We start from the raw sequence: 194,501 nt of genomic DNA on the forward strand, positions 1-194,501 counted from the left end.
TGGCAGTCCCGTCATGATCTAAGGCTGTCACAGGGAGGATTTCCATTTCAACAATTTCATAAAATTCGAACAAAGAACGATCGAATTGTTCTAATGTTTTTTGATCACAATAACTGATTAAAAAATCACACGAGCCATCTTTTAATAAGCGCATCCCCTGTTTGAAATTTGAGGCAATAATTTCCAATTTTAAGTCCGTCATATCCATCGCTAACTCATGAATAAAGCGGGGGAAAAACTGGGTAATGAGCGAGTGTGACACTGCAAACTTGACGGTTAACTCATCATGTTTCACATTCTTTTCTAAATACTTTATTGTTGTAGTTAGTTGATTTTGTATGTTTTTTGCCGAAGCCAGTAAAACTTGGCCTGCTTCTGTGAAATCAATATTTTTACTATATCTTTTCAAAATTTGGAAACCAAGTGAGTTTTCAATATTTTGAATTCTACGCGTAAAGGCAGACTGTGTGACATGTCGTAGAGCTGCTGCTTGAGATATCGATTTTTCTTGCTCTAACGCAAGTAAATCTTCAATCCATCGAATTTCTAAAGTCATAACTCATTCTTCACTCATCCTTTGATCAATTATAATCTATTATGCAAAAAATGCATGTAGTAATATATTTTTACATTAGAAAAAAAACCGTGCGCACATTAATATCAATTTATTCGAGATTAGAGTCTATTTAAATGAACATTAAGATTAACACACGCGTTGAAAAGGATTTATTAGGACATAAAGAAATTCCTGCTCATTGCTATTATGGCGTACAAACTTTAAGAGCTTTAGAGAACTTTAATTTAAGTCCAAATAAACTCAATCAATTCCCTGTTTTTATTAATGCCCTTGCAATGGTTAAAGCTGCATGCGCAGAAGCCAATTTTAAACTCAATAAACTTGAAGAAAATAAATACAATGCCATTCAATATGCATGTGAACAAGTTATTAATTATAAGTATCATGACCAATTTCCAATTGATATGATTCAAGGTGGTGCGGGAACATCCACCAATATGAATATCAATGAAGTACTGGCTAATATTGGATTAGAACATTTAGATCATTTAAAAGGCGAATATCAATATTTACATCCAAATAATGATATTAATATGTCTCAGTCAACCAATGATGTCTATCCAACGGCAATTAAAGTGGGTTTAATTTTTGCAATAGAGCAATTGAACAGCCCGTTTCAAAATTTAATTCAAAGTTTTAAGAACAAGTCAGATGAGTTTTCGCATATCTTAAAAATGGGTCGTACCCAATTGCAAGATGCTGTTCCAATGACCTTGGGTCAAGAATTTGGCGCATTTGCAAATACCTTACAAAATGATTTAAACAAGCTCAATGACATCATGCCGTCTGCTCTAAGTGTTGTAAATTTGGGCGGAACAGCAATTGGAACAGGGATCAATACCGAAGTTAAGTATCGTGAATATGCCATCGCAGCATTGTCTGAAATTACGCAAAAGCAGATCAGTAGTTCACCTGATTTAATCGAAGCAACCTCAGATATGGGTGATTTCGTTTTATTATCGAGCTTCTTAAAACGTACCGCGACTAAACTCTCAAAAATTGCCAATGACCTGCGTTTGCTTTCTAGTGGCCCTCGTACTGGTCTGAATGAAATCCATTTAGAACCGCGCCAACCAGGCAGTTCAATTATGCCAGGCAAAGTGAATCCTGTTATCCCAGAAGCCATGAACTTAGTGTGTTTTCAAGTGATTGCCAATGATTTAGCCATTACTTTGGCGGCCGAAGCAGGTCAGTTACAGCTCAATGCGATGGAGCCGTTAATTGCTTTTAAACTGTTCGAATCGATCGATTTGTTAGGTAAAGCTATGCAAATGTTCCAATACAAATGTATTGAAAACATCCGTGCCAATGCTGAACACTGTCAGGCAAATGTAGATAATTCAATTGGCATTATTACTGCACTCAACCCATATTTGGGCTATGAAACAACGACTCGTATTGCAAAACAAGCGAATGAAACTGGTCAAAGTGTATTGGCTTTAATTAAAGCTGAAAACCTATTGTCTGATCAAATTTTGGCTGATGTGCTATCGATCAAAAATATGGTTCATCCTCAGCAATCTTTATCATGATTTATTAGCATTTCGTCTTTTTAAAAAGGGATCTCATCAGAGGTCCCTTTTTTATAGAGAGGAAAAGTATGCTATGTCACTCGTATTAGCTGAACATTTTTATTCTATAAAGCTCTTTTTTAAATACCAAATTTGCCTAGCCATAAAAAAAGAACTTGATATAAATCAAATCCTTTTTTTACTTCATACAACATTTACTAACTGCACAAGTTAGAACGGAAGATCATCATCCATATCTGCTGGTGCTGCCGCAGGCGCTGACTGAGATGCCGCCTTTGGTGCAAAACCGCTTGGGTTATTGTTCGCATAACCACTTTGTTGGTTGTTGCTATTACCCGCTGCTGGATTACCGCCATAACCGCCTTGGTTGTTGTTATTGTTATAACCACCACCTTGGTTATTGTTGAAACGTGGTTGTGCATAACCATCATTTCCGCCTTGCATTTGCTCACCTTGCTGACGGTTGTTGTCTAGCATCTGCATTTGCTCACCACGAATTTCTGTAGTGTAGCGTTCTTGACCATTTTGATCTGTCCACTGACGAGTACGTAGTGAACCTTCAATATAAACTTTCGAACCTTTACGTAGGTATTGTTGCGCAATTTCACCTAGACGGTTGTGTAACACAATACGATGCCATTCGGTTTGCTCTTTACGCTCACCTGTGCTTTTGTCTGTCCAAGAGTCGCTCGTTGCAATTGAAAACTGTGTCAACGAACCACCGTTTGGGAAAGTTTTCGTCTCTGGATCTCGGCCTAATGTGCCCACTAAAATAACTTTATTTACACCGCGCATCTGATGTTTACTTCCTATCTATTTCTATTATTTACTTTATAAGAGTTATGCTTAAATGGCTACCTCTTTCCCCAACAACTGCGTTAAATCTTGTCGCGTAGCATCATCTATTTGCTGCTTATCGACTTTTACATACGCTACTTGCTGATCAGACATCACCACGACCTCTTCAATACCACGAATCGCTAAAAGCTGTGAAGTCCATTCGTCCGTTTGTTTATGTTCAGGTAAACGCAATACCATCGAAGACAAATAGCGCGGTTGTGCCAAGCCAAAACTAATCAATAACCAAACAATCGCAAGTCCAGTCAGGATGCTCCAACCCAAAGCAGTATTGTTTAACAGCAACAACTGACCACCTGTGACACCACCAAAGAATGCGCCTAAAAACTGGCTGCTGGCATTTACGCCCATCGCAGTCGCTTTAGACTGAATCGGCGCAGCTTTCGATAACCATGACGGCAACAACGCTTCCATGACATTAAAAGCAATAAAGAATAAGCCCAAACCTGTCAGCAAAATATACTTCGACTCAAAGCCAAAAATTAGGATGCCTAAGCCTAAAATAATGCCGCCAATAGCCGTTAAAAAGATGCCTCGCATTTTGCGATATTTTTCAGCCAACACAATACTTGGGAACGCAAAAAATAGGCTAATCACCAACAGCGGTAAATACACCCAGCCATGCGAATTTAGTGGAATTTTTGCAAAGTCGATGAGTTGCGATGGGACATAAATAAACATTGCCGTCAGCAATAAATGTAAGCTAAACACCGATACATGCAGACGGTTCAGATCGCCCATTTTTAAGACTTGTTTGAGCTGAGCCAAATAGCCTTGCTGATAATTACGATGATGGCGGGTGACTTTTGGCACCAAAAACAACATCGAAATGGCCGCCAAACCCATGATGGTGGTCACCCAGAATAATCCTGAAATCCCCACTAAACCCGTAAGCCACGGCCCCAAACTAAAAGCCACAGCAAAAGAAACGCCGATACTCATGCCCATGGTTGCCATGGCTTTCATACGGTTTTCTTCACGGGTCACATCCGCCAGTAATGCCATCACCACCGCAGATACTGCCCCCCCACCCGCAATGGCACGACCAATAATCACCCCATAAATGGTGTCGGACATCGCTGCAATTGCACCACCCAAAGCAAATAGAAGCAGCCCAAAAACCACCAAAGGCTTACGGCTATAACGGTCAGCAATCAAGCTGAAAGGAATCTGTAAAATAGCCTGTGTTAAGCCATAAATCCCCACAGCCAAACCGAGCAACGCAGGCGTTGCATATTCATAGGTCTGCCCTGCCACAGAAAATACAGGGATGATCATGAACAAACCCAACATGCGTAAGGCAAAAATACTGCTTAAGGCAAAAGTTGAACGACGTTCTAAAGCATTCATCATAAACGAGGACAGACTGTATTGAATTAATCTTGGATCAAGATTATAGGCTATTCAATCCGACTAGCGGCATGAATTTTATGTTTAATAAAAGCCTTCATGATCTGAAAAACAAAAAGCGCAGCCAGAGCTGCGCTTTTCTTCGGTTTAAAGCAATCTGCTTTAAGCGGCTTGATGTTTTTTGTATTGAATAGATGCAATAACAGCCCAAACAATAAAGGCCACACCAATTAAACCCGTGACGACTTCTGGTACATGTAGACCTGTACCACTTGCCAGCATAATGAATGCTAAAGCACCAATTGCGTAGTGTGCACCATGCTCAAGGAAGACATAGGCATCCAAAGTCCCTTTTTCGACCAAATAAATGGTCATCGAACGCACGAAGATCGCACCAATCGCGAGACCCAGCATAATAATCACGACATCCGAAGTAATGGCAAACGCGCCAATTACGCCATCAAAACTGAACGATGCATCGAGTACTTCTAGGTATAAAAAACCACCAATACCTGCTTTGACCACACCTGTAGTTGCGCCATTGGCATCATGCGTAACTGCATTGCCGTCTTCATCAACTTCAGGTTCACCGCCCAACAAATGACTTAAGACTTGTACACCAATATAAACCACGATGCCCCAGATTCCCGCCATGGTCACCACCAGACGTTTGGCTTCATCGACATTAGCCGCCATCACCAAAAGTGCAATCAGTGCAAGGAAGACTGACATTGCAGGAACATTGGCTAAGTTAGTCAAACGGCGTTCTAACCAGCGGAACCAGTGCGTGTCTTTCTCTTCATCTAAGAAGAAGTTTAAGAACACAAGTAACAAGAATGCTCCACCAAACGCAGCAATTTCAGGGTGGTGATCCATCAGACGTTGTGAGTAGGTTTTTGGATCATTTAAAGCCAATTGAACAACTTCAACGAAGCCCATATCTGCAGTTACCGCCACAATTGCGACAGGGAAGATTAAACGCATACCAAATACAGCGACTAAAATACCCACGGTAAGGAATAACATTTTCCAAAAATGATCCCAACCTCGTAACACAGATGCATTGACAACGGCATTATCAAAAGATAACGAGACCTCCATCACCGCTAAAATTGCAGTGATGGTCAAAGCAGTAAACATGGTCTTTAAGCCCGCTTCTGGTCCATGGGTAAAACCCCAGTACGCAGACAACGCAAGACACACGATCGTAAAAATGATAGAGAAACCAAAATGTTTCATCATGACAGATCGACCTATAAAAAAATTTGGAGATGAACGAAAACTTAAAAAACAGGTTGAGTTTTATGGCCGCAATTATGACGCTTTTTGCGCCTGAAACCAAAACATCTTCGTTAATTTTTACTTATCTCACCGATGTACGGAGATGGTCTGTTGTTCCGCGTAAACTGTTGTTATAGTCTTGCCCATATTTTGGCTTCCCTCAGGATCTAATCATGGCCTTTTCCCAAGACGTTTGGCAACGTAATGTCGACTTATATCAAAAAACACTGGCTTTACCTTTTAACCAAGAATTGGCTTCAGGCACACTTAATAAAGAAGCGTTTTGCCATTATGTGATTCAAGATGCGCACTACTTGGTGGCTTATGGTCGTGCTTTAGCGGTGTGTGGTGCCAAAGCGTATGAGGCTGACGACATTATTCAGTTTAGCCAAGGGGCTAAAGAAGCGATTGTGGTGGAACGCAGTTTACATGATGGCTTTATGAAAAATTTTGATATTTCAAAGCAGCAGTTTGAAGAAACACCGCTAACTTTAGCATGTCACCATTACACTTCATTTCTAACGGCAACAGCATGGTCTGAAAGCTACCCTGTAGTGTTAGCAGCACTCTTACCTTGTTTTTGGATTTATGCTGAAGTGGGTAAAGACATTGTGGATAACTCTATCGCCAACAACCCGTACCAAGCGTGGATTGATACTTACGCGGGGGAAGAATTCAACCAAGCGGTACGTAATGTAATTGCAACCATCGATAAAGTGGCTGCACGTTGCGATGCGGATACCATTGAGAAAATGCATAAAGCCTACCGTAAAGGGGCTGAACTGGAATGGTTGTTCTGGGACAGCGCTTATAAACAGCAGCAATGGCTCGGTTTAGACCACGCTTAAAAGCGAAAATGATCCAAAAAGCCCTGAACCCTTCAGGGCTTTTTATTGACCGAATATCGTATTTTTTCAGAAGGCGCGATTGCTATTTTAAGCATTTAAAACTAAACTTCAATAATGATAATAATTATCATTTACATAATTAACTTTCGAGGGCCGTTCTCATGCATCCTGATACTCTAGGTACTGAAGCCATTCGTGCATTTTTTACCGTACAATGTTGCTGGCTGAATAACGAAGAAATTTACCTTGAAAAAGGCTGTTTACACTGCGGTTCTGCCGCGACCTATCTCATTTATTATACCAATCCACATATTCAAAAATTGATGTTGGCGTTTATTAAAAAATATCATTGCGTTTTAAGTCGAGAACAAGACTTACTCGACCTACCAGACTTTGAAAATGACTACGACGCCTTCTTACAAACTCTTGAGCACGAAGTCAATTTCTATGCCCGCCTCCATCATGACATTATCCGTCCCTTTGCTTTTGAGACGGTCGATTCAATCTTTGAACGTCCTTATGCGCTAGCATGCTAAATGCTGCAACCACAACAACACTCTATCCCTGAAGGCGTATGGCAAACCAAAAATAGCACAACCATGATACAACTTTTGCTCTGCGCCGAATGGGTGATCCTCTCTTTTTTAGGGAACTTATAAATACCTTTCTGTCTTCAGTCGCAGCCAATATCGATAGCTTGAGACTTGTTTCAACACTGAAATCTAGCTACAGTCTAGCAGCATCAATTTTCTTTTGGCCGACATGATTTGTCGCTATAAAATCATGTTTAACACTTGAATAAAGCATAAGTCGTTATCATATACCTCCTTCATCTGCACAATTTCGAGATAGTTTTATGAGCCAAAGTCATATCCGTATTCGAGGCGCACGTACCCATAACTTAAAAAATGTGAACCTTGATATTCCCCGCGACAAATTCGTGGTGATCACGGGACTTTCTGGTTCAGGTAAGTCATCGCTTGCATTTGATACGCTGTACGCCGAAGGCCAGCGTCGTTATGTCGAATCGCTTTCGGCCTATGCGCGCCAGTTCTTGTCACAAATGGAAAAACCTGAAGTTGACTCAATTGAAGGTTTAAGCCCTGCAATTGCGATTGAACAGAAGTCAACCAGCCATAACCCACGTTCTACGGTGGGAACCATTACCGAAATTTATGACTATTTACGTCTACTCTACGCACGTGTCGGCACGCCATTTTGCCCAGAGCATGATTTGCCGATGGTGGCACAGACCGTATCGGAAATGGTCGATGCCGTAAAAGGATTGGATGAAGGGACAGCACTGATGCTGCTTGCACCAGTGGTGCGTGAGCGTAAAGGCGAATATTCCAACTTGTTTGAACAATTACAAAGTCAAGGTTTTGTCCGAGCGCGCGTCGATGGTGAAATTGTAGATCTCGACCCAATTCCAGAACTCGATAAAAAGAAAAAACACACCATTGAAGTGGTGGTGGATCGTTTTAAAGTTCGTGATGACCTCGGCAACCGGATTGCAGAATCTTTTGAAACGGCACTGCGCTTAGGTGGTGATATTGCTGTTTTGTCTTGGATGAACGGTGAACACCCAGATCGGGTCTTTTCGGCTAAACACTCGTGTCCTGAATGTGACCGTGCTGTTGCGGAACTTGAGCCGCGTTTATTTTCATTTAACAACCCCTTTGGTGCCTGCCCAACCTGTGATGGTTTAGGAACCCGTAGCCATTTTAGTGCCGAAAAACTCATTCCAAGTCCTGATGTGTCGATTAACCAAGGCGCTATTCGTGGTTGGGATAGACAACGTCCGTACTACTACAGCATGATTGAAAAAGTGGCTGAGCATTTTGGCCTTTCTTTGGATACGCCTTGGAATGAATTGGATGCGGATACCAAAAAGAAATTTTTATACGGTACAGGCAAAGAAAAAGTTGATTTAAGTTATATCGATGAGCGTGGTCGTAAACATAATCGTGTACAACCTTTTGAAGGAATTTTGCCACATTTAGAACGTCGCTATCGTGAAACAGAGTCAAACTATGTTCGTGATGATTTAGCACAGTACCTGTCTAATGCGGCATGTGATGCCTGCGGCGGATCACGTCTAAATGAAATTTCACGTCATGTTCGAGTAAAAGACAAAACCATTGCCCAAATTACCAAAATGTCGATTGGTGATGCGGAAAGTTATTATCAAGATTTAAATCTTGATGGTGCAAAAGGTGAAATTGGCGATAAGATTTTTAAAGAAATTCGTGAGCGTTTACATTTCTTAGTTTCAGTGGGTTTGAATTATTTAAGTCTTTCTCGTTCAGCAGAAACATTGTCTGGTGGTGAAGCGCAACGTATTCGTTTGGCTTCGCAAATCGGCGCAGGTTTGATGGGTGTAATGTATGTCCTCGATGAACCATCGATTGGTCTGCATCAACGTGATAATGATCGCCTACTTGAAACCTTAGTCCGTTTACGTGATTTAGGGAATACGGTTTTGGTCGTTGAGCATGATGAAGATGCGATTCGTGCAGCAGATCATATTATTGATATTGGTCCTGGTGCTGGTATTCATGGTGGTCATGTGATTGCTGAAGGAACGTATGATGAGATCCTTGCCAATAATGAATCACTTACAGGTCAGTATTTATCAGGCAAACTGAAAATTGAAGTGCCGAAAAAGCGCACTGAACCACCAAAGCCTGAAGAACAAATTAAGTTAATGGGTGCTGCGGGTCATAACCTACAAAATGTGGATTTAGTCATTCCTTTAGGTGTGATGACCTGTGTCACGGGTGTGTCTGGTTCAGGCAAGTCGACGTTAATTAATCGTACTTTATTGCCTTTGGCAGCAACACAGCTGAATGGTGCGACCACTTTAACCGCTGAAAAGTTTGATTCAATTGATGGTCTGCAATTCCTTGATAAAGTGGTTGATATTGACCAAAGCCCGATTGGTCGTACACCTCGTTCTAACCCTGCAACCTATACGGGTTTGTTTACCCCGATTCGTGAATTATTTGCACAAACACCTGAAGCTAAGGCTCGTGGTTATGCAGCGGGACGCTTCTCGTTTAACGTGAAAGGTGGTCGTTGCGAAGCCTGCGAAGGTGACGGCATGATCAAAGTGGCAATGCACTTTTTACCTGATATGTATGTGCCTTGTGATAATTGTCATGGTGAACGTTATAACCGTGAAACTTTAGAAGTGGGTTATAAAGGTAAGAATATTTCCGATGTTCTCAATATGACTGTTGAAGATGCCATGCATTTCTTTGATGCGATTCCAGTGATTCATCGTCGTTTGGAAACACTGAATCAAGTGGGTTTGGGCTATATTCGTTTAGGTCAGTCTGCAACGACACTGTCAGGTGGTGAAGCGCAGCGTGTGAAATTGGCTCGTGAACTTGCGAAACGTGATACGGGTAAAACGCTATATATTTTGGATGAACCCACTACAGGTCTACATTTCCATGACATTGCTAAACTGTTAGATATTCTTCATGAGCTACGCAATAAGGGCAATACCATTGTGGTGATTGAGCATAATTTGGATGTGATTAAAACTGCTGACTGGGTAATTGATTTAGGCCCTGAAGGTGGTGCAGGTGGTGGGATGATTATCGCGGAAGGAACGCCCGAGGTAGTGGCGAAAAATAAAGTTTCACATACTGCGAAGTTTTTAAAGCCAATGTTGAAGTGATTCTGGGATTCTCCCACTTGAAGAGGGGGAATTTCCTCCTTCCACATAACAGGCAACATGAATGTCATCTGTTTGACTATGCTCAAGGGACTAAGCATTAGTCAAACAAGTGGGTTTTGTCACTTTTGCCTAGTAAAAATGAGATAACGCTACACAATGGCAATTAAGCCAACAATCCAGTAGGAAGATGCTCTAAAACGACAGTCATTAATACCAATCGTTCAACTTATTATTCAAAAGCTCGAATCTGCTCAGCAAGCAAAGCCAACTCTTCATCATTTGCCCGCTGAAAATCATGTGATGAAATATAGCCTTCGTACTGCTCAAAATATTTATCAACATTAGAGTTTACAGCTTTCCAGTTTTCATGCATTTGCTTGGTTCCATGCATAGGGAACAATTTTGCATGTATATGATCGACGCCAAAACCTTCAAATACCATTGCAGTCCGCCCAACGTCTTCAAAAAACCCGTCTAACTTTTTCACAATTTTCTTGGTGTAAAGTATCAATTCGGTGAGAACATCATCATCCAAATCAAAAGCATAACTTGTGTAATGTTTTTTGGGGATTACAACAGCTGCACCCAAAGTATTGGGGAATATCGTGAGAAATGTTATAAATTCATCATTACTATCAATAATATGGCAAGGTATTTCATTTCGTGTCATCTGACAAAAAATAAAGTCTGTTCCCATTTTCCCCCTCATTTATTCTTTTGTACTGTTATTTAATTTACTTATTTATTTTGATCTAATTCTTTCAAATATAATATGACTCATTCACTTCATCGACTGAATAAGCCACAACCTTATTTTTACCCTGCTCTTTGGCTTGAAACAAAGCACGATCGGCTTTTTCTAACAGTGCCATCCAACTGGTCGCACCAATTGCCACCCCAATACTAATACTAACTTTCAAATCAGGGCAGCGTACATTATCAACTGACTTCGCTTCATAAATCTCAGAACGAATCTTTTCCGCGATTTTTAAAGCGCGCTCCATTCCAACATTTTCAATCAGCACAATAAATTCGTCACCACCGTAACGTACCAACAAGTCAGATGTCCGAATATTTTCTTTTAATTTTTCAGCCACAAACTGAATCACCTGATCCCCCATCAGGTGCCCATACACATCGTTGACCTGTTTAAAGTGATCGATGTCGATCACCATTAAACAAGTCTCAGAGAATTGAGTGGGCTGATTTTCCAAAAGCTTAATGTATTCATTCAGTGCATAACGGTTTGCAACCCCGGTTAATGAATCCAAATGCGCAATATTCTTGAGTCGAAACTCCAACGCATCTCGCTGCTGAAGTGTCTGTTTTAACTGCTGAATCGCTGTAAATAAAGAATACATATTGGCTGGTTGATCTTTGGTATCCATCGGGTTGGGCCGAATACTGGAATGGGATAAATCAAACAAAATTTCACGCGCTTGAATGAGTGGACTAAACACTCTCTTGCGCGCATAGATCATGGTAAACAGTGCCGCAAAAATTGAAATAAGTGAAATACCCACCGTTGTGAGCAAAATATTTTGTGCTTTATGCTTTTCAATGATGGCTTTTTCAACGCTATATTTGAGTAAATAATTTTGCAATTCCACCACGGTCGAAAATTTATCAACGATTGCTTCGGTTAACTGTGTCCCCGTTAAATAGTACGGTCGATGGTAGATACTTTCATTCATCAAGCGCTCAACAATCAATAGCCCTTTGGCTAAAAACTCGTTATAAACCGCTTGATGCAGCACTTTAAATTCTTCGGTTTTATCACGCTCGGGCTGTAAGGTATCAATGAGTTCCCACAAATACATCACTTGCTTCCGAGTCTGTAAAGAACGCGCTAAATTGGTTTCAGGAATCGGTTGTTTAAAAGCTACATGCGCCATTACATTGGATGCAGCACGACCAGCCTGATCGCGTAAGTCCGCTAATAATAAAATTTGGACATAGAAGTTTGAAACAGCGGTGTCTTTGCCTTCAGATACAGCGATTACGTCTTTTAAAACATCATGACTACGATCCCAAGCATTAAACATTTTTAGGATGGCTTGATCCATAGTCTCGGCATTACGTTGCTCACGTGGTAGAGCCGCATAGGCATCTACCTGTTGTCTGCCTTGCGTTAAAGCTTCATCTAAACGGTCAAATAAACTTAAATCTAAATTTGGGAGATTCGAATGCTTTAAAACCTCTAAGGTCTTTTGCATCTGCTCATCTACCGTGAGCCGATACAGTTTTAACTCAAGCACATGCTGGGCAAAGTCTTGCTGATTACTCGACATGAGTTTGTTGGCTGGCGCACGCTCTCGTGAAATCTTATTGGCCAAGTCTGCAACAGCTTGTAGGGCTTGTATTTCAGTTAAAGCTTGGTTGGTTTTGATGTAATCGCGATAACTTTTGACCATCAACGGAATGGATAAGCTGCACAATGACAAAATAATAATGCTCATTGCAATATACAGCTTTTGACTCAAATACTCAGAGCGTATTTCTCGCATACTTTAACCACGCCCCATTCCAAAATAAAAGAAAACCAAATTAACTGTTTATTATACGAACAGTATATCGTGTATTTAAGTGATTAATTCTTTGTTTTGCATCGTTTTAAGATTTCATCAGCCCCAAATGATCACGGCTAAACTTTCACGCACCTATGAAAGCTAAGTCAATCCATGCTTAATAATATTCATGTTTAGTGTGAATCTCATTCAATATTTTCTAATTTTCCCATTTTTTAAAGTGCCTATATTTACACATGCAACATTTAGGTGCATAATGCACAGTATTGGGGCGAATTAGAGTATATCCTCAGCAGATATTCTAATTTTCCCACAAGTTTTGGCGGAAAAAACCAACTTCTTTTAGAAGTTGGTTTTTTTTTACCCAAATAAAAGTTTTTAATGAAAAATTCAGATTTATAATTGCACCAATATAGCGCACCAAATTTCAATATGTTTTTATTCAGAAAAAAAGAAGATCTCGAAAATTTAAATAAAAAAAAGCCCAACCTTGGGGAAAGTTGGGCAGATAAACAAAAACTGTTTGAGGAGAATTAGCTTCTCAGAAAACAACAATATTGTTAAATGATTCGCTAAAATTATTATGAAATAAATCTGCTCTATTGTAAAGCCAACCAAAGCACTATGGATTAATATAATTGCATAATTATTGTGAGAATTATCACAAATACAGAGAAGATATGTACATTATGCAATCAAAAACCGTGTTTTCTGCGCTAATTTTAGGCATTTTTTAGACTTAGAACACAAAAACGCCTATGTTTGAGGCACTTCGTTTAACTTTTTTACCGTTTGTTCTTATTATTTCAATCTAATTTATCAATCATAAATCAAGTTCAGTACAATTCAATATCGCGCATTCTCTGTTTTCTAAATAGATATACCCTATTGTTCTGCTGTAAGTTTTTTTTGGTTGACATGAATATACTCAATTGAGCACTTTTTAACCTTTAGCACGGTTAGAGTAATTACTCAATAATGTAATACCATTAGAGTTCATTGACTTAATAAATTGTTACAATAGAATAGCCTTAGTTTAATCCAATGTTAACAATCTGGTAAATATCATGAAAAAACTCGGTTTAGCCACTGCTTTATTATTAGCCATGACCGGTGCTCAAGCATACCAATTCGAAGTACAAGGTCAATCTGAATACCTCGATGCGTCTGCTGCAAATGACAAAGATTTTACTGGCGGTTTGCAAGGTACTTTCTACTTTAAAGATGTTGATTCATCTAAAGGCCCTTTAGCTGAAGCTGCTTTCTTAAACCAAGCGTCTAATGTATCTGTAGCGTATAACTATGCTGAACTAGATGCTGACGTAGTTGCTCACAACTATGGCGCTAAAGCTGAAGCTTATGTACCAACTAAATTCGTTCCTGCTTATGCAAGCGCGTCTTACAGCCACACTGTTCTTGATGGTAAAAATGGCGAGTCAAATGACCAAGGCGACCGTTATGCTCTTGAAGTGGGTGCTTTAGCTGCTCCAAACTTCTTGGTTGCTGTAGGTTATACTAGCGTTGCTGACCAATTTGCTCTTGATGCGTTCAATGTAATGAGCAATGGCGCAGTTAAAGCTGTTGGTGAAACTGTAACAATCGGTGATGACCAAGACGCGATTACTGCACGTACTAAATACGTAGGTAACATCGACGGTACTAACATGGCGCTTGGCTTAGAAGCTGGCCTTGTTTATGGTGACGACACTGCTTACCAATTAAAAACTGACCTTTACTTAACTCCTGCGTTAAGTGTTGGCGCTTCTTATGTTGAATCAAGCTTTGCTGGTACTCCAGATTCAGCTTGGGGTGCAAACGTTAACTACTTCATCACTCCAGCAGTTGCTGTAGGCGCAAGCTATGTAAATGCTAATGCTGAAAGTGCAAATCTTGATACACAATCTGTTGGCGTAAACGCTAAATTCCGCTTCTAATTCAATTTAGAAACTGAATAGAAAAAAGGACGCTTAAAGCGTCCTTTTTTTAGTTTGTGGCTCTGACTAAATTTAAGAAATGTAAATGACGCTCATATTGGTCAATAATATCTTGCAAGAGATCATCTAAAGTCCAATCCATCACATCATAATTCTGTCCACCTTCTCTTAAGAAAACTTCAGCTTGATAAAACTGCTGTTCTTCAAGTCGATCTGCCATAAAACTGGGTGGCTGGGTTTCACGGGCAACCACCTGATAGATGAAGTTAATTTCATTATGGTGATCTACACGTAACTGCAAGCCATGCTCAATCGGTTGAATGGTCACGTCTAGCTGACGGCGCTGAAATTCCTTTTGTACCGCTGAAAATGCATGTTGTACCTGCTGGCCAATGAACTCTTCGACCTCAGACTGGGTATGTGGATAATGCATAATCAGACCTAAACGCTGTTGCCAACTGCGTGGATTTTGAATCGCACGTGGCGTGATTCGCGCATCTTGTAGTGCACGCATTTTGGTGACATCCAAACGCAGTGCTTTCACTAAGCCCCAACAGACCAGTAACATAATCAAAGTAAAGGGCAAGGCACTCATAATTGTGGCCGATTGTAAGGCTGAAAGTCCGCCTGCCATCAGTAAGATTATCGACAGTAACGCAATCAAAATGGTCCAAAATAGCCTTTGCCATAAGGGTGAATTTTCTGTTTCTGCGGTTAAGTAATCAATGACCAATGAGCCTGAGTCGGCTGAAGTCACAAAGAATAGCACCACCAGAACGGTCGCAATCAGGCTCGATATTTGAGAGAAAGGTAAATGGGTCAAAAATTCAAACAGTGCGACGGATGAATCTTGTTGTACCGCTGAGATTAAAGAAGTGTGCCCATCTTGAATAATACTGAACAGCGCTGCATTCCCCATGAAGCCCATCCAAATCAGGGTAAAACCTGTTGGAATGAACAACACCCCGACAATGAACTCGCGAATAGTTCGACCTTTAGACACTCGGGCAATAAACATTCCAACAAAAGGCGACCACGAAATCCACCAGGCCCAATACATAATGGTCCAACCACCAATCCAACCATTGGGTTGGTAGGCATATAAGTTGAAGGTCATCGTGAACAGATTGGATACGTATTGCCCTGCATTTTGAATGCTGGTTTGTAAGATATAAATGGAAGAACTGGCAAAAAACACAAATAGCAGTAAAACCACTGCCAGCACCAAATTCAATTCAGATAGCCGTTTAATGCCTTTGTCCAAACCAAAACCGACTGAGAGCGAAGCTAAAAAAGTGACAAAAATGATTAGCCCGACCTGAATGCCAATACTTTGCTGAATGCCAAAAAGATAATTCAGTCCCGAATTAATTTGGGTCACCCCAAAACCAAGTGTGGTCGCAACCCCGAAAATGGTGCCTAAGGTTGCAAAGGTATCAACCGCATCTCCCGTTACACCATAGATTTTTTTGCCCACCAAAGGATATAAAGCGGAGCGAACCTTTAAAGGTAAATTATGTCGGAAAGAGAAATAAGCCAGTGACAAGCCCACAAGTGCATAAATGGCCCATGCATGTAATCCCCAGTGGAAAAAGGTGATCCGCATCGCTTGTTGTGCAGCATCTACGGTTTGCCCATCGCCCGTGGGCGGGTTGACATAGTGCATCACGGGTTCAGCAACACCGAAGAACATCAAACCAATCCCCATCCCTGCGGTAAACAGCATGGCGAACCAAGAACCACTGCTATATTCAGGCAGACTATGATCAGGGCCGAGTTTGATTTTCCCCATATCGGAGAGTGCAATAAAGATCAGTAAGATCAGAAATAACGCGACAGATAAAACGTAAAACCAGCTAAATGAGTCAATAATCCATTGATTTAAATGTTTAGTTAAAGCCTCAAAACCACTTGGGTCAAAAAGAATCAAGGCCAGAAAAAGCACCAGAATCACGACAGTGCTGAGAAATACATTCCGTTTGATGTTTGCAAACAGCGATGGCTTTATGGAAGGCATAATTCCCCCAGAAAATTATTTTTAGTACAAAGATATAACCAAAATGGTTAATTAGACGAGTCTAATAAAGAGTGAAGAATGAATAGCTTAAAATTTAACGATTCTGTTCCATCATAATTTATGTTTAAAAATAAGGCAGTGCGAATCCTGTAACAGTTTAATTCTCTTTATGATCATTGGGTCGATGCTGAATATACTGCAAGGCAATCAAGCGTGAGACGACTAAAGCCAAATACATCACCCCACAAAACATCTGTAACATCGCAATCATACGAGCCAGCGGTGTCAGTGGCATTAGATCGGACAAACCTGTCGCCGACTGCAAACTAAAGCTTAAAAATAATAAATCGAGCCATGACTGTGCACCCGCCACATTGGCATTTAAAAAGCTATTGGGTTCTAAAATCTGGCAAATGCTATATAAAAAGGCAAAACCCCATGCAATAAGCGTAAACACTGCCCCTGCAGCAAATAGCTCATCTTTGGTCAAATAACGATCTGCAAACATATAGCGCAGCAAGCCATAGGCCGCAATAAAATAGGCCATCGCCTCAAAGGCATGGCTAATCACCAACAGCATCGGATCTCGCGCACCCAGCAAAATCAGTAAGGAAAAGAACAATGCCCCACCAACAAAACTCAAGCCGAGGATGGTAAACACGGGAGTTTGACGAATGACCTTGGCAATGAGTAACAGGACCAAAACACCTAAGCCCCAAACCAATACACGTAAGGACAAGCTATGGCCGCTCAACAGCGCCAAAATCAGCATAATAAATTGCAACAGCAGTAACCATGCTGAAGGCAGTAGACGGAAGCCTTTCCAAAATTCGACAAATACTTGCATATGCAGCCTGTTATTTTTAAAGCCAAGTTTGATTGGTTCTTGTTCTCGCTTTTTAAACTTAGCATGAATAGCCACTGAAACCGATGCTTTTTATTCGTGTCAGTCGATTCATTTTGCCCAATAATTTGAGTACTGCTTGAGTACTGAATATCACAATCTAGGTCTTTCAGCATTCAAAGCCAACACAGTTAGGAGCGTCAACACCATAAAAAAAGCCCCAATGAATGGGGCTTTTTTTATTTCAGGTTCAGATTAGTGATCTGAAGCACCTGAGATACCAATACCTGTTTGTGAACGTACATACTGCGCATCAAATGCTTTACGTTCTGCTTGTGCACGTGCTGAGTTATCAGTCACAGAGAACAACCAGCAGCAGAAGAACGCCAATGGCATTGCAAAGATTGCTGGACCATTGAATGGGTTCACTGGGGTTTCAGAAATGCCCAATGTATCGACCCAAACGGCTTTAGATAAGATAATCAGTGTTACTGCAGTCACTAGACCAATCACACCACCAATCACCGCACCACGTGTGGTTAAACCTTTCCAGAACATTGACAGTACAAGCACTGGGAAGTTGGCACATGCTGCTACAGAGAATGCTAAACCGACCATGAAGGCAACGTTTTGTTTCTCGAACAGAATCCCTAAAATCATTGCAAAAATAGCAAGACCTAAAGTCGCGATTTTAGACATACGAAGTTCAGATTCAGGAGTCGTTTGACCTTTCTTGAACACGTTTGCATACAAGTCATGTGAGATTGCTGAAGCACCTGACAAGGTCAGACCTGCAACAACAGCAAGAATCGTTGCGAACGCCACTGCTGAAATGAAGCCCATGAACAAGTCACCGCCCAATGCATCAGACAAGTGAACCGCTGCCATGTTGTTACCACCAACAAGCTCTAGCTTGCCAGTTACTGCCATTTTCGCGACATCAAGGAACTGTGGATTGTTCGATACATAAAGGATCGCACCAAAACCAATGATGAAAGTTAAAAGGTAGAAGTAACCAATGAAACCCGTTGCTACAACCACTGATTTACGTGCTTCTTTAGCATCTTTAACGGTAAAGAAACGCATTAAGATGTGTGGTAGACCCGCTGTACCGAACATTAAAGCCAAACCTAAAGAAATGGCATCAATTGGGTTCGCTGCAAGTTTACCTGGACCCATGATATTGCCCGCTTCTGCTAAAGAAATGTCATGTACTTTAGAGAAAACTTGAATTGACTGGGTGAACATTTCAGAGAAGCTGAAGCCCACGCCTTTCATCACCATGAAAGCCATGAATGTCGCGCCAGACAAAAGCATTACAGCTTTAATAATCTGTACCCACGTCGTAGCCAACATCCCACCGAAGATCACGTAAGCCATCATCAGAAGACCAACAATCACCACCGCAATGTTGTAGTTCAAACCAAATAACAGTTTGATCAGCTGACCTGCACCCACCATCTGAGCAATCAGATAGAAAGCAACAACAACCAATGAACTTACTGCTGCAAGCGTACGTACTGGTTTTTCCGCTAAACGGAATGACACCACGTCAGATAAGTTGAACTTACCTAAGTTACGTAGACGTTCAGCCACCAAGAACAATACGATTGGCCAACCCACCATGAAACCCAATGAATACAGCAAGCCGTCGAAGCCTGAACTGAAAACCATTGCGGAAATACCCAAGAATGATGCTGCGGACATATAGTCACCCGCAATCGCTAAACCATTTTGGAAACCTGAGATCCCGCCACCTGCTGTGTAGAAGTCAGCAGTGTTGGTGGTTTGTTTTGCTGCCCATTTAGTGATGAGCAAAGTAAATCCGACAAAAATACCGAACATGATAATGGCATGCCAGTTTGTCGCTTGCTGTTGAGCCTCACCCAAATCTGGGCCTGCAACTGCTAGGCTCGAAGCCAACAGTGCTGTAGCAGCGACTGCAAGCGCTTTCAATGAATTCCATTTCATTAGTGCTGTCCTTTCTCTTGCGCAATGGCTTCGACTTCACGCATTGCTTCTTCATTTAATGCGTCGAGTTTGTTATTCGAGATATACGAATAAACACCACACAAAACAAAAGACAATACAATAATGCTTAGACCCAATGGCATGCCAATCGTGGTCACCCCACCACTGACTGAAGTCATTAAAAATTCTTTGTTGTAGCCGACCAACAACATGAAACCAACGTATACAACCAACATAATAGTTGTCAGTGTCCAGCTCAGTTTACTTTTACGACTAACCATTTCCTTGAATTTGGGATTTTGTAGAATCTGTTCTACTTGTCTCTCATCCATAACCATACTCCTGTCTGTATCCAACCGTAGATACAATTTTTTAATTCGAATTATTACATTTGCTAAAGTAGCAAGCTTCTGTATTGGTTGTAATTTAGACTTTGGTCTGTAAATTTTAAACAAGCTCAGCAGCCACTATCCGAGATGCGCTATGATGGCCAAGATGAAGGAAAAACTTTAGGTAAAATGAACAGCTGGCTCATTATCGGGGTATTGGCCCTCTATATCGTCTTACTCTTTATCTGCGCCTTTTTTGGTGAGAAACACGCCAGCCGCCTGAGCACGCGTGGGCGCATGCTATTGTTTAGTTTAACTTTAGGGGTCTACTGTTCGTCTTGGACCTTTTATGGCGCAACAGGTGCAGCAGTTCGTGAAGGCATTATCTTTCTGCCAATCTACCTTGGCCCACTACTCTTCGTCGCACTGGGCTATGACATTTGGCGTCGTTTAGGCCGCGTCCGTCAGCACCATGCTATTTCATCGATTGCCGATTTTGTTGCTGCACGCTATGGTAAAAGTGGGCCTTTGGCCTCGATGGTGACCATCCTTGCCGTCATTGCGATTATCCCTTACTTAGCCCTACAGCTACGTGCTATTGCACTTAGTGCTGCGGTGATTTTAGAGCCCACCGCAGGCAGTATCGCCTCGACCACCAACGGTGTACTGTTCCTCACTGGTATCTTGGCCATTTTAGCCATGATTTTCGGGACCAGACAGATTGCCAATACAGAACAACATGGCGGTCTGATGTTAGCGGTTGCCTTCGAATCTTTTGTCAAATTGTTCGCCTTGCTGTGTGTCGCAATCTTTTTTGTGTTTGCTGCACCCGAAAACATCCATCAAATATCTAAGGATGTCGCTGAAACGTTCCATCAAGTACAACTCATTGGTGTACCCGATACATTTTGGATTCAAACCTTGTTGGCTGGACTCGCGATCATTTGTTTACCGCGTCAGTTCCACGTCGCTGTGGTCGAATTGCGTGATGAAAAGCATATTCGTGGGGCACGGCGCTGGTTCGCAGTTTATTTAGTTTTAACCATCATTGCCATTATCCCGATTGCCAGTTGGGCGCTGCATGCAACGCCAGGTTACTTAGCGATTCCCGATGTAGCGGTTTTGTCTTTACCTTTAAGTTATGGCCAAGACTGGTTAACCTTATTGGCCTTTTTAGGTGGCTTTTCTGCCTCAACGGGTATGCTGTTGGTGTCTTCAGTGGCCCTGTCGATCATGCTCAGTAATGATTTGATCATGCCTGCCTTATGGCGTACCAATTTACTGTCCCGCCACGATAAGCGCTTACCCTTGGTACTTAAATTTACCCGTCGGGTCTGTATTTTAGCCGTCATGTTATTGGGCTTTTTGTTCTTCCATTTTTTCAATGACATTGACCAACTTTCGGTCTTTGGCTTGTTGGCCTTTAGTGCGGTGGCTCAGTTCTCACCTGCCCTCATAGGTGGTCTGTACTGGCGTGGCGGCAGTAAACAAGGCGTCTATGCAGGTTTATTGGCCGGTTTTGGTATGTGGGCCTACACCCTGTTGTTACCCACTGTACTGCGCAGTTTGCCTGCTGAATATTCACACTTTACCGAAAGCTTTCTCAATTTCGGGCCCATGGGCATTAACTGGTTACGCCCTGAAGCTCTGCTCGGTTTTGAATCCTTTGCCGCACTCACCCATGGGGTGGTGTGGGCACTGGGTCTGAATATTATTTTATACATTTGGATTTCTCGAATTTTCCGCCCCAGCGTGGCCGAACAAATTCAAGCAGAAAGCTTTTTCTATTATGAAACCAAGCCACTGCCAACCCAGAGCACGTCTACAGACATCAACTACATTCATCACGATGTTGCACGTTTAAAAGTTGGTGATTTAATTACCTTAGCCAAACGGATTACAGGCGATGGCGCAACCATGCGCGCTTTCCAACAGTTCTGTGCCCAGAACAATGTGGTGCTGAATGAAAACAGCAATGCCAACGGCATGTGGTGGCGTTTTACCGAACAATATTTGGCAGGCACTATTGGTGCTGCATCGGCACGTACCCTGCTCACCACCGCAATGGTCAACAATGGCCTCGCTTTGGGGCAAGTGGCAAACATTCTAGACCAAGCCTCACAGTGGCAACGTTTTAATCAAAACCTGATCATGACCATGATTGACCACATGACCCAAGGGGTGAGTGTGGTCGATGAAAATATGTGTTTGGTGGCGTGGAATAATCAATATTTAAAACTGTTTGATTATCCAAAAGATATTGTCTATGTCGGTTGTCCGATTTCCGATTTGATTCGGTATAACGCAGAGCGCGGCGAATGTGGCCCGGGTTCGGTCGAAGAACATGTACGGAAACGGATGCATTGGATGCAAGTCGGTAGCGCACACGAGTTTGAACGGATTCGTAAAGATGGCCGTGTCATTCAAATGCGCGGCAACCCAATTGAAGGCGGTGGATTCGTCACCACCTTTGCCGACATTACCGCCTTCCGTGAAAATGAAGCCATGCTGGAGGCGCGTGTCCAAGACCGAACTCAACAGCTAGCAGATGCATTGACTGAACAACAACTGGCGCGTGAACAAGCCGACAAAGCCAATATGTCGAAAAGCCGCTTTATTGCCGCGGCCAGTCATGACTTATTGCAACCGATGCATGCTGCACGTCTGTTCAGTACGGCTTTAGAACAAAGCGTACAAAGTGAAGAAGACCGTAAAACGCTACAACAGCTTGATCGTGCCTTACACGGTGCAGAAAGTATGTTGTCTGCCCTGTTGGATATTGCCCGTCTTGAAGGTGGCACCATTCAACCGAATCGCCAGGCTTATCCGCTGCATGATTTACTCAGCGACCTTGAATTGCAGTTTAAATCCATTGCCGCACAGCGCGGTATTCGTTTTAGCGTACATGATGCGCAATTCTGGATAGATACCGACCCACAATGGATTCGCCGTATTATTCAGAACTTTGTCAGTAATGCCCTACGCTACACTGCCAAAGGCAAAGTGGTGGTGGGTGTACTCCGCTCCACGGACAAGCCACGCCATATCCGGATTGGGGTGTGGGATACAGGACCCGGGATTGCAGAAGAACAACGGATTAAACTATTCCAAGAGTTTGAGCGCTGTGGCCATACCTCACCGTGGGGTGAGCAAGGGCTTGGCTTGGGTTTGGCCATCGTACAACGGATGACCAGCCTACTCGACTACCCAGTGCATGTCTATTCAGAGTATGGCAAAGGGTCATGCTTTATGATTGAAGTACCAATCATTGATCCACCAAAAGTCGTAGCAGCGCCTGTACAAGCGGTACCACTCAAAACCAAAGCCTATAAGATTTTGTGTTTGGACAATGACGAAACCATTTTAGAAGGGATGTCAACTTTACTCACCAAATGGGGCTATCAAGTGTTTAAGGCAACCGAGCCTGAGCAAGCTTTTGAGATGATTCAGCAAGAAAACATTCAGGTCTGGTTGGTCGATCAGCACTTAAATCATGACAAAATTGGCTTGGACTTTATTTTGGCCAATCGCCAAGAAAATGTCCCCGTCGCTTTGATTACCGCTGACTCAGATCCTGAACTGCCACAACGAGTCAAAGATATGAATATCGTACTGTTGAAAAAACCGTTAAAACCAGCCTCTTTACGAGCATGGTTATCGGGTTTAAAAATTTCAAATCCTGAATAAATTCACTACATTCGCTCACAAAACCCAAGTCATCTGACTTGGGTTTTGTCTTTTTTAGGCCCTGTATATATGGCAAACTGACTAAAGTTTTAACGGTTTCGACCAAAGTGCTCATTTCCAGCTCTTTGAAGCCCAATAATATTGACTAAAAATTACACATCCATTTTTACTATGGCAAAATACACCACTTACATTAGTGAACACTTGTATACTTAGTTACAATTTTTCAAGTATTTGTTTTATTTAAACTAAATATGCATAAAAACACAAACTACGACTTTAGTCGCATTCATCTCCACAGGGGATTGGCAGATAACTAGGACTAAGAAAAGATCAGTTTTTCTACCTATATACCTCTTCCTTCGCTAAAGAAACTGATCATCCTTCTCTTGGAGTTTTATGATGAACATTTCTAAAGCAATGCCACATGGCTCAGATCAATCACAACAATTTTTGCGCCAGTATAGTGCCAATGCCTTTTTACCCAGTATTGACTGGGTCGAACTCTTTAAACAAAGTAGACTCAACGAGACTCATGTTCAGGCCTTAGATACGCTGTATCACACCGCTATTCCCCTCGCATTACAAGTGTTTGAACAACTCGACTTTGATGTGTTTCGCCCCGCGGCTTACCAACCGCAAGGTTTAGGTCTATTTGAAAAACTTCAGCAACAAGAAGACCCGTTCTTGCTGGCATTGGAAGCCGAATCCAGCGGACTCAGTGAAGATGTGCGCCATCAAATTTGGAGCATGCTCCTTCGCGGCGGTGCAGTTTTGGTGTTTAAAGCATGGCTCGGTAAAGTCAAAACCGATCAGGATCAACTCGACACCACCCAGTTTGACCAATTGTCGGATCTGCTCTTTATTAAAACACCACCGCAAGTCTTGGCGGATCGCTTAAGTATTGATGCGCAAGGAACACAAGACCATATTTTCCTCATGTATGACAACGAAATCTACTTAGACCGTTTCAACAGCTTGGAAACGGCGGCTTTATTTGTCGATCTTGGCGTGTATGATGCGGCCTTTTTAAGTCTGCGTGATGACCGTGTTGCCGCTTATTTGAAACAACAGGGCTATGTCTCTGAAGAGCAAATTGATGACTTACAATGTGCTTTAAATCCTTTATTTTGTACCGATGTCACCAGCAAACAAAACTGCTTGGCTTAAACTCAAAACCGAAAAAAAGCGCTGATCATTCAGCGCTTTTTTTAATTCAATAGATCAGCTTACATTCGTTTTTCTTCAATATTTAAAGCATTGATCGCGAGGACCGCTTGAGTTCGGTTTTGTACCCCGAGCTTACGGAAAATCGCAGTCACGTGCGCTTTAATCGTCGCTTCTGAAACATCGAGTTCATAGGCAATCTGCTTATTCAGCAAACCTTCTGCCACCATCATCAAAACACGGAACTGCTGCGGCGTTAAGGATTGAATTCGCTCAGCCAGTGCAGTTTCATCGGCAGCACGTGGATCAAAGTTCATGTTAGCAGGTAAATTTGGCGGCAACCAAATTTCACCATCTAAGACTTCGCGAATTGCTTCACCAATATGACTTGGATGTGCCGACTTTGGAATATACCCCATCGCACCATGCGCAATTGAACGCTGAATGATTGAAGTCTCTTCATGTGCTGAAACGACAATAATCGGTAATGATGGATACTGGGCACGAACGTGTACCAATGCAGAAAAACCTGAAGCACCTGGTAAGTTTAAGTCCAATAGCACCAAATCAGGTTCAGGACCTTTTTCAAGGCGTTCATAAAACTCGTTTACTGCGGCTGTTTCATGAATTTGAGCTTGCGGTAAGCTATAACGAACAGCTTGGATTAACGCATGGCGAAACAGCGGATGGTCATCAACGATTAATATATTCATAAGCAACGAGAGATTTCGAGTGCACTAGTCTTGACTATTCTAACCATACAAGTGCCGATAAGGATATGCAAAGTCTAACTTTTTTTCACTTTATCACGCTTTATTCAGAAAAATAGCCTCAATTCCAAGTCGATCTTGAAATATAAATAACTAATCACATTTTGATATAAAATTTATCAGCACATCGAAAAAGGTTATTTAATTTAAATATATATAAAAAATACAACCATTTAATAAAAATTTAGATCGTCTTTTTCAACCTCAACAGATATATCTTAAAATCAGATAACTTAACGCTATTTCTTTATTTTACAGACCAAATGCAGATATTAGATAAATAAGCCCATTCCGAGATACAACACTTTAGGGCTTTTCTTATGTCTACTTTACTGCAAAAACCACTCAATATTGTCGCTGTGTCAGGTGGTTTAAATACCCCGTCTAAAACTGAGGCATTAGTACAAGAAATATTAAATGAACTGGGCAATGCAACCCCAATCAATGTACATTTCATTAAATTCAGCGAAATTGGCCATTTACTCGGTGGCGCGATTTACCGCAACCAACTGCCACAACGTGTGCAAGATGACCTAGCCGCGGTCGAAGCTGCCGATGCTTTGATTGTTGGAACACCAGTTTACCGTGCTTCATTTACTGGTTTGTTTAAACACTTTTTCGACTTTGTTGAACAAACGGCGCTGGTCGATGTACCGGTACTACTTGCAGCCTCAGGCGGCAGTGAACGTCATGCCCTGGTACTGGAGCACCAACTTCGCCCACTATTCAGTTTCTTCCAAGCACAAACTTTACCGATTGGGGTCTATGCCACAGACAAAGACTTTACCCCAGCGTATACCATCCAAAGTGAATTATTACGAGATCGCATCACCCTTGCTGTGGCCCGCGCTTTACCCATCCTAGAATGGGCACCTGCCAAAGGTCAACGTGCAGAAGTGGTTAAAGAAAAGACCCAACTTGCCAATCAGAACTTGGGTATCAACACTCAAATCGAACAAGACGATGTGCTGCCTTCAGCCGCGGTCCCGAATTTAGATGCAGCCGAGTCCCGCTTGCATCAGAAAAAAGCCAAACCACAGGTCGCTTAACGCAGAAAAGCATTGAGAGGGTTTTCACATGTCACAACAAAATAAAAATATCACGTTTGCTTATTGGGTTCCCAATGTCAGCGGTGGCTTAGTGGTGAGTAATATTGAGCAGCGCACAGACTGGAGTTATGACTATAACGTTCGTTTAGCGCAGGCTGCGGAAAAAAATGGCTTTGACTATGCTCTAACTCAGATTCGTTTTACTGCGGGTTATAACGCAGAAAACCAACATGAGTCGGTCAGTTTTAGTCACGGTATCTTAGCTAAAACCAGCAAACTCAAAGTCATTGCCGCTATTTTACCTGGCCCGTGGAAACCCGTGCTTGCCGCAAAACAGCTTGCAACCATCGACCACTTAACCCAAGGACGTATTGCGATTAATGTGGTCAGTGGTTGGTTCCGTGGCGAATTTGATGCTATTGGTGAAGTATGGCCTGAACATGACCAACGCTATGCCCGCTCGGAAGAGTTTATTCGTGCATTAAAAGGCGTTTGGACCCAAGACAACTATAGTTTCAATGGAAAGTACTACCAGTTCAAAGACTACACCTTGTCACCCAAACCTGTGCAAAAGCCGCATATTGAAATTTTCCAAGGCGGCAGTTCACGCGCTGCACGGGATATGGCTGCACGGGTTTCAGACTGGTATTTCACCAATGGCAACACCCCTGAGGAGCTCAAAAAACAGATTGATGATATTCGTGCAAAAGCCCAACAGAATGGCCATCAGGTCAAAATTGGAGTGAATGCTTTCATTATTGCCCGAGATACCGAGGAAGAAGCGAAAACGGTTCTGCAAGAAATTATTGATAAAGCCAATATTCAAGCGGTACATGCCTTTGGCGATGCCACCCGTGAAGCGGGTGCAGCAACACTTGAAGGTGAAGGCAATTGGGCCGAATCGACCTTTGAAGATTTGGTTCAATACAATGATGGCTTTAAAACCAATTTGATTGGCACACCACGCCAAATTGCCGAACGTATTGTGGAATTAAAAGCCGTTGGTGTGGATTTAATCCTTTCAGGTTTTTTACATTTTATCGAAGAGGTTGAATACTTCGGTGCCAAAGTGTTGCCATTGGTTCGTGAGTTGGAAGCTCAGCAGCAATCCGTTGAGACTGCCAAATCTGCTTAGCTCGGTAAGCAGCAGACACGAACTAAAAAATAATAATGATAGGTGACTCTATTCTTCCCTCAAGGCTCGGCTTGAGGGTTTTTTTATTGGTGTATAATCCACACAAAGTAAAAAATAACCACTTGATATGAACTACAGCCAACTCTCTAAATTCATTAATCTCTCTTTGGCCTTTTTATGGGGCTATCAAGGTCTAATTCCTAAAATCCTTTTTATCAATCCCGATGAGATTGCCATTTGGCAAACTTTTGGGCTTTCCTACACACAGGCCCAACTAGCAGGTCAGGGCTCAGGTGTGCTTGAGTGTGTTTTTGCTTTATTGTTCCTCTTTAATTCCAGTAAATATCTGCATTACCTCAGTATCTTTAGCTTAGTGTTTTTATTTGCACTGGTCGCTTTTCTGATCCCAGACAGTCTCATTCGTGCTTTTAATCCTGTGGTCATGAACCTTGCAATGATCAGTCTATCCATTTGTTATTGCATGCTTCACAACCAAGAAGCGACGTCCTTTAATTCACAAAGTAAAGGCTCCATATGAATTCAAAATCAGGTTGCATCATCATTACAGGCAGTTCTAAAGGTATCGGCTTGGGTTTAGCTCAAGCCTTCTTAGAACAACAACAAGCCGTCGTGATTTCTGGGCGAAATAGCACAGATTTGCAGCGCACCCTGCAACAGCTACGGCATCGCTTTCCTGCTGCGCTGATTCATGCCGTCACTTGTGATGTCACGCAGATTCATGAACTACAAAAGCTTTGGGATGAAGCCATTCAACAATTTGGTGCTGTTCAGATTTGGATTAATAATGCAGGCAGTTGTACAGCGACACTAGATTTTAAAGATCTCGCAGCAGCAGACATACAGACTGTGGTTCAAACCAATATTCTCGGCAGTATGTTCGGCTCACAAGTGGCCTTAAACGGCATGCTGGCACAAGGCTATGGTCAAATTTTCAATATGGAAGGTTGGGGTACTCGAGGCGAATGGAGTGCAGGCATGACCGCCTATGCCACCACCAAACGTGCCGTAGGGTACTTTAGTCAAGCCCTGTTTAAAGAAACCAAACAGACCAATATTCAAGTCGGTACGCTCAGTCCCGGAATGGTGGCAACCGACCTACTGGTATCCTCATGGCAAAATGGCAATGTTCAGCACTGGAACAAAATGAAACGGCTTTTTTTGTTTATTATTGACCCACCTGAAGTGGTCTGTCACTATTTGGCCCAACGTATTTTAGAGAATAAACGTCGCCATACTCGCATCGTATGGATGACGCCCTTACGTCTGTTGCTCCGATTTTTGCGGCCCTATTATTGGCGTCGAAATCCAATCAAAGGTACAGTTTTAGCACATCTCAACTCAAAATAATGCCACATCAAGTTGTAGATCATTTACATTAAACATAACCCCCGAATTAGGAAGACTTCTGATGTACACAGGTATCGTACAAGGCTTAGAAAAAATTCTAGATGTCCGTCAAGGCGACGGTTTTAGCACCCTTGTGGTTTCAAATACACACAACTTTTTTCACGATGTCTTCATCGGTGCAAGTGTAGCCATCAATGGCACCTGCTTAACTGCAACGCACATCGATCTTACCGCCAATCAAGTCCATTTTGATGTTTCAGATTTGACTCGACGCCTGACCACGTTAGGGGCTTTACAGACAGGCGATGAGGTGAATATCGAACGTTCAGCCAAAGTCGGGATGGAAAATGGGGGACACAACTTGTATGGACATATCGAAGGAACGGCTACAGTAAAGCAGCTGAGCCGTCACGGCGAGACTCTGCATGTGGATCTTCACATTCCAGAAGGCAATATTAAATACTTTTTCTTAAAAGGTTTTATTGGTCTGAATGGTTGTAGCCTCACCGTCAACCGTGTTGATCGTAACAGCCATGAAATTTCAGTTGATTTGATTCCTGAAACCTTACGTCTGACCACGTGGGCATCGGTACAAGTCGGCGATGCGGTCAATTATGAAATTGATCAGATGACACGGACGATGGTCGACACTTTAGAAAGTATCCATCAGCGTTAAACTGCGTTTTTTGACATTACAGCTGTACAAAAGCGCCTAACTCAGGCGTTTTCTGTATTTTAAAAATGTTATTTATCAAAATGATATACGTATAATTTAAATATTAAGCATCAATCAACTTACCGATACTCATACCCCTTTTCGATCCTTCTCAGTTCAAATCTCTAAGGGTTGAGCTTCATATTTCACATCAATAATCGCTGCCAAAAACTACGACTAAAGTCGTATAAAATTTCCGCACAGGAGAGATTGTTCAAAATTTACATGTTGCATGCAACATGCTACTATCAATTTTAGATCCAGTTGAGATAGTCATTGGTACTGTAATCTGACCAGTTTTCACGTTTTTCCGATTCTTGGTTTATCAGTAGCGTAGCGGTATTTATTATGTGAGCTTTCATCAAGTTAGCGGCTTGTTGAGCATCTCCACTCACAAATGCATGATGTAACTTTAAATGGTCATCAAAGGTCTGTATACAATTTCGCGAATGCGGAATAGTTGCAGAACCCGCGATTAACACTTGGTTACGGGTATTGCTAATAATATCAATCGCTTTCTGATTGCCCACAATTTGTAACAACGCTAAATGGTAATCCCGGTCAGCTTTTAGAGTCCCTGTAATGTCATTTGAGGCCGCCTTCAGTTTGAACTCCTCAAAAATAGCATTCAAATGTTCAATATCTTGCTCTGTTCTGACCTTAGTTGCACGGTAGACCAGAGGAACCTCCAGCATCAATCGGATTTGAAAGGATTCAATCATTGTGGTGAATGTTGTCGGAATAATACGTATCCCTTTATTTTTCTCGATTTTCACAATACCAATCTTTTCAAGCATTTGCGCTGCTTCACGTACAGGTGTGCGTGAAATGCCGCCAAGCATCTGACCCAATTCTGTTGCTGAGTACAAGACATTGAACTGTAAGTGATTATTGATAATTGCATCCTGCAAAATTTCAAAAGCTTCTTCAGTTAGTGTTTTTGGTTTTTGGATCAGTTTCATGAGGTTTTACAAAGGGAATCAATATGCTGAATAAACATTATGCCATCATCGGGGGGGGAATCAATGGATTGGCTGTTGCCCGCCAACTTCTGTTGGACTATCCAGATGCCCGTGTCACGGTATTTGAAAAAGAAACTGATGTTGCCATGCATCAATCGAGCCATAATTCAGGTGTAGTACATGCTGGACTATATTATGAACCAGGGGGCTTAAAAGCCCGCTTATGCCGTCGTGGTGCGACACTGGTTCAACAATACTGTACTGAAAACCAAATTCCCTATGATGAATGTGGCAAGGTCGTGGTGGCACTCACTAAAGATGAAGAAGGTCGTCTCGATGCAATCTACAAAAAATCGATGGCCAACCAAGTTCCTGATGTCCGTATTCTGCAAGCTGGCGAAATTCAAGACGTCGAGCCGAATTGTATTGGGACCAAAGCCCTCTATTCCCCACGTACCGCAATTGTCAGCTACGGTGCAATTGCGAAAAAAATTGCAGAAGAAATTAAACAGAAAAATGGCACATTGGTATTGGGTCGAAAAGTCATTAATTTGACGGAAAAAAATAATAAAGTCAGCGTACATTTTGACGATCATGAGGTCTATCCAACCCAGTTTGACTACGTCGTAACCTGTGCAGGTTTACAGTCTGACCGACTTGCGAGCAATTCAGGCGATATTGCCACGCCAAAAATTGTCCCATTCTTTGGTCAATACTATGTGATTGATGAACAATTCAAAAATCATGTCAAAGGTCTGATTTATCCTGTACCCGATCCTAAATATCCATTTTTAGGGGTACATTTCACCAAACGAATTGATGGTCAGATGACCATTGGACCAAATGCGTTTATTTCGTTTGGCCGTGAAAACTATACCGGTAATAAATTTAACCTCACCGATATTTACGACTTCCTCACTTACAAAGGTTTTTGGAAATTCTCCTCTAAAAACATGCCCGCAGCGGTACGAGAGCTGAGAACGGTCCTCAGCCAAACCAATTTTGTCGCAGAAGCAGCTAAATATGTGCCATCACTTGCTGACGTCTCTGTTGAACCTGCAACACGTGGCATTCGAGCTCAAGCGATGGAAGCAGATGGCTCATTGGTCGATGACTTTGTCATTCACAAACAAGGCAATATCACCCATATTCGTAATGCCCCGTCTCCGGGTGCGACCTCCTCTTTAGCGATTGCCGAATATATTGTGCGCGAAGTCATGTCTCACCACTAATAAAAAACTGACTCTCATAAAGGAATATCAAATGAGCAATACTCATGAAACAGAATTAGAAAAAAAGAAGCGACTCAAAAAAGTAGCAACTGCAACCATTGTTGGCTCCATGTTAGAGTGGTATGACTTCTATCTGTATGCCACCATGGCCTCAATTGTCTTTGCTAAAGTGTTTTTTGACACTTCAGACCCAGGTAGTGCCAGTTTGAAAGCCTTTGCGACTTTCGCGATTGGCTTTATCGCACGCCCTCTAGGGGGGCTGTTCTTTGGCTATTTTGGCGACAAATATGGCCGTAAAAAGATGCTGTTTGTCACCTTCTTATTGATGGGGCTGTGCACTACGGCTATTGGACTCATTCCAACTTATGAATCTATCGGTATTTGGGCAGCAGTGCTGTTGGTGACTTTCCGTATTATTCAAGGTCTAGGTGCTGGGGCTGAATTTGCAGGAGCTGCGATTACCTCGTATGAACATGCTTCTGAAGATAAACGCGGTAGTCAAGGTGCATGGCCTGCTCTGGGTCTAAACTTAGGTCTCCTGCTCTCTTCACTTACAGTCTTTTTACTAACCCTAAATGGTGATGAATTCTTAATTAATGGGGGCTGGCGTATTCCGTTTATTCTCAGTTTTGTGCTGGTGATTATTGGTTTATGGGTCCGTAAGAGTTTGCCTGAAACGCCTGATTATGCTGAAGCACACGTCGAAAAGTCGACTGAAAACCCATTTAAACAGATCCTAAAAACCAATATGAAAGGTCTAAGCGTGGTCTTTCTGATTGCAATTGGCTATAACGCCTTGAGTTATATCTTTAAAACCTTCTCTTTGGCTTATTTAACTCAATTCCAAGGTGTTACGGCACATGTCACGTCATTATCCGTGACCATTGCAAGTTTGGTTGCCATTTTCACCGTACCATTCTTCGGTTGGTTGTGTGACAAATGGAACAGTAGAAATGTTCTGATCTTAGGTGGTTTTCTCTCAATCCTGTTTGCCTATCCTTTTATGAAGTTACTAGAAACAGGTGACAATACTTCAATCTACATCGCTTTAGCGATAGGGACAGGTATTCTTGCGCCTATGATGTTCGCACCACAGGGATCTTTTCTCAGTCGTCAGTTTGCCGTGGAAAATCGTTCTACTGGAGTGAGTACAGGCCGCGAAATTGGAACAGCAATTGCAGGGGGCTTAGCACCTTTAGGTGCCTTGTCGTTGGTGGCGGCTTCACCAACCAATTCGACGACAGGCGTGATTCTAATTTTAGCGCTAGCAGGTTTATTTGTGGTCTTAACTGCCCTTTGCGATCAAGGCTATAAATTCTCCAAACATAAAAACTAAGCACTTGAACAACTCTTCGTTCACAAAGACAAAGCCCATGTCTAAAATTTAAGGCATGGGCTTTTTGGCTTCAGCCAACATTTATCCGTTTGGATATACTTCTTTAATCAACACTTCGACCACTTGTGGTTCAGCCAGCGTCGATGTATCGCCCAAACTATCTAACTCGTTCGCCGCAATTTTTCTTAAAATACGGCGCATAATTTTGCCTGAACGTGTTTTGGGTAAAGACGGTGCCCAATGTAAGGCATCTGGTGTCGCCACAGGACCGAGTACCTTTCGTACCCACTGAATCAGCTCTGCACGGAGTTCTTCCGTTTGCGCTGCGCCCGCTTGTAAAGTGACAAAGGAACAAATTCCCTGCCCTTTGATTTCATGTGGCATTCCCACCACCGCAGCCTCAGCAACCGCCTCATGTGCCACCAAAGCACTTTCCACTTCGGCCGTGCCTAAGCGGTGCCCTGACACATTCAGTACATCATCGACTCGACCTGTGATCCAGTAATAACCATCTTTATCACGGCGTGCACCATCGCCCGTGAAATACGTTCCCGGATAAGTTGCAAAATACGCTTCGATAAACCGCTCAGGATCCCCCCAAATGGTTCGCATTTGTCCCGGCCATGAATCCTTAATCACCAGATTGCCTTCGGCCTCACCTTCTAACTCTTTGCCTTCAACATCAACCAAAGCGGGTTGAATCCCAAATAAAGGACGCGTTGCAGACCCTGGTTTAAGTGGTGTCGCACCCGGAAGTGGAGAAATTAAAATCCCGCCTGTTTCAGTTTGCCACCAAGTATCCACCACTGGGCAACGGCTTTCCCCCACCACTGTGTAGTACCAATTCCATGCTTCAGGGTTGATCGGCTCTCCGACGGAACCAATTAAACGCAAACTGCTACGGTCACTCTCACGGACAAAGGCATCCCCTTCGCGCATCATGGCGCGGATCGCTGTCGGGGCCGTGTATAAAATCGTCACATTGTGTTTGTCGACAATATGCCCTGTACGTGCCCAACTTGGATACTGTGGAATCCCCTCAAACATCACTGTTGTGGTTCCATTCGACAAGGGGCCATACAGCACATAAGAGTGTCCCGTAATCCAGCCTACATCGGCGGTACACCAAAATACATCATCTTGTTTTAAGTCGAATACTTCACGGAAGGTACTATTCACATAAGTTAAATATCCCCCTGTGGTATGCAGCACCCCTTTGGGCTTACCCGTTGAACCTGAGGTATATAAAATAAACAGGGGATCCTCGGCATTCATCGGTTCAGGTGGACAAATCTCGTTAACGGTCATGATTTCCATGTGATACCACAAATCACGCCCTTCTTTCAGCGTAATCGGATTGCCTGTCCGGTGCACCACAATCACATTCTGTACTGAGTCTGTCCCGGGTAGATTCAATGCTGCGTCTACATTTTCTTTCAGCGGAATCGGTTTCCCCCCGCGCATCCCAGAGTCTGCAGTAATCACAATTTTGGCTTGACTGTCATCAATCCTGCTCGCCAATGAGTCAGGTGAAAAGCCACCAAACACCACACAATGCACGGCACCGATTCGGGCACAGGCCAACATCGAAATGGCCGCTTCTGAAATCATCGGCATATACAGCACCACACGATCACCCTTCACCACACCATGCTTTTTCAGGACATTGGCAAAACGACACACTTCGTCATACAGTTCAGCAAAGGAAATGATTTTATGGCGTGAGGGATGGTCACCTTCCCAAATAATGGCAGGTTTATACGGATGGTCTTTTAAGTGTCGGTCAAGGCAGTTGGCACTTAGATTCAGCTGACCATCGGCAAACCATTCAATTTTAAAATTATCTTTATCATAACTGGTGTTTTTAACTTGACTAAAAGGCTTGATCCAATCGAGTTTCAACGCTTGTTCAGCCCAATACTCGTCAGGTTGTTCTATCGATTTTTGATAACGTTCAAAATATTCTTGTTCATTGGTGCGCGCAGTTTTTTCAAATTCAGCAGGTACAGGATAGACTTCTTTCATATCATACTTCCTTATATTCTGACTCTAATCGCGAGAGTTCATGCCACAGTTATTGGTTTATTATTGGACTGCATAACCACAGTATGACGATTGTTTTTTAAACAGATCAACACGGCTTTGGTCGTATATTATTTCTACAATTTAAAACACATTTTATAGTGATCTTTCAATGAGATCCTGTGTTTAATCCGTAACATGAACAAAACTGAACTCAGTAAAGTCGCTCCAGCTAGGCTTTTTTAAGCAGATTGTTACACTTCAGGCTGCGCTATTTCATACATAGAAGCATGGCTCAGCGCCTTCATTCCAAAACTCAAGCATTTAAAAAACAGAGAGATAGATTTTTATCCGTCTATCAATCAACCAGAATGCGATAATTTCATACGCTTTTCTCTATTAAATACACACAATTTTCAGGCAAAATATGCCAAATTTTCAGCGATTGGAGCACCAGTGTCAGAACAAACCAATACCTTGAGCGAGGTTGCTCAAGGTACGTCAGAGATGCTACATGACGCGACAGCGAAAACCACGCAAAGTGTAATTGCACATACGGCAAAATATAATGACGCCTATTCCACCATCGACAAATTTGTCGATAGTTTTTGGGAGCGTATGCCTTATTTTTGTATTGCGCTGATTACCTTCGTCATTTTTTATTTGCTCTCCAAGCTGTTTAAACTTTTTGTTCGTAAAGCACTGTCTGATCGTTCTTATACCAAGCAAAACCTTGTCCTTGTCCTGAACCGTGTCGGCAGTTCGGCCATCGTCTTTATTGGCTTCCTGATTGCCATGGTGATTGCGATTCCGGGCTTCACCCCTGGTCAGCTGATGAGTGCTTTGGGGATTGGCTCGGTTGCCATTGGTTTTGCATTTAAAGATATCTTCCAAAACTTACTTTCAGGAATCCTGATTTTACTGGGTGAACCATTTAAGATTGGCGATGACATCATTGTCTCGGGTATGGAAGGCAACGTTGAAGATATTCAAATTCGTGCCACTTACTTACGTGCGCCAGATGGTCGTCGTATCGTGATTCCGAATGCGACTGTGTATACCAGTGCGGTCACTGTCAACACCGCCTATCCACGTCGTCGCTGCGAGTTCTTGGTCGGTATTGGTTATGAAGATGACATCAAAAAAGCCAAAGATATTATTTTAGGCATTTTAGACCGAGATACGACCATTTTAAGTCAACCAGGTTTTAGCGTGAACGTCGCTGCACTTTCAGATTTTTCGGTGAACCTCAAAGTTCAATGGTGGGTCAACACCACAGAAACCACGGTATCTGGCTCGATCAGTTCGGTACAAGAATATGTGGTTCAGGCCTTTGCTGAGCAAGGGATTTCTATTCCTTACCCAGTCCAAGAAGTTCGCGTCGCAAAAAATGACAGTTACCCGACAGAAACTTCAACTGCTAAATAAGCGCCCTAAAACATAAGGGATCACGGTTTCAGTCCGAATAATACGGTTGCCTAAGCTCACCGCTTGGCAGCCGTTTTCTACAAGTAATTCAACTTCGTAAGGGATAAATCCACCTTCCGGCCCGATCACAATCGTACACGGATGCTGAATTGCAAAAGGCATTTTGGCATCGCTATAGGGATGTGCCACATAGGCAGGACAGTCGGCTGAAATCAGGCTTGGCAATTGATCTTCAACAAAAGGCTTAAAGCGTTTATAAATTTCAATTTTCGGTGCAACCGTATCGCCTGCCTGCTCTAGCCCCAAAGTCACATATTGATCCAACTGTTGTAAAAATGGGGTTTGCCAATAACTTTTATCGACCCGATAGCTGTGCAGCAAAATGATTTTTTCAACCCCTAAAGTCACCGCATCCATAATCAAACGACGCAGAACTTTAGGACGTGGCATCGCGACAATTAAAGTCACGGGCAGTTTGGCTGGTACAGGTTCTTCATATAAGGGTTTTAAGCGTACAGCTGTTTCGGAAACATCAACCACTTGCGTAAGATGACGCTTCCCGTTTTGTATTCCTACTTTTAAAGTATCACCGACTTTAAGCTCTAAATAACGATGTAAATGTTCAAGCTGGCGCTTGGCACTAATGGACCAGAGTTCAGATTCAGTTTGTCGCGGGTCTAAGAGAACGATATTCATAATAAATAGAAAAAATCCAAACAGTGGAGGCCTAATCAGCACATGTCATCGTGAAAGGCGACAAGGATGTCGCCCGCTGTGCTGAGATACAGGATGTACCTTCAGCACAGCAAAAGATTTTTGCTACTTTTCATCTTTGAAAAGTAGGAGCCACTTACGCAAAGCCATCCATAAAATCTACAGTATTTGTAGTAAAAACAGACTCAGTCAAATTTTATAAATAACCATCAATCACTTGAATATGTTTGGCTAGAGAGCCCGTATTCAATTGCATAATCTTTTGTGCAGATTGATTCAGTGTATTGGCCTGCTCGGCATCATCTAACAGTGTCATCAACACCACGGCAGCTTGTTCAGCATCCTCAACAACTTTCACTGCATTGGCTTGTACAAATTCATCGACAATAGTTTGGAAATTAAAATAGTTTTTGCCCAAAACCGTCGGCACATGTAACGCAATTGGCTCTAAAATATTATGTCCTCCACCAGGTTCATTTAGTGATCCCCCGACAAAACAAGCATCAGATAAGGCATACCATAACCACATCTCCCCCATCGAATCGGCTAAATAGACTTGGGTGTCCGCCTCTATTCTTTGTCCCGTACTTCTGCGACTGGTATTTAAATTTAAACTATGTGCAACAGCAAAGACCTCATCAAAACGTTCTGGATGACGCGGCACAACAATACACAACAGTTCAGACTGCGCATCCAAATATGGCTTAAGCGCACTTAACAGTTTTTGTTCTTCGAGTGCATGGGTACTGGCAATAGTGATGATCTTACGCCCAGTGAGCGACCATTCTTGCTTGAGCTGAGCTGCTTGTGTGACAAAAGATTCTGGCGCATGAATATCAAACTTAATACTCCCCACGACCTGTGTCACCGATGGCGCTGCACCGAGCTGAATAAAGCGCTCTGCAGTTGCCCGATCTTGTGCCAAGAGCTGATCTAGCCCATGTAACATCGGCTGCGTCAGGCTAGATACTTTGGCATAGCCTTTGGCTGATTTTTCAGAGAGGCGCGCATTAATCAAGATACATGGCACCTGACTCTGCCCTGCTTGGGCAATTAAATTTGGCCAGAGTTCCGTTTCAACCAAAGCCAAGAGTTTGGGCTGATACAATGCAAAAAACTGACGAACTAAAGGCTTTTGATCTGCAGGTAAATATACAGCTTGGAACAGGTCTAAATAAGGTACTTTTAAAAATAGGGATTTGGCCCGCGCCTGTCCCGTTTTGGTGGTGTTGGTTACCAAGACTGGATGACCCGCTTTTAAGTAATGTTCGATGAGAGGCTGCGCTGCATTGGTTTCACCCACCGACACCACATGGAACCAAATCGCTTGGCGATTTTTAACCGGTTGAAATGGCCCGAAACGTTCGAGACATTCTTGTTGAAATTGTTCTGTAGTCTCTGCACGTTTTTTTATTTTAGACTTATACAGCGGTTTGATCAGCGCAAGTGCTGCGTTATACCAAAAAGGAGTAGCCAAATACGTGCTCCAAAAATCAATGCAAAAATTAAACAGCGCAACTCATATTATCCCATGAATTGCGCTGTTATCTTGTCGCGAATTTAACGGAAAAGCAATTTAAACCGCAGCAGTTTCCATTTCAGCTAAAGTCGGATAGTCCACATAGCCTGCCGCGACATCCGTTCCAATCATATTTTCCAGTTTCAGTTCATTCAGTGGTGCATCTTGCAGTAAACGCTCATACAAGTCTGGATTGGCAATATACGCCTTACCAAAAGACACCGCATCAGCCCTGCCTGATGCCAACAGCTGAATCGCATCTTCACGACTCAGTTGCATATTGGCAATATAAGGCACTCCACCAGAACGCTCTTTCATATATTCAGAAATTCTGTCTTCAGCCAGATATTCACGGGTAAAGAAGAAGGCAATCTTGCGTTTGCCCAGCTGCTCCATGGCATAGCCAAATGTTTCACGTGGATTATCATCGCCCATGTCATGGTCATCACAACGCGGCGCAAAATGCACCCCTACACGATCTGCACCCCATACTTCAATCAGTGCATCAGTGGCTTCTAGCAGGAACCGTGTACGATTTTCAACTGAACCGCCGTATTCATCTTCACGCTGATTGGTTTTGCTTTGCAAGAACTGGTCAATAAGATAACCATTGGCAGCATGTAATTCCACACCATCAAAACCGGCTTCTTTAGCACGAATCGCGGCTTGCTTATATTGCTCGGTAATCGCGTGAATTTCAGAAACCTCCAAAGGACGTGGCAATACATAAGGACGTTTTGGACGTAGTAAGCTGACATGACCCGCCTGTTGTACTGCACTTGCAGAGACTGGTGTTTTACCATTTAACAGATCCGGATGCGATACACGACCAACATGCCAAAGCTGGGCAATAATCAGACCGCCCTTCTCATGAACCGCTTGAGTGACCTTTTTCCAGCCTTCGACCTGAGCATCGGTAAACAATCCTGGAGTATTCAAATAGCCATTGGCTTCTTCAGAAATCACTGTAGCTTCAGAAATGATCAGGCCAGCACTTGCACGTTGCGCATAGTAATCAACCATCATTGGGGTTGGAACGCGATCAGCAGTTGCGCGGTTACGGGTCAGCGGCGCCATGATGACACGGTTTTTAAGCTCTAACGCACCGAGCGTTAAAGGAGAATTTAATTCAGCCATCGTTACTCCCACCTGTTAAAGGTGTTGTTGTAGGTGTTCGATAAATTGCTGAATCAACGCTTCATTGCGAGAAAAATAAGACCATTGTCCATATTTTTCCACTTGAATTAAACCGGCCTGCTGTAAAACGGACAAATGGTTCGACATCGTCGATTGCGATACATTTCCCAACCGTTCGATATGACCTGCACATACGCCGCGTCTAAAGTCACCACATTCGTCACTCGATAAAAATTGTTCCGGTTTTTTTAACCATTCCAAAATTTGGCGACGCGTTGGATTAGCCAAGGCTTTAAAAATTAAATCTATATCCATACTCAAGACACGTTTAATGGGCAACAAAGCGTTGTCAGCTTGTTTTACTTAATATATCGCATTTTTTCGATTTTAATATCGATTTTTTTAGATATATTGTAAAATAACTGATAACCCTTTGCTTTCATTCATCATTTAAATTACAAACCTTGTTTTAAGCTTGCTTCAATAAACTTATCAAGGTCACCATCTAGTACTGCACCTGTGTTGGAGTTTTCAACACCCGTACGTAAGTCTTTAATACGCGAGTCATCCAATACATAAGAACGAATCTGACTGCCCCAACCAATATCCGACTTCGAGTCTTCAAGTGCTTGCGCTGCTTCGTTACGTTTGCTCATTTCCAACTCATACAACTTCGCACGTAACTGTTTCCACGCATGGTCACGGTTGGCATGTTGTGAACGTTGGTTCTGACACGCCACCACAATGCCTGTTGGCGCGTGGGTTAAACGTACCGCAGAGTCTGTTTTGTTAATGTGCTGACCACCTGCACCAGAAGCACGATAGGTATCGGTACGCACGTCAGATGGGTTGATATCAATTTCAATGTTATCATCGACTTCTGGCGAGACAAACACAGCAGAAAATGACGTATGACGGCGGTTACCCGAGTCAAATGGCGATTTACGGACTAAGCGATGCACGCCCGATTCGGTACGCAACCAACCATAGGCATATTCACCTTCAACACGAATCGTTGCTGACTTAATCCCAGCCACATCGCCGTCTGACTCTTCCATCAATTCAGCTTTAAAACCATGACGTTCAATCCAGCGCATATACATACGCAGTAGCATTGAAGCCCAGTCTTGTGCTTCTGTCCCACCTGAACCGGCTTGAATTTCCACATAACATGGATTTGGGTCCATTGGGTTACTGAACATACGGCGGAATTCAAGCTTCGCTAACTCTTCTTCTGCAGAAGTCAATTCAGCTTGGACATCAGCCAACAGACTTTCATCATCTGCTTCTACTGCCAAATCAAGCATCGCTTGCGCATCTTCAAGCTGCGTTGCCAAACCATCTAACACATTTAAGACGTTTTCAAGTTCGCCTTTTTCTTTGGCCATGGCTTGTGCACGGCTTTGATCATTCCAAATCGCTGGGTCTTCTAATTCACGGAGAACCTCTTCTAAACGCTCTTTTTTCAGATCGTAGTCAAAGATACCCCCGTAATGTGAGACCACGGTCGTTTAAGTCTTTTAATTGGTTTAGATACGGATTAATTTCCACGTGAATTACTCTCAATCAATATAAAGCGAAAAATAGCCGCTGATTATATCACAGTCGACGGCTAGGATTATTCATCTCAAATTCGACAAAATCACACCCTTCTTTCTAGAGCTTAAAACTATTTAGCCTCCAAAAAAGCATTCTCTTAAACCGCAATCAAGCTGCATATAAATGCGAACCATCCCACAAAACACACACCTGAGAAGTGTTCTCAACAGACAAACGGACTAAACATTTTGAGTTAAAATTGGTTAAAATAGCGTCAAAAATTATGAAATCCACAGAATCTACACAATTTTAATAAAACAAAACATTATAAATTTATAATTTATTATCAATCATTTAAATTTAAAAAATTACACGATGTAACCTTAGATACAGAGCATTAACTTTCCTTTGGTTGACGCTTTTTTATTTTGCCCTAGACTGAAGTTGTAACAAAAAATTAATGAAATACGGGTCCACTTACGAGGGGTACATACCATGAAAAAATTAGCAATTGCTTCAGCATTACTTTCAGCTCTAGCGATCACAGGTACTGCACATGCATACCAAGCAGAGGTGGGTGCTTCAGCTGGCCTAATTGATCCAGACAACGGTAGTTCAAGCGGCTCTTTTGGCGTAGATGGCACATACTATTTCAACCCAGTTCAAACACGTAATGCGCCACTTGCAGAAGCAGCATTCTTAGACCGTGCAAGTAACGTTAACGCAAAATATCAGTATGACGAAGTTGGTGATAATGAACGTCATCGTTATGGCGTCGGTGCTGAAGTCTTTGTCCCTAACTCAGATTTCTATGTGAGTGGTAATGTTGGTCGCGATGATAGGAAATTTGACCGCAGTGGCGATTTTGATGAGACCGTTTATGGCGCTGAAGTTGGTTATTTACCAGCACCAGGTTTATTAATTGCTGCGGGTCTAAAAGGCTATGACAACGATTATGACGACGGCGTAGATCCTACCCTTCGCGCTAAATATGTCACTTCTCTAAGCAATGGTAAAGACATTAACTTAGAAGCAGGCGCAGGTTTTGGTGATTTAGACGAATATAATCTTGCAGCAGATTACTTCATCGATAAAACCTTAAGCCTAGGTGTAGACTACTACAGCAAAGACCGTGACTATGGTGATACGAACGAATTTGGTATCAATGCACGTAAATTCTTTACCCCGCAAGTCAGCCTTGAAGGCCGTGTTGGTTTTGGTGAAGATGGCAACAACGACTACAACAAATTCGGTTTAGCTGCTAAATATCGCTTCTAAAACCCATTAGAAAACCTTGAATACTCAAAGCCCATTTTCGAATGGGCTTTTTGCACTTCTATAAAGCATTGTTATAAATAAAGATTGACTCCTTGCTACTTTTTTGTACACTTCGTTACAACTGTCATAGAACAGCCATATTTTTATAACAAAGAGAGAACCTCTAAAATGCTTAAAAAAATTGCGCTAACTACAGCACTAATCGCAAGCTTCGGGACTGCACATGCTTACCAAGCGGAAATTGGTGGCACCATTGCTGTGGCTGATCCTGATCATGGGGACACTTCAATAGGTTTTGGCGTAGATGGCACGTACTACTTCAACCCTGTTCAAGTCAAAAATAGCCCACTGAATGAAGCTGCATTCTTAAATCGCTCAAGCAATCTCAATGGCGAAGTTTCATACATTGATTATGATTATTACGAAGTCACAGACTTTAATTTTGGACTTGAGTATTTTATTCCAAACTCTGATTTTTACCTGAACGGTAATATTGGGCAAACCAAACATGAAGCAGATGGTGTTGAAGACCTAGATACCACCATTTATTCTGCTGAAGTAGGTTATCTACCTGTTCCTGGCTTATTGGTTGCAGCTGGTTTATTTGGCTACGATAATGATAATGGCGATGATGTCGATCCAACTTTACGTGCCAAATATGTCACTCAAGTGGGTGCTTATGACATGAACTTTGAAGGTGGTGCAGTCTTTGGTGACATCGATTACTACAACCTTGATGCTGACTTATACTTAAATAAAACTTTTAGTGTAGGCCTTGGTTTCTCTGATACCGATGAAAAAGATGCTGAGAAATTTACCATCCGTGCGAAAAAGTTCTTCACTCAACAAGTCAGCCTAGAAGGTTCGATTGACTTTGCTGATGAAGACAATGTGTTTGGCCTACGTGGTGCTTACCGCTTCTAATTGCAACTAAAATGCATTAAAAAAACCGCTCTATAGAGCGGTTTTTTTAATATTGTTCTAAATGCAAAATGCGAAGTTGTACGCTGACATTGCCACGAAATTCATTTTTATCCAGCTCATAGACCAAACGAATTTGATGGTTCATCTCATTGAACTGGTATTTGTCCGCCGCATTAAAAGCAATGGCATCCACGACCTGTCCATTGTCTAAAGCAACACGTAATTTTAAATGCACTTCTTTCAGCCAGCGGAAATCTAAAATTTTAAAATTTCCTTCAAAAATAGGCGCTGGAAACTTTTGCCCCCATGGACTAATTTGCTGTAGAAGATCGACCGTTTCAACCTGAATATTCTGTACTGCTAACTCACCATCGGTCCATAAAGTCGCCGTAAATAAACCTTCATCCTGAGCTGCCATCAGTGCTTCAAAGGCCTGCTTAAACTCTTCAAAATGGACTTTTTGAATGGTTAAACCCGCTGCCGCAGCATGCCCACCAAAGTGGCTGACCAAATGTGGATATTGCTCAGCAACACACTCAATGGCATCGCGGATATGCACTCCTTCAATCGAACGTGCAGAACCTTTGATATGTACCCCATCTTCATCTGCAGCAAAAACAATACTCGGACGATGAAACTGTTCTTTTAAACGCCCTGCAACAATGCCAATCACCCCTTGATGCCAATGCGGTTCGAACATAATTAAAGCCGCAGGTAAGACCGTATCATCCAGTTGAATTTGATCCAAGGCTAGTAAGGCCTCTTGTTTCATCGTCGCTTCAACCTGACGACGTTCCACATTCAACTGATTCAGTTGTTCTGCCAATGGATAAGCAGAAGCAAAGTCCTGTGCCAACAGACATTCAATACCGATATCCATGGTTTCCATACGACCTGCCGCATTAATACGTGGTCCCAGTACAAACCCCAAATCTTGCGCTTTTAAACTTGCAGCTTCTCGACCTGCAATCTCCAGTAGAGCGCTGATGCCCGGACGACATAAATGTTGTTGAATACGCTTCAGGCCAACATCAACCAAGATACGATTGTTATAGTCAAGACTAGCAACATCGGCATAGGTGCCTAATGCTACCAAATCCAAATACTGACTCATGACTGCCGAAGACTTATTCAGTTTTTTACGATAGGTTGATAAGTTAGCCAAGACATAAAAGGCCACGCCGACCCCAGCTAAGGCTTTACTTGGAAAATCACACCCCAACTGGTTCGGATTCACTACCGCTTGGGCACTGGGAGTCGGTTTGGTGGTCAAATGGTGATCGGTAATAATCACCTGCATACCATGATCTTGCGCTTGTTTCACGCCGTCATGACTGGAAATACCATTATCCACAGTAATCAATAAATCAGGTGTAAAGGTGGTAAATGCTAAATCCGCAATCGCAGGCGTTAAGCCATAACCATATTTAAAGCGGTCTGGAACCAGATACTCTACCTGCGCCCCCATTTCTCGCAAAGCCAAGATCATTAAAGCGGTGCTAGTTGCACCATCTGCATCATAATCACCCACAATGACAATTTTGTGTTGCTGATCAATTGCAGCATCCATCAACTGAATCGCTTCATTTAAGCCTTTCAGACTAGGGACCAGTAAATGCTTGAGCTTTAACTCCAGCTCCTGCGTTGACGCCACCCCACGGCGGGCTAAAATTTCTGCAATAAACGCAGGAATGTCCTGAAATAATTCAGGACAGGTCATAAAGGGTCTTTGCTTAATTTGAATGGCTGACATTTATGGCATCAAACGTTTCAGCATCCAGACATCTTGCTGTTTTTCATAACTTAAACGGTCATGTAAACGGTTCGGACGCCCTTGCCAAAACTCATAGTAGTCAGGTTCAAGACGGTAGCCACCCCAAAAGACAGGTTTATTCAGTTCTGATTTACCTTCAACTTGGTTTTGCAATTGCGCAAAACGTTGTTGCAAGACTTCACGGCTTTCAATCACACCACTTTGTGGTGTACTGATATGTGCCGCAATTTGGCTATCTCGTGGACGCTTATGATAGTAGTCCGTCGATTCTGCTGCAGAAATTTTGACTACTTTACCGCCAATGCGAATCTGACGTTCCTGCTCTTGCCAATAGAACAGTAACTCTGCATATGGGTTTTCAGCCAAATCATTGCCTTTTTGGCTGTCATAATTGGTATAAAAATCATACCCCGCCTCAGTTGCACCACGCAGCAATACCGTTCGCACATGCGGGCGACCCAGCGTACTCGCTGTCGCCAGTGACATAGCATAGGGTTCGTGTAGTTGTGCTTCTAAAGCATGATTAAACCAAAGCAAGAACTGGGCATGTGGATTGGCTTCTACTCGCTCTTCAAGCAGCTCGCCTTTTTGGTAATTTAAACGAAGTTCGCTGAGATCTTTAATTAAATCACTCATTTTTCACTCCTTATTAAGCTGCATTCGCACGTACAGCATCAGCCAATGTATGGGCTAAAGTGCTGACTTCATCGAGATCATCTCCTTCCACCATGACACGAATCACAGGTTCAGTACCTGATTTACGAATCAACAAACGACCACGACCTTTGAGTTGTTGCTCTGCTTTATCAAATTCCGCCACCAAAGCAGGCACCGCATAAGGGTCAAACATCGCCTCTAAACGTACATTCACCAACACATTCGGTAAAAGCTTAAAGTCAGCAACCAATTCATGCAGCGCTTTCTTCTGCTCGACCATCACGGTAAGCACTTGTAGCGCCGCAATAATGGCGTCACCCGTGGTACTTTTATCCAAGGTTAAGATATGTCCTGATGGCTCACCGCCAATGACCCAACCTTTTTCTTCGAGACCTTGTAGGACATAACGATCACCCACTTTGGCACGTAATAACGCCACACCCGCTTTTTCCAAAGCCAATTCCAAAGCCATGTTTGACATCAAGGTACCCACTATTCCAGCAGGCTTTTTAGCGCTCTGTGTCGCCAAGATATATAAAATATGGTCGCCATCAATCAGCTTGCCATCTTTATCCACCAAAATAACGCGGTCTGCATCCCCATCAAAGGCGATGCCCAAATCAGCCTTATGCTTCACTACGAGTTGCTGCAAATGCTCAGGATGGGTCGAACCACATTGTTCATTGATATTTACACCGTTAGGCTCATTATGAATGGCAATGACCTTGGCGCCGAGCTCACGAAACACCGATGGACCCACGCTATATGCAGCACCATTGGCGCAATCCACCACAATGGTTAAATCATTCAAGTCTAAATGGTATGGAAATGTGGATTTACAAAATTCAATATAGCGGCCATTGGCATCTTTTACGCGGACACTTTTACCTAAGTTTGCCGTGTCTTCAATCACTAATTCTTTTTCAAGTTCTTGATTAATTTCTTCTTGAATAGCATCTGGTAGTTTCTTACCTTCACTGGAAAAGAACTTGATCCCATTATCAAAATAAGGATTATGTGATGCTGAAATCACAATGCCCAAACTTGCATGTAAAGCACGGGTCAAATGTGCAATCGCTGGGGTTGGCAATGGGCCTAGTAAATGTACATAAACCCCTGCTGCGTTTAAACCCGCTTGTAATGCTGACTCTAAAATATAACCCGATAAACGTGTATCTTTTCCGAGTACCACCAATGGTTTTGATTTTTTACTGTGGCGTTTTAAAACTTTCCCTGCGGCAAAGCCTAATTTGAGTGCAAATTCAGGGGTAATAGGGAGGACGCCAAACTTACCGCGAATACCATCGGTACCAAAATAACTCATGTTCTACTCACTTCTTAATGGTGATCTAAATCATCACTTTTTTACTCACGACACTTTACACCAAAACGAAAAAGCCGTCATAAAAATGACGGCTTTTACATTCAACAATTCGTATAACTTTATTAGCCAACGCGATAGTTTGGTGCTTCTTTAGTAATCGTTACGTCGTGAACATGTGACTCAGACATACCTGCCGAAGTGATTTTCACAAACTTCGCATTTTGACGAAGATCTTCAATCACAGATGAACCCGTATAACCCATAGAAGAACGTAAACCGCCCATCATTTGGTGCACAATGTTACCCATTGGTCCCTTGTATGGCACACGACCTTCGATCCCTTCAGGAACAAGTTTCTCAGCACCTGCTTTAGAGTCTTGGAAATAACGATCCGCAGAACCTGTTGCGCCTGCCATCGCGCCCAATGAACCCATACCACGATACGCTTTATAGTAACGACCTTGGAAGAATTCCACTTCACCTGGCGCTTCTTCAGTCCCGGCAAGGAGTGAACCGACCATAATCGTACTCGCACCCGCGCCAATCGCTTTCGCCATATCGCCAGAGAAACGAATACCACCATCTGCAATTAATGGAATTTGATCTTTTAGTGCATTGGCAACGCTATCAATCGCAGAAATCTGCGGCATACCAATACCCGCCACAATACGCGTGGTACAAATTGAACCTGGGCCGATACCGACTTTGACCGCATCTGCGCCTGCATCGAGGAGTGCCAATGCAGCATCACCAGTTGCAATGTTACCGCCAATCACTTGGACCTGTGGGTAATTCGCTTTCACCCAACGTACACGCTCGATCACACCCGCAGAGTGACCATGCGCCGTATCCACGACAATTGCATCAACACCCGCTTCAACCAAAGCCTCTACACGGCTTGGTGTTTCTACACCTGTACCGACTGCAGCACCTACGCGTAAGCGACCAAGGTCATCTTTACAGCTGCTTGGATAGCTTTCCGCTTTACGGAAGTCAGTGACTGTAATTAAACCTTTGAGTTCGTTATGTTCACCAACAACCAAAACTTTTTCAATGCGATGCTTTTGCAGTAAAGCTTGAATATTTTCTTTCGACTCACCTTCACGAACAGTCACAAGGCGGTCTTGACCAGTCATGATGTTGCTTACAGGTTGCTCAAGGTTCGTTTCAAAGCGTGTATCGCGACCTGTGACAATACCGACCACTTTGCCATCTTTCACAACAGGCACACCGCTGATGTTGTTGGCTTGAGTAATCGAGATCAATTCGCGCACTGTAGTTTCAGGTGTCACAGTAATTGGATCTTTCACCATTCCTGCTTCAAATTTTTTCACACGACGGACTTCTGCAGCTTGTGCAGCAATATCCATGTTCTTGTGCAAAATACCAATACCACCGTTTTGCGCCATCGCAATCGCCATACGTGATTCAGTCACCGTATCCATTGCTGCTGAAACAAGGGGGATATTTAAATTAATGCCGCGCGTGAATCGTGTCTTTAATGAGACATCTTTTGGGAGAACAGTAGAATAGGCAGGGAGTAATAGGACATCATCAAAAGTTAACGCGTCTTGAACGATGGTCAACATGGCAGTCTCACTGGTAATTTCCGTGCGCTATTATAAACAAATATGAACTTAAATTTCATTTCAATTGAAAATTTATTTTTTTATCTTAGAAAATAAAGTGATAAAACCTATATTTTATTTGACACCTTCATTTTCACCTTTATTTTTTTATTTCTTGTTTTGAGATGGGTTCAATTGACGTTCTAAAACTCAAAAAAGCAGAGCCTTGACTCTGCTTTTACCGATTAACACACTTGATCAAAACCTTCATCGTTGACTGGAATGCTCGCTTCCAATTGTACAAATGGAATCATATTGTGCGCACGTCGCGCTTTGTTGCATTGATCATCAGCGATTTGAACTTCTTTACATGAAGAGCTACGCTGTTCATACATCCCACAACTAACGTGCTCACCAATGGTACCTTGCAGTGCGATACAGCGTGGGCTGGCTTGATTGGTTCCAACCATACATGAATACACAGCCGTCACTGGCTCTGTGTAATGTTCAGGCATGGAGATGCCTTCAGCCCAGTAAAATGAGACTCTAAAAAAGGCACAACATGCCCCGCAGCTTAAACAGGCATCTTCCGTTGGAACTTGAGACAACATCCTTTATATTCTCATTTTCAAAAACTTTTTTTGGAAGAAAATATTAAAAAAATTGTGGTTGCCAAACAAGCAAAATTTACGACTATTTTGTCACTTAAGTTGGACAGGTAAAAACACTCTCATCCATCAAGTCCGTACCGCACTCCAAAGTCTCAATCCAATCTAAAAATTGATGAATCTGCTCGTGCCCAATAAATGGTGTCCCATGCTGCGGTACAATCATTTCAACATCCATGGTGCGGACCATATTGACCCATAAACGAATCACTTTGTTATTGCACATATAGCGCTGATGAAACCCTTTCATTTTAGGAATATGCGCAGCAAAGTTTTCCAAAGGTTTTGAGGCATCCTCTACCATCGATGCCCCCATATCGCCTGAAAATAGAATCTTGGCAATCGGGTCATAAAACTGAAAATTACCCACCGAATGTAAAAAATGCGCCGGCACAGCAATAATCGAGGACTGTCCCAACGTAATCACCTGACCGTGGTCAGGCAGCTCCACTAAACGATCCAGCCAGTTACCTTTCATCCGCTCACTCATAAAAGCAGAGTTCAAGTGGGGTAAAAAGCGTGCCCAAAGTTTAGAAGCCACCACTTTCGCTTCGGTATAGACCAACCAACGCGGCATTGAGGTAATAATGTCAGGGTCTTGGTGTGAGGCCATCACAAAATCAAGATTAGTCAAACGGGTATATTTATTCAACTCCATGGTCAGCGGCACATAGGTTAAATCACCACCCGGATCTAAGACTGCTGCACGCTCATGGTCAATAATTAAAAACTGATTTGCCTGTACACCCTCGCCTTTGACCAAGCTGGTAAAGCTAATACACTTATGTGTGCCATCATCATATAAAACCTGTGACGTTGTGCGGTCAAATGCCATGCCCATCCCCTCAAAATGCTGTTTTTCTTAAAAGACTTTTTAATACCTACAACATATATGGATTTACACAAACTTACAATGCATTTGCGACTAATATCATTTGATATATCAATAAATTGAAGATCATTTTTCAATAAAAAATCCCGATTTTTTAAGTCGGGATTCTTATTTTTTACGATAAATTAGAAGAAATAATGCTGTACAAGTGTTGCAACACCAATGACCAAGAAAATGGCCGCACCAATTTTATGAATTAAGGCAATTGGCAACTTGGTCGCCAACTTATCGCCAATAAAGACCGCTGGCGCATTAGCCAACATCATCCCTAAAGTCGTACCCAACATCACCCAAACAATACTGTCAAAACGTGCCGCTAAAGCCACGGTAGCAATTTGGGTTTTATCTCCAATTTCGGCCAAGAAGAACAACACAAACGTTGCACCAAATACCCCTAGTTTCTGCCATTTCTTAATACTGCCTGACTCATCATCCAACTGATCAGGGATCAACATCCAACCCGCCATAGCAATGAAACCAATCGAGAGAATCCAGATCAGCGCATCAGGGCTTAAAACTGTGGTGATCCATTGGCCTAAAACAGCAGAGACGCCATGGTTAATAATGGTCGCCAGCAAAATAGCCAATAGAATTGGGACGGGTTTACGGAAACGTGCAGCAAGTAACAATGCGAGCAGTTGGGTCTTATCGCCCATTTCAGCTAAAGCCACGATGGCTGTGGAGAGGAGGAATTCATACATGATGTCTTTCTCTGGCTAGCATAACAAATACCAATGACTCACCGCTCCTGCTAGCCAAAAATCTGCAGAGTGGTAAATCAAAGGTCTTGCCAACAAAAGAAAGCTCTTTAGAAGCTCATTTGGTTCTTTGCTATGATGACCATGCTCGTTTTAGAGCAAATATGTTGATCATCACCTGTTCTTAGGAACAGCGGCTACTCCCCAATGAAGTAACACCATGTTAGGCGAAAATACGTTTTTTGGCAATCTCTAAATACAAAAGACCCTGCCGAAGCAGAGTCTTTATTAAAGTATTTTTGCAGTGCTTCCAGCCGCTATTTTTCTCTTTTGAGAAGAGAAACCTACAGGCCAAAAAACCAGATCATCAGATCAGCAAAGTACGGATGTCTTTCAGCAACTTGGTCAGCTTATTGGTAAAGCGCGCAGCATCGGCCCCATTGATCACACGGTGATCATAAGACAGTGACAACGGTAACATCAGTTTCGGATCAAAACCTTGACCATTCCATACTGGTTGCATCGTCGCTGGAGAAATCCCCAAAATTGCGACTTGTGGCCAGTTCACCAATGGTGTAAATGCCGTACCACCAATTGCACCTAAGCTTGAAATCGTGAAGTTTGCACCTTGTAGATCTTTCGGCGAAAGCTTCTTATCACGTGCTTTCTGACCCAATACACCGAGCTCTACCGCAATGTCTTTAATCGATTTCTGGTCTGGATTACGCAATACAGGAACGGTTAAACCATCTGGTGTTGCTACAGCAATGCCCATATGGATTTCGTTACGCAAGAGTACAGACTTGCCATCATCAGCCAAGTGACCTGCAAAATCACGCTCTTCTTTCAGCAAATGCGCAACAGCTTTAATAATGAACGCCATAATGGTCAAGCTAATGCCATCTTTCTTAAAGTTACCTTTAAGGTCATTACGCCAAGCTTCAAGCTCAGTAATATCCGCCAAATCAAATTGAGTCACTTGCGGGATATAGTTGTTCAAAGACAACTGCGGAATAGAGACTTGTTGCAGACGTGTCAGCACTTTCTCTTCGACACCGCCAAACGCTGTGAAATCCGGAAGCTTTGGCAAGCCAGAAACTTGAGCAGCAGCCTGAGCGGCTGGAGCAGCCTGAGGCGCAGTTAAACGCGCTTTGACAAATGCTTTCAGGTCTTCCTTCATGACACGCGCATGCGGGCCAGACGCGCTTACTTCAGACAATACGACGCCTAATTCACGCGCCAGCTTGCGTACAGCTGGGCCTGCATAGACTTTCGCATTGGCGTCATTCTGCGCTTTCGTCAGCTTGTCTGCACCCTGTTCTGACACAGGAGCCGCAACTGACTGTGCTGCTGGCGCAGGCTGCGCTTTAACTTCAGCTTTAGGCGCTGGAGCAGAAGCCGCCGCAGGTGCAGCAGCGGGTGCTGATGAAGATTCACCTTCAATGGTCACCAAAGCCACACCTTCCGATACATTTTGTCCCAATGCAACATGAATGGCTTTAATCACACCCGCTGTTGTACTAGGCACTTCAACCGTTGCTTTGTCTGACTCAACCACGATGATACTTTGATCTTTTTCAACCGTATCACCTACTGACACCAAAATTTCAGCAACAGCCGCTTTGTCCACACCCAAGTCAGGCACTGCAATTTCAACTGCACCTGCAGGCGCAGCAGCAACTTGTGGCGCCGCTTCAGCAGGCTGAGCTTGAGTGGCTTGGGGTGTTGCAACTGGCTTAGGCTCAGCAGTCACTGGTGCAACTGAAGCTGCTGTTTTTACAGTCAGAATCACTACGCCTTCTTTAACACTGTCACCAACTTGAACGCTAATTGATTCCACTGTGCCTGAAATCGTACTCGGGACTTCCACAGTCGCTTTGTCTGACTCAACCACAAGGATGCTTTGATCAACGTCAATTTGATCGCCAACCGACACCAAAATTTCACCAACGGTTGCTTTTTCTACACCAATATCTGGCACTTGCACATCAACCACTTGTGATGCTGTAGTCGCAGCAGGTGCAACCGTTTCAGCAACAGCAGCGGGTGCAGTCTTTTCTTCAGCTTGTACAACGTCAGCCTGTGCTTGTACTGCTGGCGCTTCAGTTTGTCCCTCAGCTTCCAGCTCAATCAGCGTTGCACCTTCAGCAACCGAGTCACCTAAGTTTACTAAAATGCTTTTAACAACGCCTGCTGAAGTGCTAGGCACTTCAACAGATGCTTTGTCTGATTCTAATAGAACGACACTGTCATCAACCGCAATGGTATCGCCAACTTTGACCAAAATTTCAGCAACAACGGCTTTATCTACGCCAATATCAGGAGTTGTAATTTGCATACTTATTTCTCCTCTTTGTAGTCAGCTACAGCGTGTACAGATGGCGTTGCTTGAGGAGCCCAAGCCACAGGACGGTCCGTATCTAATTCAAATGTAGAGATGGCATCTTTCACTAAGCGTGCATCCACTTCACCTTCATCAGCCAATTTCTTCAGTGTGGCAACAACAATGTGCGCTGCATCTACACCAAAGTAGCTACGTAATTTAGCGCGTGAATCTGAACGACCATAACCATCTGTACCCAATGCTACGAATGGACGGTTGTCTGGAAGATATGCACGAATTTGTTCGCTATAAGCACGCATATGATCTGTTGCAGAAACCACGATACCTTCTGTACCGCGCAGTTGCTCAGTCACCCAAGCCTCTTTCACATTCTCGCTCATTGGATGCAAGCGGTTATATTCTTCACATGCCATACCATCACGTGCAAGTTCATTGAAACTTGTTACGCTAAATACATTTGAATGGATTTGGTATTCATCACGTAAGATTTGTGCTGCTTTAATGACTTCACGCAGAATCACACCTGAACCCATCAACTGAACAGTGGCTTTTTCATCTTTCTGAAGTAAGTACATGCCACGTTTAATGCCTTCTTCAGCACCTACTGGCATTTCAGGATGCTCGTAGTTTTCGTTCATTACCGTTAAGTAATAGAAAATACGCTCTTGGTTCACATACATGCGTTGTAAACCATCATGCACAATAACTGCTAATTCATAACCAAAACATGGGTCATACGACACACAGTTCGGAATTGTATTTGCAAGAATATGTGAGTGACCGTCTTGATGTTGTAAGCCTTCGCCATTTAGCGTGGTTCGGCCTGCTGTAGCACCCAACAAGAAACCTTGTGCTTGTGCATCGCCTGCAGCCCATGCAATGTCGCCAATACGTTGGAAACCAAACATAGAGTAGTACATGTACATTGGAATCATGGGTAAGTTATTGGTTGAATAACTGGTTGCCAATGCCGCCCAAGCACTCATCGCACCTGCTTCGTTAATGCCTTCTTGAAGCATATGACCATCTTTTGCTTCACGGTAATGCATCAACTGTTCTTGGTCTTCAGGCGTGTAATGCTGACCATTGGCTGCATAAATACCCAATTGACGGAACATACCTTCTAAACCAAAAGTACGTGCTTCATCTGGAACAATAGGAACAACACGGTCTTTAATGGCTTTTTCTTTTAACAATGCAGCGATTAAACGAACCATCACCATGGTGGTTGATTGTTCTTTGCCTTGTGAGCCTTTTAAGACTGCATCAAACACAGAAAGTTCTGGAATAGCCAACTGTTCACTTTCTTTACGACGTGCAGGTAAGTAACCACCTAATGCTTCACGACGTGCCTTCATATATTTCAATTCAGGCGAGTTTTCGCTTGGACGATAGAAAGGCACTTCTTCTAATTGCTCATCGTTAAATGGCAAATTGAAGCGATCACGTACATATTTTAAAGATTCGATTTGCATCTTTTTGATTTGATGCGTTTTATTTACCGCTTCAATTTCATCAGATAAGCCATAACCTTTAACAGTTTTCGCTAAGATTACAGTTGGTTGACCTTTGGCTGTACATGCTTCTGCATAGGCTGCAAAAACTTTGTACGGGTCATGACCACCACGATTTAGATTATCAATATCTTCATCGCTTAAGTCTTTAATCAACTCAGCCGCTTCTGGGTATTTACCAAAGAATTTTTCGCGTGCATATGCACCGCCCTTCACTTGTAAGCGTTGGTATTCGCCATCCAGTGTTTCTTCCATAACCGACTTTAAAGCACCAGTTTTGTCTTTTGCAAGTAGTGGGTCCCAATGACGGCCCCAAACCACTTTAATGACACGCCAGCCCGCACCACGGAATAAAGATTCTAATTCTTGAATAATTTTACCGTTACCACGTACTGGGCCATCTAGACGCTGTAAGTTACAGTTTACAACCCAAATGAGATTGTCTAATTTTTCACGACCCGCAAGTGAAATTGCACCTGTGCTTTCTGGCTCATCCATCTCACCATCGCCAAGGTATGCCCAAACTTTGCGATTTTCTTCTTTAATCAAACCACGGTTCATCAAATATTTTTGAATATGTGCTTGGTAAATCGACATGATTGGGCCAAGACCCATCGATACCGTTGGGAACTGCCAATAATCAGGCATTAAGTATGGATGCGGATAAGAAGGTAAGCCAACACCGTCTACTTCGCGACGGAAATTGTTTAGATGCTCTTCAGTCAAACGACCTTCAAGGAACGAACGCGCATAAATACCTGGCGCACAGTGACCTTGATAATAAATCATGTCCCCGCCAAAGTTGTCATTATTGGCACGGAAAAAGTGGTTAAAACCGACATCATATAATGTTGCTGAAGATGCAAAACTTGCCAAGTGACCACCTAAGTCATCACCCGTTTTATTAGCACGGAGTACCATCGCTAGCGCATTCCAACGAATCAACGCACGGATACGACGCTCCATGTCTTGATCGCCCGGCATTGCAGGTTCTTCAGCCACTGAAATTGTATTTAAATAAGGCGTATTTAATCGCTGAATAGGGACATGTTTAGCGATTGCTTGTTGATACAGTTTTTCCAGTAGAAAAGCTGCACGCTCAGTCCCCATGTGTTGTAAAACGGAGTCAAACGCATCTTGCCATTCTTGCGTTTCTTGCGCGTCAGTATCACCATAAAACGCCATAATTCACCTATTTCGATATCCTAATCTTATACGCTAATATGTATCATACTTTCGTCCTATAAGAGTATCGCTACAGCTGAATATGGCTAAGCCCTACTATTTAGCAACTAAATAGTCATTGACCATTCGTTACCCAAGATAACAAAAAACCGCAAATTTAGGCGGTTTTTTATACATTTAATGCTGTTTTTTGATGCTAACTTAGATTTCGTCAGAGCTGTATTCCTTTTTCAAGCATCAGACCAACGGTAAGTTCGCAGCATCCGATCAAATCGGATTAAGGCAACATTGCTAAATAAGTCGATGGGTTCTTGCGTTGACCATCTTTCACTACTTCATAGTGTAAATGTGGGCCAGTACAACGACCTGTACATCCGACATTGGCAATATGTTCACCAGCGTCTACACGGTCACCAACACGAGCAATTAAACGTGATGCATGGGCATAGCGCGTGATGTAACCATTGCCATGGTTAATTTCAACGTATTGACCATAGCCCGTACCCCAACCTGACTTGGTCACAATCCCTGGACCTGTCGCATAAATCGGTGTACCGCTTGGCGCAGCAAGATCTAGACCTGAGTGACGCTCAGCACGACCATTCATGGTTCGGCCGCCGTAACTTGAGCTAACACGTGCGCTTGGAAGCGGGTGTGTCACTAACCACGAATATGGATTATTTGAAAAACTTTTTGCAGAGGATTCCGAACCGTATTTTTTCGCCAGTGAAGCATTGTTGAGTTCAACCGTTTTTTCACGGAGCTGAACGGACATTTTCGTTTCGGCAGGGATATCAATATCATTCGATTCAGTATAAGCACCTTCCGATAAAGTGCGTGTCAATTGCTCAATTCGATCCGAAGATGCATTATTTGTATTGAGTTCTACCAAATCAGCGAAGGCTACTGAAGCAGTCGATGCCGCAAAAGAAAAAGCCAACAAAATACGTCGCATATGCATAAAAAACCTCTTAAAACTGTTCTTACGAATGTTTCTTGCGTGATCTCGTCCTTGATATCTACCGAAAGAAGCGCATAAGATTAAGACATTAACATGAAGGAAATATGTATGTCAGAACCAGTGAATCTCTTTCAACAAACCAGAAAACACATAAAAACAGGAAACTTAACGTTTCTCTCAAAGCAAGTGACTGCATGGCAGAAACTTACAAAACTGATTCAACCTATCCTACCGCAACCAGAGCAGTGGCAGGTTGTTTGTTATCAATATGGTATTTTGACGATTACCGGCGAAAATCAAGCGATGATTAGTCAACTTGGTTACCTTCAAAAACAATATATTGCACAACTGTCGAAACTTGATGAGTTTAAAGACCTACAAAAACTCCAAGTTCGTTTGAGAATCCCCTCTCAAACACCCGCAAAGATACAATCTATTTCAAGATCGTTAAGCACAGAAACTCAAGACTTAATTCGAGATGCTGCTGACTTTGTGAGCGACCCTAAGCTTAGCCAAGCAATGCGTCGTTTGGCAAGCAAAAAAAAGTAACCTCGTCGCGACTAGCTTCAGAATTGCGTTTTTAAAATGATAAATTCATCACACTTGTTATTGTTACAATATAACATCACACAATAAAGACAATGACTTAAGTCACACTCACATAAGGAATTGGACACTGATCTTCGTCATCAAATGTTACAATTTCATAGCTGCTTGGATCACTTTGGACATTGCGCAATAATTGATTATTCAAAGCATGCCCAGACTTATATCCATCAAATTTGGCAATAATTTGGTGGCCGAGCAAGTAAAGATCACCCACCGCATCTAATATTTTGTGACGAACAAATTCATCTGAGAAGCGTAAACCTTCTTCATTCACCACACCGGTTTCATCGACTCCAATGGCATTGTCTAAACTTGCCCCCAAAGCGAGATTATTGGCTTTGAGATAGTCCAAATCTTTCATAAAACCAAAAGTACGGGCTTCACTGACTTCATAAACAAAGGTTTCGGTTGAAAAATCAATAGTGGCAGACTGATATTCTTTCTTAAAAGCAGGATGGTCGAAGTCAATGGTAAAGTTGAGTTGGAAACCCTCATGCGGGCGGAAAATGGCGCGTTTGTCGTCGATGAGTGCTTCTACAGGTTTGAGTATTTTTATAAATTTTTTAGGGGCATCCAGTTCTTTGAGACCGCCTTGCATGAGCAAGTAAATAAACGGACCTGCACTGCCATCCATAATTGGTACTTCAGAGGCAGACACTTCAATGATTAGGTTATCAATACCTAGACCTGCAATTGCACTCATGACATGTTCAATCGTACCCACTTTGGCATCTTCTTGAACTAGGTTTGAACACATGAAGGCTTCTTGGATCAACATCGCATTTGCACGAATGTCGATGGGTGGATTGAGATCGATACGCCGAAAAACAATTCCTCCGTCCGCATGATGTGGCACAAAGTTAATTAAGACTTTTTGACCACTATGCAAACCAATGCCGCTTGCTTTAACGACACGTTGTAGAGTTCTTTGTTTCAACATGTTTCATATCATCTCACCACTAAACCGCTATACGTTAGCATATTTAGCCATTGATAAAAAACAAAAAGGTAGTCAGAGACTACCTTTTCTTCATCACATGTAGTTAAACCACATAGACAAATACTACTTACGTTGTTGATTTTTCAAGTAATCTTGAATACTCATAGGTGTTGGACGTGCAGCACTCACTGTCGATGCAGAACTCGCTGCAGCAGCCACGTCTTGGTTCTGACGCTGGATTGCAGGCACATCATCATCTTCAACAACCGCTTGCGTTGCATGCCCATGTTGTGCTACCTGCACATGTGCATTTGGACGTTTCACTGGCTCAGCAGAATCTGCTGAATTTCGAGTCAAACCTGTTGCAATGACAGTGACACTGATTTCATCGCGCGCATCTGGATCAAATACGGTGCCATAGAAGACTTGGCCTTCATCTAGATCGACAATTTGATTCACAACGTCGGTAATTTCTTCGATTTCGCCAAACGTGACGTCATCACCACCCGTCACATTAATCAGAATCCCTTTGGCATTCATAATAGTGACGTTATCTAGCAATGGACTACGGATCGCTTGTTCAGCTGCTTGACGTGCACGGTTTTCACCACGACCTAAACCCGCACCCATCATGGCATAACCACGTGTGCTCATCGCAGTTTTCAAGTCAGCAAAGTCAAGGTTAATATGACCTGGGCGTACTACCAAATCAAAGATACTACGGACCGCATTTAATAAGACATCATCCGCTTTTTTGTAGGCATCTTTCATTGAGATGTCACGGAAAACTTTTAACAAACGTTGGTTTGGAATGATGATTAAGGAATCAACATGCGCTTCTAATGCTTCAATACCTTGCTCAGCAGACTGAAGACGACGTTTACCTTCAAAGTTAAACGGTGTCGTTACTACGCCTACGGTTAAAATGCCCATTTCTTTGGCAATTTCAGCAACCACTGGCGCAGCCCCTGTACCTGTACCACCACCCATGCCGGCAGTGACAAATACCATGTCAGTGCCTTCAAGGTGTTGACGAATCAAGTCACGACTTTCTTCAGCCGCGGCTTGACCTACATTTGGATTGGCGCCTGCACCTAGTCCACGAGTACTTTGCTCACCCAACTGGATTTTGAATTGTGCATTCATACGGTCTAGCGCTTGCTTGTCCGTATTGGCACATACAAATTTTACACCTTGAATATCTGACTCAAGCATGTGTTGTACGGCGTTACCACCTGCACCACCAACACCAAACACAGTAAAACGGGCTTGACCGTTGCTATCGGTTTGATCATCTTCTAAAAATTCAAATGAGGCCATGACCTATAGATTTCCTAATTCGTTATTGGCAGTCACTTAAGCCCGTATACTGCCTTGATCTTAATAAACAAAATTGCTTTTAAGCATGCTGTGCAAGCCATAACTTGTCAAGTTTAAGCGATGCGTTGTACAACTTCTTAACAATATTCCAAAAAAATTCAACTTAAAAAACAGATTTCAGCTTTTCATTGAGTCCAGACCAAGCACGTCCAACGCGTTTAATCAAAGACAGTTTTTCTGTATCTTCTGGTTCCACTATAGTTTCTTGTGTTTCGCTCTGACTAAACATCAACAAACCTGCGGCTGTGGCATACTGAGAGCGACGCAGTGCGGCAATATTTTGCTCATCTGCTGTCACTTGCACAGGTGGATTCCCCAAATGCGCAGACACACCCAACATACGACGAGTCAACGTCACCATACCTTCGATTTGACTGGCATCACCAGTTAACACCACACCATGATACAAACCATGAATCGCACCATTACGCTCTAGCTCTTGGCGAACTTGGCCTAAGATTTCTTCATAACGCGCAATCACGATTTCAGTCAGCTCAATACGACTAATCGTTTGCGGACCATCAATTCCTTGGATCTGGATCATATGGTCCGGTTTAACCGACTTAATGTCGACACACCCATAGAGTAATTTAATTCGCTCAGCTTCTTCAGTGGTGGTTTGTAACACAGCAGCAATATCACGGGTGACATGCTCGCCACCACGCTGCAAAGTATGCGTCAAAGCCAAACGACCATCTAAATACACCGCAATGTTGGTGGTACCTGCACCAATATCAACCAAACAGACGCCATACTCTTTTTCATCTTTGAGTAGGCTCGCTTCTGCCGTTGCCAAACAAGACACCACCAGTTTTTCTACCCCGATGTTCGCGCCTTTTAAGGCCCGATCAAGGTTTTGCATGGTGCTAATCGGTAACATCATCAACTGATAATGACCAATCATGCTGTGTGCAGACATCCGTATTGGGTTTTGTACCCACTCAGTGGAGTCATCCAGCTCAAAGCCCAGTGGAACAGCACTGACCAAATAATGATCCGAGGTCATGTGGCTGGCTTTGGCCAACTCTAATGCACGAACCACTTCACTTGTTGTAATTGTATGGTCAGTATTTTCAACTGGCGTTCGTCCAGAGGCATAAAAGCTTTTTAACTCAGCACTTGGGATCGACACCCACGCGGAATGGACACGGCATTCAGCCATATCTTCTGCTTCTTGCACGGCATTTTTTATCGCTGTAATGACTTTATCAAGACTTACAATTTTTCCTTTATTCATGCCTCGGTTACGAGCAGTTGCCATTCCTATCACTTGGATATTGTCTGGCGCATGTACCTTACCAATCAAAACTGAAACTTTGTGCGTCCCAATGTCAATCGCAACAACTGAGGGAACCGCTTCATTCATTATTTACTACTACCATCACATGTTTGTTTAATTTATGGCTTTATGCCTCTGTTTTAAAGCCAAGTATTATGGCTTTGCTGCTGCTCCACCTGCAATGCTTGTGTCATCAATCGTTACAACAAAATGACCATTTGCTATCTTTGGTGCGGCAGCATTCTTCCATTGGATGGCCAAGCCATTCCGATAACGCAAATCAATGGCAGATACTTTGGCCCAAACTGGCTTCAAATCACTTTGAGCCAAATAACTCAAACGTTGCAGCTTACTCATGGTTTGATCCTGATCTACGATAACACGTAAACCTGAATCGAACTGCATAAACCAAGTCATACGCTCCGTTAAATATAATTCTTTTAAACGGAGATTGACTGGCTGGAATAATTGATTAATTTCATTATAACGGCGCATCATCATTTTAGACTGACTGATTGGGCCGTGTAATAAAGGCAAATTCTGATTATTTTTCGGTGTCACTTCGCTAAATACGTCACCACTGTCACTTAAGAGACGCCCTGTCCCCCAACGTGCAATTGCATGCCGTGGCATGACGCGAACGCGAATCGCATTCGGCCATGCGCGCGAAACCACCACACGATCAACCCAAGCCAGCTCTAAAGTTCGATCACGAATTTCTTCTAAATCTGAGGTGAAATAATTATGAGTAATGGCTGGTGAAACATGTCCCATCACCTGATTTTTTTCCGCCTCAGAACGTACACCTACTATATCAAGTTCGGCCACGCGTGCATCTGTCATGACTTGATATAAGCCATAAATACCAACCAACAGCACCGCCACGGCAACGACCAACATCACCCAACCACCGAAGTTGGCAAGTTTTTCCTTACGCGTCGGTGGTTTATCGTGTATTGAAGTAATCGCTGCGCGTTTACGGCGCATAGAAGCTGGTAATTGCGCCATTTAGTGAGCCGCACCTGTCAGTGTTTGCTCTAAAATTTGGACACAAAGCGCATCAAAGCTATAACCCACTGCATTTGCTGCTTTCGGTACCAAAGAGTGACTGGTCATCCCAGGTACTGTATTCACTTCGAGTAACCAGAAATTGCCTTGCTCATCTTGCATCGCATCAATACGGCCCCAACCACTTGCACCTACCGCTTGGAATGCACGGAGGCAAAGCGCTTGTAACTTTTGCTCTTCTTCAGCACTTAAGCCACACGGAATTCCGTATTCCACATCATTACGTTGATATTTCGCTTCATAATCATAAAAAGCCACATCCGCAGGCGGTTGTAGACGAATCACAGGTAGCGGTTGACCATTTAAAAATGAAATCGTGAATTCACGTCCCGTAATCCATTTTTCAGCCATCACCACAGCATCGTGTTGGGTCGCTTTGGCAATTGCCGCTGCCAAATCTTCTGCTTTTTCGACTTTACTCATGCCGACACTTGAACCTTCGTGTACCGGCTTGATAATCAGTGGAAGACCCAAATTCGCCACCACTTCAGCCAAATCTGACTCTTGGCTAATGATGCGATAGGGCGCTGTCGGTAAGTCTGAACCCTGCCAAACTTGCTTGGTTTTAACTTTATCCATACCAATAGCAGAACCCTGTACGCCTGTTCCAGTATACGGGATGTTGAGCCACTCCAAGACACCTTGGATTTGACCATCTTCCCCACCGCGACCATGCAACACAATAAACGCACGGTCATACCCGACCAATTCCGTCACACTACGCTCTTGCGGGTCAAAAGCTTCTGCATTTACACCCGAACGAACCAATGCTTCAAGTACAGCTGCACCACTATCTAGAGAAACCTCACGCTCAGCAGACTTACCACCAAGCAACACCGCTACTTTGCCGAATTTTGAAGCATTTGACACGTTGATATCCTTAAACTTTATGACTGTTTTATTCATTGAGTAATCACAAAACGTGATTATTTTAAATATAAATGATTGCTTGCAAGCTCAACCGAGATAGCCCCCACATTACCTGCGCCTTGCGTCAATAACAAGTCATCCGCTTGTAACACTTTTTTCAACGCATGCTGCAAATTACCTTCGACTGGATCGATCAAAATCGGCTCTACATCGCCACGTAAACGAATACTACGCGCCAATGAACGACTGTCTGCACCCACAATCGGTTTTTCACCCGCAGGATAGACTTCAAGCAGCAACAGCTGATCGACATGTGACAGTACATCCACAAAGTCATCGAAACAGTCACGGGTACGGCTAAAACGGTGTGGCTGAAACATCATCACTAAACGGCGGTCTGGATGGCTCGCTCGTGCCGCTTTAATGGTCGCTTCGACTTCTTTTGGATGGTGACCATAGTCATCCACCAATTTCACGTTGCCGCCGTCGATGTCAAATTCGCCCTGTACTTGGAAACGACGACCTACACCGCTGAAACTTTCCAACGCACGTGCAATCGCAGCATCAGACACCCCTTCATCGGTTGCAATACCAATCGCCGCAAGTGCATTTAAAATATTATGCAAACCCGGCAAGTTGATGGTTAAACGCAAAGGCTCTCGATCTTTCCGCAATACGGTAAAGTGCGACTGCATGCCTTCTTGTTCAATATCCACTGCACGAATGTCATTGTCTTCGTTAAAACCATACGTGATCAATGGACGACCAATGCGCGGCATGATTTCACGAATGTTGGCATCATCGCCACACACCACAGCCAAGCCGTAAAACGGCAGTTTTTGTAAGAACTGTACAAAGGTATCTTTTAGGACATCGAAGCTACCACCATAGGTGTCCATATGGTCTGCATCAATATTGGTCACGATGGTGGCCATCGGTTGCAAATGCAAGAATGACGCATCTGATTCATCTGCTTCTGCCACGATAAAACGACTCGCGCCCAGCGCAGCATTCACACCAGTACGGTTCAGCAAACCACCAATCACATAAGTTGGATCGAGATTTTCTTCTGCCAACATACACGTGACTAAACTTGTAGTCGTGGTTTTACCATGCGTTCCCGCAACAGCAATCCCATGACGGTAGCGCATCAGTTCACCCAGCATTTCTGCACGGCGCACCACAGGTGTACGCGTTTCAATGGCTGCTTTAATTTCTGGGTTTTCTGCATCAATTGCAGTCGACACCACAATCACGTTTGCCCCTTGAATATTTTCAGCCGTATGCCCGATGTAGACGTTGATGCCGTTTTCTTCAAGCTGAGCCGTGGTTTTTGATGCTTTGATATCTGAACCTGAGACTTTGTAGCCTTGGTTCTTGAGCACTTCGGCAATACCACACATACCCGCACCACCAATCCCAATAAAATGGATGTGCTTAATACGGCGCATTTCTGGCACTTTAATTAACTTTTTTGCTTGATCAGCAGGCGTAGATGGCGACATAAAATACTCGGTTTACAATGCTTGAATTAAACGAACCACATGTTGGGTTGCATCGGGTTGTGCTTGCTGACGTGCCTTCACTGCCATTTCAGACAATAACTGACGGTTCATCAAGGGTAATAATAATGCTTTTAAACTTTCGGGCGTCATATTTGCTTGTGGGCAAATTTTGGCTGCACCGATATTGGCTAAAAACTTTGCATTGGCCGTTTGGTGATCGTCCACTGCACTTGGCAGCGGAACAAACACCGCAGCCACACCCGCAGTCGCAACCTCGGTCACGGTTAACGCCCCAGCACGGCAAATAATTAAATCGGCATCGCTGTAGGCTTGGGCCATATCTTCAATAAAAGGGTGAACTTCAACCTGAAGCTGTTCAGGTGCATCGGCATAACGCGCTTGGGTCGCCTCTATATGGTTTTGTCCACACTGATGATAAACGCTTAACGGCACATTCAATTGCTTCAATGCTTCAGGAACACGTTCATTTAACGCTTGTGCACCCAACGAGCCACCCACGATTAACACTCGAAGCGTGGCCCCTGTTTTTTCACGTTCTTGATAACGCCAAGACGGATTTAAGATTTCCGTAATCTCTTTACGGACGGGATTACCCGTGGTCACAATTTTATTTTGTGCAGCAAAGGTATTTGGAAACGCCTGACACACTGTTTTTGCAATACGTGATAACTGCGTATTGGTAAATCCAGCAATCGCATTCTGCTCATGAATAATCACAGGAATATCCAGTGCGCGCGCAGCCAATCCACCTGGCCCAGCGACATAGCCCCCAAAGCCCGCGACTGCATCGACTTTGAGCTGCTTCATGTAACGCATTGCGCTTAAAGTGGCTTTTAAAATTTTAAAGGGTGCCAATACTTTGCGGACTAAGCCATTACCGCGCACACCTTGAATATCAATTTGATAAATCGGGATATCGTGATTTTTAAGCAGACGATTTTCCATACCTGTAGGCGTAGCAAGCCATGAGACTTGGCAGCCTTGTTGCTGTAATTCCTTAGCCACAGCAAGTGCTGGAAAAACATGCCCGCCCGTTCCGGCAGCCATCATCATTACATGTTTCGGCTTTGTTTGTGTTGCTTCGGTCACAGTCTAATTCTTCAATTCTAAAAATATGGAAACAAAATTCAATTTTAAGCGATCAATTGTAATCACAAACGCATAGCCGCGAAAGATTATTTACTTTTTTTCAACAGGCATTTGATTGTTTTTTTCTACTGATTTTCAAGTTTAAACTAGATTTGTTATCAGATGTGCATTTTTACTCAAATGACAGCACACAATCAGGCTCGACAGCGCAATTGGCGATATTTAAAAATAAAACAATGAAGCTGATTTGAATCAATTATTTAACGTAATTCTAAAATCCAATTCACTTCATTTTATCGCTCAGAAATACAATCTGAGCGTATACATTGGAGTAGGATGAAAATTTGTAGTGTCTAGCAACATAATCCGCTTTATTTCAACCAAATTTATACACTTCGTGGCAAAGTACACTTCTATTTCAAAACCAACCACCTCCATGAAATAAAAAAGGAACCATTTCAGGTTCCTTTTCTGTCTTTCTAGCTGGCTTTGCCTGCTTCTAAGACATCAAATAAAGTATCGGCAATCGAGGTACCAAATTGCGCATCAATCTCACGAATACAGGTTGGACTGGTGACATTAATCTCGGTCACATAGTTGCCAATCACATCAAGTCCGACAAAAACCAAACCTTTTTCACGTAAGAAGGGGCCCACTTTTGCAGCAATCGCCTTATCGTTTTCAGTCAACGGACGTGCTTGACCCAAACCACCTGCGGCCAAATTCCCACGCACTTCACCGTTTTGTGGAATACGCGCCAAACAGTACGGAATTGGTTCGCCATTGACCAACAAAATACGTTTATCCCCTTCCACAATTTCAGGAATATAACGCTGCGCCATAATCGGACGTGTGCCCATTTCCGTCAACATTTCCAAAGTTGAGCCAATGTTCACACCATCTTGATATAAACGGAAAATTCCCATACCACCCATCCCATCGAGAGGCTTCACAATCACATCACCATGTTCTTTGATAAACTCACGAATCAGGCTTTGTTGTGAAGTCACCAATGTAGGGACTTGGAGTTCGGGGAACTGCGTGGCAAACAGTTTTTCATTACAGTCACGTAAGGACTGTGGTTTATTAATAATCCACGCGCCTTCACGTTCCGCTTGTTCCAAAATATAGGTGGTGTAGACAAAGTTCATGTCGAACGGTGGATCTTTACGCATCAAGATCACATCGTAATCAGCCAAGGACTCTTTTTGCTGTTCGCCCAACTCAAAATAATGATCGTAGTCTTCAAACACTTTTAAGGGAGAAATCAGACCAAAGGCTTTGCCTTGATCAATATATAAATCGTGTTGTAATGCATAACCCAACTCATGTCCGCGACGGCTTGCGGCCCATAACATGGCCATGGTGGAATCTTTTTTCAGATTCACCGTTTCAATCGGGTCCATCACTACCAGTACACGCATAATTCTCACGCTCATATTTTTTAAACTTGGCAAAAAGTATAGCGAAGTTTTCAAGTTTGGGTACAACTAGTTGTGTAATAATTAAAGATTAAAAAATCTATTTTATTCAAATAACTACAACATCTTGCAGCAACGAATCAAATGCTAACTGCGCGATGCAACAAAGGAAAGTATGCATCCATTACCACGCGACAGCCCCTTTCCACACCTTCTCCATTAAGCCAAAAGACGTTGAATATCCTTAGCAATTTTTTCAGGTTTAACAATCGGCGCATAGCGTTTCACCACCTGCCCTTTTTGGTTAATGAGAAACTTAGTGAAATTCCACTTGATGCTTTGGCTACCTAAAATGCCTTTAGCTTCAGTGGTTAAATACTGATACAGCGGATGTGCTGTAGGACCATTCACATCAACTTTGGCAAACATCGGGAAAGAGACCCCATAGTTACGCTGACAAAAGCTGCCGATCTCTTCATTACTCGCAGGGTCTTGCTGTGCAAATTGGTTGCAGGGAAAGCCTAAGATCAGCAGGCCTTGCTGTTGATAGTCCTGATATAACTGCTCCAAACCTTCAAATTGCGGGGTTAAACCACATTGGCTGGCGGTATTCACCACCAATAAAACCTTGCCTTGATAATCGGCCAGATTCTTTTGCTCGCCTTCCAACAGTTCGGCCTGAAAATCATAAATTGTGGTCATTACATCTCTCCCATTCATCAAATGTCATTAATTAAAGTCGCTTCAAGTTCTGAACCGACCTCAATCTCAAATAAATATCGCACACAATTAACTTGTGCACAAGATTATTATGCACAATACACTTTTACCCCTATTTCATTTATACTGCTTTACAGACATTAACACCCAAGGACATGCAACATGGCGGACACCCCACTTTTAGAAAACCGCGTGTGTTTTGCCATGTATTCCGCAACCAATGCCATGGTTCGTCAATACCGTCCACGCTTACAGGTTTACGATCTGACCTATCCGCAATTTATTGTTTTGTTGGCTTTATATGAGCAGGACAATGTGACGCTGACTGAGATTGGACAAAAAACCTTGTTTGACTCTGGCACCTTGACCCCCATTATTAAAAAACTAGAAGAAAAGCAGTTTTTAAAGCGTGTTGCCGTCAAAGAAGATGAACGTATGAAAAAAGTCGTTCTGCTGGAAAAAGCACTGTTAGCCAAAGATAAAATTATGGCCATTCCTTTTGAGCTGGCATGTTCTTTAGGCCTAGATCCCGATGATTTGGTAGCCATCCATCAACTGTGTCAGCGTTTTTTAAACGGCTTAGACCAGACCCAACACGCCAGTGGAGATACTTAAGTGCAACAAGCGATTGTTGGTTTTCATCTCGATGAAGAACATCATTGGGTGGCGGAACTAGCCTGTGGCCACACACAACATGTCCGCCATACTCCACCGTGGCAAAACCGCCCTTGGGTACAAACTGAGCAAGGGCGCCAAGAAAAAATAGGCGTTCTTTTAAACTGTAAAAAATGCATGGAAAATTCACAAAAATAATTCTTTTGCATTTTCTTCAAATTTTAATGCTTATTTATCAATTTTTTAGAAAAATCAAAAAGCCTGTACAGCTGTACTTTTCAACCCAGTAAAACTATGTAGAAAAAATGAATATTACCGTAAGTCTTGTTCATTTTTAGTAAATGATTATACTTCTCATTTTTATTGGCAATTCACTCTCTCCGAGCCTTAAATCATGATGAAATTTTCACCACAGCCGCTTTGTGGTTCTAACCTATTCAAATATAGCCTTCTCAGCTTTATGATTTTAAATGCGCATGCAGCTTATGCGGATGAAGCAACGCTACAAAATAATGAGAACCCCTCGTCTCAAGCGACGACAAACAAATCGAATACAGCAGCAGTTTTGCCCACCTTGAAAATTGAGGCGATGAGTGAACTTGATCCAATCAAAAGCTATGTCGATTATGATCAGGCCAATGTCACACGGAATGGTTTAAAGAAAAAAGACATTCCTCAAACCATCGACACCATCGATGTACAGAAATATAAAATCTATGGCTCTAACGACCTCAGTGTGATGCTACAAGGCACACCAGGGGTATCCACCAGCTACGATACGCGTGGTGATGGCATCACCCTCCGTGGTTTCTCTGCCGACTCGGGTGATATTTATCGTGATGGTATTCGTGAAAGTGGCCAAGTGCGTCGCAGCACATCCAACATTGAACGCATTGAAATTTTAAAAGGCCCTGCCTCGGTACTTTACGGTCGTAGTGCGGGCGGTGGTGTGATCAATATGGTGAGTAAATACGCCAACTTTGACTCGAAAAGTTCCGTCGGTACTTACGTAGGCTCATATGATAACTACGGTGCAACAGCAGATATTAACCAAGTCATAAATGACAACTGGGCTGTGCGCTTGACGGGTGAATACGGTGAAGCGGATAGTTTCCGTTCAGGCATTGACAGTAAAATTGAAATGATCTCGCCAAGTTTCACTTATAAAAATGATGATGAAACCCTCACGTGGACCACACAATATACTTATGACAAATTAAATCGAACCCCTGACCGCGGGCCTTCTTATAGTAATTTACCCGCAGGTATTTCAATCAAGACTGGCTTTGCTCAAGAAGGCGATTTTATTGAAGATGAATTACAAGTTATTCGTACTGATGTGAAATATCAATATGCGCCAAATTGGAATTTCCACTGGGCGCTCAGTTATCGCCAAGCTTATCAGAACTTTGACAACTTCTTTGGTGGCACCTATTGCAACAATAATCTCACTTTAGAAACAACGCCGAAAGCATGTACTTGGAATGGTTACGTGCGTCAAAGCTATGCATGGCAAGAAACCATGAATAAGACCATTACCAATACTTTTGATATATCTGGTTCATTCAAAACTGGAGCTGTAGAGCATCAGCTCCTCGTCGGTGCAGATGTCAGCCGTGAAGACCGCTCACCAAAACTAGGGAATTACTCAAGTGGTACAGGTGTTCCTCGCTACTATGGTTTTATTAACCCCTACAATCCAGCAGACCAATATAATACGTTACCAAGCTCAGAACGTCTCCCTGTAACCTCTGATAATCATCACGTAGGTGAGTCAATGGGGTTCTTTGCTCAAGATTTAATTAGCCTGACACCTGAACTTAAAATGATGTTAGGTATGCGCTATGATCAGTACAATTTCAAATCGACCAATCATATCCAGAACCTTTCAAAACAATATGATGATACGACCTTCAGTCCTAATATTGGCTTTGTATGGCAACCATCAGAACAACACAGTTTTTATACTTCATACAATAAAAGCTTCGCCCCTTATGGAGGTCGTGGCAATATTTCTGTTGATGTCACTACTGATCCAAGCTTGTATGACGCAGAACCGCAATACAATGAACAATATGAAATTGGGGTTAAGAGTGATTGGTTAGACCAACGCTTAAACACACAACTTTCGGTTTATGACATTCGTAAAAAGAATATTCGTTATCAACCTGATGCCAAAGAACAACCCTTCATTTGGTCTGTAGGTGGTGAGCATCAAGCCAAAGGTTTAGAGTTCAGCTTCATCGGTCGTGTACTGGACAACTTATTTGTCCGTGGTGGTTATGGTTATACCGATACTGAAGTGAAAAAGGATAAGGAAAAGCCTGAGAATGTAGGGAATGCATTAGCAAATACCTCTAAAAATACAGGTAACCTATTTGTGCGCTACTTACCTACAGAAAAACTCTATGGTGAAGTGGGCGTGACTTATGTTGGCTCTTACTATCCAAACATCAATAACTTGACCAAGATGGATGGTTTCAATCGCGTCGATGCTGCCATTGGTTATAGTGCTGATCCATGGAACGTGACTTTAGCTGTCAGCAACTTAACCAATAAAGAATACTGGCGTTCTGACTCTATGCCAGGTACACCACGTAGCTTCCTCATGCGTTTGAACTACCAGTTCTAAACCCCTGCAGTTAAAACGCCATCTCAAGCGGAACAGGTCGCTGTTCCGCTTTCGTATGCTTAGCAAGGGATGAATAAGCCAAACAATGCTGGCTTTGAACCTTTTGTTATAAAACGCAAGAAACGGATTTTCAGGCCTCGCTGGATTTGTTAGTGTTTTCTTAAGTTAAATGATTTCCGCGAGTAATCATGACAGAACATAGCAATTACGCACGTGTGGCAAAGGCGATTGAATATATTGAACAAAACTTCAAACAGCAACCCAGTTTGGCTGAGATTGCAGAACACGTGCATTTAAGTCCTACACATTTTCAGCGTATCTTTAGCGAATGGGCAGGTATTAGCCCGAAGAAATTTCTGCAATATATTAGTGTGGAATATGCAAAGTCGGTTTTGAAGAATCACACAGAAAATAATATTTTTGCAGCAACTTTTGACACTGGCCTTTCTAGTACCAGTCGATTGCATGATTTATTTGTCCAAATCGAAGGTATGACGCCCGCAGAATATAAACAGGGTGGTGAAGCACTCCACATTCACTATAGTTTTGCCGAAACCATTTTTGGCTCCGTCATTATTGCCTCGACCCCTAAAGGGATTTGTCATATGGCCTTTACCGAAGTAGATCGGGATGCATTGGCCTATCTGAAAAAACAGTTCCCACGTGCGACATTTATTGAAGATCAGGATGAATTACAACGCAAAGCGCTCGCAATTTTTCAGCACGATCAAAACAGCCTATCAGAGATTAAACTGCATCTGAAAGGCACCGACTTTCAGCTCAAAGTTTGCTTAAAATCCCCATGGGACGGCTCAGCAGTTATGCACATATTGCTCAAGAGATTGGGCAAGAGCGTGCCTCACGAGCGGTCGGAACAGCAATTGGCAGCAATCCCGTTGCCTTTTTAATTCCATGTCATCGGGTCATTCAGTCTTCAGGGCAACGTGGCAACTATATGTGGGGGACAACACGTAAAACCGCGATGATTGGCTGGGAAGGTGCGCATAGCCAAACGCCAACCGAGTGAGAGAGCGAATAAAAAAGGAAGCCGAAGCCTCCTTTTTTTGTTTCAACGCTTAAACGCCATATTTCACGCGATAGGCTTCCATTTTTGCTAAAGCTTCTGTTTCACCTTTAGCCTCTAAATAATTCATCAAATCTTTCATGGTCACCAATGCATGCACAGGAATTTCCAATTCTTTTTGGACTTCTTGAATCGCAGACAGTTCACCTTGACCTTTTTCTTGGCGGTCTAATGCCACCAACACACCTGCAATCTGCGCACCTGCATTTTTCAAAATGGTGACTACTTCACGGATTGCTGTGCCCGCAGTAATCACGTCATCAATAATCCAGACTTTTTTACCTGCAACGGACGCACCAACCAAGACCCCGCCTTCACCATGATCTTTGGCTTCTTTACGGTTAAACCCCCAAGGCACACTTACCCCATGATTTTGTGACAAGGCCACTGCTGTTGCAGCAACAAAAGGAATCCCTTTGTACGCAGGACCAAAGACTACTTCAACATTGTTGCATTCTGTCAGTTTGGCTGCATAGCCAGACGCCAGTAATGACAAGGCTTCACCGTCATTAAGTAGACCTGCATTAAAAAAATAAGGACTCACACGACCCGATTTTAAAGTAAACTCACCAAATTTAAGCACGCCACGTGATAATGCGAGTTCGATAAAAGCTTGAGGGTTAAATGTCGCTTGCGTTGTCATGCGGTGCTCCGTATTTTCAAATTGAGGTAAGACTTGCGCATGATACCAAAGAGTAGCTATCCAAGTGATCAAAAAATTTTACGTGTGGTTTCAATTAACGTAAATGGTCTACGTTCTGCAGAAAAAAAAGGGATTTTTGATTGGATTGCCACATCAGATGCTGATGTGATTTGCATGCAAGAATCTCGCATCACCCACGAACAATGGACCGATAAATTTAAACCTGAAGGTTGGCATACTCACCTGTTCCCTGCTGAACGTCCAGGGTATGCTGGCACTGCTATTTATAGCCGTTTACCGTTTGTTTCAGTTACTGATGGACTCGGTTTTGAATTGGCCGACTCTCAAGGCCGCTTTATTTCGGCTGAGTTTGACTTAGGCTTAGACCAAAACGTGCATATTTGTTCACTCTATTTACCATCGGGTTCTTCTGGTGAAGAAGCACAAGTGCGGAAAGATCACTTCTTAGAAGAATACAAACAAATTTTGAAACAATGGCGCGATGAAAATAAATCCGTGATTGTCTGTGGTGACTACAACATCGTACATAAACGCATCGACATTAAAAATTGGACAGGCAATCAAAAAGCCTCAGGCTGCTTACCACACGAACGCGCTTGGCTCGATCATATCTATGATGAACTTGGCTATGTCGATACTTTCCGTGAAGTACGTCCAGAGGCTGAACTTTATTCGTGGTGGTCAAACCGTGGACAAGCCCGTGCGAAGAACGTGGGCTGGCGGATTGATTATCAGGCGTGCTCACCTGACTGGAAAGCCCGTACAGTCAATGCTTGGGTCTATAAAGAAACATGGTTTAGCGACCATGCACCTGTCATTATTGACTACAAAATCTAGAAAAATGTAAGTATTTAGCTCATATTCAGTGAGCATATGTTTACTGAATATGAGTTTTTAACCTACATTATCTGCCGTTTTTTGAGTCTTTTTCTGATCAATCAATCAGTGCATTATATTTCCACGGCAAAGGGACGATGTCAGGATGACAGCACAAGGACAGGACGCCGTAGGATGAAATTAAAACGAACTATGGATATAGTTGGTTTTCAAGGATGTGACAATGGACGTTGTAATGAGACCCGCATGATCAGGATGATTAAATGCGGGTTTTCTCTTTTTTAGTCTCTGCCTTTTTTAATGCTTCTTCTTTTTATATTCTATTTTTCTTTGATTTAATTCTAAAACGCTTTTATGACAAGACGATGACGCTATTGGCTTAAATCGCGACACTAGAGCTGCTCTGCTTTTTCCGTTACTCTAAACCCAGCTTAAAATTCAGAAGGGTTTTCCATGTTAAACGTGTATGGCATTAAAAATTGTAATTCAATGAAAAAAGCATTCGACCTACTGAATGAGTTAGGTTTAGCGTATGAGTTTCATGATTATAAAAAACAAGGCATTGAGGCTACGACTGTCAAAACATGGCTCGATCAGATTGGGGCAGATGTGGTCCTGAATAAAAAAGGCACCACTTGGCGTAAGCTGACTGAAGCAGAACAAGACACTGCTTTAGCTTCAGAGCAAGGACTGATTGATGCCCTCACCACACATCACAGTCTCATCAAGCGCCCCGTGATTGCAACGCCCGATGGTTTTATTGTGGGTTTCAATGAAGATGCAATTCGTGCCTTAAAGGCTTAACAAAAACAAAAAAAGCCGAGCAATTGCCCGGCTTTTTTTGTTGGATGGGATTAGTTCGCGCGAATCCAAGTTTGGTTACGGCCTAATGCAGCCACACCAATATAGCCACGAAGCTCTAGTTTTTTACCACCAGCAGCAATGTTGCCTTTTAATTTATAAGTTTTACCTGTTTGCGGATCTAAAATTGATCCACCTTCATAGCTTGTACCACCCGCGTTTTTCAGACCATGTACAATCGTTAAACCTTTCAACGATTTGTTTTTGTATGGACCTTCACACTTGGTACATGCATTTTCTTCACCTGGTGTCAAAATACCTTGAATACTCGCAGTTAAAGTTCCATTTTTTTGCTCAGTGAATTTAACCAAAGCTTTCGCTTGTTTAGTTTTGTCATCAATCGTTTTCCAAACAGTGCCATTCAGCGGATCTGCTGCATGAGCTAGAGCGGTTAATCCTAGTACGCTTAGTGCAAGTGCAATTTTTTTCATTTTTGTCATTTCCCTAGTCTAGTATAGACGACTATCATTATTAAAAAGTCACAACAATTTTTCAATTTTTCAATGTGACCAATTAGTGTAACCTTGTAAATTATGTTGGTAAATACACAAACTCAAGGTAAAACAAATAACAAAATGGAATAACTATGAAGATTGCCGATCCATGGAAACAAATCATTACAGAGCAGTTTTTAAAAACCACGATTCGAACCCCAAGTCGCTTTAGTCTCCCACCCAGTAGTCAGCGTTTTCTTCTTGAACAAATGTGTCGTGCATTTCCGCTCAATAAGTCGATCCAGATTCGTCCTCTACGTCTTGCAGGCCTGCGTGCGGAAGAGTTAAAACCTGAAACTGAAGCCACTCAGCTCATTTTGCATATTCATGGTGGAGCTTTCTTTTTAGGTTCAATGAATACCCACCGTGCGTTTGTCTCAGACCTTGCAGCCAGTACACAAATGCAAGTCATTCACCTTGACTATCCGTTGTCACCCGAACACCCCTATCCTGAAGCCATTGATGCGCTTTTTGATGTTTATCTGCTGTTATTGGAGCAAGGTATACAGGCCAAAGATATTATTTTATCAGGGGATTCATGTGGTGCAAATTTAGCGCTAGCCTTAGCACTACGCATTCGTGATGAGCAACGTCCTCAAGTCAGTGGATTAATTCTACTTTCGCCGTTTTTGGATTTAAGCTTAACCAGTGAGTCTATTCGCTATAACAGCAAGCTTGATGCACTATTATCCATCGAAGCCCTTGAAACAGGCATCGACTATTATGTTCCTGAGCAAATTGACCCAGCGGACCCGTTCGTTTCACCTTTATTTGATGATTTAGCAGACCTCCCACCGACCCTTGTACAAGTCGGTTCGAAAGAAATTCTCTTGGACGATGCCCAGCGGTTTAGAGATAAAGCGACCAAGGCCGGCATAGATGTGACATTTAAACTATACACAGGCATGTGGCATAACTTTCAAATGTTTAATGCATGGTTTCCAGAAGCTAAAATGGCATTGGATGACATCGCAACGTTTGCTCAAGCGCTAGACCAAGACTAGACAAATTCCGCATAAAAAAAGGTCAGCTTAAAGCTGACCAAATGAGGAATCATGGAACTACAGTTATTGTTATTAGATCGTTTGCACCTGCGCTAAAGCTGTTGCAATGGCTTTGTCTTTCAGCTCTGGGCCCATATTCACGCCTTCAGCACGAATGATTTCAATATCGGTCACACCAGTAAAATTAAAGACAGTTTTTAAGAAGCCTTCTTGGAAGTCAACAGGACTATTTTCACCATAGACACCACCACGACTACTGGCAATATAGGCTTTCTTGTCACCAGCCAAACCAACAGGGCCATTTTCCGTATATTTAAAGGTACGACCTGCAACACTAATGCGATCAATCCATGCTTTTAAAGTCGAAGTAATCCCGAAGTTATACATCGCCGCACCAATCACCACAACGTCCGCATCTAAGTACTGTTGAATAATACGTTCGCCCAAAGCTGATTGTTCTGCATTTTGACCCATTAAAATTTCTGCGTCTAAATGTGGAATCGGTTGCGTTGCCAAGTCCAAATATTCAACCTCAACTTGCGCATGCTTTTCGCTGAGTTGCGAAACAATGGCTTGGCTCAACTGACGAGATACAGAGGCATCCGCCATAATACTTGAATCGATGTGTAAAACTTTCATGGGATGTTCCAACATAATCTTTATTGAATAGCTGCATTTTAAAATAAGATTATCCTTAGAATAATAGACCTATTCAAAACACTATGTTCTAAAAATAGAATGGTCTTTCCCTGCTGAGCTACATACTCAGTTCGTCACCTTTGATACCGTCTATTTATAAGATTGTGATATGTTGAAAGCAATGTATAAGAAATCAATCGCATTATTTAAAAAACAAAGCGGATATATCAAGGATGAAACGATTGAATGAGTTCATGGTTCTCAATATCTAAACAGCTAAGCAACAGCAAACTTTCTCATTATCTACTTGAAGAGGAAGTGATTATGAACTGGGATACCTTGAAAAAGTGTATTTTAATCCTTGTTCTCGGCTGTTGTGTCAATTTGATCTGGTTAGTTTGGGAGACTTATGTACTTCTCAACTCAGAATATTGGCATGTCGTTAATGTTCACCTTTTGCGCCACAAATTGGTTATTAATTCCATTTTTTTCATCACGTTATTGGGTTTGATTTACCCTTGCTATGCCCTACAAAAACAAGCTTGGGTAAAACGATTCCTCCCTTATATTGCGATTGGAATTTTAATCATTTCACTTTGCTATAACGGTTATATGATTGGGGTGTTTAGCCCTGTCACTATGGTGGTCTATATTTGTCTGATCGCTGTGGGTTTGGTGTTATTTGAGCGAAAGATCGTGTATGCGATGTTAGTCCCTGCTACATGCTTCTTAACCTTCTCAGGCTATCTCAGTTTTATTGATGTGATTCCTTATGCTCCTATTTTTCAGATTGATGGCCAACTCTTTCTCAATGGGTTTTGGCTCCTGTCGATGCTGTATTTCGTTATTCCCATCCTAATCACTTGTCTGATTTTATTTGAAATTTTACTTAGCCAATGGCGACATCGTGAACGACTCATTCAACATTTAAGTCAGATCGACCCACTGACCAATACATTTAACCGTCGCCGTATTAGCCAAAGTTTGGAGTATTTGCATCAGCAAGATCCGCATAATCCCTATGCCGTCATCCTCTTAGATCTCGATCATTTTAAAAGCATCAATGACCAATTTGGACATCATATGGGAGATAACGTGCTCATCGCTGTGAGCCAAGAATTAAATAACCAGATACAAAAACATGACCTAGTGGGGCGCTTTGGCGGAGAGGAGTTTATCCTTATTTTAAAACATGCTTCACTCCCTAAAGCCTATCAAATTGCGGAACGTTGTCGCTCAGCCATCGAGGCTTTAGTCATTAGCAATGATGAAGATCAATCTATCCGCGTTACAGCTAGTTTTGGTATTGCACAATCTCACCATGGACTCAGACCTCAGCAAGTTTTGAGTCAAGCAGACAAAGCACTCTATGCTGCTAAAGCCAGTGGACGTAATCAAATCAAATGCTATCTGGAAATCAATCCCGGTGAGATCAAATATAGCGCCGTATGTGCAGACACACAGTACATTTCACCTAATTAAACTGCTTCTGCCCGTGCCGCATCGACCCATTGTGTAACCGCAGGATGCTGCATGATGTGTTGCATATACTGCTGGCTGCGTTCAGATACAGGTAGTGCATAACTATTGAAACGCATCACCACAGGTGCATAGAAGGCATCGGCTATAGAAAAATCACCAAATAGAAAGGTATGCTCATCCGCACGCTGTGCCCAAATCTGTTCAATTCGTTCGACATCTGCTCTTAATTCAGCATGCTGCGCCCATAGAGCTTGCCCCTCAGCTATGCTGTACTGCGCTTGAATATTCATGGGGCACAATTGGCGTAGTGCCATAAAACTACTGTGCATCTCACAACTGATACTACGCGCTTGTGCTCTCAAATGGGTCTGTTTAGGCCACAGGGCTAAATCGGGATTTTGCTCGGCCAAATATTCACAGATGGCTAAAGAGTCCCAAATTTTAAATTCGCCCACAACCAATACGGGCACTTTAGCATTGGCATGAATCTGAGACAGTTGCTGCTTAAAGGTCGGGTCTTCTGCATCAAAGCGAACCAGTACCTCTTCAAAATCCAGATCAAATGCAGTCAAGACCAACCATGCTCGCATCGACCAACTGGAGTAATTTTTATTGGCAATATATAAACGTTGCATCCCCCGCTCTCCTTCAGGTTAAAAACGTTGTAATTGAGCTAAAAGTTCAGCCTCAGTAAATGCACCGGTTAAACGTAAACCACGAATTTCTTGTTGTGAGGCATCTAAGAATAAATAGGTCGGTGGTCCTAAAATATCCCACTGGTTTAAAAGCACTTGATGGGTTGCATCGTAATGACTCAAATCCAATTTAATCAAATAATATGGCGCAAGCGCTTGCTGTACGGTTGCAGACTTTAATATACGGTGTTCTATTGGCTGACAAGCAACACACCAATCAGCATAGACATCAATAATGATTTTTTGCCCTTTTGGTGCTTGTGCCAAGAGCTGCTTAAACTCCGCTGCTGTCGCTGCCACATGCCAACGCGCAGATGTAGCCACTGGCGCTTCAAAGAAACGCTGACTCTGCTGATATTGGCTATAAGCAATGTACGTCCCGCCAATCACTAAAGCCACGATGTACAGCATACGCAATTGCGTTTTATGCCACATCAAACGATACAACACATAGATAATAAAGCTTAAACCCAGCAGCAGACTCAGTGCTTGCATCCATGTCTCAGAAAGCAAAGGACGCACAAAATACAGCGCCAAAGCCAACATGATGAAAGCAAAGAATACCCGAACCTGATTCATCCACAACCCAGCACGAGGCAATACCTTAGCACCCAGTACGCTTGCCAGTAACAGCGGTGTACCCATACCAAAGCCTAAGGTGAACAACAAAATGGCCCCTTGCCACTGACTTTGTGTCTGCGAAATAAACAGTAAAGCGCCTGCCAAAGGTGCCGTCATACACGGTCCAACCAACAGCGCGGAGATCATGCCCATAATCGCAGCACTGATCAGGCTTCCACCCTTTTGCATAGACTGGATATGATCAAGTTTATTCACCACGGCTTGCGGCAGTTTAAGTTCAAACAAACCAAATAGATTGAGCGCGAATAAAACAAAGAGAATGCTAAAAGCAATCAGGGTGGATGGCTGTTGTAACCAACGCTGGAAGTTCAAACCTGCGGATGAAGCCACCAAGCCCAAAATGGCATAGACCATGGCCATACTACACACAAAGACCAAGGCAATCATCCATGCTTTGAGGCCTTTGCTATCGCGAATAATTAAAGAGGTTAAAATCGGCAACATCGGTAAAGAACACGGCGTAAACGCGAGTAATATCCCGAGGCCAAAGAACAGCAATAAACCATAGGCCAATGAGCTTTTGGCTAACTCTTCAGACCAAATTTGGTCTTGTGCAGCCATCGCATCGGAAGCCGTTGCGGCTGGTTCAGCAGTGACTGTGGGGTTGATCGGCCCAAATTGCGGATTCGACTGCGCGGCTAAATCCAACAGTCGCTTTGAACCACCTGCTTGGTTTTGCAGGCTGACCAAACCATTTACATCCGTTTTAAATTCAATGCTTTGTGGTGGATAGCAAATACGATCTTTGGCACAGCCTTGCCAAGTCACCTTATAAGTTTGCGAAGCCTGTGTGTCTAAGTCAAATTGCACTTGTTGATAATAAACTTGGGTATGCCCATAGTTTTCATCATACAGATCATGCGCAGGCGGTAGCTCAAGTTTGAGCGGCTGACCTGCCTGTTGTACTTCAAATTTGTGCTGATACAGATAATACTGCTCAGGGATATTCCAGTGCAGTTGAGCCGTATGCTCAGTCGTAGATTCCACTGTAAATGGAAAAGCATCTTCAGCTGAAAGGAGTGGAGTTTCCGCATGAACGTTTAGGATACTGGTCCAGATACACAGATTGATAATCAATACTAACAGTGCCAGATACCACGTTTTGCCGCTCATCCCCTGTTTCAGATGAAGATGCTTTTTCATAATATGTTCTTTTTTCTAATTAAAATAAGTATGAAACGCCAAGTCCTGAATAATAACTTTTATCTGAACCATTTAAGTCGACACCAACACTTGCATCCAACTGCATCCGATTATTCACCGCATACATGACACCTGTACCGAGCGCATATTCATTGTCTTGACTTTCTGCTTTACGATAAACCAATTCAGAAAAACCGCTGAGTTTATCGGTAAATTGATATTCTAAAGTCGGAATCGCAGAAATGGCCCAATCACTATTTTGCACTTCATAACGCATGGTGATGGATGTCGACACGAGGTCGCTATAATCATATGCCACCACAGATGACAGGCTATAAATATCATCTTCATTGGTGAAACCATCATTACCTGTGGCAATAATCGCTTCAGCCAGTACCGCCATACTCAAGCGTTCATCATCCAAAGGAATCGCCGCTTTCACACCGACACTGACATCACCCAAACCATCTGTTTCAGACTTATTGCCTGCCACTTTCATTTGTTGCCAAGAGGGCCCAGCCCAACCCAATTGCAATTCGATGTTTTCAGCTAAGCCTGTGCGCAATAACATATCTGCATTTAAGCTGGTGGTTTTGACTTTTTCACCATCAGCCGTGGTCGATTCAGCATAGTGCGCATTGGCCAAGCCCTGCTCCCAAGCCAACTGCCCCACAGGCGTAATCCCTGTCCCTATGCCCGAACCCGGACGGTCAAAGGAAAAATCTGCGGCCATCGCATTCATACTGAACCCAGCGGCTACACATAAACCTAAATGTTTTAATTGCATCATGATGATCTCGCTGTTTAAGCTAATTCTTTTGTCATTTTTGCACCATGCTGACGAAGCAACTCTAAGGTTTGCTTTTCTTCAGCCAATGCTTCGGCCCAATTAATTTCGTCAAATTCACAATCAAAGAATAAATCACTAATGGAGGATAAAATGGTTAAGCCATCTTCATCTTTGGTGTTTGGATCAACTTTTTCATCCAATAAACGTTTGACCGCGGGCGCACATGCAGCACTTGCAGCATCCCAAAGTGGGCCATAAATTTCTTCTGTATCCCACAAATGCAAGTTTGCTTTGCCATGAATCAGTTGTTCTAAAATGTCTAAATGTACCGCTAGAGTCTGTTGTTTTTCTTGTTCTGACAGCGGTGCGCCTGCTTCATACGCTTCGCAAATCGCTTCCCACCATTTGAATAAGCCATCTGACCAGACAGAAATCACAGGTCCTTTTTCAGGATCGATAAAATTGAGACTTAACCCATCAGTCAATAGACGTTGAACTTGTTGAAGATCTAATTCTTCAAGTGCTTGCACGAAAGCTTGTTGTTGCGCGGTTAACATGGAGATGACGCTCTTCAATTCAGTTTATTCTATTATGCCGAATAAACGGGACATTTGTTATCCGTAATGTTGGATAAAAGTGAGTGCCCAGCATTAAAAAAGCCCCTGATTGAGGGGCTTTTTTTAAATTCGGTGAGGTTTAATCTTCCTCATCATCAACTAGGCCATCATCCTGATCTGCATATACAGGTTGGCCAGCACGTGGTTTATCATTTTTTTCAAAGGTATGTTCTAAACTACGTTTAAGGCGATCGATCGCGCCATGAATCGCAGTATCGACATTATGACCTTTATGATTTACAACCACGGGTTTTAAACCGGCTGGACGCGCTTCAATCATGCATTGAATGTCGTCATCTCCGCCTTTATGGCTATTGGCATCACTTAGATGCACTGAAAAGTGGGTAATGCGCTCACTGTGACGTTGAAATTCTTGATTCAGCTCTTCGCGTATATAACTAATTAAACGGTCACTATTTTGAATGTTTTTATCTGTACGGATTTCTATGTTCATAAAATAACATCCTCTCTCTTTCTTTATTCGACTCTTTTTTTGTACGAAGATTTTTATCTCTTGGCACACTTGTAACTTACTGTTTTAACAGTATTCGACCATCTTCAATTGCTTTGGAATGTAACCTCCATCGATTGAATGATGAACACTTTTGAGTCTGCAGATCTGTGTCCTTCTCCTTTGAATATCGGGCCTAACTGAAAATTATGCAAGTGATATTTTTAAAAAAATATGAAAAGGATACTTATTGTGACAAGCCCTTACTTGCATGGCTAAAAACAGATGGATTTGATTCCATCTTCTAACTATTCACGTGACTTCATTGGCTAGAATGAACAAAAAAATCTAATGATTATGACAACTTCAATTACGGCAGGAATGACTGCAAACATCGATCATTCATTCTTTGCAAACATCCCCAAATAAGTGCAAACCCTGTTCCATTCTAGGATTTTCCCGAGCTGTATCATGTCGATATTGCTAAATTTATTATTCAATCACCTAACATTTTTTCCAAAAAGGTCCATATCAAATTAAGTGTCATGCCTGAAAGGTAACATTAAACCATTTGGTAAAAAAAGTATAAAAAATGGCTCATTTTGATATCTATTTTTCATGATGTTCGTCAAATTTGGCTTTATTTTTGCTTAATAATCGGTATCCTGTATCCGATTTTTTGGGGAAATATTCATGAAACTGACTCAAATTGCTGCTTTCGTAGCATTATCTTCTGCTGCGGCAATTTCTCAAGCTGCGCCGATTTGGCAAGACTTTAGCATCACTGGTTTATATGGTGAAAACTATGCTCATCCTGTAAATATGGATGACAACAACCAGCAAACGACTGCAACTGTAGAATATACTGCTAAGTTAAAATATGGTGATTTTTTCGGCTTTGCTGACCGTGCTCATAATGACTTTGAAAACAGCACATATTTCGAGCTTTCTCCTCGTTTAAGCTTAAGCGCAGTGACAGGGACTAAATTAGAAGCTGGTCCAATCAAAGATATTTTAATTGCAGGAACATGGGAAGCGAACAGCTCTAACTACCCAGGTGCAGACTTCAATAACTACCTCTATGGTATTGGTTTTGATCTTGCTATTCCTTATTTCCAATATGCTCAGCTTAACTTCTACAAAGCAGACAATGAAAAAGGGACTACTGATGACTACCAAATGACTGCTGCCTACGGTATCCCAGTTAAACTTGGTTCAGAAGATTTTCTTATTGACGGCTTCCTTGACTGGTCAACAGGTGAAAATGCAACTCATGCAAGTGAGTTAAACTGGACAACTCAATGGAAATGGAATGTAGGTAAACACATTTCTCCAGATACACGTCTTTATGTGGGTGTTGAGCACTCAGTTTGGAACAACAAATACGCCATCAAAGGTTTAGACCAAAATGACGTAAGTGCATTAATCAAATACCACTTCTAATTCACTTTTGTGAATATCCAAAAGCAAGACTTCTGTCTTGCTTTTTTTTATGCAAAAGCAGCATGATACCCCTCCCAACGCATACAACCTTGCCCTCATGTCTTTTCTCATTCGTCCAGCTACTGAACACGATCTGCCCGCGATCCAAAATATTTATAATGCAGAAGTTTTACATGGCATGGCCACTTGGAATGAACATGCCTATGATTTAGCGCATTTCCAAAAACAACTACTACACTTTCAACAAAACCAATTTCCATTTTGCGTGGTGGAAGACCAAGAAACGCAGGCCATTGCAGGCTTTGCAGACTATGCCACCTTCCGTAATTTTTCAGGCTATCGTTATACCGTTGAGCACTCGATTTATATTTCACCCAACTATGCCCGCCAAGGCTTAGGCCAGCAGCTTTTAGCGTATTTGATTGAACAAGCAAAAATGCAGCACATGCATGTCATGGTTGCAGGAATTGACCACGCCAATCTGGCTTCAATTGCTTTACATGAAAAGTTTGGCTTTGTACAAACTGGCTATATGCCCCAAGTCGGACAGAAGTTTGGGCAATGGCGTGATCTGGTGTTGATGCAACTACTGTTAAATCAGTGAGGTCGGGACTAAATTGTCACTGGTTACGCTAATTACGGCATAGGTATGCTTGGCCGCATGTTCATAAAAGTTTCTCAGCTGAGCAAAGACTAAACTCAACTCGGCAAATTGCAATTCAATCGATTCGGTCTGGATGCCATGTTCCTGTTCTAAGCGTTTCAAACACGTGGTTTGCATATGTTTTTTAAAGTCATCGATATCCAGTTTTGCTAAAGCCTCTTGAACTTCAACCACACGAACCGCGGTGTTATAACGTACCTCTGTAAGTTGTTTTTGGCGCTCTGCCAAGTGATGCTCGGCTTGCACACTCAAAGCCAGTAACGAAGTGCCAGACTTAAAACTGCCTTGCAATAAGGTCTGTAAGATTTTCCAGTTTTTACCTAAAAGCAGATGTGACTCAATGTGCTCCGAATTCAGCACATCGTCGACAGAAATAGATTCTAAAATCAACATTTCCAAAGCATTGGGCGGAATACTTAATAATAATGTGTCCATATGGCTGCTCTTATTGTTGTTGCTTTCCATTAGCTTAACGCGTCTAAAAGCACACTGCTCAAACAATTTGTATGAGTAATTTTTCAGTTTCCATTATCCCTCTATCTTGAATAATTATGAGCCCCTAAAGATTGTCCCTTTACTTCGAATAGCTCCCTATGTTTTATTCAAAGCATAACGAAAATGGGATCAAATCATGCTTAAGTATCCATTCTTGATTGGACTTTTGACTGTAAGCACACTCGCTTCAGCAGATGACACCTTTGAACAAGAACTTCGCCAAGGTTGTGCTAAAGTCAAAACCTCTGCCAACTCTGGTAAGAAATTTTATGATCAAAAACAATATCAAAAAGCGTTAGAACAATTTCAGTATCAGGCGACGTGGTCTTCTTTTTGTTTAATCAATCAACCTGAAAGCGGTGTATCCCTCACTGAACGTGATGTCGAAATTGCCAACAACAATGTCGGTTTAAGTTATAGCAAGTTGGGGAAACCGCTTTGGGCCAGAGCATGGTTTTTGCGTGATGCTGAGTCTAAATCCAGTCAATTTAATTTAAAGCAACTGCCACCCCCTAAACAATCAGCAACACTGGCAGGCAAATATGTACAGTATGCAGGTTTTGGGCAGTGGAATCAGATTGAGGTAGAACCGCTTAAGAATGTATATCAAATTGAATTTAATGGTCTTTATATGGGACTACGCAGTCTCATCTATGGCCCCAATATTGGCGAATTTGAAACCACAATGCCGCTAAATCGAACTCAAGCGCAATATCAGGTCGATGACTGTAAAATTAATTTAAAGTTCGCCTTCGATCCCAAAATGGGACACACCATCCGTGTCAGCGAAACCAATAACATGAGCTGTGGTTTTGGGCACAATGTTTCGGCAGACGGTATATTTCTAAAAGTAGACTAAGATCACGATACAACATTCAATATTTTTCATCATTCTCCCCCTCTCCCTTTGGAAGAGGGGGAGAATAAAAAAGCTTAAATCGCTACCAATTCTCGAATACCTTTTGCAGGCATTTCACAGCCTGCCCCTTGCGCAATCACTTGTCCACGGGCCATGACGGTATATGCATCGGCCAGCTCCTCGGCAAAATCATAAAACTGCTCGACCAAAACCACCGCCATGTCGCCGCCATCCGCCAGTTTACGAATCACTCGGCCAATGTCTTTGATAATAGAAGGTTGAATGCCTTCTGTAGGCTCATCCAAAATCAATACCCGAGGCTCTGATGCTAAAGCACGCGCAATCGCCAGTTGCTGCTGCTGCCCACCCGATAAATCCCCACCTCGGCGGTGCTTCATTTCATCTAAAATTGGGAAAATTTCATACAAATGCTCAGGCACTCTTCGAGTTTTCGCTCCCTTAAACTTGGCCATGCCAATCAGGATATTTTCTTCGACAGTTAAGGTTGAAAAAATATCACGCCCTTGCGGCACATAAGCCAAACCTGCACGCACACGTTGCTCGGGACTCATTTTCGATATGTCCTGACCATCAAGTAGAATCTGTCCGGACTTGATCGGTAAAATCCCCATTAAACATTTCAGTAAAGTGGTTTTCCCTACGCCATTCCGCCCTAGCACCACGGAGCACTCTCCCACAGGGGCCTGAAATGAAACATCTCTTAAAATATGACTGCCACCGTAAAATTGATTGACGTCTTTGACTTCTAACATGGTCGTCTCCTTAACGTCCTAAATATTTCTCAATCACATCCTCATTGGCCTGTACCTCAGCCAATGTACCTTCGGCTAAGATCGCCCCTTGAGCCAGTACCGTCACTTTTTCACTGATGGTATCGATAAAACTCATGTCATGTTCAACCACTACCAAGGTGTGATTTTTCTTTAACTCTAAACATAGCTCAGCTGTTCGTTCCGTTTCGGCATCGGTCATACCGGCCACAGGTTCATCGAGTAGGATCAGCTTAGGACGTTGCATAAGCAACATGCCGATTTCCAACCATTGCTTTTGCCCATGTGACAACAGCCCCGCAGGTTTGTGTACCCATTCTTCGAGTCGTATTTGAGCCAAAGACTCATCCAAAGCCAGCTGTGCATCGGGGTCAAGTTTGCTAAAAAAGCTTTTCTTCACCCGCTTATCTTTTGGTGCAGCAAGCAGTAAGTTTTCCATCACGCTAAAGTTTTCAAATACCGTTGGTTTTTGAAATTTACGGCCAATGCCCGCTTCCGCAATTTGCTCGGTACTCATCTTGGCCAAATCATAGTTTTGCCCAAAAAAAGCGGAGCCTTCGGTCGGTTGGGTTTTGCCCGTAATCACATCCATTAGTGTGGTTTTACCTGCCCCATTGGGCCCAATGATGCAACGTAGCTCCCCTTCTTGGATGTACAGCGATAAATCATTTAAGGCACGAAAAGCATCAAACCAAACACTAACTTTTTCCAAGTACAATGCAATCCCATGACTGAAGTCGGCGCCTTGTTCTTTGGGACGTCCATAGCCGTCTGAAGCATGGCCACCATGAGGTTGTATTAGCTCACTCATTCGCTACGCTCCTTTTTAAAACGGTCAAACAGACCAATGACACCTTTGGGTAAAAAAATGGTGACCACAATAAACAAAGCACCCAAGATCAATAACCATGCTTCTGGATAAGCCACGGTGAAATAGATTTTCACGCCATTAATTAACCCTGCACCTAAAATTGGGCCAATCAAAGTCCCACGCCCACCCGCAGCCACCCACACCGCCATTTCAATCGAATTAACGGGGTTCATTTCACTCGGGTTAATAATGCCTGCTTGGGGCACATACAATGCTCCTGCAATACCTGCAATTACTGCGGACAGTACCCATGCAGAAAGCTTGTACCACAGCGTACGATAGCCCAAGTACTGCAAGCGGTTTTCACTGTCCCGAATCGCCCCCAGCACACGACCGTAGGGTTTATTCATGAGATGACGCAACCCTACAAAGCACAACATCAACACCAAAGCCGTTAAGGAACATAAGGTGGCACGCATGGGTGCAGACGTGATGTCCATGCCTAAAATGCTCTTAAAGCCAGTAAATCCATTGTTTCCGCCAAAGCCTGTTTCATTGCGGAAGAACAACAGTGCCGCAGCAAATGTCATGGCCTGCGTAATAATCGAGAAATACACGCCTTTAATTTTGGAGCGAAAGGCAAAGAAACCAAAGATGAAGGCCACCACACCAGGAACCAATACCACCAAGGCCAAAGCCCATAAGAAATGATTGCTACCCACCCAATACCACGGTAGTTCAGTCCAGCTTAAAAACCGCATAAAGTCAGGCAGACTGTCACCCGCTGTCTGACGCATCAGATACATACCAAACGCGTAGCCACCAAGGGCAAAGTACAAGCCATGGCCTAGGCTTAAAATGCCTGCATACCCCCAAACCAAGTCCAGCGCCAAAGCCACCAGAGCCAAACACATGATTTTGCCAATCAAGGTGACCCAATACGCAGAGAGATGAAAGGCTGAATCTACTGGTAGCAAATGCAACCAAGGCAGGATCAACATCACCGTAAAGCAGACCGCAATAGCGAACGCACTATAAGGTTTATCGGAAAATAAAGAAGTGATTTTCATGCGCTTACTCCACAAAACGGCCTTTGATGGCAAACAAACCTTGTGGACGTTTTTGAATAAACAAAATCACAAGAACCAGTAGAATAATTTTTGCAAGAACAGCCCCCATCCCAATTTCAAGGACTGTACCGCTGATCCCTAAACCAAGCGCCGCCAGTACCGCTCCCCAAACTTGCCCGACACCACCTACCACAACAACCAAGAAAGCATCGATAATGTAGTTCTGACCCAAATCAGGCCCAACATTGCCCACCTGTGCTAAAGCACAGCCTGCTAGACCAGCCAGCCCAGAACCCAGCCCAAAGGCCAACATATCGATACGGCTAGAGCGAATACCGACAGCACGTGCCATTTGACGGTTTTGTGTCACTGCACGAACAAACAGACCAAAGCGGGTTTTATTAAGCAGGTGAACCAACAGCAGTAGCACCGCAACCGTAAACACAATAATGGCAATCCGGTTATACGGCAGCATTAAACTTGGACTCAGCGCAATACCGCCCGATAACCAAGAAATATTCGAGACTTCAACATTTTGTGCGCCAAAAATCATCCGCACCAATTGCATCAAAATCAGACTGACCCCAAAAGTGGCCAACAAGGTTTCTAGCTGACGACCGTAAAGTGGACGAATCACCGTCCGTTCAATCAACATGCCAATTAAGGCGCTCACCAAAAAGGCCGCAGGAATTGCAGCAATCAAATACCAATCGACATAGCTACCCAAGTAGGTCTTAAACAGGCTTTGCACCACATAGGTGGTATAGGCCCCAATCATAATCAACTCACCATGCGCCATATTAATCACACCAAGCAGGCCATAAGTGATGGCCAACCCGAGCGCTGCTAGCAGTAAAATGCTGGCTGTACTGAAACCTGAAAACACATGCCCTACCCATTCACTGGCTTGGATGCGGGTTTTAATCTGACTTTTGGCATCCGCCAAAACAGCTTTGAGTTCTGGGTTCAAATTTGATTGAGTTAAAGCTTGCTCAACCAGTGCCAGCACCTCGGGACGGTTGGAATCGGTAAGGACTTTAGCAGCCTGAATTTGGACTAAAACATCTGGATTCTCAAAGTCAAGGCGCGCTTTGAGCTGTGCCAAGCGCTGTTTAACTTTATTATTTTGTTCATGCAGATAGAGCTGATTAATCTGCGCAACATTCAGTTCAGACAGATTATTTTCTAAAATATCAATGGCTGCTAAACGTTGAGAAAAATCTTCAGATTTTAATTTTGCTTGTGCCTGACCAAAGTTCAAAGCTTTACGTAAAGTGTTTACCAAAGTCACCTGAGACAAATCCACTGGCCAAGTTTCAATCACTTGCTCATCGGGATAACGCAATAATTTTTCATTATTTTTTAAAATATACGTCGTACCTGTACTGTCTTGATACAGCTCATCATTGTCGATCAGTGCCACCAGTCGATCAAATTCTTCAATCGTCCCCGGCCATTGGTTGAGCATGGCACGGCGCTCAGCAAACTCAGCTTTGACAAAACGTTGAATCGTATCATTCGATGCTGATACGCTTTGGGTCTGAGCAGAAAGTTGAGCCTCTTCAGCCCAAATACTGCTACTCACGAGCTGTGCCATTGCGCACAGCAGTGCGGCACAAAAAAATTTAAGATTCATAATATGACGTCCTTAAGCTTGCTTAAAACATCCCACATCGGGATGTGCTTACTGAAAAGCCCACAGCAATCGCAGCAGGCTCAACGCTTAAGAAAATTATTTAGGAATGTACGGACTCCAAGGTTCCGCCTTAATCACATTTGGTGTTTTATACACCACGTCAAACTGACCATCACCACGAATTTCACCAATCATCACAGGTTTTTGTAGATGATGATTTTCAGCATCCATTTTTAAGGTATAGCCTGATGGTGCTTTGAACTCTTGACCTGCCATCGCAACGCGAACTTTATCAACATCGGTACTGCCTGCCTTTTCAACCGCTTGCTTCCACATATTGATGCCCACATAGGTGGCTTCCATCGGATCATTGGTCACGATTTTGTCAGCATTCGGCAGCTTATACTGCACCGCATACTGCTTCATTTTATTCACAAATTCGGTGTTGGTTGGATTTTTCACCGACATGAAATAATTCCATGCAGCCAAATGTCCAACCAATGGTTTGGTGTCAATACCACGGAGTTCTTCTTCACCCACAGAGAAGGCCATGACAGGAATATCTGAAGCTTTAATGCCTTGGTTACCCAGCTCACGATAGAACGGCACGTTGGAGTCGCCATTGATGGTTGAAATTACCGCGGTTTTCTTACCCACAGCAAATTTCTTCACATTACCAACTATGGTTTGATAGTTACTATGACCGAAGGGGGTGTACTCTTCCATGATGTCCGCATCGGCCACACCTTTGGACTTCAAGAACGCACGTAGAATTTTATTGGTGGTGCGTGGGTAGACATAGTCCGTACCGAGTAGAACAAAGCGCTCTGCTTTACCACCCTCTTCGCTCATCAAATACTCCACCGCAGGAATCGCTTGTTGGTTCGGTGCAGCTCCTGTATAGAAAATATTTTTCGACTGTTCCTGCCCCTCATATTGCACGGGATAGAACAATAGACCATTCAATTCTTCTACCACAGGTAACACTGACTTACGCGATACCGATGTCCATGAACCAAAAATCACCGCGACTTTATCTTGGGTAATGAGTTGACGTGCTTTTTCAGCAAATAAAGGCCAATCAGATGCTGGGTCGACCACTACAGGTTCTAACTTTTTACCCAGTACCCCACCATTGGCATTAATTTCATTGATGGTCATCAATGCCGTATCTTTGAGTGAGGTTTCAGAAATTGCCATGGTGCCTGAGAGCGAGTGCAAAATTCCGACTTTGATGGTGTCACCACTGCTCACTGCTGCTGCTGGCTCAGATGTTGCTGTTTCCGCTTTCTCCGCAGGTTTTGAACAACCTGTCAAAGCAATAGTCCCCATCATTGCAGTTGCAAGGAATGTTTTAGTGAGTAATTTTTGTTGGAACATCTTGATTTTCTCCAAACTTGAAACTTAGGGTGCATTTTGCAATGCATGATTGTTATTCGCGCTATGAGTACCAATTCAATTTCTATGCCAAGCAAGGTTTTACGATGTGAAAATCATTGTAAAGTTTTTAATTATTTTAATATTTTTCAATCATTTATTAATTTCTAAATGCACTGTATTTTAGATAGATTTGCGCCCAGATGAATACTTTTCTGCATACAAACTTGTATACATCATTTGTTCCAAATCAATTCATTTCGCCTAATTCAATTGATTGACTGAAAAATTGTGCACAGATTAAGCGCAATCTTATGGCCCATCTGCGCAACAAAAAGCCCGCAATGTACGGGCTTTTTATTTTTAGATTAAAAGTGTTCGAATAACACAATTTATGCATTTAATGCAGAATCATATGCCTAGGTTGATTTAGTGATGTGTAATCTTCAAACCAATAATGTGGATCATTACCTTTCGTATATTTAACATTTTGTTCTTTATAATTTCCTTTAAACTTTTCAGCAAGGGTAACGTGTATTGAGCCTTGTTCAGGATAATCACAATGTGCATCACTGATTCGATTACCTAGTGCTAACTCATTGTCTAAAATTTTTTTCATCTCAGAATTTAATAAATTGGCATAATACAAAATTCTTTTTTTCCATTCGACACACCCTGCTAAGCTTAAGGCATGTAGTGTTTCATCATCCACATCAGCTTCACGCATTTCCTGTAATTCTTCTTCATTCATGCCCATATCATTTCGTATATTTTCCGCTAAATGTTTTTCTTGATATTCCATTTTTATTCTCTTAAAGCCAATTTAGTTTTTAGTCATCATAATAGATAAGCCCACTTTACGCAGGCTTATCAATATATTAAACCACCAACTCGGCCAAGTTACCTTTCTGCTCTAACCATTCTTTACGGTCACTGGAGCGTTTTTTTGCCAGTAATTTGTCCAATAAACCTGCGGTAAAATGACTGTCATCCAAGTCTAACTGCACCAAACGGCGTGTGTTTGGATCCAGCGTGGTTTCACGCAGTTGGCTGGCATTCATTTCACCCAAACCTTTAAATCGAGTAATTTGCGGGTTCTTGGTTTTGCATTTTTTCAACATGCTTTCAAGCTCGTCATCGTCCAAGGCATAGTGCACATCTTTTGCATCATCAATTCGATACAGCGGTGGCATCGCCACATACAGATGTCCTTCTTCAACCAAGATCGGAAAATGTTTCACAAACAAAGCACACAGCAACGTCGCAATGTGTAGACCATCCGAGTCAGCATCGGCCAAAATACAAATCTTGCCATAACGTAGTTCTGATAAATCATCCGACCCCGGATCGACCCCGATCGCAATGGCAATGTTATGCACTTCTTGCGAAGCCAAGACTTCATCGGAAGAGACTTCCCACGTATTTAAGATTTTCCCACGAATAGGCATGATCGCTTGGAAGTTTTTATCACGTGCCTGCTTGGCTGAACCACCTGCAGAATCCCCTTCCACAATGAACAGTTCAGACTCTTCTAAGGTATGCCCAACGCAGTCTGACAGTTTGCCGGGTAAAGTCGGCCCCGCCACAATTTTCTTACGTTCAACCTTTTTCGCAGCTTTCAGACGACGACCTGCTTTCGAGATCGCCATTTCCGCCAACTGCATGGCAATATCGGAGTTTTGGTTCAACCACAGTGCAAAAGCATCTTTAGCAATGTTTTGAACAATGCCTGACGCTTCACGGCTGGATAAACGCTCTTTGGTTTGGCCTGAAAACTGTGGCTCTTGGAACTTCAACGATAAAATATAGTTCACACCATCCCAAACATCTTCAGCCGACAGCTTCATATTGCGTGGCAGCAAATTACGCAGTTCACAAAACTCGCGCATCGCATCGGTCACGCCTGAACGTAAACCATTCACATGAGTCCCGCCCTGCGCCGTTGGAATCAAGTTCACATAGCTTTCTTGAACCAACTCGCCGCCATCGACATTCCAACAAATGGCAAATTCGGCACTGGCACGCTCAGCATCTCCTGTTGCCACAAAGGCTGGATGTGGCAGAATCTCACGATCCTCAATTTCATCCATCAAATAATCGACGAGGCCATTTTCAAACTGCCAAACAATTTTTTCGTCATTGATTTGGTCGACATAATTGATTTGCAAACCTGCCGCTAAAACGGCTTTGGCTTTTAAGTTGTGCTTCAGCGCTTTCAGAGCAAATTTCGGTGAATCAAAATATTTAGCTTCAGGCCAAAAGTGAACGGTGGTTCCTGTCGCACGCTTCGGAGCTTTACCTTCTAATACCACCAAGGGTGCAGTCGGTTCACCGTGCTCAAAGGCCATTTGGTAGAGGTTGCCTTGACGCTGAACTTCTACTTCGACTCGGCTAGATAAGGCATTCACCACGGAAATGCCTACGCCATGCAAACCACCTGAGAACTGGTAGTTGTCAGTACTGAACTTACCACCTGCATGCAGCTTGGTCAGAATGATCTCGATCCCGCTTTGGCCATATTCAGGATGAATATCGACAGGCATGCCGCGACCATTATCTTCGACTGAGAGTGAACCATCTTTATAAACGGTGACGGTAATTTTGTTGGCATGACCAGCCAGTGCCTCATCGACTGCATTATCAATAACCTCTTGCGCCAAATGGTTTGGGCGTGTGGTATCGGTATACATGCCGGGACGACGACGTACCGGATCTAAACCAGATAATACTTCAAGCGATTGAGCCGTATATTGAGACACGTTGTACTGTTTCCTTATTTTAAGCAGTCCGATAAAAACTGTAATGCCATCGGTATTTTGTCTGCGAAATCTTCCATCGCATGATTGCCTTGCGTTTCCGAGATCACAAGCGCTGCGCCATTATAATAGCGCTGTGCTTCACGATAATCCAAAACTTCATCGCCTTGTTGCAATAACACTAAAATTTTGTCTGCATCTTGCACAAATGGCAGCTCAATCTGTTCTAAATAGTCCAATTGCGCATCATCGAGCGTCCAATGTTCATTGACTCTATAGGGCAGTTGAGTCGCGCCAAATAGATCTCGGAACAAATGCCATGGTTGCATAGCTGGATTGATCAGCACAGCCGGCACTGCCAACTTCGCGACCAGTTGTGTCGCATAAAAGCCGCCTAAACTACTGCCCACCAGTACCACCTGATCCAGCTCCTGAATCAAGGCGGCCAATTTTTCTAAGGCCAAATGTGGCGGCATGTTCAAGTCTGGCAAATGCACGTGCCACTGTGGATGAGATTCGCAATAGCGTTTCAGCAATTGACCTTTAATCGATAAAGAACTGCTTTGAAAGCCATGTAAATAAATAATATTCATGCTGTACATTTACTCTTCTACATCATTTTTATTGAACTCAAAAGAGATGGCTTCAGCCGACTGTATTATTTTGTATGGATATAAAAATTGTCAGACAAAAAAATAAGGTCATCTGTGTATTCATCGCTATTGTAAAAGTTGTTCGAGATGAATTAGATAAGCTAGAGTGCTAAGAATTTATACCGTGATCGTTGAAAAAAATAAAGTCCCTTTGGACACAGAAACACAAGGGTAGAAAAAATGCCAAGTTTAACGCCTCTGCACGAGACCTATTGTAAATGGGATCGTACTCCTCCCAGCCAAGCCGACCTGCTTGAAGGGATTGCTCAGTTGGTGACAACCCGCTTAGGCGATGTCGTCCACGATTTAATTCAGGCCATTCAGCGTGAAATTTTAATCAGTCTATTTGGGATGAATGAAACCAGTTCCAAGAAGTTTCTGTCGACACGGTCAATTGAAAAAATTTACCAGTTTTCCTTCAATACCCTGCAAAACTACGGTAGCTATTTATTGGCACCAAGTTTGCGTCATATCATTGAAAAATTTCCAAATTTGCATCGCAAACCTTTAACCCCAACCATGCATTATTTAGTCGGTGCAATCAACGGCGTTTTGGGCGACTATTTACTGAAATACCATAACCCTGTGGCGCTACCGATGGTGTTTTATGATCATTACGGTGCTATCCAGCAAGGCGAATTGTCTGGTCGCGTGGTGATTATGGTCCACGGTCTATGCATGAACCATTTGTACTGGAGCACGGCGCGTTATGGCGGTATAGGGGAAAAACTGCTGGCGCAACGTGCACAAAATACCATGCTATATCTCAACTACAACACAGGTCGTCGTATTTCAGCCAATGGGCGTAGCTTTGCCAACTCATTACAAGACTTACTCAACCGCAACCCACGTATTAGCTCGATTGATCTGATTGGGCACAGTATGGGTGGACTGGTTTCGCGCAGTGCGCTGTTCTACGGCAAACAAAATATGCAAAGCTGGATTCATGTGGTGGAAAACATGGTCTGTATTGGTTCTCCTCATCATGGTGCGGCTTTAGAACGTTTTGGCTTTCATTTGCAGGACAAATTGGGACGTTTCCCTTTTGTCAAAATTATTGGACATATCGTCAACATTCGCAGCAACGGTATTTTAGACTTACGTCATGGCAGTGTACGGGACGATGACTGGGAACATAATGAAGCGCGTATTGGTCATGTTGATGACAACCGTAAACCAGCCCCTTTGCCCTCCCATATCAATACCTTCTTAGTGGCAGGTACGATTGAGTTTGAACATCGCAAATATCGTGCGCTCAATGTGATTGGGGATTACTTGGTCAGTGTGAAAAGTGCCTTAGGCGAGCATATGAATCCACGCTTTCAACTGAAAGTCCCCGATTCACATAAAGCCATTTTCTACGGCTTAAACCATTTTGAGCTACACACCCATGCCAGTGTTGCCGAACAAATCGTCAATTGGTTCTATCCAAATCCAACCGAAACGGAATATGGTCAAGTGCATGAATACATGATCGGGTTTGATGATTTGGAGGGCATTGCGCTCACCTAAACCACTGATACATCGAATAAAAAAGCCAACATCACGTTGGCTTTTTTTATCTTTATTATTTTTTCTGTGCGTGGCTTGGATATTTACGCAACAGTTGCCACAGGCTAATCAACGCCAGTGCCACAAAAAACACCAAAGACCACACAGGTAAAGACTGACCCAAGAAAGTCCAATCTACCAGTGCACATTCACCTGAACCCGTTAAGACTTGCTCAAACACAGCACGCAGCGGCAACGTGTCTAACCAATAATCCAAGCCTGGGCCACAGCTCGGCACTTGATCAGGCGGTAAGCTCTGTAACCAAACGTGACGTGCTGCCACACCGGCCGACCATAAGATCGAGAGACTGCCTAAAAATGCATAAAAGCGTTTAAAACCATTCGATGCTGGGTTATGCAAAAAGGCAATCAGCGAAATAATCCCCAGTCCAATCAGCCCCACACGTTGGAACACACAGAGTGGACATGGGTTTAACTGTAGCGGGCCATGCTCTAAATACAAGGCAAAGGCCATCCCAATGATACTGGCTAAAACCAAAACACCACTCACGAAGCGATAACTCCATTGCATGGTCAATCCTCTTAATTTTTTATCTAAATTGCGCAAGGTACTGTTCAAAACTCAGTTGACTGTCTTGCTCTAATTGCTGTTGTTGTTGCAGTGATTGCGTAGCTAAATCGTCAAAATAAGCCCATGTCTCTGCACTCAACTGATGACGCTCATAACTCGATGCATGTTGTGCAGCCATTTGGCTACCAAAGCCCCATGTCCCACCCGCTTCCAAAGTATCTTCGATCATCTGCGCCGACAAAGTATCATCAACTTCAGCGACTCTCTGTTGCATGACTGTCATCGCTTTGCTATAGAGTGTGGTGTCATAGCACTGATCTAATAATACAACCAATTCTTGCATCGCCTCTAAATGAGACTGACTCCATGCTTCAATCGGGAACGATTGCTCACCCACAACAATTGCAGCATTCGGTGCACGACCACGATTGACCACTTCCGCTTGGTTTTTCTCGATTTGATCTTGCTCTTCAGCTAATAAATCTGGGCTATCCAGCAGTAAGCAATACAGCGCCAGCACTTCTAAGAAACCTGCGGTATCTTCATTGATCCCAATTGGGCTATATGGGTTCACATCCACCGCACGCAGTTCCACATAACCGACACCACGATTGCTCAGCGCTTGTGATGGCGTTTCACCTGCTTGCGGTACTTGCTTTGGACGCACCAAACTGTAGTACTCATTTTCAATTTGCAAGACATGATCATTAATCTGAATCGGTTCGCCCTGCGCATCATTGAGGCCTAAGCGACTAAACGGCGCATAAGCGGTTTTGACTGCCTTTTGTAGGCCTTCGAGATAACCATCGATATTGTTGTAATGAATCCCGAGCTGCTTTTGTGCTGAGTTTTGATAACCAAAACGTCCCATGCGTAAAGCAGTTGCATAAGGTAAATACAAGGTCCCGCGCAGCAATGGCAACAGATGATGTTCACGCCCTGTCATAAAACACTGGCAGACCGATGGACTTGCCCCGACCAAGAACATGACCAACGGCGTAAGGCGAATAAAGTTGCGGATCAAACCAAAATAGCGGTGACTACGATAGTCTTGTGCAGATAAGGCTTTTAGTGCTTCATCTGTTTCATGTTGTTGTAATTGTTCAAATAGCTGATCAGGAAAAGATAAGTTATAGTGTAAACCTGAAATGGTTTGCATACGGCGACCATAACGTACCCCTAAACCATGACGGTATAAGGTCTTGAACTTCCCGATATTTGAGCTGCCATATTGGGCTAAGCGAATTTTATCGTCATTGTCATCCAACATACATGGCATCGACAGCGGCCAGAGCTTTTCACCATGTTCCAGATGACGATGCGCCACGCTATGAATGTCTTTTAAATAGTGCAACGCCTCGGTAATGCTGGGCTGGGGCGGCGTAATAAATTCTAATAAAGCTTCCGAATAATCCGTCGTGATATGTGGATGAGTCAGCGCAGAACCCAAAGCTTGCGGATGATCGGCTTGTGATAAAAAACCATCACTTTGCATGCGCAGACTTTCACGCTCAATCCCGCGTAACATCCCTTGCAAAAGTGATGAATTGACCCAAGTCGGTAACACAGCTGTAGATTTAGATGCGGGTTGACCCATTACAATCTCACTTTTTGGAAGAAACAATTACAACGACGAATAAAATAAAATCATCAGTTTATATCAGTATAACGTGATTTTAATTCGGCACATTACACCCAGTCCTATTTTCAAGTAAACCATCTGTTCTATTTTTTCGGAAAATATTTATCACAAAGTTACGCTATTAGACATGTCAAAAGTGTGATTGTATTGAAGAATAAATGCTAAAGAATTGTAAACTTTATGAATTATCAAGAAATTTTAGATTTTTGGTTCGATCCCAAAAACCAAAGCTGGTGGTTTAGCCAAAATGATGCGTTCGATGCACTCATCGAAGAAAAATTTAAGACAATTCATCAACAAGCTGCGCATGCAGAGCTATGGTCTTGGCGCAGTAGTGCTGAAGGGCGTTTGGCTGAAATTATTGTGCTCGACCAACTGTCGAGAAACCTGTATCGCAACAGTTCTTTGGCCTTTGCTCAGGACGCTTTGGCCTTGGCTTTAGCACAAGAAGCCATCACGCTAAAACTGGATGCAGCACTGCCACCCATACAACGTAGTTTTTTATATATGCCCTTTATGCATAGTGAATCGAAACTTATTCATCAATATGCTTTAAAATTGTTCGAAGACTTAGGCAATCCGATTAACCTCGATTTTGAACAGCGTCACAAAGTGATTATCGATCGTTTTGGACGCTATCCGCACCGGAACCAAGTCCTTGGCCGCAACTCAAGCCAAGAAGAACTGGATTTTTTGACTCAGCCCAACAGTCATTTTTAACTGTTCGGCTTCTCCCTGTGTGCTAAGGAGTCTATCTCATGAAGAAAATTTTAATCGCCTGTGCACTGGCGGCGGGTCTGAGTTTAGTAGGCTGTGCCTCTACCCCCTCAAAGCCCTTAACCTTCGACCAGTTAGGTCGGTTTAGTAATACGCCATTAAACACCTCGACTTATCGCATCAGCTTCCAAGCGCGCCCAAATATGAGCTATGGCACGGCTGAAGAAATTACCTTGGTCAAAGCCGCGCAAACTACGGTGCAAAATGGTTATCGCTTCTTTAAAGTACTGAATGACCCGAGCAACCAAAACCAACCACCAAGGCAGGCCGTGGTGTATTCAAACCCAATGCCTTATTATCCATATGGTTATTATTCTCGCCATCCAGCCTTTTGGCCTGATCCGTTCTACGATGTACCACGTGTAGTCGACATTGACCCCGTGCAAGTGTCATACAGCATTCAATGCTTTAAAGACCAAAAATCGGCACCAAGCGATGCCTTTGATGCCACGCTGATTTTAAAATCGCTGGGTGGAAAATACGGTTTGAGTCCAACTGGTGAAGTGCTCCCACCGCCCGAACCCAGCAGTCCAGCGTCGACCAGTAAATAAAGCATAGAGCCTGCCTATGAATGAACCTCAAGCCGTCCCATCGAGTCTGAAACGCAGTAAACGCTTTGCCACCATTGCCTTGATCACGGCAGTGGTGACATGGCTGCTGCTGATGGTCGTGGCCAAGTTTGTCCCCACAGACAATGTTTGGATCATTCATATTTTAATGTTATCCGCAGAAGCAGGTGTGGTCGGCGGCTTGGCTGACTGGTATGCCATTACTGTGCTGTTCCGTAATCCCTTTGGAAAAATGCCGATTCCAAAGTTTTTACGCGATCACACCGAAATTATTCCTCGTAACAAAGACCGTATTGCAGAGTCTATGGGCCGCTTTGTACAAGAGAACTTTCTTTCTCCACAAGTGGTGGAAAAAAGCCTGCAAAGTACCGACCTGTCTTTGGCGGTTGGCCAATGGCTTGCCAACCCACAAAACAATCTGCAAGTCACCCAAGTCATTCAACAAACTGTGCCTAAAGTCTTTGAGTTTGTGGGCCAAGAACAAATCGGGCGCTTTATTCAAAGTAACAGCGTGCAGTGGGTGCGTAACACTCAGGTCAATCATTTGGCCAGTGAAATGCTTCGTGCAGTGCTAGAAAATGATTTCCATCAAGATGTATTACAACGCGGACTCGACTTGGCGCATGACTGGATGACCCAACATCCTGAACAAAGTCGTGAGTTGACCCGAACCTTGTTCAAAGAACTCGGGGTTTGGAAACTGGCCAAAGGGGCCAGTTGGATAGGCATCGATGTGCAGCAAAGAACCATCGACTCTCTCATTCAACGAGTCGAGTCGATGTTGGCCGATCCTGAGCATCCGTGGCGTCAAAAGATTGAAGAGATAGGGCACGCGCTCATGCTCGAACTGGCAGACACAGACAGTAAAGCCAGCCAGCGTTTAAACCAAACCAAAGATGCCCTGCTAGATAGCCCACAAGTGCTGAATTTTATTAGCGGTGCAGTGGTCATTTTATGTGATGCCATTAAGCAAGACTTACAAAAACCAGACTCTGGCATTGCTCACAACATCCGTGTATCCATTCAACAAATCGGGGAAAACATCATCTCCAATCAAGCCGTCAGAGACTTACTTAATCAACGCCTCAGCGGCATTGCGGTCAATCTCAGCGACCAATACAGTGAAAAAGTCATTCGTTTTATCAGTGAACGTATTCACGAATGGGACTCCAGTGTGATGATTGATAAGATCGAAAATGAAGTCGGTGGCGACTTGCATATGATTCGGGTCAATGGTGTGGTGGTCGGTGCATTTATTGGCTTAGCACTGGGGATTATTCGCGCGGCAGTTGAACAACTCTTATAAAAGCAATCCACAAAAATGCATGCTTCACCCCTGCCCTACATGCAAAATTTGCATAAGTAAAAGGGGATGAATATGCTATTTTGGGCTGATATTTAGACACTTTTAAGCATTCATGATTCAGTTGCCTTCATCTAAACTGCCTGCACAAGGCGTCACTATTTTCAGCACCATGACTGCCATGGCACAGCGCTTAAATGCCCTAAATCTATCCCAAGGTTTTCCAGACTTCGAAGCCCCTGCTGAACTGCTGGATGCTTTAGCACAGGCCACTCAAAGTGGTTTCAATCAGTATGCTCCAGGCGATGGAGTCTGGTTATTACGCGAGCAACTGGCGCAGCAATTTGCACAACGCGATCAGATTCAGCTCGACCCGATGACTGAAATTACCATCACTCCGGGCGCAACCATTGGCCTTTTTGCCACCATTCAAGCCGTAGTCCATGCGGATGATGAAGTCATCATTTTTGACCCCAGTTATGACAGCTATGCGCCAAGTGTGGCTTTGGTCGGGGGTAAAGCCATTCATATTGCGCTCCAACCCCCACATTTTTCGGTCGATTGGGAGCAGGTCAAATCAGCCATCACGGCCAAAACCAAACTGATCATTATCAACACACCACATAACCCAAGTGGTGCTATTTGGAGCAAGCAAGATTGGCTCACCCTAATTGAACTGATTCGCGACACCAATATTTTAGTCCTGTCCGATGAAGTCTATGAACATCTGGTATTTGATGGTCAACGTCACTATTCGGCTTTGTCTTTTCCTGAACTGCGTGAGCGCAGTGTGGTGGTGGGTTCCTTTGGCAAAACTTTTCATGTGACGGGTTGGAAAACGGGCTACTGCGTTGCTACACCTGCGCTGATGCAACTGTTCCGTCAGGTCTATCAGTTTGCCAACTTCTGCGGAGTGACCCCTGTACAACTGGCTTTGGCCAATTATATGCAGCAACATCCTGAGCATATTCAAAACCTAGCGGGCTTTTATCAAGCAAAACGCGATCGTTTTATTGAGGGTTTAACCGGCTCACGCTTTCAATGGCTGCCTTCGCAAGGCACTTACTTTCAAAATGTCGACTACAGCCGCATTCGTCCCGATTTAAACGATGTTGAATTTTGCCGCTTTCTGGCAGAGCAGCATGGCATTGTTGGCATTCCTGTTTCGGTGTTTTATCAGCAGGCACCAGAGGCTTTGCGCATGATTCGTTTTTGCTTTGCAAAGACCGATCAAACCTTGGCTCAGGCAGCTGAAATTTTACAAAGCGTTTAAACCTTTTTCAGCTTTGCTTTTGCACAAGAACAGGCTTCGCTTACTGAAATACATCGGCTTTTCAACACTGAACTATGCTAGGGTAAGCCTTAGAAATGTAATAAAAATAACCTCAGGATGACCTATGTCAGCACACACCCCATTGGTGCAACAACAAAAGCTATGGAAAGCCTTTTTTATTTTCCTGATGCCTTTGATTGCCACCAATATTCTGCAAAATCTGTCGGGTACAATTAATACCATCTTTGTCGGACAGATGATGGGTGTGCAGGCGATTGCAGCAGTTGCGGTGTTCTTCCCCATCCTATTTTGCTTAATGGCCTTCGTAATTGGACTATCTGCGGGTTCTACCGTCTTGGTTGGTCAAGCATGGGGCGCACAGAATATTGAAAAAGTCCGTGCGGTGGTCGGCTCCACTATTTTTATGACTCTCATTGGTGGCAGCTTTATTGCATTTTTAGGGGTAGTTTTTGCGCGACCAATTTTATCGGCTTTGGGTATCGATGAAGACGTCATGCATCTCTCGTTACCTTATGTGCAATGGATGTTGGCAGGTAGTCCCCTACTGTTTGTATATATTATTTATACCTCAATTTTACGCGGTGTCGGAGACAGCACGACACCACTGATAGCCTCTGGCATGACCATCTTGATTGGGCTTTGTGTCACGCCAGTTCTGATTGCGGGTTATTTCGGCTTTCCAAAACTGGGGATTGTTGCGCCTGCCATTGCGACCATTTTAGGCTTTGTTTCTGTGCTGACCTTTTTGTATTTCTATTTGAACTATAAACAGCACCCACTCAGGCTTGATGCACAACTGCTACGTCATATTCGCTTTGACCGCCAGCTGAGTAAAATCATTCTCCGCTTAGGAGTTCCAACAGGCATTCAAATGATCACCACCTCCGTCGCAGGCCTTGTGATTGTAGGTCTAGTCAACCGCCATGGGGCCGATGCGACCGCAGCTTATGGCGCGGTCAATCAGGTTCTGAATTATATTCAATTCCCTGCCCTATCTATTGCCATTGCTGCATCGATTTTTGGTGCACAAGCCATTGGCGCTGGAAAGTCTGAGCTGTTAGCCAAAGTCACGCGTACGGCACTCGGCATGAATATCATCATTACAGGCTCCTTGGTGGTCTTGGCTTATCTTTTCTCCAAATACCTCATGGCACTCTTTATCACGGACCATGCGGTGGTCGAGCTGGGGCAACAGCTGTTATTTATTGTGCTGTGGTCCATTTTATTCTTTGGTGCAAGTGCCATTTTTGCCTCTATTATGCGGGCCAGCGGTACGGTCACCATGCCCATGGTGATCAATATCGTTGCGATTATTGCGATTGAAGTGCCCTGTGCCTACTTATTTAGTGAATGGTGGGGACTGCAAGGGATTTGGTATGCTTATGCGCTGGCCTTTGTCAGCTTATGCATCATGCAAGGACTTTATTATCAATTTGTTTGGAAGAAAAAGACCATTGAAACGCTCATTTAAAGCTAAATAGATATTTGATAGAAGACGTTTTTGATCACAACACTTTTTAACATAAGCATAAAAAACCCGCCAATGCGGGTTTTTTTACATCACGACATTAAGACTTTCTTTGGCTTAATTTGGTCGCAAAAGCCGTCACTTTTTGGTAGCCCGTTGGTAAAATACGCTGAATCAAATCTAACGTTTTCGCATCATTGCCAATCAATAAACGACGCTTGTCTTTTTGTACCGCCTCTAAAATTTGACGCGCTGCTTCTTCAGGTGGACAGCGTAATAATTTATTAAAGGTCTGTGCAGATTTCTCAGGGTTCATCCCGATACTACGCAAGCTATCGTTCACTTTGGCTGCATTGGCAATATTGGTTCGAATCCCACCCGGATGCACGCACAATGCGCTCACGCCACAGTTTTCCATATCTAACTCTTGGCGTAATGACTCGGTAAAGCCACGCACCGCAAACTTAGTGGCATTGTAAGCAGACTGAGTCGGTTGAGCGGTCAGACCAAATAAACTGGAAATATTGATGATATGCCCATCGCCTGTTTTCTTAATATAAGGCAAAAACTCTTTAGTGCCATAGACCACACCCCAGAAATTAATCCCCACGATCCATTCCAGCTCTTCATAGGATGCACCTTCTACGGTTGAACCCAAAGCAACGCCGGCATTATTAAAAATCATATTCACAGAACCATGATTTTGTACGGTTTCTTCAGCCCACGCTTGCATCGCTAAACGGTCTGAGACGTCTAATTTTTTCGTGGTGACACGTACATTGGTGCCTTGTAGCAGTTCAACTGTTTTCGCCAACCCTTGTTCATTGACATCACTCAATGATACATGACAGCCCGCCTTGGCCAATAAAAGTGCCAATTGTTGGCCAATACCCGATCCTGCACCTGTAATTGCCGCAACTTTATTTTTAAAATTCTTCATGAGATTGTGGTTGTCCTTTATCTTTGTACATCGACTGTAGATGCTTTTTTTATAATTGACAATATCAATTGTCATAAATTTAATAGCCAAAAGTGTCAAGTCTATGAAAACCAGCTAGAGATTAAAGCCTACGCATAGGTAGAGTCGTGGTTTATTGCTAAACTATGCAAAACCTTGGCTTTCAAATAGGGCAATGAAATCTGATGACGGCATCTGAACCAGTACAACAAAACAGCGATAACAATAAAACCAAAGAAAGACAATTCAAGGGCTTATCGCTTTCTGAACGTAAACAGCTGCGTCGTGAAAAACTCATTGAAGCAGGCATTGAAGCCTACGGCACTCACGGCTTTTTTGCCGTGACGGTGAAAGATATTTGTAATGAAGCCAAACTTACTGAACGTTATTTTTATGAGTCGTTTAAAAAAAGTGAGCAACTGTTTCAAACCATTTTTTTAAAGCTGATCGATGAGTTACAGCACAATGTCATGCAAGCCATCATGCAAGCCTCTTCAGATCCATACAAAATGATTGATGCAGGACTGCGTGCCCTGCTCACTACCTTAAAAGACAATCCCCGCATGGCGCGTATTATTTATATCGATGCGATGTTGGTGCAAGAATTACATAACCAAGCCACCATTCATGAAACCATGACCCGTTTTGACCGAATGATTCAAGCCTTTGTCATGCTAATGATGCCGCAAATTAACCGGTCCGAACGAGAAATTTCGCTGGTCGCCACAGGCCTCAATGGCTATGTTACACAAATTGCGATCCGTTGGGTGGTCAGTGGGTTTAAACAATCCTTTGAAGAAGTTTTAACCTCCAGTCGTATTGTATTTATTTCACTCCTAGAAACCTTTTCAGACCCGAATACACGGGCAAAATTGGATGTCTAAGACTTTTCACTTGGATGAGATCGGCATTTTCGAATGCAATTTAGATTAAACTTCCATTAATTTTGAATCCCAATATGACGATTTTTTGTCACATTTTTTTGCAAATTTCATCAATCGTCTGTTTTTTGCAATGATACTGTCATAATTAATCTTTGTAATAAGCCTGTCATAAAATTAAAACGGCCTGCCGTTACCTACAATAGGATATTGCGTTGTGAAAGATGACTACATTTTAATCGTCGATGATGAACTTCCCATTCGAGAAATGATTCACACCTCGTTGGATATGGCAGGCTTTCAATGCTTACAAGCCGAAGATGCAAAACAAGCCCACCAAATGATTGTGGATCAGCGTCCTGCTTTGATATTGCTCGACTGGATGATGCCTGGTGGCGTCAGTGGTGTAGACTTATGTCGTCGTCTCAAGCGCGATGAAAATCTCTCTGAAATTCCAGTGATTATGCTCACGGCACGTGGTGAAGAAGACCATAAAGTACAAGGTCTGGACGCTGGTGCAGATGACTACATGACTAAACCGTTTTCGACCCGTGAATTGGTTTCACGGATTAAAGCAGTTTTACGCCGCGCTAATGCGCTCAGCGGTGAAAAATCGATTGATGCCAATGGTTTAATCTTAGACCCTGTCAGCCAACGGGTCAGCTTTGGCAACAATTTCCTCGACATGGGGCCAACCGAGTATCGTTTACTGGCCTTCTTCATGACTCATCCTGAACGTGCCTACACCCGTGCACAACTTCTTGACCAAGTCTGGGGCGGAAACGTGTATATTGAAGACCGTACCATCGACGTGCATATTCGCCGCTTACGTAAAGTGCTTGAGCCTTATGCTGCAGATCGTTTTGTGCAAACAGTTCGGGGTACAGGCTATCGATTCTCTACACGTGCGGATATCGCCCTAGGTTAATTTTGTTTTATGTATGAACCCTACCCGGTCCCTGAACTTGCGCGCGAGCATAAAAAAACGCGATACAGCAGTTTATGGGGCTTTGCCAAACAGGACTTACGTCTCCTTGCCTTTTTCTTGCTGATTGCAAGCTTAATTGGCTTTGGCGTCGGTTATTTTTGGACGTGTATCTCCTTTGCTTTTGCCGTTTTTTTTATTCTGCAAATGCGCTCTTTGTATTTAGTCAATGACTGGATTTCCAATCGTCCCTACGAAGTTCCACCCAACCTGGGGGGCATTTGGGGGGCGTTATTGTTCAATGTCTATCGGGCACAGCGCCAAGAACGGATTGTACAAGCGGAAATGGTCGGGTTGATTGATCGGGCACAGTCATCATTGGTCGCTTTGCAAGAAGCCGTGGTGCTGATTGATGACATGCAACAAATTGAATGGTGGAACCCTGCCGCAGAACGGTTATTAGGCATCGAACAAAATGACCGTGGCCGTAATATTTTGACTTTATTACGCCAACCGAGTTTTGTGGATTATTACAATAATATTGATGCGGCACCAGATGGCTTAAAAATGAAGTCATCCAGTTTTGATGAACATTATGTTCAAGTCAAAATGACCCGTTTTGGTGGTGAAAGTCGCTTACTGGTCGCCTATGACGTGACCCGCATGCACAATCTCGAACAAATGCGTAAAGACTTTGTCGATAACATTTCACATGAACTACGCACACCGCTGACGGTACTCAGTGGTTATATTGAGACCTTTACAGACCAAGAAGACCTCAACCCACGTTGGAAGCGGGCCTTTGACCAAATGCAGGCACAGGCCAAACGCATGAATGCCTTGGTGAATGATTTGCTATTACTGTCACGCCTAGAAAATGACAAGCAAATTGCTAAAAATCAAATCATTGATATGCCTAGCTTAATGAACCAACTTTATGACGATGCACATGCCTATAATATTGATTATGGGCATACGCTCAATCTCGATATCGACAGTCATTGCGACTTAATCGGTTCAGATATGGAGTTGGCCAGCGCTTTTAGTAATCTGATTACCAATGCCATCAAATACACACCGAAAGGCGGAACGGTGACCATGGGTTGGCATGACAATGGTGAGCAAGCTTATTTTACCGTGGAAGATACTGGCATAGGCATTGATCCTAAGCACCTGCCCCGTTTAACCGAACGCTTCTACCGTGTTGACAGCGCGCGCAGTCGACAAACGGGTGGCACAGGCTTAGGACTAGCCATTGTGAAACACGTGTTAATGCAACACCAAGCACATTTAGAAATTGAATCTAAAGAAAATCAAGGCTCAATTTTTAAAGTGATTTTCCCCAAAGAACGCACCTATAATCCTGAATAAGCCTTTCTTCAAAAGCATGAAAAAAGCACCGATATCGGTGCTTTTTTGTCTCTCACCTTCCCTTTAACAAGGATGGAGATCGAGAGCTGAAATGATTAAACTGTATGTCCCATCGCTTCACCCATCACCACAGTCGAGTTGGCTTTAAAGGCAGTATCCCACGTCATTTTGTCTTTTTCAAACAGTACCACAGCGGTTGAGCCTAGGTAGAAACGACCGAGTTCAGCACCTTTGTCCAAGAACAAGTCATGCTGATTTAGCTCTAAACGGCCGGTAGGCTTCACTTTTCCTGTCGCAACAGTTTCAATCCCCGCCACAATCATGGCGCCAACGAGGACCACGGCCATACGGCCGATTTCCGTATCAAATAAACAAACCATACGTTCATTGCGGGCAAACAAGCCTGGAATATTTTCAGCAGTGGTTTGATTGACCGAGAACAATTCACCCGGCACATATAAGGTTTCCGTCAATGTGCCTGCAAATGGCATATGCACACGGTGATAATCTTTAGGCGATAAATACACTGTTGCAAACTGACCATTTTTAAACGGTTCAGCCAACTGCGGATCTGCAATTAAATTATCAACGGTGAATTTTTGTCCTTTGGCTTGGAAAATATCACCTTCCACAATGGGACCCAACTGTGAAATCGCACCATCCGCAGGCGATACAATACTGGTCGCATCGATATCAATATCACGCACACCATCTTTTAATGCACGGGTAAAGAATTCATTAAAGGACTTAAACTTCAGTGCATTGCTCTGCTCAGCAATCGACATATCAATGCCATACTGCGCTTTAAACGCAGTGATGACCGCATTTTTCACAATTGGATTTTCGCTCGCTGCGACTCTGCCCACGACACGTGATAACTGATGTTGGGGTACAACACGTTGAGCTTGAATGAAAATTTGTTTTTTTAAGCGTGATGTGAGGCTCAAGACGGCATCTCTCCGGTAATGATAGGACTGTCGAGGCGGTTGCCCCATTCACTCCACGCACCGTCATACGCCTGAATATTCCAACCCAATAAACGACCTAAAATATAAGCCAGTCCTGAGCGGTGATGTGACTGACAGTACACCACCACAGGTTCATTTAAGTTAAAACCCAATTGTTCTAAGCGTTGCTGCGTGCGTTCTAAAGGGTGCAATCTTAAATGATTTTCACGGTTAAGGGCAGTACTCCATTCAAAATGTAGTGCATTTGGAATGTGACCGCCGCGTCGCGCTGCAAGACGCAGGCCGGTATATTCGTCTTCTGTGCGGCAGTCCCAGAGTTGGACTTGGCTACTTTGAACTTTCTCTAATAACTCAGCATATTCAATTCGATACTGCTGTATTTTGGCTTGATCGACCTGTACTAAAGCACTGACAGGTTCAAACTGTTCCACTTCAGAAGTGGTTGGAAGTCCTGCTGCAAGCCATGCATGAATTCCACCATTCAGCAGACTGGTATTTTCAAAACCTAAGCAGTGTAAATTCCAAATCAAACGCCCCGCCCAAGCGCCACCTTCATCATCGTAAACCACCACATGATGCTCGGGTGAAATATTCAAATAACGAATCAGTTCCTGTAAACCGTCTACATCGGGAAGTAATCCCGTGGCTTGTTCGTCTTGGCGCACCAAAAATTTCGGCTTTAAATGCAAAGCATGTGGAATATGCAATTGGTCATAGACTGAAGCACGGCTTAAATCGACGATGCGTAATTTGTCATTCCCTAAATGCGGAACCAATTGCTCTGCGTCTATCAACAAGCCAAAATCAAAGGCAGAATGTGTCATATTAATTCGTATGTTTTCAGATCATGCTTTGATCTTAGCACAACTCATTTTTACAATTATTCTGATTTTTTGCATTCTTTTAGCAGAATTATAGATATCACTATTCGCCAGTTTTTTAATACAACCATGCCAGAACGGATTCTGGCATGGTATATATTCTGGATTAATTGACTTCTGCTTCAGCAATCTCAAAAACCTGACGTAAATACGCCAAAAAGGTATCGTTATCGGTCATGGTTTTACCTGGACTGTCTGAGATTTTCGCAACCGACTGGCCATTACACTCGACCAATTTAAGCACAATATTTAATGGCGTTTGTCCCATATCATTGGTCAAATTGGTGCCAATCCCGAAGCTGACTTGGAAACGGTCTTTGAAATAATTGTGCAGATCCCATGCTTTCTCTAAATTCAGTCCATCACTAAAGGTCAGCATTTTGGTTTTACTGTCAATTTTCAGCTTTTTATAGTGAGCATAGGCTTTATCGCCCCACTCATACGGGTCGCCACTGTCATGACGCAAACCATCGAATAGCTTGGCAAAATACAAATCAAAATCTCGCAGGAATGCGTCCATCCCCACCACATCCGTTAAAGCAATACCTAAATCACCACGGTACTCTTGTACCCACGTTTCCAGTGCTGATTTTTGGAAATTACGTAAACGTACATCCAGCGCTTGGAATGCTTGTAGGAATTCATGCGCCATGGTCCCAATCGGGGTTAGGCCCAATTGCTTCGCAATTAAGACATTACTGGTACCACGGAAAATATGCGGTGCAGCTTGATTAAACACTTCAATCACATGTTTTTGCCAAGCCAAACTATAGCGGCGCCGCGTGCCAAAATCAGAGACTAAAAATGGGGGATCATTTGGCGTTTGCGATGTTTCATAGTGTTTTAATAAGGCCACTTTGGCCTGTAAGCGACGTTTGCCCTCAGCCATCACCTCTTCGTTTCGAATACGACGGAAATACAACTCATTGACGATGGCAAGCACAAAGATTTCAAACATCATGGCTTGAACCATCGGCCCTTCAATTCGAATGTCTAAACGGCCTTGGTGATCGATACTGGCCACAATAAAACGGCGTTTGAGCTGAAATAACTCTAAATAATCGACAAAATCACTTTTGATAAAGCGCAAACCACGCAGGTATTGCAGCTCATCGTCTTGAAAACGTAATTGGCAGAGCAAATCTAGTTGGTGGTTTAAATCATCAAGAATGTCGACCAAAGGATAGACCGTGTCATCCAAATTGCGACAACGGAACTGGTACACACTATGCGCTTGGGGAAACTTATGCAGGACCACCTGTAGCATCGTAAATTTGTACAGATCAGTATCTAATAAGGATTGGATGATGGCAGACATATCATTTTCGGTTTTTAGCAACTTATTGCATTAAAGCACATTTTTTTAAGCTGCATAGCCATGTTTTGGTAATTCGGTCTTGCTATTCGACCAATTACTCGGGACATTTCTTATTTCTCTTGATTCAGAATACAAATGTTGATGTCTTTACTGACATCGTGCTTGGCCTATGCTCTTTTCCTGAAACATTGCTATGGATATAAACTCAACGGCCTTGTTTTTTTCAATCGATATCTCTCCTGTTCTGCACTAGCTTTGCTACAATTTCAATCTGCACAATCAAATAGTAGATAGAATCAGTTATGCGGGCCTTATTACAACGCGTTCTCGAAGCCAAAGTGGTGGTCGATGGTGAAACCACTGGTGAAATTCAACACGGTATCTTGGTTTTCTTAGGCCTTGGGAAAGAAGACACTTTAGACAAAGGCAAAAAACTGATCGATAAAATTTTAAAGTATCGTTTTTTTGACGATGAACAAGGCAAAATGGGCTGGAATGTCAGCCAAGCCGGTGGTGGGATTCTTCTAGTTTCTCAATTTACTTTGATGGCGCAAACCCAAAAAGGTTTACGTCCTGACTTTGGACCAGCCATGCCACCAAATGATGCTGAGGCCTTATACGAACAACTGGTTGAATATACCAAGACCCAGTTTGAGCATGTGCAAACTGGTATTTTTGCTGCCGACATGAAAGTACATTTGGTCAATGATGGACCCGTGACTTTCAATTTAGAAGTCGAATAAAAACACCATGCATAAAAAAGCCCTCGATAGAGGGCTTTTTCGATTTCATCGCCCTCAATCTCCCTTTTATAAAGGAGGAGAAATCAAGACGTTTAAAAAATCTTTTTACTTACCCGTTTTTTCTTTCAAAAACGCGCGAGCGGCTTTAATTTTTGCTTTCACAGGCTTAGGTAGCTTTGGTGGAACCAATTTTGCAACTTGGTTGAACCAAACCAATAGACCAAAATCACCTTCCATTTTAATGCTGCCGTTTTGCATGCCCGTCATAAATGCGGTTGGGTCACCTTTGATTAAAGTTTTCACACCCTGCTCACTGTCCGCAAACTGTAAAATAAAATCGGCTTTTTCGGCATCACCTGAAACGGTATCAATCTGACCATTATTCACAATAATTTGGCGTGCCATACCCAGATCCGTACCAATTTGAATACGGAACTGACGTTCATGAACTAATTCAATAAATTTTGGACTGGTACGCGCCAGCTGTTTCATACGAAGTGCCAAACCAGTAACCATTAAATCCAGCGGATCCGTGCTGACATCAACCAATGGAAGTTTAACCACAGGAATTGAAGATAGTTTCATGACATGAAAGCCTATTGTAATTGTTGATAAATTGACTGTTTTCAATGCTACCACAAGTTGCCATTTTTACCGCTAGGCTTTGTATAACAATCATGTAAGAACGTAAAAAAGATGCACAGGGCATCTTCTTTTACGGTATGAGGTTATGACTTAGCGGCTAGAACACTGCTGTTGGTCATCTTCATATACAGGTGTATGTTCAATACAACGGCGCTGCGCCAGTGCACGTTCTGCGCGACGGTCTTCACGTAGAAGCAACATCGTCACAATAAGCATCGCTGAAGTTAAAGCAGTTAAGTAGCTATAAGTGATCGGCATTTCAAACACTGCTTGCACACCTAGGCGAATGACTTCCAAGATTCCCCAAAACACCATACCCGCCACCATAAAACTCAACCAGCGACGATAAGGCGAAAAGAAAACAGCAATTAACGCAGCGGCGACTAAACTTAAGCCAACGATGGTTGCTAAATTCGCTGTTACCATAAAAACCTCCGTCTAAGATAAATTCAGGCGACTGATACACTGTGCTGAACTCATCCCCGATACCGTTTAAAATTAATGGATTGTGTAGCTTTCAAACTCTATGCATGCATTATGAGCAGTTTTGAAAAGAAAAAAAGGCTTGTATTTTTAGAATGCGACATACCTTGTCGCCATATTATATTGTCATTACATTTTTTTAGATTTGAACTTTTCCAAAACAAAGACGCGCTGAGTCTTGGCGTGTCATTACAAAATAAAACCCGTATTTTCAGCGCTTAAAAATATTTTTTCCAATTCTGTTGATCGTTGTTTTTATCGACATTTTTCACTGACCGCTCATCGTTTTTCGCTTAAATTTGCAACAAAAAAACGCAGCTCAAAGGCTGCGTTTTTGATAACACCGAGATGCTTTAAGCACGATTTAAATCTTTATCGTGCACACCCAATAAATACAACACCCCATCTAAGCCGACACTTGAAATGGCTTGATTGGCGTTTTGTCTCACCAGCGGTTTCGCATGGAAAGCTACACCTAAGCCAGCAATCGACAGCATCGGTAAATCGTTCGCACCATCTCCTACTGCAATCGCCTGCTCAAGAGAAATGCCCATCTTATCGGCTAACTCACGTAATAATAATGCCTTACGTGCACCATCCACGATGTGCCCTTTAACTTCACCTGTCACCAACCCATTTTCAACGTCTAAGACATTGGCATGGACTTCATCAATACCAAGTTTGGCTTGTAGATACTCTGCAAAGTACTGAAAACCACCCGACAAGATAGCCGTGCGGTAGCCTAATGCTTTTAAAGTTGAAATTAAACGTTCAGCACCTTCTGTAACGGTCAGACGTTCTGCAATTTTAGGTAGGACAGAGGCATCCATCCCTTTGAGCAGTGCGACACGTGCGCGAAAGCTTTGTTGGAAATCTAGCTCACCCTGCATTGCACGCTCTGTGATTTCAGCGACTTGTGCGCCGACACCCGCTTCAATCGCCAGTTCATCAATCACTTCTTGCTCAATTAAGGTCGAGTCCATGTCAAAACACACCAACCGGCGGTTACGACGGTAGGCATTGTCTTCTTGTACCGCCACATCGACATTCAGTTCATGTGACAAACGTAAACAGGCTGCACGCATAGCTGCAGCATCCAGCATTTGACCACTTAAACCGAATTGAACACAGGCGCGTTTCGGCCCATCGACTTCGCCATTTAAGACTGGACGACCTGACAGACGGGTCACGGTTTCGATGTTGAAACCTTGGTTAGACACAATATTTGTAACTGCTTGTAAGTGAGACGCCTCAAGCTCTGGCGCCAAAGCCGTGACGATATAACGCGTCCGCCCACCTTCACTCACCCACTGGTCATATTCAGTTGTAGTGATTGGTTTAAAACGTACAGTTAAACCAATATCATGTGCTAAAATTAGAATTTCCTTCATCGCCAAAGCTGTTGCGGTTTGGTCATCTGAAGAAATAACAATACCTAAGGTCAATTGGTTATGAATAACTGCTTGTCCGACATCTAAAATTTGTAGTGAATGAGTGGACAATACCTGCATTAATCGAGTGAACTGATTAGGTTGGTCTGGTCCTAAAAATGAAATAAGAATGATTTCTCGCATGAATTGACTCGGGTCTGAGCTACGACTATTGTTAGAATCATAATCGAAATTGAATATATTTTCTTTGGAAGTTTACGTTGAATGCGCCTAGACAAGGGCTATTTGCTAGCCTATTAATTGTAAGTTTTGCTTTACATACCTTTTTATTGGTATTGGCAACGACTCATCAACTGAATGAAAACCGTGCCAACCAAGGCCAACTGATGACCTCTCAATTGGTCACAGACAGTCTTGCAGAGCTGGAGCCTGCCAACACGGTTTCTCTTGCGCTTTTGGTGGATCGCTATGCGACCAACCCAAGCGTAGCTTCCATTCGCATTTTGGATGCCAACAATCAAGTCTTGGCGACAGGTGGCCAAGTTCGAACTCGTGATGGTGAAGTATTTGTCCGTGATGCGCTGCAAAACGAAAAGAAAGTGGGTAGCATTGAAATCACGCTCATTAAACCAAGTATGGGTGAGATTTTACGGACTCAGTGGTTAGCAATTTTATTGTCCTTAACGATTCATGGTTTATTGTGGCTGGCTTATCGCGCCATTGCGCGCCCAAGTCGTACCGAATATTTGGCACGGATCAATAATGAATCCCGCTTAAAACATGAAATTCAAGTTTTAACGCAAACACTTGAACAAGAAAAACACCATACGGCAGTCGCGATTGCCCAAGCACAACAACAGATCAAAACCAGTGCGAAGCCTAAAGAACAGAAACCAGTGATCGTGGATAATCATTCGGTTGCGCTCAATATTCAATTTTATGACCCGAAACAGTTGATGGACTCAGTGAATAAAACCGTGTCGATTCCATACTTTAATTTGTGTCAAATTTTCCTCAATAAAAGCACAGAACTTTGTTTAAAACACTACAAACTCAACAGCACGGACATCACTACAGTTCAATCTTTTAATGAGCATGGTGCCACCCTCAGCATGTCGACAGACACACCCAATGCAGTGCCGTGTTTAATGATGATCAGCAGTGTGTTCCAACTGCTATCTGAGGTTTTGTATAAACGCTATCGCGAAGAAAAGCGCTTTGTTTTACAAACGCGTTGTGGCATTTCAACCGCAGTCGATGCGATGCAGCTGTCTGCGAATCAAGCTGCTGAGCGTTTGGTCCAACAGTTGTCTGCCAAAGAAAGTGCGGTGCATTTAAGCAACGAATTATTGAAAGACATTTCTGAAAGTTACCAACTGGTGAATTTACCTAATCCAACCAATGTCTTGACCCGCCATGCCTTTATGGTCAATGGCATGGGTGCGGAGTCTGCAGAGTTGGCGCAAAGCTTAAGAACGGAAATTTTAAAAGCAAAACAATCTAAAGCCTCTTAATTAGGTCTAACCATAAAAAAGCCTGACGCATGTCAGGCTTTTTTATGGTAACTGTTAAATTTTAAGTTGTTTCTGCGCAATCAAATGTTGCTGCGCACTATACCTTTGCTCTGGATCGGTACAAGCTACTTTAAGCCAATGACCATCGGCTTGTAGCTCCCAAGCATTCAAACAATCATTTAAGTAACTGATTAATCCGTCTTTATAAATCTGCTTTTTCAAAACGCGATCTAATATTGGAAAGCAAGTTTCCACCCGCGAAAATAAATTACGCCCCATCCAATCTGCGCTGGCACAGTACAGCTTTTTCTCACCGCCATGCTCAAAACAATACACGCGGGTATGTTCCAGAAAACGGCCCACAATCGAACGCACACGAATATTCTCAGACATGCCTTGGACCTGTGGAATTAAACAGCAGATCGAACGGATAATAAGATCGACCTGTACCCCCGCTTGTGACGCACGATACAGTGCGGCAATTAACTGAGGTTCCGTTAAAGCATTGACTTTAATGATGATACGCGCCTTTTGACCGGCTTGTGCAAACTGAATTTCTTGCTCAATCAGTTTTAACAGTTCACTGTGTAACGTAAAAGGCGCATGTAACAACGCCTTCAATTTGGCCATTTTGCCCATCCCCGTCAGTTCTTGGAACATACGGTGTACATCTTCACAAATATCAGGCTGTGTGGTCATCAACCCATAGTCGGTATACATACGCGCATTGCCCGCATGATAATTGCCTGTGCCCAGATGGGCATAACGGATCAACTGAGCATTTTCACGGCGTACAATCAGAATCATTTTGGCATGGGTTTTATAACCGACAATGCCATACACCACCACCGCACCCGCTTCTTGCAAAATATTGGCCACGGTAATGTTCGACTCTTCATCAAAACGCGCACGCAACTCAATCACGGCTGTGACTTCCTTGCCATTTCGTGCTGCTTCTGCTAAGACCTGAACAATTTCCGAGTCAGGCCCACTGCGGTAGAGCGTTTGTTTAATCGCCAGCACATTCGGGTCTTTCGCTGCTTCTTTTAATAAACCAATCACAGGCTGAAAAGAATCAAAAGGATGATGCAGCAACACATCCTGTGCTTTTAAGGTATCAAAGGTACTTTTTTGTTTACGCAAAATTTTGGGAATGACTGGAATAAAAACTGGATGCTTTAATTCAGGTCGGTCACAACTGGTACTGAGGCGTGAAAGATTGATGGGCCCATCAATGCGATAAAGCTCCTGCTCAGTTAAATCAAATTCTTTGAGCAAATAATCAATCACCGCTTCGGGACAGTCATCTTCGATTTCTAAACGCACCGCACGACCAAAACGGCGTGAAGACAGCTCATCTTTTAGTGCTACCGCCAAATCATCAACATCTTCCGACAAAATCAGATCGGCATTACGCGTCACACGAAAAGCATAACAGCCCGTGGCTTTCATCCCCGGAAACAAATCGCTGATGTGCTGCTGAATCATTGCGGTTAAAAAAATCTGCGTGTCGATATTGCCTGCCACGTTTTTCGGCATATGAATTAAACGCGGTAATGAGCGCGGTGCTGGGACTATCGCCATCTCAATGCTCCGTCCAAAAGCATCTTTACCTTGTAAACTCACAATGAAATTCAGACTTTTATTCACGAGACGAGGAAAAGGGTGTGACGGATCTAAGCTGATTGGGGTCAAAACGGGTTGGATTTCTTTAGCGAAATATTCTGCAATCCACGCTTTATGTTTTTCTAAAATATCTTGGAACTGGATGAACTGAATGCCTTGTGCTTGTAACTCAGGCAAAATCGAATGATTTAAAATTTCAAATTGTTTTTTGACGGCACGATGAATGGATTCGGACAGGCCTTCTAATATCACTTCAGTGGGAACAGCATCAGGGGTTCGTGCTATCACATTCATATCGCGTTGTTTCATCAAGCCTGCAATACGAATTTCAAAAAACTCATCTAAATTACGTGAAAAAATAATTAAAAAAGTTAAGCGCTCCAGCACAGGCAAACTCGGGTCTAATGCTTGTGCTAAAACCCGCTGATGAAACTCAAATAACGATAGCTCTCGGTTAAAATACGTCGCCGATGAATGCTGAAAATTATCCATACCCTCTCAATGCTGTTTGCAACAGTCTGTTATGAAGTGTTTGGCAGGGATGTTAGGTAGTCTTTATGACAGTTTAGTTACAACCTCATGCCAAATAGAAAATTCATCCTGACTTTATGCTTAAAGCTGCAACAGCGTACAGTATTCAAACCGATATATGTTCCTTTTCACTTTTTTCCTTGGCAGTGGCCTCTGCTTTCGCGGCCCAATAGCTGGCTAAAATTGGCCCTGAAATGTTATGCCACAAACTAAAGATTGCGCTGGGTACAGCCGTAATTGGCGAAGCGGCAAAATGCACAGCAGCCAAAGCCACGCCTAGTCCTGAGTTTTGCATACCGACCTCAATAGAGACCGCTTTACAGTCAGCATGTGGCAAGTGAAACATCCGTGCTGCTCCAAAGCCAAGTAAATAACCAATCGCGTTATGTAATGCCACCACAGCTAAAATCAATAAGCCTGATTCTAAAATTTGTGCTTTTGAGCCGCCAATAATCGCCGCCACAATCAGCACAATCGCCACTACAGAAATTAAGGGCATCACCGAAATATAGCTTTCGACTTTATGTTTTAGCACGGCGCGTACCACCAGCCCTAAAATAATCGGGAACAGGACCACTTGCAAAATTGAACTCAGCATCGACCATGCATTAATTTCAATCCATTGGCTGGCCAAAAAATAGAAAATCGCGGGAGTCAGAACAGGTGCCAATAAGGTCGATACCGTAGTACATGCAACAGACAAGGCCGTATTGCCTTTCGCCATGTAAGTAATCACATTGGATGCGGTACCGCCCGGACAGCAACCTACCAAAATCACCCCGATCGCAATTTCAGTCGGCAAGCTAAACAATAAACACAGCAGATAAGCCACGCTTGGCATCACCACAAACTGAGCTGCCACCCCAATTGCAACCGCTTTTGGACTTTGCATCACACCTTTAAAATCATCTACTGTCATAGTCATGCCCATACCAAACATGATCAGGCCCAACATCCACGTGATATAAGCTTTCATCCAAACAAAAGTTTCAGGGCTCAGGAGCGCAATGCCTGCAAATAACACCACCCATAGAGCAAAGGTTTTTTGAATCCAAGCGGTAAATTTTAAAAAAGTGCCCATGACCTTTCCCTATTGCATGTTTTTATAATGTCGATATTGGTGATTGAGGTGAGCCGATTGGTTCAGCTCATCAGTTCACAGCATATTGTTGCACAATATCTTTGCAATACAGACGTTTCACACCATGGGCCAGCATCTCTTGCCATGCATGTTGTAAAGAACCGTGTAAATCAATGCCTTTGGTGGCATCGGCAATCACATAGGTTTGAAAACCGAGTTTACAGGCATCTATTGCCGTCCATGCCACACAAAAGTCAGTTGCAATCCCAACAATAAACACGGTATCAATCCCACGCTCTCTTAAATAGCCTGCGAGTCCCGTTTGGGTTTTGTGATCCGCTTCTAAAAAAGCAGAATAACTATCAATGTGCGCATGACATCCTTTGCGAATGATCAACTGCGCTTTGGCAAGGTCGAGATCAGGATGCAATTCCGCATCCTGTGTGCCTTGTACACAGTGACGTGGCCAGAGTACTTGTGTGCCATAGTCCAATTCAATGGTTTGAAAGGCTTGTTGATCGGGGTGATTGTCTGCAAAAGAAATATGATTTTCAGGATGCCAATCTTGGGTGAGTATAATAGTGTCAAAATAATCGCCAAGCTGATTAATTTTAGGAATAATTTGATCTGATCCTGCTACCGCTAAATTTCCACCAGGCGTAAAACCATTTTGTACATCCACCACAATCAATGCCATATTCTTCTGCATTCTTCTCTGTCCTTTTAGTTCTGCGCTCGAAGGCCAAGCTTAGCTTAATTTATAAAACAGTATTCATCCTCGCGGGTCAAAATTAAATGACCGCAGCCTTGAGTGCAATGGGTATTGTGGCAAATTGAAGCGAAGATAGAATATAGAACAAAATACTGGACATTGATCTATAACGTTAAAAGGACGATGCCACACATACTTAGAGAACTCGCATAATCATGCAAAATCCTGACGTTTATAAAAGTTTATAACCCAATATTCAGTTTGATCGACTTCTAATGCTCGATTGAGATGAAGCGATCCTTTCTTTAAATGCGTTAATCCATGGCCATAGGTTATGCAAAACGCTCTTTTCAGATGCAAAATAAGATGCTTTTCTTGGTCTACCATTTGAACAAGCTGTATTTTTGTAGCGAAAGATAAAGTTTTTATACACTTTGACTAAAGCATATTGTTCTTCATGTTGTGTTCGTTCATAATTTGCATAAGCATTATTCAATGCATCAGCGCTTTGAAAATGCTATAAATTAAAATACGCACCCATCCAATCTTATGTTTTTCTGGCCTAACTGGATGGACAAATAGGATATTTTTTTAAAATGACTCAGCAAGCACAGACCATCCAAGGCTCAATTGTCGCAATCGTCACCCCTATGTTTGAAGATGGCAGCGTAGATTGGAAGGGTCTAGAGAAGCTCGTTGAGTGGCACATCGCACAAGGCACAAATAGCATTGTTGCTGTCGGTACAACGGGTGAAGCGTCTACTCTAAGCATGAAAGAGCATACACAAGTGATTAAAGAAATCATTCGTGTCGCGAACAAACGCATCCCTATTATTGCGGGTACTGGCGCGAATTCAACGCGTGAAGCTATCGAGTTGACTAAAGAAGCCAAAGAACTCGGTGCAGATGCTGCTCTTCTGGTGACCCCTTATTATAATAAACCGACCCAAGAAGGCCTATATCAGCACTATAAAGCTATTGCTGAAGCTGTTGATCTTCCTCAAATTCTGTATAACGTACCTGGTCGTACAGGTGTCGATATGGCGAATGAAACGGTCATTCGTTTGGCTGATATTCCACAAATTGTGGGCATCAAGGATGCCACAGGTGATGTCCCTCGTGGTCAAGCACTGCTCGAAGGTCTTGCTGGCAAGGCAATGACCGTCTATTCAGGTGATGATGCAACGGCTTATCAACTGATTCTGTCAGGTGCAAAAGGTAATATTTCTGTGACTGCAAACGTTGCACCCAAAGAAATGAGTGATGTTTGCGCGGCAGCACTGGCAGGCGAAGCTGAAAAAGCTGAAAACCTAAATACCCAAGTTGCAAATTTACACGAAATTCTATTTTGCGAATCGAACCCAATTCCTGTGAAATGGGCACTTCATGAAATGGAGTTAATCGAAACGGGTATTCGTTTACCATTAACACCACTTGCAGAACAATATCGCACACCGCTCCGTGAAGCACTCACAACGGCGGGTGTCATTAAATAAAGAGCACATCAATATGCAATTACGTTTAGGTCTTACTCTCGCACTTTCAGTCGTCAGTTTAGCGGGTTGTAGTTCCCTTGCAGTCAATAACGGTAGTTTGGACTATAAAGAAACCGCAGCCTTAGAACCTCTTAAGTACCCTGAAGGCTCTATGGTTCGACCTGCAACGCCGTTGTATCCAGCTCCAACGGTTGAAGCGCTCGCTCTTGAACACGCACCTGTACTTGAAAACAAGCGCGGAAACCGTTTTGCAATGCCGCGCCCTCAAGCTGCTCAAGCCATGTCGAATGCCGAATCAACGGAAACGGTTGATACAGCTGTGAGTCGCCCTCAATTGATTATTGACGGAAATAAGAATCCGCTGCTCAAAATTGAGGGAAATTCTGCTACAATTTGGCAATATACGCTTGCCACCCTCAGCAGCCTCAACCATCAAATTGTTGGTCAAAGCAAAAATGGTTATGAAGCAACCATTAAAATCGATCAACAGGTCTATGTGTTAAGACTGACCGCGGTCGGCAGCAGCAACAACCTCGCTGTGTTCAATGCCGATAACAGTTTTGCAGCGCCTGAAAAAGCCACAGAATTGTTAACCCAGATTTACCAAAATTGGCCAGCCTAGTCGTACTAGGCATTTTTTTTTGAAAAAGGTTCCCTCATGTTAAAACAAACCTTGCTCTATACTGGTAAAGCGAAATCTGTCTATGAAACAGACAGTGCAGACCACCTGATTTTAGTCTTTCGTGATGATGCTTCGGCATTCAATGGTGAAAAGATCGAACAACTAGATCGTAAAGGTAAGGTGAACAACCGTTTTAACGCCTTTATCATGGATAAATTGGCTGCGGCTGGCATTGAGACTCACTTTGAAAAACTTCTTTCTCCAACAGAAGTTCTAGTGAAAAAACTCAGCATGATCCCTGTTGAATGTGTAATTCGTAATTATGCAGCAGGTTCTTTATGCCGTCGCTTAGGTGTAGAAGAAGGCAAAGAATTAACCCCGCCGACTTTTGAATTATTTTTCAAAGATGATGCGCTTGGCGACCCAATGGTCAATGAGTCTCAAGCGATTGCTTTAGGTTGGGCAACTGCTGAGCAACTTGAGCAAATGAAAGTCCTCACTTACCAAGTGAACGAAGTGCTTAAAAACTTATTTGACCAAGGTGGCATGCTACTTGTGGACTTCAAACTTGAGTTTGGCGTATTCCACGATCGTATTGTTCTTGGTGATGAGTTCTCTCCAGACGGTTGTCGTCTATGGGACAAAGAAACCAAGAAAAAACTCGACAAAGACCGTTTCCGTCAAGGTTTAGGCGGTGTGGTTGAAGCTTATGAAGAAGTTGCTGCACGTTTAGGTATCGACCTTTCTGATATCTAATCAGTTACAGATTCAAGAAAACCGAGCTTAATCGCTCGGTTTTTTTTATTCTTCACATTTTAGATCAATGCCTTGTTATAGCTGCAATACAAGCCTTTATTTTCTGTCTAATAGCCTTCTATATGACATAAATATTAAAGTTTCATGAAATTTTATTTATTTTTTTGTAAAATAGTCATTTCAATCACATGAAATGTCACATTTCTAATGATGCTTTTCTTGTATATCTCCTGATAGAAGGCCCTATGATTTATCAATTAGATGAACTGCAATGTATCGGACAAGGCTGTTCAAAAATGGTGTTTCAGCATCCTGAGGATGAAAACAAAATCATCAAAGTCATGAATCCAAATCGAGTGGATGAAGATGGTGGCTGGAAAGGACATGGCAAACTTAAACGTAGAATGTCGCAAGGCGTTTATCGCCAATTCCGTCGTGAATTATTGCAATATCTACAGCTATGTAAAAATCATTATAAAAATAATATCTTTAGCTTTCCTGTCGAAATGCCTTATGGTTTTGTGAAAACTTCTGTAGGCTTGGGTTTTGTGACTGAAAAAATTGTCTGCCCAAGTGGTGAAGGCATGACTTTATTTGAGTTATGCAAATCACATCAATTTGAGGAAAAACACGCCAAAGCTCTAGATGACTTTTTTCAGCTTTGCTGCGACTTACACATTATCTTCGGTGAGGTCAACATCGCAGGGATTATGTATACAGAGCGGCGAAATAATAAGCCCGAATTTGTCTTGGTCGATGGTATGGGTGAAAAATTATTTATTCCAATTCGAGCCATGAGCAAAAGAATTAATGCACATAATGTACGAAAAACTGAGCGAAAAATTCACGCCCAGATGCAGCAAATGCTGAACTTAAAAGATGAGCTTCTTCCTCTAAGCTAATACTACTCCTTTAAGTTGCGTCACTCAAAAAACCGAGCTTAAACGCTCGGTTTTTTTTTCAGCTCTACAGCTATTGCTGTACTTCAGTTTATTTGTGAGCTATTCAACACTGAAAAATAGTCTTGTAAAACACTGAGCCACTGTTAAAAAATCAACAATCCTGTACGTCATAGCGCACAAGACTTCAGGTATATTTCAGCTATGTCTCAACTTCATTTTTGAATATGATAAAAACATATGAACAGGACGTTCTCAGATAAAAATTATTCCAACCGAAAAAATACCCTTATTTGCTCATCTCTCATGGCGACAAGATCCATCGATCTCCTAAGAGCCGAAAGCTGGTATAGATGTTGCTTTTATTCAAAAGTACTCAGTAGGGTAAGTTCTATCTTCGTCTTATTTCTTAGATTTGTTTTTTTACGGATGGCTATATTTAAAATGAAAAACTGGCAAAAAAAATTACTACTTTCCACTACATTCGTAGCCGTAGCACTGAGCAGTACTGTCCAAGCAAAAGAATGGAAAACCATTCGTTTTGGCACAGAATCCGCATATGCACCTTTTGAATATAAAACACCAGACAATAAGCTGGTCGGTTTTGACATCGACTTGGGCAATGCCATTTGTGCCAAATTAAAAGCCAAATGTGTATGGGTAGAAAACTCCTTTGATGGGATGATTCCTGCGCTCAAAGCGAAAAAGTTCGACGGTATTTTGTCTTCAATGACGGTTACTACGGATCGAGCAAAACAAATCGCCTTTAGTAATAAAATTTACAACACGCCTACCCGCATGGTTGCAAAGAAAGGCTCTCCTTTGCTCCCTACACCAACCTCTTTAAAAGGCAAACGTGTGGGTGTACAACAAGGCACCATTCAAGAAGGCTATGCAAAAGCCTATTGGGCACCTAAGGGTGTAAATGTGGTTCCTTATCCAAACCAAGACGTGCTTTACCAAGACATGGTTTTGGGACGTCTAGATGCAACATTACAAGATGCGATTATGGTCGATGCAGGTTTCCTAAAATCAGCGAAAGGTAAAGGCTTTGCTTTTGCAGGCAATAATGTTGTCGATGCCAAAACACTCGGTGTAGGCGCTGCAATCGGCTTACGTAAAGAAGATGTCGATCTGAAAAAGAATATTGATAAAGCGTTAGCTGAAATTATTGCCGACGGCACCTATAAGAAACTCGAGAAAAAATACTTCTCCTTCAGCATTTATTAATTTATAGGGTGTCGATTAAATACCGACACCCTATATATATTGCTGATTTATAAAATATTATATTTTTACTCGGAGAAACTGAGTATGTTTCTGTCTGGCTATGGTCCCGTATTACTCAGTGGCACTTGGATGACCATACAGCTTGCTTTGTTATCACTGGTACTTTCGATCATTATTGGATTGTTTGGGGCAAGTGCCAAACTTTCTCGTATTCAAATCTTACGTCATGTTGCAATCCTCTATACCACGCTCATTCGTAGTGTTCCTGATCTGGTGATCATGTTGTTGTTGTTCTATAGCCTGCAACTTGGATTGAACTCGATTACCGAATCGATCCATATGGAGCAAATTGACATCAATCCCTTTGTGGCAGGGGTGATTACTTTAGCCTTTATTTATGGGGCCTATTTTACGGAAACCTTCCGTGGCGCATTTCAAGCCGTCCCCAAAGGTCAACTTGAAGCTGCATATGCCTATGGCATGACCCCATTTCAAGTCTTCAGGCGTGTCCTCTTTCCACAAATGATGCGTTTTGCCTTACCAGGAATTGGCAATAACTGGCAAGTCCTTATCAAAGCCACTGCCTTGGTGTCCTTAATTGGTTTGACCGACATCGTCAAAATTACCCAAGATGCAGGTCGAAGCAGCATGCAAGTGTTCTATTTCAGTATTGTTGCAGCCGTCATTTATCTGGCCATCACCACCCTTTCGAATTTGATTCTCATGTGGCTGGAACGTCGTTATTCTGCTGGTGTGAAAAAGGGACAACTATGATTGAAATTATTCAACAATACTGGCAGTCCTATCTGTGGACCGATGGTTTTCAAATGACTGGGGTCGCCATGACCGCGTGGCTACTGGTCTTATCGATTGCGATTGGTTTTGTTCTGGCTGTGCCTTTGTCAATTGCTCGAGTTTCTGAGCATGCTTTTGTACGTGGACCTGTTTGGTTTTTTACCTATATTTTCCGTGGTACGCCCTTATATGTGCAGCTACTGATTATTTATACTGGGATTTATAGTCTCGAATTTGTGCATGCCCATGAACGGCTCGATGAGTTTTTTAGAGAGGGGCTTAATTGCACCATTTTAGCGTTTGCACTCAATACAGCAGCTTATACTACTGAAATTTTTGCAGGGGCGATACGTTCGATTCCCTACGGCGAAATTGAGGCAGCAAAAGCCTTTGGAATGTCGCCTTGGAAACGCTATACCCGCATTATTATTCCGTCGATGCTACGCCGAGCATTGCCATTTTATGGTAATGAAGTCATTTTGATGCTGCATGCAACCACCATTGCCTTCACTGCAACCGTGCCTGATATTCTCAAAATTGCACGGGATGTCAATGCTGCCACTTATGCCACGTTTGATGCTTTTGGCATTGCCGCTGTGCTGTATGCCTGTCTGGCATTTATCCTCATTTGGATCTTTCGTAAATTGGAACAACGCTGGTTGGCGTTTTTAAAACCATCGAATCATTAGGAGAAACAATGGAAAATTCAGCAAAACTGGTGATTCGAGACCTTTGTAAAAGTTTTGGCGATCATGAAGTCTTAAAAGGGGTTTCACTTGAGGCACGCGCAGGTGATGTGATTAGTATTATTGGTTCCTCAGGTTCAGGTAAAAGTACCTTTCTTCGTTGCATCAATTTTCTAGAACAACCAAGCCAAGGCAGCATTCAGCTCAATGGTGAACAGTTAGAGACCACTTTAGCTAAAAATGGCGATCTCAAAGCGACAAATCCCAAACAACTGCAAAAAATGCGCACCCAACTGATGATGGTCTTTCAACATTTCAATTTATGGTCGCATATGACGGTATTAGAAAATATTATTGAAGGACCCATTCATGTCTTGGGGCTAAAGCGGAGTGAGGCGGAAGAGCGTGCACGAAAATACTTAAGAAAAGTTGGGCTTGCTGAAAGTGTCGAAAAGAAATATCCGTCTTTTTTGTCAGGAGGACAGCAACAGCGTGTTGCAATTGCCCGCGCCTTGGCAATGGAGCCTGAAGTGATGTTGTTTGATGAGCCGACCAGTGCTCTAGACCCTGAACTGGTGGGTGAGGTATTGAAAGTGATGCAAAGTTTAGCTGAAGAAGGCCGAACCATGATTGTGGTCACCCATGAAATGGGCTTCGCACGCCATGTATCCAATCATGTCATTTTCTTAGATCAAGGCAAAATTGAAGAACAAGGTGATCCAAAAGAAGTTTTGATTCACCCCAAAAGTGAACGCCTGCAACAGTTTTTAGAGGGTAACTTTAAATAATTGAATAGTCTTCAAGAGCTTGATGCAGCAATGATTCAACATTCAATACTTAGTTGAAAAGATAAAGCGCCTTGTTTGATCTGATCCCACGAAACTATATGCACTCAGATAAAAACCGAGCCATTTCGCTCGGTTTTTTACCTTTCCACCTAAGCTTTTATAGATTGGTATATCGATTTTTAGTGGTATCCATCACCAAAAAACTGGTGATCGAGCTAATGGATGGAATCGTTCCTAAAACATCAGTATGAAACTTTTTATAAGACTTAATGTCAGCCACTTCAACCCTGAGCAAATACTCGACCGAGCCTGTAATGGTATGACACTCAGTAACTTCATCCGTTGCAGTGATCACATCCTCAAACTGACTCAAGCTTTCTTTTGAGTGACAAGACAGCCCAATGGTCACATAAACCGTTAAGCCGATACCCAAAAGCGAACGGTCAATCACCGCTTTATAGCCTCGGATCACACCAATTCTTTCTAACTCTTGCACGCGTCTTAAACAGGCCGAGGGTGACAAACCCACGCGTTCTGCCAGTTTAATATTGGTTAAATGTGCATCGCGCTCAAGCTCACACAATATTTTTCGGTCTAATCGATCTAATTCAATCATTTATTGCATAAAATTCAGTATTAACGCTCAATATACAACCAAATTGTGCTAGATCAACAATAAAATGATACTTATTTGATTACGCCATCCCCTTTATGAACGCTTCACTGTTTGTCTCTTATCTGCTGTTCTGTGTCGTGATGACCTGCACACCTGGACCCAATAATGCACTGGTCATGCTGTCTGGTGCACGATTTGGCATCAGTAAAACCCTACCTCTGGTTTTAGGCATTGCCTTTGGTGTGGCCGTGCAACTCTTCGCCATCGGCATCGGCTTAAATCAGGTGTTTCTGGCCCTACACAAGCTCCAATTTATTTTAAGTTTGATCAGCACTTCTTATATTCTATGGCTTGCATGGAAAATTGCATCCAGTGGGCCACTCAACATCGAATTAGAACAAAAACCATCGATGGGTTTTCTACAAGGTGGGCTATTTCAGTGGGTCAATCCCAAAGCGTGGATCATCTCCATCAGTACCATTGCCACTTATTTTGCTTTAAACCATTATGTCAGCAACATCTTTTATGCAGCCCTGATTTTAATGATGGTTTCGATTCCATGTGTCGGGGTTTGGGCTATCGGTGGTCTTTGCTTACGCCAATATCTGATGAAACCACGCTTTGCCTTGAGCTTTAACATCACGATGGCAATCGCCTTATTAGCCGCTGTGTTACCTGCGGCATTAAAATTGATGAATACGCACATCGAAACATAAAAACGCTACAGTGCTTAAAGAAAAAACTGCTCAATGAATGTGACTAAATCCTAAGCACCAAAAACAAAAAGCCTGATTTGTGAATCAGGCTTTTTTATTACTGCTGCTGTTGCTCTTGTTGCCAACGTCGCTGTTGTAAGCGCTCTCCTTCAACCTCACGCTTATTGCGTGCCGACTCATATAGCTTGGTGCCTTTCAGTTCAGGTGGTAAATACTCTTGCATCACAAAATGCTCTGGATAGTTGTGCGGATACAAGTAGTCGACACCATAGCCCTGCTCTTTCATCAACTTAGTTGGTGCATTTCTTAAATGCAATGGCACAGGTAAATTTGCCGTTTTTTCAGCCAAATCTAAGGCTTTATTGATTGCAAGATATGTACTATTACTTTTTGCACTGGTCGCCAAATACACCGCACACTGCCCTAAAATAATTCGACACTCTGGCATGCCCACCGCTTGAACAGAACGGAAGCATTCTCCAGCAAGCAGCAGTGCATTGGGGTTTGAGTTGCCAATATCCTCAGAGGCAGCAATCAACATCCGACGGGCAATAAAAACGGGATCTTCTCCGCCTTTGAGCATACGTGCCATCCAATACAAAGTAGCATCAGGGTCACTGCCACGAATCGACTTGATAAAAGCCGACACCAAATCATAGTGCTGCTCACCCGATTTGTCATAACGGGCAATATTTTGCTGTGCAACTTTGACCACCATAGCATTGGTCACGATATTTTCAACATCAGGCTCGAAAGTCCCAGCAATCAACTCAATGAGATTCAAAGCTTTGCGGGCATCACCTGCGGCAAATTGCACCAAAGCTTCAAATTCTTCAATCTGAATGTAGCGCTCTTTTAAAAACTTATCGTTCTTAATCGCTTGTAATAATAAAGTTTGAATCGCATCAGCATCGAGCGCATTTAAGGTGTAGACCTGACAACGGGACAGCAGCGCGCTGTTCACTTCAAAAGATGGATTTTCAGTGGTGGCGCCAATGAGGGTAATTTTACCTTTCTCTACGGCATTCAGTAGTGCATCTTGCTGTGATTTGTTAAAACGATGAATCTCGTCAATAAACACCACGGGTGGCATTAAGTCCCCACCATCAGCAATGATCTCACGTAACTCTTTAACCCCAGTATTCAGTGCGGATAGACTGACAAATGGTCGGTCGATCGCTTGTGCCAACAGTAAAGCAATCGTGGTTTTCCCCACGCCTGGTGGTCCCCAAAAAATAATAGATGGCAAATGTCCTTGATCAATCATTTGGCAGAGCGGTGCCTGCTCACCCAATAAGTGATCCTGCCCAATAATTTCAGACAAATCACGCGGGCGTAAACGTTCAGGCAGAGGAATATTGCTATCGGACATAGGACTAAGACTTAAATGCATTCATCGAATGCTTATGTTATGGCAAATTCAGGCAAATGACACAAGCTTTTCATGCAATTTCACGCCACTTTTCTCAGCTAGCGAACCCAACGCACAATATAGTCTTCGATCTCTTCTTGATTGATCTCTTCTTCAGAAATACAGCGTCCTGCCGCAGACTTTTTGGCTTTTAGAATGCTCTGACGCGAACCCGTGTTCAGATAGTGCCATCTAGGTAAATTTTTACCTTCATGTAAACGACGATAAGCACAGCTCGGCGGTAACCAATGAATCGTGTCTAAAAGTTCAGGGGTGAGCTGGATACAATCGGGTACATGCTGCTTACGGTTTGGATAATCACGACAACTGGCGGTTTGACAGTCCAGTAGTTTACAGGCCACTTTGGTATAGGCGACTTCTTGGCTTTCTTCATCTTCAAGTTTCACCAAACAGCATAGACCACAACCATCACACAACGCTTCCCACTCTGCTGAGCGTAGCTCAGTGAGCGCATAATGCTTCCAAAACTCTGGTCGTAATTCCTGTGACATGACGCTTGCCGATAAACTCAATAGCACATTATACCCTATAGCAACTGTACTTTTCAGCACCATCAAATTTTCAATATTTACATCATATTCATAAACTTAAAATACAAAAAGAACACTTTTTAAACAAAAGAAACACAGTGTGTCCGAACCTTCTTTCTATACTAATAGAGTAATAAATAAGAACATCTATGGAGAAAAATTATGTTTCGTTGGGCGATTATCTTCGCAGTGATTGCACTGATTGCAAGTTTACTTGGTTTTGGCGGCGTAGCAGGTTTATCTAAAGACTTTGCGATTATTTTATTGGTGATTGCTGTGATTCTTGCGATTGTCGGGTTTTTATCTCGTGGCAAAGTCTAAAGCACACAACTCTTAATAACGAAAAAAGAAGGATTCAGATCCTTCTTTTTTTATATGTGCCTTTAAAAATAATTTCTCACATTTCTCATGCACATCGGAATATTTTTCAAATCCTTGTAAAAGTTTTTATGCTTTAATCAGAGCAGATCATCTATCAGGATTTGAGCATGACAATCAGTATTCAAACTCGAGAAATTCAATATAACGCAGCCGATGGACAACGCTTAGTTGGTTATTTTGCAGCACCAAGCTCTCAAACACCGCATGCAAGTATCATCGTTGCACCCGAATGGTGGGGCCGAAATGAATATACTGAACAACGTGCTCGCGAACTGGCTGAACACGGTTATGCCGCACTGGCGATTGATATGTACGGCGACAAAAATGTCACCACAGATGCCAAACAAGCCTATGAATGGATGATGCAAACTTTTGCGGATGCCGACACCATCGTCAACCGTGCGCAAGCAGGTTTAGATACGCTTGCTGCCCAGCCTGAAGTGAATCCCACTCAACTGGCGGCGATTGGTTTTTGTTATGGCGGTAAAGTGGTTTTAGACTTAGCTCGCTCAGGCGCACGACTAAAAGCAGTGGCGACTTTCCACGCCACATTGGCACCGAAAGCCCCTGCGGTCGAAGGTCAAATTCAGGGTGAAATTTTAGTTTTACATGGTGAGTTAGACAGCATGGTCACTTTGGATGATGTTGCCAGCTTCCGTGAAGAAATGCATGCGGCAAAAGTGGACCATGAAGTCATCATTTTTGAAGATGCGAAGCACGGTTTTAGCAACCCATTGGCCGATGAGCGTGCCAAAGCCAATGGCGTAGACTTGGGCTATAACCCAGAAGCAGAAAGACAAGGGCTAGATGCAATGTATGACTTGCTAGAACGCAATCTCAGTGCTTAACTAGAGCTGAAAATTCAAATATTTGATTTTTCAGATTCAACAGGATACATAATTAGATTTTAGAGGAGATAACAATGACTGAGACCCACTGCCAATATTGTAATTTTGATGAATATGACGTGCTTGATAAAAATGACTTTGGGGTAATTTTGCCCGAACCCAATGCATTGTCTAAAGGTCACTGTGTCATTATCCCTCTACGTCATGTGAGCTCATTTTTTGACATTACCGACAAAGAACGTAAAAGCTTAATGTCTTTGCTAGAACTGGCACGTAATGAACTCCAATTGCGTCATCAACCTTCAGGCTTTCATATCGGTTTTAATGATGGTGAAATATTTGGGAATGTGTCTGAACACTTACATATCCATATTATTCCACGCTACAAAGACCAAGAGCTAAAACTCGATGCACGTTGGGGCATGACGAAAGACTAAGTTTTTATGGTTTTAAATGGCGCGTAAGCGCCATTTTTTATGCGCAAAAACTCGGGCTCAGAAAAGACATTCAGTTATACTAAGCCGAATTTCTTGCTTGTGCCTCAGATGTCTCCTTTCTCTTTTTCAGATGCGTTACTGACTTGGTTCGATGTTCATGGTCGACATGATCTGCCATGGCAAGTAGCCGATGATCCCTACAAAGTCTGGGTGTCTGAAATTATGCTGCAACAGACCCAAGTCAAAACCGTGCTGCAATACTTCGAGCGTTTTATCGAACGCTTCCCAACGGTTGCAGCTTTAGGGACAGCATCATGGGATGAGGTCGCACCTTACTGGGCAGGTCTGGGCTACTATGCCCGTGCACGTAATCTGCATAAAGCCGCAGGGGTTGTGGCACGTCAGGGACACTTTCCTCAAACTTTAGAGGACTGGATTGAACTGCCAGGCATTGGTCCATCTACCGCAGGTGCGCTGATGTCTTTGGGTTTACGTCAGTACGGCGTCATTATGGATGGCAATGTAAAACGCGTGCTCGCACGCTTTTTTGCCATTGAGGATGATCTAAGCAAACCTGTGCATGAACGCAGCATGTGGCAACTAGCCACTGAACTCTGTCCAACTGAACGCAACCACGACTATACCCAAGCCATCATGGATTTGGGGGCAACTGTCTGTACCCCCAAAAAACCGCTGTGTTTATATTGCCCAATGCAGCAACACTGTAAAGCCCATGCACAAGGGTTAGAAACTGAATTGCCTTTTAAAAAGCCCAAGAAAGCTGTGCCTGTGAAGTCTGCCCAAGTTTTGGTGCTGCGCCATCACAATCAATGGCTGTGGCAACAGCGCCCCAATAGTGGACTGTGGGGCGGTTTATGGTGTTTACCTATTTTTGAAAATGGTGATGAACTCATTCAACTGTGCCAAAGTCTAGGACTGAAACAAGTCTCTCAACGCGCTGAAATTTCGCATAGTTTCACCCATTTCACTTGGCAACTGGAAGCGCTTTGCTTTGAGGTCGATGCCGATCAACTCGAACATTTAAGTATAGAATTGGCCAGCACATGGCTAGACATACAAAACGTCACAGAAATGGGCATCCCAACTGCGATGAAAAAATTGATCTCGACAATTCAACTGTGACATAGTTGGGTGATCGATTGGGTTTACCCTGAGACTTTAAAATTAGATCACTGAAATAATAAAGGATTGTTCGTGCGTAATTGTTTGCCCCGCCTTTCTGCGCTTGCCAGTTTAAGTTTTGTGATTCTGTTACTCGCAGCTTGCCGTACCGCGCCGCCTGCACCAAGTGGAAGCCAGTTACCGGCCTCACAAGTCCAACAGCTGAAAAACATGCGTTTAGCTCAGCAGCTGCCTGTACCCGTTCAAGGCATTAAACGTCATGGACTCACAGATACTTGGGGAGCGTCTCGCAGTAGCGGACGGACGCATGAAGGCATCGACATTCTGGCTCCACGTGGAACAAAAGTTTTTTCTGCCACAGAAGGTCTCGTTGCAGACTTACGCAATAACAATTTGGGTGGTAAAGTGGTTTGGATTATGGGGCCAGCAGGCACTTGGCATTACTACGCTCATCTTGATGACTATAAACGTGGCTTAAGTGTCGGCGACTATGTCAAAAAAGGCGACCTGATTGGCTATGTCGGCAATACAGGCAATGCAAGGCACACAGCCCCACATTTGCATTATGGACTTTATTTACAAGGTAAAGGCCGTGGTGCAGTAAATCCCTATCCTTATTTACGTTAACTTTAGGAATTTTTCATGTCAGAAGCGTTGATCAACCGTCTGGTCGAATTTGCTGAATCAGGCAATCAACAAAAAATCATCTTGGCAGGACAAAACCACCAAGGTTGGATCATGGAAATTACCGAAGATGCGCTTTTAATCAGCACTGGATTTGCTGAAAAAACTGGAAAAGATGTTTGGATTAACTTTTCCGACCTCGAACACGCCCAATTGTTTTATTGGGACAATCAACACGACCAATGGGCGCCTTTTACCCTATAAAAAGATCAGGAGCATGTTCATGACCACTCAACGCTGCGGATGGTGCTCCTCAGACCCACTTTACATCGACTACCATGATCATGAGTGGGGTAAACCACTACATGATGAAAAGCAATTATTTGCAATGCTCTGCCTCGAAGGTCAACAAGCAGGACTGTCATGGATTACCGTCCTGAAAAAGCGTGAACATTATCATCGCCATTTTTTTCAATATTCCATTGAAAAGATTGCGGCTTTAAGTGATATAGACTTAGCCGAAAAAGTCCAAGATATCGGCTTAATTCGCCATATCGGGAAGCTGACCGCCATTCGTGACAATGCGATTGCATGGCAAGCCCTGAAACAACAAGGCATTAACCCCGTTGAGTGGCTCTGGAACTTTGTCGAGCAACATGCAATCAACAATGATGTCCCTGACTACCGTACAGCGCCTGCACAGACACCTCAAAGCCAAAATATGTCTAAAACCCTAAAAAAACAGGGCTTTAAATTTGTCGGACCCACCACCTGCTATGCCTTTATGCAAGCGGTTGGTATGGTCAATGATCATGAAAACAGCTGTCATTTTAAATAAAAGTACATAAAAAACAGGAAAATAAGGATATAGAATATGACGGATAACACCATTCGTGCCTATGCGGCAATGCAAGCAGGTGCAGCACTACAACCCTATCAATTCGATGCGGGTGAACTGCAACCACATCAGGTCGAAGTCCAAGTCGAATATTGTGGATTGTGCCATTCCGATGTTTCGGTCATTAACAATGAATGGAACTCTTCGGTCTATCCCGTTGTCGCTGGTCATGAAATTATTGGCACCATCAGTCGCCTAGGCTCCGAAGCCAAAGGGCTTAAACTTGGACAGCGCGTCGGTATTGGCTGGACGGCAGAAAGCTGCCAACACTGTGACCCCTGTGTATCGGGTCAACAAGTACTCTGTACAGGTGGGTCAACAGCAACCATCGTCGGTCATGCAGGTGGCTTTGCCGATAAAGTTCGCGCCGGTTGGCAGTGGATTATTCCTTTACCTGAAGAGCTAGATCCTGAGTCAGCGGGTCCTTTATTGTGTGGCGGTATTACCGTTTTTGATCCAATTCTAAAACACCAAATTCAAGCCATTCACCATGTTGGCGTGATTGGCATCGGTGGTTTAGGGCATATGGCTATTAAGTTACTTCGAGGATGGGGCTGTGAAATTACGGCGTTTACCTCGAACCTCGACAAAACGGAAGAACTCAAGGCCATGGGTGCAGATCATGTGGTGAATAGCCGTGATGTGGATGCGCTTAAAACCCAGCGAGGCAAATTCGATCTATTGCTCAGTACGGTGAATGTCACGCTCAATTGGCCTGCCTATATCAGTACACTGGCACCAAATGGCACGATCCATTTGCTAGGCTTGCCTCTAGAGCCCATCAAATTAAATGCAGGTAGTCTGATTGGTGGAGCAAAATCTATCACGGGTTCACCCACTGGCTCCCCTACTGCATTACGTCAGCTACTCAAATTCGCTGCACGTAAAAACATTGCGCCACAAATTGAACTGTACCCTATGTCACAGTTGAATGAAGCACTGGAACGGTTACATTCTGGAAAAGCCCGTTATCGTATCGTCCTCAAAGCTGATTTTTAATCCATAAGCGCCTCAAAACAGGCGCTTTTTTATACCGCTTGTTTGACCAACGTCGAACTGCTGAGTTGCGCTTTCACCCAATCAGCCAACAAGGTGACCGCTGCGCGAATATCTGTTGAAATTTCATGACCTGCATTGAGGCGGATACAGTTTTTATAACGCTGCCCTTCACCAAAGACTTCGCCTGGCACAATATTAATACCGTGCTGCTGAGCAAAATAGTACATATCTAAACCATCGATACACTCGGGTAGCTGTAACCACAGCGCATAACTACCTAAAGGTTGATTGATACGTAACTCAACTCCGTTAAAGGCATGCTGAATCATGTGTCGGTATTGCTCAACTTGCTGTTTCAAAATCGGCTTTAACTGCTGTAAATGCTCCCGATAAGCACGACTATAAATGAGATCGGCCAGTGCCAACTGTAAAGGCGTATTCACTGTAATATTTTGCATCAGTAACGTAGCCTTCAAGTGCGCTAAGCGCTGCGGAATGCAGAACCAACCTACCCGATACGCAGTTGAAAGGGACTTGGAAACCGAACCACAGAAAATCACATAACCCTGCTGATCCCAATACTTAATCGGCAGCGGACGACTCGAGCTGAAACTACATTCACCATAAATATCATCTTCAATCACATAGCACTGATAGCGCGCAGCCAGTTGTGCAATTTTTTCTTTTTCTGCATTGCTTAAGCAAAACCCCAATGGATTTTGATAATTGGCCGTGAGTAAGCACGCTTTTGCGCCTGAACTTTGCATGACCTGCTCTAAACGTTCAAGATCAAAGCCTTGAGTATCGGCTGGAATTTCAATAATTTTTCGTTTTAACCCCGCCAACATTTGCAACTGACCATTAAAATTCGGGGTCGGTACAATTACGCTGTCGCCTTCCTTGCTGAGGTGTTGGATCATCACCGACAGCGCTGGCATACAGCCATTGCTGATGTAAATATCATCCTGCGAAATATAGAAGCCATCTTCAGCCCAATGCTCAGACAAGGCCTGCCGTAAGCGAATATGGCCCTGCTTATCGCTATATAAAAAATCTTCAGGTTGGCTGTGTTTTAAGGCGCGTTGAATGGAGCGGCGAAGCGCTTCTACAGGCACATGTTTTGGCGAAAGCTGAATCGCTCCCAAATGGATGAGACGGCTATTAATGGAAGACTGTTGAATTTCCAGCTGTAGCTCTAAGTTAGAAATATCACGAGCTTGAGACTGAAAATCAGGATGCTGTGGTACGGGAATAGATGGGCTGGTATTTTTTTGATAACTGACAAAATAGCCCGACTTATTTTTCACATGAATATACCCCTGCGACTCGAGTAGCTCATAACAGCTCTTGGCCGTATTCAAGCTGACCTTTTGTAAGTTGGCAAACTGGCGTAACGACAACAGCTTTTGCCCTGCGGGTAATTCAGCATTTTGAATTTTTTCAAGCAACTGTGCAGCCAAGCTTTGATACTGAAATGCCATTCATCTGTACCTATTTTTTTAACTTTTATGTATCTGTATCCATTATGCCAACAGAATTATGCTTCTGTCATTCGTTCACAACCATAAATAGGCACTTTTATGAAAAAAATAATCATATCTCTCTTTTGCTTATTGAGCTTATCGGCTTGCCAACCGCCAAATGTTTCGCAGCAAGTACAACAGCAGCATTTTATTTGTAAAGCATTGATTGAAGGGTTTCTGAAAACGCAAAATTTAACTGATTATCAGTTTTTAAGTTTAGCGCCGAGCTTGACTGAAACCTCGACTCAACGAACTTATCAATATCGGTTGAACAATGAACGTGAAATGCAGATGAACTTGCCCCGCCAGAAAAATTTACAGTTTCAATGTGACCAAAGCAGTGCTGAAAACTTCAAGATCTCGCTCGCTGGTGAAGGACATGCCATGCTCAGCTTAATTCAGTTAGACCTGCCTAAGGCTTCAACCTTAGAGCTGCTGAATGCTTATCAACAGCCTTAAGTTTTAAAACATGAAAGCCTGCATAGCAGGCTTCTTCGTCTTTAAAATTAACGTAAGGCAGCTGGTAAATGGGCAGGAGTATCTTCTTGTTCCAGCAATTGATTTTTCATTTTTTGCAGCATTTGATAGGGTTGTTGTTGGACAAACATATTCACAAACTTCAGTGGTATCGACCCCTCAGGGTTGGCATAACCTGAGGTCGAAACCTTGACTTTATTTGATCCCAGTTTCTGAAAAGTCCAATCGCCCTCATAATGATTTAGGCGCACATAATCTGGATTTTTAAGGATGTTTTTATCAATCGCTTTATTTTTAATGCTAATAATGCCCTGACTGTCCTTGGTCATTTTCCCCTGCACCACCAAATCGCGGTCTTTTAAAGGAAAAGGAAAATCCAGCACCATATACAGCTGAAACTCGCCTTTTTTATCATCGCGCGACAAAACTTTCACACTGCCCATATATGGCACCCATTTCACCGCATGGTCAACATCTAAGATCAGTGACACTGCTTTTTCAATCGGCACATCAAACGTGGTTTCAGCCTTATATAAAAAGACCGGATTTTGCGCATTTTGATAGGTCCAAACTTTAATATTATTTTTATGAATACTGAGTTTGGCTTGCTCCATAGGTTTGGCCTGTGCTGTCGTCATCACAGCAACAACACAAGCCATATACATGACTTTTTTCATTCTATTCTTCGTCTTATTTTAGTTTTTTATCTTGTTTTTATGGCGAATGAAGCAGGTTTTTAAACTTGAATGTCGTTAAAACCCAGTACATCTTTCATGTCATATTTACGTGCTTCACGTCCTACCACCCAAGCCGCAGCACGTACCGCACCCGAAGCAAAGTTCATACGGTTGGTCGCTTTATGGGTAATTTCAACGCGCTCACCATCGGCAATAAACATCGCCGTATGTTCACCGACAATGTCGCCGCCACGAATGGTTTGGAAACCAATACTTTGACGCTCACGAGGTCCGGTATGACCTTCACGGCAATACACTGCATCGGTTTTCAAGTCACGTCCTAAAGCACCCGCAATGGCCTCACCCATCATCAACGCTGTGCCTGATGGTGCATCGACTTTATGACGGTGATGCGCTTCAATCACTTCAATATCCACTGTGTCGCCAAAGACTTTAGACGCCAATTCCAACAGTTTAATCGAAACATTGACCCCCACAGAATAGTTGGCTGCATAGACCACAGGAGTCTGTGTTGCCGAGTCATCCAAATAGGCTTTTTGTTCGTCATTCATGCCCGTGGTCCCAATGACAATGGCAACCCCAGCTTCACGACAAATTTTTAAATGCTGAACGGTCGCTACTGGTGCAGTGAAATCAATGATCACATCACAATCTTTCACTACCGCTTCCAGACTACCCACCACCTTCACGCCGAGGCTGCCAACACCTGCAAGCTCACCTGCATCTGTACCAATCAGTGAGCTTTCAGGGCGTTCCACTGCCGCAGCCAGTTGATAGCCTGCTTCGTGTACCGCTTGAATAAGGATGCGACCCATACGGCCGCCGGCACCTAAGACACCAATGCGTGGAGCTGCTGACATAACATATTCCTAATCTAGCTTCAAAATTGTTCTTACTATAGCAAAACTGATTGCCCAGACTAAGGTTTGTTGGCCATTTTCATCGAAAAAATCGCTTTATTTTCAAACATGATTTCTCAAGCTTTTCACAAATTTGCAATCAATCTTACGCAGACTAGGTTCGCGTTTAAAAACAACTTTAAAATGAGGAAAATAGAATGAAAGCAAAGGTACTTTTTCTAGCGATGGCGTTTGGGGGCAGTTGGGCACAAGTTCAGGCTGAACCCGCTGTTCAAGCGGGCGATACCTTAGAAAGTTTGTCGCAGGTAAAGATCACCACCAGCACACATCCCAAAGCACAGGCCGAGCAACAAGTACCAGCCACTGCACCTATGGCCGAAGAAATGGTATCGGTTGAAGAGATCGATCAACCTGAGTTGCCCGCAGAAGCGCAATAACATAAAAAAAGCGGGAAAATCTTCCCGCTCTTTTCAACACCAATTCAGACCTACCGTATTTAATTAATCAAACAGTCGGTCAAAGAAAGACTTTTTCTTTGGTGATGATTTGTGATCATCTCCATCCAAGGTCTCTTGCAACTCTTTTAACAGTTCACGTTGACGTGCTGTTAAGTTGACTGGCGTTTCAATCACGATACGGCAGAGTAAGTCACCTTGCATACTGGTACGTACAGGTTTAACCCCTTTACCACGTAAACGGAACATTTTACCCGTTTGTGTGCCTTCAGGAATTTTCAAACTCACACGACCTTCGAGTGTCGGGATTTCAATTTCTTTACCCAAAGCAGCATCGGCAATGCTCACAGGGACATCCATATACAGGTCTGCACCATCACGTTGGAAGATTTCGTGCTCACGCACCACCACTTCTACGTACAAGTCGCCTGACTGACCATCACGAATCGCTTCGCCTTTACCCGTTAAACGAACGCGGTCACCATTGTCGACGCCCGCAGGAATCGTCACTTCTAAGGTTTGTTGACGGTCTTTAACGCCTGAACCATGACAGGTATTACATGGGTTCTTAATGATCTTACCCTGACCGCGACAGGTGCTACAGGTCTGCTGTACAGAGAAGAAACCTTGCTGCATGCGAACCTGACCTGCGCCATGACAAGTTTTACAGGTTTCAACATCGTTCGGGTTTTTAGAGCCTTTACCGTCACAGGTTTCACACGGCGCTGGTGCGGTAAAAGTAATGGTTTTTTTCACCCCTCTTACTGCTTCTTCCAACGTCAGTTCCATCACATAACGTAAGTCAGAACCACGACGTGCACGCTGTTGACCACGACCACCACCGCCACCAAATGCACCACCGAAAATGTCACCGAATTGACTGAAAATGTCTTCTGCGCTGAAACCACCACCGAAGCCGCCTCCGCCGCCCATACCACCTTCAAAGGCTTGATGCCCCATACGGTCATACATGCTGCGCTTTTCGCTATCCGATAAAATTTCATAAGCTTCAGCCGCTTCTTTAAATTTCTCTTCAGCTTCAGCATTGTCAGGGTTGCGGTCCGGATGATATTTCATCGCCAACTTACGGTAGGCTTTTTTAATTTCATCATCACTAGCGGTTTTAGCAACACCTAAAACCTCATAATAATCACGTTTAGCCATGTCTGGCGATGCTCCTCACGGAATTTATTTAATACTCAACTGTGGTCTGAAATTGGGTTCAAACCAAGTTTTACAAGGGGGTGTTTGAAAAAAAATCCGTAGAATTAGAAAACTGCTTTATTTTTCAAAAACTTAGACAGGCCTTTAAACCATGCATTTAGAAGGAAGAGAAATGCAATACAGCTAAAAACCACACCTGCAACCGTGCATGCAGTCACCCACAATGCGCTGTCCCAAGTGAAGAAAATAAGAGGAATAAACCACAACGCTGCAAATAACGCCAAAATGCTATAAATCACAATATTGCGCATGACCCAAAGTGCTTGCGCTTGTAACCACACTTCGGCATGATCAATTTGCGTGACTTTTCGAGCATACCAATAGGAAAATGCGCCGCTAATCACAGTAAACAAAGCCAAAAACATGAAGACATAAGAAATCGCGATAGAGCGGCGATACTTGGTTACATTGTCTTGCATCATGCGTTTAACCCCATTTGCCACATCGTTTATTTTTTAATGTGTAGCAAAAAACTGCTTTATAAAAATGCCATAAATTTCAGGTGCTACTATATTGAAATTTTCAACGTTTCGCACCTGATATTGGCATAAATTTACGGCTTATGGCTAATTTTTTTTACTTTAAACCACTGCGCGTACAAGGCTGGTAAAAAGAACAGGGTTAATAGCGTCGCCACAATCAGTCCGCCCATGATCGCAACGGCCATAGGTCCAAAGAAAATACTTCTAGACAATGGGATCATCGCCAGAACTGCTGCCAATCCCGTCAGCACAATTGGACGACAACGTCGCACCGTCGCATCGATGATCGCATCCCATGATTCATGCCCTGCTTGAATATCTTGCTCAATCTGATCAATCAAGATCAGCGAGTTACGCATGATCATGCCCGACAAGGCAATGGTGCCCAACATCGCAACAAAGCCAAAAGGTTTATTAAACAGTAGCAGGAACAACACCACGCCAATCAAACCTAAAGGCGCGGTGAGCAAGACAATCGTGGCACGAGACATACTGCGCAGTTGAATCATCAGCAAAGTCATGACCACGGCCAAGAATAAAGGCATGCCTGCTGCAACCGATTTACCCCCACGTGCTGACTCTTCCACTGTACCGCCAACTTCAACCAAATAGCCATTCGGCAGTTCCGCACGCAGCTGATTCATCTGTTCAGCCATTTCATCCACCACCGTGGCCGGTTGTAACTTGGTCCGAATATCTGCACGTACCGTAATAGTCGGTAGGCGGTTACGATGCCAAATCAAACCTTCTTCAAAGCTATAATCAATTTTTGCAATTTGTGCCAATGGTACTGTTCCGCCATTTGAGGTTGGAACGGCAAGGCTTGCCAGTGATGCTACTTCAACCCGCTCGGCTTGATCGCCACGTAAACGGATTTCAATCAGCTCACGTTTCTCACGGTACTGGTTAATGGTGGCACCCGAAATAGAGCTGTTCAAGAAATTGGCCAAATCTAAACTCGATACCCCCATTTGGCGGGCACGGTCTTGGTCAATCTCTAAATTGATCATCTTGCTTGGTTCACCCCAGTCCAAATGCACATTAGTGGTGTTGGGGTTAGCACTCAGCATCGCTGCGACTTTATCCGCCCAAGCACGCACTTGAGTTAAGTCTTCACCCGACACGCGATATTGAAGTGGATAACCGACGGGGGGGCCGTTTTCAAGTAAAGAGACGCGAGTACGTACATCGGGCAATAACTGGCGGATTTGGGTGTCTAAGGATTTACGAATTTCATTGCGATCATCCAGTGAAGAGGCCAAGACCACAAACTGAGCAAAGCTGGCTTGTGGTAGCTGCTGATCGAGCGGTAAATAAAAACGTGGCGAGCCTGTGCCCACATATGCCACATAATTATCTATGCCTTCTTGCTTCGACAGGAACTGTTCAACTTTTTTCACCGCATTTTCAGTTGCCGTTAAAGATGCACCTTCTTCAAGCTTTAAGTCGACCAAAATTTCGGCACGATTCGAGGGTGGGAAAAACTGCTGCGGTACTAACTTAAACATCAACACCGAGAGCACAAAAATAGCCACAGTCGTTGCAATGACTGTTTTGCGATAGGTCACACACAGATCGACCCAACGGCGAAAACCTTGATAGAACTTGGTTTGATAAGGATCGTGATGCTCACCTGCATGATGTACCATCGGCTGAGGTTCTGGCTGTTTGCGCAAACGTGCCCACAAACGGCTATACCACGGCGCTTTTTGAATCAGCTCTTTGTTAAAATCGGGCAGGAGTTTGTCACCCAAATAAGGCACAAACAACACCGCTGCAAACCAAGACACAATTAAGGCAATGGTCACCACTTGGAAAATAGAACGAGTGTATTCACCTGTACTGGACGCTGCTGTAGCAATCGGTAAAAAGCCCGCAGCGGTAATCAAAGTTCCCGTCAACATTGGGAAAGCCGTCGTTCGCCACGCATGCCCTGCTGCTTGTAGTCGACTGTAGCCTTGTTCCATTTTGATTGCCATCATTTCCACAGCAATAATGGCGTCATCGACCAAGAGGCCCAGCGCTAAAATCAGGGCACCCAAAGAAATTTTATGTAGACCGACATCAAAAATATTCATGCCTGCAAAAGTCATGGCCAAAACCAGTGGAATGGAGAATGCCACCACCAGTCCAGTCCGGAAACCCAGCGAGAAGAAGCTGACCAACAGTACAATAATCACCGCTTCAGCCAGAACCTTCATGAACTCGTTAACACTACGCTTCACCGCGACAGGCTGGTCTGAAACTTTCTTCAGCTCCATACCTAAAGGCAAAGTTTTTTGCAGCTTGGAAAACTCGGTTTCTAGGTTTTTACCCAAAGCCAAGATGTCGCCACCTTTACGCATCGACACTGCAATACCAATGCCATTTTCCCCCATAAAGCGCATACGGGGTTGAGCGGGTTCACTAAAGCCACGATAGACATCAGCCACATCGCTAAGCTGGATGGTTTTTCCATTCACCAATAAAGGCATACGTTGCAGTTCTTCAACGCTCTTAATTTGCCCTGTGACTCGGAGTTGAATACGATCCGACTCTGTTTCAAAAAAGCCTGCACTAGCCATGGTATTTTGCTGTTGCAGGGCTTGTTGCACCGCTGTCACAGGAATGCCTAACTGTGCCGACTTGGTGTTGGAAATTTCAATCCAAATCTTTTGATCTTGCAACCCGACCAAGTTGACCTTGGCGACATCTTTGACGCGTTGCAGTTGTAACTGTAAACGGTCGGCATATTCTTTCATCACCGCATAATCGAAGTCTTTACCCGTCAGTACATAAATGTTGCCGAAAGTATCGCCGAATTCATCATTAAAGAAGGGTCCTTGTACCCCATTGGGCAGCTGATGTTTGATGTCTCCAACCTTCTTGCGTACGTCATACCACACATCAGGTATCTCACTGGAGCGCATAGCATCTCGTGCCACAAAAGTCACCATCGACTCGCCAGGTCTGGAGTAGGCCATAATGCGCTCATACTTACCCGTGGTCATCAGCTCTTTTTCAATACGGTCGGTCACCTGTTCAGACACCTCACGCGCCGTTGCACCCGGCCAATAGGTCTGTACCACCATCACTTTGAAGGTAAAAGGTGGGTCTTCGCTTTGTGCAAGTTTAGAATAAGACACCACACCCACGATGCCCAGTAACAACATCAAATAAAGGACCAAGCCCTTATTTTTTAAGGCCCATTCCGACAGGTTATAGTTCATGCTTAACCTCCTGTCGCAATCTTGACCGTTTTATTGTCACGGCTAATCGGTTGAATTTTTTGTTTTTCACGCAGTAAATGCACCCCACCCACCACGACATAGTCCTTTGGCTGTAAACCTGAACGAATGGTAACGGTGTCTCGACCATACTCCCCCACGCTGACAGGGACTTTACGAATGCTGTTGTCAGCATTCACCACCCAGACATAAGCATTTTTACCCGCAGCGGAAACACTGGCTAACGGTACACTCAACACATTGCTTTCAGTTGAGCTGAAAAACACCCGTGCACTCTGTCCCAGTTGAATCGTATTTTGTCCTTCACGCAAAGCCACTTTGACACTAAAAGTACGTGACTGATCTGCGGCAGGCGAAATTTCACGGACGTAGGCAGCAAAACGTTCATCGGGTTTAGACCACAAGGTGACGATTGCATCTTGTCCAACTTTAATCTGAGCAATGGCTTGTTCAGGTACACCAATTACCACTTCACGATCACCTGAAATGGCCAGTTGAAAAGCGGGTTGCCCTGCTGAAATCACCTGTCCAATTTCAATATTACGCTCGGTAATCACGCCGTTTTTATTGGCGATCAGTTGGTTATAACTGGTTTGGTTTTGCGTAACGTTATAATTGGCTTGTGCTTGTTTCAAGCTCGACAGTGCGGCTTTGTATTGATTTTCAACGCTGTCGTACTGTGAACGACTCACTGCATTACTCGGTAATAATTGCTTAAAGCGTTTGAGTTCATCCAGCGCATTTTTTTCAGCCGCTTGGGCACTTTCTAACTGTGCTTTGGCTGCATTTAATTGCAACTGGGCATCTTGTACATCTAAGCGTGCTAAAACTTGTCCAACTTTGACTTGGTCACCTACATCGACCAAACGCTCCGTGACTTGTCCCCCAACACGAAAAGACAGTGCCGTTTGTTGGCGGGCTTGCACTTCGCCTGCATAGCTTTTTTGTTCTAGATGCGTGGTATTCGGTTGGCTCACCATTACCAAAGGCACTGACTCTGGTTCAGTCGTGTCTTTGCTACATCCCCACAAGGTGATACTACACACCACCATCATACTTGCCACAAGGGTCTGAATTTTGCTCATGAAGTCTGCTCTTCTTCCATAACCACCAATTAATCAGGCACAATATCCAGACTTAACTTGGTTATTTTTTAATTAATATACTGCATAGTACACTAATTAAAGATATGCTCAGATGTAAATGACTTTTTGAACTTTTTTTAGGAAAATGTGTGCAAGCTTCAGCAGGACGTCCCAAGGATTTAGAAAAACGGCAACGTATTTTGGAGGTGGCACGTCAGTTGTTTTTACAACATGGCTACCACGGCTCCAGCATGGACCATATTGCCAAGGAAGCGCACGTCACCAAACTCACGGTGTATAACCATTTTCAGGACAAAGCCAATCTGTTCAGTTGTGCAATTGAGGAAACCTGTGAAAAGCTGATGCTGGGTCGTTCATTTCAATTGCAACGGGCCGAAGACTTTGTGCCCATGCTCGAACAGATTTGTGCACTATCGATGCATATTATTAACCTACCTGAGGCCATCAAGCTGGAGCACCTGCTATTACAACTAGCCGCTGAACAAAACCCATTGCTAGAGAACTTCTATAAAGCCTCTCACCTCAAAATGCGGGCGATTTGGGAACAGTTCTTCGACCAAGCCCAAACCTTAGGCGTTCTTCAGTTTAAACAGGTCAACGAGGTCATCACCTTATTAATGTCTCTGCTGTTTGGATATCGTCACCAAGAAATGTTATTGGGGATGAATGAAGTGCCAAATGCCAAACAACGCGAGCAACTGATTCAAGAGGCTATTGCGATTTTTTTATTAAAATACCCCATACAAAAACCGTAAGATTCAGTTAATTAGTTTCATTTTTTAACATTAAATTCAAGCACTTGCCATCAATAACCACCTTTATTTTAAAACAATCGCTTGCCCTAAGTGGTTCATTTGCTTCTAAATTCAGCAATTAATCCCCTACTTTTGTCTGCCCCTACTTGGATTGTCATCGAATCGGGGTATAGTCAAATTAAGAACAACGAGGGAATAATAATCATGATTCAACAAATTGATGCTCCACTACGTGAAGATGTCCGATTACTCGGCAACCTATTGGGTGAAACCCTCAAGGAGCATGCAGGACAAGATTTGTTTAATCAGGTCGAGCAAATTCGGGCCTTATCCAAAGGGGCACGGGATGGACAAGTTGAAGCCGAGAAGCAGCTGGAACAACTGTTTTTCAGCCTTGAAGATGATGAAATTCTACCGCTGACACGTGCCTTCACCCACTTTTTGAACTTTGCCAATATTGCAGAGCAATACCATGTGGTCCGTAGCCGTCGTCAAAGTGAATTTGATGAGACCGCACCCTCTCCAAATCCGCTCGACCACCTCTTTGCTAAATTTAAAAATAACGACATTTCAACCGATACGCTGTTCCAGCAAATCTGTGATTTAAATATTGAACTGGTTCTGACCGCTCACCCCACTGAAGTTAGCCGCCGTACCCTGATCCAAAAATATGATGGTATCAACGATGCCTTATTTAAAATGGATCAGCAAAAATTGACCCCTCGTGAGCGCCAAACAGTCCTTGAAGACTTAAAACAACTGATCTGTTCGGCGTGGCAGACCGATGAAATCCGTCAACACCGTCCAACCCCAGTCGATGAAGCGAAATGGGGCTTTACCACCATTGAGCAAACCTTATGGAATGCCGTACCGAAGTTCATGCGTGAACTAGACGACATGGTGATTGAGCACTGTGGGCAACGTCTGCCTTTACATGTGGCACCTGTACGTTTCGCTTCATGGATGGGTGGTGACCGTGACGGCAACCCAAATGTGACACACAACATTACTCAAGAAGTCCTGTGGCTATCGCGTTGGAAAGCGGCCGATCTTTACTTACGTGACATTGAAGACTTGCGTTGGGAACTGTCGATTCAAAGTTGTAGCGATGAACTACGTCAAGCCTTGGGTCAAGACCATCCTGAACCCTACCGTGAATATTTACGTGATACTCGCGAACGGCTGAAAGCTACGCGCCATTGGCTCGCAGAAAAACTGCGCGGTGCCGATGCCGATGACAGCTTGGTGATTAAAGCCAAAGATGAACTGTTACAGCCTTTACTGCTGTGTTATCGCTCTTTAATTGCCAGCAATCTGCCTGAAATTGCCAATGGGAAACTGCTGGACTTTATCCATCGGGTGAACTGTTTCGGGATTGAACTGCTGAAACTGGATATTCGCCAAGAGTCAGGACGTCATCGCCAAGCGATTTCGGCCATTACTGAATATTTGGGTCTGGGTAATTTTGAAACGTGGACCGAACAAGCACGCCAAAACTTCTTATTGCAAGAACTACAAAGCAAACGTCCGCTGTTGCCCAAGCATTTAAATGAACCTGCGCAAAGTTTAATTGAACAACCCGAAGTACAAGAAGTGTTTGCCACCATGCGTACTTTGGCGGCGCAGCCTCAAGAAAGTCTAGGTGCCTACATCATTTCGATGGCTGAATATCCAAGTGATGTGCTGGCGGTACTGCTTTTGCAAAAAGAAGCAGGGATCCAACATCCTCTACGTGTGGTGCCATTGTTTGAAACATTAAAAGACTTAGATGGCGCGGCAGCCACCATGAATACCCTATTCAATATGCATTGGTATAAACAGCATATTCAGGGCAAACATGAAGTCATGATTGGCTACTCAGACTCGGCAAAAGATGCAGGTTTTATGTCAGCCAATTGGGCACAGTACCGTGCGCAAGAAGAGTTAACCGCGATTGCAAAAACGCATGGCGTAAAACTCACACTATTTCATGGTCGTGGCGGTTCCATCAGCCGTGGCGGTGCGCCAACGCAACAAGCCCTGTTTTCACAGCCACCCGGTTCGATTTCAGGTGCAATTCGAGTCACTGAACAAGGTGAAATGATTCGCTTCAAGTTTGGCTTAGAAGGCATTGCGCTGCAAAACTTAGAGATTTATACCGCTGCCACTTTAGAAGCCACCTTACTTCCACCGCCCGTCCCAAAACCTGAGTGGCGCGAGTTGATGCACAGCATGACCGATTTGTCGGTACAAGTGTATCGTCAGACTGTGCGAGAAAACCCGCACTTCGTAAAGTACTTACGTACAGTCACGCCAGAGCTTGAACTGCAAATGTTACCGCTTGGCTCACGCCCTGCAAAACGTAAAGTCACTGGCGGCATTGAGTCCTTACGTGCCATTCCTTGGGTATTTGCGTGGACCCAGATTCGTTTGATGCTACCCGCTTGGTTGGGTACAGGCGCGGCAATTAACCAAGTGATTGATCAAGGACATAAGACTACCTTAGATGAAATGCTGGTGGCCTGGCCGTATTTCCAAACCCTGATTGATATGTTGGAAATGGTGCTCTCAAAATCTGATGCTCATGTAGCGCTGTATTATGAGTCGCACCTGACTGATGATGAGGACTTGAAAGTGCTCGGTGAACATCTGCGTCAGCGCTTAAAGTATGCGGTGCAAACCCTGTTAGCGCTTAAAGGTGAGTCTAAGCTTCTCAGCAGCAACGAAGTTTTAGATCAGTCAATGAGAGTGCGCAAACCGTATTTATTGCCTCTGCATTTACTCCAAGCAGAGTTAATGAAACGTCGCCGCCGTTATCTAGAAGAGCGTCAGGAAACAAATACACCTGTAGATCATGCACTTATGGTAAGTATCGCTGGCATTGCAGCGGGTCTTCGTAACACAGGATAAAGTTTTAAGCCCGCTCCATTTAAAGCACATCACTATGATGTGCTTTTTTATTGAACGCATAGTCAAACCTTTTATAATTTTTTTTATCAATCCAATCATAAATATTTATGAATAAGCGATTGGCTAAATTTACCAATTAAACCTTGATTTATCATTATTTTTAAAAATATAAATTTTTACCATGTGGTAAAAAGTTCTGAAAAGTCATAAGATTAGTTTGAACAATTTTTTGTATCACTGATTAAATCTTCTAAAAAACAAGAGTATGATGTGCACAATTTATCTTTAGAGTGCTCAAAAAATGTCCAATTGGTTTCCCAAATGGCGCTCGTACGAAGGCAATATCGATGCACGTCCTGTTGGCACAAGTGAATATCTCCCTGCTTCACAAAGTGCAATTTTAGGTGTGCAGCATGCCTTTGCCATGTTTGGAGCAACGGTTCTTGCACCTTTCTTGATGGGCTTCGATCCCAACCTTGCCATTTTAATGTCCGGGATTTGTACCATCTTGTTCTTTATTATGACGGGTGGACGTGTTCCAAGTTATTTAGGTTCAAGTTTTGCCTTTATTGGGGTCGTGATTGCAGCAACGGGCTATACCGCATCGGGCACAGGCGCACTCAATCCAAACTTAGCTATGGCGGGCGGCGGTATTATTGCCTGCGGCGTGCTCTATACCTTGTTTGGTTTTATGGTCATGGCAACGGGCACCAAGTGGATTGAAAAACTGATGCCGCCTGTGGTGACAGGTGCTGTGGTGATGATTATTGGTCTCAACCTTGCCCCAGTGACGGTCAAAGGCGTTGCGGGCAATTCCTTTAATATGTGGATGGCACTGGTTACCGTATTATGTATGGGCTCGATTGCCGTCTTTACTCGTGGTTTATTGCAACGTCTCTTATTATTAATTGGTTTGTTACTGTCTTACTTGGTCTATTTCATCGTGACCAATGTTATGGGCTATGGCACAGCGATTAATTTTACCCCGATTCAACAAGCCGCTTGGTTTGGTTTACCGACTTTCCATGCGCCTGAATTTAATGCCAATGCCATGATGATCATTGCACCAATTGCGTTAATTTTGGTGGCAGAAAACCTCGGTCACATTAAAGCCGTGAGTGCGATGACCGGTGAAAACCTTGATCCGCACATTGGTAAAGCGTTTGTTGCCGATGGTGTCGCAACGACATTAGCAGGCGGTGTCGGCGCACCAGGCATGACCACCTATGGTGAAAACATTGGAGTCATGGCAGTCACACGAGTTTACTCGACCATCATTTTTGCCATCGCAGGTGTGTTTGCCATTTTCTTGGGTCTGTCACCGAAATTTGGTGCCATCATCCATACCATTCCGACCGCGATTTTAACCGGTGCGTCGATTGTGGTGTTTGGTTTGATTACCATCGCGGGTGCAAAAATTTGGATTGAAAACAAAGTCGATTTTTCACAGAACAAAAACCTGATGGTCGCAGCAGTCACCATCATTTTAGGTACAGGTGATTTTGCCTTACAAATTGGCAACTTTAACTTGGGTGGTATTGGTACTGCTACGTTTGCAGCGTTGTTCTTAAACTGGTTCTTCAGCTTAGGGCAAAAAGATTAATCTATCTGATATTTTGATTATCCATTGTTGATCGCAGCCTTCGGGCTGCTTTTTTTGGTCTAATGCTCTGACTCCTATTACACCTAAAGGGATGCCTCAAAACGCAAAAAAGACTAAGATAAAGCAACATTTTCCGCTTTGACCCAGCCATGCGCCTTGATTTTTTTGATCTGCAATTGTTTATCAATATCCTGAGTACAGGCAGTCTGACCAAGGGTGCAGAACGCTCCGCCATTTCTTTACAGGCCGCCAGTGAGCGAATTAAAAAATTAGAACACCATTTTGAAGTCAGTTTATTTACCCGCCATGCAACTGGGGTAAAAGCGACCCTTGCTGGACAAACCTTTGCGGAACATGCGCAGCACTTACTGCAACAACAGCAACAATTACAACAAGCCATGCTGCCCTTTGCCCACAGTGCAACGAGCAACATTATATTGTGGTGCAACTCATCGGCGCAGAGTGAGTACTTACCGCATTTATTGCCGCAGTATTTAATGGAAAATCCGAAGCTCCATATTGAATTAAAAGAAGCCGAAACCAATGACATCATTCAGGCCCTCAGTACAGGTACGGCGCAGTTGGGGCTGATCTCCGGTTTTTTTGATGCAGGGCAGCTTGAAACTCAAGAGTTTGCTGAAGACCCGTTGGTACTGATCTGCCCAAGCCAGCATCCACTTGCCACTGCGGCTCAACTGGAGCTGGGTGAATTATTGCAACATCCGTTTGTGGGCCTCATGCAATATCACTCCTTACAACAGTCAATAGAAGCGCAAGCCAAACGCTTAGGCTGTGACATCCACTATCGTCTACGGGTGCCGAACTTTGCCGCGATTGCCCAAGTCGTTGCCAATGGCGTCGGCATTGCGATTATTCCCAAGCGGGCAGCCCTGCGTTTAAAAGCACAGTATGATTTTCAGCAAATTGAACTCTTAGGCAAATGGGCCAACCGCAAGTTGCTATTAGCAGCACGGTGTTTTGATCAGCTCCCAGTAGATTACCAACGCTTTAGTCAATTCCTCTTGAGCCAACATGACCAACTCAGTCCGCATTAAAGCCAGCCCAGTTGATGTAAAACCATATAACTGCCAAATAAGACTAGGCCCACAAAAAACACCTTACGAAAGGCTTGCTCAGGGATGCGGTAGCGAATTTTGGTGCCCAACCACATTCCGAGTAATGCAGGCAGCAGTGCGATCAACGACAGTTGATAGTCAATTGGGGTATCTTCAACAGGATTCAGATGTAAATATGCAGTTAGACACAAAGTTGAAACGGTAAAGGCAAGGCCGAGCGATTGCACTAAATCATCCCGTTTCAAATGCAAAGACTGCAAATATGGTACTACGGGAATCACTACCACCCCTGTCGCCACCGTCAAAGCACCGCCCAAATAGCCCATGATCGGTGATAAATATTTTTCATACGGGGCTAAGTTGGGCATGTTTTTGGCAAACAAACCATATAGACCATAAATAGCCAGCATCCCGCCCAACAGCGCTTCACTTTGAAATTCGCCATGTCCGAGCGTAGGAAAAACACTCCAAACTGAACCAATGATCATGCCCACCAGCAACGGCCAAAAGCGTTGTACCAGTCGCATTACACGCCCTTCTGCAAACAATTGCCAAAAGTTCGTGACCATGGAAGGGATAATCAGCAAAGTTGCCGCTTGAAATGGGCTAATCACCAAAGATAAAAGCCCCATCGACACGGCGGGCAAACCCAGACCAATGGTGCCCTTAATCATGCCTGCGACAGCAAAAACAAAAATAACAAAAGCAAGCATGACGCTTCTCTCTAAACACTTAGCGCCATGCTATAAAATTTAAATCTGGACTCATATCACTGTTTTTAGAAGTAAGCCTCAACCAAAGATTGAGGCTTACTGGAAAGAATGGTCTGGACTCAACTGTTATTGAATCCAGATGTGATGCGGTGTGATTCTGCTTAGTATTTAAAATTTAAGCTGAAGCGGAAAGTACGTGGATCGCCCCAATTGACCAATTGCGCATTTGGCGTGGTGCCGACTAAATACTCTTTATCAAACAGGTTTTTTACACTGAACTTTGCGCCCCAATTTTTCGCCTCATAACCGGCACTGACGTCATACAGCGTATAGCTCGATAGTGGCACATAAGAAGTTCCACGTTGTGCTGTACGCTCGCCTTGATAATTCGCACTGGCACCAATATTCCAGCCCAGTTGCTCATCCGCAAAGAAGTATTGGGTTGATAAAGAGGCGGCATTTTTAGGCACATGGTTAATTCGTTTGCCGATATCATTGGTGGTGGTACTTTCTGTCGTTTCCGCAGTAGGAATATAACTATAGGTTGCGGTCAAGTTCCATTGATCCGTCAACGCAGCGGATAACTCCGTTTCAAAGCCCTTGGTTTTTTGCTCACCGATTTGTACAGAATAACCCAGGGTAGAATCCGACTCAGTCACGTTTTGACGGGTTAAATCATAATAAGCCACATAGCCTTGCAGCCGTTGATTCAGCCCTTGGAACTTAACCCCAACCTCAAACTGCCCTCCCTCTTCAGGGTCCAATAGTGTTCCACCAGCGCCAGTGTCGCTCACAGGAAAGAATGAGGTTGCATAACTCACATAGGGCGCGAACTTATCATTGATTTGATACATCAAGGACGCATTACCCGTGAAAGCATTGTCCGAGTTTTTCAGCGTCGTATCATTGAAAAGGTCATCGACTTCGACCTGTGTCCAGTCATGACGACCCGATAAGCCCAAGATCCAATGATCATCAATTTTAAAATTATTACGCAGGTATACGCCCATATATTGGGTATCTGTAATTTGATGTGATTTGGTCGTGGTCGCCTTTGCGATAGGCGTATAGATCGGATTATCCGCATCAAATGGAGTCTTCACTTTATCACTTCGACGTTCGTAATCACTGCGTTCATGCATCATGTCCAAACCAACCATCAAATCATATTGGGTTTTGCCCCAATCAAAATGACGCGACAAATTATGATCCAGCGCAAAATTCACATCGTCTTTAATCTGTCTTTCGACATTTCTAGAGATTTCCGGTAATGAAGCCCCATTTGTGGCCAATACAGGATTGTTATCTGCATCGGTTTTGGTGACCGCAAAATTTTGTTTAAAGGTCCAGCCATTATCAAAATAATGCGCATAGTTCGAACCTAAGCGTAAAACATCGACCGTATTGCTTAGATTCGGCGCGCCAAAAAATAAGGTCTGTGAATAGTTTTTATAAGCGCCATTGCTATAGGGAATCCCCTGCTGGCGAATAAAATCCCGATGCTGATAGCTGGCAATCACAGACAGTTCGTCTTTTTCACCTAAGTCAAAATTATAAGACGGTGCAATATAATAATTTTTATAATAAACATAATCGGTTGGATCATCTTGGTCAGAGGCATGACCCACCACACGAAACGCCCCTTTTTCGCTATCATTTGGCGCATAGTTGATATCAAATGTGCCATCCACAAAGGCATTGCTGCCATAGCTTACACTGCCACGATAAGAAGTCTTTGCCTCAGGACGTTTGGTGGTTAAGTTAACTAAGCCGCCCGGCAAGGCAAAGCCAAAACCAGTCGATGTCGGCCCTTTGACAACCTCAATTGACTGTAAACCACTGATGTCTTCTGAACGTAGGGCATTATCAGAAGTTTGAATACGCAAGCCATCGACATAGGTCTGTGCGCTGGAAACCTGACCACGAATAATAAAGTCATCCCAACCACGGCGACCATACTGTCCTGCGGTGACCCCCGCTACACCCTGCAAGGCTTCAGACAGTGTTTTTGCTTGTTTCTGTTCCAGTTGTTTTTCACTAATCACGCTGATCGATTGCGCAGTTTCAAACAGCGGTGCATCTGAACGCAAAACAGCTGATGCAGTTTTTGCTGCATATGCCTTTTTTGCATCTACATCTTGGGCTTCAAATTGCAAAGTCGGTAAAACTTGGGATGATGCTGTTTCCTGTGTCTCGCCCTGAGCAAACGCTGCTGTAGTCATCACGGCCAGAATGGACAAGCTCAAAGAAGAAATATGAAAACGCATAACATCGATCAACAGACAGAAAGAATGCCAATTATAATCATTTTCATTTGGAAGCCTATTTATTAATAAAATTTAACAATGAATTTAATTGTTAAACCTCATTAACATTATTAATAAGCACTTTAATAACTCAGCCTAAAAACACCATCGGCTTTAGGTTTCATGTGTTATTGGACTGTTTTGATCAATAAGAGGTATCCAAAACTCAGCCTTCGCTTTCATCCACAGGATCGGTTTTATATTGATCTTCCAGCACATTACTGAAAATACTTTCAATCATCCAGACACGATACAGACTATTAAAGACATAGCTCTGCCCATCCACACGCAGTTCAATCACGGGAAAATCAGGCTGGGACTTCATTTCACAGAGCATGTCATTTTCTTGAAGCTTGGCTTCCACATCTTCGGTGATCAATGCTGCAATTTCCAATTCTTGCATCAGTTGATCAAAATGCGATTTAAAGGATAAATCTTTGCCTTGGGTCCAAACGGCTTTCAAAATCCGATACATGGCATCAACGCGCTGCTCTTCAGGCACGCTATAAAATAACTGCGCCATCGCCAAAGTGGCTGCTTGCGTCGGACGGCAAAACGGTGTGAATTTGATTTCTGTCCGTTTGGATAAACGCGTTGCCAAACTCCAATCAAACCCGTCTCGACCGTGATAACTGAGCGGGTAGACATTGAGCTGAATATTATAATAATCGGCCAGTTCTTCTTTAATATAAGCCAATAACAACCATGAAATTGGATCTTCCAACGCAACGTATAGGTCTAACTCTGGATCGAGCGCCTGAATTTCATTTAACTCTTCAGCATCACTAATCAAATGCTCACGCCAATCAATATGATTGATCAAAAAAATGGGGTTATCGGTAAATAATTTTTGTTGTTTTAAACGACGCGTTAAACGCAGCAGATCATCGACGGCATGATACTGACGGTCACCGAGCTGGAAATAACTGGCCAGTACCGCATCATCATTAAAAATACGTTCTGGAAAATGTTGCTCTTGATGGTGACGGCTGGCCATCGCATATAAGGTGCGCAGCTTACCCTCTTGTTTTTGCCACAGCATGTGAAATACATCTTCCAGCAAGTACAAAAAGTCCTGCCCACGCAGCGGCGTATGCCGCAGGATGGTTTCCGCTTGGCTCAATGCCTCTGGACTGGGTTGTTCTGGCGTTTCATGAAAGCTAAAACGGTGCTGACGCGACAGAATTTTGGCATCATTTAAACAATAAGTTTGCCATTCCAAAGCCGACATTTGGTTCGGCGGTTCAGCAGCCTGACTTGAAATGACCACCTTCAATGGCTTCAGTTCATCCGCTAAAATTTCTTCAATTTGTGGTAACTGCTGAACTGCTAAATAGCTATATACATCGTCGAGGCGTAAATGAATACTCAAGCCTTGTTCTGTAGAGACGACCGTTTGACGAATCGGTTTTTGATAAAACCAACGCGATCGAATCGGATCGAACCATCGACGCAACAGTGACATGAGCAAAGCCTCTAAATTAAACCCTTGAAAGTACTACAGGGGTTTATATCAATTCACAGCAAAATGATCAATTAGACATCTAAATTTAGATCAGTTACCGCGCCTTTTTCCGCACCTGTGGTCAGTTTTGCAAACTTGGCCAAAGCCCCATAACGATAATTCGGTTGCGGTTTCACCCACGCGGCTTGACGCGCTGCAATTTCTTCTGCCAAAACATGCCACGTCATTTCGCGGGTTTCTGCATTGATCGAGATTTTATCGCCATTTTGCACTAAACCAATTGGCCCACCTTCATAGGCTTCTGGGGTGACATGTCCAATGACAAAACCATGACTACCGCCAGAGAAACGACCATCGGTGATCAGCGCTACTGATTTGCCCAAACCTTTACCAATAATCGCTGAAGTCGGTTTCAGCATTTCTGGCATACCCGGCCCACCTTTAGGCCCTTCACCACGAATCACCACCACCTCACCTGCTTGAACTTCACCATCTAAAATGCCACGCATCGCGCCAATTTCACCTTCAAAGACACGTGCTGGCCCCTCAAAGTACAAGCCTTCTTTACCGGTAATTTTAGCCACAGCACCTGTTGGAGACAGATTACCCTTGAGCACCACCAGGTGAGAGTCTTTTTTAATCGGGGCGTCGAACGGTAAAATAATCTGCTGACCTTCTGGATAGTCTTCAACCTCAGCCAAATTTTCAGCCAAGGTCTTTCCAGTGACCGTTAAACATGAACCATCGAGCATGCCAGCATCGAGCATTCGCTTCATCAGCGGTTGAATACCCCCAATCGCAATCAGCTCAGACATCAAATATTTGCCAGATGGACGCACATCGGCCACCACGGGAATATCTTGCCCGATACGGACAAAATCATCCAAACTCAGTTCAACTCCAGCGGTATGTGCCATTGCCAGTAAGTGCAGCACACCATTGGTCGAACCACCCAAGGCAATCAGCACTTTAATTGAGTTTTCAAATGCGGCTTTGGTCATAATGTCGCGTGGTTTCAGGTCTAAGCGCAGTAAATTCATCACCGCTTCACCTGCTTTTTGACAGTCGATCCGCTTGTCATCCGAAACCGCTTCTTGTGCAGAGGAGCCCGGCAAACTCATGCCCAAGGCTTCAATCGCAGAAGCCATCGAGTTTGCAGTGTACATGCCACCACATGAACCCGGACCTGGCAGCGCCACTTCTTCAATCTGCTTGACTTGAATAGCACTGATTTCACCTTTGGCGTGCTGACCCACAGCTTCAAAGACAGAAATCATGTCGGTATGCCCTGCGCCCGGCTTGATTGTCCCACCATAAACAAACAAACCCGGACGGTTTAAACGCGCTAAGCCCATGATACAACCCGGCATATTTTTGTCACAGCCACCAATCGAGATCACCCCATCATAGGCCTGACAGCCCACTACGGCTTCTATCGAGTCTGCAATAATTTCACGGCTCAGCAATGAATACTTCATGCCTTCGGTGCCGTTAGAAATACCATCTGAAATGGTGATGGTATTAAAAATAATACCTTTACCACCTGCTTGATTGACCCCTTTCTCAGCCTCACGTGCCAGTTCGTTAATATGCATATTACACGGCGTGACATTGGCCCAAGTAGACGCAATACCAACAAAGGGACGAGTAAAGTCTGAATCTTTAAAGCCTGTGGCACGCATCATGGAACGTGCGGGCGCATTTTCAATGCCTTCATAAACAGGAGCTGAATGTTCGCGGATATTGTCTTTACTCATTGTATTTGTCCTTAGCGATGGCTGCGTATTGCTCTACAGTCTTGGCAATTTTTTCTGTTTTTATTGTATAGAAAGCAGGCTAGACATAAAAGTACAATGAGACTTTTGAGTCAATCCCCATCAAGCTCTTCACGGTCTTAACATATTGATCTTGAATCCATCAGGTTGTTTGATACACGGAAAAGTCGTCCGCAACCTGCATAGCCGATTCAATGGGCGGTTTTTTCAAGGCATTCTTTTAGATGCAGAAAATAAACAGGTTTTGCGGACGACCAATGGTTTTGCCTACTTTTGCCGAAACAAAAGTAGGTCGAACCGAAGGTTATCAACTGCAATTTGAGAAACCTATTTTAAGACTCCATTGTGCTGAACCAATGACTTTTAAATAAAAAGCACCCCAAATGGAGTGCTTTTTCTAACCGGTAAAAAACTACCAATTAAATTTCACGTACTGCACCTTTAGACGCACTCGTGGTATGCATCGCATAAGCTTTTAAGGCTTTAGACACTTTACGTGGACGTTGTTCAGCAGGTTGCCAGCCTTTGGCTTCTTGCACTTCACGGCGCGCAGCCATCGTTGCTTCATCCACGGCTAAGTGAATGCTACGGTTTGGAATATCGATTTCGATACGGTCGCCATCTTCCACCAAACCAATTGCACCGCCTTCAGCCGCTTCAGGCGACACGTGACCAATCGATAGACCTGATGAACCGCCAGAGAAACGCCCATCGGTGAGTAAAGCACAGTCTTTACCAAGGCCTTTCGATTTTAAGTAACTGGTTGGATACAACATTTCTTGCATACCCGGACCACCACGCGGACCTTCGTAACGAATCACCACCACATCACCAGCAGTGATTTTTCCACCTAGAATCGCCTCTACCGCTGCATCTTGGCTTTCAAACACACGTGCGGTGCCGTTGAATTTTAAGATGGAATCATCCACACCCGCTGTTTTCACAATACAGCCTTCAAGTGCGATGTTGCCGTACAGCACAGCCAAACCACCATCTTGAGAGAAGGCATGCGCAGCATTACGAATCACGCCATTGTCACGGTCACCATCCAATCGTGAATAATAACGGTCTTGTGAAAATGCGGTTTGGGTTGGTACACCGCCCGGTGCTGAACGAAAGAATTGATAAACGTCTTCATCTTCAGTACGGATGATATCCCATTTGTCCAAAGCATCTTTTAAGGTTTTTTCATGCACAGTCGGTACAGAAGTATCCAGCAAACCTGCACGGTCCAATTCACCCAAGATCGACATGATGCCGCCTGCACGATGGACATCTTCCATGTGCACGTCTTGTTTTGCAGGTGCAACTTTACACAGCACAGGCACTTTACGTGACAAACGGTCAATATCGGTCATAGTAAAGTCAACTTCAGCTTCGTGTGCCGCTGCCAACAAGTGTAGAACGGTATTGGTTGAACCACCCATTGAAATATCAAGCGTCATGGCATTTTCAAAGGCTGCTTTGGTGGCAATTGAACGCGGCAACAAGCTGTAATCGTTTTGTTCGTAATGGCGTTTGGTAATTTCAACAATCAACTGACCTGCACGCTCGAATAATTTTTTACGATTGGCATGGGTTGCTAAAGTTGAACCATTGCCCGGAAGGGATAGCCCCAAAGCTTCGGTTAAACAGTTCATTGAGTTTGCAGTGAACATGCCTGAACATGAACCACAGGTTGGACAAGCTGAACGTTCGTATTCAGCCACTTCTTCATCAGTAAAACTATCATCTGCTGCGACAATCATGGCATCAACCAGGTCAATCGCGTGTTCATTGCCACGAATTTTGACTTTACCTGCTTCCATCGGCCCGCCAGAAACGAACACTACAGGAATGTTTAGACGCATAGATGCCATCAACATGCCCGGGGTAATTTTGTCACAGTTTGAAATACAGACCATCGCATCTGCACAGTGTGCATTGACCATGTATTCCACCGAGTCTGCGATGAGGTCACGTGAAGGCAATGAATACAGCATGCCATCGTGGCCCATCGCGATCCCATCATCCACTGCAATGGTATTAAATTCTTTAGCTACGCCGCCTGCCGCCTCAATTTGACGAGCCACAAGTTGACCTAAGTCTTTTAAATGAACGTGACCCGGTACAAATTGAGTGAATGAGTTGACTACCGCAATAATCGGCTTACCAAAGTCCTCGTCTTTCATCCCCGTTGCGCGCCATAAGCCACGCGCACCAGCCATGTTTCTTCCGTGTGTTGATGTTTTTGAACGATAGTCAGGCATTGTACTTTTCCAACATAGTTGTGCTTGAGATGAATGTCCACATTCACTCTGGCTAAAATCTGAGTTCTGAGAGTGTCAAACTGTCAAAAATTTAAACATAGCATATTCGCATCCTGCGTAAATCTCGTTTTGAGGCATCTCGACCTAAATTATCGAAGGCAGTAAGTTTGCGCGCTACATTTTAACCGATGAGCTGACATTCAATTGCATGTGGAAACTACTATAACCCTTTCACTCACCTTGCAATACAAAACTTCTATGAATAATTTTTAAATTTTGCATGAGTTTTATTTATATGAAATACAAATTTTGAGCGATATGCTATCAAGGATCCTTTCGCTATTTTTTGAATAAAACTCTTACACATCATTCAGTTAGAACCGCTCTATCGGCTTTTTATGCAGGATAAATCTGTAGCTGCTCGAGTTTTGCTATAATTGTTTTAATCTTCTTCTTTTTCCGAGTATTTCTTGAAAATCATCTTTGCAGGCACGCCCGAATTTGCGGCTGTGGCATTAGACGCTCTCCTAAAAACAGAACATGAAATTGTAGCCGTCTATACGCAACCTGACCGTAAAGCAGGCCGTGGGCAGAAAATTACTGCTTCAGCCGTGAAGCAGTTGGCTTTAGCACATGATATTCCTGTGTATCAACCGCTGCATTTTAAGTCTTCAACCGAAGAAGGTCTGGCTGCTCAAGCTGAACTTAAGGCCTTAAATGCAGATGTGATGGTGGTGGCTGCTTATGGCCTGATCTTGCCGCAAGTGGTTTTGGATACGCCTAAATATGGCTGTTTGAACATTCACGGTTCACTGTTGCCACGCTGGCGAGGTGCAGCGCCTATTCAACGCGCAATTTCTACTGGAGATACCGAAACTGGGGTCACCATTATGAAAATGGCCGCAGGCTTGGATACGGGCGATATGATGTATAAAACCTACTGCCCGATTGAAGCTACAGATACCTCTGCAAGTTTGCATGACAAATTGGCACATCAAGGGGCCGAGGCGACGGTCAAAGTTTTAGCCTCTGAAAGCACACTGCAACACTATTTAGACAACCGCGAAGTGCAAGATGAAGCTTTGACAGTCTATGCACACAAACTATCTAAAGCTGAAGCGCAAATTGATTGGAATTCAACAGCGGTGCAAATCGACCGTAATATTCGCGCATTTAACCCATGGCCTGTCGCATTTATCGCACTGGATGAAAGCAATAATCTGCGCGTTTGGGGTTCGATGTTGTCTCAAGAAAATGCCCAAGCTCAAGCTGCAGGGACCATTTTAGCCATCGATAAACAAGGTGTTCATGTCGCTTGTGGCGATGAACACGCGGTGTGTTTAAGCTCTCTGCAATGGCCAGGTGGTAAACCCCTAAATGCCTTACAAATTTTACAAACCCAAAAACTGAATATTGGACAAATTTTATAATGAAACAATCTCCCCACGCCTCAGGTAAGACTCTAAACTTACGTGCTCAGGTTGTTAAAACGTTATTGGCTGTCCAAAATGGTCAATCACTGGCATCGGTGCTTCAGCAACACATGGCAATTGTGTCTGACAAAGACCGTGCCTTGTACCATGAATTAGTTCTTGGCTGTTTACGCCAATGGCATGCGCTTAAACAAGTGACTTTACCGTTGTTGACTAAGCCACTGGAAAACCAAGTCGTTGAAACCTGTTTATATGTGGGTTTATACCAATTGCTGTGTACCCGCGTTGCAGCGCATGCCGCGATTTCTGAAACGGTAGAAGCAGCCAAACAATTGGGTATGGAAAGCTTAAGTGGTGTGGTGAATGCTATTTTGCGCCGTGCAACACGTGAAACGGAACAATTCTACGATGTTTTGGAACAAGCCTCGAATCTGCCAAGTTGGTTAGCAAAGCGTTTGAAAAAGGACTGGGGCGAGCAACTGGCTGAAATCAGCTATGAGCTGAAACAAGTTGCACCCTTAACCTTAAGAGTGAACACCTTACAAGTCAGCCGTGACGAATATCTTGAAATTTTAGAAGATGAAGGCATTGAAGCCCATGCCTGTGAACTTTCAAATGTCGGCATTGTGCTGGATGACAGTCTGCATATCCCAAGCCTACCAGGTTTTGAAGTAGGTGGTTTTTCAGTACAAGATGAACATGCGCAACTCTGTGCAACCTTGTTGCCAGACTTAAATGGCAAATTCGTAATTGATGCCTGTGCAGCACCTGGCGGCAAGACAGCGCATATTTTAGAGATGTATCAGCCAAAAAAACTGATTGCGCTCGACCAAGATGAAAAGCGCTTAAAACGTGTCTCTGAAAACTTAGAGCGTTTGGCTTTAAATGAAAAGTATGTCGACATTATCACTGCCGATGCTGTGAAATGGACATCGCCTGAGCTTGCAGATTGTATCGTCCTCGATGCACCTTGTTCTGCCATTGGGGTGATTCGGCGCCATCCCGATATTCGTTTACTGCGTCAGTCAGGGGATATTGCCAAAACAGTACAGCTCCAAAAGCAAATTCTTGAAAATATGTGGCAACAACTTAAAGTCGGCGGCACATTGCTATACATCACCTGCTCGATTTTGAAAGCCGAAAATGAACAGCAAATGGTCGACTTCTTTGCTGAACATACGGATGCGAAAGAAATTAAAATTGATGCCGATTGGGGTGTTGAGCAGATTCATGGTCGCCAACTACTCCCACAAGTAGGGCGTGGCGATGGTTTTTATTATTGTCGCATTGAAAAGATTTAAAAATAAAAGGAGCTGAAAGGCTCCTTTTTTCATGTGTGTACTGATTGCAGTTGCTGCAATTTTTCTAAAAAGCGAACTGCGTTAAGTTAAAGTGTGCCACAGTTTTCCGATAAATAAGTGGCTTGATCCATCAAACGTTCTGCTGAAGCAAAAATCTCACGCGAATGATGCCAACCTAATTCATGGTACTCAGCAGCTGCCCAAACCAAATTCACTTCAGCTTGTGCAAGTTCTTTATAAGCACATTGAAACCCAGGCTGTGTTTTTATCGTTGCGGCACGCGTCCATAAATCACGGCGCATTAGTTGGGAAAACGGTAGCATTGGTGTTTCTACACTTAACGTTGCACGCTGATCTGCATATACAATCTCTAAGACCTGCTGATAGATCAGATCAATATTTTGACGCTTCGCTTTTTCACTATATTCATGGTCAGCATAACTCAGCCATGTTCGTGCTTTTTCTAACTGGTACTTGTCCCGTACGTCCGTCGCTTGCTCAATTGCAGTGTGCAATTGCTCATGCACCTGCGAAACTGGATAACTTGAACTAACAGGAACCTCTACAGCATGCGCCACCACCGTACCCAAAGCCGCAAGCCACAATACATGTTTAGCATAGTGTTTCAACATTATTTAGGCTCCAAGGCTTTATTGACTGAAGGCTTATTTTTGTTAAATAGGTTTTCGTCAAATTTGAAGCGGAAACGGAAATATGCACCATTCATCGTTGTATCACTATCGATCAGATCTTTATCTTGATAGCCCACAAAGTTATATCCACCTGAAACCCAAAGGTTCGACGCTAGTAGATAACCCACTTCAACCCCTGCCATCAACTTGGTTCCATCCGAAACACTGTTCCACATCACGCCAGCATTCACTCCTGCATCCCAACGCTCATTAATGTCGTACATAAAACGACTGTTGAGCATTTGAGTCATACCACTGGTTTGCAGTAGATCATAAGTTTCATCCAAATATTTAACCGCATATTGCCCAGATACATGCACCGAACGTGTTGGATGATAATTCATATGATGAGACATGATATAAACATTGCGCTCATATGGATCATTCAGCGTTGTTTCATTTTTCTCGTAGCGATATTCAATTTTGCTCAAAGAGTCAAAACGATTGGTTGCCAAATCACGATATGCAGCACCGACCTGAACACGGTCAATCACGCGATCGCCAGAATCTGCAGACTTATTGTCGGTAATATTCAAGACATTTTTAGCCAATAAGGTCACTTCGTCTGAATACTTGTACGCGGTACCTAAAGTATTTAAATAGCTATCACTTTGATTAGACCAACGCCCTTCTATACGTGCCACATTTTTCCAGCGTGGATTGTAAAGGTGTTCAAAGCCCAAAGTCGCAGCGGTAGACTCTAGTGAATCTTTATTTTCACCTTCAAAGACTTTTACTTTTTCAAAACTGGTATTAAAGAATAGCCCTTCTTTAAGCTGCCAACGATTACGCACACCCATCGCGGCTTCAGCTTCACGTGCGCTCATACCATCACGTACACGATATTCACTAAACACAGAGCCATCACGCATATATTCACTGTCTAAACCAAAAACGGTGGTATTACGTTTTTGCGTGTCATTGAGCTCGTATAATCCGCCTATACTTGAAATGAACTCATGGCGCGCATAGGCATGAATATTTTTATAAACTTGTGCATCACCACCTACAGCAAATACACGGCGGTCACTATCCGCGATGTCTTGCTCATATTCTAGGAAAGCACTTGAACCATCAAAAGGGAGTGCTGTTTTTAATTTAGCGCGCACAGTGGTACCGTCATATGGCGTTTCAACATTTTGGGTTGAAGCACTGGCTGCATTGGCTGACTCATTATAATAACGTGCACCCAGCTCTAAACTTACAATACGGTTAATCGCTTTCTCAATCGAAGCGCTCACGCCATGGCGAACACCTTCATTCACACTATCTTCAGTTCTTACCGCTTCAACACGTAAAATACCAAACTGATCTAAACGTGCATTAAGTTTGACTGCACTTTCTTTGCGCCCTGAACTGATTGAAGACGCTGCATTACGGAAACCTTCATCTGCTTGTTGATGGTAAGCACGTAAATCGACCTTGTCATTTTTGTATTCCAATTCAACGCGTGCCGCTGTGCCATCACCAGATGTGTCTGTACTATTTGACGCATTCACATCTGTCAATTGGTCAATGTTTAGGGCATCGTGGTCAGAATATGCATATTCCGCAATCAGTTTGGTCTTATCATTCCAATGAATGACGGTATTGGCACTGGCAATTTTCTCTTGATCCATAGGATCATCATTTTGAATATAAGAGCCACCCACCTTCACTTTGTCATTGAGTTTATAATGGCCATTCACGCCAGCAACGGTATATTCCTGCCCCCCTTGATCCGACTCTACCGTAATCCGTAGATAAACAGGATTCAGGTTTTCATCAATACTGCTCAACGGTGAGGTCAGGTAAATACTGTTGGTATAGGTATCTACTTGGTAGTCGCTGAAGCGATTTAAAGTACGCTGCGCAATAATCAAACCTGGATTGTTACGATCACGAACAATCACTTCCACCTTTTCACTATTTTCTAAAATATCGTCGGTATCAATACCTAAAGAATATGGGCCAGAAACCCCCATTGCACGTAATTCATTCACGATTTGCGTTGCATTGGTTCGTGCTGCAAAGCCCGAAACTTGGTAACGATCCCCTTCAACAGTTGACTTCAGACCTGTCAATGAACGGCTGTATTGACCCAGTGAAAGCCCTTCGTCATTTTCTGTACGTGTAACATAGTCCCCATACATGGCATAAGAACGGCCTTTATCCACACGGACATAAAGTTTACTGGTGGACTGCGCATCAAACCCTTTTGCCGATGCATCACCATACACGGGGTAATATTCATCTGGGCGAATATCACGGAATAGGCGCTGATTATTTTCTTTGCTTGAGTCATAAGCTAAAGTCAGTAAATAATCCCCACGTACCTTACCTTTCAGGAACAAGGCTGCACGACCACGAATGGCGGTTTCACCATCGCCTGAACTGGACAAATCATTCAGTTCTTCTTCAAAGCCATCTTGAGTCGAACTCTGTGATAAATTTTTTGGGTCGAATTTGTTCATTGCAAATGAACCTTCGATAATCCCCGCAACCAACATTGGGCGTAATTCTGCTAAAAAGCGAACTGGAACAGTCTGCTCATAAATACCACTACGAATACGCAGCACACCTGAACCTGCTTCTAATGGCGCAAGGACTGGGATCACCAGTGAGCCACCTTCAGCAAAAACTTGAATACCGGGCTTATCTGGATCTAAATCTTTGAGTTGAACCGTTCCCACCGATGTTTCTATCGTAATTGGGGTACGTGTTGCAACAGCCGTGCCATTGCGGTCAAGCACCTTAACAACAACTTGATAAACGTCTTTTCCATTGGCATAAACCACTTGTTCTACAGGCTGCGCAGTCAGTTGACTCATCGCATCTGGTGCGATTACTGTCACTTGCTGTTGGTCACGTAGATTGCCAAAGCTGTCGTACTGGCGAACTGCAACTGTGTTTTTACCTGCAAGCAGCGGCACACCAATAAAGTCTAAACCAGCAACTCCATGCTCTTGATAAGCTGCTTTTTTACCAATACGTTTTTCCGAAATTTGCTCATCATTCACAAATAAACGGATGTCGGTTCCTAAAGCACCCTTCACCTGAATGGTTGCTTGTTGAGCAGGTAGTACTTGCTGTTCATTTAAGTTCAAAATTGCAAGTTGGTTCGACTCAGAACGTTGTAGTTCTTGCTCTAAATCTAAAATCGTTGGTGTTTTAACTGGTTCAACTTGAACCGTTTTAACATCTTTAATCTGCTCTTTTTTATATTCAATATTACAGTTTGCCGAAGCCCCCGAAGCACTAATACAACCACTTGCAGGCTGACCTTGAACATCAGTCACATAACTGCTCTGTGCATCTACGTTTAAATCTTGGCGTAAGGTTTGCTCAAGTGCATCAAGTTGTGCATCAATTTTGCTACGGCGCGCTTCAATTTGTGTTGCCAACGCCTGACTACATTCGCCTGCGGTATCTGCAATCGCGAAATCGGCACGGTGCAATTCACCGCGTTTTAGGTCCACAAATCGGCTGGCTGGATCACCCGCTTGACGGTTACTGATCAGTACCAACTCAGCATTATTCGGTAAAGTGGTATTGTCGACTTTGAGGACATGGGTAATTGGTTTAATGCCATAGAAGTTATATTTCCCTTCACGGTCAGTGACCACAAAGTTACCATCTTCCATATAAATACGAACACCTGGAACACCAAGCTCGCCCGCATCTTGCACCCCATTACGGTTACAGTCAGTAAATACTTTACCCACCACGAAACCATCTGGACTAAATACCCCTGGTGTCACTTTGACTGCCGCTTGTGCTTCATTTGAAGTCGTATTTTTATTATCCTGCGCGTAAACACGGTTAATCCCATCGCCACTTAAAGCATTTGGCCCGACATACACACGGTATTGAACTTTCGCTTCTTGTTTCGGTGTCAGTGTACCTAAACCTAAAGTTAAATAAGGACCTTTGCCACCCTGTGGGTCGTTACTCTTTTGACCATTGACACGCGTGGTGCCTGACACATACACAAAGCCTCGCGGCAAAGTATCTTTCATATTGACGTCATACAGTGTTGAGTCACCCATATTGGCAACCGTCACCATATAATCTTTAAAGTCACCAATCTCAGCTGTTTTATCACCCACCACTTCTTTTTTAATGACCAATTTGTCATTAATTGGCGTCACAATATCAACTGGGTCGATTGGGATATCAATATTGAGTGCAGCATCACCTGTTTTTAAAGTAAAGTTTCCGCCATAAGACCATGATGCATCGACCACACGCTGATCAAAATTATTATAAATGGTTTTGTCACTGGTAAATTTATAGTGAGTTCCACCCGCAATCGTTGAGGTGTCGATATATAAGCTATAAGTACCATTTTCAACATAAGGGTAAATAAACTCACCATCACTATTGGTTACCTGCTTTGCAGGAATAGCAACTTTGTTCCCTGTGGTTTCATCTAGTTTATAAGCAACATTTTCAGCAGGTTTGCCATTAGCATCCAATAAAGTAACGGTTGCACCCGCAACAGGTTGATTGGTTTTGGCATCAAAAACCACACCATATGGATCAATGAGTACATTGGTATCTACATCACTAATACTGTTTGTGGAGTTACCATTTTCATCCAAGCAATCCGTTAAGCTAACAACCACTTGATCACGCTTAACCGTTTGTAAAATATTATCATTCTGCTGTGCTGTCGCAGACTCCTGCGTAGGTAATGAAAACCGGAATATGCCTGTGTTGATGCCAGTTTCAACACCCTGTACATATTCAATATCACCAGTTTTCGTCGATTGAACTTTGATTTTAACTTTTTCTACACTGCTGCGCGTGGCATTACACATGGCACTATTTGCTGCAATATACAACGGCTTAGTTAAACTGCCAGTCGCTAAAATATTAGAATAATCTTTGCTGTTATTAGTGATGGAAGAGCTTCCACCCACTGTGGTGACCACTTCATTCGACAGAGTCTTTTTAATATTTGAGACTAGGCCATGCTCAACACTAAAGATGTTGGAAATCGATGTATGGTTAATATTCGAGTTCATCGTCACAACCAGTTCGACCGTTTCAGTCGCATTGGCTGCTAACGCTTGCGGATAAGCCACCACTAAAGTGTTGATGAGTGATTTATCGTTCGGGATCTGCTGGGTAAATTTATCTTGGCCTAATGGATATAGCACTAAAGCTTTTGAGTTATTTGCTTTTGCTGATTTAAACGTGGTGTTGGTTGGTAACTCGTCCAATAACACCACAGCATTAATGGTTTGTCCATCGACCTCAATCGGCTTAGTACCCGAGTTGCGCGTAGAGGTATTTTTTACGTTTAAGGTATAAGTTAAATCGTAAGACTGACCCGCTTTTGGTTCGAAACTACTTTTATCGACAGCCTTGGTTGCCGTTAACTGAGGTAAAAAACTAATTAAGCCGTTAACAGCATCTGCAATAGCTGTTGGATCCTGAATGACATATGCACGCAGTGGTAAATCAACTTGTTGACTATCATTCAAAGAGCTCGATGAATCAGCGATGACCCATAGGTCAACTTTTTGACCGCTTTCTAAACTCAAATGCCCTGTCACCAATAAGTCTGAACGATCAAACTCACCATTTTGATTACTGTCGACATAAATTTTTATATTGGATAATTCTGGAACCGAATTTTTATCAATTGAAATATCGGCTTGTGTATTACTGTGATTAGTTAAAGTGTTTAACCAAATAACTTTTGCACCCGCATTGATTTCCTGACGAGCTGGTGAAGTCAGACTAATGACATATTGGGGATTAATCGTCACTTGAACAGTATTGGAAACGGCCTGACCAATCAAACCGTCCTTTTGTACAAAACTTGCATACGCAGTATTGGTGATATTTTGCCCAGCAGCAGGCATCACAGCATAAGCATGATTTACCAAAGCCATAGCGGTTGCTAAGCTTGAGAAAATGAGCTTGATCTTATGATTATATAGCGGCTGAACTCGTTTAATCACGAAAATACCCCAATACCAAGTAAAACAAGGTTAAGGGATAGGCATTTTGACAATGCCTATCCACAAAAATAGTTATTAATGTTATGTCTTAATTATTGTCCATCGACCTTAACGCTGAACTTCATTGTGACCGTTTCAGAAGGTGCTAAAGCAAACTCAGTTGATTTCAAATTGTTTGCTGTATTCGATACCGTACCTTTTGATGCAGGATCTAGTGCAGCTGCTGGTGTTGTACCTAAAGTGGTATAACTTGGCACAGCATCCGTGATCACAACTTTAGTTACTGCTTGGTTACCATCATTCACCGCCTTAATTTGGTAAATGATACAAGCACCTGGTTTTGCTTGAAGCGTCGATGTTCCGAAATTGCCTTCTTCAGCGCCATTACAATCAGCGTCTAGCGCTTGTAATTTTTCCAAACGAACTTGACCAATGTTCACTGTAGTTTTATCAGTTACAGTGACAGCAGCTGGGGCAGCAATACTGTTCAACTCACCTGTCGGAGTGATGGTTACAATAGATAGATCGGCCTGACCTGCAGTTGCATTACTTGGTGCTTCAACTTTCACCAAGATACTTACGCTTTCATTTGGCGAAAGACCATCTGCACCATTCGTCGCTGTTAGCCACGCATTAAGATCAGCACCAGTAACCAACTCACTCGCGTCAGCAACACCATTATTGTTTTTGTCCACATAAACTGAGGTTACAAAGCCACTATTTGATGGGTCATGCGTGATTGCAAATGGAAGTGTACTTCCCCCTGTCACCCCTTCTACAACGTTACCGTTGTTGGTCAAAGTATGCTTATAAACAATCGTACCGCCTGGAGCGACCTGACCTTGTTGATCAGCTAAGAACGACAGTCCACGAACAGCTTCTACAACAAGACGATCTTTCATCTTGTCAGTTAAGCCAGTTGCAGGAGAGTTAATCGTGAAGACAATATCTTGGCTATTTGCAGGTGTTGCATCGGTTGATGGCGTCACTTTGGCACAGAAATAAGCCGTTGCATTTGGCTGAATTGCACCTGTGTTGGTCACTTTAGTCGAAGAACATACACCAGTTGAGTCAGCAACAAAGTACTCAACAGTCCAACCTGATGGTAATGGTTGATCAGTACCAAAGTTATAATTGTCTGCAGTTGAACCACCATTGGTCACAGCTATCGGGAATGTTCCTGCAACACCAGGTTTAGTCGTTACTGTCGTTACAATATTAGCCGCAACATATGCACCTTCACCTGTAAGTGCAGTATCATTTTCTATATAGTCTTTATTACCCTTACCATTACTCAAATCGACTTTAGAAGTAGTGATGTCAGTAATACGTAAAGTGATCTTATCTGATAGAGTGCCATGTACAGGTGTAATGGTTAAGATTGTATCTAGGCCAGGAGCTGTAATCGGCCCTGTATACCCATTAGGCAAAGTAATACGTGCAGAAATTTCAAGATGACCACCAGAAGCCAATGGACCACTATCTACACTTGCGTCACCATTGGTATCCGTTAATGGTGTATTACCATCTGACTTTAACAATTCAACGATAGAACCTGCTGGTAGCTTAGATTTATCGACTTTAATGTTATATGTCTCAGTCACATTACCTAGGTTATGAATCCAAATATCTTCAGTTGAGCTTGAAGCACCAAATAAGATAGGTGAACCTTGAACAGCAGTGGTAGAGATTAAGTCATCTTTAGAACCCGCGACTTCAGCATCTGAGTAAGGGTCTGTTGCTAAATCATTGATCGTACCAATATAAGTCGACTGAACTGTGACATCATACGGGTTAGTAGGTTGAGGACTTTCTGTACCTGGACCATCTGGGTCAAATGTTGCGATGTTAGTAATTTTACCCGCTGGTGCGCTTGCGTTGACTGTTACTTGGAATGTTAATTTTCCTGTGCTGTTACGTGGTACTGATGCCAATACCAACTGCGCTTTACCATTGGTAAATTCGTACTTCGCTGCTGTTTCGTCACCAGTAGTATCTGTCAATGCCGCTGTTTGACCACTCCAACGCGCAGACCCAGCAACGTACGTCACACCTGCTGGCAGGATATCTTCAATGGTTAAATTTGTTGCGTCAGCATTACCTGTGTTTTTATAGGTCAACTCATAAGTCACCGTATCACCACGAGTTACAGCAGTAACATTGGCAGATTTTGTGACTTGAATCACCGCGCCGCCCACGATTTTCACTGTATCCGTGTTAACTTTGATATCACTTGAACCGATGAACGTACTTTCTGCTGATAAAGTCAATTTACCCAAGTCATTTGCCTGAGCTGTTGATGCCGTTGTACCCACAACCACTAAACCTGCAGACTCACCCGCATTTAAGGTAATAACCTGCCCCATTAAATTGGTGTTGTTATCAGGCACGCCGTCTTTGTTCGCATCTAAATAAATCGCAATATTTGAGAAATCAAATGCATCACCAGCGATGTTTGCCAAACTTAGTGTGAACTTATCTGTTCCATTACCAGTGTTGGTCAAGACGTGTGATAGAGTCACCACACCGTTCGGATTCGCAGTCGCACTACGGTCTTGTTCAAGTGTGAAACTACCCACTTGTAAAACAGTCGTTTTGACTTCATTCGAAGTGACAGTGCGTGTGGTCGACGTACCATCCACATACGATGCTGTTGCAATGTTACTAATGTTCGTACCCGCAGCTGGTGCAGCTGCATATGTGGTGCCTGTAGCAAAGAAAGCAAACCCACCTAAGACTGTCGCAATTGACAAATAAAGGTTATTTCGCTTTGTTGTTTTCAAATTCATAGACATGAAAGTCCCCCGACTCCATCGGAATGATGTGTGTAAAATTTAGAAATTAATCGTTTGAAGTATTTACTTTGGCTTGTGCACTAACCGTTACAGACTTTTTCGCTGGTAACTCTGCAATTTGCCACTGTAAAGCGCGGTATTCTTTCAATGGAATATTGACCAATTTTCCATCTACTTTTTTCTTTAATGGCATTGCAGCAAAGTTGACACCATCCGTGCTACCCAATGCACCAGAAGGCAAACTTGCACCCAAATATTGGGTATCTGCTGGAATCGGTAATGTCGCCTTTAAGCTTTTGATATTACCTGTCGTGTTGTTGGTATAAGTCGCACGATACTCAATCACATCCTGCGGTTTAATTGAGTCTGCAGCTTTAAATTGTGCATTCCCCTTATTGTCTACAACTTTTTTAAACGCTTTAAGCTGAACAGAGACAGGCTCATTATTGGTCGCTGCAGTTGCCACCATCGCACTGGCAGCAACCCCAACAAACATCAAACTAATTGTCATTTTTTTCAGCATAGAATTTTTGTTTAACATGATTTTATCCACTGCGAACCAATGCGAACTTTTTGTGACACTAATCACTTTTTTATAAATTAATGCAACAAATCTCAAAGCAATATTAAACAAAAATCACACAAACAACCATACATTATTTAAAAAAAATGTTAACCAGTTCACTTTAGACTATTTCATGTTGATACAAAAAATCACGCAAATAAAATGAAACTATTGATATTTATAATTTTTTAAATTTTAAATTAAATTACATACAGAAACATTTTCAAGAGATACAAAAAATTACAACTGACAGAAAAAACTTAAATGCTCTTCGAAAATCCTAAATGTTGTTTTTTTGAGAGAATTATCTGGATAAAATAGATGCTATAACTGTCTTTAAATCACTCAATTCACGCTTATCATTTAATATATTTTTCAAATAAATATGCAGAAAATCATAGTCCTATATATCAAAAACGAGCAATAAAAAGCCCCTTCGTGTAGATCCCAGAAGGAGCTTGTCATATCACAAATTAACTAATCGGGAATCCGTACACAGAAACCCACTTGTCCCTTTTGTTTCGGTGCCAACACACCAGGAATTGTCCATTTCAACTGCCCTGCATTTGCTTCAGTTTGACAACCAGAAGCTGTACACGACATCGTTCCATAAACCGTACCCACGGGAACACTATCTTTTAGAACGATATCGACTAAATTCTTGTTTGAATTATTGATATAGGTCATTTGATATTCCAAATAATCCCCTTTCGCAGCTTGATTGGCTACAGTAAATACTGTCGTCTCACTACTTGGTGCCGGGCATGCCGTCGTTTTACGGACCAATTTACTAATACTTAAGCCTGCTGTACCAATCGTTGTAATATCATTCACACTATTACTTTCCTTGGTCGTCGCAGCAGTATAAGTCGCCTTGCCATTGACCTTGAAGCTCGCAATAAAGCGATCACCACCTTGTGCCGTGGTAGGTGAATTTACTCGCTGAATCAAACAAATTTTTTCATTGGCTTTTAATACACGACTCGAAAGTAAACTTTCACCTTGATCCAACTGCGCATTACAGTTGCTATCTACATAAACCAAACTCTGCCAAGGCTGATTGTTTGCAGGCTGTTGCTCTTTAGTTTCAGTTAAATTCAGCACATTCATCACACTTTTCGCACTGAGCTCGTGTGGATAATCCACTACATCACCTGCCACAATGGTTTTCTGTCCATTTTGTGTTAAGACCAACTGTAACTCGGCATCACCAAACAAGAAACCATCATAGCTAGTCACATTTGCAGCTTTAGGAATGGTAAAGAAGTCATTACTGGTGTCGGCTGTCGCTGTCACGCTACTGGCTTTTGCAGAACTCACCGAATCAAAACCTGTCAAATTACGCTGTACCAGACAAATATTACTTCGCCCAGCAAATACATCATCTAAGGTTTGAATTTTAAAATCACCATTGGCATTGCTGGTTGTAGAGGCCAAAACGGCCTTACTGCTACAATCTTGCAGTTCAACAATACTCCCTGCAATTCCCAATTCACCGGCATCTACAATTGCGTTATACGCCTTAGAAACATCCGAAGTTGTACCGCTGTTATCGTTAAACACCCGCCCCGAAAATACATAACCTGCTTTTTTACTGTTGGTCACGCGACAAACGAGTTTAGCGGCAAATTTCACATTCGCTGCCGGTATGGTTTGGGTCAAACCATTGACGCCCCCCAAATTGGCAGTACTATTTCCCGAAATGGCTGCATTGGTATCTGTACATTCAATACTTTTAAGTGAATATAAAGTCGATGTCGATTCAGTAAAACTGATGGCTGTGTTTGGTGTTGCATAAGCCAATAATGAGCCTTGCTCAACGGGGGATGTACTTTTCTTTAAACGAACCGATTGTGCAGCCCCAACTACTGTTGTGACCACTTCACCACTGGTAATGGTTTCAGCATTGGCATTGCTCAAGTTGGCAAAAGCACTAAAGTTGAAGCTGTCTGTGCCATTTTCAGACACTTTATTCATTTCGAAGGTCGGTTTAAGACAAACATTGAGTTCATTAAAACCAATTCCAATATCATCCCCCACATACGTACTAGCGTTTGGCCGAACATTTTGGAATTCGGTACGTACTATTTTTGCTACTGTCACTGTTGTAGGTAACGTAATCGTAAAATTGATAGCAACAGGATCGGTACCATATGAGCCAATCGCATAGTCCGCAGTATCCACTTGTGCACCATTAAAAGCCGTAAATGAAGCTTGAGTATTTGAACCCTTGGCAGGAGTGACTAAGGTTGCATATACCACACCATCGACCAAAATTTTTAGTGTGGCTCCACTGGTACTTGATTTAGGACTACCATTTGACCAATTTAAACGCCCTTTTAACTGCAATGCACCATTTACGCCAGTACCATACATCACTGAATTTGGCAAAATCGTTGGGCTTGTTCCTGCTGTTTTTAAAGCATTATCATAAGTACTGCTCGCATTATCAACCAAATACGCTCTGAAAGCTGTATCTGAAACCAAATTAACCGATTGACCATATACGCATTGGTTTTGCGAACTACCACTAGTGATCGGAGTATTTTTATTTACTGTTGTACTCACAGCACTAGTGTTATTGGTTAAATCAATTTCTTTTGCTTCTGCTGAGTCCACAGTTGCAGTATTGGTAATTTGGTTGGATGATGTTGGCTCTTTATACACTAAGCCAGAAATAATAAAACTTAAGAAGTTGGTATTCCCTGTTTTATCTACAGGCAAGGTATTAACCGTGACACTCAGTTGATTAGAATCATCAGGGTTAGACACTGTTGGGCAGCTCACTGAGGCACTACTCGGTACACAATAACGATATAAACCAGCCAAATTATCAGGAATTAAATCTGATACGGTAATATTTGAAATCGCTTTTTCACCCTGATTCCAAACCTTTAACGTGTAAGTAATTACATCTCCAACCTGAGCAACAGTTTTATCTACTGTTTTACTAATAGCCAAATCATCACTACGTTTAGCCACTGTAATCGCTGTCCCAAAACCTGTTTCTGTTAGACGTTGCAATTCCGTATTACTACATGTTCCACCTGAAAAGGACATTCCAATGGGGCCATACTGTCCTTGCGAATACTTATTTGAAGTATTTTGGTTAAGCATTCGATAGTTAACTTTATAATAACCACCTGTTGAAATTGTAGTAGCGACTTCATATCTAACACCCGATTGGAAGCTATCCCTTGGGTCTTGAATCACGGTCGCTGAACCTGATGGAGGTGTTATCGAAATATATGCCCCATCATCCACTTCAGCCCCAGAATTTCCAACACAAGCACTCACACTACTGGTGGATGCAGGAATATAAACATAAGTTTCAAATTCCCACGCACGCAAGTTATTCACACGACTATTCGTTGCACTCACCGTGGGTAATAAAACATTTCTATATTGATAAGTCGTCAAATTCGTGACTGCTTGAACAAATGTTGGATTCGGGGATGTGGCTAAATTGGTAAAATAACTATCTCCACTATTACTACCAGGCATAGAGGCTGATAGATATTGACCAATCGGATTTTTATTACTTGCAGGCCATGCACCTAAAATAGCACTTGTCTCCTCCGCATAAGTTCCACATCCAGAACCACTACATATTGTTTGGCTTGTATTACGACCCGCCCAAAAAGCATCATAAGCTTGAGGATTAGTTGTTTGAGTACTTCCTGGTTGCCCCCAAACTCGATGAATACTTTCACCCACCCCACTGCCAGGATTTACCTCATTACTGGAAATCGCAATGGTTGTTTGTTGCGTCGCGCTTGAAATAGGGGCCGTCGAGGCGACAGAATAATCAACATAAATATCAAATGTGCCAGCATTTGCGACGCCCCCAATATTACAAGTATAAATTGAGTTGGCCAATGTACACGTATTAGACGCTGTTCGAACCTGACTGATGCTTACACCTGTAGTGAGAGCCGCCCTAACTTCAACTTTTGTCGCTGTCGCAGCGGATGGTCCAAAATTTTTAATGGTAATGGTTTGTGTACCCACATCACCTTGTACAATTGTAGGCGTGTTTGCACCAATAACCTCAAAACGAGCAATGGGGATTGGATTATCACTGAGTGGAGTCAAGGCATGCGTCAAGGAAATCCCTATTGTGGAAAGCACAACAGAAAGCATGATTTTTTTCTGAATGCATTTCATTTTAGTTCCCCACATACTTCACTCCAAACTCTAAGCTATGACTTTCATTGCTTTTTATTGCCGTAACTGAACCCTTAATTGCACCCATTTGCCCCAGAGCAGGCGCACTAAGCGAACCAGATTCACATGTACTACAACTTGGTGCTTTACTCATGACCATCGCTTCAGGCGTGTAATCATAAAAATTAAATCGACCAATGGCCGAAGCACCCAAATTCTTCACGGTTAATTGATACAGAACACATTGCCCCGAACCATCTGCATTACGCGTGATCGGCAAGACATTTGAGGTATACGCACTATCCGCGACCCCATCACAATTATTATCTTTAGCTTGCAACTTACTCAAACGGACTGGCGCAGTGGTTATAGTTGTAATGTCTGTTGCCGTATCTAATATCGTCCCAGCACTATTTTTTAGGCTAATGATGGAAGTATTCACGACTCCAACAGTGTTATACGCGGTATTTTCAACTTTATTAAAGATACGAATCGGTGCTTTACTGCTAAGAATAGAAGCATTCACAATAGATAAGTTTTGAATAATCGGGTCAGATGCATCTAACTGCCCATCATTATTGGCATCATAATAAAGTGTTGTGGTAAAGCCAGTTCGATCATTGGCAACGCTTAAATTATCCGTTGCTGACAATACAGACGTTCCCCACGGTTTTAAGGTGTGGGTATAAACAATACTGCCTCCTGGGGCAATTTGCCCACGTAAATCAGGTTCTAAACTCACCCCACCTTGACTCGCATTTGAGTTAATCGTAATTGCATTTTGAATAACGTCATAACCATTACTTGGCGCTGAGGTCATCAAATTAGACGAAGCCACTTTAAAATAAATTGGAATCGGTTGGGTTGTGGTCTTGGCATCGGCCCGAATTTCGACCACGGCACAATAGAGCTGAGACTCCCCATTATTCAACAATCGAGTCGAAGCAATTTCTGCTCCAAGCACCGAGCAGTCTGTGGTTGATGAAGCAAAATAGCGCACCGAACTGATATCGCTTGGCAATGCAACCGTCGCAAAATTATTATCGGCATCAGCACTAAAACTATATGCCGTCGCTTGACCTGTATGACGTACAGTGAGTGGGAACACCACCGTTAGATTATTCACCCCAGCTAAAATTTTCCACGGCGAACCACCATTCGACACATTGCCATTTCCTGTCCCATTTGCCGTAGTTTCAGGGCTATTGATCAGGTCAACCAACCGAGAGGCTGTACTTTGAATCAGTGAGGTACGATCTTGTACCGTATCTGTTTTGGTATTGTCTAAAATCGATTGTGCTTTAGGCACAATGTTATACGTAGTATTGGCTGTATCTATATAGTCTGCAGGGAACGTAACTTTCACAATTATCGGAAGTTTAGCGCCTGCATCTAGCGTTCCCGTATCAACAATACCGTCATTATTACTATCAAACAGTGGAGTGACGCCATCTGCACGATAGAATTCCAATACACTCCCTATCGGTAAATTATGGCTGTTAAAAGTTAAATTGAACCGATCTGCTACCGTTCCTGTATTCCACACATAGTTTTCAAAGACAACGGTTCCACCACTACTCGCCCCTAATTTTTCTAATAAATCACTACCACTTACACTATTCGCATCCGCATTAATGACCACCCCATAAATCGGCTTAATGCTTAACACAGCAGTGTTAGACTGGGTGACTAAGTTAGGCGTGGTAGTCGAACTGTCATGGTCATAGTCCATATTTGCAAAGTTGGGAATCTCACCGGGTGCAGTACGAGCAACCCGAACACGGAACTCAATATAGCCTTGCGCATTCGCAGGGACATTGGTGATTTGCGCACGAATCGTTTTACCATCCGTATCAAGGTAATAATTAATGCCTGTTGGATCATTACTGCCTGTCGCAGAATTCAGTGCTTGCCCATTCCAGTTTTCATTACCTGTGACATAAGTCAACTGCGTGGTATCCAACAAGTCACTGATATTGACCACGCCACTATTATTACCATTATTGAAATAGGTTAAACGGACGGTTGCAATATCACCATTTACTACGCTTGTTTTATCAAAGCTCTTGGTTAAATTTAGAACCGCCTGATCGGTGATTCGTGATGTATCAATATTATTTTGAGTCAGACTTGGTTGTTGTGTAGAGGTCGCTGTGAGTTGAATCTGACTGGAGCTATTTACGGCAGCTGATGAAGGAATAATGGCTTTAATAATCAGTGCAACCGTCTCTCCAGCATTTAAGCTATATTGGCTAATCGGAGTATTATTGTCTGCAACACCATTTCGATCGGCATCTAAATAAATTTCAATATTGCTATGGGTAAAACTCCCCCCTGCAATTTGACTGCCCAACAAATTATAAAGATCGCGTTCGTTCCCAGTATTGGTTAGAACATGGTGATAATAGACCGCCTGCCCTGGACGCACATATTCCGTTCGGTTATCTTTCAAACCGAGGTTATAAACAGGAATCACCGTGGTTTGAACCAAGTTGGAACGTGCCACTTGAACTACGGTAGAGCCTTCTTCTTTGTATTCACCCACAGCCATGTTACTGATGACCAGAGCATCAGCAAAAACCCAAGTCGATGCTGTTGCCCCCAACAAGCTCAGCATGGCAATACGCATATTTCGAATCATTTTCTTTTCTGCAAACATTTTCCGAGCCTACTCTTAAGGGTTAACACGAATAACAAAGTAGAAATTGGCTTCTTGGCTTGGATCTAAACTACTCACCAAAGCAGAAACTTTGTCACCAGAAGATAAATTTGTACCTGACGGAACAATAACAGGCGTTCCTACTAGGCTGGTATAAGCTGGAACAACATCATTAAACTGCACATTCTTCACCACTGAACCACCATCATTTTTAAGTGTCAGCTTATACACCACACATTGATTTGGCTTGACTGAAACTAACTGGGTGGAATAGCTCAAAGATGCTAAATTAGTAGTGGTACAACTACTATTCGCTGCTTGTGTTTTAACTAACTGTAAATGCCCCGTTGCAACCGTGGTCACATCTGTATTTTTTAAGTTATCTAAATGAATGCCATTAAAATCAGAAACTTCAACCACTATATCCGCCTGGCTCACCACACCTTCTGTTGCAGAAGGGGCCGCCTGAACTTTAAGTAAAAGTTGAATATCAGCCTGCGCCAATAAGCCCGCACTACCCAAAAGCTGATTTAAACTGGTTGTTGCGCTAATAATTTGGTCTGCACTATCAATCTGACCATTTTTATTTGCATCATAATAAAGGGTATAAACAAAGCCATCATTTCTAAGTGGTACAACTTTCAAATTCACTTGAGAACCTGCATTTGCACCTTCTGCAATATTGCCCAAATTCTTTAAAGTATGCGCATAGACAATCGTGCCACCCACACTTACCTGACCTTGCTGATCATTGGTCAGGGTGAGTAAGCGTGCGACATTACTTTCAATTTGGTTCTTAATCGAGTCCGCTTGTTGATTAACTGGTGATTGAATCGCAAACCAAATCGGCGCTGTAAAATTCTGTTGGCTTACGTCAACATCAATCACTGCACAATATGCCTTGCTTGCTCCTGCACCTAAGGTTCCCGTATTGGTAATTTGCTTACCCACCGTTTGACAGCTGGCATCACCTTCATAAAATTTGACGCTAAAACCTGCTTTAGTGGTAGGCATAATATTGGCGACATCAATCGCGCTAAAGGATGCATACAAATTATAGTTATTGGCTTGGGTTGAATTATTCTTTGCCACCAAAGGAAAAACCGCTTTACCCGAAGTAACTTTAACCGTACGTAAGGGTTGACCGGCATTATCCACGATCCCCACGCCTAAACCCGATTGGTCAGCATTATATAAATCACTACTGCTGGATGCAGCAGTTAAAGCTGTAATTTGGTTACGAATCGGGTCAGAGACTGTACTTGAAGCAATGGATGTCGCAACCACATCAATATTGATATTGCTGACACTGCTGCTACAGCCTGTAGAGGCCGATACTCCAACCTGAATTTGTTTTACCGCCGCATTTGAAATCGAACCTGTGTCGACTTTACCGTCACCATTGGTATCCGTAAGTAAAGTTTTTCCGTCCTGCGTGTAAAAATTAACTTTGGCACAGCTAGGCAAATTGTTTGAGCTATAACTTAAATTATAAGTATCTGTGGTATTACCAATGTTCCAAACATAGTTATTAAAGAAAACCTCTTGCCCTGGTTTCAAACTGGCTTGAATCACTAAGTTATCAGGACTGTTATTCGGGTTACCGACGTTCGTTGCTGAACTGGATTTATTATTTAAAACCACCCCATAGACAGCAGCCAAATTATAGATCACGGTATTAGAGAAACTGCTCAGTTTTACCGTGGTATTATCCATGTCATATTGTACAAAACCTGCCGTGTTTGGAATTTTATTGGCAGCACCTTGTTTCACATTGGCTTTAAAAGCCAATGTGCCTGATGTGAGCGGTGCAACAGCTGTAATACTGGCTTCTAGACTCTTCCCATCAGGTTTAAGTTGATAGGCTATTCCTGTATTCGCAGATCCTTCTGTATCATTTGCATCGGTGAGTGCTGTGCTATTTTGATTCCAAACTGCCGACCCGGATACGTATTCTAAAGAATCATCCAACACATCTTGCAGCACGACACGACGTGTTGCTGTCCCTGTATTTCGATAGGTCAAAGTATAGGTGATCAAATCACCAATATTGCCTTCACTTGTACTTTGCGCTTTAACGAGAGAAATCACAGCATCATCGACAACGCGAATCGTATCTGTGACTTGTGCAGAAAGCGTAGCATTTTGCTGGCTCACAGCTTTGAGGTCTAAACTACTGAGCTGATTAAAAGAGACATTTGTCGGGATACTGCCCACAATCACAACTGCTAAAGATTGACTCGCATTGAGCTCAATTGAACCTACCAATAAGTCTTCAGTATTATCTGGTAAACCATTTTGATCGCGGTCTGCATAGACCTTCACATTACTTAAATCAAAATTATCCGTACTACTTTGTACTAAACGCAATGTATATCGATCAGCAGTATTACCTGTATTGGTTAAGACATGTGGCAGATTCACAGCCCCACCGACCACACCATATTGGTTTTGGTTTTGTACTAAAGTCAGTGAGTACGTTTTTTGCACTTCCAATGCCACAGGATTGGAATTGACCAATAAAACATTTCCCATCTCATCGGTATAGTCCCCAGATGCAACGTTAGAAATATAGCTTCCCGGTTGTGGAAATGCATGTGCTTCTAATGAAAAAAAAAATAAAAACGACAGAGCAGAAAATTTCTTTTTGTTAATTTTCATATGAATTAGCCAGCAAAAGTACAAACTGTGTCACAATTCTATACTATTTTGTATCATAGTTGTTATTGTGATTGCATATTTATTAGATAAAATTTGTACAGCATACTTTTTGTTCTTTCTGTCCGTATGAATTCTTATTTTTTCAAGCCAAATTGACGTGAACACTAAGCTCCAAATCAACTCAACAAAAAAGTTTATAGAAGCATTGTTGTATAGCGCTGATGTGCGATAGCTCACTACACCCTCGTTAAAAAAACGCCCAATGAAGCTCATTGGGCGTTTTTTAATAAGTAGATACCTATTTCAGGGCTACTAAACTTTAAATCCAGTATTACAACGTATGCTGGTCTTTCACTTCTTCAAGAACCTCATCGAGCTCTTCTGGATTTTTCATCAAGTGGAGAATAGACAACACAAGTCCTCCCCAAACAAACAACATTGAAATCACCATCATTATGATTGCTGAAGTATTCATTTTTTTCTCCTAGCGATCTTTAACTTTGCTGAGTACGATTGCAACGACAGCACAGAAAATCACACTGCCCCAACCAAATAGTCCTTGCAGACTCATGCTATAGGTATCGTAACCATTTTTCACCAAATTAAATAACGTCATGCTCAACGTCGTTAATAACACGAGTGAAGTAATCACGGTCAAGGTAAATGCCCAACCCTTACCGAGTTGAATCGTGGAAATACGGTTTACGTGATCACGCAACTCAATCAATGCTGAACGCTTAAACCAAGTAATACAAAGAATAGAAACAAGTGCGCCACCCACAATGCCAATGTTGTTGATAAAGTGATCCACGATATCCACCAGTTTAATCGCATTCACACTTGAGAATAAGATCACTGAAACCAGTGCACTACCACCACCGATAATGGTAACTGCTTTTTTACGGCTCCATTTTAACTTATCCTGCATCGCTGCAATCGGCACTTCCAAGATACTGACCATGGAAGAAATACCGGCAACAAATAATGATGAGAAGAACAATAGACCGAATAAATCAGCACCTGCACCAAGACTTGAAATGATTTTCGGGAAAGCAATAAATGCCAAACCGATACCACCACTCACCACATCTTGAACTTCTTTGCCTGCGGCATGCGCCATAAAGCCTAATGCAGCAAAAATACCAATACCCGCCAAGATTTCAGTTGAAGCATTGGCAAAACCAACGATCAGCCCCGAACCAGTCAAGTTAGTCTTTGGCTTTAAGTAAGATGCATAAGTCACCATAATCCCGAAACCCACAGAAAGCGAGAAGAAGGTATGACCATACGCCGCCAACCACACTTTATAGTCCATCATCGCAGACCAGTTCGGTGTAAAGAATGCATTTAAGCCTTCTGCGGCACCTGGTAAACGAAGTGATTGCACCACTAAAATGGTAAATAAAACGAACAATAAAGGCATGAAAATCTTATTCGATAATTCAACACCTTTTTTAACCCCGCCAAACAGAATAATTAAGGTCAGCGCCCAAATTCCCACGATTGGCCAAAATAAATGGCTTACAAACTGTAAATCGAAACCTGTTGCTTTCGAAGTTTGTAAGTAGGTATTAAAGAAGAAACTTTCAGGGTCACTGCCCCAAGCCTGACCAATCGAGAAGTAAACATAGCTTCCCGCCCACGTCAGTACACTGGCATAGTACAAACCAATGATGATACACACACAGACTTGCCACCAACCTAGCGTTTCACCGCCTTTAAACAAAGCCCGATAGGCTTTAGGTGGTGACCCCGAACTTCGGTGTCCTGTTGCATAATCTAAAAATAACAGGGGTAAACCAGCGGTAATTAACGCCAATAAATAAGGAATAAGAAAGGCACCGCCACCATTTTCATAAGCAACATAAGGGAAACGCCAAATATTACCTAAACCTACAGCCGAACCTACAGCTGCAATAATAAAACCAGATCGTGATGTCCAGTTTTCACGAGTTCCTGACATAAAACACCTAAACCTAGGTCCCTTTTAATTGCTTTTTATTTGGTTATCTCGCAACAAAAAAGAACCATTTAATATTAATCTTGAGTGTTTGATTTAGCTTCGACCTTTTGGGTGCAAGGTTCTAAATGACAAACAGAGGAGTTTTCACAAAACCTTGGTTAAAGTGTGTCGATTAAACTTCCCTTTTATATGGTTCAACAATACTCACTTTTATAAAAATATTCTGTAATTTCTGCTTCAAATATTCCATTTTTATAATGTGTTCTGATTCAACCGTTCAATTAATCAGCTTATTTATTGTACAAAATTAGTTATAAATTAACAAACTTTTTGGAATGATTTATTACACCTATTTTCCTGCTCAGAATTTGAAGATCGGACATCAATGCTCAACCTATTGAGAAAATCAATGTAAAGAACGCTAAAACGATCAATTCCCTGCATAGAAACATTACTTTTCACATTTTCATTCAAATATTCACTCCATCAGAGAATATTAACCATGTTTCTGATGAACATCACATGCATAAATACGGCTTTTTAATATTGTTCTGTATTTACAGCACAGTCGATTTACAACCGCGCTATACCAGTTATGCTCTATATTTAAAACAAAAACCATCAAAGCCAGTCATTGTCGTACAGGGTCAGTTCACGAGGCTAATCTAGCATTGATTAGGCTATTTAAACGATGCTGATTTAAGGCAGTAAGCGAAAATTATATAAGCCATTTACTTTTGTCAGCTTAGGCTTACAAATAGCGTGGTTAAAATGCTGTATGAACAACAGCAACTGCCATGTATATTTAAACCATGAGGAAACAGGACGTTTCCCAAACTTAAAACAACAATAATCAGTTTGAGCATCAGGATGTGAGATATGACAGGAGTTGTATCTAAGCACTGAAATACAAAGAAACCTCGACAGGATGTCGGGGTTTCTTTTTATCTCTATTCCACAGTTAAAGCTGAATATAAGTCCGAAAGCCTCGACTCGCATAGTACGAAGCAGCGCCATTATGATAGGTAAACGTACGACCATAGCGCTGATCACAAAAAATTGCCCCGCCTTGCTGACGTAATTCAGCTGGAGTCTCAACCCAACTGGATGTTTTCAAGTCAAAATTAAAGATCTGCTGTAAAAGATAATACTGTTGTTCCGTCACTAAGCTTAAGCCATACGCCTGTACCCAATCTAGCACTGTATTTTCAGGCGGATGATCCTTGCGACTCAATAGTGCCTCTCTGTCATAACACATGCTCCGTCGCCCTTTCGGTGACTCAATTGAACAATCAAAAAAATATACATTTTGCGTATTCGGTAAAGCCACGACATCGGGCTCACCACCACTTATTTCCATTTGTTGTAACGCATATAGTTTTTCAGGAGACTGCAAAAGTTGTTCTCGGACAAATGCCCAACTAATTTGCATATGACGTTCAGTATGCTGTTGAAACCGTTGTTCTAAGGTATTGAATAAATGTTTAGTTTGCTCAGGTTCGAGTTTTTTCTGCTGCTTAATCATTGTTATTGTACTGCCTTATTTAATGCTACCTTTAGCATAGCACTCTCCTTCAAACACGACCAAATATCACCCAACGGTACACCGATTTTGCAAAAATAAAGGCCCTCAAAATGCGAGCCTTTTATTTTTAGGATTTGATTAAGAAGATGCTTTGATTGAACTCGAAACTTTCACCTGAGTTTTAACTGCTTCTTCAGCACTATTTAAACGGATAAAAGAAACCGCTATCGCAGCAAGCACCGCTGGAATCGCCACAGCAATAAAATTCAACTTATGTGGTAATTCCATGCCCAACAATACCCCAATGACAATTGGACCCACGATTGCACCCACACGGCCAATGCCAGATGCCCAACCCAACCCTGTTGAACGAACAGCTAGCGGATAATATTGCGCCACATAGCTATATAGTAAAATACTACAACCGATTGAAGCGGCTCCTGCAAGTGCAACCAATAAATAAATTACAGGTTGTGGTGAATTAAAGCCTAAACCCACCAATGCAAATGCCCCGACAGTCAACATGCTAATAATGACAGGTTTCAAATGGAAACGATCCGCAAGCACACCACCACCAGCAGTGCCAATCACCGCACCAATGTTCAAGGAAAGGAGGAACATTAAACTGCTGCCCATCGAATAACCCGCAGCCATCATCAGTTTTGGTAACCAGCTTCCTAGGGCATAAACCATCAATAAGCACATGAAGAAGCAGCACCAAAATAAAACTGTACCCATACCACGGCCATTTTTAAACAAGGCAGCGACAAATGCATCAGGGACTTTAGCTTCATTCAGCACTAGAACAGTATCTGAAGTTACAGTCTCTTCAGGTACCAGACGTTGAATAATGCTGCGTGCCTTTTCTGTTTGCTGGTCTTTCACTAAAAAAGTGACTGATTCAGGTAAAAATTTCCATAAAATCGGAATAAACAGTAATGGAATACCAGCAATGAAAAACATGATCTTCCAGCCAAAGGTTGGCGTAAATGCAACACCTAGTAGTGCTGCCATAATCCCACCCATTGCATAGCCACTAAACATCGCGGTCACCAAAGTACTACGAAACTTCTGCGGCGCATATTCCGAAGTTAAAGCAACCAAATTCGGTAATACACCACCAATTCCAAGACCCGCAATAAAGCGTAAAATACCAAATTCAGTCGGGTTTGAAGCAAAGCCACCCGCAAAAGTGAACCCACTGAACAACGTAACACAGATAATAATGACTTTTTTACGGCCAATTTTATCGGCCAGCATTCCAAATAACATTGCACCAAACATCATGCCTGCTAAGGCAGTACTGGCTAGCATTCCTGCTTGAACAGCTGTCATACCCCACTCTTTCATTAAAAGCGGTAAAGCCACACCGTTAATTGCTAAATCATAACCGTCAAACAAGACGACGAATAAGCACCACAAAACAACCGTTAAATGAAAAGGCTTAAACTTAGCCTGATCGATTACAGCATTTACATTCATTGTTGTCGCTGTCATTTTTCCCTCACCTCCAATTGTGAGCTTTATTATAAAAAGTGAATCCAAATTCACTTTTATATAAAATGAATCATAATTCAGTTTTTGTCTATAAATAAAACAATTGAAACAGCTTTTTTTGGAAAAACTAGACTAAAGTTGTATAAAAATGACGCGAAACGATTTGCACTTCATCGAATTCTTTGATAAATATTAGATTTTTCACATAATTTTAAATTATATAAATGTATTTTTGTATAATTTAGCGTGCATTCTCCGCTCTAATTCTCTTCTTTCCCACTTAATAATTATTTATATTATTTACCATTTCCTTGCATAAAAAAATCCCCCTCTGCGATTAGCGGAGGGGGATTTGAATTAATGAGCTGGCGATGACTTACTCTCACATGGATAACTCCACACTACCATCAGCGCTAAGAGGTTTCACTTCTGAGTTCGGGAAGGGATCAGGTGGTTCACTCTTGCTATTGTCGCCAGCACAACTGTTTATGACTATTCGTTGGGTCTAACCTCAGAGCAGTGCTCTTCGTGCCTAACTTTCATCAAATGAGTTATTAACAGGTATATTTGAGTTGGATATTGTATCTAGCTTTATAACTAAATCAAGTTGTTTGCAGTGATTTGAACCACAACACCAACTGTTTGGGTGTTGTATAGTCAAGCCTCACGAGCAATTAGTATTGGTCAGCTTCACATATCACTATGCTTCCACATCCAACCTATCAACGTCGTAGTCTTCAACGGCTCTTTAGAGGACATAAAGTCCTAGGGAAATCTTATCTTGAGGTAGGCTTCCCGCTTAGATGCTTTCAGCGGTTATCCCTTCCGAACATAGCTACCCGGCGATGCGACTGGCGTCACAACCGGTACACCAGAGGTTCGTCCACTCTGGTCCTCTCGTACTAGGAGCAGATCCTCTCAAATTTCCAACGCCCACGGTAGATAGGGACCGAACTGTCTCACGACGTTCTAAACCCAGCTCGCGTACCTCTTTAAATGGCGAACAGCCATACCCTTGGGACCTGCTTCAGCCCCAGGATGAGATGAGCCGACATCGAGGTGCCAAACACCGCCGTCGATATGAACTCTTGGGCGGTATCAGCCTGTTATCCCCAGAGTACCTTTTATCCGTTGAGCGATGGCCCTTCCATACAGAACCACCGGATCACTAAGACCTACTTTCGTACCTGCTCGACTTGTGGGTCTCGCAGTTAAGCGCGCTTTTGCCTTTATACTCTACGCGTGATTTCCGACCACGCTGAGCGCACCTTCGTACTCCTCCGTTACTCTTTAGGAGGAGACCGCCCCAGTCAAACTACCCACCAGACATGGTCCTCGTCCCGGATAACGGGACAGAGTTAGAACCTCAATATTACCAGGGTGGTATTTCAAGATTGGCTCCACCGAAACTAGCGTCTCGGTTTCAAAGCCTCCCACCTATCCTACACAAGTAAGATCAAAGTTCAATGTCAAGCTGCAGTAAAGGTTCACGGGGTCTTTCCGTCTAGCCGCGGGTACACCGCATCTTCACGGCGAATTCGATTTCACTGAGTCTCTGCTGGAGACAGCGCCCCCATCATTATGCCATTCGTGCAGGTCGGAACTTACCCGACAAGGAATTTCGCTACCTTAGGACCGTTATAGTTACGGCCGCCGTTTACTGGGGCTTCGATCAAGAGCTTCGCTTACGCTAACCCCATCAATTAACCTTCCAGCACCGGGCAGGCATCACACCCTATACGTCCACTTTCGTGTTTGCAGAGTGCTATGTTTTTAATAAACAGTTGCAGGGGCCTGGTTTCTGTGGCTGCCAATAGCTCAAGGAGTAAATCCTATCACCGTCGGCAGCGTACCTTCTCCCGAAGTTACGGTACCATTTTGCCTAGTTCCTTCAGCAGAGTTCTCTCAAGCGCTTTGGTCTACTCGACCTGACCACCTGTGTCGGTTTCGGGTACGATTCCTATGTAACTGAAGCTTAGAGACTTTTCCTGGAAGCATGGTATCAGCCACTTCACTGTACAAGTACAGCTTGCTATCAGTTCTCAGCATAGAGTACCCCGGATTTGCCTAAGATACATGCCTACAACCTTCCACCTGGACAACCAACGCCAGGCTGACTTAACCTTCTCCGTCCTCTCATCGCATTACATAGAAGTATTGGAATATTAACCAATTTCCCATCGACTACGCCTCTCGGCCTCGCCTTAGGGGTCGACTCACCCAGCCCCGATTAACGTTGGACTGGAACCCTTGGTCTTTCAGCGTGCGAGTTTTTCACTCGCATTGTCGTTACTCACGTCAGCATTCGCACTTCTGATACCTCCAGCATACTTCTCAATACACCTTCATCGGCTTACAGAACGCTCCCCTACCACTTGCAATAAATTGCAAATCCGCAGCTTCGGCATATAGTTTTAGCCCCGTTACATCTTCCGCGCAGGCCGACTCGACTAGTGAGCTATTACGCTTTCTTTAAAGGGTGGCTGCTTCTAAGCCAACCTCCTAGCTGTCTATGCCTTCCCACATCGTTTCCCACTTAACTATAATTTTGGGGCCTTAGCTGGCGGTCTGGATTGTTTTCCTCTTGACTACGGACGTTAGCACCCGCAGTCTGTCTCCCGGATAGTACTCATTGGTATTCGGAGTTTGCATCGGTTTGGTAAGTCGGGATGACCCCCTAGCCGAAACAGTGCTCTACCCCCAATGGTATTCGTCCGAGGCGCTACCTAAATAGCTTTCGGGGAGAACCAGCTATCACCGAGTTTGATTAGCCTTTCACCCCTATCCACAAGTCATCCCCTGGCTTTTCAACGACAGTGGGTTCGGTCCTCCAGTTAGTGTTACCCAACCTTCAACCTGCTCATGGATAGATCACCCGGTTTCGGGTCTACACCCAGCAACTAAACGCCCTATTAAGACTCGATTTCTCTACGGCTCCCCTATGCGGTTAACCTTGCTACTGAATGTAAGTCGCTGACCCATTATACAAAAGGTACGCAGTCACCGAACAAGTCGGCTCCCACTGCTTGTATGCATGCGGTTTCAGGATCTATTTCACTCCCCTCACAGGGGTTCTTTTCGCCTTTCCCTCACGGTACTGGTTCACTATCGGTCAGTCAGGAGTATTTAGCCTTGGAGGATGGTCCCCCCATATTCAGACAAGGTTTCACGTGCCCCGCCCTACTCGACATCATCATATAAGCCCTTTCGTGTACAGGACTATCACCCACTATGGTTGCACTTCCCAGAGCATTCCACTAGAACTTATATGACTTAATGGGCTTTTCCCCGTTCGCTCGCCGCTACTGAGGGAATCTCAATTGATTTCTTTTCCTAAGGGTACTGAGATGTTTCACTTCCCCTCGTTCGCCTCGTATGACTATGTATTCATCATACGATACCTGCCTTATGACAGGTGGGTTTCCCCATTCAGAAATCTCCGGATCACAGGATATTTGCCGCCTCCCCGGAGCTTATCGCAGGCTATTACGTCTTTCATCGCCTCTGACTGCCAAGGCATCCACCACATGCACTTAATTACTTGACTATACAACCCCAAACAGTCGATCGTTCCTACAAGTGAGAACGTTCAACATTACAGTTTGAAGTACTGTGCACTTAAGCACCGTACAGCTTCAATTCAATTCACATACCAAAACGCTTGATTCAGTTAATTTCGCTAGTAACTCATTTCATTCAACGTTAACAATTGCTTGTTAAGTTAACTAAAACGAGTATGAACAAATTATTTCAACTCAAATATATTCTGTTAATGATTTTTCCAGCCTTCGTCAGGTCAGGAAACTGTGATAAATCACAGAAGTTAATAAGTTATCTACTTACTAATTTCTGTAATCCAACCTATCTGCGCGAAGCATAGCTTCTTGCTTAAATTTCAAGGAAAAGCATGCTTTTCTTGTCTTGAAATTTGGTGGAGACTAGGAGAGTCGAACTCCTGACCTCCTGCGTGCAAAGCAGGCGCTCTACCAACTAAGCTAAGTCCCCAGCTTATCAATAAGTCAATGTCTCTGCTTTTCTGTATTCAGCATTTAATAATGCTTGTTAGTCAGATTTGGTGGGTCTGACAAGACTTGAACTTGTGACCCCACGCTTATCAAGCGTGTGCTCTAACCAACTGAGCTACAGACCCTCAGATACATCGTCATGAAGAACAACTTGTTGTGGATTCTTACCAATCGTCAATCTTTCGTTAAGGAGGTGATCCAGCCGCAGGTTCCCCTACGGCTACCTTGTTACGACTTCACCCCAGTCATCGGCCACACCGTGGTAAGCGTCCTCCTTGCGGTTAGACTACCTACTTCTGGTGCAACAAATTCCCATGGTGTGACGGGCGGTGTGTACAAGGCCCGGGAACGTATTCACCGCGGCATTCTGATCCGCGATTACTAGCGATTCCGACTTCATGGAGTCGAGTTGCAGACTCCAATCCGGACTACGATCGGCTTTTTGAGATTAGCATCCTATCGCTAGGTAGCAACCCTTTGTACCGACCATTGTAGCACGTGTGTAGCCCTGGTCGTAAGGGCCATGATGACTTGACGTCGTCCCCGCCTTCCTCCAGTTTGTCACTGGCAGTATCCTTAAAGTTCCCGGCTTAACCCGCTGGCAAATAAGGAAAAGGGTTGCGCTCGTTGCGGGACTTAACCCAACATCTCACGACACGAGCTGACGACAGCCATGCAGCACCTGTATGTAAGTTCCCGAAGGCACCAATCCATCTCTGGAAAGTTCTTACTATGTCAAGACCAGGTAAGGTTCTTCGCGTTGCATCGAATTAAACCACATGCTCCACCGCTTGTGCGGGCCCCCGTCAATTCATTTGAGTTTTAGTCTTGCGACCGTACTCCCCAGGCGGTCTACTTATCGCGTTAGCTGCGCCACTAAAGCCTCAAAGGCCCCAACGGCTAGTAGACATCGTTTACGGCATGGACTACCAGGGTATCTAATCCTGTTTGCTCCCCATGCTTTCGTACCTCAGCGTCAGTATTAGGCCAGATGGCTGCCTTCGCCATCGGTATTCCTCCAGATCTCTACGCATTTCACCGCTACACCTGGAATTCTACCATCCTCTCCCATACTCTAGCTTCCCAGTATCGAATGCAATTCCTAAGTTAAGCTCAGGGATTTCACATCCGACTTAAAAAGCCGCCTACGCACGCTTTACGCCCAGTAAATCCGATTAACGCTCGCACCCTCTGTATTACCGCGGCTGCTGGCACAGAGTTAGCCGGTGCTTATTCTGCGAGTAACGTCCACTATCCAAGAGTATTAATCTCGGTAGCCTCCTCCTCGCTTAAAGTGCTTTACAACCAAAAGGCCTTCTTCACACACGCGGCATGGCTGGATCAGGCTTTCGCCCATTGTCCAATATTCCCCACTGCTGCCTCCCGTAGGAGTCTGGGCCGTGTCTCAGTCCCAGTGTGGCGGATCATCCTCTCAGACCCGCTACAGATCGTCGCCTTGGTAGGCCTTTACCCCACCAACTAGCTAATCTGACTTAGGCTCATCTATTAGCGCAAGGTCCGAAGATCCCCTGCTTTCCCCCGTAGGGCGTATGCGGTATTAGCATTCCTTTCGGAATGTTGTCCCCCACTAATAGGCAGATTCCTAAGCATTACTCACCCGTCCGCCGCTAGGAAATGTAGCAAGCTACATCTCCCCGCTCGACTTGCATGTGTTAAGCCTGCCGCCAGCGTTCAATCTGAGCCATGATCAAACTCTTCAGTTAAAAATCATTAGTAGCTTATGGCTACAAATCTTGGCTCATCAATTTTCTGACAAATATTTCTCAAATAAACTTCGAGTAATTTTTACCTTCAATCAATGAAATATTTTCGATCGATCAATCAGTAAAAATCCACACAAGTTGTTCTTCATAATCTCTTAATGATCTT

At 43.2% G+C, this 194,501-nt stretch carries 156 protein-coding genes, 2 tRNA genes, 3 rRNA genes, 2 pseudogenes and 1 riboswitch (1 of these 164 cut by a window edge); of the genes and pseudogenes, 66 read left to right on the top strand and 97 right to left on the bottom strand.

The window, feature by feature from the left end:
- On the bottom strand, nt 1–556 hold the 5' portion of the coding sequence (locus tag F946_RS01440) for a LysR substrate-binding domain-containing protein (protein WP_004978191.1). Its footprint begins 335 nt before the window's first position; the window shows 556 of its 891 coding nt (coding positions 1–556); the start codon lies at nt 554–556; its stop codon lies beyond the left edge, outside the window.
- Nucleotides 557–690: 134 nt separating this feature from the next.
- Between F946_RS01440 and F946_RS01445 the strand changes: the two genes are divergently transcribed.
- Entirely contained in the window at nt 691–2,109 is a 1,419-nt protein-coding gene (locus tag F946_RS01445) for an aspartate ammonia-lyase (RefSeq protein ID WP_004978193.1), read from the top strand.
- 210 nt (nt 2,110–2,319) lie between these two features.
- Here the strand turns inward: F946_RS01445 and ssb are convergent, their stop codons facing one another.
- The 3 genes from ssb to F946_RS01460 all read right to left on the bottom strand — a co-directional run bounded on the left by ssb (nt 2,320) and on the right by F946_RS01460 (nt 5,559).
- Nucleotides 2,320–2,904, bottom strand: coding sequence for a single-stranded DNA-binding protein (ssb, locus tag F946_RS01450; RefSeq protein ID WP_004978196.1), 585 nt, complete (start codon nt 2,902–2,904; stop codon nt 2,320–2,322).
- Between the two features lie 51 nt (nt 2,905–2,955).
- The gene (locus F946_RS01455) at nt 2,956–4,320 is read right to left on the bottom strand and encodes an MFS transporter (protein ID WP_004978200.1); all 1,365 of its coding nucleotides are present in this window, start codon (nt 4,318–4,320) and stop codon (nt 2,956–2,958) included.
- Nucleotides 4,321–4,479: 159 nt separating this feature from the next.
- Nucleotides 4,480–5,559 carry a DUF475 domain-containing protein gene (locus F946_RS01460; RefSeq protein ID WP_004978202.1) on the bottom strand — a complete coding sequence of 360 codons (1,080 nt, stop codon included), beginning with the start codon at nt 5,557–5,559 and terminating at the stop codon, nt 4,480–4,482.
- A 212-nt stretch (nt 5,560–5,771) separates the two neighbouring features.
- On the opposite strand from F946_RS01460, the gene tenA reads away from it, so the two are divergent.
- From tenA to uvrA, 3 genes are all read left to right on the top strand, one after another.
- Nucleotides 5,772–6,446, top strand: coding sequence for a thiaminase II (gene tenA, locus F946_RS01470; RefSeq protein ID WP_004978206.1), 675 nt, complete (start codon nt 5,772–5,774; stop codon nt 6,444–6,446).
- A 161-nt stretch (nt 6,447–6,607) separates the two neighbouring features.
- Nucleotides 6,608–6,982 (top strand): hypothetical protein, encoded by a 375-nt coding sequence (locus F946_RS01475; RefSeq protein WP_004978208.1) that lies wholly within the window; start codon nt 6,608–6,610, stop codon nt 6,980–6,982.
- 320 nt (nt 6,983–7,302) lie between these two features.
- Nucleotides 7,303–10,134 (top strand): excinuclease ABC subunit UvrA, encoded by a 2,832-nt coding sequence (uvrA, locus tag F946_RS01480; protein ID WP_004978210.1) that lies wholly within the window; start codon nt 7,303–7,305, stop codon nt 10,132–10,134.
- Nucleotides 10,135–10,363: 229 nt separating this feature from the next.
- Here the strand turns inward: uvrA and F946_RS01485 are convergent, their stop codons facing one another.
- Both F946_RS01485 and F946_RS01490 read right to left on the bottom strand, forming a co-directional pair.
- Entirely contained in the window at nt 10,364–10,831 is a 468-nt protein-coding gene (locus tag F946_RS01485; protein ID WP_004978213.1) for an HIT family protein, read from the bottom strand.
- 64 nt (nt 10,832–10,895) lie between these two features.
- Nucleotides 10,896–12,641, bottom strand: a complete 1,746-nt coding sequence (locus tag F946_RS01490) for a GGDEF domain-containing protein (RefSeq protein ID WP_004978215.1) — start codon at nt 12,639–12,641, stop codon at nt 10,896–10,898.
- Nucleotides 12,642–13,729: 1,088 nt separating this feature from the next.
- Here F946_RS01490 and omp33-36 point away from each other — a divergent pair.
- Nucleotides 13,730–14,596: a porin Omp33-36 gene (gene omp33-36, locus F946_RS01495; protein ID WP_004978218.1), complete on the top strand. Its 867-nt coding sequence runs from the start codon at nt 13,730–13,732 to the stop codon at nt 14,594–14,596.
- Nucleotides 14,597–14,645: 49 nt separating this feature from the next.
- Here omp33-36 and F946_RS01500 read toward each other — a convergent pair whose 3' ends face one another.
- The 4 genes from F946_RS01500 to F946_RS01515 all read right to left on the bottom strand — a co-directional run bounded on the left by F946_RS01500 (nt 14,646) and on the right by F946_RS01515 (nt 19,760).
- A complete protein-coding gene (locus F946_RS01500) occupies nt 14,646–16,613 on the bottom strand; it encodes a BCCT family transporter (protein WP_004978219.1) in 1,968 nt (655 codons plus the stop codon).
- 157 nt (nt 16,614–16,770) lie between these two features.
- Complete coding sequence (locus F946_RS01505) at nt 16,771–17,460, bottom strand: ion channel (protein ID WP_004978220.1); 690 nt, start codon at nt 17,458–17,460, stop codon at nt 16,771–16,773.
- A 252-nt stretch (nt 17,461–17,712) separates the two neighbouring features.
- A complete protein-coding gene (locus F946_RS01510) occupies nt 17,713–19,428 on the bottom strand; it encodes a cation acetate symporter (RefSeq protein ID WP_004978222.1) in 1,716 nt (571 codons plus the stop codon).
- Nucleotides 19,428–19,760, bottom strand: coding sequence for a DUF485 domain-containing protein (locus tag F946_RS01515; RefSeq protein WP_004691685.1), 333 nt, complete (start codon nt 19,758–19,760; stop codon nt 19,428–19,430). The genes F946_RS01510 and F946_RS01515 overlap by 1 nt, the downstream gene beginning before the upstream one ends.
- A 186-nt stretch (nt 19,761–19,946) precedes the next feature.
- Here F946_RS01515 and F946_RS01520 point away from each other — a divergent pair, with 186 nt between their 5' ends.
- Nucleotides 19,947–23,444 (top strand): hybrid sensor histidine kinase/response regulator, encoded by a 3,498-nt coding sequence (locus F946_RS01520; protein ID WP_035326295.1) that lies wholly within the window; start codon nt 19,947–19,949, stop codon nt 23,442–23,444.
- 402 nt (nt 23,445–23,846) lie between these two features.
- On the top strand, nt 23,847–24,614 hold the full coding sequence (locus tag F946_RS01525; RefSeq protein WP_004978226.1) for a hypothetical protein: 768 nt from the start codon (nt 23,847–23,849) through the stop codon (nt 24,612–24,614).
- A 59-nt stretch (nt 24,615–24,673) separates the two neighbouring features.
- Here F946_RS01525 and F946_RS01530 read toward each other — a convergent pair whose 3' ends face one another.
- Nucleotides 24,674–25,324, bottom strand: coding sequence for a response regulator (locus F946_RS01530; RefSeq protein ID WP_004691689.1), 651 nt, complete (start codon nt 25,322–25,324; stop codon nt 24,674–24,676).
- A gap of 377 nt (nt 25,325–25,701) precedes the next feature.
- Here F946_RS01530 and msuE point away from each other — a divergent pair, with 377 nt between their 5' ends.
- The 5 genes from msuE to F946_RS01555 all read left to right on the top strand — a co-directional run bounded on the left by msuE (nt 25,702) and on the right by F946_RS01555 (nt 29,609).
- The gene (gene msuE / locus F946_RS01535; RefSeq protein WP_004978229.1) at nt 25,702–26,430 is read left to right on the top strand and encodes an FMN reductase; all 729 of its coding nucleotides are present in this window, start codon (nt 25,702–25,704) and stop codon (nt 26,428–26,430) included.
- Between the two features lie 28 nt (nt 26,431–26,458).
- Nucleotides 26,459–27,565: a dimethylsulfone monooxygenase SfnG gene (gene sfnG / locus F946_RS01540; RefSeq protein WP_004978231.1), complete on the top strand. Its 1,107-nt coding sequence runs from the start codon at nt 26,459–26,461 to the stop codon at nt 27,563–27,565.
- Nucleotides 27,566–27,692: 127 nt separating this feature from the next.
- Nucleotides 27,693–28,103 (top strand): DoxX-like family protein, encoded by a 411-nt coding sequence (locus tag F946_RS01545; RefSeq protein WP_004978232.1) that lies wholly within the window; start codon nt 27,693–27,695, stop codon nt 28,101–28,103.
- Entirely contained in the window at nt 28,100–28,933 is an 834-nt protein-coding gene (locus F946_RS01550) for an SDR family NAD(P)-dependent oxidoreductase (protein WP_004978234.1), read from the top strand. Before F946_RS01545 ends, F946_RS01550 begins: the two co-directional genes overlap by 4 nt.
- Nucleotides 28,934–28,994: 61 nt before the next feature.
- The gene (locus tag F946_RS01555; RefSeq protein ID WP_004978236.1) at nt 28,995–29,609 is read left to right on the top strand and encodes a riboflavin synthase; all 615 of its coding nucleotides are present in this window, start codon (nt 28,995–28,997) and stop codon (nt 29,607–29,609) included.
- A 293-nt stretch (nt 29,610–29,902) separates the two neighbouring features.
- Here the strand turns inward: F946_RS01555 and F946_RS01560 are convergent, their stop codons facing one another.
- Nucleotides 29,903–30,610: a GntR family transcriptional regulator gene (locus F946_RS01560; protein WP_004978238.1), complete on the bottom strand. Its 708-nt coding sequence runs from the start codon at nt 30,608–30,610 to the stop codon at nt 29,903–29,905.
- A gap of 23 nt (nt 30,611–30,633) precedes the next feature.
- Between F946_RS01560 and lhgO the strand changes: the two genes are divergently transcribed.
- The gene (gene lhgO / locus F946_RS01565) at nt 30,634–31,842 is read left to right on the top strand and encodes an L-2-hydroxyglutarate oxidase (RefSeq protein WP_004978239.1); all 1,209 of its coding nucleotides are present in this window, start codon (nt 30,634–30,636) and stop codon (nt 31,840–31,842) included.
- 31 nt (nt 31,843–31,873) lie between these two features.
- Complete coding sequence (locus F946_RS01570; RefSeq protein WP_004978240.1) at nt 31,874–33,178, top strand: MFS transporter; 1,305 nt, start codon at nt 31,874–31,876, stop codon at nt 33,176–33,178.
- A gap of 81 nt (nt 33,179–33,259) precedes the next feature.
- Here F946_RS01570 and acs read toward each other — a convergent pair whose 3' ends face one another.
- A complete protein-coding gene (gene acs, locus F946_RS01575) occupies nt 33,260–35,203 on the bottom strand; it encodes an acetate--CoA ligase (protein ID WP_004978242.1) in 1,944 nt (647 codons plus the stop codon).
- A gap of 453 nt (nt 35,204–35,656) precedes the next feature.
- Here acs and F946_RS01580 point away from each other — a divergent pair, with 453 nt between their 5' ends.
- A complete protein-coding gene (locus tag F946_RS01580) occupies nt 35,657–36,628 on the top strand; it encodes a mechanosensitive ion channel family protein (protein ID WP_004978244.1) in 972 nt (323 codons plus the stop codon).
- Here the strand turns inward: F946_RS01580 and F946_RS01585 are convergent.
- The 5 genes from F946_RS01585 to prfB all read right to left on the bottom strand — a co-directional run bounded on the left by F946_RS01585 (nt 36,614) and on the right by prfB (nt 41,549).
- Nucleotides 36,614–37,324 carry a 16S rRNA (uracil(1498)-N(3))-methyltransferase gene (locus F946_RS01585; protein ID WP_004978246.1) on the bottom strand — a complete coding sequence of 237 codons (711 nt, stop codon included), beginning with the start codon at nt 37,322–37,324 and terminating at the stop codon, nt 36,614–36,616. The two genes, F946_RS01580 and F946_RS01585, sit on opposite strands and share 15 nt — an antisense overlap.
- Before the next feature lie 214 nt (nt 37,325–37,538).
- Nucleotides 37,539–38,819 (bottom strand): 3-deoxy-D-manno-octulosonic acid transferase, encoded by a 1,281-nt coding sequence (locus F946_RS01590; RefSeq protein WP_004978248.1) that lies wholly within the window; start codon nt 38,817–38,819, stop codon nt 37,539–37,541.
- 99 nt (nt 38,820–38,918) lie between these two features.
- A complete protein-coding gene (locus F946_RS01595) occupies nt 38,919–39,998 on the bottom strand; it encodes an alkene reductase (RefSeq protein ID WP_004978250.1) in 1,080 nt (359 codons plus the stop codon).
- Nucleotides 39,999–40,013: 15 nt separating this feature from the next.
- Entirely contained in the window at nt 40,014–40,313 is a 300-nt protein-coding gene (locus F946_RS01600) for an ArsR/SmtB family transcription factor (protein ID WP_004978252.1), read from the bottom strand.
- Between the two features lie 140 nt (nt 40,314–40,453).
- Nucleotides 40,454–41,549, bottom strand: a protein-coding gene (gene prfB / locus F946_RS01605) for a peptide chain release factor 2 (protein WP_100222790.1) whose coding sequence is annotated in 2 segments (ribosomal slippage) — nt 40,454–41,476 and nt 41,478–41,549 — 1,095 coding nt in all. Because the reading frame shifts where the segments join, the coding sequence is not laid out codon by codon here.
- 483 nt (nt 41,550–42,032) lie between these two features.
- Here prfB and F946_RS01610 point away from each other — a divergent pair.
- Entirely contained in the window at nt 42,033–42,815 is a 783-nt protein-coding gene (locus tag F946_RS01610; protein WP_004978253.1) for a putative porin, read from the top strand.
- A 168-nt stretch (nt 42,816–42,983) separates the two neighbouring features.
- A complete protein-coding gene (locus F946_RS01615; RefSeq protein ID WP_004978255.1) occupies nt 42,984–43,739 on the top strand; it encodes a putative porin in 756 nt (251 codons plus the stop codon).
- A 46-nt stretch (nt 43,740–43,785) separates the two neighbouring features.
- Here the strand turns inward: F946_RS01615 and recJ are convergent, their stop codons facing one another.
- From recJ to F946_RS01665, 10 genes are all read right to left on the bottom strand, one after another.
- Complete coding sequence (recJ, locus tag F946_RS01620) at nt 43,786–45,492, bottom strand: single-stranded-DNA-specific exonuclease RecJ (protein WP_035326247.1); 1,707 nt, start codon at nt 45,490–45,492, stop codon at nt 43,786–43,788.
- Nucleotides 45,493–46,149 carry a pyridoxamine 5'-phosphate oxidase gene (gene pdxH, locus F946_RS01625; protein ID WP_004978259.1) on the bottom strand — a complete coding sequence of 219 codons (657 nt, stop codon included), beginning with the start codon at nt 46,147–46,149 and terminating at the stop codon, nt 45,493–45,495.
- Between the two features lie 13 nt (nt 46,150–46,162).
- Nucleotides 46,163–47,494 (bottom strand): phosphoglucosamine mutase, encoded by a 1,332-nt coding sequence (gene glmM, locus F946_RS01630; RefSeq protein ID WP_004978260.1) that lies wholly within the window; start codon nt 47,492–47,494, stop codon nt 46,163–46,165.
- 122 nt (nt 47,495–47,616) lie between these two features.
- Nucleotides 47,617–49,083 carry an IMP dehydrogenase gene (gene guaB / locus F946_RS01635; protein WP_004691717.1) on the bottom strand — a complete coding sequence of 489 codons (1,467 nt, stop codon included), beginning with the start codon at nt 49,081–49,083 and terminating at the stop codon, nt 47,617–47,619.
- A gap of 224 nt (nt 49,084–49,307) precedes the next feature.
- Complete coding sequence (locus F946_RS01640; RefSeq protein WP_004978263.1) at nt 49,308–49,673, bottom strand: YkgJ family cysteine cluster protein; 366 nt, start codon at nt 49,671–49,673, stop codon at nt 49,308–49,310.
- Nucleotides 49,674–49,767: 94 nt separating this feature from the next.
- The gene (locus F946_RS01645; protein WP_004978265.1) at nt 49,768–50,565 is read right to left on the bottom strand and encodes an oxygen-binding di-iron domain-containing protein; all 798 of its coding nucleotides are present in this window, start codon (nt 50,563–50,565) and stop codon (nt 49,768–49,770) included.
- Between the two features lie 182 nt (nt 50,566–50,747).
- Entirely contained in the window at nt 50,748–51,323 is a 576-nt protein-coding gene (locus tag F946_RS01650; RefSeq protein ID WP_004691720.1) for a TMEM165/GDT1 family protein, read from the bottom strand.
- A gap of 75 nt (nt 51,324–51,398) precedes the next feature.
- Nucleotides 51,399–51,548, bottom strand: a riboswitch (yybP-ykoY riboswitch).
- A gap of 139 nt (nt 51,549–51,687) precedes the next feature.
- The gene (locus F946_RS01655) at nt 51,688–53,658 is read right to left on the bottom strand and encodes a 2-oxo acid dehydrogenase subunit E2 (RefSeq protein ID WP_004978268.1); all 1,971 of its coding nucleotides are present in this window, start codon (nt 53,656–53,658) and stop codon (nt 51,688–51,690) included.
- Nucleotides 53,659–53,660: 2 nt separating this feature from the next.
- Nucleotides 53,661–56,363, bottom strand: a complete 2,703-nt coding sequence (gene aceE, locus F946_RS01660) for a pyruvate dehydrogenase (acetyl-transferring), homodimeric type (RefSeq protein ID WP_004978270.1) — start codon at nt 56,361–56,363, stop codon at nt 53,661–53,663.
- A gap of 277 nt (nt 56,364–56,640) precedes the next feature.
- Nucleotides 56,641–57,324 (bottom strand): M23 family metallopeptidase, encoded by a 684-nt coding sequence (locus F946_RS01665; protein WP_004978273.1) that lies wholly within the window; start codon nt 57,322–57,324, stop codon nt 56,641–56,643.
- A 108-nt stretch (nt 57,325–57,432) separates the two neighbouring features.
- On the opposite strand from F946_RS01665, the gene F946_RS01670 reads away from it, so the two are divergent.
- Nucleotides 57,433–57,873: a hypothetical protein gene (locus F946_RS01670; RefSeq protein WP_004978275.1), complete on the top strand. Its 441-nt coding sequence runs from the start codon at nt 57,433–57,435 to the stop codon at nt 57,871–57,873.
- A 97-nt stretch (nt 57,874–57,970) separates the two neighbouring features.
- On the opposite strand, the gene lpxC is transcribed toward F946_RS01670, so the two are convergent.
- The 9 genes from lpxC to F946_RS01715 form a co-directional block, all read right to left on the bottom strand.
- Entirely contained in the window at nt 57,971–58,873 is a 903-nt protein-coding gene (gene lpxC / locus F946_RS01675; protein ID WP_004978276.1) for a UDP-3-O-acyl-N-acetylglucosamine deacetylase, read from the bottom strand.
- Nucleotides 58,874–58,996: 123 nt separating this feature from the next.
- Nucleotides 58,997–60,193, bottom strand: a complete 1,197-nt coding sequence (gene ftsZ / locus F946_RS01680; RefSeq protein WP_004691726.1) for a cell division protein FtsZ — start codon at nt 60,191–60,193, stop codon at nt 58,997–58,999.
- Nucleotides 60,194–60,356: 163 nt separating this feature from the next.
- Nucleotides 60,357–61,619, bottom strand: a complete 1,263-nt coding sequence (ftsA, locus tag F946_RS01685) for a cell division protein FtsA (RefSeq protein ID WP_004691727.1) — start codon at nt 61,617–61,619, stop codon at nt 60,357–60,359.
- Nucleotides 61,620–61,685: 66 nt separating this feature from the next.
- On the bottom strand, nt 61,686–62,540 hold the full coding sequence (locus F946_RS01690; RefSeq protein WP_004978279.1) for a cell division protein FtsQ/DivIB: 855 nt from the start codon (nt 62,538–62,540) through the stop codon (nt 61,686–61,688).
- Nucleotides 62,541–63,470, bottom strand: coding sequence for a D-alanine--D-alanine ligase (locus F946_RS01695; protein ID WP_004978280.1), 930 nt, complete (start codon nt 63,468–63,470; stop codon nt 62,541–62,543).
- A 56-nt stretch (nt 63,471–63,526) separates the two neighbouring features.
- Nucleotides 63,527–64,975: a UDP-N-acetylmuramate--L-alanine ligase gene (gene murC, locus F946_RS01700; protein ID WP_004978281.1), complete on the bottom strand. Its 1,449-nt coding sequence runs from the start codon at nt 64,973–64,975 to the stop codon at nt 63,527–63,529.
- A 12-nt stretch (nt 64,976–64,987) separates the two neighbouring features.
- Nucleotides 64,988–66,085, bottom strand: coding sequence for an undecaprenyldiphospho-muramoylpentapeptide beta-N-acetylglucosaminyltransferase (murG, locus tag F946_RS01705; RefSeq protein ID WP_035326251.1), 1,098 nt, complete (start codon nt 66,083–66,085; stop codon nt 64,988–64,990).
- A 479-nt stretch (nt 66,086–66,564) separates the two neighbouring features.
- On the bottom strand, nt 66,565–67,509 hold the full coding sequence (gene gshB / locus F946_RS01710) for a glutathione synthase (RefSeq protein WP_004978285.1): 945 nt from the start codon (nt 67,507–67,509) through the stop codon (nt 66,565–66,567).
- A 216-nt stretch (nt 67,510–67,725) separates the two neighbouring features.
- A complete protein-coding gene (locus F946_RS01715) occupies nt 67,726–68,208 on the bottom strand; it encodes a glutathione peroxidase (protein ID WP_004978287.1) in 483 nt (160 codons plus the stop codon).
- 180 nt (nt 68,209–68,388) lie between these two features.
- Here F946_RS01715 and F946_RS01720 point away from each other — a divergent pair, with 180 nt between their 5' ends.
- The 4 genes and pseudogenes from F946_RS01720 (at nt 68,389) to F946_RS01735 (ending at nt 72,500) form a co-directional block, all read left to right on the top strand.
- Entirely contained in the window at nt 68,389–68,841 is a 453-nt protein-coding gene (locus F946_RS01720; protein ID WP_004978288.1) for a MarR family winged helix-turn-helix transcriptional regulator, read from the top strand.
- A complete protein-coding gene (locus F946_RS01725; protein ID WP_004978292.1) occupies nt 68,842–69,039 on the top strand; it encodes a DUF3565 domain-containing protein in 198 nt (65 codons plus the stop codon). It begins immediately after the preceding gene.
- A gap of 199 nt (nt 69,040–69,238) precedes the next feature.
- Complete coding sequence (locus tag F946_RS01730; RefSeq protein WP_407637058.1) at nt 69,239–71,473, top strand: TonB-dependent receptor; 2,235 nt, start codon at nt 69,239–69,241, stop codon at nt 71,471–71,473.
- 188 nt (nt 71,474–71,661) lie between these two features.
- Nucleotides 71,662–72,500, top strand: a pseudogene (locus tag F946_RS01735) (methylated-DNA--[protein]-cysteine S-methyltransferase).
- Between the two features lie 49 nt (nt 72,501–72,549).
- Here F946_RS01735 and pyrE read toward each other — a convergent pair.
- Entirely contained in the window at nt 72,550–73,200 is a 651-nt protein-coding gene (gene pyrE / locus F946_RS01740; protein WP_004691742.1) for an orotate phosphoribosyltransferase, read from the bottom strand.
- A 39-nt stretch (nt 73,201–73,239) separates the two neighbouring features.
- Here pyrE and F946_RS01745 point away from each other — a divergent pair, with 39 nt between their 5' ends.
- The gene (locus F946_RS01745; protein WP_004978298.1) at nt 73,240–74,058 is read left to right on the top strand and encodes an exodeoxyribonuclease III; all 819 of its coding nucleotides are present in this window, start codon (nt 73,240–73,242) and stop codon (nt 74,056–74,058) included.
- 453 nt (nt 74,059–74,511) lie between these two features.
- Nucleotides 74,512–74,862, top strand: coding sequence for a Spx/MgsR family RNA polymerase-binding regulatory protein (locus F946_RS01750; RefSeq protein ID WP_004978301.1), 351 nt, complete (start codon nt 74,512–74,514; stop codon nt 74,860–74,862).
- A gap of 50 nt (nt 74,863–74,912) precedes the next feature.
- Here the strand turns inward: F946_RS01750 and F946_RS01755 are convergent, their stop codons facing one another.
- Nucleotides 74,913–75,350, bottom strand: a complete 438-nt coding sequence (locus F946_RS01755) for a DUF2147 domain-containing protein (protein ID WP_004691748.1) — start codon at nt 75,348–75,350, stop codon at nt 74,913–74,915.
- 155 nt (nt 75,351–75,505) lie between these two features.
- On the opposite strand from F946_RS01755, the gene F946_RS01760 reads away from it, so the two are divergent.
- Nucleotides 75,506–76,417, top strand: coding sequence for an alpha/beta hydrolase (locus tag F946_RS01760; RefSeq protein ID WP_004978304.1), 912 nt, complete (start codon nt 75,506–75,508; stop codon nt 76,415–76,417).
- Between the two features lie 72 nt (nt 76,418–76,489).
- On the opposite strand, the gene F946_RS01765 is transcribed toward F946_RS01760, so the two are convergent.
- Entirely contained in the window at nt 76,490–77,056 is a 567-nt protein-coding gene (locus tag F946_RS01765) for an FMN-dependent NADH-azoreductase (protein ID WP_004978306.1), read from the bottom strand.
- A gap of 246 nt (nt 77,057–77,302) precedes the next feature.
- On the opposite strand from F946_RS01765, the gene F946_RS01770 reads away from it, so the two are divergent.
- On the top strand, nt 77,303–78,538 hold the full coding sequence (locus F946_RS01770) for a GGDEF domain-containing protein (RefSeq protein WP_004978308.1): 1,236 nt from the start codon (nt 77,303–77,305) through the stop codon (nt 78,536–78,538).
- Here the strand turns inward: F946_RS01770 and F946_RS01775 are convergent.
- The 5 genes from F946_RS01775 to F946_RS01795 form a co-directional block, all read right to left on the bottom strand.
- On the bottom strand, nt 78,535–79,173 hold the full coding sequence (locus F946_RS01775; protein WP_004978311.1) for a glutathione S-transferase family protein: 639 nt from the start codon (nt 79,171–79,173) through the stop codon (nt 78,535–78,537). The genes F946_RS01770 and F946_RS01775 overlap by 4 nt on opposite strands.
- A gap of 18 nt (nt 79,174–79,191) precedes the next feature.
- On the bottom strand, nt 79,192–81,018 hold the full coding sequence (gene dsbD, locus F946_RS01780) for a protein-disulfide reductase DsbD (protein ID WP_004978313.1): 1,827 nt from the start codon (nt 81,016–81,018) through the stop codon (nt 79,192–79,194).
- Nucleotides 81,019–81,037: 19 nt separating this feature from the next.
- Nucleotides 81,038–81,808: a transporter gene (locus F946_RS01785; protein ID WP_004978317.1), complete on the bottom strand. Its 771-nt coding sequence runs from the start codon at nt 81,806–81,808 to the stop codon at nt 81,038–81,040.
- 14 nt (nt 81,809–81,822) lie between these two features.
- Nucleotides 81,823–82,365 (bottom strand): hypothetical protein, encoded by a 543-nt coding sequence (locus F946_RS01790; RefSeq protein ID WP_004978318.1) that lies wholly within the window; start codon nt 82,363–82,365, stop codon nt 81,823–81,825.
- Between the two features lie 139 nt (nt 82,366–82,504).
- On the bottom strand, nt 82,505–82,879 hold the full coding sequence (locus tag F946_RS01795) for an HPF/RaiA family ribosome-associated protein (protein ID WP_004691760.1): 375 nt from the start codon (nt 82,877–82,879) through the stop codon (nt 82,505–82,507).
- 330 nt (nt 82,880–83,209) lie between these two features.
- On the opposite strand from F946_RS01795, the pseudogene F946_RS17350 reads away from it, so the two are divergent.
- The 3 genes and pseudogenes from F946_RS17350 to F946_RS01805 all read left to right on the top strand — a co-directional run.
- A pseudogene (locus F946_RS17350) lies at nt 83,210–83,416 on the top strand (purine permease); the annotation flags it as partial.
- A 153-nt stretch (nt 83,417–83,569) separates the two neighbouring features.
- A complete protein-coding gene (locus F946_RS01800; protein WP_004978320.1) occupies nt 83,570–84,319 on the top strand; it encodes an outer membrane protein OmpK in 750 nt (249 codons plus the stop codon).
- 49 nt (nt 84,320–84,368) lie between these two features.
- On the top strand, nt 84,369–84,923 hold the full coding sequence (locus F946_RS01805; protein WP_004978322.1) for a GNAT family N-acetyltransferase: 555 nt from the start codon (nt 84,369–84,371) through the stop codon (nt 84,921–84,923).
- On the opposite strand, the gene F946_RS01810 is transcribed toward F946_RS01805, so the two are convergent.
- Nucleotides 84,912–85,418: a DUF1877 family protein gene (locus F946_RS01810; protein WP_004978323.1), complete on the bottom strand. Its 507-nt coding sequence runs from the start codon at nt 85,416–85,418 to the stop codon at nt 84,912–84,914. The genes F946_RS01805 and F946_RS01810 overlap by 12 nt on opposite strands.
- Before the next feature lie 196 nt (nt 85,419–85,614).
- Between F946_RS01810 and F946_RS01815 the strand changes: the two genes are divergently transcribed.
- A complete protein-coding gene (locus F946_RS01815; RefSeq protein ID WP_004978325.1) occupies nt 85,615–86,337 on the top strand; it encodes a hypothetical protein in 723 nt (240 codons plus the stop codon).
- A 74-nt stretch (nt 86,338–86,411) separates the two neighbouring features.
- Here the strand turns inward: F946_RS01815 and urtE are convergent, their stop codons facing one another.
- The 8 genes from urtE to F946_RS01855 all read right to left on the bottom strand — a co-directional run bounded on the left by urtE (nt 86,412) and on the right by F946_RS01855 (nt 95,371).
- On the bottom strand, nt 86,412–87,110 hold the full coding sequence (gene urtE / locus F946_RS01820) for an urea ABC transporter ATP-binding subunit UrtE (RefSeq protein WP_004978326.1): 699 nt from the start codon (nt 87,108–87,110) through the stop codon (nt 86,412–86,414).
- Nucleotides 87,111–87,120: 10 nt separating this feature from the next.
- Nucleotides 87,121–87,939 carry an urea ABC transporter ATP-binding protein UrtD gene (gene urtD / locus F946_RS01825; protein WP_004978328.1) on the bottom strand — a complete coding sequence of 273 codons (819 nt, stop codon included), beginning with the start codon at nt 87,937–87,939 and terminating at the stop codon, nt 87,121–87,123.
- Nucleotides 87,936–89,009: an urea ABC transporter permease subunit UrtC gene (gene urtC, locus F946_RS01830; protein ID WP_004978330.1), complete on the bottom strand. Its 1,074-nt coding sequence runs from the start codon at nt 89,007–89,009 to the stop codon at nt 87,936–87,938. The genes urtD and urtC overlap by 4 nt, the downstream gene beginning before the upstream one ends.
- Before the next feature lie 4 nt (nt 89,010–89,013).
- The gene (gene urtB / locus F946_RS01835; protein WP_004978332.1) at nt 89,014–90,645 is read right to left on the bottom strand and encodes an urea ABC transporter permease subunit UrtB; all 1,632 of its coding nucleotides are present in this window, start codon (nt 90,643–90,645) and stop codon (nt 89,014–89,016) included.
- Between the two features lie 96 nt (nt 90,646–90,741).
- On the bottom strand, nt 90,742–92,025 hold the full coding sequence (gene urtA, locus F946_RS01840) for an urea ABC transporter substrate-binding protein (RefSeq protein ID WP_004978334.1): 1,284 nt from the start codon (nt 92,023–92,025) through the stop codon (nt 90,742–90,744).
- 397 nt (nt 92,026–92,422) lie between these two features.
- On the bottom strand, nt 92,423–92,824 hold the full coding sequence (locus F946_RS01845; RefSeq protein ID WP_004978336.1) for a hypothetical protein: 402 nt from the start codon (nt 92,822–92,824) through the stop codon (nt 92,423–92,425).
- A gap of 76 nt (nt 92,825–92,900) precedes the next feature.
- On the bottom strand, nt 92,901–94,781 hold the full coding sequence (gene parE / locus F946_RS01850; RefSeq protein ID WP_004978337.1) for a DNA topoisomerase IV subunit B: 1,881 nt from the start codon (nt 94,779–94,781) through the stop codon (nt 92,901–92,903).
- Between the two features lie 14 nt (nt 94,782–94,795).
- The gene (locus F946_RS01855) at nt 94,796–95,371 is read right to left on the bottom strand and encodes a YqiA/YcfP family alpha/beta fold hydrolase (protein ID WP_004978340.1); all 576 of its coding nucleotides are present in this window, start codon (nt 95,369–95,371) and stop codon (nt 94,796–94,798) included.
- A 240-nt stretch (nt 95,372–95,611) separates the two neighbouring features.
- Between F946_RS01855 and F946_RS01860 the strand changes: the two genes are divergently transcribed.
- Nucleotides 95,612–96,943: a PGAP1-like alpha/beta domain-containing protein gene (locus F946_RS01860; RefSeq protein ID WP_004978342.1), complete on the top strand. Its 1,332-nt coding sequence runs from the start codon at nt 95,612–95,614 to the stop codon at nt 96,941–96,943.
- Nucleotides 96,944–96,998: 55 nt separating this feature from the next.
- On the opposite strand, the gene F946_RS01865 is transcribed toward F946_RS01860, so the two are convergent.
- Together F946_RS01865 and gshA are read right to left on the bottom strand one after the other, a co-directional pair.
- The gene (locus tag F946_RS01865) at nt 96,999–97,514 is read right to left on the bottom strand and encodes a disulfide bond formation protein B (RefSeq protein WP_004978345.1); all 516 of its coding nucleotides are present in this window, start codon (nt 97,512–97,514) and stop codon (nt 96,999–97,001) included.
- Nucleotides 97,515–97,533: 19 nt separating this feature from the next.
- Nucleotides 97,534–99,111 (bottom strand): glutamate--cysteine ligase, encoded by a 1,578-nt coding sequence (gshA, locus tag F946_RS01870; RefSeq protein WP_004978346.1) that lies wholly within the window; start codon nt 99,109–99,111, stop codon nt 97,534–97,536.
- 225 nt (nt 99,112–99,336) lie between these two features.
- On the opposite strand from gshA, the gene F946_RS01875 reads away from it, so the two are divergent.
- From F946_RS01875 to F946_RS01895, 5 genes are all read left to right on the top strand, one after another.
- Entirely contained in the window at nt 99,337–99,876 is a 540-nt protein-coding gene (locus F946_RS01875; protein WP_004978349.1) for a DUF924 family protein, read from the top strand.
- Nucleotides 99,877–99,914: 38 nt separating this feature from the next.
- Complete coding sequence (locus tag F946_RS01880; RefSeq protein WP_004978352.1) at nt 99,915–100,484, top strand: CC0125/CC1285 family lipoprotein; 570 nt, start codon at nt 99,915–99,917, stop codon at nt 100,482–100,484.
- A gap of 16 nt (nt 100,485–100,500) precedes the next feature.
- Complete coding sequence (locus tag F946_RS01885) at nt 100,501–101,808, top strand: DUF445 domain-containing protein (protein WP_004978355.1); 1,308 nt, start codon at nt 100,501–100,503, stop codon at nt 101,806–101,808.
- A gap of 112 nt (nt 101,809–101,920) precedes the next feature.
- Nucleotides 101,921–103,078, top strand: coding sequence for a methionine aminotransferase (locus F946_RS01890; protein ID WP_004978358.1), 1,158 nt, complete (start codon nt 101,921–101,923; stop codon nt 103,076–103,078).
- A 124-nt stretch (nt 103,079–103,202) separates the two neighbouring features.
- A complete protein-coding gene (locus tag F946_RS01895) occupies nt 103,203–104,570 on the top strand; it encodes an MATE family efflux transporter (protein WP_004978360.1) in 1,368 nt (455 codons plus the stop codon).
- A gap of 97 nt (nt 104,571–104,667) precedes the next feature.
- On the opposite strand, the gene F946_RS01900 is transcribed toward F946_RS01895, so the two are convergent.
- The gene (locus F946_RS01900) at nt 104,668–105,507 is read right to left on the bottom strand and encodes an SDR family NAD(P)-dependent oxidoreductase (RefSeq protein WP_004978362.1); all 840 of its coding nucleotides are present in this window, start codon (nt 105,505–105,507) and stop codon (nt 104,668–104,670) included.
- Between the two features lie 203 nt (nt 105,508–105,710).
- Here F946_RS01900 and F946_RS01905 point away from each other — a divergent pair, with 203 nt between their 5' ends.
- The 3 genes from F946_RS01905 (at nt 105,711) to phoR (ending at nt 108,702) form a co-directional block, all read left to right on the top strand.
- Nucleotides 105,711–106,409, top strand: coding sequence for a TetR/AcrR family transcriptional regulator (locus tag F946_RS01905; RefSeq protein ID WP_004978364.1), 699 nt, complete (start codon nt 105,711–105,713; stop codon nt 106,407–106,409).
- A 214-nt stretch (nt 106,410–106,623) separates the two neighbouring features.
- Nucleotides 106,624–107,334: a phosphate regulon transcriptional regulator PhoB gene (gene phoB / locus F946_RS01910; RefSeq protein WP_004691794.1), complete on the top strand. Its 711-nt coding sequence runs from the start codon at nt 106,624–106,626 to the stop codon at nt 107,332–107,334.
- A 9-nt stretch (nt 107,335–107,343) separates the two neighbouring features.
- Nucleotides 107,344–108,702 carry a phosphate regulon sensor histidine kinase PhoR gene (phoR, locus tag F946_RS01915; RefSeq protein WP_004691795.1) on the top strand — a complete coding sequence of 453 codons (1,359 nt, stop codon included), beginning with the start codon at nt 107,344–107,346 and terminating at the stop codon, nt 108,700–108,702.
- A gap of 95 nt (nt 108,703–108,797) precedes the next feature.
- Here phoR and asd read toward each other — a convergent pair whose 3' ends face one another.
- The 3 genes from asd to pncB all read right to left on the bottom strand — a co-directional run bounded on the left by asd (nt 108,798) and on the right by pncB (nt 111,869).
- Entirely contained in the window at nt 108,798–109,649 is an 852-nt protein-coding gene (gene asd / locus F946_RS01920) for an archaetidylserine decarboxylase (RefSeq protein WP_004978367.1), read from the bottom strand.
- Nucleotides 109,646–110,494 carry a sulfurtransferase gene (locus F946_RS01925; protein ID WP_004978369.1) on the bottom strand — a complete coding sequence of 283 codons (849 nt, stop codon included), beginning with the start codon at nt 110,492–110,494 and terminating at the stop codon, nt 109,646–109,648. The genes asd and F946_RS01925 overlap by 4 nt, the downstream gene beginning before the upstream one ends.
- A gap of 163 nt (nt 110,495–110,657) precedes the next feature.
- Nucleotides 110,658–111,869 carry a nicotinate phosphoribosyltransferase gene (gene pncB / locus F946_RS01930; RefSeq protein ID WP_004978371.1) on the bottom strand — a complete coding sequence of 404 codons (1,212 nt, stop codon included), beginning with the start codon at nt 111,867–111,869 and terminating at the stop codon, nt 110,658–110,660.
- A 302-nt stretch (nt 111,870–112,171) separates the two neighbouring features.
- Here pncB and dtd point away from each other — a divergent pair, with 302 nt between their 5' ends.
- Nucleotides 112,172–112,612 carry a D-aminoacyl-tRNA deacylase gene (gene dtd, locus F946_RS01935; protein ID WP_004978373.1) on the top strand — a complete coding sequence of 147 codons (441 nt, stop codon included), beginning with the start codon at nt 112,172–112,174 and terminating at the stop codon, nt 112,610–112,612.
- Nucleotides 112,613–112,717: 105 nt separating this feature from the next.
- Here dtd and F946_RS01940 read toward each other — a convergent pair whose 3' ends face one another.
- The 3 genes from F946_RS01940 to serB form a co-directional block, all read right to left on the bottom strand.
- Nucleotides 112,718–113,197: an SCP2 sterol-binding domain-containing protein gene (locus F946_RS01940; protein WP_004691804.1), complete on the bottom strand. Its 480-nt coding sequence runs from the start codon at nt 113,195–113,197 to the stop codon at nt 112,718–112,720.
- Nucleotides 113,198–113,347: 150 nt separating this feature from the next.
- On the bottom strand, nt 113,348–113,683 hold the full coding sequence (aciT, locus tag F946_RS01945; protein ID WP_004691806.1) for a ciprofloxacin tolerance protein AciT: 336 nt from the start codon (nt 113,681–113,683) through the stop codon (nt 113,348–113,350).
- A 410-nt stretch (nt 113,684–114,093) separates the two neighbouring features.
- Complete coding sequence (gene serB / locus F946_RS01950) at nt 114,094–115,314, bottom strand: phosphoserine phosphatase SerB (protein ID WP_004978375.1); 1,221 nt, start codon at nt 115,312–115,314, stop codon at nt 114,094–114,096.
- Nucleotides 115,315–115,391: 77 nt separating this feature from the next.
- On the opposite strand from serB, the gene F946_RS01955 reads away from it, so the two are divergent.
- Nucleotides 115,392–116,645 carry a hypothetical protein gene (locus tag F946_RS01955; protein ID WP_004978377.1) on the top strand — a complete coding sequence of 418 codons (1,254 nt, stop codon included), beginning with the start codon at nt 115,392–115,394 and terminating at the stop codon, nt 116,643–116,645.
- Between the two features lie 54 nt (nt 116,646–116,699).
- On the opposite strand, the gene ppk1 is transcribed toward F946_RS01955, so the two are convergent.
- The 3 genes from ppk1 to pncA all read right to left on the bottom strand — a co-directional run bounded on the left by ppk1 (nt 116,700) and on the right by pncA (nt 120,592).
- On the bottom strand, nt 116,700–118,763 hold the full coding sequence (gene ppk1 / locus F946_RS01960) for a polyphosphate kinase 1 (protein WP_004978379.1): 2,064 nt from the start codon (nt 118,761–118,763) through the stop codon (nt 116,700–116,702).
- Nucleotides 118,764–118,908: 145 nt separating this feature from the next.
- Entirely contained in the window at nt 118,909–119,883 is a 975-nt protein-coding gene (locus tag F946_RS01965; RefSeq protein ID WP_004978384.1) for a bile acid:sodium symporter family protein, read from the bottom strand.
- A gap of 70 nt (nt 119,884–119,953) precedes the next feature.
- A complete protein-coding gene (pncA, locus tag F946_RS01970) occupies nt 119,954–120,592 on the bottom strand; it encodes a bifunctional nicotinamidase/pyrazinamidase (RefSeq protein WP_004978386.1) in 639 nt (212 codons plus the stop codon).
- Nucleotides 120,593–121,191: 599 nt separating this feature from the next.
- Here pncA and dapA point away from each other — a divergent pair.
- From dapA to F946_RS02010, 8 genes are all read left to right on the top strand, one after another.
- On the top strand, nt 121,192–122,091 hold the full coding sequence (gene dapA / locus F946_RS01975; protein ID WP_004691815.1) for a 4-hydroxy-tetrahydrodipicolinate synthase: 900 nt from the start codon (nt 121,192–121,194) through the stop codon (nt 122,089–122,091).
- 13 nt (nt 122,092–122,104) lie between these two features.
- A complete protein-coding gene (locus F946_RS01980) occupies nt 122,105–122,713 on the top strand; it encodes a hypothetical protein (RefSeq protein ID WP_004978388.1) in 609 nt (202 codons plus the stop codon).
- 36 nt (nt 122,714–122,749) lie between these two features.
- Complete coding sequence (purC, locus tag F946_RS01985; RefSeq protein ID WP_004691818.1) at nt 122,750–123,469, top strand: phosphoribosylaminoimidazolesuccinocarboxamide synthase; 720 nt, start codon at nt 122,750–122,752, stop codon at nt 123,467–123,469.
- Nucleotides 123,470–123,714: 245 nt separating this feature from the next.
- Nucleotides 123,715–124,371 (top strand): YrbL family protein, encoded by a 657-nt coding sequence (locus tag F946_RS01990; protein ID WP_035326259.1) that lies wholly within the window; start codon nt 123,715–123,717, stop codon nt 124,369–124,371.
- Between the two features lie 441 nt (nt 124,372–124,812).
- Entirely contained in the window at nt 124,813–125,598 is a 786-nt protein-coding gene (locus tag F946_RS01995) for an ABC transporter substrate-binding protein (RefSeq protein WP_004978391.1), read from the top strand.
- A gap of 84 nt (nt 125,599–125,682) precedes the next feature.
- Entirely contained in the window at nt 125,683–126,372 is a 690-nt protein-coding gene (locus F946_RS02000; RefSeq protein ID WP_004978393.1) for an ABC transporter permease, read from the top strand.
- Nucleotides 126,369–127,082: an ABC transporter permease gene (locus tag F946_RS02005; RefSeq protein ID WP_004691821.1), complete on the top strand. Its 714-nt coding sequence runs from the start codon at nt 126,369–126,371 to the stop codon at nt 127,080–127,082. The genes F946_RS02000 and F946_RS02005 overlap by 4 nt, the downstream gene beginning before the upstream one ends.
- A gap of 8 nt (nt 127,083–127,090) precedes the next feature.
- Nucleotides 127,091–127,867: an ABC transporter ATP-binding protein gene (locus F946_RS02010; RefSeq protein WP_004978395.1), complete on the top strand. Its 777-nt coding sequence runs from the start codon at nt 127,091–127,093 to the stop codon at nt 127,865–127,867.
- 157 nt (nt 127,868–128,024) lie between these two features.
- Here the strand turns inward: F946_RS02010 and F946_RS02015 are convergent, their stop codons facing one another.
- Nucleotides 128,025–128,483 (bottom strand): Lrp/AsnC family transcriptional regulator, encoded by a 459-nt coding sequence (locus tag F946_RS02015; RefSeq protein WP_004978397.1) that lies wholly within the window; start codon nt 128,481–128,483, stop codon nt 128,025–128,027.
- A gap of 95 nt (nt 128,484–128,578) precedes the next feature.
- Between F946_RS02015 and F946_RS02020 the strand changes: the two genes are divergently transcribed.
- Nucleotides 128,579–129,199, top strand: coding sequence for a LysE family translocator (locus tag F946_RS02020; RefSeq protein WP_004978399.1), 621 nt, complete (start codon nt 128,579–128,581; stop codon nt 129,197–129,199).
- Between the two features lie 97 nt (nt 129,200–129,296).
- Here the strand turns inward: F946_RS02020 and F946_RS02025 are convergent, their stop codons facing one another.
- Nucleotides 129,297–130,571, bottom strand: a complete 1,275-nt coding sequence (locus tag F946_RS02025; RefSeq protein ID WP_035326263.1) for a replication-associated recombination protein A — start codon at nt 130,569–130,571, stop codon at nt 129,297–129,299.
- 98 nt (nt 130,572–130,669) lie between these two features.
- Complete coding sequence (locus tag F946_RS02030) at nt 130,670–131,122, bottom strand: YcgN family cysteine cluster protein (protein WP_035326303.1); 453 nt, start codon at nt 131,120–131,122, stop codon at nt 130,670–130,672.
- Nucleotides 131,123–131,323: 201 nt separating this feature from the next.
- Here F946_RS02030 and F946_RS16945 point away from each other — a divergent pair, with 201 nt between their 5' ends.
- The 8 genes from F946_RS16945 (at nt 131,324) to ahr (ending at nt 136,491) form a co-directional block, all read left to right on the top strand.
- Complete coding sequence (locus F946_RS16945; RefSeq protein WP_004647174.1) at nt 131,324–131,482, top strand: DUF1328 domain-containing protein; 159 nt, start codon at nt 131,324–131,326, stop codon at nt 131,480–131,482.
- Nucleotides 131,483–131,649: 167 nt separating this feature from the next.
- Complete coding sequence (locus tag F946_RS02040) at nt 131,650–132,390, top strand: dienelactone hydrolase family protein (protein ID WP_004978406.1); 741 nt, start codon at nt 131,650–131,652, stop codon at nt 132,388–132,390.
- A gap of 74 nt (nt 132,391–132,464) precedes the next feature.
- The gene (locus tag F946_RS02045; RefSeq protein ID WP_004691832.1) at nt 132,465–132,827 is read left to right on the top strand and encodes an HIT family protein; all 363 of its coding nucleotides are present in this window, start codon (nt 132,465–132,467) and stop codon (nt 132,825–132,827) included.
- A gap of 108 nt (nt 132,828–132,935) precedes the next feature.
- Nucleotides 132,936–133,970, top strand: coding sequence for an A/G-specific adenine glycosylase (gene mutY / locus F946_RS02050; protein ID WP_035326304.1), 1,035 nt, complete (start codon nt 132,936–132,938; stop codon nt 133,968–133,970).
- 84 nt (nt 133,971–134,054) lie between these two features.
- Complete coding sequence (locus F946_RS02055; protein WP_035326306.1) at nt 134,055–134,597, top strand: M23 family metallopeptidase; 543 nt, start codon at nt 134,055–134,057, stop codon at nt 134,595–134,597.
- A gap of 15 nt (nt 134,598–134,612) precedes the next feature.
- Nucleotides 134,613–134,858 (top strand): hypothetical protein, encoded by a 246-nt coding sequence (locus F946_RS02060; protein ID WP_004691836.1) that lies wholly within the window; start codon nt 134,613–134,615, stop codon nt 134,856–134,858.
- Between the two features lie 19 nt (nt 134,859–134,877).
- The gene (locus F946_RS02065) at nt 134,878–135,432 is read left to right on the top strand and encodes a DNA-3-methyladenine glycosylase I (RefSeq protein ID WP_004978412.1); all 555 of its coding nucleotides are present in this window, start codon (nt 134,878–134,880) and stop codon (nt 135,430–135,432) included.
- 36 nt (nt 135,433–135,468) lie between these two features.
- A complete protein-coding gene (gene ahr, locus F946_RS02070; RefSeq protein WP_004978414.1) occupies nt 135,469–136,491 on the top strand; it encodes an NADPH-dependent aldehyde reductase Ahr in 1,023 nt (340 codons plus the stop codon).
- Nucleotides 136,492–136,520: 29 nt separating this feature from the next.
- Here the strand turns inward: ahr and F946_RS02075 are convergent, their stop codons facing one another.
- On the bottom strand, nt 136,521–137,972 hold the full coding sequence (locus F946_RS02075; protein ID WP_004978415.1) for an aminotransferase-like domain-containing protein: 1,452 nt from the start codon (nt 137,970–137,972) through the stop codon (nt 136,521–136,523).
- A 99-nt stretch (nt 137,973–138,071) separates the two neighbouring features.
- Between F946_RS02075 and F946_RS02080 the strand changes: the two genes are divergently transcribed.
- A complete protein-coding gene (locus F946_RS02080; RefSeq protein WP_004978418.1) occupies nt 138,072–138,473 on the top strand; it encodes a hypothetical protein in 402 nt (133 codons plus the stop codon).
- Nucleotides 138,474–138,520: 47 nt separating this feature from the next.
- Here the strand turns inward: F946_RS02080 and F946_RS02085 are convergent, their stop codons facing one another.
- Together F946_RS02085 and dapB are read right to left on the bottom strand one after the other, a co-directional pair.
- Entirely contained in the window at nt 138,521–139,168 is a 648-nt protein-coding gene (locus tag F946_RS02085; RefSeq protein WP_004978419.1) for an START domain-containing protein, read from the bottom strand.
- A gap of 59 nt (nt 139,169–139,227) precedes the next feature.
- Nucleotides 139,228–140,049 carry a 4-hydroxy-tetrahydrodipicolinate reductase gene (dapB, locus tag F946_RS02090; protein WP_004978421.1) on the bottom strand — a complete coding sequence of 274 codons (822 nt, stop codon included), beginning with the start codon at nt 140,047–140,049 and terminating at the stop codon, nt 139,228–139,230.
- Between the two features lie 197 nt (nt 140,050–140,246).
- Between dapB and F946_RS02095 the strand changes: the two genes are divergently transcribed.
- Nucleotides 140,247–140,486 (top strand): hypothetical protein, encoded by a 240-nt coding sequence (locus F946_RS02095; RefSeq protein ID WP_004978423.1) that lies wholly within the window; start codon nt 140,247–140,249, stop codon nt 140,484–140,486.
- A 63-nt stretch (nt 140,487–140,549) separates the two neighbouring features.
- On the opposite strand, the gene dnaJ is transcribed toward F946_RS02095, so the two are convergent.
- The 4 genes from dnaJ to F946_RS02115 form a co-directional block, all read right to left on the bottom strand.
- On the bottom strand, nt 140,550–141,668 hold the full coding sequence (gene dnaJ / locus F946_RS02100; RefSeq protein WP_004978425.1) for a molecular chaperone DnaJ: 1,119 nt from the start codon (nt 141,666–141,668) through the stop codon (nt 140,550–140,552).
- 104 nt (nt 141,669–141,772) lie between these two features.
- A complete protein-coding gene (locus F946_RS02105; RefSeq protein ID WP_004978426.1) occupies nt 141,773–142,150 on the bottom strand; it encodes a hypothetical protein in 378 nt (125 codons plus the stop codon).
- Between the two features lie 131 nt (nt 142,151–142,281).
- Nucleotides 142,282–145,419 (bottom strand): efflux RND transporter permease subunit, encoded by a 3,138-nt coding sequence (locus tag F946_RS02110; RefSeq protein ID WP_004978427.1) that lies wholly within the window; start codon nt 145,417–145,419, stop codon nt 142,282–142,284.
- Nucleotides 145,420–145,421: 2 nt separating this feature from the next.
- Nucleotides 145,422–146,522: an efflux RND transporter periplasmic adaptor subunit gene (locus F946_RS02115; RefSeq protein ID WP_004978428.1), complete on the bottom strand. Its 1,101-nt coding sequence runs from the start codon at nt 146,520–146,522 to the stop codon at nt 145,422–145,424.
- Between the two features lie 149 nt (nt 146,523–146,671).
- Here F946_RS02115 and F946_RS02120 point away from each other — a divergent pair, with 149 nt between their 5' ends.
- The 4 genes from F946_RS02120 (at nt 146,672) to F946_RS02135 (ending at nt 152,845) form a co-directional block, all read left to right on the top strand.
- A complete protein-coding gene (locus F946_RS02120) occupies nt 146,672–147,298 on the top strand; it encodes a TetR/AcrR family transcriptional regulator (RefSeq protein WP_004978429.1) in 627 nt (208 codons plus the stop codon).
- 204 nt (nt 147,299–147,502) lie between these two features.
- Nucleotides 147,503–150,187 (top strand): phosphoenolpyruvate carboxylase, encoded by a 2,685-nt coding sequence (gene ppc, locus F946_RS02125; RefSeq protein WP_004978430.1) that lies wholly within the window; start codon nt 147,503–147,505, stop codon nt 150,185–150,187.
- A gap of 301 nt (nt 150,188–150,488) precedes the next feature.
- Entirely contained in the window at nt 150,489–151,790 is a 1,302-nt protein-coding gene (locus tag F946_RS02130) for a solute carrier family 23 protein (protein WP_004978431.1), read from the top strand.
- Nucleotides 151,791–151,939: 149 nt separating this feature from the next.
- The gene (locus F946_RS02135; RefSeq protein ID WP_004978432.1) at nt 151,940–152,845 is read left to right on the top strand and encodes a LysR family transcriptional regulator; all 906 of its coding nucleotides are present in this window, start codon (nt 151,940–151,942) and stop codon (nt 152,843–152,845) included.
- Here F946_RS02135 and F946_RS02140 read toward each other — a convergent pair.
- The 5 genes from F946_RS02140 to ilvD (F946_RS02160) form a co-directional block, all read right to left on the bottom strand.
- Nucleotides 152,842–153,579, bottom strand: a complete 738-nt coding sequence (locus F946_RS02140; RefSeq protein WP_004978433.1) for a sulfite exporter TauE/SafE family protein — start codon at nt 153,577–153,579, stop codon at nt 152,842–152,844. The two genes, F946_RS02135 and F946_RS02140, sit on opposite strands and share 4 nt — an antisense overlap.
- Before the next feature lie 161 nt (nt 153,580–153,740).
- Nucleotides 153,741–155,846: a TonB-dependent siderophore receptor gene (locus F946_RS02145; protein WP_004978434.1), complete on the bottom strand. Its 2,106-nt coding sequence runs from the start codon at nt 155,844–155,846 to the stop codon at nt 153,741–153,743.
- Nucleotides 155,847–156,051: 205 nt separating this feature from the next.
- Nucleotides 156,052–157,350: a hypothetical protein gene (locus F946_RS02150; RefSeq protein ID WP_004978435.1), complete on the bottom strand. Its 1,299-nt coding sequence runs from the start codon at nt 157,348–157,350 to the stop codon at nt 156,052–156,054.
- Between the two features lie 71 nt (nt 157,351–157,421).
- Complete coding sequence (gene ilvD / locus F946_RS02155) at nt 157,422–159,107, bottom strand: dihydroxy-acid dehydratase (RefSeq protein ID WP_004978436.1); 1,686 nt, start codon at nt 159,105–159,107, stop codon at nt 157,422–157,424.
- Nucleotides 159,108–159,544: 437 nt separating this feature from the next.
- Complete coding sequence (gene ilvD / locus F946_RS02160) at nt 159,545–161,374, bottom strand: dihydroxy-acid dehydratase (protein ID WP_080632283.1); 1,830 nt, start codon at nt 161,372–161,374, stop codon at nt 159,545–159,547.
- Between the two features lie 470 nt (nt 161,375–161,844).
- Here ilvD (F946_RS02160) and fmt point away from each other — a divergent pair, with 470 nt between their 5' ends.
- Nucleotides 161,845–162,804, top strand: coding sequence for a methionyl-tRNA formyltransferase (fmt, locus tag F946_RS02165; RefSeq protein WP_004978439.1), 960 nt, complete (start codon nt 161,845–161,847; stop codon nt 162,802–162,804).
- Complete coding sequence (gene rsmB / locus F946_RS02170; RefSeq protein ID WP_004978440.1) at nt 162,804–164,108, top strand: 16S rRNA (cytosine(967)-C(5))-methyltransferase RsmB; 1,305 nt, start codon at nt 162,804–162,806, stop codon at nt 164,106–164,108. Before fmt ends, rsmB begins: the two co-directional genes overlap by 1 nt.
- Before the next feature lie 86 nt (nt 164,109–164,194).
- Here rsmB and F946_RS02175 read toward each other — a convergent pair whose 3' ends face one another.
- The 16 genes from F946_RS02175 to F946_RS02245 all read right to left on the bottom strand — a co-directional run bounded on the left by F946_RS02175 (nt 164,195) and on the right by F946_RS02245 (nt 194,335).
- Nucleotides 164,195–164,740 carry a hypothetical protein gene (locus tag F946_RS02175; protein ID WP_004978441.1) on the bottom strand — a complete coding sequence of 182 codons (546 nt, stop codon included), beginning with the start codon at nt 164,738–164,740 and terminating at the stop codon, nt 164,195–164,197.
- On the bottom strand, nt 164,740–170,754 hold the full coding sequence (locus F946_RS02180; RefSeq protein ID WP_035326269.1) for an SdrD B-like domain-containing protein: 6,015 nt from the start codon (nt 170,752–170,754) through the stop codon (nt 164,740–164,742). The genes F946_RS02175 and F946_RS02180 overlap by 1 nt, the downstream gene beginning before the upstream one ends.
- Nucleotides 170,755–170,846: 92 nt before the next feature.
- Nucleotides 170,847–173,549 (bottom strand): DUF11 domain-containing protein, encoded by a 2,703-nt coding sequence (locus tag F946_RS02185; RefSeq protein ID WP_004978443.1) that lies wholly within the window; start codon nt 173,547–173,549, stop codon nt 170,847–170,849.
- A gap of 46 nt (nt 173,550–173,595) precedes the next feature.
- Nucleotides 173,596–174,090, bottom strand: coding sequence for a hypothetical protein (locus F946_RS02190; RefSeq protein WP_004978444.1), 495 nt, complete (start codon nt 174,088–174,090; stop codon nt 173,596–173,598).
- Between the two features lie 501 nt (nt 174,091–174,591).
- Nucleotides 174,592–178,296 carry a DUF11 domain-containing protein gene (locus tag F946_RS16860; protein ID WP_004978445.1) on the bottom strand — a complete coding sequence of 1,235 codons (3,705 nt, stop codon included), beginning with the start codon at nt 178,294–178,296 and terminating at the stop codon, nt 174,592–174,594.
- Nucleotides 178,283–180,940: a DUF11 domain-containing protein gene (locus F946_RS02200; protein ID WP_004978446.1), complete on the bottom strand. Its 2,658-nt coding sequence runs from the start codon at nt 180,938–180,940 to the stop codon at nt 178,283–178,285. Before F946_RS02200 ends, F946_RS16860 begins: the two co-directional genes overlap by 14 nt.
- A 15-nt stretch (nt 180,941–180,955) precedes the next feature.
- Complete coding sequence (locus tag F946_RS02205; RefSeq protein WP_004978447.1) at nt 180,956–183,601, bottom strand: isopeptide-forming domain-containing fimbrial protein; 2,646 nt, start codon at nt 183,599–183,601, stop codon at nt 180,956–180,958.
- Between the two features lie 331 nt (nt 183,602–183,932).
- On the bottom strand, nt 183,933–184,076 hold the full coding sequence (locus F946_RS16950; RefSeq protein ID WP_004978448.1) for a methionine/alanine import family NSS transporter small subunit: 144 nt from the start codon (nt 184,074–184,076) through the stop codon (nt 183,933–183,935).
- A gap of 9 nt (nt 184,077–184,085) precedes the next feature.
- The gene (locus F946_RS02210) at nt 184,086–185,564 is read right to left on the bottom strand and encodes a sodium-dependent transporter (protein ID WP_004978449.1); all 1,479 of its coding nucleotides are present in this window, start codon (nt 185,562–185,564) and stop codon (nt 184,086–184,088) included.
- Between the two features lie 961 nt (nt 185,565–186,525).
- On the bottom strand, nt 186,526–187,086 hold the full coding sequence (locus F946_RS02215; RefSeq protein ID WP_407637059.1) for a DUF4256 domain-containing protein: 561 nt from the start codon (nt 187,084–187,086) through the stop codon (nt 186,526–186,528).
- Between the two features lie 141 nt (nt 187,087–187,227).
- Nucleotides 187,228–188,586, bottom strand: a complete 1,359-nt coding sequence (locus F946_RS02220; RefSeq protein WP_004978453.1) for an MFS transporter — start codon at nt 188,584–188,586, stop codon at nt 187,228–187,230.
- Between the two features lie 363 nt (nt 188,587–188,949).
- Nucleotides 188,950–189,064, bottom strand: a 5S ribosomal RNA gene (gene rrf, locus F946_RS02225).
- A 175-nt stretch (nt 189,065–189,239) separates the two neighbouring features.
- Nucleotides 189,240–192,133 (bottom strand): 23S ribosomal RNA (locus tag F946_RS02230).
- 382 nt (nt 192,134–192,515) lie between these two features.
- Nucleotides 192,516–192,591 (bottom strand) — tRNA-Ala (locus F946_RS02235).
- A 68-nt stretch (nt 192,592–192,659) separates the two neighbouring features.
- Nucleotides 192,660–192,736, bottom strand: a tRNA-Ile gene (locus F946_RS02240).
- A 61-nt stretch (nt 192,737–192,797) separates the two neighbouring features.
- Nucleotides 192,798–194,335, bottom strand: a 16S ribosomal RNA gene (locus tag F946_RS02245).
- Together the 16S, 23S and 5S rRNA genes with 2 tRNA genes alongside form the textbook arrangement of a ribosomal RNA operon.
- Between the last annotated feature and the right edge of the window lie 166 nt (nt 194,336–194,501).

Origin of the sequence: Acinetobacter johnsonii ANC 3681 (assembly GCF_000368805.1) — a bacterium.
GTDB lineage: Bacteria > Pseudomonadota > Gammaproteobacteria > Pseudomonadales > Moraxellaceae > Acinetobacter > Acinetobacter johnsonii.

What these genes read in the sequence shown, in the direction of transcription:
- ppc (WP_004978430.1), top strand. Translation starts at nt 147,503, where the DNA reads ATGATTCAACAAATTGATGCTCCACTACGTGAAGATGTCCGATTACTC.
- F946_RS02010 (WP_004978395.1), top strand. Translation starts at nt 127,091, where the DNA reads ATGGAAAATTCAGCAAAACTGGTGATTCGAGACCTTTGTAAAAGTTTT.
- F946_RS02115 (WP_004978428.1), bottom strand. Translation starts at nt 146,522, where the DNA reads ATGAGCAAAATTCAGACCCTTGTGGCAAGTATGATGGTGGTGTGTAGT.
- mutY (WP_035326304.1), top strand. Translation starts at nt 132,936, where the DNA reads ATGTCTCCTTTCTCTTTTTCAGATGCGTTACTGACTTGGTTCGATGTT.
- serB (WP_004978375.1), bottom strand. Translation starts at nt 115,314, where the DNA reads ATGCGAGAAATCATTCTTATTTCATTTTTAGGACCAGACCAACCTAAT.
- F946_RS02220 (WP_004978453.1), bottom strand. Translation starts at nt 188,586, where the DNA reads ATGACAGCGACAACAATGAATGTAAATGCTGTAATCGATCAGGCTAAG.
- F946_RS16950 (WP_004978448.1), bottom strand. Translation starts at nt 184,076, where the DNA reads ATGAATACTTCAGCAATCATAATGATGGTGATTTCAATGTTGTTTGTT.
- F946_RS01615 (WP_004978255.1), top strand. Translation starts at nt 42,984, where the DNA reads ATGCTTAAAAAAATTGCGCTAACTACAGCACTAATCGCAAGCTTCGGG.
- F946_RS01980 (WP_004978388.1), top strand. Translation starts at nt 122,105, where the DNA reads ATGCAATTACGTTTAGGTCTTACTCTCGCACTTTCAGTCGTCAGTTTA.
- F946_RS01670 (WP_004978275.1), top strand. Translation starts at nt 57,433, where the DNA reads ATGTCAGAACCAGTGAATCTCTTTCAACAAACCAGAAAACACATAAAA.
- dapA (WP_004691815.1), top strand. Translation starts at nt 121,192, where the DNA reads ATGACTCAGCAAGCACAGACCATCCAAGGCTCAATTGTCGCAATCGTC.
- F946_RS01600 (WP_004978252.1), bottom strand. Translation starts at nt 40,313, where the DNA reads ATGGATATAGATTTAATTTTTAAAGCCTTGGCTAATCCAACGCGTCGC.
- F946_RS02110 (WP_004978427.1), bottom strand. Translation starts at nt 145,419, where the DNA reads ATGAACTATAACCTGTCGGAATGGGCCTTAAAAAATAAGGGCTTGGTC.
- F946_RS01715 (WP_004978287.1), bottom strand. Translation starts at nt 68,208, where the DNA reads ATGACCACAATTTATGATTTTCAGGCCGAACTGTTGGAAGGCGAGCAA.
- F946_RS01900 (WP_004978362.1), bottom strand. Translation starts at nt 105,507, where the DNA reads ATGAAGAATTTTAAAAATAAAGTTGCGGCAATTACAGGTGCAGGATCG.
- F946_RS01550 (WP_004978234.1), top strand. Translation starts at nt 28,100, where the DNA reads ATGAATTCAAAATCAGGTTGCATCATCATTACAGGCAGTTCTAAAGGT.
- F946_RS01785 (WP_004978317.1), bottom strand. Translation starts at nt 81,808, where the DNA reads ATGATGCAATTAAAACATTTAGGTTTATGTGTAGCCGCTGGGTTCAGT.
- F946_RS02145 (WP_004978434.1), bottom strand. Translation starts at nt 155,846, where the DNA reads ATGCGTTTTCATATTTCTTCTTTGAGCTTGTCCATTCTGGCCGTGATG.
- aceE (WP_004978270.1), bottom strand. Translation starts at nt 56,363, where the DNA reads ATGGCGTTTTATGGTGATACTGACGCGCAAGAAACGCAAGAATGGCAA.
- F946_RS01755 (WP_004691748.1), bottom strand. Translation starts at nt 75,350, where the DNA reads ATGAAAAAAATTGCACTTGCACTAAGCGTACTAGGATTAACCGCTCTA.
- F946_RS01525 (WP_004978226.1), top strand. Translation starts at nt 23,847, where the DNA reads ATGAACATTTCTAAAGCAATGCCACATGGCTCAGATCAATCACAACAA.
- F946_RS02130 (WP_004978431.1), top strand. Translation starts at nt 150,489, where the DNA reads ATGTCCAATTGGTTTCCCAAATGGCGCTCGTACGAAGGCAATATCGAT.
- F946_RS02040 (WP_004978406.1), top strand. Translation starts at nt 131,650, where the DNA reads ATGACAATCAGTATTCAAACTCGAGAAATTCAATATAACGCAGCCGAT.
- F946_RS01885 (WP_004978355.1), top strand. Translation starts at nt 100,501, where the DNA reads ATGAATGAACCTCAAGCCGTCCCATCGAGTCTGAAACGCAGTAAACGC.
- F946_RS16945 (WP_004647174.1), top strand. Translation starts at nt 131,324, where the DNA reads ATGTTTCGTTGGGCGATTATCTTCGCAGTGATTGCACTGATTGCAAGT.
- F946_RS02000 (WP_004978393.1), top strand. Translation starts at nt 125,683, where the DNA reads ATGTTTCTGTCTGGCTATGGTCCCGTATTACTCAGTGGCACTTGGATG.
- F946_RS01585 (WP_004978246.1), bottom strand. Translation starts at nt 37,324, where the DNA reads ATGAATATCGTTCTCTTAGACCCGCGACAAACTGAATCTGAACTCTGG.
- ilvD (WP_004978436.1), bottom strand. Translation starts at nt 159,107, where the DNA reads ATGAGTAAAGACAATATCCGCGAACATTCAGCTCCTGTTTATGAAGGC.
- F946_RS01770 (WP_004978308.1), top strand. Translation starts at nt 77,303, where the DNA reads ATGAGTTCATGGTTCTCAATATCTAAACAGCTAAGCAACAGCAAACTT.
- uvrA (WP_004978210.1), top strand. Translation starts at nt 7,303, where the DNA reads ATGAGCCAAAGTCATATCCGTATTCGAGGCGCACGTACCCATAACTTA.
- F946_RS02190 (WP_004978444.1), bottom strand. Translation starts at nt 174,090, where the DNA reads ATGTTAAACAAAAATTCTATGCTGAAAAAAATGACAATTAGTTTGATG.
- F946_RS02175 (WP_004978441.1), bottom strand. Translation starts at nt 164,740, where the DNA reads ATGTTGAAACACTATGCTAAACATGTATTGTGGCTTGCGGCTTTGGGT.
- F946_RS01665 (WP_004978273.1), bottom strand. Translation starts at nt 57,324, where the DNA reads ATGCATATGCGACGTATTTTGTTGGCTTTTTCTTTTGCGGCATCGACT.
- F946_RS02135 (WP_004978432.1), top strand. Translation starts at nt 151,940, where the DNA reads ATGCGCCTTGATTTTTTTGATCTGCAATTGTTTATCAATATCCTGAGT.
- F946_RS02105 (WP_004978426.1), bottom strand. Translation starts at nt 142,150, where the DNA reads ATGATGCAAGACAATGTAACCAAGTATCGCCGCTCTATCGCGATTTCT.
- F946_RS01655 (WP_004978268.1), bottom strand. Translation starts at nt 53,658, where the DNA reads ATGCAAATTACAACTCCTGATATTGGCGTAGATAAAGCCGTTGTTGCT.
- F946_RS02085 (WP_004978419.1), bottom strand. Translation starts at nt 139,168, where the DNA reads ATGAAAAAAGTCATGTATATGGCTTGTGTTGTTGCTGTGATGACGACA.
- F946_RS02030 (WP_035326303.1), bottom strand. Translation starts at nt 131,122, where the DNA reads ATGTCACAGGAATTACGACCAGAGTTTTGGAAGCATTATGCGCTCACT.
- F946_RS01890 (WP_004978358.1), top strand. Translation starts at nt 101,921, where the DNA reads ATGATTCAGTTGCCTTCATCTAAACTGCCTGCACAAGGCGTCACTATT.
- aciT (WP_004691806.1), bottom strand. Translation starts at nt 113,683, where the DNA reads ATGGTAACAGCGAATTTAGCAACCATCGTTGGCTTAAGTTTAGTCGCC.
- ssb (WP_004978196.1), bottom strand. Translation starts at nt 2,904, where the DNA reads ATGCGCGGTGTAAATAAAGTTATTTTAGTGGGCACATTAGGCCGAGAT.
- F946_RS02025 (WP_035326263.1), bottom strand. Translation starts at nt 130,571, where the DNA reads ATGTCCGATAGCAATATTCCTCTGCCTGAACGTTTACGCCCGCGTGAT.
- F946_RS01810 (WP_004978323.1), bottom strand. Translation starts at nt 85,418, where the DNA reads ATGGACACATTATTATTAAGTATTCCGCCCAATGCTTTGGAAATGTTG.
- F946_RS01895 (WP_004978360.1), top strand. Translation starts at nt 103,203, where the DNA reads ATGTCAGCACACACCCCATTGGTGCAACAACAAAAGCTATGGAAAGCC.
- F946_RS01545 (WP_004978232.1), top strand. Translation starts at nt 27,693, where the DNA reads ATGAACTACAGCCAACTCTCTAAATTCATTAATCTCTCTTTGGCCTTT.
- pdxH (WP_004978259.1), bottom strand. Translation starts at nt 46,149, where the DNA reads ATGAGTGATTTAATTAAAGATCTCAGCGAACTTCGTTTAAATTACCAA.
- urtB (WP_004978332.1), bottom strand. Translation starts at nt 90,645, where the DNA reads ATGAATCTTAAATTTTTTTGTGCCGCACTGCTGTGCGCAATGGCACAG.
- purC (WP_004691818.1), top strand. Translation starts at nt 122,750, where the DNA reads ATGTTAAAACAAACCTTGCTCTATACTGGTAAAGCGAAATCTGTCTAT.
- F946_RS01555 (WP_004978236.1), top strand. Translation starts at nt 28,995, where the DNA reads ATGTACACAGGTATCGTACAAGGCTTAGAAAAAATTCTAGATGTCCGT.
- F946_RS01560 (WP_004978238.1), bottom strand. Translation starts at nt 30,610, where the DNA reads ATGAAACTGATCCAAAAACCAAAAACACTAACTGAAGAAGCTTTTGAA.
- F946_RS01865 (WP_004978345.1), bottom strand. Translation starts at nt 97,514, where the DNA reads ATGCAATGGAGTTATCGCTTCGTGAGTGGTGTTTTGGTTTTAGCCAGT.
- F946_RS01645 (WP_004978265.1), bottom strand. Translation starts at nt 50,565, where the DNA reads ATGGCATTTGACCGCACAACGTCACAGGTTTTATATGATGATGGCACA.
- F946_RS01805 (WP_004978322.1), top strand. Translation starts at nt 84,369, where the DNA reads ATGCAAAAGCAGCATGATACCCCTCCCAACGCATACAACCTTGCCCTC.
- omp33-36 (WP_004978218.1), top strand. Translation starts at nt 13,730, where the DNA reads ATGAAAAAACTCGGTTTAGCCACTGCTTTATTATTAGCCATGACCGGT.
- F946_RS02005 (WP_004691821.1), top strand. Translation starts at nt 126,369, where the DNA reads ATGATTGAAATTATTCAACAATACTGGCAGTCCTATCTGTGGACCGAT.
- ilvD (WP_080632283.1), bottom strand. Translation starts at nt 161,374, where the DNA reads ATGCCTGACTATCGTTCAAAAACATCAACACACGGAAGAAACATGGCT.
- F946_RS01610 (WP_004978253.1), top strand. Translation starts at nt 42,033, where the DNA reads ATGAAAAAATTAGCAATTGCTTCAGCATTACTTTCAGCTCTAGCGATC.
- F946_RS02075 (WP_004978415.1), bottom strand. Translation starts at nt 137,972, where the DNA reads ATGGCATTTCAGTATCAAAGCTTGGCTGCACAGTTGCTTGAAAAAATT.
- F946_RS01990 (WP_035326259.1), top strand. Translation starts at nt 123,715, where the DNA reads ATGATTTATCAATTAGATGAACTGCAATGTATCGGACAAGGCTGTTCA.
- F946_RS01845 (WP_004978336.1), bottom strand. Translation starts at nt 92,824, where the DNA reads ATGGAATATCAAGAAAAACATTTAGCGGAAAATATACGAAATGATATG.
- F946_RS01595 (WP_004978250.1), bottom strand. Translation starts at nt 39,998, where the DNA reads ATGGCTGAATTAAATTCTCCTTTAACGCTCGGTGCGTTAGAGCTTAAA.
- urtC (WP_004978330.1), bottom strand. Translation starts at nt 89,009, where the DNA reads ATGAAAATCACTTCTTTATTTTCCGATAAACCTTATAGTGCGTTCGCT.
- F946_RS01730 (WP_407637058.1), top strand. Translation starts at nt 69,239, where the DNA reads ATGAAATTTTCACCACAGCCGCTTTGTGGTTCTAACCTATTCAAATAT.
- dtd (WP_004978373.1), top strand. Translation starts at nt 112,172, where the DNA reads ATGCGGGCCTTATTACAACGCGTTCTCGAAGCCAAAGTGGTGGTCGAT.
- F946_RS01445 (WP_004978193.1), top strand. Translation starts at nt 691, where the DNA reads ATGAACATTAAGATTAACACACGCGTTGAAAAGGATTTATTAGGACAT.
- F946_RS01530 (WP_004691689.1), bottom strand. Translation starts at nt 25,324, where the DNA reads ATGAATATATTAATCGTTGATGACCATCCGCTGTTTCGCCATGCGTTA.
- F946_RS01455 (WP_004978200.1), bottom strand. Translation starts at nt 4,320, where the DNA reads ATGATGAATGCTTTAGAACGTCGTTCAACTTTTGCCTTAAGCAGTATT.
- F946_RS01795 (WP_004691760.1), bottom strand. Translation starts at nt 82,879, where the DNA reads ATGAACATAGAAATCCGTACAGATAAAAACATTCAAAATAGTGACCGT.
- recJ (WP_035326247.1), bottom strand. Translation starts at nt 45,492, where the DNA reads ATGTCAGCCATTCAAATTAAGCAAAGACCCTTTATGACCTGTCCTGAA.
- F946_RS02015 (WP_004978397.1), bottom strand. Translation starts at nt 128,483, where the DNA reads ATGATTGAATTAGATCGATTAGACCGAAAAATATTGTGTGAGCTTGAG.
- F946_RS01570 (WP_004978240.1), top strand. Translation starts at nt 31,874, where the DNA reads ATGAGCAATACTCATGAAACAGAATTAGAAAAAAAGAAGCGACTCAAA.
- tenA (WP_004978206.1), top strand. Translation starts at nt 5,772, where the DNA reads ATGGCCTTTTCCCAAGACGTTTGGCAACGTAATGTCGACTTATATCAA.
- glmM (WP_004978260.1), bottom strand. Translation starts at nt 47,494, where the DNA reads ATGAGTTATTTTGGTACCGATGGTATTCGCGGTAAGTTTGGCGTCCTC.
- F946_RS01720 (WP_004978288.1), top strand. Translation starts at nt 68,389, where the DNA reads ATGGCGGACACCCCACTTTTAGAAAACCGCGTGTGTTTTGCCATGTAT.
- F946_RS02185 (WP_004978443.1), bottom strand. Translation starts at nt 173,549, where the DNA reads ATGTCTATGAATTTGAAAACAACAAAGCGAAATAACCTTTATTTGTCA.
- F946_RS02020 (WP_004978399.1), top strand. Translation starts at nt 128,579, where the DNA reads ATGAACGCTTCACTGTTTGTCTCTTATCTGCTGTTCTGTGTCGTGATG.
- F946_RS01505 (WP_004978220.1), bottom strand. Translation starts at nt 17,460, where the DNA reads ATGCAAGTATTTGTCGAATTTTGGAAAGGCTTCCGTCTACTGCCTTCA.
- F946_RS01815 (WP_004978325.1), top strand. Translation starts at nt 85,615, where the DNA reads ATGCTTAAGTATCCATTCTTGATTGGACTTTTGACTGTAAGCACACTC.
- gshA (WP_004978346.1), bottom strand. Translation starts at nt 99,111, where the DNA reads ATGGGTCAACCCGCATCTAAATCTACAGCTGTGTTACCGACTTGGGTC.
- dnaJ (WP_004978425.1), bottom strand. Translation starts at nt 141,668, where the DNA reads ATGGCTAAACGTGATTATTATGAGGTTTTAGGTGTTGCTAAAACCGCT.
- F946_RS01745 (WP_004978298.1), top strand. Translation starts at nt 73,240, where the DNA reads ATGATACCAAAGAGTAGCTATCCAAGTGATCAAAAAATTTTACGTGTG.
- F946_RS01690 (WP_004978279.1), bottom strand. Translation starts at nt 62,540, where the DNA reads ATGGCGCAATTACCAGCTTCTATGCGCCGTAAACGCGCAGCGATTACT.
- F946_RS01880 (WP_004978352.1), top strand. Translation starts at nt 99,915, where the DNA reads ATGAAGAAAATTTTAATCGCCTGTGCACTGGCGGCGGGTCTGAGTTTA.
- F946_RS01500 (WP_004978219.1), bottom strand. Translation starts at nt 16,613, where the DNA reads ATGCCTTCCATAAAGCCATCGCTGTTTGCAAACATCAAACGGAATGTA.
- F946_RS01860 (WP_004978342.1), top strand. Translation starts at nt 95,612, where the DNA reads ATGCCAAGTTTAACGCCTCTGCACGAGACCTATTGTAAATGGGATCGT.
- acs (WP_004978242.1), bottom strand. Translation starts at nt 35,203, where the DNA reads ATGAAAGAAGTCTATCCTGTACCTGCTGAATTTGAAAAAACTGCGCGC.
- murC (WP_004978281.1), bottom strand. Translation starts at nt 64,975, where the DNA reads ATGTCGCCATCTACGCCTGCTGATCAAGCAAAAAAGTTAATTAAAGTG.
- F946_RS01750 (WP_004978301.1), top strand. Translation starts at nt 74,512, where the DNA reads ATGTTAAACGTGTATGGCATTAAAAATTGTAATTCAATGAAAAAAGCA.
- F946_RS01855 (WP_004978340.1), bottom strand. Translation starts at nt 95,371, where the DNA reads ATGAATATTATTTATTTACATGGCTTTCAAAGCAGTTCTTTATCGATT.
- sfnG (WP_004978231.1), top strand. Translation starts at nt 26,459, where the DNA reads ATGTCACAACAAAATAAAAATATCACGTTTGCTTATTGGGTTCCCAAT.
- F946_RS02210 (WP_004978449.1), bottom strand. Translation starts at nt 185,564, where the DNA reads ATGTCAGGAACTCGTGAAAACTGGACATCACGATCTGGTTTTATTATT.
- F946_RS02065 (WP_004978412.1), top strand. Translation starts at nt 134,878, where the DNA reads ATGACCACTCAACGCTGCGGATGGTGCTCCTCAGACCCACTTTACATC.
- F946_RS02095 (WP_004978423.1), top strand. Translation starts at nt 140,247, where the DNA reads ATGAAAGCAAAGGTACTTTTTCTAGCGATGGCGTTTGGGGGCAGTTGG.
- msuE (WP_004978229.1), top strand. Translation starts at nt 25,702, where the DNA reads ATGTCTACTTTACTGCAAAAACCACTCAATATTGTCGCTGTGTCAGGT.
- F946_RS01875 (WP_004978349.1), top strand. Translation starts at nt 99,337, where the DNA reads ATGAATTATCAAGAAATTTTAGATTTTTGGTTCGATCCCAAAAACCAA.
- F946_RS01510 (WP_004978222.1), bottom strand. Translation starts at nt 19,428, where the DNA reads ATGAAATGGAATTCATTGAAAGCGCTTGCAGTCGCTGCTACAGCACTG.
- F946_RS01460 (WP_004978202.1), bottom strand. Translation starts at nt 5,559, where the DNA reads ATGATGAAACATTTTGGTTTCTCTATCATTTTTACGATCGTGTGTCTT.
- F946_RS02140 (WP_004978433.1), bottom strand. Translation starts at nt 153,579, where the DNA reads ATGCTTGCTTTTGTTATTTTTGTTTTTGCTGTCGCAGGCATGATTAAG.
- F946_RS01520 (WP_035326295.1), top strand. Translation starts at nt 19,947, where the DNA reads ATGAACAGCTGGCTCATTATCGGGGTATTGGCCCTCTATATCGTCTTA.
- F946_RS01650 (WP_004691720.1), bottom strand. Translation starts at nt 51,323, where the DNA reads ATGTATGAATTCCTCCTCTCCACAGCCATCGTGGCTTTAGCTGAAATG.
- F946_RS01765 (WP_004978306.1), bottom strand. Translation starts at nt 77,056, where the DNA reads ATGAAAGTTTTACACATCGATTCAAGTATTATGGCGGATGCCTCTGTA.
- ftsZ (WP_004691726.1), bottom strand. Translation starts at nt 60,193, where the DNA reads ATGGCCTCATTTGAATTTTTAGAAGATGATCAAACCGATAGCAACGGT.
- F946_RS01965 (WP_004978384.1), bottom strand. Translation starts at nt 119,883, where the DNA reads ATGGGCACTTTTTTAAAATTTACCGCTTGGATTCAAAAAACCTTTGCT.
- F946_RS01905 (WP_004978364.1), top strand. Translation starts at nt 105,711, where the DNA reads ATGACGGCATCTGAACCAGTACAACAAAACAGCGATAACAATAAAACC.
- ahr (WP_004978414.1), top strand. Translation starts at nt 135,469, where the DNA reads ATGACGGATAACACCATTCGTGCCTATGCGGCAATGCAAGCAGGTGCA.
- urtA (WP_004978334.1), bottom strand. Translation starts at nt 92,025, where the DNA reads ATGTTCCAACAAAAATTACTCACTAAAACATTCCTTGCAACTGCAATG.
- urtE (WP_004978326.1), bottom strand. Translation starts at nt 87,110, where the DNA reads ATGTTAGAAGTCAAAGACGTCAATCAATTTTACGGTGGCAGTCATATT.
- gshB (WP_004978285.1), bottom strand. Translation starts at nt 67,509, where the DNA reads ATGCGTGTACTGGTAGTGATGGACCCGATTGAAACGGTGAATCTGAAA.
- F946_RS01490 (WP_004978215.1), bottom strand. Translation starts at nt 12,641, where the DNA reads ATGCGAGAAATACGCTCTGAGTATTTGAGTCAAAAGCTGTATATTGCA.
- F946_RS01925 (WP_004978369.1), bottom strand. Translation starts at nt 110,494, where the DNA reads ATGACACATTCTGCCTTTGATTTTGGCTTGTTGATAGACGCAGAGCAA.
- F946_RS02150 (WP_004978435.1), bottom strand. Translation starts at nt 157,350, where the DNA reads ATGTCACTGTTGCGTCGATGGTTCGATCCGATTCGATCGCGTTGGTTT.
- F946_RS02080 (WP_004978418.1), top strand. Translation starts at nt 138,072, where the DNA reads ATGAAAAAAATAATCATATCTCTCTTTTGCTTATTGAGCTTATCGGCT.
- F946_RS01515 (WP_004691685.1), bottom strand. Translation starts at nt 19,760, where the DNA reads ATGGATGAGAGACAAGTAGAACAGATTCTACAAAATCCCAAATTCAAG.
- F946_RS02205 (WP_004978447.1), bottom strand. Translation starts at nt 183,601, where the DNA reads ATGAAAATTAACAAAAAGAAATTTTCTGCTCTGTCGTTTTTATTTTTT.
- pyrE (WP_004691742.1), bottom strand. Translation starts at nt 73,200, where the DNA reads ATGACAACGCAAGCGACATTTAACCCTCAAGCTTTTATCGAACTCGCA.
- rsmB (WP_004978440.1), top strand. Translation starts at nt 162,804, where the DNA reads ATGAAACAATCTCCCCACGCCTCAGGTAAGACTCTAAACTTACGTGCT.
- F946_RS16860 (WP_004978445.1), bottom strand. Translation starts at nt 178,296, where the DNA reads ATGTGGGGAACTAAAATGAAATGCATTCAGAAAAAAATCATGCTTTCT.
- ftsA (WP_004691727.1), bottom strand. Translation starts at nt 61,619, where the DNA reads ATGAATGAAGCGGTTCCCTCAGTTGTTGCGATTGACATTGGGACGCAC.
- F946_RS01790 (WP_004978318.1), bottom strand. Translation starts at nt 82,365, where the DNA reads ATGTTAACCGCGCAACAACAAGCTTTCGTGCAAGCACTTGAAGAATTA.
- phoR (WP_004691795.1), top strand. Translation starts at nt 107,344, where the DNA reads ATGTATGAACCCTACCCGGTCCCTGAACTTGCGCGCGAGCATAAAAAA.
- dapB (WP_004978421.1), bottom strand. Translation starts at nt 140,049, where the DNA reads ATGTCAGCAGCTCCACGCATTGGTGTCTTAGGTGCCGGCGGCCGTATG.
- lhgO (WP_004978239.1), top strand. Translation starts at nt 30,634, where the DNA reads ATGCTGAATAAACATTATGCCATCATCGGGGGGGGAATCAATGGATTG.
- pncA (WP_004978386.1), bottom strand. Translation starts at nt 120,592, where the DNA reads ATGCAGAAGAATATGGCATTGATTGTGGTGGATGTACAAAATGGTTTT.
- dsbD (WP_004978313.1), bottom strand. Translation starts at nt 81,018, where the DNA reads ATGAAAAAGCATCTTCATCTGAAACAGGGGATGAGCGGCAAAACGTGG.
- F946_RS01485 (WP_004978213.1), bottom strand. Translation starts at nt 10,831, where the DNA reads ATGGGAACAGACTTTATTTTTTGTCAGATGACACGAAATGAAATACCT.
- F946_RS01775 (WP_004978311.1), bottom strand. Translation starts at nt 79,173, where the DNA reads ATGCAACGTTTATATATTGCCAATAAAAATTACTCCAGTTGGTCGATG.
- pncB (WP_004978371.1), bottom strand. Translation starts at nt 111,869, where the DNA reads ATGTCTGCCATCATCCAATCCTTATTAGATACTGATCTGTACAAATTT.
- F946_RS01940 (WP_004691804.1), bottom strand. Translation starts at nt 113,197, where the DNA reads ATGAAACTATCTTCAATTCCTGTGGTTAAACTTCCATTGGTTGATGTC.
- F946_RS01640 (WP_004978263.1), bottom strand. Translation starts at nt 49,673, where the DNA reads ATGTTGTCTCAAGTTCCAACGGAAGATGCCTGTTTAAGCTGCGGGGCA.
- F946_RS01800 (WP_004978320.1), top strand. Translation starts at nt 83,570, where the DNA reads ATGAAACTGACTCAAATTGCTGCTTTCGTAGCATTATCTTCTGCTGCG.
- lpxC (WP_004978276.1), bottom strand. Translation starts at nt 58,873, where the DNA reads ATGTTGAAACAAAGAACTCTACAACGTGTCGTTAAAGCAAGCGGCATT.
- F946_RS02060 (WP_004691836.1), top strand. Translation starts at nt 134,613, where the DNA reads ATGTCAGAAGCGTTGATCAACCGTCTGGTCGAATTTGCTGAATCAGGC.
- F946_RS01760 (WP_004978304.1), top strand. Translation starts at nt 75,506, where the DNA reads ATGAAGATTGCCGATCCATGGAAACAAATCATTACAGAGCAGTTTTTA.
- guaB (WP_004691717.1), bottom strand. Translation starts at nt 49,083, where the DNA reads ATGTTGACCATCGTTCAAGACGCGTTAACTTTTGATGATGTCCTATTA.
- ppk1 (WP_004978379.1), bottom strand. Translation starts at nt 118,763, where the DNA reads ATGGATAATTTTCAGCATTCATCGGCGACGTATTTTAACCGAGAGCTA.
- F946_RS01995 (WP_004978391.1), top strand. Translation starts at nt 124,813, where the DNA reads ATGAAAAACTGGCAAAAAAAATTACTACTTTCCACTACATTCGTAGCC.
- urtD (WP_004978328.1), bottom strand. Translation starts at nt 87,939, where the DNA reads ATGAGTGAGCTAATACAACCTCATGGTGGCCATGCTTCAGACGGCTAT.
- F946_RS02045 (WP_004691832.1), top strand. Translation starts at nt 132,465, where the DNA reads ATGACTGAGACCCACTGCCAATATTGTAATTTTGATGAATATGACGTG.
- F946_RS02200 (WP_004978446.1), bottom strand. Translation starts at nt 180,940, where the DNA reads ATGTTTGCAGAAAAGAAAATGATTCGAAATATGCGTATTGCCATGCTG.
- F946_RS01475 (WP_004978208.1), top strand. Translation starts at nt 6,608, where the DNA reads ATGCATCCTGATACTCTAGGTACTGAAGCCATTCGTGCATTTTTTACC.